Below are 225,484 nucleotides of genomic sequence, written 5' to 3'. Positions count from 1 at the left end.
CCACTAATCCACCCGAAGGCTTCATCGTTCGACTTGCATGTGTTAAGCACGCCGCCAGCGTTCGTCCTGAGCCAGGATCAAACTCTCCGTGAATGTTTACCCGATATCGGGTGACACCACGAGAGCGGAACACCAGGACGGAATAAGACCCGGTGTTCACAGCGTCCTCGCTGTGTTTCTATCAAAGGAACCCAAACCCAACCCACCAAACAAGGTGGACCAGGCCGGGGTATCAACATATCTGGCGTTGACTTTTGGCACGCTGTTGAGTTCTCAAGGAACGGACGCTTCCTTCGGTCCCGTCTCCGGGCCCCTCCGGGCTTTCCCTTCGGTCCTACTGTCTTGCGTTCCCGACTCTATCAGACTCTTTTTGCGTCTCACTTCTCATGGAGAAGCGATCTCAATTAAGAGGTCTAATGGCCTTCGGAGTGGCCCTTTGCCTTTCGGCGAGCCCGACATTATCAGAAACAACGGGGCCGAACTAAATCGGCCGCTGCGATTCGGATGATGTATCGGAAAGCCCCGCGGAAATTCGATTCCCGCTCGGAGCAGAGTAGAGATTAGCTGTCGCTCCCGAGCTTGTCCAACTCCGGGCAACCGTTCAAATCTACCTCCCCACACAGACCATGTCAATGATCGGCACCGATCTCTGTGGAGCGAACTGGAGACTAGCAGGTCAGCGAGCGTCGACGCACATCAGGCTGCCGTGGGCAGCTGGGCGCTCTGGTCGGCGCTCTCCACGTCGCCCGTGTCGCCCTCGCGGGCCGCTCGGCCGCCGAGCACGTACACGTACGCCAGGAAGGCCAGCTCGAAGAAGACGCCGATGGCGATACGTGCCCAGGTCGGCAGGCCTGACGGGGTCACGAAGCCCTCGATCAGGCCCGACACGAAGAGGATCAGTGCCAGTCCGATCGCCATGCCGACCGCCGCCCGGCCCTGCTGGGCCAGTGCCGTGCGACGTGTGTACGGACCGGGGTCGATCAGGGTCCAGCCGAGCCGGAGGCCCGTACCCGCCGCGACGAAGACAGCCGTCAGTTCGAGCAGGCCGTGGGGCAGGATCAGGCCGAGGAAGGTGTCCAGTCGGCCGGCGGACGACATGAGGCCGATGCCGACGCCGAGGTTGAACATGTTGAGAAAGAGGATCCAGATCACCGGGAAGCAGAGGAAGGCGCCGAGGACGAGGCACATGGCGGCGGCCTGGGCGTTGTTCGTCCATACCTGGGCCGCGAAGGACGCTGCCGGGTGACTTGAGTAGTAGGTCTCGTACTCGCCGCCGGGTCGGGTCATCTGCCGGAGGTCGTCGGGGGCCGCGATCGCCGACTGGACCTCGGGGTGCGTGCCTATCCACCAGCCGATGACCGAGGCGACGAGCACCGAGAGCAGGGCGACCGGTATCCACCAGTGCCGGGAGCGGTACATGGCGGCGGGGAAACCGGCCGTAAGGAAGCGTGCGGCGTCGCGCCAGCCGGCGCGGCGGGTGCCGGTGACCACGGAGCGGGCGCGCGCGACCAGTTGGGTCAGGCGCCCGATGAGCATGGGATCCGGGGCGCTGGACTGGATCAGGGAGAGATGGGTGGCTGTGCGCTGGTAGAGGGCGACGAGTTCGTCCGCCTCGGCACCTGTGAGGTGCCGTCCACGGCGAAGGAGAAGTTCCAGACGGTCCCACTCAGGTCGGTGGGCCGAGACGAAGACGTCGAGATCCATGGTCGGCTGCTGCTCCAGGCACTGGGTGCGTACGGTCCGTACTACTGCGGCACGTTGCAGGCCAGCTTGGCAGACTGAGCTGTCCGGGGGCAGAGAAGGTCGGCGAAGGGTGAGCACCGGTGAATGAGCTTGTCACGGGCGACGCGGTCGTATTGGGGCTGCGCCCCGCGAGGCTGCCGAGCCGGGCGTTGGCCGTCGTCATCGACCTGGTGGTGGTGTGGGCCGGGTACATCGTGGTGTCGATCGTCCTCGCCGTGGCGACGGATTCGCTGGACACCGCAGCAGTGGCGGCGCTCGCCGTCGCGAGCTTCCTACTGATACCGGTGGGAGTGCCGATCGCGGTGGAAACCCTCAGTCACGGACGGTCGTTGGGGAAGCTCGCCTGCGGCCTGCGGGTGGTGCGTGACGACGGCGGGCCCATTCGCTTCCGGCACGCGCTGGTGCGCGGGGCGATCGGTGTGGTGGAGCTGCTCATGTCCTTCGGGGTCATCGCGTGCATCGCTTCGCTCGTGTCGGCGCGCGGGCGTCGGGTCGGGGATCTGTTCGCCGGGACGCTGGTCGTACGCGAGCGTGTGCCGGCCGATCGGGCCCCCGCCGTACCGCCACCGCCCCCGTGGCTCGTCGGGCGCTTCGCCGAGCTGGACCTGTCGTCGGTGCCCGACGATCTGTGGCTGGCCGTACGGCAGTACCTGACCCGGATGAGCCAACTCGACGCCGGCGTCGGGTGGTCGATGGCGCAGCGGCTGGCCGGTGATCTGGCGGTACGTACGGGCGTGCCGCTTCCGCACGGCGTACCGCCGGCGGCGTATCTCGCGGCTGTGGTCAATGAACGCCAGGCGCGGGACGCCCGGCGGGCCTTCGGCTCCGGTGCGGCGACGGCTGGTCGGTCCGCGCCCGGCACGCCGCCCGGCGCGGTCGCTCCCGCCCGCTCGTCAGTGCGTCGCCCTGAGGTCGTGGCACCGCAGGACGCGAGGCCCGTGGAGGTGGCGCGGGACGCGGTGGAGGCGGCGAGTGGGGAGCCGGGGCCGACCGCTCCCCCGGCCTCCGGGTTCGCGCCGCCCGCCTAGGCCGTCTCAGGGCGGGGCGGACGGCGGGGTTTCGAGGTCTTCGAGCTCGATGCCCGGCGCCGCGAGGACCACGTCGCCACTGATGTGGACGCTGTGCTGTTCACCGGTGTCCAGGGCGCTGACCTGGTACTCGTCCACGGTCAGAGGTCCATTGTCAGTGGCATGCGCTTCACTGCTCAGCAGCGCCCAGGACTGGTCGACGGTTCGGGGGGCGAGGACCGGGTCCGTGAAGGCGACGAGACGGACTCGGGTCGCCGGGGAAGCGGGGGTGAGACGGAGAAGGCGGGTGATCGCGACGAGGAAGGCGGGCGATGTGCCGGTGAAGGCGTGTGCGCGGACGTTGCCTTCGGTGGCTTCGGTGCCGGTGGGGTCGGTCCGGACCCAGGTGACGCCGTCGAGCGCGGCTCCACGGACCTGCCAGCTTGCCGCGTGCAGTTCGAGACGGATGGGGCGGCCGAGTTCGTCGAGGGTGAGGTCGACGGAGCCTGCGTGGTCGCCCCCGGGGGCGGTGATCTGGGAGACGTAGCGCCAGCCGGAGGGGCCCGGCGCGCAGTGAAAGTGTTCTTCGCCGAGGGGGGTGTGGTCGTGCGGATCGTGGAGTGAGTAGCGGCCACGGGGCATGGGCGGGAGTCCTTCGGTGTCCTCCGGGCCGTGCTGGGAGGGGCCCGGCCGTGGGAGCGCACGGCGGTGCCGCTCGCGTACGTACGAACCACATGGGACCAGCGGCCGGTGGAACCAGGGGCGGGAAAGCGGGGCAGGCCCCCAACACGGGGGTGTGGGGGCCTGCCCGTACCGCTGGGTGTCAGCGGCGGTGCCTGTGGATCAGTAGCGGTAGTGGTCGGGCTTGTACGGGCCCTCGACCTTCACTCCGATGTACGCGGCCTGCTCGGGGCGGAGTGTCGTGAGCTTCACGCCGAGCGCGTCGAGGTGGAGGCGGGCGACCTTCTCGTCGAGGTGCTTGGGCAGCACGTAGACGTCGGTCGGGTACTCCTCCGGCTTGGTGAAGAGCTCGATCTGGGCCAGCGTCTGGTCCGCGAAGGAGTTGGACATCACGAAGGAGGGGTGACCGGTCGCGTTGCCGAGGTTCAGCAGGCGGCCCTCGGAGAGGACGATCAGCGTCTTGCCGTCGGGGAACGTCCAGGTGTGGACCTGGGGCTTGACCTCGTCCTTGACGATGCCGGGGACCTGCGCCAGGCCGGCCATGTCGATCTCATTGTCGAAGTGGCCGATGTTCCCGACGATCGCCTGGTGCTTCATCTTGGCCATGTCGGCGGCCATGATGATGTCCTTGTTGCCCGTCGTGGTGACGAAGATGTCGGCGATGCCGACGACGTCGTCCAGCGTCGCGACCTGGTAGCCGTCCATGGCCGCCTGGAGCGCGCAGATCGGGTCGATCTCGGTGATGATCACGCGGGCGCCCTGGCCGCGCAGGGACTCGGCGCAGCCCTTGCCCACGTCGCCGTAGCCGAAGACGACGGCGACCTTACCGCCGATCAGTACGTCGGTGGCACGGTTGATGCCGTCGATCAGGGAGTGGCGGCAGCCGTACTTGTTGTCGAACTTCGACTTGGTCACGGCGTCGTTCACGTTGATCGCCGGGAAGAGGAGGGTGCCGTCGCGGTGCATCTCGTAGAGACGGTGGACACCCGTCGTGGTCTCCTCGGTGACGCCGCGGATCTCGGACGCCAGGAGGGTCCACTTCTGCGGGTTATCCGTGAGAGTGCGGTTGAGCAGACGGAGAATGTAGCCGTACTCCTCGCTGTCCGCCGTCGCCGGGTCCGGGGCCTCGCCTGCCTTCTCGAACTCGACGCCCTTGTGGACGAGCAGAGTGGCGTCGCCACCGTCGTCCAGGATCATGTTCGGGCCGCCGGTGGAGGAGTTGGGCCAGGTCAGGGCCTGCTCCGTGCACCACCAGTACTCTTCCAGCGTCTCGCCCTTCCAGGCGAAGACGGGGATGCCCTGCGGGCTGTCCGGGGTGCCCTTCGGGCCGACGGCCACCGCGGCGGCGGCGTGGTCCTGGGTGGAGAAGATGTTGCAGGAGGCCCAGCGGACGTCGGCGCCGAGCGCGACCAGCGTCTCGATGAGGACGGCGGTCTGCACGGTCATGTGCAGGGAGCCGGTGATGCGGGCCCCGGCGAGGGGCTGCGCCTCGGCGTACTCCTCGCGGATCGACATCAGGCCGGGCATCTCGTGCTCGGCGAGGGTGATCTCCTTGCGGCCGAACTCGGCAAGCGAGAGGTCGGCGACCTTGAAGTCCTGTCGGTTGGCGACAGTGGTCATAGCGAGCTGCTCCTCGTAAAGGGGTCGAGGGTGGGTACGGCTGACTTTGCGGCGGCGGGCATACGAATGCCCGGACGTACGCAACGCAGTCCGTCGGAGGCCCTCTCTCCCTCGGCCGGTCCGCGCCGCAGACCGCCCGACCGCCATCAGCAGCGACGTCTGGCTCTGATGACGAATCTACACCGATCGGCCCAGCCGCCCCACAGCGCACCGGTGCCCGCTCCTTGTCCCCGACGGGCCCCGAAGGGTCCCCAACTCGGGCCTCAGGGGCTTTCACCGCACGTCGTGAGCTCGTACGGACAGCTCGTCCGTACGGAGGCCCCGGCGCGAGATGCGCCGGGGCCTCCGTACTGATGTGCGCGGGTGATCAGTGGTCGTTGTCAGCCTCAGGAGTGGCCTCGGGGGCAGCCTCGGCGGTCGCGCCGGGACCCGTCTCCGGCGTCGGCTCGACGTCCGTGACGCCAGGCGACTTGGCCGGGTTGGTGCCCGCCGCTGCCGCGGCCTCGCTGTAGATGTCCGGTTCCAGGTAGATCACCCGGGCGATCGGGACCGCCTCGCGGATCCGCGACTCGGCCGCGTTGATCGCGTGCGCGATCTCGGCCGCCGTGTCGTCGTGCTCGACCGCGATCTTGGCCGCCACCAGCAGTTCCTCGGGACCGAGGTGGAGCGTGCGCATGTGGATGATGCCGGTGACGACGTCGCCGTCGACCATGGCCGCCTTGATCTTCTCCACGTCCTCCAGGCCGGCGGCCTCGCCGAGCAGCAGGGACTTCGTCTCGGCCGCCAGAACGATCGCGATCACGATGAGCAGGATGCCGATGCAGAGCGTGCCGATGCCGTCCCAGACGCCGTCCCCGGTGGCGAGTGACAGGCTCACGCCCAGAAGGGCGAGGATCAGACCGACCAGCGCGCCGAGGTCCTCCAGCAGGACGACCGGGAGCTCGGGAGCCTTGGAGTGCCGGATGAACTCCTTCCACGAGCGCTTGCCGCGCGTCGCGTTGGACTCCTTTATGGCCGTACGGAACGAGAACGACTCGGCGATGATCGCGAACACGAGGACGCCGACCGGCCAGTACCAGGCCTCGATCTCGTGCGGGTGCTTGATCTTCTCGTAGCCCTCGTAGATGGCGAACATGCCACCGACGGAGAAGAGCACGATGGAGACGAGGAACGCGTAGATGTAACGCTCACGGCCGTAACCGAACGGGTGCTCCGGGGTCGCCTCGCGCTTCGCCTTCTTGCCGCCCAGGAGCAGCAGCCCCTGGTTTCCGGAGTCGGCGAGCGAGTGCACGCTCTCGGCGAGCATCGACGACGAACCACTGAAGAGGAACGCCACGAACTTGGCTACTGCGATCGCGAGGTTCGCGGCGAGCGCCGCCACGATCGCCTTGGTTCCGCCTGACGCGCTCATGGGTGCGGTGGATCCCTTCCTCGGTCTGCGGCCCTGGCGCCGCGGGTACGGCGGGACATTGTTGCAGCCGCCGGAGCGGGCCGTGCGCGAAGCGTGGGTTCAGGCGATGACGGTGGCACGGAAGACCGTGCCCGTACCGGTCAGTTCGGTCTTTTCGCCGGCCGGGACGAAGACCGAACCGCCCGGCGCCAGGTCGAAGTCGTTGGCGCGCGGCGTGCCTTGTGTGCAGAGGAGGATCTGCGGGGTTCCCGTGGTGAGTTCGCGGGGTTCCGCACCGGGTGCCAGGACATAGCGGGACAGACGGAACTCATCGATCGGGGTGTCGTACAGCTCTTCGCCGGACGGCGAAACCTCGGGGCGGAGCACGGCGGCATCGTTCGCCTCGAAGCGCACGATGCGGAGCAGTTCGGGCACGTCGACGTGTTTGGGGGTGAGGCCGCAGCGCAGGACGTTGTCCGAGTTGGCCATGATCTCGACGCCCAGGCCGTTCAGATACGCGTGCGGGACGCCGGCGCCGAGGAAGAGGGCTTCGCCGGGCTGGAGTTGTACGTGGTTGAGCAGCATGGCCGCGATGACGCCCGGATCTCCGGGGTAATGGTGGGCGATCGACACATATGGCGAGTACTCGCCGCCGAGGCGTGCGGCGGCTTCGGCGGAGGAATGAACTGTGTGGGACATCTCGTCGGGGTCGGCGGTCAGCACGGCGGTGAGGACCTCGCGCAGCGCGGCTTCCTCGGGGTGCGCGTGCAGAAGGTCGACGTACGGCTTGAGCGAATCGACGTCCAGCCGGGCAAGGAATTCGGCGGTCTGGTCGGGGGCGCGGAAGCCGCAGAGACCGTCGAAGGGGGTGAGGGCGCAGATCAGTTCGGGCTTGTGGTTGGCGTCCTTGTAGTTGCGGTGCGGCGCGTCGATGGGGACGCCCTGGCGCTCTTCCGCCGCGAAGCCCTCCTTCGCCTGGGCGAGGTTGGGATGGACCTGAAGGGAGAGAGGGGCACCCGCGGCGAGGAGTTTGAGGAGGAAGGGGAGGCGTGGACCGAATTTCTTGACGGTGGGGGTGCCGAGTTCCGCCTCGGGGGCGGCTGCGATGACTTCGGAGAGGGGGTGTTCGAGCGGGGTGGTGGTGCGGTTGATACGGGACGGGGCTCCCGGGTGGGCGCCCATCCACATCTCGGCCTGGGGCTCGCCGGTGGGGGCGGTGCCGAGCAGCTCCGGGATGGCGGTCGTGGAGCCCCAGGCATAGGGGCGCACAGTGTTGGAGAGGCGGTCCATGGGGTGCTTTCTAGTCGCGTGACGGTGAGTCGGCGGTGCGAAGTCGGGGGTGTATGAGGTGAGTTCAGCGCGGGAGTCGGCCAGGGGAATTGGTGGGAGTCATTCGCGGTTGCCGGAGGCCAGGGCCAGGTAAACGGCCGTGAAGTCGGTGACGGCGACGAGTTCCGCGAGGGCTTCGAGTTCGCTGCCCTCCTGCGGTTCCAGTTCGCTGATGGCCGTCTCGTGGCTGATGGCTAGTTCCCGGGCCGCAGGTGCCGCGGTCAGTCCGCCGACGGGCCGGTCGCGGAGCAGCACGACACGGGCGCGCAGAGCCTGGGGCTCCTCGACGCGGTCGCGGAAGAAGTCGTCGGGGTCGGCGGCGCCTCCGGCGAAGTCGCCGCCCAGGAGGAGGCCGTGCGCGGGCAGTGCGCCCGGAAGCTCGGCCGCGAGTGCGGGGCGGCCGGACAACTCGGCCAGTACGGCGGCGAAGCGGCGGCCGACGGGGGCGGCGGTCGTGCCTTCCGTCCAGATCAGCGGGAGGCTCTCGGCGAGTTCGGCGGCCAGGGTCTTGGCCGGGTTGCTGTACGTCGCGATGGCCGGGCCGCAGCGCTCCGCCGTGCTGTCGAGGCGGTCGGCGACAAGCTGAAGCGTCTCGGCCGAGGCGGTGAGCAGTCCGACGCGGTCGAGAAGGGAGAGAAGGGGGGTGAACAGCGCCCAGAGGGCACCCGGGCTCGCGGCCTGGGTCTCCTCGTACTGCTCCTGTGGTGTCGGCGCCATGGGCACGGCGAGACCGCGACTGCCGCCGACGGACTCGCTGAGCGGGGATTGGCGTGGGGCGACGGCGACGACGGTGCAGCCGCGGCGGTAGGCCTGCTCGGCGAGGAGGGCCAGGCCGGGTTCGCCGCCGTCGGTGGTGGCGATCAGGAGGAGGTCGACGGAACCGGCCCAGCCGGGGAGTGCCCACCGCAGGGCGCCCGCGGCGGGGGCGACGCCGGTGGGGCGCAGCAGGGTGACGGGCGCGGCGGCGCCGGCGAGTGCGCCGAGCAGGTCGGCGACGCCGAGTGCGGCGGTGCCGGAGCCGGCGAACAGTACGGCGCGGGGGCGGCCCTCCGGGTTGAGATGGCCGATGCCCGCCTCGGCGGCGTGCCGGACGGCGGTACGGACGCGTGCCCCGGCCTCCGCGGCGCCGAGGAGGAGCCCACGGTGGTCGGCGCGGGCCAGCGCGTCTGGCGCGTCGAGCAAGGACTCGTCGAGCATGGCGGGGTGGTTCTCCGATCGCCGGGCGCCGTGGTCGGCGCGTGAGCACGGGTGGTGGCGGTGGCGTTTCGCGGGCGGCCTCCGGGGCGGGGCTCATGCCCGCCGCGGAGCGGCTGATGACTCCTTGGTGCGTGCGATCGCTGGGCGGACGGCCGCTCTCGTACCGGATGTACTTGAGCGACTGAACAACGCCGCGAGCGCGCGTGCGGGGTCGTAAGCCGGACGGACCTCGCGGGCACGCGCTAAGGCCGCGTCTTCAAAGTAGCGCCGTCCGCCTGCAGGGCGGGGGCTGCGGCGTCTGGTGCGGTGGTGCTTCGCACGGCGGAGGATCGTGCTCGTACTGGGCGTACTCGCACGACTCCGAACAACGCGGCGAGGTGCCGTGCCAGGCGTCGTGGGCCAGGCGGGACTTCGAAGACACGGCCTAGGCGGGGCGGCGGGCCTCGTCGACGAGGAGTACGGGGATGTCGTCCCGGACCGGGTAGGCCAGGCCGCAGTCCTCGCCGGTGCAGATCAGCTCGGGAGTGTCGTCCGCCGTGTGGTCGCTGAGCGGCGCGTGGCAGGCCGGGCAGGCGAGGATCTCCAGGAGGCCGGCTTCGAGCGGCATGTGGTGGGTGTCCCTTCGAACGAGCTGAGGCGTGCGGAGTGGTGCGGATCGAGCCACATCAGCCTACCGCCGGAGGGTTGCGCGGGGCTCGCTCCGGGGCTGGAGCTGGGGCTGAGGGCGAGAGCGGGCCGAGCACCGCACGCGCGCCTCAACCCTGCGGCTGGCTCCTCCCCGAAAACTGGGGTGCCCCCCAGGCCCCCAGCCCCCCCCGCTTCCGCGAGAGCCCGGTCGCGTCCTCAGGACCGGATCAGGGCGAGGGCCTCGTCCCTGATCTTGGACATGGTCGGTTCGTCGCGGGCCTCCACGTTGAGGCGCAGCAGCGGTTCGGTGTTGGAGGCGCGGAGGTTGAACCACCAGTCGGCGGTGGTCACCGTCAAGCCGTCGAGGTCGTCGAGCGTCACGCCCTCGCGGTCGGCGAAGGCTTTCCGTACCGCGTCGAGGCGGGCCGTCTGGTCGCCCACCGTGGAGTTGATCTCGCCCGAGCCCGCGTACCGGTCGTAGGAGGCGACGAGTTCGGAGAGCGGGCCGTCCTGTCCGCCGAGCGCGGCTAGGACGTGGAGCGCGGCCAGCATGCCCGTGTCCGCGTTCCAGAACTCGCGGAAGTAGTAGTGCGCCGAGTGCTCGCCGCCGAAGATCGCGCCGGTGCGGGCCATCTCCTGCTTGATGAAGGAGTGGCCCACGCGCGTACGGACCGGGGTGCCGCCGCGCTCCCTGATGACCTCGGGCACCGACGAGGAGGTGATCAGGTTGTGGATCACCGTGCCGCCGGGGTGCTTGGCGAGTTCACGCTCGGCGACCAGGGCCGTGATCGCCGACGGTGAGACTCCTCTCCCCCGCTCGTCGACGACGAAGCAGCGGTCGGCGTCGCCGTCGAACGCGAGGCCCAGGTCCGCGCCTTCGGCCAGGACACGGGCCTGGAGGTCCACGATGTTCTTGGGGTCGAGCGGGTTGGCCTCGTGGTTGGGGAACGTGCCGTCCAGCTCGAAGTACATCGGGACCAGGTCGACAGGCAGCGGCGCGAGGACCGTGGGGACGGTGTGGCCCCCCATCCCGTTCCCCGCGTCGACCACGACCTTCAGCGGGCGGATCGCCGAGAGATCGACCAGGGACAGCAGATGTGCCGCGTAGTCGTTCAACGTGTCACTCTGCGTGAGGGTTCCCGGCTTCGCCGCCGGTTCCGGAGGCCCTTCGGCCAGCCATGTCTCGACCAGCGCGCGGATCTCCGCCAGGCCGGTGTCCTGCCCCACCGGCGCTGCGCCCGAGCGGCACATCTTGATGCCGTTGTACTGGGCCGGGTTGTGCGACGCGGTGAACATCGCGCCCGGCAGGTCCAGCGCCCCGCTCGCGTAGTACAGCTGGTCCGTCGAGCAGAGCCCGATCAGCGTGGCGTCCGCCCCCCGCCGGACGGCGCCCCTGGCGAAGCTCGCCGACAGATGGGGCGAGGAGGGCCGCATGTCGTGACCGACGACGATCGCCGTGGCGCCCGTGACTTCCACGAAGGCCGCCCCGAACAGCTCGACGAGCCCGTCGTCGACTTGGTCCGGGTATACGCCACGTACGTCGTACGCCTTCACGATCTGGCCCAAGTCGGCCACGGCCACCCCTCCTGAGGTCTCTGCGGACAGTCAGCACAAACTACCCGCCCCGAGGAGGGGCCCGGAGGGCGCGACCCCGCGCCGGACACGCCCTAAGGCAGCATCCAGTCCAGTACGAAGGTGCTCTGTCCCACCACGATCAGGCACATCACCAGCAGCAGCCCGAGGCTCCACGGCAGGACCTTCCTGAGGAGGTCCCCTTCCTTGCCGGCGAGACCGACCGCGGCGCACGCGATGGTCAGATTCTGTGGGGAGATCATCTTGCCGAGCACACCGCCGGAGCTGTTCGCCGCGGCCAGCAGTTCGGGCGACAGGCCGGATTCGCGGGCGGCCGTCACCTGGAGGGCGCCGAAAAGCGCGTTGGCCGAGGTGTCGGAGCCCGTGACGGCGACCCCGAACCACCCCAGCACCGGCGAGAGGAACGCCAGCCCCGCGCCCGCCGCCGCGACGAAGTGGCCGATGGTGGCGGCCTGTCCGGAGAGGTTCATGACGTAGGCGAGGGCCAGCACCGAGACGACGGTGAGGATCGCGTACCGCAGTTCGCGCACCGTTGCCGCCCACTCCTTGAGCGCGTCCTTCGCCTTGAGCCCGATCACCCCGGCCGTCAGGAGGCCGGCGATCAGGACGAGCGTGCCGCCGGTCGAAATGAGCGGCAGCGAGAAGACGTTGGCCCCGACCGGCTTCCCCTCGGAGTCGGCGACGTCGAGGAAGGGCCAGTCGAAGGACTGCGTCGCCTTGGCCAGCAGGTCCTTGATCGGCGGTATCTGCGCGACGGAGAAGATCACCACGATCAGTCCGTACGGAGCGTAGGCGCGGAGGATTTCGCGGCGGTCGTCCTCAACGTCCAGGTCCTCGCTGCGCGCGCCCGTCAGTACGGAGGTGCGCACCGCCTCGGAGGCCGGCTTGCGCGCTCCGGGCACGGCGAGCAGCGCGGCGGCGCCCACCAGCGCGGCCCCGATGTCGGCGAGTTGGGCGGAGACGTAGTTGGAAGCCACGAACTGCGCGACACCGAAGGCGAGTCCGCACGCGAGGGCGGGCGCCCAGGTCTCGCGGAGCCCCCGCTTGCCGTCGACGAGCCCGACGAGCACCAGGGGTACGACAACGGCGAGCAGCGGCGTCTGGCGGCCGACGACGGAGGCGACGGTGTCCAGAGGCAGTCCGGTTACCTGGGCCAGGGTCACCACCGGGGTGCCCATCGCGCCGAAGGCCACGGGCGCGGTGTTGGCCACAAGGGCGACGACCGCCGCCTTGACCGGGTCGAAGCCGATCGCCACGAGCATCACCGCGGAGATGGCGACCGGAGCGCCGAAACCGGCGAGCGCTTCGAGGAGTGCGCCGAAGCAGAAGGCGACGACGAGCGCCTGGATGCGCGGATCGTCGGAGAATCGCCCGAACGAGCGGCGCAGGATGTCGAAGTGCTGGGTGCGGACCGTCATCCGGTACACCCAGAGGGCGTTGACGACGATCCACATGATCGGGAAGAGGCCGAAGACGATGCCCTGTGCGCCGGCGGAGACGGTCTGGCCGATCGGCATCCCGAACGCGAGCCAGCCGACCAGAGCGGCGACGGCCAGGCCGATCAGCCCGGCGCGATGAGCCTTCATACGGACGGCGCCGAGCAGCACCAGCACGGTGATCAGGGGAAGCGCGGCGACCAGGGCGGACAGGCCGAGTGAATCGGCGACGGGTTCCAGTTGCTGTTCGAACACGACAGGGCCTCCGAATTCCGCGATGCGGAAAGTGATCTCTCACGGCTGGAGGGAATGATCGTGTCCACGACAAAAGAGGTCAATGGCCCGTGCAGGATCCGTCACGGAATCCGCTGGAAGGATTCAGGACGACCGAAGGGGCAGGCGGGGACGGGAGAGCCGGTGGACTCAGGAATCGGGGGACCGCAGCACCCGCAGGTGCGCACGGCGCCCGACCTCGGCCTGGTCCGCCGCGCGCGGTCCGTTGCCGCCGGGTCCGCCCGGCCGCTCCGGTGGGCGCGCGGCCTCACGTACGGCGTTCGCCAGGGCTTCCAGATCGTCGCCGCTGGGGCGGGCGGGCGCGGATCCGTCCGTGAGCCGGACGACCTCCCAGCCGCGGGGCGCGGTGAGTCTCTCGCTGTGTTCGGCGCACAGGTCGTAGCAGTGGGGCTCGGCATACGTGGCGAGCGGACCGAGGACCGCGGTCGAATCGGCATAGACGTACGTCAGTGTCGCGACAGCGGAACGGCCGCACGCGGTGCGCGAACAGCGACGTACAGGGCTCACGATGTTGGACGGTACCGCACTCTTGAGCGGGCCGCGACGACTCTCCCCCACGTCACTCCACCGTGTCGTGACGTGACGTTTACCCCGCCCGACACTCGTGCAACTGCCCTGACCTGCGCGGGAAGAACGGTAATCGATCAATCACCGTCAGTGACGCAGTCATTACTTGGGGCAAATCCCGCCAATGAAGGCGAGTTCCACGATCCGGCGGACGTAGCGAAACGAGCCCAAGCTTGGCCGGAATGCTCAATTTGCGACATGACGTCCGGCGGGCCCGTCGGGCACCGTCGCGGCGTCCCCCCGGAGAGCTACCCTGCGTCAGTGATGGACAGTCCCGCACCGCAGCAGCCGACCGAGCCGAGACCCCGCCGCCGAGACCGCCACGGCCGCGGTATGCGGGGGCCGGTCGCCCCGCCGCAGGTCCCGCTCTCGGCGAGCCGCTCGGACTCGTTCCGTGATCTCGTCCAGGACTCGGTGGAGCGGCTGGAGCGGCGCTGGCCCCAGCTGGCGGAGATCGACTTCCTGGTGCTGGACGTGCCCGGCGCCGACGACGAGTCGGTACCGCTCGGCCGGTCCGTCCCCGAGGGCAAGAACCGGCCCGCGCGCATCGTCGTCTACCGGCGGCCTGTCGAGATCCGTACGAAGAACCGTGAGGAGCGCGCCATGCTCGTCCACGAGGTCGTGGTCGAGCAGGTCGCCGAACTGCTCGGGCTCGCACCGGAATCCGTCGATCCCCGGTACGGCCAGGACTGACCGCCGCGAGAACCACCGGTTCCCGCGGCGTCACTTCAGTACGGAGAGGTCTTCCTTCGTCGCCGGTACGGACACCATGCCCCGGTCGTCCGGCATCGTCTGCACCGTGAACAGCGGTACGCCGTCTTTCGTCTCGCCGAGTGTGCGCGCCGCGTAGACGGGGCCGCCCGACTCGGATTCGACCGTCAGCGCGTACGAGCCCTTGAGCCCCGTCGGTACCGGCGGGGTGACGGCCTGCGTCGTGCCGCCCTTGACCGTGTACGTCTTGACGACCTGCGCACCGCCCTCGCTGCCCGCCGAGGCCGTGACCTTGACCTTCCCCGTCCCGCTCGGCGCGGTGAGGGACAGTGTCGAGCCCTTGGCGCGGTTGTCGGCGACCGTGGCGCGCTCCGTCACGGGGCCGGTCGCGGGGATGAAGGCGACCTCCTGGTCGGTGCCCTTGCCCCGTACGACGCGCAGCGCGGCGACCACCGGGGTCTCCCTCCCGCCTTCCGCCGGACCGACGATCACCGAACCGGCCTCACCCTTGGTGACGTCTCCCAGGTCGAGCGAGGCCGTCATGCCGGACTTGACGTTGAGCGTCTCGCCGGCCGTGGCCGGGACGATCGTGCCGCTCTTGCCCGCCAGTTGCACCTTCAGTTCCGCGTCGTCCTCGCCGGGCGCGAAGACCACCAGTCGTACGGAGGTGGCGTCCTCCGGGACTCCGGGGAGTACGGCGCGGGGCGCCGCGTCGGCGGAGGCGGCCAGCCAGTCGCCGCCCGCCTTCTCCTCGGCGGCGTTCACCACCGCGCCCACACGGCCGGTGCGGGTGCTGACGTGGACGGTGACGTTCGGCTCGGCGTCCGCCGTGAGGGTGGACAGCAGGACGGGGACGCTGGAGCGCGCCGGGACCGGAATGCCCTCTCCCGTACTGGACTTGAGCGTGCCCTCCTTGCCGTACAGCGCGACGTCGGCGACGGCGGCCGTCTCGTCCGGGTTGGTGAGGTGGACGTAGTCCTGGCGCGACTTGTCCGTGGAGGCGCCCGGGAACCAGAAGTCGGTGTCGGGCGGGGTGCAGCTCATGCCGTACAGCGCACGCGATTCGCCGCCCGTGATCGTGGTGGTCTGCTGAGTGGTCCAGCCGGGCGCGAGAGCGCCGGTGGCGGATCCGACGAGCGCGGGGGCGTCCGCGGCGTTCTTGGTCGCTGAGACGGGCTTGCCGGGGCCCTTGACGGCCAGGAACGGCTTGACCTTCGCGTCCGCCCCGTCCGCCGCGGGCTTCTTGGCCTCGTCCTTGGTCCCGTCCTCGTTGGTCTCGTCCTCGTTGGCCGGTTCGTCGCTGGCCGGGTCGTCCGCCGTCTCCTCGTCCGTCTTCTTCTCGTCCGCGGCGGCGTCCTCGGTGTCGTCCAAGGGCGCGACGGACGGCGCCAGTTCGGCCGCACCGCCCGTCCCCCCGCCCGCCGTGCCGCCGGGGGTGAAGGACGTGTACACCGTCTCGGCGAGCTCCGACGTGCTGGGCGCGGGACAGAGCAGGCTGCTGCGCTCCACGGGAAGCCGCGCGGCCGTCTTCGCCGTCGCCGTCGTGTCGTCGGCGTCCGGCGCGGTGACGGCGGCGAACCCGGTGACCGCGGCGAGCGCGGTGGCGGCCGCGAGGAGGGAGAGTGTCGTGCGGTTCACCGGTTGCTGCTCCCGTCGGGACGCTGCTCGTTCTCGTTGCCGTCCGTGTACGGCTGTTGGGTGTCGCCGTAGGGCTGCTGCCCTTCCACGTACGGCTGTTGGACGGCGTATCCGTACTGGTCGTACTGGACCGCCGCCTGCTGCTGGTACTGGTCCGCCGGGTACTGCTGGTAGACCTGGTATCCGTCGGCGTCGTACTGCGGGGCGCCTTCGTACTGAGGAGCGCCCTCGTACTGCTGCTGCGCGCCCTGGTAGGAGGCGCCTTCGTACTGCTGCTGTTCATTCGTGGCGTACGAGCCGTAGTCCGCGCCCTGGTAGGCCGTCTGGGCCTGCTGCCCGTCCCACTCTCCGTACGACTGCTGCTGCGGTACGGCCGCAGCGGCGACGTACGGATCCGCCACCGGCTCCGGAGGCAGGACCTCGGCGGCCTCGGACGCGACGGCCGCTTCCCCGGTCTCGGGACCGGCCTGCGCCTCCGCTTCCGCCTCCGCCGCGGCCCGCAGCCTGCGCGCCCTTCGGCCCTCGCCCGACACGGGCTGCGCGGGCACGTCGGCGCGCTCATCGGGCAGGTCGTCGTCGATCTCCTTGCGCCGCCCCGGCAGGGCGAGCACGAGCAGCACGACGGCGAGCGCGCCCTGTGCCCAGACCCACGCGGTGTGGGTGAACGTGTCCTCGTACGTGAGGTCGAGCCGGCCGCCGTCGGCGGGGAGCTGGAATCCCTGAGCCCAGCCGTCGACGGTCGTCTTCTCCAGGACGCGGCCGTCGAGCGTGGCCTGCCAGCCCTCGGCGGCCCGGTCGGCGATCCGCAGGACCCGCCCGTCCTTGCCGGCCGGGATGTCGGTGTGGGCCTCGACCGTGGACGACCCGACGGGCAGCGGCTCGGCGTCGCTCTCGCCCTCGATGATCGTGGCCCGCGAGATCTGGCGGTCGACGCGCCACAGCGCGCTGCCGTCGAGCTGGCTGAGTCGGCTGAGTCCAGGGGTGGCGTCGAGCACGCGCGACATCTGCGCCGGGGCGCCGTCCCGTACGAGGACGTAGCGGATCGCGAAGCCGCTGAGCTGGTCGGTCTGGTCGGCTCCCGAGCCCGCTACGAGGCGCCCTACGACCTTGTCGAGACCGGGGTCGCTGCCGCCCGACTCGGTCAGCTCGGCGTCACCGATCCGGCCGCCCGAGCCTCGTACGAGCGAGTACGAGACCTCCGCGGGCGACGTACCGCCGAGGATCAGCGTGCGCGGCTGGTCGCGGGTGATGCTCTCCTCGGCGACGAACGCCGGTACCTGCACCGGGTCGCGCCGCTCCAGCGGGCCCGAGGCGCCGCTGATCATCCAGCCGCCAGCCGCGAGCAGCGGGGCGGCTCCGGCCGCGAGCGCGATGACCGCGGCGACGGGCTGGCGCCAGCCGAAGCTCATCGCGGCGACGCGGTCCTTGGCGCCTTCGGCGCCGAGGACGGAGGCCGCGATGAGCGCGAGACCGTAGACGAGGGTGGCGGGGCCGGCCCAGCCGGAGTTGTTGGCGAGGACGGCGAAGACCAGTGCCACGAGGGCGGCCACCCAGGCCGCGCGTACGGCGAACTGCCGCTCGCCGCGCAGCAGTGCGGCCAGTGCCGCCAGGACGACGCCGATCAGCAGCAGACCGCCGGCGGCCTTGGGACCACCGGGGCTCAGGCCGAGCAGATCGAGAGCGGTGGCCTGTCCGGTACCGAACTCCAGTCCCGCCTCCTGAAAGAGGTCGGACGGTGACGTCAGCAGCGAGAGCGACCAGGGAGCCAGGACGAGCAGCGGGGTGCCGGCCACGGCCAGCAGGCGCAGCCCGTACGCGACGATGTCGTCACGCCGCAGGGCGAGGACGGCGAGGCCGAGAACGAGCGCCATCGGCCAGACGATGGGCGTGAACGCCATCGCGAAGGTGAGCAGGAAGGTGTACGCCCACGTGGCGCGCCAGCTCCCCCGCGCGGCGCTCTCGCTGTCCCCCGCGCGGAACCCGTACGCCGCGACGGCCGCCCGAGCGATCAGCGGCAGCAGGACGGCCAGCACGGCCGTGCCGAGCCGCCCGGTGGCCAGGGCGCCGGTGGCGGCGGGCAGGAAGGCGTACGCGACGCTCGCCCAGGCCCGCAGGAGCTTCGACTCGATGAGCGGCCGGGACGCGAAGTACGCGGTGACTCCGGCCAGCGGTACGGAGCAGACGAGCAGCAGGGTCAGCGCGAAGCCGGTCGAGCCGAGGAACAGCGCCGACAGGGCGGCGAGGACCGCGAGGTACGGAGGTGCCGTCTGGGTGCCGCCCGTGCCGATGGGGTGCCAGCCGTCGGCGTACCGGGACCACAGGCCCGCCACGTCCGGTGGCGCGGGCAGCAGCGCGCCGCCCGCGAGTGCGCCGCCGCCGAGCAGTGCCCGGCAGGCGACGAGGGAGACGACGAGCAGTACGGCGAAGAGCACGGGCCCCGGCCGGTGCGCGAGGCGCTTCACCCGCGCGAACTGCTCGACCTCCAGAAAGTCCGCGTCGTCCCCGCCGGGGCCCGACTCCACCGCGCCGTGGCGTGAGCCGCCGGCATCGGTCTCAGAGCCGCCACCGAGGCTTCCAGCTACTTGCTCGACCGTTGCCCGGACGGTGGCGCCGGGTGGCGGGAAAAGCGCGCGAAGTTCACTTGCTTCGACGACGCCTTTGCCGCGTCGTTTTCGCGCGCCGATGATTCTGCCGGGCCGCAGGAGCGTGCCGAACAGGCCCATGACCTCGTCGACGGCCTGTCCGGGCGCCTTGCCCACCAAGTAGGCGACGGTGCGCAGGAGTGTGCCGACGACGAGCCGCAGTAGTACGTAGGGCAGTACGCCGCTGCGCGAGTTGACGAGCATCGTGTAGACGGCGCCGGCTTTGTCGACCCGGTGCGGGTTGACGACGGAGCGGCCGGCGCAGTCGACGGTGCGGCGCTCGCGTGCCGCCGCCTCGGCGTGCCTGAGGACGGCGTCGGGGGCGACGAGCACCCGGTGTCCCGCGGCGTGCGCGCGCCAGCACAGGTCGACGTCGTCGCGCATCAGGGGAAGTCTGCGGTCGAAGCCGCCGAGTTCCTCCCACACGTCCCGGCGGATGAGCATGCCCGCGCTGGAGACGGAGAGCACGGTGCGGACCTGGTCGTGCTGGCCCTGGTCCTGTTCGCGCCGGTCGAGGCCGGTCCAGCGGCGTCCGCTGTTGGCGATGGAGACGCCCACCTCCAGAAGCTGCTTGCGGTCGTACCAGCCGCGCAGCTTGGGGCCGACGATCGCGGCGTGCGCGTCGCTCTCGACGACGCGCAGCAGCTCGGTGAGGGCGTCGGGATCGGGCGCGCAGTCGTCGTGGAGGAGCCACAGCCACTGCACGGGCTCGCCATGGGGCAGGTCGGGCATGTCGTACGCCTCGTCCTGCCAGGTTCTGGTGACAGGGTCCCAGCCGCTCGGCCGTTTCAGATACGGCAGGTCGTCGGGCGTGAGCACGCCGGCGGTACGGACCGCCTCCTCGACGGCCGTACCGAAGCTGGTGCGGCGGGCGAGGTGGACGACGCGGTCGGGACCGAGCGATTCGGTGAGCAGCGTGGCCGATTCGTCGGCGCTGCCGGTGTCGGCGGCGATGACGTTCTGTACGGGGCGTTCCTGGCCGATCAGCCCGGAGAGGGCGTCGGGGAGCCAGCGGGCACCGTCGTGGGAGACGAGTACTGCGGTCACGACGTGCCGCGGGTACTCCGGTGCGGTGGCGGGAACGAACGCGGCTGTGGTGGCGGACATCGAGGTAGGGGCCCTCCGGCCGGGGGGTCGGCCCCGATGGGGCGTTGGGGCGTCTCGGACGGGGCCCCACACTAACGGTAGGAACAGACACCGGATCGCCGAGCGGCCGAACAAACCGGACGACGTGGGAGGGAGCGCCGGGGTCGGCGCGGGTCGCGAGGGGGCGCGGGCCGGGCGCCGTGAGCCGGACGGGACCTTCTCACCACGCCTCGGCGGCCCCCGGCGGTCACGACAACGGTCCGCCGCCTGCGAAGGGGACGCAGCCGACGGACCGTTCGGAAAAGGTCGCGCGAGGTGTTACGCGGGGTATCGCGTGGGGCGCGAGCGGAGACTGGCCGGAAGTGTTCAAACCGCGGCCTTCTTGAGACGGCGGCGTTCACGCTCGGACAGACCGCCCCAGATGCCGAACCTCTCGTCGTTGGCGAGGGCGTACTCCAGGCATTCGGAGCGGACCTCACAGGCGAGACAGACCTTCTTCGCCTCGCGGGTGGAGCCACCCTTCTCGGGGAAGAAGGACTCGGGATCGGTCTGGGCGCACAACGCGCGCTCCTGCCAGCCGAGTTCCTCATCCGCGTCCTCGACCAGCAGTTGTTCGAACAGCTCGGTCATGTGCGCCCCTCGTCTGTCTTTACGTCCCTGTGCTTGCGGCCGCTACCGATTTCGGCCGAACGACACGAGTGAAATTACAAGTGTGCGGATACGAGCCAGTCAAGCCGAGATCTGCTATTGGTCCCGGTATTCACTCTGCGGAACCAAGGCTATGCGGAAAGTGTTGAAATCACCAAAAATCTGACACCTGCCGCTGGTCGGCTCGCATCCACTCCTCCCCGAGGGAGACGCCCGGAGTCTCGCCGACGTTGCGATTCAGCCACGGAAGGGATCCGAATCACAGTCTGATCACGGGACCGTGACGGTGTTTGCGAGCACGACTGCTGCGCCATGTCTCCACGTCAGCGTCTGCACAAACCTTTCTCCGAACCCAGTAACCGGATGAGGTGAAACATTGGCGCCAAATCGGTCACTGAGTTGACAGGCGGGAAGCGTTCCCGCCACCTTTGAACGTATGCCGATCACCTCAGCGCCGTACGCGATCCACACCCGTGGGTTCCGCAGCGCTGTCCAGGCGCGCTGTTGCTGTTCCTGTTGTCCCTGCTGTTGAGCCATCGAAGCTCCGGCCGGACAGGTAGTTCGCGCGGTTGACGCCGTTCTCCCGGTTCTCCCGCGTATCCGCAGTTCTCGCGTCTCCGCCCGCGCTCCCACCCCGCCCTCCCGCTCCACGCCTCACCTTCCGTCAGTACGTTCAGGCCTTCTGCCGAGGAACCCCCACCCATGACCAGCGACAGTGACCTTCAGATCGCAGGCGACATCCTTGAGGTGCCGCATCTGCTCCAGCCCGCCCGTGAGCATCCCGGCACCGTGGCCGAGTTCGCCGGTCTGGCCCGTGCCATCGCGGCCGACCGCTCGCGGTGGGCCACGCTCGTCCGGTACGACGCCGCGAGCCGCTGGTACCACCGGCTGACCACCGGCCCCGGCTACGAGGTCTGGCTGCTCTCCTGGGTGCCCGGCCAGCGCAGCGGACGGCACGACCACGGCCGCTCGTCAGGTGTCCTGACCGTCCTTGAGGGTGAACTGACGGAGCGTACGGAGCGGGCGAGCCGGGCACTGGGCGGCGGCGCGCAGCGGGTCTTCGCCCCCGGATACGTCCACGAGGTCGTCAACGACTCGATCGAACCGGCCGTCAGTCTGCACATCTACTTCCCGGGCCTGACCGAAATGCCGATGCACTCAGCGCGCTGCGCCCCGGCGGCCCAGGATGTCGTACCCGCCTGACAAACTGCACAGCATGCGCATTGTGGTTCTGGCCGGCGGTATCGGTGGTGCCCGTTTCCTGCGTGGCCTCAAGCAGGCCGCGCCGGACGCGGACATCACGGTGATCGGCAACACCGGTGACGACATCCATCTGTTCGGGCTGAAGGTCTGCCCGGACCTCGACACGGTGATGTACACCCTCGGGGGTGGCATCAATGAAGAGCAGGGCTGGGGACGTGAGGGCGAGACGTTCCAGGTCAAGGCGGAGCTCGCGGCGTACGGCGTGGGGCCGGAGTGGTTCGGCCTCGGCGACCGCGACTTCGCGACCCACATCGTCCGCACACAGATGCTCGGCGCGGGCTATCCGCTGAGCGCGGTCACGGAGGCGCTCTGCGCGCGCTGGAAGCCCGGGGTGCGGCTGCTGCCGATGTCCGACGACCGCGTCGAGACGCATGTCGCCGTCGATGTGCCGGACAGCCCGACCGGCGAGCGCAAGGCCGTGCACTTCCAGGAGTACTGGGTGAAGATGCGCGCGTCCGTGGAGGCCCACGCGGTCGTGCCTGTCGGCGCCGACCAGGCCAAGCCCGCGCCCGGCGTGCTGGAGGCCGTCGCCGCGGCCGACGTGATCCTCTTCCCGCCGTCCAACCCCGTCGTCAGCATCGGCACAATCCTGGCCGTGCCGGGGATCCGCGAGGCGATCGCCGACGCCGGGGTGCCGGTCGTCGGGCTCTCGCCGATCGTCGGGGACGCGCCCGTGCGTGGCATGGCCGACAAGGTCCTCGCGGCGATCGGCGTCGAGTCGACGGCCACCGCCGTGGCGCAGCACTACGGTTCGGGGCTGCTGGACGGCTGGCTGGTCGACACGGTGGACGCGGCGTCGGTCGCGGAGATCGAGGGTGCGGGGATCCGCAGCAGGGCCGTACCGCTGATGATGACCGACCTGGAGGCGACGGCCGCGATGGCGCGTGAGGCGCTGGCGCTGGCGGAGGAGGTGCGGGCGTGACCTCTTACGAGGGATCGTACGAAGGAGACGGAGGTCCCGGGGCGGCCGTGTCGTACAGCGTGCGGGCGCTCGACGGGCTGCCGGAGGTCCGCGCGGGTGACGATCTCGCGAAGCTGATCGTCGCGGCGGGGCCCGGTCTGGCCGACGGCGACATCCTTCTCGTCACGTCGAAGATCGTGTCCAAGGCCGAGGGCAGGATCGTCGAGGCACAGGACCGCGAGGTGGCGATCGACGCGGAAACCGTCCGCGTCGTCGCGCGGCGCGGGCCGCTGCGGATCGTGGAGAACCGGCAGGGGCTTGTGATGGCCGCGGCCGGTGTCGACGCGTCCAACACCCCTTCGGGGACGGTGCTGTTGCTGCCCGAGGATCCCGACGCGTCCGCCCGTGCCATCCGGGACGGGCTGCGGGACGCGCTGGGCGTGGACGTCGGCGTACTCGTCACGGACACGTTCGGCCGACCCTGGCGCAACGGGTTGACGGACGTCGCCATCGGCGCGGCGGGTGTGCGGGTCCTGGACGATCTGCGCGGCGGTACGGACGCGCACGGCAATCCGCTGAGCGCGACCGTTGTCGCTCTCGCCGATGAACTGGCCGCCGCCGGCGACCTGGTGAAGGGGAAGTCCGCCGGGCTGCCGGTGGCGGTGGTGTCGGGCCTCGCGCGGCTCGTCGGCGAATCGGCGGACGGCGCGCGGGCGATGGTGCGGGTCGCGGCCGACGACATGTTCCGGCTCGGGACGTCGGAGGCGGTACGGGAAGCGGTCACCCAGCGGCGTACGGTCCGGGAGTTCACGGACGAGCCGGTCGATCCGGGGGCGGTACGGCGCGCGGTCGCCGCTGCCGTGACGGCGCCGGCGCCGCATCACACGACGCCATGGCGGTTCGTGCTGCTGGAGTCGGCCGAGTCGCGCGTGCGGCTCCTCGACGCGATGCGGGACGCGTGGATCGCGGACCTGCGCAGGGACGGCAAGTCGGAGGAGTCCGTGGCCAAGCGGGTGCGGCGCGGGGACGTGCTGCGCGCGGCGCCGTATCTGGTGGTGCCGTGCCTGGTGGCGGACGGCGCGCACGCGTACGGGGACGAGCGGCGGGACACGGCGGAGCGCGAGATGTTCGTGGTCGCGACGGGCGCCGGTGTGCAGAACTTCCTGGTGGCGCTGGCGGGTGAGCGGCTCGGTTCGGCGTGGGTGTCGTCGACGATGTTCTGCCGGGACGTCGTGCGGGAGGTGCTCCAACTGCCCGCGAACTGGGATCCGATGGGGGCGGTGGCGATCGGGCACGCGGCGGTGGAGCCGAAGGTGCGGCCTGGGCGGGTGGCGGAGGACTTCATCTCGGTGCGCTGAGCTGTTCCGCTGCCTGCTGGTTGACGCCGCGTGGCTACAGGTGGGCGATTCTGCCGACGGGCATGCGGGGGGCGCGGCGTGGTGGCGTACGGCCGGTGAGCAGGATCAGCCGTACGGCGCGGTGGCGCTGGCCGGCGTACGGCTCAAGCAGTTCGAGCATCCCGGCGTCGTCGGTGTCGGGGCGGCCGGCGAGCGCGTAGCCGATGATGCCCGGCAGATGGAGGTCGCCGACCGTGACGGCGTCCGGGGCGCCGTTCGACCGCTGGAGGACCTCGGCGGAGGTCCAGGGGCCGATGCCGGGGATCAACTGGAGGCGGGCGGCGGCGAGTTCGGGCTCCATGGTGGCGGCCTCCTCCAGGCGGCGGGCGACGCGGACGGCGCGCGCGATGGTGTCGGAGCGCTTGGCGTCGACGCCGGCCTTGTGCCACTCCCAGGACGGGATCATGGCCCAGGTGCGGAAGTCGGGCATGACGTACATCCGGCTGTCGCGGCGGCCGTCGGGCGGGTCGCCGTACGGACCGGGGGCGGGCTCGCCGTACTTCCGTACGAGGTGGCGCCAGGACCGGTACGCCTCGATGGTCGTGACCTTCTGCTCCAGGACGGACGGGATCAGGGACTCCATGACGAGGCCCGTGCGGCAGAGGCGGAGGCCGGGGCGGCGGCGTTGGGCCGCGGCGACGAGTCTGTGGCGCGGCACGAAGGCGTCGGGGTCGTCCGAGGCGCCGAGCAGCTCGGGCAGGCGCTCCAGCAGCCAGTCGGCGCCGGGGCCCCACGCCTCGGCGCGCACGCCGGTGTCGCCGGCCCTGACCCGCAGGGTGCCGGGCCCTTCGGGCGTCCGGGTCGCGCGGACGGCGGACCCGTCCTGGGAGAGCCGGAAGGTGGGGTCGGCGGGACCGCGGCGGAGGGGTCCGAGGACGAGCCCCAACTCGAAGTCTCCCTCGGGCACCCAGATTCGTGTCTTGGGCGTCGGGGTAGGGCGGCTCGGCCGTGGGGTGGGTAGGGCGGGGGTGGTGCGGGGGGCGAAGCGGCCTGCCACGGGGAGGGTCCTTGGGGGTCGGGGTCTGTGAAGAGGGTAGGCGCTGCCGTCCGGTGACCTGTCCCCAACCCCGCCCCTTCCCGAAACCGGGGGCGCTGCCCCCGGACCCCCGCGCCGGGGAGGCGATGCGCCGCGCTGCGCGGGCGCCCCGGGCTCGTGCCACAGGTGCGCCGGGCGAGTACGCAGAGTCCGCCCACACGGCAGAACTGGGCCAGCTCCGGGCCACAGGCGCCTGCACCACGCAGGCACCCCGCCTGCCGGAGGCGAGGCGGCGTGCCGCGCCAGCCTCCGACGCTCGCCCCACGGCTCCGCCGGCCGAGCCCGCCAGCTCCAGGCGACAGACCCCCGCCGGGCGGGACGCCAGCCTCAGGGTCGTACCACCAGGAGGAAACGGTGGGCGCTCCCGAGCACCCGTGCCGGGAAGAAGTGGCGCACTCCGTCGCGCCGGGCGGGCGCCGCAACGAGTCGGCCCGCACGCCACGCCGGGCAAGCTCCGGCCGCAGACTCCCCGCCGCGCGAAAGCGCAACACCGTGCCAGCGCCCTGCCCGGCAGCGAAGCGAGGCCGTCGGCCCCGCCTCCCTCACTCGTCCGGCGAGAAGCGGATCGAGTGAGCGGGGAGCGTCGTGTCGCACCAGATGCGGGCTCCTGATTGGAGCTCGTTGTCCGGGCCCACCGTCGCTCCGTCTCCGATCACCGCTCCCGACAGGATCGTGCGGGCTCCCACCCGTGCTCCCGCACCCACCAGGGAGTCCGTGATCACCGCGCCGGGGCCGATCACCGCGCCGGGGAGGATCGCGCTGCCCGAGATGCGGGTGCCCTCCGCGATCAGGGCTCCCTCGCCGATCACCGTGCCCGCCGTGAGCTTCGCGTCCGGGGCGACCGTGGCCGTCGGGAGGATCAGGCGGTCGCCGCAGCGGCCGGGGACCGACGGGGACGGGGCCACGCCCAGGACCAGGTCCGCCGAGCCGCGGATGAAGGCCTGGGGGGTGCCGAGGTCCAGCCAGTACGTGGAGTCGACCATGCCTTGCAGATGCGCCCCCGACTCCAGCAGGCCCGGGAACGTCTCGCGTTCCACCGACACCGGGCGGCCCGTCGGGATCGAGTCGATCACCGAGCGGCGGAAGACGTACGCCCCCGCGTTGATCTGGTCGGTGACGATCTCCCCCGGTGTCTGCGGCTTCTCCAGGAACGCCGTGACCCTGCCGTCGTCGTCCGTCGGCACCAGCCCGAACGCCCGCGGGTCCTCGACCCGGGTCAGATGCAGCGAGACGTCCGCCCCCGACGACGCGTGGGTGCCGACCAGCGCGCCGATGTCCAGGCCCGTCAGGATGTCGCCGTTGAAGATGAGCACCGGGTCGTCAGGACCCGAGTCCAGGCGCGCGGCGACGTTGCGGATCGCGCCGCCGGTGCCGAGCGGCTCGCGTTCGGTGACGTACTCCAGACGGAGGCCGAGGGACGAGCCGTCCCCGAAGTACGGCTCGAACACCTCGGCCAGATACGACGTCGCGAGGACGATGTGCTCGACCCCGGCCGCCCGCGCCCGTCCCAACTGGTGCGCGAGGAACGGGACGCCGGCCGCCGGGACCATCGGCTTGGGCGTGCGCACCGTGAGCGGCCGGAGCCTGGTGCCCTTGCCGCCGACCAGGAGGATCGCTTCAGTCACCTTGTTCGTCTCTGCTTCCTGCTGGGTCGGCGGTCCCCCGTGCGGGGGGGGTGCCGAGCCAGTCTAGGAGCGTCCCTGGTACTTCGCGGCGGATACCCGGACCGCGCCGAGCTTGCCGTACAGCCTGTTGCCCGGACAGTCGGTCACGAACCCGTCCCGGTGGCCCGAGACCGCGTTCATGCTCACCTTCTTGCCCTGCTGGTACTTGTTGCTCCCGCCCGACGTCAGCGTCACCTTGCCCTTCGGGTTGATCCCGTGCAACCCGAGCTTCCAGGCGCTGAGCCTGGCCACCGCCGTCGTCACGGCGGCGGGCGGGTTGACGGTCGAGTACGACCCGAGGACGGCGATTCCGGTGGTGTTGGAGTTGAAGCCGAGCGTGTGCGCGCCCATGACGGACTTCGTCACGCCTCCGGCCCGCCCCTCGTAGATGTTTCCGCACTTGTCGATGGCGAAGTTGTAGCCGATGTCGCGCCAGCCGCTGCTCGTCACGTGGTAGCGGTAGATACCGCGAATGACGGAGGGTGCCTGCTTGCAGGTGTAGTTGTTGCCCGTCGCGCTGTGATGGACGAAGGCCGCCTTCACCGTTTTCGTGTAGCCGAACCCGCGCTCACGCAGCTTCTCGTTCGCGCCCCATCCCTTGCGCGAGACGATCTTCGGGCGCGGGGCCTTGTACTGCTTGGCGGCGGCTCCGGCGACGGCTCCGGTGCCGGAGTCAGTGCCTGTGTCGCCGCCACCGCCCGCCGACTGGCCGCGCGACGCGTCGGTCTCCTTCACCGGCAGTTGCTCCGGCGCCTCCCCCGGGTCGACCAGTTCCAGGCTCAGCCCGTGCGGCAGCGGCTCACGGCCGGGACGGTCGTCCGAGCCGGCGTCCTGGCTCTCGTCCGCCTGGACCCTCACCTGGACACCGTCCGACGGCCCGACCCACAGGGGCGCGGTGGAGCCCCGTACGGTGCCGGACTCACGTTCCGCCGTACCGCGATCCGCGCCGTGTTCGGCGTTGTGCGTCTCCAGGCGCTGCCAGCCGGACCAGTCGCCTGTCCCGGCGGACCGGCTTCTGACCTGGACCGAGCCGTGGAGTTCGGCCTCCGCGTCGTCCCAGACGACACCGACGAGCGAGTAGGGCTGGACGTCCTGCTTGGGCAGCCCCTGCTCGGTGACTTCACCGGAAGAGCGTTCGGGTCCGAGCGGGACCAATGGCAGCGACTCGGTGGAGCCCGGCACGGATGAGCCCGCCCGGCCGTCCTGGGGAGCCGCCGCGGCCCCGGAGGACAGCGAGAGCGGGAGTACGAGCGCCGCGGCGCACGCGACGCCGATCGAGGAAGACAGGAATGCACGCATGTGCCGATCGTGCGGCCGCACCGCCGTACCCGCCTTCCGGGAGCACCCGCGGAAACTGACGGGCCATCGGACCAACCGGTGGACCGCGTCACCGGTACGGCGGTGTGCGCCCGGCCGCCCCGCGTACCCTTGCCCGGGTGAACGCCAGCGACCGCACCCCCGCCGACCTGCTGCGATCCGCCCTCGCCACGGATCCGGCCCGCCCCTTGGTCACCTTCTACGACGATGCCACCGGTGAACGCGTGGAATTGTCCGTGGCCACCTTCGCCAATTGGGTGTCCAAGACCGCCAACCTCCTCCAGGGCGATCTCGCCGCAGCGCCCGGCGACCGGCTCGCGCTGCTGCTGCCCGCGCACTGGCAGACCGCGGTCTGGCTGCTCGCCTGTTCCTCTGTCGGCGTGGGCGTCGAGATCGGCGGGGACCCGGCCGACGCGGACCTCGTCGTCAGCGGCCCCGACACACTGGACGCCGCCCGCGCCTGCCGTGGCGAGCGGCTCGCCCTCGCGCTGCGTCCGCTCGGCGGCCGTTTTCCCCAGGCACCCGAGGGTTTCGCCGACTACGCGGTCGAGGTGCCCGGCCAGGGCGACCGTTTCGCGCCGTTCGAGCCGGTGGACCCGGACGCGCCCGCGCTCACCGTCGGCGGTACGGAGCTGACGGCGGCCCAGATCGTCGAGCGCGCCCGCACGGACGCCACGGCCCTCGGCCTGACGGCCCCCGGCGCCCGGCTGCTGTCCGGTAAGCCGTACGACACCTGGGAGGGGCTGTCCGCCGGGCTGTACGCGCCGCTCGCCGCCGGCTCGTCCGTGGTGCTCTGCCGCAATCTGGACCAGCTGTCGCCGGAAGGGCTGGCCAAGCGGATCGAGAGCGAGCGGGTCACGGGCACGGCGGACCCCACAGGCTCTCAGCGTTCGGGATACCGTCCGGTCGGCGACACGGCGACCTGATGGCCCGACCGGTTCCGGCGCGGAGCGCCGCCTGCGGTAGATGATCGTCGGTATTCCTATTTCAGTGCACAACCAAGTGTGCGATTCAGCCGTCTACCCCTGAAACCGGCGGAGCCCTACGCCGCCGACGCCATGAAGGATGGACTCCGCCGTGACCGACAGCGCTGGCACGCCGCCCGAACCGGACCCCCGGGCAGACGACGAGCCGCCGACCGCGTCGCCCGGGTCCGACGGCGACGCGAACGAGAACGAGATCAAGAACGAGAACGAGACCACTGGGGAAAGCGGGACCACTGAGGAAAAGGAAGAGGAGACCGAGTCCTCCGACGCCGACGCCGACGCACCCCGCAAGCGCCACTGGCTCCGCTGGACCGCCCTCGGTACCTCCGTCGTCGTCCTCGCCGCCGCCGGTGTCGGCTGGTGGTTCTACCAGAAGCTCGACGGCAACATCACCACCGACACGACCGCCGCCGCCGAGCTGCGCACGTACGAGAAGGAACGCCCCCGGCCCATCGCCGTCGACGCCAAGAACATCCTTCTCATCGGCTCCGACACCCGCGCCGGGGCGGGCAACGGCAAGTACGGCCGGGACGACGGCGGCTCGCAGCGGTCCGACACCACGATCCTGCTGCACCTGGCAGCCGACCGGCAGAGCGCGACCGCCGTCTCCCTCCCGCGTGACCTGATGGTCGAGATCCCGAGCTGCCTCACCTCGGAAGGCCGGCGCTCCAAGGCGCAGTCGGCGCAGTTCAACTGGGCGTTCCAGTTCGGCGGTACGGCGTGCTCGATCCGTACGGTCGAGAAGCTCACCGGCATCCGGATCGACCACTACATGGTGATCGACTTCAGCGGCTTCAAGGACATGGTGGACGCGGTCGACGGTGTCGATGTCTGCCTCAAGAAGCCGGTCGACGACGTCGACGCGCATCTGAAGCTGCCGGCGGGCAAGCAGACTCTCAGCGGTGAGGAAGCCCTCGGTTTCGTCCGGGCCCGCAAGACCATCGGGGACGGCAGCGACACCGAACGGATGGAGCGCCAGCAGCAGTTCCTCGGTTCGCTCGTCAGGAAGGTGCAGAGCAACGGTGTTCTGCTCAATCCCACCCGGCTGTATCCGGTGCTGGACGCGGCGACCAAGTCCCTGACGACCGACCCCGGTCTGAACACGCTCAAGGACCTGTACGACCTGGCGCGCGGCCTTCGGAACGTACCTACGGAAAAGGTGCAGTTCATGACGGTTCCGCGGCAGCCCTATGTCAACGATCCGAATCGTGACGAACTCGTGCAGCCGGACGCGGGGCGGCTTTTCTCGCAGCTGCGCAAGGACGAGCCCGTTTCGATCGCTCCTCCTGGGGAGAAGGAGAACACACAGCGTGACGAGGGACGTTCGGGAACAGATGAAAAGCCGGACGGTCCGGGAGCGTCGGACGCCACCGCGACCCCGAGTTTCCCGGGCACAAATGCCGCCGCCGGACTGTGCGAGTAAAAGGAAAACCAAGCAGAGGTCGGCAGTCTATGACGATTGACCAGATTGCCCACTTGTAAGAGGAGTCGAATTTGTCACGGACGTCGCTCGACGCTGAACTGGGCGGATAGTGTGACTCGATCCGGTTCATCGGACCGTGAGGTCGCGCACTGCCGGATCGAAAGACCGAGCGCCTTTGGGGGAAGAGGCGCTTCGCGTGGCACCGACGGAGGACTCAAGCAACCGTGGATGCGCATAGCCGTGGCGAGTCGGGCGGGATCGACCCCGCCGACCAGTGGGTACTCAACCCGCAGACCGGCAATTACGAATTGCGACTGAACCACTCCGAAGGGCAGTCGTCCGCCCCTTCCCGCGACGCGGGAAACGGGACCGGCGCTCCTCGCCGGTCCAGAAACGCCTCACCCACGGACGACGGTTCGCCGCGCGGCCGTTCCGGCCGGGACCGCAGAGCGCCGGGCGCCGCGGGAGCGGGAGCCGCCGGAGCGGGCGCGGCAGCCGGAGCAGGCGCAGACGGAGCGCCCGACGGCGCCGGCGCGCGCATTCCCCGCGCACGTAACTCCTCCGGTTCCACCGGCAATTCGGGTACGGGGCGCCGCGACGTACCCGGCCAGCGCAGCCGCCGCGCCGCGAACAACGCCGACAGCGGGGCCACCGGGGCGGGCCGCCGTAAGCGCAAGGCGCCGCCCAAGTCCCGCAAGAAGAAGCTCCTCGGCTGGACCGGCGGCATCACCGCGTTCGTCCTCATCGGCGGCGCGGGCGCGGCCTACTACGCGTACCAGGAGCTCAACGGCAACATCAAGACGATCGACGTCCAGGGCGCGGGCAGCGGCGGCTTCAAGAAGGACCAGGCCGTCAACATCCTGGTGATCGGCACCGACAAGCGCACCGGGGCCGGCAACGAGAACTACGGCGACAAGGACAGCGTCGGTCACGCCGACACCACGATCCTCTTCCATGTCTCCAAGGACCGGACGAACGCGACCGCGCTCTCCATCCCCCGCGACCTGATCACCGACATCCCCGACTGCGAGACGAAGACCGAGGACGGCACGAAGGTCGTCCCCGGCGAGCAGGGCGTCCGGTTCAACACCAGCCTCGGCCAGTCCGAGCGCGACCCGGGCTGCACCATGCGTACGGTCAAGGAGCTGACCGGCCTGACGGTCGATCACTTCATGATGGCCGACTTCAACGCGGTGAAGACGCTGACGTCCGCGGTCGGCGGTGTGGAGGTGTGCGTCGGCAAGGACGTCGACGACCCCGACTCGCATCTGAAGCTGACCAAGGGCAAGCATGTGATCGAGGGCGAGCAGGCGCTCGCCTTCGTCCGTACGCGGCACAGCTTCGGCAACGAGAGCGACCTGGACCGGATCCAGACCCAGCAGCAGTTCCTGGGCTCCCTGATCAGGAAGATGAAGTCCAGCGAGACGCTGACCAATCCCGCGAAGCTGTGGGACCTGGCGACGGCGGCGACCGACGCGCTCACGGTCGACACGGGCATCGGCAGCATCGAGAAGCTGCGTGACCTCGGTATGGAGCTGTCGAAGGTCAATCCGAAGAACATCAGCTTCACCACGCTGCCCGTCATAGACAACCCGGCCGAAGTCGTGAAGGCGACGGTCGTGGTGAACGAGGCGCAGGCGAAGCCGCTGTTCGCGATGATGCAGAACGACACCTCCCTCACCGAGGTGAAGGAGAAGGAGAAAGCCGCCAAGAGCAAGCAGGCGGCGCTTCTGAAGGGAACCAAATCGGCCCCCGAGGATGTCAGGGTCGATGTGTTCAACGGTGGCGGGCCGCAGGGTTCCGCCCAGGAGACTCTCGCCTGGCTGCAGAACGAGGAAGGCGTCAACAAGTCCACCAACAAGGGCAACGCGCCTGAGGACTTGGCCAAGACATCGCTGGAGTACGCGCCGAACCAGGCCGACCAGGCCCGCCGTCTCGCGGACATGATGGGCCTTCCCGCCGGTGCGATGAAGCCGGGCACGGAGGACGCCGTGGGACTTGAGGCGATGACCCTCACCCTCGGTGCGGACTTCAAGGGCGCGGGCATTCCCATCGTCGGTCCGGCAAAGGCGCCGGAAGGCGTGCAGAAGGTGGAAGCGGACAAGCAAGTGTGCGCCACGTGAGCCCGGTTCCGGTGATCCCGGAGCCCCGACTCGTGCGGCGCGCCTGAACGACAGGGGTAGGGGGGTACGGAGTGGGGCAGAGCATGCGCAGAAACGGGACGCGGCAACGCGTCCCGCACGCCAGCGAGTTGGGCTGGGACGACAGTCTGTACGAGGACGGCCCGGGTGACGCGGGCGGTCCTGACGGAGCGTCGGGCGACGGAGCGCCGGGCGGAGCGAACGGCGGCACGGGCCCCGGTCCCGGCGAAGCGTCCGCCTCCCCCTCCGGCGACGGTGACGACCGCTCCGGAAAGAAGCGAAAGGGCGGTCCGCGCCGCAGTGGCTCGCGCCCGCGCAACCGCCGCGGCAAGCGCCGGATACTTCTCTGGGTCTCCGCCGTCCTCGCCCTGCTGATCCTCGGCACGGCCGGCGCCGGTTACCTCTACTACCGTCATCTGGACGGCAAGCTCAAGAAGGAAGACCTGACGCTCGGCGACAAGCCGATGGCCGACCACAAGGCCAACTCCGCGGGCCAGACCCCGCTCAACATCCTCCTCATCGGCTCCGACGCCCGGGACTCCAAGGAGAACCAGAAGCTCGGCGGCGCCAAGGAGACCTTCGGCGGCACGCCTCTCGCCGACGTACAGATGCTGCTCCATGTCTCGGCCGACCGCAGCAACATGTCGGTCGTCAGCATGCCGCGCGACACGATGCTGAAGATGCCCAAGTGCACGGACCCGGACAGCGGTGAGGTCTACCCGGCGAGCACGGTCGACGTACAGACCAACGAGAGCCTGGGACGCGGGGGTCCCGGGTGCACGGTGGCCGCCTGGTACGAGCTGACCGGCATCACCATCGACCACTTCATGATGATCGACTTCGCGGGCGTGGTGTCGATGGCCGACGCCATCGGCGGCGTGCCGGTCTGCGTCCAGGAGAACGTCCACTCCCGCAACGCCGAGGGCAAGGGCTCCGGGCTGAAGCTGGAGAAGGGCGAGAACGTCATCCAGGGTGAGCAGGCCCTCCAGTGGCTGCGTACGCGTTACGGCTTCGAGGACGGAAGCGACCTCGCCCGTACCCACGCCCAGCACATGTACATGAACTCGATGGTCCGCGAGCTGCGCAAGGGCGCCAAGCTGACCGACCCCGGAAAGCTGATGAGCCTCGCCGAGGCGGCCACCGACGCGCTGACCGTCGACACGGGGCTCGGCGGCGTCAAGAAGCTGTACGACCTGGCGGAAGAGCTCAAGAAGGTCCCCACGAACCGCATCACGATGGCGACGATGCCCAACGTGTACGGCGAGGGCGCCCAGGCCGGGCGGGTGTTCCCCAAGCCCGGCGACGCCGAGCAGCTGTTCACCATGGTCCGCGACGACGTGCCGCTCGACGGCAAGGCGTCCAAGCGCAAGCCCCCGGCCGGGACCGACGACCCGGCTGCGGCTCCGGCGGACACCGGGGTGCTCGTACGCAACGGCACCGGCAGCGCCACGCAGGCGCCGACGCCGCAGCGGGCCACGGCGGTCGCGGGGCTGCTCGTCGGCAAGGGCTACACGAAGGCCGTCTCGGACGCGACGCCCGATCCGACCGAGCACACCCAAGTCCTCTTCCCCAGCGCCGACTTGGAAGGTGACGCGCAGGCGGTCGCCAAGTCCCTCGGGATTCCGGTCTCTTCGGTGAAGAAGTCGACGGACGTGTCGGGTGTCACGCTGGTCGTGGGCGCGGACTGGCGCACGGGTGACACGTATCCGAAGTCGGCCGCGCCGGACGAGAACAAGACGCCGGACACGGCGCGGGCGCTCAACGGGGCCGACGACGGCGAGTGCATGGAGATCCAGCCCGGCTTCACCTTCTAGGGCGTGTCTTTTGGATCAGGCCGGTATGTCGAGGAGCCCCGGGCGACGCGCCCGGGGCTCCTCGCCGTACGTATCGGTCGTGCGTACGTACGTAGCGCTCCTACGTAACGGCCCCGCTCAGGCGGTCTGCCCGACCGCCGGGCGGCGGCTCGCGATGACCTTCCTGGCGAGCGAGCGAGGGCTGGTCAGAAAGCCGACCCCCCACGACATGTGCATCGTGGCGAGCGCCAGCGGGATCTGGAGCCGCGCCTTGAGCGGCAGCCCCTTCCCCGCCGGTATCGAGCCCGCGACGATCGCCGCGAGATAGCCGCCGGGGACGATCAGCGCCCAGGGGGTGAGGGCCAGACCGACGACGACACCCAGCGCGTTGGCGCAGACCGCGACCGGCGGCGCGAGGTAGCGCAGATTGATCGACCCCGAGTGGAAGCGGGCGACGACATGGCGCCAACGGCCGTAGTCCTTGTACTGCTTGGCGAGCGCCCGCACGGACGGCCGCGGCCGGTACTGGACGCGCAGCTCGGGCGAGAACCAGATCCGACCGCCCGCCTCCCGGATCCGGAAGTTCAGCTCCCAGTCCTGGGCGCGGATGAACTCCTCGTTGTAGCCGCCCTGTTGCTCCAGTGCCGCGCGCCGGAAGACGCCGAGATACACGGTCTCGGCGGGGCCCGCCTCGCCGCCCGTGTGAAAGGCCGCGTTGCCGACACCGATCCTGGAGGTCATCGCCGCGGCGACGGCGTGCTCCCAGTCGTTCTCGCCCTCGGCGTGCATGATGCCGCCGACGTTCTGCGCGCCCGTCTCCTCCAGGAGCCGTACGGCGGTCGCGATGTAGTTCGGCGAGAGCATGCCGTGGCCGTCGACACGTACGACGACGGGGTGTTTGGACGCCTTGATGGCCGCGTTGAGCGCCGCCGGCGTGCGGCCGGTCGGATTGGGCACGGTCTGCACGCGGGCGCGCGCGCTGTCCGCCGTCTCACGTACGAGTTCGGCGGCGATCTCGTCCGTACGGTCCGTGGACGGGCCGAGCGCGATGACGACTTCCATCTCGCCGTCGTACTCCTGCTCCAGGATGTGCCGGACGGAGTCCCGCAGATGCCGTTCCTCGTTGAGCACCGGCATGATCACGGACACGGCGGGGGGCTGGGCAGGCATGTGATCCTTCGGGCGGCCGGGAGACGGGTTCTGGCACGCCACGTTACCGCGAACGGGGGACCCCGACGCGCGTCGGGCGGGCTCAGCGCAAGGCTGCTGATCGTATGGGCCTACCTTGCGTCCCCTGGCCGTCCCTCGCCCCGCCCCGCCCCGGCAGTCCAGTCGATCCCGTCACCCGCGGAGGTGTCCCCCCGTGCCCACACCACCCCGCTCCCCCCGGCCCCGGCCCGCCGGTCGGCCCAGACCGGCGCAGACCGGCGTCCGGTCCGCGCCGAGCGCCGGCGCCGACCGCGGTGTGCGCGGTGTCCGTGGTGGGCGCGGCCCCCGTGGCGGGCGCCGGAACGGCCGTCCCGGCCGGCCCCGCTGGGGAATGCGGGTGGCCACGACGCTCTCGGTGCTGGTGCTCGGCGCCGGGGGCATCGGGCACGCCGTCGTCACGAGTCTCGACACCGGGATCGGCCGGGTGGACCCGTTCAAGGACATGAAGAACCGGCCCGACGGGGGGAACGGCATGAACATCCTCCTGGTCGGCACCGACGGCCGCGACAAGATCACCAAGGAGGAGCGGCAGAAGTACCGGCTCGGCGGCGCCCCCTGCCGCTGCACCGACACGATCATGCTCGTGCACATCTCGGAGGACCGTGAGCGCGCGAGCGTCGTGAGCCTGCCGCGCGACAGTTACGCCGAGTTGCCCTCGCACACCGACGAGAACACCGGCGAGAAGCACGGGCCGCACCCGGTGAAGCTCAACGCGGCGTACGCGGAAGGTGGCCCGCAGCTGACGGTCCGGACCGTCGAGGGCATGACCGGCGTGAAGGTCAACCACTATCTGGAGATCGACTTCACCAGCTTCATGAAGACGGTCGACGCGGTCGGCGGGGTGGAAATCTGCACCGCCAAGCCGCTGAAGGACTCGCACACCGGCCTCGATCTGCGCGCGGGGACGCACAAGCTGGACGGTGGCAAGGCTCTCCAGTACGTGCGCTCCCGCTATCTCGACGGCTCGTCCGACCTCGGCAGGATGCAGCGCCAGCAGCGCTTCATGGCCGCGCTGATCAAACAGGCCACCAGCAGCGGGGTGCTCCTGAATCCGGTGAAGTTCCGCGGTGTGACCTCGGCCATGCTCGACTCGGTCCGGGCGGACAAGGGCTTCGGTACGCAGGAACTGCTCACGCTCGGCAAGGCGATGCGCGACTTCACTCCGGCGTCGTCGGAGTTCACGTCCGTGCCTGTCGCCCCAGGGGGTTTCCCGGTCAAGGGCATCGGCTCGACGCTGAAGTGGGACCCGGTGAAGTCGAAGAAGCTCTTCCGCGCGCTGCGCGAGGACAAGCCGCTGACGCCGCCGGCCCCCGCCGGACCGCACGGGCCGCAGGCGCCCACGCAGCCGCCGGCCTCGCTGGTCGAGGTGTCGCCGCAGCAGATCAGGGTGCAGGTCTACAACGCGACCCGGCGGGACGGTCTGGGCCAGCGCGTGGACAGCGCGCTGCGCGCGACCGGCTTCGGTACGACGCGGGCCCCGCTGAACCACACGGGGCCCGAGGCGACGCGTACGCAGGTGCTGTTCGACCCGCGCTGGGACCGCTCGGCGAGGTCCCTGGCCGCCGCGCTGCCTGGCTGTGAGCTGAAGCCGGTGCCCCGGCAGGGCGCGACGCTGAAGGTGATGGCGGGGAAGGACTACAAGGCGGTACGGCCGGTGAAGGCCGAGGATGTGCACCAGGGCGAGTTCGGGGCGGTGACGGGCGACCAGGTGGTGTGCCCGTGACGAGGACCGCGTACGGGCCCCGTGGGCAGTCGGCCACGGCCGCCTCGTCCGCCCCTACCACTCAGTCGTTGATCCCCTCGGCGGCGCGCTTCTCGCGCAGCTCCTTGATCGCGCGCCGCCGGGCGAGCCGGTGCGTACGCCGGATCTGCGCCTCCTGGTAGCGCCGCTTGTCGCGCTCGGTCTCCGGGATCACCGGCGGTACGGGGCGGGGCCTGCCGTCCGCGTCGACGGCGGCGAAGACGAGATAGGCGCTGCCGACCTGCTGGGCGGGGGTGGACTCGTTCCAGCGCTCGGCCAGCACGCGTACGCCGACCTCCATGGACGACCGTCCCGTCCAGTTGACCTGGGCCTTCACATGGACGAGGTCCCCGACCCTCACCGGCTCCAGGAAGACCATCTCGTCCATGGACGCGGTGACCGCGGGCCCTCCGGAGTGCCGGCCGGCGACCGCTCCCGCGGCGTCGTCGACGAGCTTCATGATCACGCCGCCGTGCACCGTGCCGAGGAGATTGGTGTCACCGCCGCTCATGATGTGACTGAGCGTGGTACGGGACGCTGAGGTGGGCTTACCCGGAATATCTGTCTCGGGGCGGACGGCCTGGTCTGTCATGCCCTCCACCCTATGCGGGGGTCCGTAACGGCCCGCATTGCATCAGCTTGGCAACAGGGATGCTGTGATTTTCCTCCACCCCTGTATGCGCGACACCTCTGAGCCGCACACTGGTCCGCATGAACGATTGGCCTGACGGATGGAACGGCGACCGCGCTGACCGTGGCGGCGAGCGTTACGGACGCGGCAGCGCGGGCGGTCAGCCCGAAGGCGTTCGCGCGATGCCGCACGTGCAGCGGCGCGCGGTCCCCCAGCAGCCGTCGCAGGGGTACGACGGGGGATACGACCCGCCGCCGTACAACAGCGACTACAACACCGGCCAGGTCTACGGCACCCCGGCCGACCGGGGTCAGGGCGGCCCGCCGGGTGTGCCGCCGCAGGGGTCCTACAACAACGGCGGCGGTTATCCGCCCGACCACGCACCGGACTGGCGGCGCCGTATCAAGATCACCGCGATCTCCCTGGTCGTCATATTCCTCGTCGTCTCCATAGGCACCTACTTCTGGGCCGACTCCAAGCTCAAGCGCGAGGTCGACCTCTCGAAGGTCATCGAGCGCCCGGCGGCGGGCGACGGCACGAACTATCTGATCGTCGGCTCCGACAGCCGTGAGGGCATGTCCGACGAGGAGAAGAAAGAACTCCACACGGGCAGCGCCGAGGGCAAGCGCACCGACTCGATGATGATCCTGCACGACGGCTCGAACGGCCCGACGCTGATCTCGCTGCCGCGTGACTCGAACGTGGTGATCCCCTCGTTCCGCGGCTCGGAGTCAGGGAAGCTGTTCCCGAACCAGGGCCGCGAGACCAAGCTCAACGCGGCGTACGCGGAGGACGGGCCCGAACTGCTCGTGCGTACCGTCGAGTTCAACACCGGTCTGCGCATCGATCACTACGTCGAGATCGGCTTCGCGGGCTTCGCCAACATCGTGGACGCGATCGGCGGCGTCGAGCTGGACATCCCGAAGGCCTTCAAGGACAAGAAGTCGGGCGCCGACTTCAAGGCGGGCAAGCAGACGCTGGACGGCGAGCAGTCCCTGGCGTTCGTCCGCACCCGGTACGCCTTCGCGGGCAGCGACCTGGACCGTACGAAGAACCAGCAGAAGTTCCTGGCGGCCCTGGCCTCCCAGACCGCCACACCGGGCACGGTCCTCAACCCGTTCAAGCTCTACCCGACGATGGGCGCGGGCCTGGACACCCTGATCGTCGACAAGGACATGTCGCTCTGGTCGCTGAGCCAGATGTTCTTCGCGATGAAGGGCGTCACGGGCGGCGACGGCAAGTCGATGAACATCCCGATCTCGGGCAGCACGGGCGGCAACCTTGTCTGGGACAAGGCCAAGGTCAAGCAGCTCGTGGAACAGCTGAACAACGACGAGAAGGTCACGGTCACCTCGGACTGACCCCCTCGATCACCACGCACCACCCGAATCGCCCCGGCCCGCTCACGCGCACCGGGGCGTTTCGTCGTACAGCGCCTACGGCAGGTTGCGCGCCATCACGATGCGCTGGATCTGGTTCGTGCCCTCGTAGATCTGGGTGATCTTGGCGTCGCGCATCATCCGTTCCACCGGGTAGTCGCGCGTGTAGCCGTAGCCGCCGAGGAGCTGGACCGCGTCCGTCGTGATCTCCATCGCCGTGTCGGAGGCGAAGCACTTGGCCGCGGCGCCGAAGAAGGTCAGGTGTTCCTTGTCGCCGCCGTCGGAGATGCGCTGGGAGCGGGCCGCCGCCGAGTAGGTGAGCTGGCGGGCCGCCTCCAGCTTCATCGCCATGTCGGCGAGCATGAACTGGACGCCCTGGAAGTCGCCGATCGGCTTGCCGAACTGCTTGCGCTCCTGGACGTAGCCCGTGGCGTAGTCGAGCGCGCCCTGGGCGATGCCGAGGGCCTGGGCCGCGATCGTGATGCGGGTGTGGTCCAGGGTCTTCATCGCCGTGGCGAAGCCGGTGCCCTCGGCGCCGATGAGGCGGTCGGCCGGGATGCGGACGTTGTCGAGGTAGACCTCGCGGGTCGGGGAGCCCTTGATGCCGAGCTTCTTCTCCGGGGCGCCGAAGGAGACACCCTCGTCGCCCTTCTCCACGACGAACGCCGAGATGCCCTTCGTACGGCGGTCGGGGTCGGTGACGGCCATCACCGTGTAGTACTCGGAGACGCCGGCGTTGGTGATCCAGCGCTTCACGCCGTTGAGTACGTAGCTGTCGCCGTCCCGTACGGCCTTGGTCTTCATGCCGGCGGCGTCCGAGCCCGCGTCCGGCTCGGAGAGGCAGTACGAGAACATCGCGTCGCCCTTGGCCAGCGGGCCGAGGTACTTCTTCTTCAGGTCATCGCCGCCGGAGAGGACCACGGGCAGCGAGCCGAGCTTGTTCACGGCCGGGATCAGGGAGGACGAGGCGCAGACGCGGGCGACCTCCTCGATGACTATCACCGTGGCGAGGGCGTCCGCACCGGCGCCGCCGTACTCCTCGGGGACGTGGACCGCGTGCAGATCCGCGGCGACCAGCGCGTCGAGCGCCTCCTGGGGGAAGCGGGCCTCCTCGTCCACCGCGGCGGCGAACGGCGCGATCTTCGCCTCGGAGAGCGCGCGCACCGCCTCCCGGAGCATGTCGTGCTCCTCCGACGGGCGGTACAGGTCGAAATCAGCCGATCCGGCCACGGTCCTTCACTCCCCTGAATGCTAACTACCGTTAAGTAACACCAATTTTAGAGGTCGGGAGCACCGCGCCGTACGTGAGTTTTCCGACAGCTCCCGCACCTTGCCGTACGGGCGACCGAAAAGGCGTCCGGAGCGCGGGGCTATGCTCGGCCGCGCACTCGCACGGTGCGATCGCAGCCGCGATCGCACGCCGGGCGCCACCGCATCCCGACCGCACTCCCAGGAGCACGACATGGCCCTCAAGATCACTGTGATCGGTACCGGCTACCTCGGCGCTACGCACGCCGCGGCCATGGCGGAACTGGGCTTCGAAGTCCTCGGGCTCGACGTCGTCCCCGAGAAGATCGAGATGCTGTCGGCGGGCCGGGTCCCGATGTACGAGCCCGGCCTGGAGGACCTGCTGCGCAAGCATGTCGCGGGCATCGAGGGGTCGAGCGGCCGGCTGCGCTTCACCACCTCCTACGAGGAGATCGGCGCGTTCGGCGACGTCCACTTCGTCTGCGTGAACACCCCGCAGAAGCACGGCGAGTACGCGTGCGACATGAGCTACGTCGAGAGCGCCTTCGACTCGCTGGCCCCGCAGCTGGGCCGGGCGGCGCTGGTGGTCGGCAAGTCGACCGTGCCGGTCGGCAGCGCGGAGCGGCTGGCGCGGCGGCTCACCGAGCTGGCGCCGGAGGGCGTCGACGTCGAGCTCGCCTGGAATCCCGAGTTCCTGCGGGAGGGCTTCGCCGTACAGGACACGCTCCACCCGGACCGGATCGTGGTGGGCACCGACAGCGAGCGCGCCGAGAAGCTGCTGCGCGAGGTGTACGCCACGCCTCTCGGAGAGGGGTCACCGTTCGTGGTGACGGACTTCCCGACCGCCGAGCTGGTGAAGACCGCCGCGAACTCCTTCCTCGCCACCAAGATCTCCTTCATCAACGCGATGGCCGAGGTCTGCGAGGCGGCAGGCGGCGACGTGGTGAAGCTGGCGGAGGCCATCGGCTACGACGAGCGCATCGGCAGGAAGTTCCTCCGGGCCGGGATCGGCTTCGGCGGCGGCTGTCTGCCCAAGGACATCCGGGCGTTCATGGCGCGGGCGGGCGAGCTGGGGGCGGACCAGGCGCTGACGTTCCTGCGCGAGGTCGACTCGATCAACATGCGGCGCCGCGGGCACATGGTGGAGCTGGCGCGCGAGGCCGTCGGGGGCGACTCGTCGTTCCTCGGCAAGCGGGTCGCGGTCCTGGGCGCGACGTTCAAGCCGGACTCGGACGACGTACGGGACTCCCCCGCGCTCAACGTCGCCGGGCAGATCCATCTCCAGGGCGGTCAGGTCACCGTGTACGACCCGAAGGGCATGGACAACGCCCGCGGGCTCTTCCCGACGCTCGGCTACGCCGAGTCCGCGCTGGAGGCGGTGCGCGGCGCCGATGTCGTCCTGCATCTGACCGAGTGGCGCGAGTTCCGGGAGCTGGACCCGGCGGAGCTCGGCGGGGCCGTGTCGCGGCGGCTGATCCTCGACGGGCGCAACGCGCTCGACCCGGCGGCGTGGCGCGGGGCGGGCTGGACGTACCGGGCGATGGGCCGGCCGAGGGCCTGACCGGCCCGTGGACACAACTACCGGCGGGCGTCGTCCAGTTCTTCGATCTTCGCCGTGGACGGCCGGCGCCGCTGCTGGTTGGCGCGCGCCAGGAACTCGGTGTCGCGCAGCACGCGTGCCGCGTTGCCCCAGGTGAGATCCGAGACGGCGGTGTCGTCCCAGCCGCGTTCGAGCAGTTCGGCGATCAACTGCGGGTAGCACGAGGTGTCTTCGAGGCCGACGGTGTGCGGTGTCCGGGACTCGCGGCCGTACGTCCCCGAGAGACCGACGCACTCCGGGCCCGCCACGTCCCGTACGCGCTCGACGGCGTCGGCGACCTGGGAGAGTGCCGGTGTCCTGCCGTGGGCGATCTGGTCCGGTGCGAAACTCACCATGCAGACACCGTTGTTGGCGCCGAGCAGCGCCAGGATGTCGTCCGGGACGCTCGCGGCGGAGTGGGAGAACATCACCGGTGCCTTGGTGACGGCGAACGTGGCGCGCGCCGTCTCGTCGGACGTGCCGGTCAGATCGATGACGACGCCGAGCCGGTTCAGCTCGCGCACGGCCTCGTGGCCGAAGCGGCTGAGCCCGCCCTCGGCCCAGCGGGCGCCCGCGAGGGAGAGGGCCCGCACGCCGAGGAAGTGGAACGCGCGCAGCGTGGCGAGCGAGTCGCCCATGGCCGGGCCCGAGACGGGGCCGAGGAGCGAGGCGACGCGTCCGCAGTTGCGGGCGTCGGCCAGGTCCCCGGCGCCGAGCGCGATGCGCAGGCTCTCCGGGTGGGACGAGATCAGATCCCGTACGAGGTCGATCAGCTCCAGCGTGGTGCTGACGGCCCGGCCCTCGCGGACCGCCGCGGCGTCGACCTCCAGGGACCAGAACTGCGCGCCCAGCGCGCCCTCTTTGATCCGCGGCATGTCGGTGTCGAGGAAGCTGTCGCCCTGTTCGAGGTCGTGGCTGTGGCTGGTGGCGCGGCGGCGCAGCAGCGTGGGGGCGAGGCTGTTGTGGCCGTCGACGACGGGGTGCGAGGCCAGCAGCTCGCGGGCGCGCTCGGCGGACGAGGCCGGCGTGGCGGGCGTGGCCGGGGAGGCGGGCAGTGCCGGGGAGGCTGCGTCCATGGCCGTCATCGAGTCGGTGGGCGGGGTCGTCAGCGATTCCGTGGGCGGGCTGGGGTGCGGCCGCGCGTCGAGATCACCGGCCGCCGGTGTCGCGTCCGTGTCGTAGGGGTCGTCCTTCAGATCTGCCATGACGAGGCTCCGTGGGGTGCGAAGGCAGTACGGCCACCGTGCCACGGGCCGCCGGACGGGTCGCGGCGGACGGGGCGTTCGGGGGTACGGCGCGGGGCGCGGGCCCGACAAGTCCGGCCCGCGCCCCGTACCCCCGGAGTCTCAGTACCCCCGGCGTCTCAGCCGTCCAGTTCCGCGATGGTCGCCGTCGAAGGACCGCGCTCCGCGCGCAGCGCACGGGCCACGTCCTCCGCGGCGCGCAGCACCCGTACCGCGTTGTGCCAGGTCAGCTTCGCCAGGTCCTCGGGAGACCAGCGGCGGGCGAGGAGTTCAGCGACGAGGTTCGGGTAGCCGGCGACGTCCTCAAGGCCGTCCGGCGTGAACGCCGTGCCGTCGTAGTCGCCGCCGATACCGATGTGGTCGATGCCCGCGACCTCGCGCATATGGTCCAGATGGTCGGCGACCGTCGCGACGGTCGCCGCCGGGCGCGGGTTGGCCGCCTCGAAAGCCCGGTGGATCCTCATCGCGGACTCGGTCGTGTCGAGCGGGTGCGCACCGCGCTCGCGCATGTTCTCGTCGGCGGCCTTCGTCCAGGCGATGGCCTCGGGAAGGATGAACTTCGGTACGAAGGTGGCCATCGCCACCCCGCCGTTGGCCGGCAGCAGTTCCAGCACGTCGTCCGGGATGTTGCGCGGATGGTCGCAGACCGCCCGCGCGGAGGAGTGCGAGAAGAGCACGGGCGCGGCGCTGGTGGCGAGCGCGTCGCGCATCGTCGTGGCGGCCACGTGCGAGAGGTCGACCAGCATGCCGGTGCGGTTCATCTCGCGTACGACCTCGTGGCCGAAGGGCGAGAGGCCGCCCACGCCGGGCTCGTCGGTCGCCGAGTCGGCCCACGCGAGGTTGTCGTTGTGCGTGAGTGTCAGGTAGCGCACGCCGAGCGCGTACAGGGCGCGCAGCGTGGCGAGGGAGTTGTTGACGGAGTGGCCGCCCTCGGCGCCCATCAGGGACGCGATACGCCCGGTGCGGCGGGCGTTCTCCATGTCGTCGGCGGTGCGGGCCGCGGCGAGGTCGTCGGGGTAGCGGGCGATCATGCGCCCGACGACGTCGATCTGCTCCAGGGTCGCGCTGACCGCCGTGTCGCCGGCCATGTCGGAGCGTACGTACACCGACCAGAACTGCGCCCCGACCCCGCCCGCCCGCAGCCGCGGGATGTCGGTGTGCAGATGCGCCGACTGGTCGTCGGCGAGGTCGCGGCGGTCGAGGTCGTAGGCGACCTGTTCACGCAGCGCCCACGGCAGGTCGTTGTGCCCGTCGACCACGGGGAAGTCTTCGAGCAGTTCGCGGGCCTGCTCCAGATAGTCATCGGTGCCCATGGGGGCCCTCACTTCCCGAAGCCGAAGCTGTCGTGACCGCTGACCTTCGCTCGCAGGAGTCTGCCCTTGTCCGTGGCCTGTTCGTTCAGGCTCCGCTGGAAGTCCTCCATACGGGCCCGCAGCCCGGGGTCGGACGCCGCCAGGATCCGCGCGGCCAGCAGACCGGCGTTACGGGCTCCTCCTACGGAGACGGTCGCGACCGGCACGCCTGCGGGCATCTGCACGATCGACAGCAGCGAGTCCATGCCGTCCAGGTACTTCAGCGGTACCGGGACGCCGATGACCGGCAGCGGGGTGACGGAGGCCAGCATGCCCGGCAGATGGGCCGCGCCGCCCGCGCCCGCGATGATCGCCCTGAGCCCGCGTCCGGCGGCCTCCTCGCCGTACGCGATCATCTCGCGCGGCATCCGGTGCGCGGAGACGACGTCGACCTCGTAGGCGATCTCGAACTTGTCGAGCGCCTGCGCGGCGGCCTCCATGACGGGCCAGTCGGAGTCCGACCCCATGACGACGCCGATGAGGGGAGAGCTCATGTGGTGATCGTTCCTCGGAGGTATCCGGCGGCGTGGCGGGCGCGCTCCAGCACGTCGTCCAGGTCGTCACCGTAGGTGTTGACGTGGCCCACCTTGCGGCCGGGCTTCACGTCCTTGCCGTACATGTGGATCTTGAGCTGCGGGTCATGGGCCATGCAGTGCAGATACGCCGCGTACATGTCGGGGTAGTCGCCGCCCAGTACGTTGCACATGACCGTCCACGGCGCGCGCGGGCGCGGGTCGCCGAGGGGCAGGTCGAGCACGGCGCGTACGTGGTTGGCGAACTGCGAGGTGATCGCCCCGTCCTGCGTCCAGTGGCCGGAGTTGTGCGGGCGCATGGCCAGCTCGTTGACGAGGATCCGGCCGTCGGCCGTCTCGAACAGCTCGACGGCGAGATGACCGACGACGCCCAGTTCGGCGGCGATCCGCAGCGCGAGCCGCTGCGCCTCGCCGGACAGCTCGTCGGAGAGACCGGGCGCGGGCGCGATGACGGTGTCGCACACGCCGTCGACCTGCTGGGACTCCACGACGGGGTACGCGACGGCCTGGCCGTGCGGCGAGCGCACGATGTTGGCGGCGAGCTCCCGGACGAAGTCGACCTTCTCCTCGGCGAGGACGGGGACGCCGGCCCGGAAGGGCTGCTCCGCGTCGTCCTCCGATCGGGCGAACCAGACGCCCTTGCCGTCGTAGCCGCCGCGCACCGTCTTCAGGATGACGGGGAAGCCGCCGACCTCGGCGGCGAAGGCGGCGACATCGGCGGGGTCGGTGACGATGCGATGGCGCGGGCAGGGCGCGCCCAGCTCGGTGAGCCTGGCGCGCATCACGCCCTTGTCCTGCGCGTGCACGAGGGCTTCCGGCCCGGGGCGTACGGGGATGCCGTCCGCCTCCAGGGCGCGCAGATGCTCGATCGGCACATGCTCGTGGTCGAAGGTGAGCACGTCGCAGCCGCGCGCGAAGGCACGCAGGGTCTCCAGATCGGTGTGGTCGCCGATGACCACATCGGCGACCACCTGGGCCGCGGAGTCCTGAGGGGTCTCGCTGAGGAGCTTGAATCTGATGCCGAGGGGGATGCCCGCCTCGTGGGTCATACGGGCGAGCTGACCGCCGCCGACCATGCCGACTACCGGGAATGTCACACTCCCAGGGTATCCGTCGCCCGGTCCGGCACCTTCCGGTGGTTACAGTGGGCCGGTCGGCGACGTAACCGCGACGCCGACGGAGCACGTCGACAGAGCACGTCGACGGACCACATCGACCGAATACGCCGACCGACACACGCCGACCGGACGGGGCTGAGCGACCTGATGACTGCCGCGCCTTCGCAGAGACCAGCCCTGCGGGAGCGGTTGTCGCTGCTCACCCACGAGATCGCCAAGTTCGGCGCGGTCGGCGGGGTGGGTCTGCTGGTCAATCTGGCGGTCTTCAACCTCGTACGGCACACCACCGAACTCCAGGTCGTACGGGCCAGCATCCTGGCCACCGTCGTCGCGATCGCCTGCAACTACGTGGGCTTCCGCTACTTCGCCTACCGGGACCGCGACAAGACCCGGCGGACGAAGGAGCTGACGCTCTTCCTGCTGTTCAGCGCGGTCGGGCTGGTCATCGAGAACGGTGTGCTCTACACGGCGACGTACGGGTTCGGCTGGGACGGGCCGCTCCAGAGCAACGTGTTCAAGTTCCTGGGGATCGGCGTGGCGACGCTGTTCCGCTTCTGGTCGTACCGGACGTGGGTGTTCCGCCGGCTCCGGCCGGAGCCCGCGCCCGTGCCGGGGCTGGTGCCGGAAGCGGAGCCCGGCCGGGTCACCTGACGCTCATCTGACAGTCCTCTTCGGCTCCTTGCGGATCCGCACCTCGCGGCTGAGGAACAGCGCGAAGACCGGCGGCTGCTGCTGGAGCAGTTCGAGCCGACCGCCGTCCGCCTCCGCCAGATCACGGGCGACCGCGAGCCCGATACCCGTCGAGTTGTGCCCGCTGATCGCGCGCTCGAAGATCCGTGACCCGAGGTCCGCCGGTACGCCGGGGCCCTCGTCCGTGACCTCGATCACGGCCTGGTTGCCGGTGATCCTGCTGCGCAGGGCGACGGTGCCGCCGCCGTGCATCAGCGAGTTCTCGATCAGCGCGGCGAGGACCTGCGCGACGGCGCCGGGGGTGCCGACGGCCCGCATGTGCTGGGTGCCGGAGCAGACGATCGCGCGTCCGGCGCTGCGGTAGGCCGGGCGCCACTCCTCGATCTGCTGCTGTACGACGTCGTCGAGGTCGAAGACGATCGCGGAGCCGGTGCGGGCGTCGCGCGAGTTGGTGAGCAGCCGCTCCACCACGTCGGTCAGCCGCTCCACCTGCGTCAGGGCGATCGTCGCCTCGTCCTTGACGGTGTCGGGGTCGTCGGTGGTGGAGATCTCCTCCAGGCGCATGGAGAGCGCGGTGAGGGGCGTACGAAGCTGGTGGGAGGCGTCGGCGGCCAGCCGGCGCTCCGCGGTCAGCATTCGCGCGATCCGCTCGGCGCTGGCGTCGAGGACGTCGGCGACCCGGTCCAGCTCGGGCACCCCGTACCGCTTGTGGCGGGGGCGCGGGTCGCCGGAGCCGAGGCGTTCGGCGGTCTCGGCGAGGTCGGTGAGGGGCGACGCGAGCTTGTTGGCCTGGCGTACGGCGAGCAGGACGGCAGCGATCACGGCGAGCAGTGCCACCGCGCCGATGATCATGAGGGTGCGGCCGAGTTCGGCCGTGACGGAGGCACGGGACTCCTCGACGGTGACGGTCTCGCCCTGCTCGCCCTCGGCCTTGCCCCTGATGGCGCCGTCGTCGGGGCGTGCGCCGATCTCGACGGCCGGGCGGCCGGGGATCTCGACCTTGGCGTACCGTCCGCCGTCGACCTGTTCCCGCAGGATCGCCTCGGTGACGCGCTCGCCGCCGAGCAGCCGGCTGTCGACGATGCTGACCAGCCGTACGGCCTCCAGGTCCACCCTCTCCTGGGCGCTGTTGCTGATGGTGCGGGTCTCGACGATGACGAGCGAGACGCCGAAGACGGCGATCACGACGAGCACCACGGCGAGCGTGGAGTTGATCAGACGACGGCGCACTGTGCCCTACTTCTGTTCGGCCCTGGGGCGCGTCCCGCCGGATCGGGCCGGGTCGCCCGCCTCAGCTCTTCTCGAAACGGAAACCGACGCCCCGTACCGTCGCGATGTACCGCGGGTTCGCCGCGTCGTCGCCCAGCTTCTTGCGCAGCCACGAGATGTGCATGTCCAGGGTCTTCGTGGAGGACCACCACGTGGTGTCCCAGACCTCGCGCATCAGCTGGTCGCGCGTGACGACCCGGCCCGCGTCCCTGACGAGGACCCGCAGCAGGTCGAACTCCTTGGCGGTGAGCTGGAGTTCCTCCTCGCCCATCCATGCCCGGTGCGACTCGACGTCGATACGGACGCCGTGCGTGGTGGGCGATGCGGCCGGCTCGCTCGCGCCGCGCCGCAGCAGGGCGCGGACCCTGGCGAGCAGTTCGGCCAGCCGGAAGGGCTTGGTCACGTAGTCGTCGGCGCCGGCGTCGAGGCCGACCACCGTGTCCACCTCGTCGGCGCGGGCGGTCAGCACCAGCAGGGGCACGGAGTGGCCCTCGGAGCGGAGTCTGCGGGCGACTTCGAGACCGTCCATGCCGGGCAGTCCGAGGTCGAGTACGACCAGGTCCACTCCGCCCTGGAGGCCGGCTTCGAGCGCGGTGGGACCGTCTTCGCGTACCTCCACCTCGTAGCCCTCCCTGCGCAGTGCGCGGGCCAGCGGCTCCGAGATGGACGCGTCGTCCTCGGCGAGCAGTACACGGGTCATGAGGTTGATGGTAGTCCGCGTGGAGGAGCGTCCGGGCAGTGATCGCCGATGCCTGCGGCTCCGGCCGCGCGGCACGTCGTAGGACCAATCGGGGATCTTTGGCCGCCCAAGGGCCGAAGGTCCCCTTTTCGCGCACCCGGCCGGGCGAGGATCCCCCCATGGCGTCCAGCCTCACCAAGGACTCCCCCGAACCGACCGGCGGCCGCCCCACGGCCCCCGGCCCCCAGGGCGTACCCGAGAAGACGTTCTTCGGCCATCCGCGCGGACTGGCCACGCTCTTCATGACGGAGATGTGGGAACGCTTCAGCTTCTACGGCATGAAGGCTCTGCTCACGATCTATCTGATCTCGGGCGGCCCCGAGGCCTCGAAGGGCCTTCAGGGGGGCGGCCTGGGGATGACCCTGGCCACCACGACGGCGATCTACTCCATCTATCTGTCGATGGTCTATCTGCTGGCCATGCCCGGCGGCTGGCTGGGCGACCGGGTCTGGGGCCCGCGCAGGACCGTGACCATCGCGGCCTGCACCATCATGGCCGGCCATCTGACGCTCACCCTGCCCGGCTCGGGCACCTTCTTCGCCGGTCTGGGGCTGGTGGCGCTCGGCTCGGGTCTGCTGAAGTCCAACATCTCCACGATGGTCGGCCATCTCTACGACGGCACCGACGACCCGCGCCGCGACGGCGGCTTCACCATCTTCTACATGGGCATCAACATCGGTGCCTTCTTCGCGCCGCTGGTCATCGGCACCGTCGGTGAGAAGTACAGCTGGCACCTCGGCTTCGCGCTCGCGGCACTCGGCATGGGCATCGGCCTGCTCGTGTTCCTGCTCGGTACGAAGCACCTGGCCCCGCGGAGCAGCCACGTACCGACGCCGTTGTCCGCCGAGGAACGGGGGAGCTGGCTGAGGAAGGGGCTGACCTGGCTGCTGATCGGCTCGGTCTTCTACGGACTCGCCGTCTTCACCGGCCACTTCACCATCAACTGGGCGATGGTGCCGCTGACACTGGCGGGCATCGTCATCCCGGCCGGGGTGCTGGTCCGGATGAAGCGCGACAAGGATCTCTCGCCGGCCGAACAGGCGAAGATGTCCGGCTACATCTGGTTCTTCGTCGCGGCGGCCGTCTTCTGGATGATCTACGACCAGGGCGGGTCGACGATCCAGGCCTTCGGTACGACGAAGGCCGCCGACCATGTCTTCGGCATCGGCTTCCCGACGTCCTGGTACCAGTCGCTGAACCCCGTCTTCATCATGGCGCTGGCGCCCGTGATCGCCTGGCTCTGGCTCTGGCTGAACCGGCGGGGCCAGGAGCCGAGCACGGTCGTGAAGTTCGCCGCGGGTCTGGCCTTCGTGGGTGTCTCGTTCTTCTTCTTCCTGATCCCGCTGATACTGGCGGCCGATGGCACCCTGGTCAGCCCGGTGTGGCTGGTGGGCATCTATCTGATCCAGACGGTGGGCGAGCTGTGTGTCTCACCGGTCGGTCTGTCGGTGACGACGAAGATGGCGCCGGCGAAGTACGCCGGTCAGATGATGGGTGTGTGGTTCCTCGCGGTCACCGCGGGCGACTCTGTGACCGGGATGCTCTCGATCGCCGGGGTGGATCTGAGCCGTACGGGGGTGGTGGCCGTGGAGGCGGCGCTGGCCACGCTCGCGGGCTTCGCGGTCTTCATGTACCGCAGGACGGTGCGTGGGCTGATGGGGGACGTGCGCTGAGGGTCTCTCGCGCTTCTCGCCGGTCTCGCCGCTAGGACGGGGCCGCGAGGATCGCCCAGACCGTCTTGCCGGGGGCTCCCGGCGTACGGGACACCCCCCAGTCCAGACAGAGCCGCTGCACGATGAACATGCCGTGGCCGCCCGGCCGTCCGGCACGGTGCGGGGTACGGGGCGCGGGCTGGCCGGTGCCGCGGTCCGTGACCTCCAGGCGCAGCACCTTGGTGTCTGAGGAGACCCGGAGCTGTTCGGGGCCCTCGGCGTGCAGGCACGCGTTGGTGACCAGCTCGGAGACGACGAGCAGGACGTCCTCCGCGGCGGCGCGTCGGTCGGCGGTCTCGGCCGGCAGCCAGCCCCAGTCGTAAAGGGCCTGGCGGGTGAAGTCGCGCGCCATCGGGACGATGCCGCTGGCGCTGCCCAACGCCAGGGTGCGTACCCGGCTTTCGGGCCCGGCGGAGTGGGTACCCGCGCCGTCCGGCTCGGAGCCGAAATCGCCCGGCGGAAACTGCCGGGTGGTGCTCATCAGCGCTTCACCTCACCGATTCACCGGTTCGCCAATTGGTCGTTCTCATCTAGACATCGGTACAGAGACTGCCTGGCCTGTCCCGACCGGCCCGGGGTCTCTTCTGCCCGGCGTAATCGTGACAACACCCACAAGACCTACGCGGGTGACGTGACACTTGCAACATCTGGTTCACACAAGGCCCTCGTGCGGGCCCCGGGTCAGTCGGCAAGAGCCGCTTCCAGCGAATCGTGCACGGTGAAGACCGCGTCGGCGCCGGTGATTTCGAAGACCCTGGCGACCACCGGCAGCATCGCGGCCAGATGGACCGCACCGCCGGCCGCTTCGGCCCTGAGACGGGCCCCGAGCAGGACGTTCAGCCCGGTCGAGTCACAGAATTCGAGCTGCGAGCAGTCGATCACGAGCCGGTCCCGGCCCTGGTCGAGTGCTTCGTCCAGAGGTGCGCGCAACAGCCCGGCGGTGTGGTGATCCAACTCACCCGCGGCTGTCACGACCTCGCTTCGGCCCTCGGTCCGAACTTCGACCCGGAGCCGGCCCCGGTTCGTGCTGCCGACCGTCTGGCGGTCCATGCCCGTCCGTCCCTCTTCTGCGGTGAAGTGCGCCGTCGTCAGATGTTTCAGAAGTTGCCGCATATCGCGATGTGATCGTGCTTGTCGTCGCGTCGCATGCCGTTGACGTTCGTCGAAACATTACGCCTTTCACACGGCCTCCGGTAGCCAATCTCCCCCACAAGGCGGACATATGTGCGAAATGACACTTGCACCTGTCCGCGCTGAACCGATAGGGCTAGTAGGGACACAAGAACCAGACCGACACGACCGGCTATGGAGGCGCCGCAAACCGCAGCAGCGCGTATTGGCATCGGCAGCCATATGCCGAGAACGTATGGAGGAGACCATGTCACCCCGGCTCGACGAACCGCGTACCCACGAGGCGCCGTCGACAACCCCGTCCGAACCTGACGAGACCGGCGCCACACTCGCGTCCGGTTTCCCGGGCCTCGATGACATGCCAGAGATCCCGCCCTTCGAAGAGGTCGGCGCGCTGGACGCGCGGGCACTGTCCAAGACGCTCTTCGAGCGCCTTGAGGGCCTGGAAGAGGGCACCCACGAGCACGCGTACGTGCGCAACACCCTGGTCGAGCTGAATCTCGCCCTGGTCAAGTTCGCCGCCTCCCGGTTCCGCTCCCGCAGCGAGCCCATGGAGGACATCATCCAGGTCGGCACGATCGGCCTGATCAAGGCGATCGACCGCTTCGAGCTCAGCAGGGGCGTCGAGTTCCCCACCTTCGCGATGCCGACGATCGTCGGCGAGATCAAGCGCTTCTTCCGCGACACGTCGTGGTCGGTGCGGGTGCCGCGCAGGCTTCAGGAGCTCCGCCTCGAACTGGCCAAGGCCGGCGACGAGTTGTCCCAGCAGCTGGACCGCGCGCCAACCGTCGGCGAACTCGCCGACCGGCTCGGCATCACCAACGACGAGGTCGTCGAGGGGATGGCGGCGAGCAACGCGTACACGGCGAGCTCGCTGGACGCGCAGCCGGAGGAGGACGACACCGAGGGCGCGCTGTCGGACCGCATCGGCTACGAGGACCACGGGATCGAAGGCATCGAGTACGTCGAGTCGTTGAAGCCGCTGATAGCGGGACTTCCGTCACGCGACCGGACGATCCTCTCGCTGCGGTTCGTGGCCAACATGACGCAGTCGGAGATCGGCGAGGAGCTGGGCATCTCCCAGATGCACGTGTCCCGCCTGCTCTCACGCACGCTGGTGAGGCTCCGAAAGGGCCTGACGCTCGACGAGTGACACCTCTCCAACCAGCCCCCCACGCGGCCCGGCGGCAGTCACGGACTCCCGCCGGGCCGCGTGCGCGGGGACCGGCGCCGCCGAGAGTATGTAGATGACCAACTCATCCCTGACGAGGAACGAGTACGCGACTTCCCGCCCGAGCCGCGCGAGCGCACGCTGCTGCTCCCGCCCGTCGGCCCGCCACGCGCGCAACGGCCGGGCTGCATACGAGTCGAGCTGATCGGCGATGTGCTCGGCCCGCTCCGCCAGCCACGTCAGGGCCGTCCACGGCGAGTCGGCCGCGTGCCCGCCGAGCCAGAACAACCGCCGGTCGTGGAGGGTATAGGCGACGCAGTCGGCGCGGTAGGTGAGTTCGGGGAGGCTCACACCAAGTCCTGCCGGTGGATGGGCAGGTGCACCCATACGGTCTTGCCGACATCACGGGGCCTGACGCCCCAGCCCGCACTGAGGGCGTCCACGAGTAACAGGCCCCGCCCGTGGGCGTCGGTCTCCTGAGGCTTCCTCAACTCCGGCATCTGCCACCGGAACGAGTCGGAGACTTCGAGCACGAGTACACCGCCGCGTCGGCGCAGTCCGAGTTCGAAGAACTCGCCCGTACCAAGAGCGTGCTGGACGACGTTGGTCGTCAACTCACTGGTGACGAGGGCGGCGACGTCGACGAGGCCGCCCAACTTCCACTCGGTCAGTAGTACTTCGACGTGGCGTCGGGCCGCGGGGACGGAGTCCCTGCGGATCCGGAACCTCTTGATGTGTGTGCGCCCGGACATGCGTCCCCCAAGGGTTGTGGGCAGGCGGAACCAGGGATCACGGCCTGTCGCGACTTGGCGACACCACGTGATGCAACTCACCGTATGGGTCAACGCGCACATACTGCAATCGAACTTGAGCGAGAAGTTGCATCTCACTCCTCGTCTCAACTTGTTGGCGTGTAGCGTCCACAGCCGTGCAAACTGGTCACGGACAGTGGAGGAGAGAACATGCCCGCAGGTGGACGACCTACCGTGCGCAGCAGGCGACTTGGGGCGGCGCTGAGGCGCTACCGCGAAGCGGCGAAGCTGGATCAGACGCACGCGGCGGAGCACATCGCGGGCTCGAAGGCCAAGATCAGCCGCATCGAGACGGGCCAGGTCTCCGCCCGGCCCGGTGATGTCCGGCTGATGCTGGAGCTGTACGGGGTCGAGGACCGCGAGGTCTGTTTACGGCTGGAACAACTGGCGCGGGACTCCAACAAGCGGGGTTGGTGGCTGGACTTCCCCTGGGCGAGCAGAAATGAGGGGTTCGCCGACTTCGTGACGCTGGAGACAGACGCCAGTTACATCCGTTCCTGGCAGCCGCTCTTCATCCCGGGCCTGCTCCAGACCGATGACTACCTGAAGACCCTCTTGGGCGGGAGTCTCACCGCCTACTCGCCTCCAGCGGTCGAAGAAATGGTCGGCATCCGGCAGACACGGCGACGGACCATCGAGGAGGGCGGCGCCCGATTCGCGACGGTCATCTGGGAGCCGGCGCTGACTGCGCCCATGCCGTCCGCGAAGATCCACCGCGAACAGCTCAGCCACATCTGGGATGTGGCGCAGCGTCAGAACGTGAGCATTCAGGTCCTGCCACTCGGCGAATGGCAGGCCGCACACATGAGCACTCATTTCGTGTTGTTCAACTTCGGCCCGGAGCCGGCACCGGAAGCCGTCGCGTACGACACCACGACCAGCACCGTTCTCTTGGAAGACCTGGCGGAGATGGCCAATCATGCCCAGATCTTCGAAGCGCTGCGGTCCGCCGCGCTGACCCCGGATCAGAGCCTTGCTTTCATCGATAGGACGATGAAGGAAATCCCGGCGAGCGAGAAGGACACGTGATGAAGAACCAGGACGTCGTGACCGCGTTCAAGAAGTCCAGTGCTTCGGCAGGCGGCACCCAGGACTGCGTCGAGGTCGCCCACACCGCCGACGGCGGACGCGCGGTACGCGACACCAAGGACCGCGCCGCCGGAACCCAGTTCTACACACCCGCCCAGTGGTCCGCGTTCCTTACCGGCATAAAGAACGGTGAAATCGGCGCGTAGCTACGTTGCCAACGGCTACGCGTTCCTGTCGGCCAGTAGCAGGGCGAGGGGACCGGCGGGCAGGAGGAACCGGCCGCCGGCGGCGGCAGTGAGGGCCTCGCCGATCGGCCACCACGCCAGTTTGAAGTCGGCCTCGTTCGGGCTCAGCTCCTGTGGGCCCAGCGCCAGTTGGCGGGCCTCGAACAGGTGAATACGGGCTGTGGAGGCCAGGGTCATGGCGTAGGAGCCGAGCGCGCGCCACTCGGTGGCTGTGGTTCCGGCCTCTTCCCGCAGTTCGCGGCGGGCGCAGTCCTCCGGGGTCTCACCGTCCTCGCGTCGCCCGCCGGGCAGGAACAGGTACTCGCCGCCGTGGCGCGGGAAGTCGGCGGTCAGGATGGCTACCCGGTCGCTGTCATCGCGCGCCACGATCACGGACGCGTCGCGGGTGGGGGCACTGGGGTCGTCGCTCATGCCCGGCGAGCGTAGTGGGGTTCAACCCCGGAGCATGGCCGCGTAGGGGTCGTTCATCACCACGGGGTGGGCGATTCTCCGGCCGTGGAAGCCGTCCTCTCCGAAGGCCTCGCCATGGTCGGCGCACATGATGACCAGCCACTGGCGGCGGGCGGTGAGCGTGGTGATCAACCGTCCAAGATGTTCGTCGGCGTAGGCCAGGGCTGCGGCCTGGGACTGGACGGTGTCCGTGCTGCCGCCGAGGTAGTGGCCGTGGGGGACGTGGGTGGCCGAGACGTTGACGAACAGGAACAGGGGCTCGGTCGGGCTGTCAGCCGCTTCGAGGGCCTGGTCGACCTGATGGCGAGTGGAGTCGGGTTCGGGTGAGGAGAATTCGGGGCGCCAATAGTCCTCGTCGAACATGTCCGGCAGGACGGATCCGAGCGGTGTCTCACGGGAGAAGTAGGTGACGCCGCCGATGCACACGGTGCGGTAGCCGTTCCGGCCGAGCCCGGCCAGAAGACTCGGGGCCTCGAACACGAAGGTTTGGTCGGGCACAGTCCCCAGCTGTGCCACGTCACGGGACAGATGGCGGGCATGGTCGCTATCGTCCTGCACGACCTCGGCGAACATCGTGAGGCCCACCGCTGGTTCGCCACCGCCCGACGAGCTGCCAAGCAGTCAGGGGACCGACTTCTGCATGCCTGGGTGCTCGGACGCGAGGCGATGGTTCCGTTGAACTACGGTGCCCCGGCCGCCGCCGCGAAACTCACCGACGAGGCACGGCACCTCGCCGGAAACAGCCCCAGCGCCGCTGCGGCCCTCGCAGCCGCCGTCGCCTCCCGCGCGTACGCGATCGGCGGCCACCGGGACAAGGCCCTCGTCGCTGTCGCCGATGTCGAGCGACTGGCCGGTCGGCTCACTCCGCAGCAGCACGCCGACACCTGGTTCGGCTACCCGTTGCAGAAGCATCACGTCCACATGAGCCAGGCACTCACCCAACTCGGTGAGACCGGCCGCGCGTACGAGACGCAGGCAACTGCGTTGGAGTTGTCGCGGGCGCCGTGACCAGCGGCTTCGTGATGCGTACCGCTCCGTGGTCGCTTGCGGGGGTTAACCCCATCGTGCTCGCTGGTATCAGTGGCACCACCGACTGACGTGCCAGCCGGATTCTGTGATCAACCGCGTCACCGAATGATTGCGCTGAAAGCACAACAGCACCTCAGTCGCCGAAGGATCACTCATGTCCCGCACTCCCCGCACGCACCGGTCCACGTATCGCGTTCTGTCGGCCCTCGCCTTGCTGACCCTGGCCGGCGGTGCCCTCACGGCCTGCGGGGACGACGACTCCGCCCCCGAGCGCGCCGTCTCCTCCCCGGCCACGTCGTCCGCCCCACCGAAAGCCGGCCGGTCAGGCGGGGCGGAGCTGCGCATGATCAGCAATGATGGGCATCGGCTGGCCTTCCATGTCACACCGGGCAACGGCGACACGATCGTCCTGGACTCGGGCGGCGGCGAGGACTCCTCGCAGTGGAAGGATCTCGTTCCCAAGCTACGCGCGGACACCGGTGCCACCGTCATCACCTACGACCGGGCCGGGCTCGGGAAGAGCGACGTGGTGCCCGGTCCGTGGAAGGTCGAGAGCGCTGTCAGCGACCTCAAGGCCGGGCTTGAGCAGTTGGGCGTCACCAAGAACGTGACCCTGGTGTCCCACTCCCAGGCCGGTGAGATCGCGAACTACTTCGCCAAGGACAACCCGAAGATGCTCTCCGGCGCGGTCCTGGTCGACGCCAATCTCCCCCCGTTCTTCACGGACGAGGAGATTCCCCGGCTCGTAGCCGCGAACCAGCCGCAGGTCGACGCGGCGAAGAAGGACCCCGACCGGCCGGAGAACCGGCAGCTCCTCTCCACCGCGGATGGCTTCGGCCCGGCGCACGAGGCGTTCCACAAGGTCAGTTGGCCGGACTCCGTCCCGGCGACGGTCATCGTTTCGGAGAAGACCCCCCTCGACGGGTCGCCCGTGGACGCCCAGCGCTGGCGCGACGCCGCAGCTTCGTTCGTCGAGGACGGGCCCGGCCGAACGCTCGTCACCGCCAAGCGCAGTTCCCACGACGTGCCGAAGGACCGACCCGACCTCGTACTCAAGGAGATCGCGGACATGGTCGCCGCGCAGCGGTGACCGCCCGCCCCCAATCAACGGACCGACGGACCGACGGGGACCGTATTGACGGGAGCGTCCGCTAAGGCCACATTGATCCGGGGGCAGGGGGGAATGGTATGGCTCAGGGGGTGGGCTGTCCGATGCCGTACGCCGTATTGGAAGGGGTCATGCGGCAGCGGCTCGGCAGGGAGTGTCTCTACGTGCCGTCGTGCAGGCTCGGGCTCTACGTGGCGCTGCGGCACTGGTGCCGGCCCGGTGGGCGGGTGTTGATGTCGCCCGTCAACGACGACGTCATCATGTTCGTGGTGCTCGCCGCCGGACTGCGGCCCGTCCAGGCGCCGTTGAACGGGCGGGACGGGTCGATCGACCTGGCCGCCGTTCCGGAGTCCGACTGGCGGGGGCTGTCCGCCGTACTGACCACGAATCTGTACGGGAATCCCGACCCCGCACCCGAACTGCGCGCCCGCTGCGACGCGTTGGGGATCCCGTTGATCGAGGACGCGGCACACGCGATCGGCAGCGAGGTGGGCGGCCGGGCCGTCGGCACCTTCGGGGACGCGGCCGTCTTCAGCCTCTCCAAGCATGTGGGCGCCAAGACCGGTGGGTTCCTCGCCATGGCCGACCCCGGGCTCCGTACGGAACTGGCGGCGGCCCGCGACGCGCTCCTCCGACCGGCCGGGCTCGCCGCCGAACTCGCCTACGCCGTAAGGCCGTACGCGGAGGCCGGGGTGCGCGGACTGCGGCTGGTGCGGGCCGCGCGGGGGCTGCTGCGCGCCGCCGGGGCCGAGGAACGCCGGGGCATCCGGATGGAGTTGCGGCCGGGTGAACTGAAGGAGGCGCTGGCCGACGCGCGGGGGCTCGACGGCTTCGACTCGTGGGTGCGCGTCGACATGCACCCGTACCGCGCCACGCCGGGCCGCGTGCGTCTGAGACGTACCGAACGGCTGCTGTCCGGGCTCGATCCGCTGCTCGGGGCCCACCGGGCGGGCACGGAACGGCTGTTGGCGACGCGGTGGGCACCGGGCGGGACGCACGGAGGGGTGCAGCCGCTGTTCCGGGTGCCGTTGCTGGTCGCCGACCGGGACGCCGCGGTCGCCGCGCTCGCCAAGCGCCGGATCACCACGGGTTATCTGTACGACCCGCCGCTCGACGTCTACGCGGGCGACGTCTTCACCGACGCGTCGCCGCACCCCGCGCCCGCCGCCTGGTTCGCCCGGCACGCGCTGCCGGCCGATCCGTTACGGGCCGGTCAAGTCATCGCCGCACTTGACGAGTTGGGGGCCGAGCCCGTCTTACCTCCGGGGTACGACGGTGGCTGACACCCTGCGGAAGGGCGCGTCGACCGAGGGCGGCGGAGACGCCGAGAGCGACAGGGGCGCCCACAGCGACTCGATGTTCCGCAACGCGTACGCGCTGATGCTCTCCACCGGCGTCTCCGCCGCCCTCGGCCTCGGCTTCTGGCTGGTCGCCGCCCGCTACTACACGGAGGAGGCCGTCGGCCAGGGGTCCGCCGCCATCGCCGCGATGCGGCTGCTGGCGTCCCTCACCGCGACCACCATGATCGGTGCGGTGGTGCGCTACGTGCCCCGGGCCGGGCGGGCGACCGGGGCGCTGGTGTGGCGCGCGTACGCGGTCAGTTCGGCCGTCGTGTGCGTCGCCTGCGTGGTCTTCCTGCTGACGCTCGACCTGTGGGGCCCCTCGTACGCGCCGCTCGGCGGCGTCACCGCCGGGCTCCTCTTCACCGGCTCGTGTGTGGCCTGGGCGCTGCTCACCCTCCAGGACGGGGTGCTGACCGGGCTGCGCAGGGCCTTCTGGGTGCCGGTCGGCAACGCCGTCTTCTCACTCGGGAAACTGCTGCTGCTCGTCGTGTTCGCCACCGCGATGCCGGTCCTCGGCGTCTTCGTGTCGTGGGCGGCGGCCATCGCCCTGTCCGTACTGCCCCTGGGCTGGCTGGTGTTCCGCCGGCTCATCCCGCGCCAGGCCGCCGCCGACCGGGACCGCGAGCCGCCGCGCCCGGCGGACATCGGGCGGTTCCTGGCCGGTGACTCGGTCGGCGCCCTGTTCAGCCTGGCGATGATCAACCTGCTGCCGGTGATGGTCGCCGTCCGCTTCGACGCGGCGCACAACGCGTTCTTCTACACCGCCTACACCGTCGGCGGGACGATGGAGTTCATGGCCATCAACATGGCCTCGTCCCTGACCGCGCACGCCTCGCACTCCCCCGAGCGGCTGGCGGAGGGCGTAAGGGGGGCGCTGCGCCGGATGACGCTGCTGCTGGTGCCCGTCGTGCTGGTGCTGGTGATCTTCGCGCCGCAGGTGCTCGCGCCCTTCGGGGCGGACTACGCCGAACACGGCTCGACGGTGCTGCGCCTGCTGGCCGCCGCCGCGCTGCCCCGGGTCGTGGTGGAGCTGTATATCGGTGTGCTGCGTGTCCAGGGGCGTACGGGAATGCTCGCCGCCCTTCAGGGCGTCATGTGCGTGTGTGTCCTCGGGAGCGCGGTCGTGCTGCTCGGGCCCGCCGGGATCTCGGGTGCCGGGCTGGCGATGCTGCTGTCCATGACGCTGGTCGCGCTGCTGGCGGCGCCGGGGCTGCGGTCGGCGCTGAAGGGGCACGGGCGGGGGCGTGCGCGGGCGCAGTCACGGTCGCGGTCACAGAAGCAGGGCTACGGGACGACATGGGCGCGCGAGGCCGCCGAGCTCAAGGTGGCCACGGCTCGTACGGAAGCGGCGGAACCGGCCCCGCATCCCAAGCGGCGCCTGTCCACCGCCGTGCTCTGGGTCCTTCTGGCCCTGGCCACCGGGCTGTTCTGGACACCGCTGCGGGGCATGGCCGACATCGCCGCCGACGAGGTGTCGGGGACCCAGTTCCTCGCCGCGCTTCCGCCGTTGACCCTGGGCGCCGGAGTCCTGCTGATCGTCGTCCAGTGCGCGGCCGTGGCAGCCGTACGGTCGCGTCCGCTCCTGCTCACGGCCGGCCTGCTGGCCCTGTTCACCGCGCTGCACGGAGCGCCGGTCCTTCTCGGCGTACGGCCCGAGGCGGTGTCGGGCCCCTGGCACCGGCCGGTCACCGAAGCCATCGCCCAACTGACCGGGCAGGCACTGGCGTTGGAGCTCCTGCCCGGCGTACTGCACCTGCTCTGCCTGGGGCTGGCCGCCGTCGCGCTCCGCGCGTCATTCGCGAACGGGCGGCTGGAGGGGCGGGCGGTCGCGACGGCGGTCTGGTGCCTGGCGGTGGCGCTCTGGTCGGCGCAGGGCGTTTTCGCCACGGTCGCCGTGCCGGTGACGCTGGGTCTGCTGGCGGTCGCCGCCACCGCCGTACTCGCGCGAATCCTGCGGATCGTCAAACCGAAATCCACGTCCGGCAGCTGAGCGTTGGCGGGTGTCCGATATGTGAGGTCCACTGGTGGATGTACGCGGAATCAGCTTCCTCCTGAGGGGATGATGGCATGTCCACCGAGACCAACGCCCGTGACATCACAGGTGACTTGGTCGGGCACCCGCTGGCACTACTCCAACTTCGCCGTCTCCGTCCTCGGGCACGCGCTCTCCACCGCCACGCGCACCAGTTGGGACACGTTGATGGAGGAGCAGGTCCCGGTGCCGCTCGGGCTGTCCGGTACGTCAACTCGCTGCGCCGGTACGGCCAGCGATGCGATCGGGCACGCCGGGGACGGCGTGAGTGAGGTGCCGCCGCTGCGTATCGGCGGCTTCGCGGCGGCGGGCGCGGTCCGGGCCCACCCCGCACGATCTGCTCACCTTCCTTGAGGCGCATCTGCGGCCCGAGCGCACACCGGCGCTGGCGCACGCGCTGCACGCGGTGCGCCGCCCGGTGCTGCGGCGCGGCGTGGGCAAGGCGCACACGCACACCCTGACCTGGTTCCAGCATCCGACCGCGAACGGTCCGGCGTACTTCCACTGCGGGGCGACAAGCGGGCAGCAGGCGTTCATCGGGTTCTGTCCGGGGACGGGGACGGCGGTGGCGGCGCTCGCCACGCGGCGGTTCAGGCGGGCGGACCGGTTCGTGCCGACGGCGTACGAGGTGCTGCTCGGCGGTTGAGGACAGTTGAGGAGTGGGCGAGCACGCTGAGGACCACCGGGCTACCTCGGCAGCGGCTGCCGGAAGTAGTCGTCCTCGCCCGCCTCGCGGTAACCCGCGAGCCCCGGGCCCTCGTTGACCGTCAGATCACAGTTGTCGCCCGGCACCGGTCTGTTCCACTGCACCAGCGCCTTCACATCCGGCATGGAGCGCACCGATCCAGGGATGTCCGCGTACCAGTCGCGCTGTCTGCCGGGGTCACCCGGATCGGGAACGGTGCCGAACTCGGCCAGCATCAAAGGCTTCTCCGCCGATACGTTGGCTCGCAGCCAGTCATAGGTCGGGCGCTGGCTGCGTTCGAAGTCCTTCCAGTCGGTCGTGTCGTGACAGAGGAAGTAGTTGTACTGGTCCATGCCGATCCAGTCGACGTAGTCGTCCCCCGGATACAGCGCCTTCATCTCGTCCGCGCTGCCCAGATAGCCGGAGACCGTCCACACCCACACGACGTTGTCGACGCCCAACTCCTCGAAGCGGTCCCGGAGATGGCGGTACGCGGCGACGTACTCCGCCGGGGTGCCCGCGCCCTCCTTGATCCGGGCGTCGACCTCCTGGTCGAAGGAGAAGAAGATCCGTTTGCCCCGCTGGTCGCCGTACTCCTTGATCCGGCGCGCCTGCGGATCGATGATCTCCTCGTCGTGCTTCCCGGAGGCGATGTTCGCCCAGCCCAGCTGGTCCTCGGTCCAGTTGGCGTGGTGCGGCTCACGCCACACGGTGGACTCCCAGGCCAGCATCAGCATCCGGTCCTCGCCCAACTCCCGCTCGTCGGGGGTGAGAAGCTGTCCGTCGAGGTCGGTGTTCGACATGTCGTGGTAGTTGTAGACGAGGTCGAGCTTGCGGCCGATCTTCTTCTCGAAGGCGTACACCGCCCTGGTGAGTGAGCCTTCCGCCGGGCCGCTCTCGTCGTACGGGACGTACGCCCCCCACCACGCGCCGCACGGCGGCTCCAGCCGGTCGGTAGCCGCGCAGGGATCCACCGGCCCGTCCGACTCGGTGGCCCAGATACCGATCCCGGCGATGAGCAGCCCGACGGCGACGAGGACGATCACGGTGTACGCCTGTTTCTCGGCATCGCTGAGCCGTGCCGCCATCACCGTCCCCTCCTGCCCGCCGCGCCGCGCGTCGCGGCGGGCAGGGGCAGCCCCGGCAGGGCGGCGGCGACGGTCGTGACCGCCGCCAGTGTCACCAGGAAGGCCGTCGCCGAGAAGCCGCGCACCAGAAACAGGGTGGTGGAGACCGTCACCGCGAGGGAGAGGCTGAGCGGCGCGGCGAGCGCGACGGCCTCGATACGGGCGGCCGGGCGCAGCGTGCCGCGCAGCGGATGGAGAAGCGCGAGACCGGGTCCGAAACAGACGAAGAGCGACACCGGGACCCAGCGCAGTGGTGAACCACCGGGCAGAGCGGTCGCGGCGAGCGCGCCCCAGCCGGCGAGGGCCAGCGGTACTCGGAGCCGTAAATGATCCAAAGTCATGGACGTTCGCCTTCCGCGGCCTGCCGGTACTCCAGGACGATGCCGTACGAGTGCGCCTCCACCACCCGGAACAGGGGAGAGACGCTGAGCCGTGACCGCAGGGCGCCGAAGCCGCCCGGGGGCAGCAGTCCTTCGCCGGCCGCGTAGATGTCCTGCGTACGGGTGAGGATCACGTACGCGTCGGTGTCCGGCGGGATCCGGTCGGCCAGATAGCGGGCGGGGTCTGCCAACATCCTTTCGTTCTCGGGGAGTTCCTGCTCGGCGAAGAACCAGTGCTCCACCCGGTCGTAGCGGTGCAGCGCCTGTGGGAAGGAGCCGGTGGTGGCGAGGATCAGCGCGCCTTCGGGCGCCCGGTCGATCGCGCGGGTGACCAGCGCGGTCTCGGCGGGCGGGGTGTAGTACATCTTCTCCTTGCCGTAGTACGAGGGCAGGAAGCCGGCCAGCAGCGCCACCAGGGAGACGGGCAGCGCGACATGGAGCGTGAGCGCGGCGGCCCGTCGGCGCGCCGGTCCGCGCCGGGCGGCGCCGACGGCGGGCACGAGCGTCGCCGCCGCGAAGAACGCGGCGCCGGGCAGCCCGAACAGATAGACCCGGAAGAGCATTTCGCCGCCGTAGTCGTTCACGACGAAGAGCGGGACCGGCGCGACGGACACGAGCAGCAGCGGCAGCGCGCTCCGCAGGAGCCGGCGCCGCAGCAGCAGCGCCGCGCCCGCCAGAGCGGCGACGGCGAGCACCATCAACACGTTGGCGCGGCCCGCGAGTTCGGGGCCGGGGCCGGTGAGCTCACCGGCGTAACCCGCGCGTGAGTTCTGGGTCAGCTCGCCGAGCGAGTCCCGCAGCGTGCCCAGGGTCTCGACGAACAGCGGCCGGCCCATCGTCAGGTCCCAGGCCAGCATGATCAGGACGGCGACGGCCAGCAGTCCGTAGTTGCGGTAGCGGCGGGTGAGGGTCAGTGCGAACAGCGAGACGCAGAGCATCACCGGCGTGAGCTGGTGCGCGGCGTTGACGGCCAGGATCAGCGGCGCGAGGAGCGCCACACAGACGGCGCGCTGCCGGGTGCCGGTGGGCGGTGGCACGGCGGCGGACGCCGGGTCGAGGAACGAGCGGTCGCGCAGCCTGCCCGCCGACTTCGGCAGCACGAAGTGCCGTAGCACAACGGCGATCACGGACAGATGCAGCAGATACGCGAAGCCCTGCGGCGCCAGATAGTCCTGCCCCACCCAGTTGGCGAGCTGGAAGATCCAGACGGCGGTCCACACCAGCCGCCAGTCCTCGGTGAAGGTGCGGTACAGCAGCACGAGCACCGGCATCAGCAGCAGACCGAGCGCGATCGGGGCCCAGTTGAGGAACACGGCGGCGCTCTCGACGCCGAAGGCGCGGACCAGCCCGCCGACGAGGGTGAAGAAGCCGGGCCACTGGTCGTAGGCGGACATGTTGCCCGACAGGGCGCCGTTCGGGCGCAGTTCACCGTTGAGCAGGAGCTGGTTGATCACGGCGTCGTGCTTGGAGGCCCAGGGATAGCGCACGGAGTCGTAAAGCACGGCGGGGGGCGCCTTGAGCGCGACGAGAAGGGCGACGCAGTAGCTCGCGGGCCACCACGGCGCGGTTCCGGCGCGGCGCAGGGCGGCCAGGAATCCGCACGTGAGGAGGGCGAGGGTGGCGTAGAACGCGACGGGGAAACGGTCGAGGAGCCCGTAGTCGCCCATGGTGCGGAAGCCGATGCGCGGCAGCGCGTACACCCAGAGGACGGCCCCGGCGAGCAACGGCAGCCAGGAGAGGAGGAGTTGGGGCCGCAGGGCCCGTAACGGCCGGGGCAGCGCGCGGCGGGGCCGGGGCGGGGTTGATCGTGTCGGCTGCGGGGTCTCGGCCTCAGCCTCAGTCTCGGCCTCCGCCTTGGTCGGAGGCTGGGCCATGTCCGGCGCGGGCACGCGTGGTTGCACGGTGCGACTCCCCCCACCCCTGTGTCGCGGCCGTCACGCCGCTGTCCCCTTCAGCGAATTATATGAACTCTCTGCGCTTTTGCGTGGCTCTCGTGCATCTCTGTTGCGTAAGGGCCGCCCCTGCCCCGGCCCCCTCTAGCCGGCGAACCGCGGTCCCCCGACGGCCGCGCGCGTCCTGCGGTAGAGGCGCCAGCCCACCGTCGCCGCCGAGTCGGGGAACGGCGCCGCCCGCGCGCCCTCCCCCGCCATCCACGCCTCCACGTCCGCCACCGTGTGGCCGCGGCGCAGGATGAGGCGGGAGATACGGAACGGCTCGTCCGCGTCCGAGCTGAGCGCGTGGCGTACGGCGACGGCCGAGGCGTATCCGGCTCGGCGGGCGGCCCCCCGTACGGCACGGCTGTTGTAGCCGTGCGGATAGGCGAGATGCGCGACCTCATGGCCCAGGACATCTTCGAGCGCCGCCTTGGACTCTCGTAGCTCACTGTCCAGTTGGGGCGCGCGAAGGGTGTCCAGCTGCGGGTGGGTGACCGTGTGCGCGCCGACCTCCACGCCGTACCGCTCCAGCGACGGCGCCTGCGCGAGAGTCATCATCGGGGCGGGCGGGAGCAGGCTGCCGAGCCCCGGGGTGATGGCACCGGTCGTGAGATAGGCGGTCGCGGGCAGGGCGCGCTCGGCGAGCGCTTCGGCCGTCGGGCCCGGCAGATCGGCGAATCCGTCGTCGAAGGTCAGGACCACGGGCCGGGGTGGCAGCGGGGCGCCGCCGGTCAGCCCTTCGACGAGCGCGCTGACCGGTACAGGGGTACGGCCCGTGGCCACGATCGCGTCGAGTTGGTCGGTGAACTGCCGTGGTGTGACGGTGAATTCGGCGATCCAGGCGGGCGGATCGGCCATCACCGCGTGGTACAGCAGCACGGGGATACGGCACGGTGAGTGGTCCCCCGGCCGCGTCGCCCGGTGCGGCACCCGGCGCGTCATCGCCGCCCCCAGCGGGCCTTGGCGTAACCCAGCGGGCCGTACAGCATCCCTCTGCGCTCCAGCCGGGACAGGGTGCGCGGCCACGGGTGGCTGTGGGTGCCGTGCGCGCCGGGAATGCCGGGGGCGCCCGGGGTGCCCGCCCCGGTCTCGGCCGGCCCCTGCCGGTGCGCGGTGATGGCCCGCGCGTGGGCCAGCCCGCGCGGCAGCTTCGCCAACAGCGCGGGCAGCAGGGCCGGGTGGCGGCAGATGACGGCGGTGAGATAGGCGGTGAGGCCGGCGCCGTAGCCGTACGCCTGGTTCCGCAGGTCCGGCCAGGTCTCACGGTGGTGGTGCCAGACCAGCGCGCCGGGTACGTACCGCAGCCGGTGGCCGGCGCTCAGGATCCGGACGAACGCGTAGAGGTCGTCGCCGCCCTTGGCGGGTGTGCCGGCGCCGGTGGCGGGGTCGAAACCGCCGACGGTGCGCAGGGCTGACGCGCGGAACGCCATGTTGGCGCCGGATCCGAAGCTGCCCGCCGTGAACGGGAAGAGCGGTTCGCCGGGGGGCGGCGCGGCCGGGTCGTAGAGACGCGGGGCGAAGCCTTTCGCGAAGCCGCCGTGGCTCTCCAGAAGGACCTGCGCGGGGGTGGTCAGACGGGCGGGCAGGATCAGGCCCGTGACACAGCCCGTACGGGGATCGGCGGCGAACGGCGCGGTGAGCGCGGAGAGCCAGTGCGGATCGGCGACGACGTCGTCGTCCGTGAAGGCGATGACGGGGCTGCCGGTGGCGGCGACGCCTCGGTTGTGGGCGGCGGCCAGTCCGGGCACGGGCTCGTGGACGTAGGTGACGCGGCCCGCGTAACGGGAGTGGACGAGTTCACGGGTGGCGGTGGTGACGGGCGCGTTGTCGACGACCACCACTGCGAAGTCCGGGTGCTCCTGCGCGAGGAGCGAATCGAGGGCGCGGCCGAGCTGGTCGGCGCGCTCGCGGGTGGCGACGACGACTGCCGTACGGGGCGGCTCACCGCCCAAGGGGCCTTCGGCCGACGGGTGTTGGAGGTGCTCGTTGTGCTCGCCGCCTCGCTGGACGAGGAAGGCCGCCGTCAGGACCTCGGCGGGGTCGGCGCCGTCGGGGACCGTGGTGAGGACGGTGGCGACGGGGCGGCCCCGGAGACGTACGAGCGCGTAGACGGGACCGGCGTGAAGGGGCGGGCCGCCGGGGGCGGGGGTCAGGGACAGGACCTCGGCCTTGGCCCCGGGATCGCCGGGGTCACCGGGGTCACCGGGATCCAGGGCGAGGTCCAGGTCCGCGACGCCGACGTCGCGCAGGAGCGATCGTGAGGGCGGTCTTGAAGGTGGTCCTGAAGGTGGTCGTGAAGGTGGTCGTGAGGACGTGCTCGGAGTGTGGGGCATCCTGCCTCCGCTCGTGGGCACTGAGAACGACTGCCAAGTGGTACGAGGAATCGGCCCGGTCGCCGGCCACCGTCACCGGTCGCGGAGCCGGCCCACCTGCTTCAGAGCGCGCTGCGCGTAGCCGGCCAGCCTCGGCCTGTTCCGTACGAAGCTGTGCGCGCGGCGCGACGGCTCACGGCTGAGCCGGTACAGGGCCGCCCGTGGCCCGCGCCGTACCGAAGCCCCCTCGTACACCCGCAGATCACCGGTCTTGAGCGCGTCCTTGTACTCGGCGGCGCCCCTGCCCAGGTCGAGCAGGCCGATCCCGGCGCCGGCCGCCGCCTCCGCCATCCGCAGATGGAGGATCAGACCGGGTGAGTACTTGGCGAAGTCGGTGTCGTACGCGGGGAACCAGCAGGACAGGACCGTCCGTGAGCGGAGCCCGAAGTGCGCGGCGGCCGGGCGGTCACCGGCGTACAGCACGGAGAGCACACCGGAGCAGCCGGGTGTGCGGTCAGCCGCCAACTGCCGTACCAGCGCGCTGATCCACTCGTTGGCGAACCGGTCGCGGCGGCCCGTCCTGCGGTACTGGGCCGACTTCCACTCCATGAGCGTGCGCAGGGCCGCCGGATCACGCTCGTCGAAGACGAACCGCACCTCGCCCGCCTGGCGGGCCAGTTTGCGTTCCTTGGCGGTCGTCGTACGGAAGAACTTGGGCGAACCGGCACGCAGGACCGCCTCGTACGCCTCGTACCCCTGAGCGACGTCGATGACCGGGGAGTCGAACTCCTCGGCCGCGGCCGGGACGAAGAGCGTCTGGCCCGCTTCGAGATTGTCGAACTCCCAGCTGGTGAGGGAGCAGGCGCGCAGCAACTCCCCGGCCGAGAGCCTGTGTTCGGGGTTCAGCACCACTCCCTGGCTGTCGGACACCCCGAACCCGATCGCACGGCCCTGCCCCAACGGGCCCTTCTCGTGAGGGAAGAAGCCTTCGTACTCGCCGCTCCCGCCTCCGACGACGGCCACCCGCGCGCCCGGCCGCACACGGCCGACTGCGAGGGTGAACTCGGGCTCCATGAACGGATTGGCTGGCGCGCCGGACAGCGCCCGTAACTCGCGCCAGCGTTCGATCTCCGCCGCGCCCATCTCCCCCGGCCGCATCACACGGATGCGGGCGGCGGCAGCACCACGTACACGTACATCGCTCAACTCGACCCCCCGGTCGCTCGGGCCCGTCCCTGTCGGCCGTCCCCACGGCCGGTCCCCCGACGAGCTCACGCCGAACAGGACGGTACCGGCCCAAATCGCTCCGGTACAGGGCCAGTCGGCCATGTCATGACGGATACGGATCACGGCGGACGCGGTGGGTGAACCTGTACATGTGGCCGATGGTGGCCAGGGGGCCGGTGTGGTGGGGTGCGGCCACACCCGCGGCCAGCCCGAACGTCCCGCGGGTCCGCCCCACATGTGTGCGGGTAGTGCCCGGCTCGTGTCGCCGTGTGACAGGAGTTGAGCAACTCCTGCCCGCGGCAGGCACATTGCTCGTAGGATCTGGTTGCTCGCGATCACGCCGGCGGGAGCCCTACGTGTCCGACGAGTCCTGGAAGGGGCCCGGTCTCCGTGTTCGCCGTATCCGTGCCTGTCATGTCGGATTCGCCGTGTTGAGCCGTCCGGTGGACGGAAGGAACAGACGGGCGGTGTGGTGGCTCGCGGTCCTGGCGGTCGCCGCCGTCGCCGCCGTGCTGATCGGCCAGGGCTCAACGGAGGAGTGGCGGCAGGTGCTCGCGGGCGGCTGCGCCGCCGTCGCCGTGCTGCTCCTGGCCTGGGTGCTCGTACTGCGCCGGCAGTTGGCCGCGGAGCGCGCCGAACACGACCGGGCGCGGCGTACCGCCGCGGCGCGGGCCGCCGAGATGGCACATCTCGCGGCGGTACGCGCCCCCGCCATCGCCGAACGGGTGCGTACGGGACGGCGGTTGGAGGGCATCCCGGGACCGGTCGCGCCCGAGGCCGAGACCGGCGAGGACTTCGCACGCGCGCTGGCCGCGGTGGTCGCCGCGCTCGGCTCGGACGAGGGCGTACGGCGCGAGCGCGGCCTGCGCGACTCGGTGCAGACGGCCTTCGAGTCGGTCGCCCGGAACATGCACGCGATGGCCACGGTGCAGCAGCAGGTACTCGACCAGGTGGAGCGCGCCATCGACGACCCGAGGCTGATGGCGGACGTGATGAAGGCCGACCACGCGGCCTCGCAGATGACCCGTAAGGCGCAGACGCTCCTCGTGATGTGCGGGATCTGGCCGGCCAGGCGCGAGTCGCAGCCGGTCTCGCTGTACGACTGCGTGCGCGGCGCGCAGTCGCGGATCGTGGAGTTCGGGCGCGTCGAGGTGCACGGCGGACAGACCCTGTACGTGGTGCCGCCCGCCGTCGAGGGCCTGATGCACGCCGTCGCCGAACTCCTGGAGAACGCGACCGTGTTCTCGCCCTCCCGCACCCAGGTGATCGTGACGATCCGGGAGGTCGGCGCGGGAGCCGTCGTGGAGATCGACGACGCGGGCCTCGGTATGCCGCCGGACGTACTGAAGCAGGCGATGTCGCAGCTCAGGGACGATCTGGACCTGACGCGACTCGGGGCCGTACCGCGCCTGGGGCTGGCGTGCGTGGGGCGCTGGAGCCGGGAGATGGGCTTCAACGTGGAGCTGACGGGGGCGTCCGCGTACGGCGGGACCCGGGCCGTCACCTTCGTACCGCACCGCCTGCTGACCGAACCGCTGTCGCACTTTCCGCCGGTGGCGGTCAGCGACCAGGTGTCGGAGGGCGAAGCGCGTGCGGGCAGGGCACCGGCGGACGAGGGCGCTTCCGGCGACGCGTCTGCGGGGGGAGCGCGTGAGCACGAACGATCTGCCGCCGCAGCCCCGGAGGACGCGCCCGGCGGGCTGCCGCGCCGCCGCAGCAGGCGGCGGAGCCCGTCCGCCGTCCCCGCCACCGCGCGGGAAAAGGAACGGACACCGGAACAGGCACCACAGGCGTCGCAGCCGCAACCCCCACAGCAAGCGCAGCCCGACCCCTCCTGGACCCCCGAAGCGGCACGCGCGTCGATCACCAGCGTGGTGTCCGGCTCCCGTCGTGGCCGCGCGGCGGCCGTCCAGGACACCGAAGTGCCCGACCAACACGACGGAGGCCGGCAGTGACCGGAAGAGTGACCGGAACGATCTCCCGACTCCCGGATCTCGGGTGGATGCTCCGCCCGCTGACCGAGATCCCGGGGGTCCGACACGCCGTGGTCGTCTCGGAGGACGGTCTGCGGCTCGGCCACGCGTCCGCCGAAGGTCTGAAGGGCCCGGTGTCCGAACTGAGCGTGGCCGAGGCCGAATCGCTCGCGGCGGCCTCCGCCGCGCTGACGATGACGGGGCGTTCCACGGCGGGGCTGCTGTTCGGCGGCGGCGCCGACGTACGGCAGTTGATGCTGGAGTCCGACCAGGGCTTCGTCCTCTTCACGTCGGCCGGGGTGGGTGCCCAGCTGGGCGCCGCGACCGAGACCGACGCCGATGTGGGCCTGGTGGCCCAGCAGATGCAACTGCTGGTCGTGAAGATCGGCAGCCACCTGAGCAGCCATCCCCGGGATCCGGTGAGCCCGTCCTCATGACGGAGCGCCCCGACGACCGGACCACGTCGGCGGTACGCCCGTACGTGATCACCGGTGGCAGGGCGGACGCCGGAGTCGAACCACTGTCCTGGGAGTCCCTGGTGGTGGCCGCGGCAGCGGTCCCGCCCGCGACCCTCCAGCCCGAACACCGAACGATCCTGACGCACTGTCAGGGCCTGCTGTCGGTGGCCGAGGTGTCGGCCCATCTGGGCCAACCACCCTCCGTGGTACAGGTGTTGCTCGCCGACCTCATCGACTGGGGGCTGATCGTGACCCGCCCACCCATACCGCCGGCCGAACGAGCCGATGTGACCATGCTGAGAAAGGTCCTCCATGGCCTCGAAAGCCGCCTCTGAGGCCACCGCGCCCGAGGCGCCGGAGGCGGCGGCGACGTCGTCGGACGCCGCCCCGCCCGAGCCGCGGTCCGGGGCGGCGTCCGAAGGCGTCGCCGCCGGCAAGTACGTGAGCTCCAGCGTCTCCGGCGCGGCGAAGATCATGGTCGTCGGGCCGCTGGGCGTGGGCAAGACGACGTTCATCGGCACGGTCTCCGAGATCAAACCGCTCAGCACCGAGGCCGTGATGACCCAGGCGGGCGCCTCGGTCGACGTACCCCCCGACCAGGCCAAGGCCACGACGACCGTCGCCCTGGACTTCGGCCGGATGACGCTCGACGGCGAGCTGGTCCTCTACCTCTTCGGTACGCCGGGGCAGCAGCGTTTCCTGCCCGCCTGGCGCGATCTGGCGCGGGGCGCGCTGGGCGCGCTCGCCCTGGTGGACACCCGTGATCTGACCGCCTCCTTCGACGCGCTCGGCCATCTGGAGGACCTGGGGCTGCCGTTCGCCGTCGCCGTCAACGTCTTCCCGGGCAGCCCCCGGCACAGCGACGGTGAACTGCGCGCCGCCCTCGACCTGTTGCCGGAGACGCCGCTGGTCTCCTGCGACGCGCGGGACGAGCGGTCGTCCGTCATGGCGCTCATCGCCCTCGTACGCCATCTCGTCCTCGCCGCCGAGTCCTCATGACGGAGTCCACATGACCGCTACGGAGTCCACATGACCACTCCCGCAGCCGACGCCGTATCGACGCCGGCGCCCGAGCCCGAGCCACGCGCCGGGGGCTGTCCGGTCGCCGGGCACACGGCGGCGACGCCCATCTTCGGGGAGCAGCTCGACGGCGACATGCTGCCTCGCCTGTACGAGCAACTGCGCGCCGAGCACGGTCCGGTGGCGCCGGTCGCCGTCGCGCCCGGTATCGAGGCATGGCTGGTGCTCGGCCACCGTGAGCTCGTACGGCTGACCCGTGAGGAGCAGGACTTCTCTCACGACCCGCGCCGCTGGCGCCAGTTGCGCGAGGGCCGAGTGCCGGAGGACTCGCCGATCCTGCCGATGGTGGGCTGGCGCCCGGCGCTGCTGTTCGCCGACGGGCAGCAGCACCGCCGGATGCGGGCGGCCGTGTCGGACGCGCTCTCCCGGATCAACGGGCATGAACTGCGGCGCGGCGTACGGGCGTTGTCCGAGCGGCTGATCACCGAGTTCGCCGACCGCAAGGAGGCTGACCTGGTCTCGGACTACGCGCGCAAGCTGCCGCTGATGGTGATCACCGGCCTGCTCGGGCTCGACGAGCCGACGGGCCGGGAGCTGGTGAAGGCCATCGCGGGGCTGGTCGTGGCGAACGCCGACTCCGCCGACGCGAGCAAGCGGATGGGCTCGATCCTGCTCGCCCTCATCGAGGAGAAGCGGCGCCGTCCCGGCAACGACGTCACGTCCGCGCTGCTGCACCATCCGGCGCGGCTGACGGACGAGGAAGTGCTGCACAACCTGGTGGTGATGTTCGTCGCGGGCAACCAGACCACGGTGAACTGGATCGCCACCACTCTGCGCATCCTGCTGTGCGACCCGGCGTTCCGGTCCTCGCTCAGCGGCGGTCATCTGAGCGTCGACGACGCGCTGGACCTGGTGCTGTGGCGCTTCCCGCCGACGCAGAACTTCCCCGCCCGCTACGCCACCCGCGATCTGCGGTTCGGCGGTCAGGAGGTGCGGGCCGGTGACATGCTGATCCTCGGTCTGGCCGGGGCGAACGCCGACCCCGACATCCTGCCGGAGGACGGCACGCCCGTCGTCGGCAACCGCTCGCACCTGGCCTTCGGGGCCGGACCGCACACCTGCCCCGCCCAGGACCCGGCCAGGCTGATCACCCGTACCGCGGTCGACACCATCAGGCATCGACTGCCTGATCTCGAACTGGCCGTGCCCGAAGGCGAGTTGGCCTGGATCAAATCGCCCTGGAGCAAGGGCCTGGCGGCCCTTCCCGTCCGCTTCACCGAACCGCAGTTGCCGCGTGGAGCGCGGGCACCGCGGAATTGAGGAGAGCACCGATGAGCGCCAAGCCCGATCCGTCCGCCGGCATGTCCCCCGACGTCTCCGACGTCTCCGACGTCCTCGGCGACGCCGCCGCCGACGTCCCCCACCGGATGGACCCGTCCGGTGGCTGCCCGCACGCGGCCAACGCCCGGCTGCTCGCGCGCGGCGCGGTGGCCCCCGTCGTACTGCCCGGCGAGGTAGAGGCGATGGCCGTCATCGGGCACGACGCGCTCAAGGAATTCCTGTCGCACCCCGATGTCGCCAAGGGCGCCACGCACTTCACGGCGTTGCGGGAGGGGCGGATTCCCGACGGCTGGCCGCTGAAGACGTTCGCGACCGTTCAAGGCATGACGACGGCGGACGGCGACGACCACCGGCGGCTGCGGTCGCTGGTGAGCAAGGCGTTCACGTCGCGACGGGTGGAGGCGCTGCGCGGGCGGGTCGAGGAGGTGACGGCGGAGCTGCTGGACGGGCTCGCGGCGGCCGGCCGTCCTGGCCAGGACGGCCAGGACGGACCGCACGTCGTCGATCTCCGCGCGGACTTCGCGCTGCCGCTGCCGATGGGCGTCATCTGTGAACTGCTGGGCGTGGACGAGGTGTTCCGGGACCAGCTGCACCATCTGTCGAACCAGATCGTCGCGACGGACATCTCTCCCGAGGACGCGATGGCAGCCAACCGGGACATCGTGGCCGTACTGAGCGCGGTGGCCGCCTCCCGTACTGAGAACCCCGGCGAGGACCTGACCAGCGCGCTGATCGCGGCGCGCGAGGAGGACGGCGACCGGCTGAGCGGGCATGAACTCATCGGCACCCTGCTGCTGATGATCATCGCCGGGCACGAGACGACACTGAATCTGATCACCAACGCGGTGCGCGCCCTGTGCCGCAACCGCGACCAGCTCGAACTGGTCATGCACGGCAAGGCGAGCTGGTCGGACGTGGTCGAGGAGACCCTGCGCTGGGACAGCCCGGTGAGCTTCTTCCCGTTCCGCTACCCGACCCGGGACCTCACGGTGGACGGCACGGTGATCCCGCAGGGGACGCCGGTGCTCGCGGGCTACTCGGCGGCGGGCCGCGACAAGGCCGCACACGGGGACGACGCGGATGTCTTCGACGTCACCCGGTACGCCACGGGCTCGACCACCCGCCATCTCTCGCTCGGGCACGGCGCGCACTTCTGTCTGGGGTCGTCGCTGGCCCGGATGGAGGCGACGATCGCGCTGGAGCGGCTGTTCACCCGCTTCCCGGACCTTGACGTCGCGGTCACGGAGGCCGAACTGCCGCGCCACGCCAGCTTCGTGGGCAACAGCGTGCAGCGACTGCCCGTCTCACTTTGGTCCATACCAACTCCTTGACGGCCCCTCCCGGCCCCCCTTAAATCAAGTATTGAATTAAAGCACTGCATGTCATGCCCATGCCCCCATGAGAAGTGAAGTGATGACCTGTGCGAACCCCCCTGCGGCGTCGTGTGACGCTGTACGCCCTGGCTCTTCTCTGCTGTACGAGCGTGGCCACGGCCGTGCCCTCCGGAGCGGCGACGCCCTCCCCCGAAGCCCGCATCAGTGCCGCGAGCGATACGAGCGACACGAACGGCACGAAGGCGGCGAGAGCCGTCACGTTCGACGAGAACTTCGACGGTCCCGCCGGATCAGCCGTCAACGGCAGCAGATGGCAGATCGAGACCGGCGACAACGTCAACAACCATGAACGGCAGTACTACACGGCCGGCAACAACAACGCCGCCCTCGACGGCCAGGGCAATCTCGTCATCACCGCCCGCAAGGACAACCCCGGCAACTACCAGTGCTGGTACGGCCGGTGCGAGTACACATCGGCCCGGCTCAACACGGCGGGCAAGTTCACCGCGCAGTACGGCCGCGTCGAGGCGCGGATGAAGGTCCCGCGCGGGCAGGGCATGTGGCCCGCGTTCTGGATGCTCGGCAACAACATGGGCGACGTCGGCTGGCCCAACAGCGGCGAGATCGACATCATGGAGAACGTCGGCTTCGAGCCGAACACCGTCCACGGCACCCTGCACGGCCCCGGTTACTCGGGCTCGGGCGGCATCGGCGCCGGCTACAGCCTCCCCGGCGGCCAGGCGTTCGCCGACGCCTTCCACACCTTCGCGATCGACTGGTCGCCCAACTCCATCCGCTGGTCGGTCGACGGCAACGTCTTCCAGACCCGTACGCCCGCCGATCTGGGCGGCCGGGAATGGGTGTTCAACAAGCCGTTCTTCCTGATCCTCAACCTCGCGGTCGGCGGCTACTGGCCCGGCGACCCCAACAGCAGCACGCCCTTCCCGAGCACCCTGACCGTCGACTACGTGCGGGTCACGACGGACGGCGGCGGGGGCACCGGCGGTTCGATCACCGGTATCGGCGGCAAGTGCCTGGACGTGGCGGGCGCGAGTTCCGCCAACGGGACGGCTGTTCAGCTCTACGACTGCAACGGCTCCGGCGCGCAGCAGTGGAGCAGGGGCGCCAACGACTCGCTGCGGGCGCTCGGCAAGTGCCTGGACGTGAAGGACAACAGCACCGCCGACGGCGCCCAGCTCCAGCTCTGGGACTGCAACGGCGCGGGTAATCAGCGCTGGGCCGTGTCGGGCGCGAACGATGTCGTGAACATCCAGGCGGACAAGTGCATGGATGTGACCGGCGGTTCGACGGCGAACGGGGCGCGGGCCCAGATCTGGACATGCACGGGCGCGGCCAACCAGAAGTGGTCGGTGAACGCGTAACACTCTCGCCCGGTCCGCTCTCGGACCCCGGCCGCGCGGCAAGTCCCTTGCCCGCGGCCGGGGTTCGGTGCTTTTCCGGTCCAGGTCGCCACGCCGTTCTTCCCGCCCGGTCAGTGCAGGCGTTCGCCGGCGCGCCAGACCGCCCGGGTCAGCGGCACTCCCGGCCGGTAGGCCAGATGGACATGGCTCGGGGCGTCGAGCAGGACGAGGTCGGCGCGGGCGCCGCGCGTGAGGCGCCCGACGTCCGTACGGCGCAGTGCGGCGGCGCCGCCCGCCGTTGCCGACCAGATCGCCTCGTCGGGCGTCATCCCCATGTCGCGTACGGCGAGGGCGACGCAGAACGCCATCGACGAGGTGAAGGACGAACCGGGGTTGCAGTCGGTGGACAGCGCGACGGTGACCCCCGCGTCGAGCAGCCGGCGGGCGTCCGGCCAGTCGGCGCGGGTGGAGAACTCGGCGCCGGGCAGGAGCGTCGCGACCGTACGGGAGTTGGCGAGCGCGTCGACGTCCCCGTCGGTGAGGTGGGTGCAGTGGTCGGCGGACGCGGCGTCCAGCTCGACGGCGAGCCGGACACCGGGGCCGTACGACAACTGGTTGGCGTGGACCCGTGGTTGGAGTCCCTTCGCCAGGCCCGCGGTGAGGATCGCCCGCGCCTGGTCGCCGTCGAAGGCGCCCTTCTCGCAGAAGACGTCGATCCAACGCGCGTACGGGGCGCAGGCGTCGAGCATGTCGCCGGTGACGAGGTCGACGTAGGCGGCGGGGTCGTCGGCGAGTTCGGGCGCGACGATGTGGGCGCCGAGGTAGGTGACCTCGTCGGTGTGCCGGGCCGCGACGCGCAGCGCGCGCGCCTCGTCGGTGACGGTGAGGCCGTAGCCGGACTTGGTCTCCTGCGTGGTGGTGCCCTGGCGGAGGCCCTCGGCGAGGTACTTGGCGACGTTGGCGCTCAGCTCGTCGTCGGTGGCGGCGCGGGTCGCGGCGACGGTGGTGCGGATGCCGCCTGCGGAGTAGGGGCGGCCCGACATGCGGGCGTTGAACTCCTGGGTACGGTCGCCCGCGAAGACGAGGTGGGAGTGGGAGTCGACGAAGCCGGGGACGACCGCCCGGCCGCCGGCGTCGACGGCGTTGTCAGTGGCGGGTGCTTTGCTTGATTCACCGACCCAGACGACGCGGTCGCCGCCGATGACGACGGCCGCGTCCTGGATCAGACCGATGGGGGATCCGTCACCGAGGGAGGGATCGTTGGTGACCAGAGCGGCGATGTTGGTGATGGCTGTGGTGGGGGCGGCCGTGGGGGCGCTCGGGTGGACGGGCGTGCCGGCGCTCGTGCCGGTGGTCGTGCTGGCGGGAATGTCGGTCGGCGTCATGGTGGGGGCGCTCTCCTTCAGCCGCGTACGGCCGCGATGGACCGGGCGAGGGCTCCGGGCACGTCCGGGATCAGGGTGTGCTCCCCGTCCCGTACGAGCTGGCGACCGCCCACGATCGTGTGACGCACGTCCGCGGATGTCGCGGCGAATACGGCCGTCTCGGCGCCCAGCCTCGGTACCTGTCCCGCTGTTCTGACGGAGTCCAGGGCAATCGTGACGAGGTCGGCGAGCGCGCCCCGTTCGATCCGGCCTGCCTCGGCCCTGCCGAGGGCCGCGTGGCCGTCGGCCGTGGCGGCGGAGAGGAGCGCGGCGGCCGTCCAGTGGCCCCGGGCGCGGGTGCGCAGCCGCTCGTTGAGCTCCATGGCACGGGCCTCTTCGAAGATGTCGATCACGGCGTGGCTGTCGCTGCCCAGCGACAGGGGCGAGCCCGCGAGCTGGAGCCGCGCGGCGGGGCCGATGCCGTCGGCGAGGTCGCGTTCGGTGGTGGGGCACATGCAGGTGCCGGTGCGGGAGGAGCCCAGCAGGGCGATGTCCTGGTCGGTGAGGTGGGTGTTGTGGACGCTGGTGGTGCGGGGGCCGAGGACCCCGTGGTCGGCCAGGAGCTGGGCGGGGGTGCGGTCGTGGGTGGCGAGGCAGGCGTCGTTCTCGGCGGTCTGTTCGGAGAGATGGACATGGAGCGGGGACTGCCGTTCCTCGGCCCACTCGGCGACGGTCGAAAGCTGCTCGGCGGGCACGGCGCGTACGGAGTGGACGGCCGCGCCGATCCGCACATGGTCGTCGTCCTTGGGATACCGGTCGTGGAGGGCGGACACACGCTCCGCCCAGCCGTGCGCGGTGCCGTCGGAGAAGCGGACCTGGTGGCGGTCCGGGGGCTTGCCGCCGCGCCGCTTGGAGATGCCGGAGGAGAGATAAGCGGTGTCCAGGAGGGTGATCCGGATCCCGGCCTCGTCGGCGGCGGCGATCAGCGCCTCGCCCATCGCGTTGGGATTGTCGTAGGGCGTTCCGCCAGGAGCGTGATGCAGATAGTGGAATTCACCGACGGAGGTGATGCCGGCCAGTGCCATCTCGGCGTACACGGCGCGGGCGAGCGCGTGGTAGGTGTCGGGAGTGAGGCGGGAGGCGACCTGATACATCATCTCGCGCCAGGTCCAGAAGGTGCCGGAGCCGACCTGGACCTTGCCGCGCAGCGCCCGGTGGAAGGCGTGCGAGTGGGTGTTGGCCAGGCCGGGGAGGGTGAGGCCGCGCAGGGCCGTGGCACCGGCGGGCGGGGTGTCGTCCCCCGTACGGACGTCGGTGATACGGCCGTCGTCGACCGTCACGGTCACCGCCGGTTCGACGTGGGTGTCGAGCCAGGCGTGCTCCAGCCAGTACGTCGTCACGTGCACGCCAGCCCTTCCAGTACGTCGGCGAGTGCGAGGACACCGGCCACGCAGTCGTCCTCGGCCGCGAACTCGGCCGGGGAGTGCGAGACGCCGGTGGGGTTCCGTACGAACAGCATGGCGGTCGGAATGGATCCGGACAAAATACCCGCGTCATGACCGGCGCCGGTGCCGAGCACGGGGAGCTTGCCGCCGAGGATCCTGCCGACCTCGTCGCGCAGGCCGTGGGCGAACTCGACCACGGGCGTGAAGGACTCCCGTACGACCCGCAGATCGATGCCCGCGCGCTCGGCGTGCTCGTGGGCCGCCGCCTCGATCGCGGCGACGACGGTGTCCAGGGTGGCCTGGTCGGCGGCGCGGGAGTCCAGCCAGCCGCGTACGAGGGAGGGGATGGCGTTCACACCGTTGGGTTCGACGGCGATCTTGCCGAAGGTGGCGAGTGCACCGACGAGTGCCGCCTCGCGGCGGGCGGCGAGGACGGTCTCGGCGTAGGTGAGCATCGGGTCGCTGCGGTCCGCCAGGAGGGTGGTGCCGGCGTGGTTGGCCTCGCCTTGGAAGTCGAAGCGCCAGCGGCCGTGTGGCCAGATGGAGGAGGCGATGCCGACTGGGTCACCGGTCAGGTCGAGCGCGCGCCCCTGCTCGACGTGCAGTTCGACGAACGCGCCGATGCGGGCGAGGCGTTCGGGGTCGGGCCCGATGGCGTCCGGGTCGTATCCGGCCGCCTCCATGGCGCGCGGCAGCGGGACGCCGTCCCCGTCGCGCAGGGCGTGCGCCTGCTCGACGCCGAGCTGCCCGGCGGTGAGCCGGGAGCCGACACAGGCGAGCCCGAACCGGGCGCCCTCCTCGTCACCGAAGTTGGTGATCGCGACGGGTCGGGTGAACTCGGCTCCCCTGCGGCGCAGTTCGTCGAGCGCGGCGAAGGAGGACACCACGCCGAGCGGCCCGTCGAAGGCGCCGCCGTCGGGCACGGAGTCCAGATGCGACCCGATGACGACGGCGTCCCCGGCGCCGGGGTCGCCGAGCCAGGCCCACTGATTCCCGTTCCGGTCGCTCTCGTACGCCAGCCCGCGCGCCTCGGCCTGCGCCCGGAACCAGCCCCGGCACTCAAGATCGGCCCCGGTCCAGGCGTACCGCCGATACCCACGGCTACCGGAGTCCCGCCCGACGGGCGCGAGCTCCCGCCACATCTCCTGAAAGGAGACACCACCGGCCTGGACCGGGGCCCGTCCGGGGTCGCCGGGTACCTCACCCGCGGCGCCGGGGGAAGCCGCCCCAGCGCCAACCGATGGCCGCGCACCACCCGCCGCGCGGGCGGGCGGACGCGCGGCGCCACCCACCGCCCGGCCGGGTCGCGGTGCTCCCCCGGTCTCGCCCACAGGGCCCGGACCGCCCGCGGGGGTCACTCGCTCTCCCGCATCGGGATGCGGACGCCGCGGTCCGTGGCGACCGTTGTCGCCGTGTCGTAGCCCGCGTCGACGTGGCGGATGACGCCCATGCCCGGGTCGTTCGTCAGGACGCGGCGGATCTTCTCCGCCGCCAGTGCCGTGCCGTCCGCGACCGTCACCTGGCCCGCGTGGATCGAGCGGCCCATGCCGACGCCGCCGCCGTGGTGGATCGAGACCCAGGTCGCGCCGGAGGCGACGTTGACCATGGCGTTCAGCAGCGGCCAGTCGGCGATGGCGTCCGAGCCGTCGAGCATCGCCTCGGTCTCGCGGTACGGGGACGCCACCGACCCGGCGTCCAGGTGGTCGCGGCCGATGACGACCGGCGCGGCGAGTTCACCGCTCGCCACCATGTCGTTGAAGCGCTCGCCCGCCTTGTCGCGCTCGCCGTAGCCGAGCCAGCAGATGCGGGCGGGCAGGCCCTGGAAGTGGACGCGTTCGCCGGCCATCTTGATCCAACGGTGCAGCGAGGCGTTCTGGAGCGAGTCGCCCTCGGGGAACAGCTCCAGGATCGCCCGGTCCGTCTTGTGGATGTCCGACGCCTCGCCGGACAGCGCCGCCCAGCGGAACGGGCCCCGGCCCTCGCAGAACAGCGGGCGGATATAGGCCGGTACGAAGCCGGGGAAGGCGAACGCCCGGTCGTAGCCCGCCAGTTGGGCCTCGCCCCGGATGGAGTTGCCGTAGTCGAAGACCTCGGCGCCCGCGTCCATGAAGCCCACCATCGCCTCCACGTGCCGCGCCATGGACTCGCGGGCGCGGAGCGTGAAGTCGGCCGGCTTCTCGGCGGCGTACGACGCCATGTCGTCGAAGTCGACACCCAGCGGCAGATACGCCAGCGGGTCGTGCGCCGACGTCTGGTCGGTGACGATGTCGATCGGCGCGCCCTCGGCGAGCATCCGGGGCAGCAGCTCCGCCGCGTTGCCGAGCAGCCCGATCGACAGGGGCCGGCGCGCGTCGCGCGCCTGGGTGGCGAGCTGGAGCGCGTGCTCCAGGGAGTCGGCCCGCACGTCCAGGAAGCGGTGCTCGATGCGGCGGTCGATCGCGCGCGGATCGCAGTCGATACAGATCGCGACCCCGTCGTTCATGGTCACGGCCAGCGGCTGCGCGCCGCCCATCCCGCCGAGCCCGGCGGTGAGGGTGATGGTCCCGGCGAGGGTGCCGCCGAACCGCTTCGCGGCCACGGCGGCGAACGTCTCGTACGTGCCCTGGAGGATGCCCTGCGTGCCGATGTAGATCCAGGAGCCGGCGGTCATCTGGCCGTACATGGTGAGGCCGAGCTGTTCCAGGCGGCGGAACTCCTCCCAGTTGGCCCAGTCGCCGACCAGGTTCGAGTTGGCGATCAGCACGCGCGGCGCCCACTCGTGGGTCCGCATCACGCCCACCGGGCGGCCGGACTGGACGAGCATCGTCTCGTCCTGCTTCAGCGTCCGCAGCGTGCGTGTCATCGCGTCGAAGGAGCGCCAGTCGCGCGCGGCCCTGCCCGTGCCGCCGTAGACGACGAGCTGGTCGGGGTGTTCGGCGACCTCGGGATCAAGGTTGTTCTGGAGCATGCGGAGGGCGGCTTCCTGCTGCCATCCCAGGGCGCTCAGTTCCGTACCGCGCGGTGCCCGTACGGGTCGGGGTCCTGACATGGCGGGTGCCTCCTCCGTCACTGCTCCACTGTTGGCCGATCTATTCACATACTCCGGGCCTGAATAGATGTAGTCAACAGTGGAGCAACCGGCGGCCGGATGATTGGCTGACACGCATGATCGAGGACACCGGCACGGCCCACGAGACAGGCGAAGACAACGGCACCGGCTACGCGGGACCCGAGTCGGCGAGGGAGGCCGCCGACCGGCGCGATCTCGCCGTACGGGCGGCCGTCGGGCAGGGGCTGCTCACCGAGGCGGCTCCGATCGCCGCCCTGCTCGACGTGGCGGGTATCCGTGCCTCCGTCGCCGCGCTGCACGCCGCCTTCGCCGCCGTCACCGCCCCGGACACCCGCGTCCTGCACACCTTCGCCGTCAAGGCCGCGCCCCTCGTGCCCGTCGTGCGCCTCCTGCGCGACGAGGGCGTCGGCGCCGAGGTCGCGAGCCCCGGCGAACTGGGCATCGCGCGCGCCGCCGGTATCCCGCCCGAGCGCACCGTCCTGGACTCCCCCGCCAAGACGGGCGCCGAACTCCGCGAGGCCCTCGCCCTGGGCATCGCGGTCAACGCCGACAACCCCCAGGAGCTCACCCGCCTCGACGCGCTCGTGCACTCGGCGCCCACCCGTTCCCCGATCGGTCTACGGGTCAACCCGCAGACCGGCAGCGGCTCCATCGGCGCCCTGTCGACGGCGACGGCCACGTCCAAGTTCGGCGTCGCGCTGCGCGACGAGGGCGCCCGTGCCCGGGTCGTCCGGGCCTTCCTGGACCGGCCCTGGCTGACCCGGCTGCACACCCACTCCGGCTCCCAGGGCGTGCCGTTCGCCCTCATGGCGGAGGGCGTCCGGACGGTCCACGAACTGGCCGAGGAGATCAACGCGGCGGCCGGCCGGCAGCAGGTCGACACCATCGACATCGGCGGCGGCCTCCCGGTCAACTTCTCCTCCGACGAGCAGACCCCCACCTACGCCGAGTACGCCCGGCTGCTGAAGGCCACCGTCCCCGGGCTGTTCGACGGCCGCTACGGGCTCGTCACCGAGTTCGGCCGCTCCCTGCTCGCCAAGCACGGCACGGTCCTGGCCCGGGTCGAGTACGCGAAGTCCGCCGGCGGCCGGCCCATCGCCGTCACCCACGCCGGCGTGCAGATCGCCACCCGGACCGTCTACGACCCTGAGTCATGGCCGCTGCGCATCGCGGCGTACGACGCCGAAGGCCGGCCCAAGAACGGCCCCGACGTCAACCAGGACATCGCGGGCCCGGCCTGCTTCGCGGGCGACGTGCTGGCCACGGACCGGCCCCTGCCGCTGCTGGCGCAGGGCGATGTCGTGGCGGCGCTGGACACCGGCGCGTACTACTTCGCCAACCACTACGCGTACAACAGCCTGGCCCGGCCCGGCATCCACGGGTTCACCGCGACGGCGGGCGCGGTGCGGTTCGCCACCGTACGGCCGGCGCAGACCGTGGCGGAGATCGTCGCCGAGTCGGGCGGCGGGGATCCGGACGCGCTCGTACGGGACTGATCAACGGACGTCAGACGGGAGCCCGTTCCGCCTTGGCCTTCTTGCCCTGCTTGGCCTGCCTGGGCTGCTTGGGCTGCCTGGCCTGCTTCTCGCGGGGCCGCCGCGCCCCGCCGGGTGCGGCGTCCCCCGCCTCCAGGCCGGTCGTACGGAAGCCCTTGACCTTCTTGCCGACCGGGCTGCCGCGCCCGGCCCAGTCGGTACGGACCCACAGCAGTTCCCCGCCGGCGCGCTCACCGCGGCCCAGCAGGACGGCCTTGAGCCACAGCCCGGCTCCCGCGCCCGCGAGGGCGGCGCCGCCCGCGACCGGTACGGCGAACGAGAGGCCCGCCGCCGCGATGAACCCGCCCGCCAGCCACCACACATGGGCACGCCGCCAGACCCGCAGCGTCACCGCGCGGTCCTGGAGGTAGTCGAACTTCCCCGCGCGCGAAGTGGCTTCGCCCCAGCCGCCGTACCGCCGTCGCCGCACGAGTGCGACGGCCGCCGCGCTGAGGACGAACAGCGCCACCCCCGCGTACAACCCGGTCCGGCGGCCGGTCAGTCCGGGGATGAACGCCCCGGTCCCCGCCGCCACGACCCCCAGCCACCACATCGGGGCCGCACCGGCCCTGACGATCACCGCTACCCGCGCCAGCGACTGCTGCCCTCCGCGTCCCACGGCCGCCTCCTCTTCACATAAGTTTTGGCGGGCAGATTAATGGCGTTTCCTGAGCTTTTCCTGAGAACGGGCGAACTCATTCGACGAAGAGGCCCCGGGCCGCGGCCCGCCCGTCGAACTCCTCCAGGCGCGCCTGCGCGTCCGGCAGGTCGTCGCACATCGCCTCCAGCAGCACCCGGCCCAGGAGCATCGGCGCGCACGCCGTGTCGAAGGCGAGGCCCGTGCCGACGGCCGCCGGGATCAGCAGGTCGCTGTGGGCGGCGACGGGCGCGAAGGCCGAGTCGGCGACCGTGACCACGAACAGCCCGGCCTCGCGCGCGTAGTCCAGCGCCTCCACGACCTCCTTGGGATGGCGCGGCAGCGCGAAGCAGAGCAGGGCGCTCGCGCCCGCGCGGCGCGCCGTGTCGACCCGGTCGGCGAGCATCGTGCCGCCCTCGTCGAGGAGCCGGATGTCGGGGTGGACCTTGGCGGCGAAGTAGGCGAAGCCCTTGGCCTGCGCCGAGGCGGCGCGCAGACCGAGGACGAGCAGCGGGGTGGACGCGGCGAGCACACGGCCCGCCCGCTCGACGGGCCCCGGGTCGGCGAGCAGGTCGGCCAGCTGCCGCAGATTCTCCAACTCGGCGTGCACGGCCTGCTGGTACTCGTTGTACGCGGACTCGCCCGCGCCCTGGCCCGCGGGCGCGACGTCCCGCAGGTGCCTGCGCAGCGCCGGGTAGCCGTCGAAGCCGAGCGCGACGGCGAAGCGTGTCACCGATGGCTGGCTGACCCCGGCGAGTTCCGCCAGCTCGACGCTGGACAGGAACGGCGCGTCGGCGGCCCTGCGCACCATGCTGTGCGCGATACGCCGCTGGGTGGGCGTGAGCCGGTGGCCCTCGAAGAGCTCCTGGAGCCGGGCGGCCGGACTGTCGCTCACGCGTTCCCCCTCGTCGTACCTGCCGTGCCGGTGCCACCCACCGGGCCCGTACGTGTCATGTCGTCAGCCGTGGCGGCGAGTTGGTCGAGCAGCCGCGCCGCTCCCGTCACATCATCGGTCAACGGCCGGTCGGCGACCTCCGCGTCCAGTACGGACTCGGCCAGGGCGAAGGCCCTGCCGACGGGCAGCCCGGCCTCGGGCCTGAGGCCGCGTTGGCGCAACGCCCTTACGGCGGCGACGAGTTCGCAGCCGACGACCAGACGGTAGGGCTCGCACGCCCGCAGTGTCTGGCGGGCGGCCAGCGAGGCGAAGCTGGCCTGCTCCTCCACGCCACGGGACAGTACCGCGTGGCCGAGCGAGGCCGGGGCGGAGAAGGCGCGCAGGTCGCCGAGGGCGGCCCCGGCCGCGTACTCCAGGATCATCACGCCGGAACTGGCCGGCTCGGCGTCCGCGAGGAAGGGCCGCAGCCGGGTGAGGGCCGGTTCGTTCAGCGCGGAGAGCCGGGAGGTGGACAGCCGCGCGGTCTGGACGACGGCGAGCCTGAAGTGGTCGAGCGCCAGGGCCAGTTGGGCGAGATAGAAGCCGCCGTGGTGGTACGCGGCGGGCGCCAGGTCGGCATCGGTGCCCGGACAGATCAGCGGGTTCTCGGCGGCGGAGTTGATCTCGACGGCGAGCGCGCTCTCCAGCGCGCGGGCGGCGTCCCGTGCCGGGCCGTGGACCTGGGGGACGCAGCGGAAGCCGTACGGGTCCTGGATGCGGCCGAGCGGCGGGGTGGGGCGTTCGGGGGCGCCGAGGATGTGCCGCATCCGGGTGGCAACGGTGTACGAGCCGGGGTGCGGGCGCGCGGCGTGGACCGGCTCGGCGTACGCCTCGTAACTGCCGTCCACGGCGAGCAGCGAGAGCGCGGCGACGAGTTCCGTGGCCGCGATGAGCCGACCCAACTCGTCGAGCGCGAGGGCTGCCTGACCGAGCGTCAGGGCGTTGCTGCTGATGAGGGCGAGGGCGTCGTTGTTGTCGAGGGGCCCGGACTCGGGCGGCCGGCCGCCCTGCCAGGGGTGTTCGCCCACGAGGGCGAGGCCCAGCTGGGAGAGGGCGGCGATGTCACCGGTACCGACCGAGCCGAACTCGTTGACGACGGGGTGCGCGCCGGCGGTCAGGGCGTCGCAGAGTGCGGTGATGACGGTGGTGCGCAGTCCGGCGCCGCCGGCGAGGAGCTGGTTGGCCCGCACGGCGAGCATGGCGCGGACCTCGCGGGCCGGCAGGGGGCGGCCGATCGCGCCCGCGTGGCTGCGCAGCAGGCGCAGGCCGTGGTCGGCGGCGGTGTCGGAGGGGACGGTCTCGGTGCGGTTCGCGCCGACGCCGGTGGAGCGGCCGTAGACGCGGCCGGATGCGGCGAGTTCGCGCGCGGTGTGCCAGGACCGCTCGACGCGTTTCATGGCGTCGGTGCCGGGGACGGGGCGGGCGGTTCCGTCGGCCAGCCGGACGATGTCGGCGACGGGGAGGCTCTGGCCGTCGAGGACGACGAGGGCGGGGCCGTACGGCGTCTCGTACGGCAACGGGGGCTCGTACGGCGTCTCGTACGGCACATGGTCCGCCATATGGGGCACCCCTTCGGAACGTGGCAATCCGTTCAGCCGATCACCGGCGCGCGTGGCGTAGGAAACGACACCTCCGCGCACACCGCCGGGCGTCCCTGATGGAGCCATTGCTCATGTCAGCAGATTAACGATCATTTCGAGCGGGGGCGCAACAAACACGTTCCGGCGGGAAGCGGGCCCTGAGGCGCCCCCGGGGTAAAGAGGGGGGATAGCCCCACTGCCCATGGGGCGCCGCCTTCGTACCGTTGTCGCCATGGAAGCCCGCGACCCTGAGCTCAAGAAGGAGCTCGACGCCACCCTTCAGGCCCGCAGAGAGCTGGGGCCCGAGTACGAGTCCGCGCTCATCGAGTCCTTCCTGGAGAAGCTCGATCAGCGCCTCGACCACACGACCGACCGTCGTGTCCGGCGTCAGCTCGCCGAACAGCAGATGGTCGTGGCCCGGGGCGCCCGACCGCCCAGTACGGAGGAGTCGTTCGCCGAGCGGTACGGCTTCGGCGTCATCTCGCTCGTGCTCTCCATCCCGATCTCCGCGATCGGCGTGGTGCAGGCGGACTTCGCCGGGCTCTGCGTGGCCTGGCTCGGCATCGTCGGCGTGAACGTGGCGCAGGCGGCCGGTGGTGTGCCCTGGGCGCGCCGGCGTTCGCGCGGGTCGAAGCAGTCGTCCGACTGGGAGGACTGACGCCGCACGCACGCACGTCGGCCGGTCCGCGGGCGGACCGGCCGACGTGGCACGTGGTGGGGTGGGGCGAGGCCCGGTGGTACGGATAAGTCGCGGGAACCGCCGCACCCCCGTTTCCGGAGGGCGGGACGACGGCGGTCCCCGCGAGGGACCCGGGCCGGGTCAGTACCGGCACCGTGTCCTGGCGTCCATGTGGGTCCGGGAGCCGCTCCGGAGGTCACTGACGCCGACAACAACCAGTGTGGCCGGACCGTGTTAAGCGCGTGCTGCGCGTAGATGTCGCGCTGGTACCACTTCCGCGAAGGGCCGCACGGCCCGTCCCGGCAGACCCGGTCGACGGCCTACTTGGCTTCCTTCGCGAGGAACGCGAGCAGGTCCTGCCGGCTCACCACGCCCGTCGGCTTGCCCTCCACCAGCACGATCGCGGCGGCGGCCGCGTTGGCACCGCTCAGCGCGGTCATCAGGTCGGCCACCGGCTCGCCGGAGCCGACCTGCGGCAGCGGCCCCGACATGTGCTTCTCCAGAGGGTCGCCGAGCGAGGCGCGCCGGCCGAAGAGCGCGTCGAGCAGCTCGCGCTCCACGACGGACCCGATGACCTCGGCCGCCATGACGTCCGGGTGCCCGGCGCCGGGCTTCACGATCGGCATCTGCGAGACGCCGTACTCGCGCAGGACCTCGATCGCCTCGCCGACCGTCTCCTCGGGGTGCATATGAACGAGCGAGGGCAGGGCGCCGCCCTCCTTGTACCGCAGGACGTCACCGACGCGCGGGGCGTCCCCGGCCTGCTCCAGGAAGCCGTAGTCGTTCATCCACTCGTCGTTGAAGATCTTGCTGAGATAACCCCGGCCGCTGTCGGGCAGCAGGACGACCACCACGTCGTCCGGGCCGAGCCCCTCGGCGACCCGCAGCGCGGCCACGACCGCCATGCCGCAGGATCCGCCGACCAGCAGGCCCTCCTCCTTGGCGAGGCGCCTGGTCATCTGGAAGGAGTCCTTGTCGGACACGGCCACGATCTCGTCCGTGACGGTCCGGTCGTACGCGCTCGGCCAGAAGTCCTCGCCGACGCCCTCGACCAGATACGGGCGGCCCGAGCCGCCCGAGTAGACGGAGCCCTCGGGGTCGGCGCCGACGATCTTGACTCGCCCGTCGCTGACCTCCTTCAGATAGCGGCCGGTGCCGCTGATCGTGCCGCCCGTGCCGACGCCGGCGACGAAGTGGGTGATCCGCCCGTCCGTCTGCTCCCACAGCTCGGGACCGGTGGTCTCGTAGTGCGAGCGCGGATTGTTCGGGTTGCTGTACTGGTCCGGCTTCCAGGCGCCCTCTGTCTCGCGCACCAGCCGGTCGGAGACGTTGTAGTACGAGTCGGGGTGCTCGGGGTCGACCGCCGTGGGGCAGACGACGACGTCCGCGCCGTACGCCCGCAGCACATTGATCTTGTCCGTGGAGACTTTGTCGGGGCAGACGAAAATGCAGTGGTAGCCCTTCTGCTGGGCCACGATCGCGAGTCCGACGCCGGTGTTGCCGCTCGTCGGTTCGACGATCGTGCCGCCGGGGCGGAGTTCGCCGCTCTCCTCCGCGGCCTCGATCATGCGCAGGGCGATACGGTCCTTCACCGAACCGCCCGGATTGAAGTATTCGACCTTGGCAAGAACTGTCGCCTGAATGCCCGAGGTCACATTGCCCAGCTTCAGCAGCGGGGTATTGCCAACCAGACTGATCATCGAGTCGTGGAATTGCACCGTTGTCTCCGGGGTCTCCGTGATGGTCCGGCCAGCGTATGCGCAGCCGTAAGAGATTGGGCCACGGCCGTTACGGGGCAATTACCTCTTGCTGGTCTGATTGCGGTGTGTGAATGGCTACAGCGTGTGAACGGCTACAGGGAGGTGACCCCGACTGTGTCGAGAGCGAGAGTGGCACGGCGGATCGCGGCGGGCGCGGCTTACGGCGGTGGGAGCGTCGGTCTGATCGGAGCGGCCGGAGTGGGCCTCGTCCTGGCCGAGGTCCAGCTGGCGAAGCGGTCGGTCGGCGGCGGCAGGGCACCGATCCCGCCCCGGGGCAACGGTTGGTACGGGCTGGTCTACGGGCACACCGACCCGCTGCGGATGGGCATCCTCGGCGACTCCACGGCGGCGGGGCAGGGCGTGCGGCGGGCGGGCCAGACACCGGGGGCGCTGCTCGCGTCGGGCCTGGCGGCGGTGGCGGAGCGGCCGGTGGACCTGCGGAACGTGGCGCTGCCCGGCGCGCAGTCGGACGATCTGGAACGGCAGGTGACGCTGCTGCTCTCGGACGCGTTCCCGGCCCCGGACGTCTGCGTGATCATAATCGGCGCGAACGATGTCACTCATCGCATGTCGGCCACCGCCTCGGTCCGCTATCTCGCGGCGGCGGTACGACGGCTGCGGACGGCGGGCTCGGAGGTCGTCGTCGGCACCTGTCCCGACCTGGGAACGATCGAGCCGGTGTACCAGCCGCTGCGCTGGCTGGCCCGCCGCGTGAGCAGGCAGCTGGCGGCGGCCCAGACGATCGTGGCGGTCGAGCAGGGCAGCCGTACGGTCTCGCTCGGCGATCTCCTGGGGCCGGAGTTCGAGGCGAATCCCCGCGAGATGTTCGGAGCCGACAACTACCACCCGTCGGCGGAGGGGTACGCGACGGCCGCGATGGCCGTCCTGCCGACGCTCTGCGCCGTACTGGGCCTGTGGCCGGAGACGGACCATCTGGACTCGGCGCGCGACGAGGACATGCTGACGGTGGCGAAGGCGGCGTCGGCGGCTGCGGCCGAGGCGGGTACGGAGGTCACGGGCGCGCGGGCGCCGTGGGCCCTGCTCAAGCACCGCAGGCGCAGGCGCCTGCCGGCACCGGAACCGACCCAGACGGAACCTGCCGCACCCCCGCCCTCCCCGAAGGAACAGGCCCATCGCACCTGAACCCCCGAGGCGGCCGTTCTGAGCGCTTGCTTAGCAGCTTCCGGCATGCCACGCTGCGGTCCTCGTCACACGTACAGCCCGGTGACCCGCGCAGTACGTGCGGGTAACTTCACCAGACGGCACTTCCGCCGTACCGCACCCGCGCCACTGGAGCCGTGATGCCCGAAGCCGTGATCGTCTCTGCCGCCCGCTCCCCCATCGGGCGGGCCTTCAAGGGCTCCCTGAAGGAGCTGCGGCCCGATGACCTGACCGCCACGATCATCCAGGCCGCACTCGCCAAGATCCCCGAGCTCGACCCGCGCGACATCGACGACCTGATGCTCGGCTGCGGTCTCCCGGGCGGCGAGCAGGGCCACAACCTGGGCCGGATCGTCGCCGTACAGATGGGGATGGACCATCTGCCCGGCTGCACCGTCACCCGCTACTGTTCGTCCTCGCTCCAGACCTCCCGCATGGCGCTGCACGCCATCAAGGCGGGCGAGGGCGACGTCTTCATCTCGGCTGGTGTCGAGATGGTGTCCCGCTCCGTCAACGGCTCCAGCGACGGCATGCCCGGCACCCACAACCCGGTCTTCGCCGACGCCGAGGCCCGTACCGCCGACGTCGCGGCCTCCGAGGGCGCCGGCTGGCACGACCCGCGCGAGGACGGTCTGGTCCCCGACGCGTACATCGCGATGGGCCAGACCGCCGAGAATCTGGCACGTCTCAAGGGCATCACGCGCCTGGAGATGGACGAGTTCGGCGTGCGGTCCCAGAATCTCGCCGAGGAAGCCATCAAGAACGGCTTCTGGGAGCGCGAGATCACCCCCGTCACGACCCCCGACGGCACGGTGGTCGCCAAGGACGACGGCCCCCGCGCCGGCATCACCCTGGAGGGCACCCAGGGCCTCAAGCCCGTCTTCCGCCCGGACGGACTGGTCACGGCCGGCAACTGCTGCCCGCTCAACGACGGCGCCGCGGCGCTCGTGATCATGTCGGACACCAAGGCGCGCGAGCTGGGCCTGACCCCGCTGGCCCGGATCGTCTCCACCGGGGTCTCCGCCCTCTCGCCGGAGATCATGGGGTACGGTCCGGTCGAGGCCAGCAAGCAGGCGCTCGGCCGCGCGGGCCTGGGCATCGGCGACATCGACCTGGTGGAGATCAACGAGGCGTTCGCGGCCCAGGTCATCCCCTCCTACCGGGCCCTGGGCGTGGACCTGGACAAGCTGAACGTCAACGGTGGCGCCATCGCCGTCGGACACCCCTTCGGTATGACGGGTGCGAGAATCACGGGCACGCTCATCAACGGGCTCCAGTTCCACGACAAGCAGTTCGGCCTGGAGACCATGTGCGTGGGCGGCGGCCAGGGCATGGCGATGGTCATCGAGCGGCTGAGCTGAGCCGGAGCGGAGGGTAGGGGCGGCCCGAGGTACGAGGGCGGCACCTGCCCGCAGCGGTGGCGAAGCGAACGCGACCAAAGAGAACGAGCGGCTGAGCTGAGCCGGGAACGGCCGAGCTGAGCCGGGGCGGAGCCTGACCTGGGCCGGAGCGGCCGAGCCGAACCCGGTCGAGCCCCAGTCGTGACTCAATCTCCCCCAGGATGTGACCTACCTGCTGGGGGAGACCCATTTACGCTGGTCGCGGCGGTAATTGGGCTGATCGTAAGGTCGAAAGACCTGTCCAATTCATGACGTAATGCACTGCCGACGTGCGCGCCCCCACGACAAGCTGATGTAGGAAGTCGGGGGACCATTGAAGACCGGGAGTAAGTCAGTGAGCGCCATGTCTATTGCCCTGCTGCTCACCACGGCCGCCGCCACGGCCGTGGGCGTCGCCGCCCTGCACGCCGCACACGGGCTGCGCCGAGAGGTCACCGCCCTGCGCGGCGAACTGTCCCTGGCCGGCCGGAGCGGCCCCGGCGCCGCCGTACCGCAGGCACGCTGCGGGGACTCGGCTTCGGCCGCCGGCGCCTCCACCGAGGACATACGCCTCGCCGTCGCCGAGGCCCTGGCCGAGGAGCGCGAGCGCGAGCTGGCCGAGGCGCGTGCCTTCTGGGCCGCGCAGGAGGCCCGCGACGCGTCCGACTCGCCGTCGCTGCTGAGCGGCCTCACCGGTCCCGGCGCCGACGACGGTCCGTTCTACGTGCCGCGCCAGACCGACTTCGTGGGCCTGGAGGCGCTGGACCTGGACGCCCTCGACCGCGCCGACCGCGCCCGCCGTGCCGCCGACGACGACTACGACGACCTCGCGGAACTGGCGGAACTCGCCGAGCTGCGCGAGCGCGCCGAACTGGGCGAGCCGGCCGACAGCGCCGACGCCGCCGACCTCGGTGAGTACGACGACCTGGAAGAGCTCGCGGAGTACGGGAACTTCGACGGCCTGCCCTCGCTGAGCGAGGTGAGCGAGGTGAGTGAGGTCAGCGAGGTCGGTGAATTCGCCGAGGACTCCCCGGAGCTGGCCGCCGCCCGCCGCAGGCACCCCTCGCACCCGGACTTCGTGCCGGTCCGTACGCCGGTCGTCACCGACCACGAGCGCACGGTCGCCCGGCTCGAAGAACTGGCCGACGCCCGTACCGCGCTGGCCGACGTCCGCCCCGGCCCGCTCGGCACGCTGGACGTGTACGTCTTCACGGACGGTACGACGCTCTGTATGACCCCGGGCCACCGCGAGACCGCCGAACGCCTCGCGGGCGCGCTGCGCGACGGCGGTACGCCGTTCCTGCTGGGCGGCTCGGGCATCTCGGGGGCGTACGCCCTCACCTTCTCCTGCGGCGTGCCCGCCGGCGCGTGCGACGGCACGGGCGCGGAGAACACGGGTACGGCGGACGAGGACGTCCCCGCCGACGACCACATCTACATCCTCGCCGACCGGGTCATAGCCTCGCTCTAGTCACGGCCCGCTCGACAGCCCGCACGGCCTCGTCCAGTTCCGCCACGGACGGGGCCGCTCTCAATGCCTCGGCCAAGTCACCCGCCGCGACGGTGAGTTGATCGGCGACGACGAAGACGCCGGCGTCCGGCATGATCCTCGGCGGCTCGTCCGGGGCCTCGATGCGCTGGGCGGTGGCGGACAATTCCCTGGCCAGAGCCAGCCCTTCGGCTGCGGCACCGCGCTGAAGCCGGCTCTGCGGGGCTACCCGCAGCCGGTCGGCGAATCGGTCCACGGCGGCTGTCAGGCGCGTCGTATCAAGCACCCCGCGACCCTACGCGCCTCCCCCCAACTGTTGCCAACGGGCAAACGCTCAGGCACCGTGGCGTGAAGGACCAGTACGCGCGAAGCTGCCTCCGGAGGCGCCGATGTCCCTTGTTTTCTCCGAAGAGACCCACCGCAACCTGTTGTCCCGTATCCCGCAGTGCACCGGTCGCGAGATCTCCGACTGGCTCCGCGCGGTCGACGAAGGTCCCGCGCTCGTGCGCTTCGACGAGAAGGTCGCCTGGCTCCGCGGCGAGCACGACCTCGCGTACGGGCACGCCAAGGCGATCATCCATGAGCACGACCTGAGGCGGGCCGCCCGCCGTCTGGGCTGACACCTCCGGGCCGACCACACGGGGCCGGCACCCATCGGCATGACGAAGGGGTCCACGGGCACTCGCCCATGGACCCCTTCGTCATGCCTTGCGACCGCTACTAGTCGTTGCCGCTCAGGATCGAGAAGAGCCGCAGCATCTCCAGGTAGATCCAGACCAGCGTCATGGTGAGGCCGAAGGCCGCCATCCAGGACTCCTCGCGCGGCGCGCCGTACGTGACGCCGTCCTCGACCTGCTTGAAGTCGAGCGCCAGGAAGCACGCGCCGAGGATGATGCCGATGACACCGAAGAGAATGCCGAGGCCGCCGCTGCGGAAGCCGAGGCCGTCACCGCCGCCGAAGACACTGAACAGCAGGTTGGCGACCATGAGGAGGACAAAGCCCATCGCGGCGGCCATCACGAAGCCGTAGAAGCGGCGCGTGACGCGGATCCAGCGCATCTTGTACGCGAACAGCACACCGGCGAAGACCGCCATCGTGCCCATCACGGCCTGGACGACGACGCCCGGCGAGAGGTACGTGCTCACCGTGCTGCTGATCACGCCGAGGAAGACGCCCTCGAACGCGGCGTAACCCAGGATCAGCGCGGGAACCGGCGTGCGCTTGAACGACTGGACCAGCGCGAGCACCAGGGCCACGAGGGCCGCGCCGATGGCGATGCCGTACGACTTGCCGAGGTTGCTCTCGTCGACCGGGAGCAGGACCCAGGCCAGGACGGCCGTGAGGACGACCGTGCCGAGCGTGGACGCGGTGCGCGTCACCACGTCGTCGATCGTCATGACCCCGGCGCGGGCGGGGGCCTGGGGGCCGCCGTACTGACCGTCCGTCTGCGGGGCGTAGGGGTTGGCGGCGTACGGGTTGGTCGCGTACGGGTTCTGCGTGCCTACGGCGGGGCCCCCGGCCTGCGGCGCCGCGTTGAAGCCCGCTTGGCCGTTGTCGCGACTGAAGCCCCGTCGCGAGAAGACCGGGTTGCTGCTCCTCATCTCACTCCTCCATGGCGGCCACCGTGCGCGGCCTTGGCACAAGAGTAATGGGGGAGCAAAAGGAACACCCTAGTGCCCAGGGAGGATCTTTCCTCGATCGTGACGCGACAGGTTCCGGCCCCGGGCCGCCAGGACGCCCCGGGCCGCGGCCCGCTGGCGGTTCCTCGACCGTCCGGGGCTCCGACGACGGCGTCGCGGGGACCCTTCGGCGGCACCGTCCCGGCGACCCCGAATCTGTTGATTGACGCGCACTCGACAAGATGATCATGGGCTCTGAGCTGCGGATTCACCGCGATTCTGAGCTGACTATTCGTCAAGAACGCTATTTTTTCCACAAGTTGGCCGCCGGGGGTGATCTGCAGGCACGTTTCAGCAATAATGTGCCTCAGAGGCAAAAAACTGGGGGTGAATCGATCTTCGCAGGTCAGCACACTTTCAGAGTGTGTGCCCGGAACCGGACTTGAACCGGTACGCCCCAATTGGGGCAGCGAGGTTTAAGCTCGCCGTGTCTGCATTCCACCATCCGGGCGTACGCGGCTCCGCGTTGGCTCACGAGCCTATCCGGGAGGACCCCTCGGACGGCCGAGTACTCAGCCGATCTTGTCTGATTTTATTGGCACCTGAGGGAGTGTCAGCCCTGGTAACACGCCATCGGCACATGCCGGAAGCAGGACGAAGGTCTTGATACGGACCTTGCGATATGACGGAAAGTCGCCGCTCTCTGTCTACTATTCGCCACTCCCCGCACACGGATTGCACACAGGCGTCGAAGGTATGACCGGACGGTGACGGGAGTACCTGAGTCAGGGTCGACGTCATACCGGAGGAGGACGGAGCGGCCTTCCGGTCCGACCCGAGAGGGCCCCAGGAACGGGCATGAGGGGTGACGACCTGGTCCCTCACGGCGGAGAGGATGAAGTCAATCCGCCAGACACTCCCCGCTAGGAGCCCCGCCCGTGACGACCATGCCTCTCCTCCACCGCGCCAGCGCCGTGGCCGCCCACGCCTCCGGCTTGTCCAAGGTCTACGGGCAGGGCGAGACGCAGGTGGTCGCCCTCGACCAGGTGACCGTCGACTTCCGGCAGGGCGAGTTCACCGCGATCATGGGCCCGTCCGGGTCCGGCAAGTCGACCCTGATGCACTGCGTGGCCGGGCTGGACAGCTTCACCAGCGGCTCGGTGCGCATCGGCGACACCGAGCTGGGCAGCCTCAAGGACAAGCAGCTCACCCAGCTCCGCCGCGACAAGATCGGCTTCATCTTCCAGGCGTTCAACCTGCTGCCGACGCTGACGGCCCTGGAGAACATCACGCTCCCCATGGACATCGCGGGCCGTAAGCCCGACAAGCAGTGGCTCGACAACGTGATCTCGATGATCGGTCTCAAGGACCGGCTCCACCACCGTCCCACCGCGCTCTCCGGCGGCCAGCAGCAGCGGGTGGCCGTGGCGCGCGCCCTGGCCTCCCGCCCCGAGATCATCTTCGGTGACGAGCCGACCGGAAACCTGGACTCCCGGGCCGGCGCCGAGGTGCTGGGCTTCATGCGCAACTCCGTACGGGAGCTGGGCCAGACGGTCGTCATGGTCACGCACGACCCGGTGGCCGCCTCCTACTCCGACCGGGTCATCTTCCTCGCGGACGGCCGGATCGTCGACGAGATGCTGCACCCCTCCGCCGACGGTGTGCTCGACCGGATGAAGGCCTTCGACGCCAAGGGCCGCCGGAGCTGACCTCCGCCTCCCCGCGCCCCTGACGCCCTCCTCTCCCGCCCGGCCGGCACCTCCCGGCACGTCGTCCCGCCCCGCCGCCCTCCGGCCCCGGTCCGTCCCCAACGACGCCTCCGGTCGCGCCGTCCCCTCGCCCTGCCCACTTCGTCTGGACTCCCACCATGTTCCGTACCGCCCTGCGCACTGTGCTCGCGCACAAGGCCCGGCTGCTGATGACCGTGCTCGCCGTGATGCTCGGCGTGGCCTTCGTCTCCGGCACCCTGGTCTTCACCGACACCCTCGGCAACGCCTTCAACAAACAGTCGGCCAAGAGCTACAAGGACGTGGCCGTCGCCGTCTCCACCTACGAGTCCGGCGAGTCCGGACCCGACGGGAAGAAGCCGGAGCCCGGACTCAGCCCGAAGACCCTCGACCGGATCGCCGCCATCGACGGCGTGGAGACCGTCACCGGCCGGGTCGACGGCTTCGCCGGCGTGGCCGACCCGGACGGCAAGCTCATCGGCAACGGCTGGTCCAACACCGGCACCAACTTCTTCCCCTCCGGGAACGGCAAGGACGCCGCGTACGACTTCACGGACGGCGCGGGCCCCACCGAGGCCGGCCAGATCGCGCTCGACAAGTCCACGGCGTCCAGGGGTGAGTACAAGGTCGGCGACCGCGTACGGGTCGCGACCAGCGGGCCGGTGAAGGAGTACACCCTCTCCGGTGTCTTCACCACCGAGGACGGCGCCGTCAACGCGGGCGGCAGCCTGGTGCTGTTCGAGACCGCCGTCGCGCAGAAGCTGTACCTGGAGCCGGGCTTCTTCCGGGACGCGACCGTCACCGCGGCGCCCGGCGCCTCCGACAAGGAGATCCTCGGCAAGGTCGAGCCGCTGCTGCCCGAGGACGCCGACGCCCAGACCGGCGCGCAACTCGCCGACGAGCAGGCGGAGCAGATCGAGAGCCAGCTCAGCGGCATCAACCAGATGCTGCTCGCGTTCGCGGCCATCGCGCTCTTCGTCGGGATCTTCCTGATCTCCAACACCTTCACCATGCTGGTCGCCCAGCGCACCAAGGAGCTGGCGCTGCTGCGCGCCGTCGGTGCATCGCGCCGCCAGGTCAAGCGCTCGGTGATGGCCGAGGCGCTGGTCGTGGGCGTCGTCGCCTCCGCGATCGGCTTCGTCCTCGGTATCGGCCTCGCCGTCGGACTGCGTTCCGCCATGGGCTCGTTCGGCGCGAAGGTGCCCGCGGGACCGCTGGTGATCAGCCCGGTCGCCGTCGCCGCGGCCTTCGGTGTCGGTGTGGTGATCACCCTGATCGCCGCCTGGCTGCCGTCCCGCCGCGCCGCGAAGATCCCGCCGGTCGCCGCCATGAGCAGCGTGCACGCCGTGGCCACCATGAAGTCGCTGGTCCTGCGCAACTCCATCGGCGCCGTGCTCACCCTCATCGGCGCGGCGGGCATCATCGCCGGCGCCGGGGTCGGGAAGGACGGCAAGCTGCTCATCGGCGCCGGTGCCTTCTTCGCGCTCGTCGGCATCATCGTGCTGATCCCGCTGCTGTCGCGCCCGGTCATCGCGCTCGTACAGCCGCTGCTGAAGGGGCTGTTCGGCGTCGCGGGCAAGCTCGCCGGACTGAACTCGGTGCGTAACCCGCGCCGTACGGGCGCCACCGCGTCCGCGCTCGCCATCGGCCTCACCCTGGTCACCGGCCTCACCACCGTCGGCGTCACGCTCGGCCAGGCCATCGACAAGATGACCACGGACAACATCAAGGCCGACTACATGGTCACGATGGCCAGCGGACGCGGTCTCGACGAGTCGGCGGTCACGGCGCTGGAGAAGGCGCCGGGCGTCAGCGCGGTCTCCCCGCAGCGTGCCTCCTACCTGCTGGTCGACGACAAGGACACCGCGGCGTCGGGTGTGACGCCCGGCGACATCACAAAGGTCCTCGCCCTGAAGACGGAGACCGGTTCGCTGGACACGCTGAGCGGTGACGCGATCGCGGTGGACTCCAAGACCGCCAAGTCCCGCGGCTGGAAGACCGGCGACACCGTCACGGTGGAGTACCAGGACGACAAGAAGGCGCGGCTGAAGATCGGCGCGACCTACGAGCAGAACGAGTTCACCTCACCCGTCCTGATCTCCACGGATCTGCTGGGGCCGCACGAGTCGAGGCCGCACACGCCCGAGGTGTACGTGGCGATGGACGGCGGCATGACCGAGGCCAACGAACAGGCCCTGGTGGACGCGCTGGGCGACAACCCGGCGATCAGCGTCAACGACCGCCAGGACATCAGGAACATGTTCGGCGGCATGATCAACACCGCGCTGAACATCATGTACGGACTGCTGGCCATGGCCCTGATCATCGCGGTGCTCGGTGTCGTCAACACCCTCGCGATGTCCGTCTTCGAGCGTCAGCAGGAGATCGGCATGCTGCGGGCGATCGGCCTGGACCGCCGCAGGGTCAAGCGCATGATCCGGCTGGAGGCCGTGGTGATCTCGGTCTTCGGCGCGGTGATCGGTGTCGGGCTCGGTACGTTCCTGGCCTGGGCGATCGGCGAGACGATCCGCTCGTCGATCCCAGGTTACGCGCTGGTCCTGCCGTGGGAGCGGATCGGGATCTTCCTGGTGCTCGCGGGCCTGGTGGGTGTGCTGGCGGCGCTCTGGCCGGCGCGCAGCGCGGCGAAGCTCAACATGCTGACGGCGATCAAGACGGAGTGAGTCCGGGCGCCTCCGGCGCACCTGGCTCACGGGCCCCGCACCCCCCTGGGTGCGGGGCCCTTCGCCGTGCGGGCACAGCTGAAGCGCGCCCGGCGGCCCTGGGGCCCGTCCTGGCGCGCGTGGAGCGTTCCGCCGCGGCTCCGCCCTGACTCGACTCCGCCCTGACTCGTGTCAGCGCCAGTCGCGGGTACGCAGCGCGAGACCCGATGCGCCCGACCCGGCGGTCTTCACCGCCAGGATCTGGTTGACGCCGATCCTGTTGTGCTCGAACGACAGCGCCGAAGCAGCCATGTAGAGGCGCCAGACGCGGGCACGCCCGGGTGAGGTGGCCCGTACCGCCTCGGGCCAGTGCCGCTCCAGGTTCCGCACCCACTGACGGAGCGTCAGCGCGTAGTGCTCGCGCAGGGATTCGACGTCCCTGGCCTCGAAGCCCGCCTCCTCCAGCGTGCCCACGGTGCGGGAGAGCGGGGCCAGTTCGCCGTCGGGGAAGACGTACGCGTCGATGAAGTCGTCGATCCGGTACGTGGATTCGTCCTTCTCGGGACGGCGTCCGATCTGATGGTTGAGCAGCCGCCCGCCCGGCTTGAGTAGGGCGTAGAGGTCGTCGGCGTACTCACGGAAACGCACCGATCCGACGTGCTCGGCCATGCCGATCGACGAGATGGCGTCGTACGGGCCGTCCCTGACGTCCCGGTAGTCCTGCACCCGGATCTCGATCCGGTCGGTGAGCCCTTCGCCCGCGATGCGCTTGCGCGCGAACGCGGCCTGCTCGCGGGAGAGCGTGACGCCGGTGACCTGGGCGCCGTACTCGCGCGCCGCGTGGATGGCCATCGATCCCCAGCCGCAGCCGACGTCGAGCAGCCGCTCGCCCTCCTTGAGTCCGAGCTTGCGGCAGACGAGGTCGACCTTGTCGCGCTGCGCCTCCTCCAGCGGGGAGTCCGGCTGCGCGAAGTAGGCGCAGGAGTAGACCATGGACGGTCCGAGGACCAGCTCGTAGAAGTCGTTGCCCACGTCGTAGTGGTGGCTGATCGCGGCCCTGTCCCGGCGCTTGGTGTGCAGCGCGCCGCTTCTGCGCCGTACCTCCTCGGGCGGTGGCGGGGGCGGCGGCCAGGGGCCGGCGATCTCCAGCAGGCGCTTGCCCGCGGCGCGCATCCGCGGGTCGCGCAGCGGGTGCACCCCGTCCTTGGCCTCGGCGCCGCGCTCCCAGAGAAGCCCGGCGATCCGGTCGAGGGCGGCGTACAGATCGCCGTCGACGTCGATCTCACCGGCCACCCAGGCCCGGGCGAGGCCCAGCTCGCCCGGCTTCCAGAGCAGTCGGCGCAGGGCCCGGCGGTGCCGGACGACGAGGGTCGGCGCGCCGGGCGGACCCGACTCGCTGCCGTCCCAGGCGCGGATACGTACGGGGAGCGGGGCTCCCAGAAGTTCCTCGGCAAGAGTGGTCAGCCGCAGTGCGGCGTCTGCCATGGCACACACCTCCGTGATGGTGGATCCCAGAAATGCTCAACAGATACGTAAACACCGCCGGGAGGGAGATGCAGTCCCGACAGCACGCAATGGGCGGGCAAAAATAGCTGCACCTGCCATGTACTTTGTGACTAAATCTGCCGGTGCGCACCCTTGCGTGCCTTGTCGTACCCACCTTCGGCGCCGGGCGCACACGAAAGGGCCGCCCGCACCACGGATGGCGGGCGGCCCTTTCGGCTCGTTACGGGCGGCTACGCGCCCCGGCGCACGGTCGTCAGGAGGCCTTCGCGCTGGTGCCGGCCTTGGCCTTCGTGGCCCCCGGCTCCGGGGTCGAGCCCGGCGCACGCTCCGGCTCGGACTCCGGCTTCGGGGCGACGGCCTGACGCGTGGGGGCGGGCTTGGCCGCCTCGTAGAACTCCTCGCGCGGCGTCTCCATCGCACCGAGGGAGACGACCTCGCGCTTGAGGAACGCCGAGAGCGTCCAGTCGGCGAAGACGCGGATCTTACGGTTCCAGGTCGGCATCGCCATGCCGTGGTAGCCACGGTGCATGTACCAGGCCAGCCGGCCACGGAACTTGATCTTCATCTTGCCGATGACGACCATCGCGACGCCCTTGTGCATGCCGAGACCGGCGACCGCGCCCTTGTTGGCGTGGCTGTACTCCTTCTGCGGGAAGCCCCGCAGACCGGAGATCACGTTGTCGCCGAGGACCTTCGACTGACGCAGCGCGTGCTGGGCGTTGGGCGGGCACCAGGCGTTCTCGACACCGGCCCGGCGGGCGGCCAGGTCCGGGACTTGGGCGTTGTCGCCGGCGGCCCAGATGTGGTTGGTGCCGCGCACCTGGAGCTTGGCGTCGGTGTCGACGTGGCCGCGCGGGCCGAGCGGCAGACCGTAACGGGCGAGCGCCGGGTTGGGCTTGACGCCGGCGGTCCACACAATGGTGTTGGAGTCGACCTCAAGGCCGTTGCCGAGCACGACGTGACCGTCGACGCAGGAGTCCATACCGGTCTTGAGGTAGATCTCGACGCCCCGGCTCTCCAGGTGCTCCTTGCCCCACTTGCCCAGCTTCGGGCCGACCTCGGGAAGGATCTTGTCGGCGACGTCGACCAGCAGGAAGCGCATGTCCTCGCGCTTGACGCTCGTGTAGTACTTCGCGGCGTCGCGCGCCAGGTCCTCGACCTCACCGACGGTCTCGGCACCGGCGAAGCCACCGCCGACGAAGACGAAGGTCAGCGCCTTGCGGCGGACTTCCTCGTCGGTCGTGGAGTCGGCCTTGTCGAGCTGTTCGAGCACGTGGTTACGGAGACCGATCGCCTCCTCGATGCCCTTCATACCGATGCCCTGCTCGGCGAGGCCGGGGATCGGGAAGGTACGGGAGACGGCGCCGAGCGCGACGATCAGATAGTCGAAGGGAAGCTCGTAGGCCTCACCGACGAGCGGCGAGACGGTGGCGACCTTGCGGTCCTGGTCGATGGTGGTGACCCGGCCGGTGAGCACCTCGGCCTTGGGCAGCACGCGGCGCAGCGGTACGACGACGTGCCGGGGCGAGATGTTTCCGGCGGCGGCTTCGGGGAGGAAGGGCTGGTACGTCATGTACGAGCGGGGGTCGACAACCGTGACCGTCGCCTCCCCGTAGCGCATCTTCTTCAGAATGCGACGAGCCGCGTACAGGCCTACGTACCCTCCGCCTACAACAAGGATCCTGGGACGCTCCGTGGTGCTCATGCCATCGAGTATCCACCTGCCTGGGAGGGGGTGCTCGTGAGCCCCTTCACAAGCACCTTCCCCATCTCTGCTACACTGCGCGGCCCCCATGATCGACATCATCCGCCCGAAGCGGAGCCACACGGTCTCACGGGACGTTCCGCACCCCTTCTGAGCTGCCCCTTGGGGTGTTTCCGGGTGGCGAGCCAGCGGGTGGTTCACACCCCCGCAATGCCGCTGGAACGGCCCGTTGACCGCCCGGACAGGGGGGTCGGGAGGGGGTCGGGTCTCCCCGGAGAGTGATGTGCGCCCAACTCGGCGGTTTCTCTTGTGAAGAACTTCACGAACTTCGTTCCGGGGTGGCCGCGAGAGGGGCTGCAGAGGCCCCGTAAGACCTCCGTAAAGGGGGCCCGGACGTCCGGCCCCGGGCCCGGTCACCCGCTCAGGCGAGCGACCACGCGATGCCGTCGAGGATGTCGTGTTCGCTCACGACGACCTCCTCCGCGCCGGTCCTTTTCATGATCGTGAGCAGGATCAGCGCACCCGCCGCGATCACGTCGACCCGTCCGGGATGCATCACGGGAATCGCCGCGCGCTCGTCGTGCGTGGCCGACAGCAGCATGCCGGTGATCTCCTGGACCCGCTCGAAGGGGATCCGGGAGTGGTGGATGGCCCGCCAGTCGTACTCGGTCAGGCCGAGCGTGATCGCCGCGACCGTGGTGACGGACCCGGCGAGGCCGACGAGCGTACGGGCTTCGGCCAGCGGGACGCTCTCCTCGACCGTGTCGAGGGCGGCGTCGATGTCGCCGCGTATGGCCGTGATCTCGCCGAGGGTCGCCGGGCTGCTCGGGCTGTGCCGCTCCGTCATCCGTACACAGCCGATGTCCACCGACCGCGCGGCCGTGACCCCGTCGGTCCCGACGACGAACTCGGTGGAGCCGCCTCCGATGTCCACGACCAGGTAGGGACGGTGCAGGTCGGTGCGGCCGGTCAGCTCCTTGGTGGCGCCCGTGAAGGAGAACTCCGCCTCCTGGTCTCCGGTGATCACCTCGGGTTCGACTCCGAGGATGTCGAGGATGCCGCGTACGAAGTCGTCGCGGTTCTCGGCGTCGCGGGAGGCGGAGGTGGCCACGAAGCGGATCCGGTCCACGCCGTGGCTCTTGATGATCTCCGCGTACTCGCGGCAGGCCGCGAAGGTGCGCTCCAGCGCGTCGGGGGCGAGCCGTCCCGTCCGGTCGACGTCCTGGCCGAGGCGCACGATCGTCATCCGGCGGTCGAGGTCGGTGAGTTCGCCGGTGGCGGGGTCGGCGTCCGCGACGAGGAGGCGGATGGAGTTCGTACCGCAGTCGACGGCCGCGACCCTGGTCATCGGGTGTCCTCTTCGGTGGCCGCCCTGGTGGCCGACTTGCTGCCGACGTCGTTTGTGAACGGGATCACACAGGGGCCCTTGCGCCACCACTCGGGCAGCATCGCCAGCGCCTCGTCCCCCAGCGGGTTCACCCCCGGACCCGCCGCCAGCGAATGGCCGACCAGCACGTGCAAACACTTCACCCGGTCCGGCATTCCGCCCGCGCTCGGGAAACCCGCCAGTACCTCGACGGCGTCGCGGCGCGCGATGTAGTCCTCGTGCGCCTTGCGGTACGCGGCGGCCAACTCCGGGTCGGTGGCGAGGCGTTCGGTCATCTCCTTCATGACACCGTTCGCCTCCAGCGTGCCGATGGCCGAGGCCGCGCGCGGGCAGGTCAGGTAGTAGAGCGTCGGGAACGGAGTACCGTCCGGCAGCCGCGGGGCGGTCTCCACCACGTCGGGCTGACCGCAGGGGCAGCGGTGCGCGATGGCGCGCAGACCGCGCGGGGGCCGGCCGAGCTGCTGCCTGAACGCGTCGACGTCCGCCTCGGTGGGTTCGGTGCGTTCGGTCTGCGGAGGGGGCGTTTGCATACCTGCGTCGGTTTCCTTGATGTCTGTCTGTCCGTCGGTGTCTGTCGGCCGGCCGATGCTTGTCTGCCGATACCTGTCGGCCGATGTCCGTCTGTGCGGCCGGGCCGCTACCGGTCCGTCCGGTCCGCCTTGTCGACGCCGTCCATGAGGTTGGAGTACCAGGGCCGGTCGCCCGCGCCCTGGTCGGGTCGGTGCTCCTCGGCCGCCCGGGGGTCGGCCATGATGTAGCCGGTCTCCCCCGGCATCACGTAATGCAGATGCTCGCGCGCCAGCCGCTGGACGTACGCGTCGTCCTGGAGGCGGGCCCTCTCGTCCCGCAGCTCCTCGACCCGCTTCGCGGCCTCGCGCGCCAGCTGCTCCTGCTCAGCGATCTCGCCGCGCTGGGACACGTACTGCCGCATCGGATAGGCGAGCGCCACGATCAGTGAGCAGACCACGAGAACCAGGAACGCGGCGCGTCCGGTGAGCCGGGAACGGCGGGCCTGCCTGCGGGTCTGCGAGCGGTAGACACGGGCGGCGGTCTGCTCGCCCAGAATCCTGATCTTGGTCGCGGTGGAGAACCGGTCCCGGTTCGCGGCCATGGTCCCGCCTCCCTCAGAGGCCCGGCGGACCCCGTTCCTCTGTACTGCCGTACTGCCTCTGTACGCGCGTACGTCCCCGGACACGGTACGGGACCGTGGCCGGGGACGGCCGTAGGACGGGCGGACCGGTGGCCGGTGGTCCCGGGGGTCAGTCCTTGAAACGCGGGAACGCGCTGCGGCCCGCGTACACCGCCGCGTCGTCGAGGATCTCCTCGATGCGCAGGAGCTGGTTGTACTTGGCGACGCGCTCGGAGCGGGCCGGGGCGCCGGTCTTGATCTGGCCGCAGTTGGTGGCGACGGCGAGGTCGGCGATCGTGACGTCCTCGGTCTCGCCGGAGCGGTGCGACATCATGCACTTGAAGCCGCTGCGCTGCGCCAGCTCGACGGCGTCCAGGGTCTCGGTCAGCGAACCGATCTGGTTGACCTTGACGAGCAGGGCGTTGGCCGAGCCCTCCTCGATGCCACGGGCCAGGCGCTCGGGGTTGGTGACGAAGAGGTCGTCGCCGACGATCTGGACCTTGGAGCCCAGCTTGTCGTTGAGGACCTTCCAGCCGGCCCAGTCGTCCTCGAAGAGCGGGTCCTCGATGGAGACCAGCGGGTACGAGGCGACGAGCTCCTCGTAGTACTCGGTCATCTCGGCGGCCGAGCGGGACTTGCCCTCGAACTCGTAGGAGCCGTCCTTGTAGAACTCGGAGGCCGCGACGTCGAGTGCGAGCGCGATGTCCTTGCCCGGGGCGTAGCCGGCTTCCTTGATGGCCACGAGGATGAGGTCGAGCGCGGCGCGGTTGGACTCCAGGTTCGGCGCGAAGCCGCCCTCGTCGCCGAGGCCCGTGGAGAGCCCCTTCTCCTTCAGGACCTTCTTCAGCGTGTGGTAGACCTCCGCGCCCCAGCGCAGGGCCTCGGAGAACGACTCGGCGCCGATCGGCGCGATCATGAACTCCTGGATGTCCACGTTGGAGTCGGCGTGCGACCCGCCGTTGAGGATGTTCATCATCGGAACGGGCAGCAGGTGCGCGTTCGGGCCCCCGAGGTACCGGAACAGCGGCAGGTCCGAGGCCTCGGAGGCGGCGTGCGCCACGGCCAGGGAGACACCGAGGATGGCGTTGGCGCCGAGCGAGGACTTGTCGGGGGTGGCGTCCAGGTCGAACATCGCCTGGTCGATCAGGCGCTGCTCGGTGGCGTCGTAGCCGACGAGCTCCGGGCCGATCTGCTCGATGACGGCGAGGACGGCCTTCTCGACGCCCTTGCCCTGGTAGCGGTTCTGGTCACCGTCGCGGAGCTCAAGGGCCTCGAACGCACCGGTGGACGCACCGGAGGGGACAGCAGCACGGCCGGTGCTGCCGTCGTCGAGGCCGACCTCGACCTCGACCGTTGGGTTGCCTCGGGAGTCAAGGATTTCCCGGGCTACGACGACGTCGATGGACGGCACGAGCATCTCCTTCTGGGATGTGACGCGTGGAGCAGGGCCTCATGGGTGCCGGGCCTCGTCGGCCTTGCGTTGGCCTTGCGGCATGAGCCTAACCGGCTCCCGGTCGGCGGTCGGCAGATGCCCGCCCGCTGGGACGAAAAGAGTCCGCGATGCCCGTTCGGACCCGAATGTCCAAGGGTTGGGTCGAGCCCTTCCGAAGCCCAAGGCCGGAGGCCGTCCGAAGCCCCCGGCCCGGCGCGTCCGGGGGGAGTGAGGCGCGCCGGGCCGGGGGTTCAAGGGGAAAGGGTCAGCTCAGGTGGAGCTGCTGACCCGGGAAGATCACGTCGGCGTCCTCGACGATGTCCTTGTTGAGCTTGAAGAGCTTCTTCCAGCCGCCTTCGACCTTCTTGGTCTCGGCGATCTTGGAGAGCGAGTCGCCGGGCTTGACCTTGTACTCGCCGTCGCCCTTCTTGACCGGGCCGCGCGTCTCGGTGCGCGAGGCGGGCTGCTCCTGCGTCGCACGCGGGGCGGACCGCTTCTCCGGAGCGGCCTGGGGGGCCTGCTCGGTCTGCTCGGGGGCGGCCTGCTGCTGACCGGAGTCCCCGGAGCCGGAGTCGGCCGAGCCCGCGTCGTTCGACGCGTTGGACAGACCCACGCCACAGCTCGGCCAGGCACCCTTGCCCTGGCCGGCCAGGACCTTCTCGGCGATCTGTATCTGCTGGGACTTCGAGGCCTGGTCGGCGCTGGAGGCGAACGCGGTGCCGCCGTACGCGGCCCAGGTGGAGGCGGAGAACTGAAGCCCGCCGAAGTAGCCGTTGCCGGTGTTGATCGACCAGTTGCCGCCGGACTCGCACTGGGCGACGGCGTCCCACTCGGAGGTGGTGGCCGCGGAGGCGGCGGTGGCGCCGATCAGCGGGACCGCGACGGCGGCACCGGTGATGCCGGCGAGCGTGGCGTAACGGACGGTCTTGGAGGGACGACGGTGCTTGCCCTTGCCGGACGCGCTGGAAAACAGCATGCGAGATCTCCTCACCGACGCCTGCGAGGTGAGCTGTCGGGTTCGGGCCAAGTGAGTTGCCCGGCCGTGCGACCCGGGAACGTCTGTACGTCCCCTCGCACACGGCTGCACCCCGAGCCGGCCGTATTGGCCGGCACTTACCTGGGTCCCCCGCTCCTGCCTTCGGCGCGTGAAGCGACGAGTACTCCCCCCGACCGACGGCAGGACTCGGCGTGACGGTCGACGGTGCCCGCGGTGCGAGCGGTTCAGACCGTAAACACAGACATCCCGGATGTTCAAAGAAGGAACATCCGGGATGATTCGCCCATCCCGCCCCGAGGAAACCTCTGTTTACGCAGGTCGGAACGGAAAGGGGGCGAGTTGCCGGGCAGACCGCATCAGTTGGGGCGAAGAGACGCTTGTCTCACTTGCCCAGATGCGGACATAGCCCGCTTAACTACCCCTGATTCGCGGTCAGATCGAGCTTCTGGCCCGGCAGGATGAGGTCCGCGTCGGAGCCCACGACCTCGCGGTTCGCCTGGTAGAGCGCGGCCCAGCCACCCTCCACCTTCGCCTCGTCGGCGATGGCCCACAGATTGTCGCCCGCACGGACGGTGTACGAGCCGTCCGCGACGTCGTCGGCGCGTGTCGAACTGTCACCCCGTGAGGCATGACGGCCGCTTTCGCGCTCTTCGTCCGTCTTGCCTTCCTCGCCGGCTTCGGCCTCCCCGGCGGGCTTGCCCGCCTCGGGGGCCGCCTCGCCGCGGTGCTTGCCCTTCCCCGCGTCGGCGGTGCTGGGCTCCGAGCTCGGCTCGGCGCCCTGCTCCTCGGCCTCGGACGCGGAGTCGCGGCCGAACTGCCCGGACGACGGGGTCGACTCGGGAGCGGGAGGCAGCTCGGCCGTCTCGCTCGGCTCGGGCTCCGGGGAGGTCTCCTGCTGCTGGGTGGACTCGCCGGAGGAACCGTTGCCCTGAGCCTTGTCCGCTTCACCGTCGGCGCCCGCGTCCGTGCCCGGCTCCGCCGTGAGCCCGGTGACCAGCGCGCAGGTCGGCCACGCGCTCGGCCCCTGCGCTTCGAGGATCTTCTCGGCGACGGCTATCTGCTGGCTGCGGCTGGCCTGGTCGGCGGTGGGGGCGTACGCCGTACCGCCGAAGTCGGCCCAGGTCTCCTGGGAGATCTGGAGGCCGCCGTAGTAGCCGTTGCCGAGGTCGGCGCTCCACATGCCGCCGCTCTCGCACTCGGCGACGCGGTCCCAGGTCGAGGCGTCCGCCGCACTGGCGCCGGTCGCGCCGAGCAGCGGGATGGCGATCGCCGAGCCTGTCACCCCTGCCGCGACGACAAGGGCGGGGGCCTGACGGGGCCGACGGTGCCGGCCGTTCCCGGAGCGCATGCGGTTGCCTTCCGTGAGACTGCTGGGACGTGAACCCCGGCGCGTGACTGCCGGGACGATCGTGAACGTAGCCGTACTCGAACGTCTGTCACAAGTCGATGCAGCGTAGATCACGTGAAAGTCACAGTGTTGACGATCCGTCAGTCACTCACCGCTGTGAACTGCACCGGGAGCGTACGCAGTCCACGCATGATGAGCCCCCCACGCCACCTCAAATCGGACGGTTCGACCGCTAGCCGCAAGTCGGGCAGGCGGGTCAGAAGGGTGGCGAGCGCGGTCTGCCCCTCAAGCCGGGCGAGGGGCGCGCCGAGGCAGTAGTGGATGCCGTGGCCGTATCCGAGGTGTTTGTTGTCACTCCGCGCCAGATCGAGCCGGTCCGGGTCGGCGAACCGCGCCGGGTCCCGGTCGGCGGCGGCGAGTACGACGAGGACGGGGTCACCGACCGCGACGCGCTGCCCGCCGAGTTCGACGGGTTCGGTGGCGTAGCGCCAGGTGGCGAGCTCCACCGGACCGTCGTAGCGGAGCAGTTCCTCGACGCCGGTCGCGAGGAGTTCCTTCTCGCCTGCGCGGAGGGAGCGTTGAAGGCGCTCGCGCTGATCGGGATGACGAAGCAGCGAGTACACGCCATTCCCGATGAGATTCACGGTTGTCTCGAACCCCGCGAAGAGAAGGATGAACGCCATCGCGGCGGCCTCGTTCTCGGTGAGGTGCTCGCCGTGGTCGCCGGCCCGGATCAAGCCGGAGATCAGGTCGTCTCCGGGGTCGTCCCGCTTACGGTGGATGAGCTCGGCGAGATACCCCCGCATCTTCTTGACGGACCGCGCGACCCCGCCCCGTGGCCCGCCGCCGTGCCGGATCATCATCCCGGCCCAGTCGCGGAAGTCGTCCTGGTCCTCGCGCGGGACGCCGAGCAGATCGCAGATCGCGTAGATGGGGAGCGGGAAGGCGAAGTCATGGATCAGGTCGGCCTCCCCCTTCGACGCGAATGAGTCGATCAGCCCGTCGGTCAACTCCTGTACCCGGGGTGCGAATTCGGCCACGCGCCGGGGAGTGAACGCCTGCGAAACCAGCCGCCGCAGACGGGTGTGATCGGGCGGATCGATGTTCAGCAGATGCGTCATCAACTCCGCACCGCGCTCCCCCGGGATGCCGGTCTTCCCCTTGGCGTGCGGCGACTCGGCGTGATGCACGGGATTCTTGGACAGCCGAGCATCGGCCAGAGCCTTCTTGGCATCCGCGTACCGCGTCACCAGCCACGCGTCGACCCCACTGGGCAGCCGCGTCCACCGCACGGGCGCGTGCTCGCGGAGCCAGGCGTAGGCGGGGTAGGGATCGGTGGCGAACTCCCAGGTGAAGAGGTCGGGAGCGGGGCTGGGCAAGTCGGACATGGAGGTGACAGTAACCGGCCTGATGCGGTGCCTACTCGGCGGCGTCGGTCGCGAGATCGTCGATCACCCGGGTGATCACGGCGCGAGCCGCCCGGCCGTACGAGGCGACCGTGGCCAGACTGTCAAAGACACCTTCGTACAGAGCTACTTCCTTCGGCTGCGCGAGGTTCAACTCGGCAGAGTAGGTCTCCACTACCACGCGCTCGCGGTCGAGAATCCAGAAGCCATGCCAGGGCGCGACACCGTACGGAGTGTCGAAGCCGATGATGCCGAGTCTGACGTTCGGCAGCGCCGACAGCGCGATCAGACGGTCCAGCTGCCCGAGCATGGCCTCCGGCGGGCAGAGCCGGAATCGCAGGGCCGCTTCGGTCAGTACGAAGTGGAACCTCTTGTCGCGCTTGTAGAGGATCTCCTGGCGCCGGAGCCTGGCCCGTACGGCCTCGTCAATGTCGTCGGGCGAGCCGAAGAGTTGCACACCTTGGGCGAGTCGGCCGCGTGCGTACTCGGGAGTTTGCAGCAGTCCGGGGATGACGGTGGCCTCGAAAGCCCGGATGAGCCCGGCCCCCGACTCGTGCGCCCCCAGCTGGTCCTGGTGCGCCTTGAGCCCACCTCGGAACTGCCGCCGCCAGTCAGCCTGTTGGACCTCAAGAGTGCGCAGGGCGGCGAGCAGCGAGTCAGTTTCCCCTTCCTGCCCGGTGACCCGGCATCTTTCCGCAACTCGCGGAGCCGCCGTCCGAGCGCTTCGCGTGCCTTGTGTAGGTGAGCCGCGCCCGATGTCCTACTCGGTCGCAAAGTCGTCCCGTCTCACGGCGTAGTGCCATGCTCGGTCGCGCCAGTAGTTGTGCTGGACGACAGTGGCGGGGTCGTCCACCAGTTCCCCGCCGAGAAACTCGTCACCGTCGTTGAAGTGCATGCGGACGAGCACCGACGAGTCGAACAGCCAGTAGTCGTGAGAGGGCAGCCCCAGCGCGCCTGCCCTCTCTCGTTCCAGATAGCGAATGTCCTCGCCGGCCCCGTTCGTGAACTGCGCGCACCAGACACCGAAGCGGCTGTAGTCGGTGAGCGGCGTACTGACGACCCGCACGCGTGCGAAGCGGCGCCCGAGCAGGGTGGCCTCACGGATCACGGCCAACCAGTCTTGAAGCCAAGGGAGATCATCTTCTTCACCCGCGAGGAACTTGGCGAGAGCCGCGTTCTCGACGGACGAGTCGTAGCGATCACGTACTTCCAGACGGAAGGCGGTGTGCTTGAAAGTCCGGAAGAGCTGGCCGAACTCGTCGCCGGTGATCAAGCTCAGCTCTCCTCCTGGTAGCGGCGAGCGTAGTACTTCAAGACATCTTCGGGGATCTCGATGATCGTCTCACCCTGGGGTACGGGGCCGATGTCGGCGAGCGTCTGAGGATCGGTGACGATCCACCCCTGCGCGATGTACGTCGCACGGTCGGCGCGGTCGGTCGCGTACAGCGTGGGCGAGCTGCCTGACTGGGACTCAAGGTCCTTGCCGAGAAAACGAGCGCGCATGCGATTCCCTCCTCGAAAGCCACCGGACGACTCCGATGGCGCGGTGCGAACAACACCTCTAGCTCTGGAACACGGAGACCTCGTTGGCCGTTTCGCCCAGCCAGACGCGATGGTCGTCCGGCGTGACCGTCATACCGAAGTCGTACAGTTTCGGGCGGCCGTGAGACCTCCACCAGTCGAGTGCGATGACGGCCTCCCCCAGCAGGTCACGGTCGCCGAACCGCTCGGCGGTCCGGCCGGCGAGCCGCGCCCATGACGTTCGGTCCTCGGCGAGGAAGAACCAGCCGCCCTCCTGCCGGTAGGCCGTAACACCGGCCATGAGCACCGCCAGGGCGAACTCCCCGTGCACGTCGACATCGTCCAGGTCGTACCGCTCCTCCGTCTCGGCCGCCATGTCCCTGGTCGCGCTCCACAGCGCGGCCAGGTCCGCCCGTTCCCTCCGCTGGCCGCGTACGGGCATGAACGTCTCCGCGCCGTGAAACCAACCTCCGGCCACACCCGGCTCTCGCACCCGGAGCCAGACGAGCCCGAGAGCCCGGTCGTTCGGGAGCCATGGGGTGACAACCTCGCCACCGGGTGCCACCTGGTGCAGCCACTCCTGCGGAACACGCCTCACGGAAGCGGTGGAGATCAACCGCGCGTACGGTGCGCGCTCGGCGTAGCCCCGCTCTCCGTCCCCGAGGACCACCGATGCCTCGTACCCGACGCTGGCCAGCCGCGATCGGGCCCCGTCGGCCAGGAGCTGGTCAATTTCCAAGGTGACGACATTCCGCGCTCCCACACGCTCGGCCAGAATCGCTGCGTTGTAGCCGGACCCCGTTCCGATCTCCAGAGTTCTGTCACCGGGTTCGGGGGCCAGGGAAGTGACCATGTTGATGACGGCGGCAACGCAACTGATAGAGCTGGTGGGAGTGAACCCGCTCCCGTCGTCCAAGGGCTTGCCGTCATCGACCTGGGTCACTTCCCCGGATCATCCTGCCTGCGGACCGGACGCCAGTGCTCTTCCCGCCATACGTAGACGGTGTCCGGCGCGAACGCGTAGCGCGGGACCCGCTCGAAGACAGGGCGCGTCCACTCCGCACTGAACGCGCCTCGCTCCGCGAGCAGCCCGATGAATCTCCGGTGGGCCAACTCGGGGTCGGGTGCGGTCACTTGCGGTGTGTCCCCGAGTCCCCGCCCCCGAGGTGTCCGACTTCCCGTCGGCGTCACCGGGCGCACCCTTCGGCGGCTCGGACGGCGGCGGCGATTCGTGCTTTCCGGCCATGACGGCTCCCCTCAGGCAGTGTTGGACGGACGCGGTCTGATGCGTCGTCCTGTCTGCAGCGTAGGGACGCCACCGGCCGGCGAGGAAGAAAGTTTCTCTGGGTTTCGCGCATTGCTTGCGATCGCGGTTCGCCGGAGAAAACTAGGTCGTGGCGGTGTCGGTGCCCGCGTCGGCGAAGTGATCGAACTCGCCCGCTTTGACACCGAGGATGAAGGCGCGGAGCTTTTCGGGGGTGGTGGTGACGATGACGTCGGGGTCGTCGCTCTCTCGGAGCTTGATGGTGCCGTCGTCAGCCGTAGCGAGGTACACGCAGCCGTTCGCCTCGCCGCTGAACGTTGACTTCTGCCAGTGGAGGGCGGCCATGCGCGTTCCCCTTCTCACAACTCTGATGCGACCTGGCGGATCAGATCCCGGGACTTCGATGGTTCGAGGCTACAGCTCTCCATACGGTCCAGAACCGTCCGGTACTTCTCCAGATGCGGCCGCGTATCAAGGAACGCTGCCCCGTGATCGGTGTCGAGTTGGACTGTGTCCAAGGCGGGGACGGCGCCAGCCATGTAGTAGATACCGGTCCCGGCGCTGGGGAACGTGCCGGCGCCGAAGGGAATCACCAGGATGGTGACGTGCTCGAAGTCGCTCAGGTCGAGCAGATGTTTCAACTGCGCGCGAGCTACCTCCGGGCCACCGAAGCCCATGCGCAAAGCGGCCTCATGAAGGATCGCTGTCAGGGGCGTCGGATTCTCCCCGTACAACACCACCTGCCGTTTGATCCGGTAGGAGACGCGGTGCTCCACCTCGTGCGGGGCGAAGGAGGGCACGACATCGCCGATGACCGCGTGAGCATGCGCTCTGGTCTGGAGCAGCCCCGGCAGATGGACCACCGACGAGGAGTACATCGACGTCGCGTGGTACTCCAGTTCCGCCAGGTCGATCGTGTCCGGCGGCAGCATGTCGCGGTACTCGTCCCACCAGCCGCGCGTCCGCCCACCTGTCATCTCCGTGAGCGCTTCGATGTACGCCTCGTCCGTACAGCTGTAGCTACGCGCCAGAGCGCGTACGCGGTCGGCGCCCACCGCGTACCGACCCGACTCGATGCTGCTGATGCGGGGTTGGGATGAACCGTCGAGCACCCCGGCCTGAGCGGTGGTGAGGTCTGCCTGCTGGCGGAGTCTGCGCAGCTCGTTACCCAGCCGCCGCTGCCGCACCGTGGCTGGTAGCGCATTCGGTGACATTCTTACACCTCACCCATATGGATGTTCTGTTCCAAATTAGTAGATGAATCATAGCGTCCACGGCTACGGTGTGAAGCACGCCACTTCAACTGGCCGCGCCTCACGGCGCCTTACTCGCCATGCCCAACCACACCAGCCGGGCAGGCGTCACCCTCTCGCCGACAGGGGAAATCCATGACGACCGTATCGCCGCACTGCCCTGCCCCGGAGCCGTTCGACTTCGCGCGGGAGGTGTACGAACTCGTACGTGACACCGCGCCGCGCCTCTTCGCCGTCGTGGAGGAGTACCGCGTCGGTACGGAGGACGCCGACGCTGTCGTCGTCGCGTGGGGACTCGCGCACGCCGACGGCGCCGCCGAGGTCATCTCGGCGGAGGGACACCGGCGTTGGCAACTGACCGCCGCCGAAAACGTCGTACGGTTCTTCGGCCGGGCCGAAGACCTGTCCGCCCGCCTCGTCTGGCTCGCGGGCCCCGACGCGGACGCTCGCACCGAGGCTTACGCAGCCTGATCGCCGGCGCCACCGGTCAGATCTTGTAGCCCTCATGCGGGACGGCCCGTTCCCACACCGTCTCGAACGCCGTGACACAGAGTGCGACCGTCGCCGGGTCTTCGGTGATCTCGTCCTCGACCACGGCGCCGTCCCCCGAGAAGTGGTGCACCCGGAGCAAGGTGCCGTCGAACGCCCAGAAGTCGTTCCCCGGGAGCGCGATTCCGTTGGCCAACCTATGGGGGAGCCAGCGCACTTGCTCACCGGCCGTCACGTTGGCGTGTGTCACGTAGTGCTCCCACCGGATGTACTCGCTCACCGGTTCGGAGATGATCCGGGCCCGACGGATCGTGACGCCTCGGGCCACGGTGTCGGCGATCAACTGGTCGTACGGGTGCCACCACGACCGCCGGTCGGCCCAGTCGACACGCTCGCCGCGGCGCCACGCGTCGAACCGTTCCGTGGGAACGTACGAGTCGCGTAGCTCCAAGTGCACTGCGGACGTGCGGCATTGGCCAAGCAGTTCACCGAAGCTCGGCACGTTCGACGGCATCGCACGCCTCCGTTGCTCACCGTCTCAGACGGCGTGGCCTTCGTAGTTGAGCGGAATGAGTATCGGCTCAAAACCTCGGGCAGCCCTACAGGCTCGCAAGTACCGAGGCCACAAGTTGACGCGCGGCGTGCCCGTAGACGGCTTCGGATTGCAGTTGGTCGAACATCGCCAGGTAGAGCCCTATCTCCTGAAGCCTGGTGACTTTGATGGCGGCGGTCGGCGTTTCCAGTGCGACCGCGTTGTGGTCGAAGATCCAGAACCCGATCGTGCCGATGGCCCGCCGCTGGACATCGGCCGGGATGATGCCGACGGACACGAACGGATCTCCTGCGTGCTCGCCCGGCCCCACAAGCGCCCGCCGCAGCTGACGTTCCACCGATCCTGGTCTTCTTTCTGACATCACTCCCGGATTCTGTTCAACTGACCTGATACCTCTGAGACATGGAGCATTGGAAAGAAGACCGGGTCACTGCCGCCGAGCGGGGCGAGAACCCCACAGTGTTGGCGCGCATGCGGACCGGGTGGGCCGTGATCGGCGACACTCAGCATCTTCCCGGCTACTGCCTGCTGTTGTACGCCGACAGCGCCAATCACCTGACCGATCTGCCACGAGAACAACGGGCCCGCTTTCTGCTCGACCTCTCCCTGCTTGGCGAAGCGGTCGAAGTCGTTTGCGGCGAGCGGGACGCGGCCTTCCGTCGGCTGAACTACGAAGTCCTTGGAAACTCCTGGGAGCACCTGCACGGTCACATCCACCCGCGCTACGAGTGGGAGCCATCGAGTCTCCTCCACGGCCCGGTGTGGCGCTACGGGGAAGAGCGGACCGCCCCGGAATACCGCCTTGGGCCGCAGCACGATGATCTGCGGGAAGACATCACCCGCACGTTGACAGGCATTCTCTCCGAGGCGTATGAGCGGAGCCAGGCACCGTCGGCCCCCCCCCTGCGCGAGGCCACTTAAGTCCTGTCCCGTGAGTGGGCGGAGTGAGTAACAGCCCCACGGCGGCGGCACCGTCTCACAGGGCTGATCTCTGAAGGGTTTCTCGCCACTCGTCCAACACATCGCGGCACTCGTCCATGGCGGGATCGCGAGTTCCGCCGGGAGCGTGGGCCGCGGACCGGTCTGCGCGGAGCGGCACATGAGCGCAGTACCAGGCCCGCTTGGCGCCTGCTTGTTCCGCGTCCGTGCCCGTCCTCAGGTAGTCGAGCAGGGCGGTCATGACGCGGCGGCGTCCGAAGGCATAGACCGCAGGTTCGACGTACCAGAGGCAGAAGCTGGGGTCCGGGTCGTGGACGGCCGCGGCCATCAACGGGGCGAAGAACTCTTCGGGCAGGTGGGCACGTTCCAGCAAGGGCTTGCGCACCGCATGGGCCAGGTGCCGTGCGCGGCGTGCGTCCGGCACGTCGGCCGCGTTCCCGAGATCCATCAGGCGCGCCACCTCGACGGCGCATGTCAGGAAGGAGCGTGCGGCTGCCTCGTTGGGCTCTTCGTCGGCCATGGCGGCATTCTGGACCGAATGGGAAGAGTCTCAAGCACCCCCCTTCGCCCGGATGAAGGTCTGGAAGATCCTCCGTGATTGTCGCCCCAAGGGCGACGGCGGGCCCGGTCTTTGGAATCACGGATCAGCACGCCGTCACCGTCCGGGCGTGCGTGGGCCTCCACGCACGCGTCCTCGAAGTCGCCGCTGTAGCTGATCTTGAGGGCAGCCCGGCGTTTTACGACTACGGCATGGCGGTCGAGCCCGGTCGGCAGTACCTATGGTGTGCGGACCCGGTCACGGGTCCGAGGTGGGCGGACTGTTCGCGGCCGGACAGGGCCAAGCCCGCCCCTACCCCTCTGAGCCCCGTCCCTCCGCCTCCGCCGCCAAGATCGCGTCCCTGTAGACGCGGGCCGCCGCCCGCAAGGCGGCCTCCGGGTCCGTGCCCGTCGCTTCCGCTCGGGACGCCAGGGACAGGAGTTCGTAGCCGATGCCCTCCCGCTCGGGGAGTGGGACCTCCAGGGGGGACGCGGCCACTCGGGAGGAGAGTTTGGCCGCAAGGGCCAGGGCCGGTTGGGCCAGGGGGACGCCCGAGGTGATCGAGTCGCGGTGTTTTTCCGCCGCCTTCGTGCGGAGCCAGTGCTCCTTCACGTCCTCCGGGGTCTCCGCCTTCTCGTCGCCGAAGACGTGCGGGTGGCGGTGGATCAGCTTCTCGACGATCGTCGCCGCCACGTCGTCGATCGAGAACGGTTCGTCCTCCTCCTCCGCGATACGGGCGTGGAAGACCACCTGGAGCAGGACGTCGCCCAGTTCCTCGCGCAGTTCGTCGCGGTCGCCGCTCTCGATCGCCTCGACCAGTTCGTACGACTCCTCGATGGCGTACTTGGCCAGGCCCTCGTGCGTCCGCGTCGAGGACCAGGGGCATTCGGCGCGGATGCGGTCCATGACCTGGACGAGGTCGAGGAGGCGGGCGCCCGGGAGGTCGTACGAGCCGGGGAGCAGTTCCAGGTCGGGCATCTGGACGCGGCCGGAGCCCGCGAGGCGGGAGAGGCCGTCGGTGAGGGTCTCGTCGCCCTCGCCGGAGGGCAGGACCACGACCGTACGGCCGCCGGCGCAGGCATCGACCAGTTCCCGGGCGGTGGGCGTGGCGAGTGCGACGGTGACGCCGGCCTCGCGCAGATACGGCAGCTGGGGGTGTCCGGGGTCGCCGCACAGGACCTGGTCGGCCTCGCGCAGCGTCTGCCAGGCGGGCCAGGACAGCAGGCCGGGCGCGACCCGGTGGCTGGCGGTGATCAGGACGATACGGCCGGGGGCGACGGCGGGTTCTTCGGTCACCCGAGGAAATTTACCTCCGGGCCCCGGCCTCGTCTCACGCGCCCGTCGGAGCCTGCTCCGGCGGGGCCTCCTTGGTGACCTGGGTGAGCCACGGCGTCTTCGCCTCGCCGAGCCTGACCTGCTTGACGTCCCACGCGCCGTACCGCGGGTTGACGTCGATGCCCAGCTCCTCCGACGTCTTGACCAGCACGGCGAGGACCTGCTGCTGGCCCTCGGGCGTGGTGGTGTTCGCGCCCAGCGACTGCGCCAGCTTCGACATCAGCACCTCGCGGCGGATCGCGTCGTCGATCTGGCCCGGGGTGAGCGCGCCCTGCTGGAGCAGCATCGCCGCCAGCTGGTCCTCGCCGCCGGACTGCTGCGCCGCCGCCTGGCGGGTGGACTGGATGTCCTTGCGGGTCGCCTTCACACCGGCGTCGTCCGCGGCCTTCTGGAGGATCCGGTCGAAGATCATGCTGTTGAGCTTGACCTGGCTGAGCTGGGCGGTGTTCTTGATCAGCTCGGCGCCCTGCGGGGACGCCTGCTGCGCGTCCCGCACGTCCCGTACCTGGGCCTGGAGCGCGGACACGTCGATGCGGTCGCCGCCGACGACGGCCGCCGCGCCGGGGTGGGCGTCGTTGCCGCAGGCGGTGAGGAGCGGGGCCGCTGCGAGGAGCGCGGCTGAGAGTGTGAGCGCTGTGCGACGGCGGCGGTGCAAAGGGTGCCTCCTGGATCGTGACAACGACCGTGCGTTGATCGATGTTAGGCAGGGGTGGCGGATCCGATCCAGTCACCCTGTCCTTTTACGAAAACTTCGCCCTATCCCGTCCGCTGCCCGGCCGGCGCCGTCTCCCGCGCCGGGGCGTCCGCGTCGTCGGGTCGCAGCATGATCGTGCGGGAGACCACGAAGGTGATCGGGATCGCCGCGGCGGCCGCGATCAGGGGAGCGTACGTGCGGCTGAGTCCGAAGACATCCACCAGCAGATAGACACCGCACGTGGTGATCGTGAAGTTCGCCGCGTTGGTGAGCGGGAAGAGCAGGAACTTCCGCCAGGTCGGCCGGGTCCGGTAGGTGAAGTAGGAGTTGAGGAAGAAGGAGCCGATCATGCTGAGCACGAAGGCGATGACGTGCGCCGCGACGTACGGGAGCCAGGTCAGCAGCACGAGGTAACAGGCGTAGTACGAACCGGTGTTGACGACTCCGACGAGCGCGAACCTGATCAGCTGGCCCCGGACCCTCATGTGCCTACGAGCTCCTGCTCCTGCTCCGTGGTGGGAAGCACCCCGCGCGGCCGGTCCACGTCGGTCGCCGCCACCAGGTAGTGGGGGCGCCGCTTCACCTCGTAGTAGATGCGGCCGACGTACTCGCCGACGACTCCCACCATCACCATCTGTACGCCCGACAGCGCCGTGACGGCCACCAGAAGTGTGACATAGCCGGGTGCGTCGACCCCGTTGACCATCGCGTCGACGACGATCCACCCCGCGTACAGCGAGGCGAACGAGAGCAGCACCAGGCCCAGGTAGAGCGCGGCGCGCAGGGGCTTGTTGTTGAAGGAGAGCATGCCGTCGAGCCCGTAGTTGAGCAGCTTGCCGAAGCTCCACTTGGAACGGCCCTGCTCCCGGACCGCGTTCTCGTACTCGAAGGTGGTCGAGCGGAATCCGACCCAGGCGAAGATGCCCTTCGAGAAGCGGTTGTACTCGGCGAGGCCGAGCACCGCGTCGACCGCGCGGCGCGAGAGCAGCCTGAAGTCCCCCACACCGTCGACCAGTTCGACGTCGATCAGACGGTTGATGAGCCGGTAGTACGCGCGGGCGGCCAGGGTGCGGGTGACGCGGTCGCCCTTGCGCGTACGGCGGGCGATGACCTGCTCGTACCCCTCCTCGTGGAGGGCGAGCATGCGCCGGACCAGCTCCGGCGGATGCTGGAGGTCCGCGTCCATGATGACGACGGCGTCGCCCTTCGCGTACTGGAGACCCGCCAGCATCGCGGCCTCCTTGCCGAAGTTGCGGCTGAAGGAGACGTATCGGGCGCGGGGGTCGGCCGCGGCGAGCTCGTCCAGTCGCTCCAGGGTCCCGTCCCGGCTTCCGTCGTCCACATAGACCAACTCGAATTCATGCCCGAATTCCCCTTCGAGCAGCGCGAGTTCATCGGTCACACGGTCGTGGAAGCGGTCGACGATCTCCTCTTCGTTGAAGCACGGGACCACTATCGAGATCAGCACCGAAGAACGACATCCCACTCGAATGTCACCGGTGGAGTTCCGTGGTGAATTACAAGCGGCCATCGAGTGAACTGAAGCGGTAACGCCCCTTATCTCGGGATCCACACTGACATATTCGATCACTATGCCGATCCTGGAATCCGTGCGTGGCCGGGCAGCCGCGTTCGCCGCTCTGATCACCGTGGCCACCGTCTGTGCGGGTGACGCGGTGGCGCGGAGCTTCCCCTTCGGCTCCGGGACCCGGAGCGTCAATGACCTGGGCAACCAGTTCGTGCCCTTCCACGCCAAGCTGTGGGACCTGCTGCACGGGCGCGGGGACGGCGGGCTGCTGCTCAACTGGCAGTCCGGATACGGCACGGCGTTCCTGCCCGACCTGGGGACGTATCTGACCAGTCCGTTCGCCCTGCTGGTGGGGCTCTTCCCACGGGACCGGATCGATCTCGCCGTCTACGTGATCACCGTGCTCAAGATGGCGGCGGCGGGCGCGGCGATGGCGTGGCTGCTGCTCGCCCTCGTGACGAAGCGGCCGGGGCGCGCCGCCACCCCATGGTGGCTGGCCGGGGTGCTCGGTGCGACGTACGCGCTCTGCGGCTGGTCCGTCATCGAGGCGTCGTACAACCCGATGTGGCTCGACGGGCTCATCGCCCTCCCCCTGCTCTGCCTGGTCGGCGAGTGGGTGCGGCAGGGCCGCCGGCCGGTGCTCGGCCCGCTCGTCGTCGCCCTCGCGTGGATCGCCAACTTCTACACCGCGTACATGGCCACCCTCGGCGCGGCGCTCGTGCTCTGCGTCCAACTCCTGCTCGCCGAAGGATCGGTGCGTGAGCGGCTGGGCGTGATGCTGCGCGGCACGTGCACCGTGCTGCTCGGGATCGGGCTCGCCGCGCCCGTGCTGCTGCCGGTGGTGATGGGGACGGGGCACGCGTACCCAGGCTGGACGACGGAGTTCCAACGGGCGGGCTGGAGCGAGATGTTCGCGCGGGCGCTGCCCGCGACGTACGACTTCTTCACACCCGCCGTCTTCCTCGGCGGCGGAGCCCTGCTGCTCGCCGTCGTACTGCCGTTCAACGGGGCCGTGCCCCGGCGCGAGCGACTGGCGTGGGCCGGACTGGCGGGCGGGGTCGCGCTGTCCATGCAGTGGGGGCCGACTCATCTGCTGTGGCACGCCTTCGCGACGCCCAACGGCAGCCCGTTCCGGCAGACGTTCGTGCTGTCCGGGCTGCTGGTGATCGCGGCGTGGAAGTGTCTGGCGTACGGCTGGCCCGGCCGCCGCCCGCTGCTCGCCGGCACCGGTGTGCTGGTCGTGGCCGGTGCCTTCGCCGCCACCGACGCGCTGACCGGCCGGCGCGCCCTCGCGCTCTTCGCGTGCGGGCTCGCGGCGGCCGTTGCCGCGCTGCTGGTGGTACGGCTGCGCACGACACGCCCTGGCCGCCGGTACGCCGCGCTGGCCGCGCTGCTGCTGGTGGGCGGGCTCGCGGGGCAGGCGGCGGCGACCATCGCGTACGCCGACCGGGCCCGGCTCGACCGGCTCGACCACTACCCGGCGTGGGGCGAGGCCCACCAGGAGCGCGCCGACGCGATAGCCGAGGTGGACGGGTGGCCGCGCTACCGCACCGACCCGGGGCGTACGCAGATCACCGCGAACGATCCGATGCTGCTCGGCGGGCAGGGCTCCTCCTACTACAGCAGTCACACGCCCGACGTGCTGACCCGTACGCTCGGGGCGCTCGGCGCCGGCTGGACGTCGAACGGGCGGGCGGTGCAGAGCCTCGACAGCCCTGTCGTGGACGCCGTGTTCGCGGTGGGCGCTCGCTTCCGTACGGAGGAGGGCTTCCCGGAGGGGGGCGCGTCGCCCAAGCTGAGCCGGGCCGAGGTGCCGCCGCTCGTGACCGTACGGCCTCCGGAGAGCACACCGCCGCGCTACGGGCCCTCGCCCTTCCGCAACCAGGAGACGCTGCTCGGCTCGCGCGTCTACTCCGCCCCTGTCGCCGGCTCCTGCCCGGCCGGCCGTGAGGTCTTCCTCTGGGCGCCCGACTACTTCGGCACCGCCAGGCTCGGCGACGCCCCGCCCGTCGAGCTGCGCGGCGACAAGCCCCGCTGGCGCGCGGCCGTGACCTCGCTCGGGGTCGCCGAACGCGCCGATGAACGCGTCACGTTCGACAGCGAGATGAGGGGCAAGCGGACGATCGCCTGTCTGGACCGGGCGCGTCTGGACGCCGCCGTGGACCGGATGAAGAAGACCGGCGCCGTCTCCGTGGAGGTCACGGATCACGGCGTACGGGCCCAACTGCCGCCCGGCAGCAGGGGAACGGCCGTCATCGCCGCGCCCCGGATCGCCGGCTGGAGCTGCGCCGGGAAGCCCGCCGGTTCGTCGCTGGGCCTGGTCGCCCTCCCGCTGGACCCGGACGGCACGACCACCTCGGTCGACTGCTCGTTCCGGCCGCCGGGGCTGCGCTCGGGCGCCGCGCTGGGAGCCGTGTCGCTGCTCGTACTGCTGGGCGTCGCCGTGCTCTCCGTACGGAGGCGGCGTCGCGAACCCCGGAGCCCCGGCTCGACCGGCCTACCTGCCCCGCGTGGTGCCCCGGAACTGCTGCCTGCGGTCGAGCCCGCGCCGTAGCTCGACGGGGAGCGGGTGGTAGGGGCCGTACACCCGCTCCGCGTCGTAGAGCAGATGCTGCAACTGCTGCTGCGCCCCCGAGTGGTCGCCGACCGCCAGCAGCAGATTGCCGATGCGGTGCCTGATGTCGAAGACGCGGGACTGGTCGGCGCCCGGCTGCGCGGCGTTTTCGTAGAAGGAGAGCAGGGAGCGGTACTTGTTGAGCGCCGCGTGCGCCTCACCGAGCTGTTCGAGGCACTGCGCGGCGTCGTAGCCGTACTGGAGCGTCTGCGGGTCGCCGGGGCCCGCCTCGGCCGCGCGGTCGTCAGCGAGGCGGCGCAGCTCGGGCAGGGCGCGGCGGTACTGGCCGTCGTCCATCAGCGTCGTCGCGTACTGCTTGCGCAGGATGCGTACGACGGGTGAGCGTTCGCCGTGCTCGGCAGCGGCGGCGGGCAGGATCCCGCCGAGGATGTCCACGGCCTGGGTGATGCTGCCCTCGCCGAGGAGACGCTTGGCCTCGTCGACGGCGGCGGCGACGTCCGGGCGCCGGCCGGGCACGTGCTCCGGCCTCGGCGGTACGGGGGCGGACGGCGGCGCGGTCGCGCGGTCGGGCCAGGGCGCGAGCGGGCGCAGGAAGGGGCGGGCCGGGCCGAGCGAGGCGCCGGGGCCCACGGTGCCGGGCGCGCCGATGACCCCGCGCGTCGGGAGCAGCGGGGCGAGCGCCTCGTACACCTCCTGCGCTCCGGAGGGGCGGTGCTGCGGGTCCTTGGCGAGCAGCCGCAGGACGAGCGCCTCCAGTGCCTCGGGGATGTCCGGGCGGATCCGGCGGACCGGCACGGGCGGCTCGTACAGATGCCGGTGCAGCACCCCGAGGGCGGTCGTGCCGGGGAACGGCACGGTGCCGCTGAGGAGTTCGTGCAGGACCACGCCGAGGGCGTAGAGGTCGGTGTACGGGCCGACGACGCCGCCCATCACCTGCTCGGGGGCCATGTAGGCGGGGCTGCCGATGACCGAACCGGTGTGGGTGAGGCGGGTGGTGTCGGTGTCGATGACAGAGGCCACGCCGAGGTCGAGCACGAGGACGGTGCCGTCGGGCTTGACCATCACGTTGCGCGGTTTGAGGTCGCGGTGCACGATCGGCACCGCGTGTACGGCGGCGAGCGCGGCGCACAGCTGGGCCGCGACCGAGGCGGCCCACTGCCACGGGTAGGGCGCGTGCTCGGTGAAGTGGGCGGCGAGGTCGGTGCCTTCGACGTACTGCATGACCAGATAGAGCTCGTCGCCGTCGCTGCCCGCGTCGTGGACGGTGACCAGGCCGGGGTGATCGACCTGGGCGGTGACGCGGCATTCGCGGACGAACCGCCGGCGCATGTCCTCGGCGGCGGTGTCGGCGGCCACCTTGTCGGGGCGCAGCAGTTTGACGGCGACGCGGCGGCCGAGGCGCTGGTCGTACGCCGTCCAGACCTGGCCCATGCCGCCCTGCCCGATGAGCGAGGCCATCTCGTAACGGTCCGCGACGACGCGGGCGTTCACCGTCTGTCGCCCTCGCCGCTGTCACGGCGCAGGAGGTCGCTCAGCTCGTCCAGTTCGGCGCGGACCTGGTCGATCCGGGGCGGCGGCGTGGAGGGGTTGGGCTGGGAGGGGGCGGGGGTGGCGGGTCCCGGCCGGGGGGCGGGCTGCGGGCCCGGCTGGGCATACGGCGGCTGCTGTTGCTGCGGCTGCTGCGGCTGCTGCGGGCCGGCCATGGGCCGGGTCGGACCGCCGTACCCGTAACCGGAGTTGGCGGCCGGCGGCTGGTACGGCGGCGCCATGTGCGGCGGGTAGTAACCGGCGTACGGCGCCCGGCGGCCCGCGTAGTGCCTGATGTCCACGAACAGGAAGTGGGTGACGGACGCGATACCGGTGAACAGCATGCCGAACACGCCGATGTTGCCCTCGGGGCTGCTGAAGTCGTCGGTGTTGTCCTGGGCGAGGAAGTAGACCCACACGGCGCAGAGGGCCACGTTCCCGACGACCAGCCACCAGTTCAGGGCGGAGCGGGTCACGATCGCCACCCGCAGCGTCGCCGCCCAGGCGAGGAAGCCGCAGGTCAACAGCGGCAATCCCACGAAGATCACTCGCAGGAAGGCAAGCATCCCCGGCGAGGGTGTGCCGCTCGGCGGGGGCTGCGCTATTCCGGGGCCGTGCATGCTGCTCCTGACAGGCCGGTGGGGACGTCGGCGAAAGCGTATCGAGGGTATACAGCGGCACCGCCGGCCGAGGCCCGCCGTGTGAATCCCCCTGCCCCCGCACCTGGGATCCGTCGCTCAGATCCGGTGGCGCACCCACACGTTGGGTTCGACGTAGACACCGTATCCGCGTGTGGCCTCGCAGTGCACGGGCATCAGCGCTCCGGGTACGACGACGGGTCCGTCGGTGTCGAACGGGAGCCCCGTCCACTCGCGCCACTGGGCGACCGATCCGCTGACGGTCATGGAGGCGGGCGCCACGGACTCGATGACGCCGCCCGCGCGCAAGTGGACACGGAGCCAGGGGTCGTACGGCAGCCCGTCCTCGTCCCGTACGCGGCGGGCGTACTCGTCCATGGCGGCGTGCGGCTCCAGGTGCTTGGCGCTGGGCCTTACGGGGGCGAGCAGTTCGGTGAAGCCGCGGCTCGCGGCGTTCTCACGCATCGCCGCCAGCATCCTGCCGGACAGGCCCCGGCCCTGCCGGTCGGTGGCGACGGTGATCTCGACGGCGCAGACGGTGTCGGCCTTCCTGCCGCGCCGCAGATCGGAGAAGGCCCACAGGAGCGCCTGGTCCCAGCCGGTGGGCGGCAGGGTCTCGCGTCCCTCCGCGTGGAGCTGGAGGGGAACGCTGAAGGCGCGTGCCACGACAGTCCCCTCCTCGTCCGTACCGACGAGCACGTACTCGGGCAACTCACCGACGATCCGTCCGATGTTCGCCCAGCCCACAGGGTCGTGAAGCATGAACTCGGGCCAGCTGTCGAGCATCCGCCACATCGGCCCGACGAGTCCGGGCCGTTCGGCGAGGGTGGTGACGGTGAGATCCATGCGGGCAGGTTAAGGGCACGCGGCCCGGCGCCCCACTGCTTTAGTACGGCCTCCGGGACGGGGAGGCCGTCAGCTCCTGGGCCGACCTCACTTCCCTCCCGCACCCCCAGGATCAGGCACGGAGGCGGTGAACTCGCCTGAACACCGTAGGGACATGGGGAGGGTGCGGGTCCGGTCGGAGACCGGGCCCGCACCCGCCCGCTTTCACGGGGCGATACGGATATCGCGACTGCTCGGGGCGTCGGTCAGAGCGCCGGGTAGGCGTTCCTCATGAGCTCCTGGAACTGGGCCGGGAACCAGTGGCCGGAGAGCGGCGCGTCCGGCAGGGCGCCGGACAGGTTGTTCCCGTTGCGGGGGTTACCGGTGTACGTCGGGTCGCACATCCGGTCGAAGCCCTTGCCCTCGTCGTTCGGGATCACCTTGCTGGCGCCGTCCGACTCACCCGGGGGCTTGACCCAGACGTACGCGTCGATACCGGCTGCCGGGGCCGCCTGGGGCCGTGCGCCGAGACCGGCGCCCTTCTGGTTGCACCAGTTGCCCAGGTGGATCCGGCGGTCGATGCGGCCGCCGTTGACGTACGTGTCCGAGGTGGTCCTCGGGCCCGCGGCGGTCGGCCTGGCCGAGCCGCCCCAGCCGTTGCGGGAGGTGTCGATCAGCATCCCGACGTTCGAGGAGAAACCTTCCTTCTGGGCCTCGGTGCGGAACGCCTGGGCGAACGACTGCTCGTCGACGTAGCGGTTCCAGTCGATCCACTTGGCCTTTTCGCGGATCGGACCGTCGTTGGCGGTGTCGCCTATCTTGAAGTACGGCTCCGTGGTGGCGCCGTAGTTCGCGGTGTTGGCGATGAAGCCGTGCACGTTGGCCAGTGTGCTGCCCTCGGCCTTCGCGGCTTCGGCGATCTGCTTCGCCGAGGCGTTGAAGTTGTCGTCCCAGCCGATCCAGCCGTGGTGACCCGCGTCGACGTAGTTGTACGCGTTCGGAACCGCGCCCAGCTTGGCCAGCGCGTAGCCGACACCCTTGACGTAGTTTCCGTTCGCCTTCATCACGTCGCAGTTCGGGACCGCGGTCGGGCGGGGCGAGACGTTGGTGACCAGGTTCGGCAGCGAGTCGATCTCGACGATGTTCACGATGCGCAGGTTGGCGTAGGCCGGCTTGGCCAGGATCGCGGCGATCGGGTCGATGTACTCGGTCTTGTACCTGGCGAGATCCGTCGGGCCGAGCTCGCCGTTCGAGGCGAGGGCGGAACAGTCACGGCCCGGCAGGTTGTAGATGACCAGTTGGATCGTCTGCGCGCCCTGGCTGACGGCCCTGGCGAGATGGGCGTCCAGGCCCATTCCGCCGGCCACACCGTTGATCGCGGCGATGCGGTCGAGCCACACGGCGGTCGGCTGGTTGGAGATCCTGCTGCCGCCCGGCTCGGCCGCGGCCTTCGCGGACCACTCCGGGTTCACGTAGACCTTGGCATCCGCGTACGGGTTGTCCACGCGGGCGGCGGCCTTCGCGGAGGCGGAGGCGGGGGTGGTGGTGAGCTCGGTGACCGCGCCGCCGGTGAGCAGCATCGCGCCGACGGTGAGAGCGACCAAGCCGCGGCGGACTCGCCGTTGGGGTAAGGCGGCTGAGGTGGTGAGGGGTGTCATGTGCGAACTACCTCCGGAGGAATTTGGATCTTCACCCCAAGGGGGAAGATGTGCTCTTAAGCCCGGTTCAGTTGCACGTTCTTAACGATGGGAGCGCTCCCATCGTTAGGTCTTGACCTAGCCCTGTCAATACTTGGAGCTGAATGGCGAATCAGCAGAACGTGCCATCGAGCCCGGATCGACGGATCAAGCCAAGGCTTCTTCAGACGCCGCGCGGGCATTTACTACTCAACTCGCGCGCGCTACGTTGCTTGTGGGAGCGCTCCCATCAGTACCCCCCACCGCACGCCAGACCCTCTGTCAGGTTGATCGCCGGGTCCGGGACTGCCCAGAACACGCAAGTAAACCCGCGTCACGGGAGTCTGCCCGTCTGCTCCGGCCTGCCCTCCTCCCGGTCGGCTCCAGGCACAGGGCGACGCCCACGACAGATCCCCGCCGATCGGTCAGTACTTGAAAGAGAACCTTCACGAAGGAGACCACCTCATGGCCATCAACTCGGTCCGTGCCCGGCGCACGCTGGCCCTAGCCGGGGTCGCGGGCGTTGCCGCCGCGGTGCTGTCCGTGCCGTCCCCGGCATCGGCGCACGGCGTCAGCATCATGCCCGGCTCGCGCACCAGCCTGTGCTACAAGGACCTGATCCAGAACAGCTCGACCCAGATGCCGTCCAACCCGGCCTGCGCCCAGGCGGTCCGGCAGAGCGGTACCACCCCGCTGTACAACTGGTTCGCCGTTCTGGACTCCAACGCCGGCGGCAGGGGCGCGGGTTACGTCCCGGACGGGAAGCTGTGCAGCGCGGGCGACCGGAGCCCGTACAACTTCTCCGCGTACAACGCGGTCCGCACCGACTGGCCGAAGACGCACCTGTCCTCGGGTGCGAACATCCAGCTCAAGTACAGCAACTGGGCCGCTCACCCGGGCAAGTTCGAGGTGTACCTCACCAAGAGCGGGTGGAGCCCGGCCAAGGCCCTCGCGTGGGGCGACCTGGACCACCTCCAGACGGTGACCAACCCTCCGCAGTCCGGTGGTGTGGGCACAGAGGGAGGCCACTACTACTGGAACCTCCAGTTACCGCAGCGGAGCGGTCAGCACATGCTCTTCATCCAGTGGATCCGCTCGGACAGCCAGGAGAACTTCTTCTCCTGCTCCGACGTCGTCTTCGACGGCGGCAGCGGTCAGGTCACCGGTCTGGCGGGCGGCGAGAAGTCGGCTGCCGAGGTCGAGGCGCTCGGGGCGGACTTCAAGAACACCGAGGCCGACCCGATCCACGCCGCCGGCCACGCGAACCACGCCAACCACGCCAAGGCCGCTGAGAAGGTGGCGGCCTCCACCGAAGAGTCTGCCGTCGCCGTGCCCGCGGCGGTGGCGGGCCTGGGCGCGGTCGTCTTCGCCAGTGGCGCGATGGTCTTCAACCGGAGCCGCCGGGCCAAGCAGCACGGCTGACGCCACACGAGGACCCCGGCGGCACCGCCGGGGTCCTCTCACCGTTCACGTCGGATTTCACCGCACTGCCGCAGCATCATCTCTTTGTCCGGGGCCGTCACCGGCATCTCGTACTTGAGGGCCACCTGCGCGAAGCGCACCACGTACGCGCAGCGGATGCCTCTGTTCGGGGGGAGCCAGGAGGCGGGGCCCGAGTCGCCCTTGCCGCTGTTCGTGGGGCCGTCGACCGGCAGCAGGTTCAGGGGATCGTTCGCCAGTCGCTCGCGCTTGGACTCGTTCCAGCGGGCCGCGCCCAGTTGCCAGCTGTAGGAGAGCGGCACCAGGTGGTCTATCTGGACCGCCGTCGCCCGCTGCTTCTTCCAGGCGATGTCCTTGCCGGTGTACGGGTCGTGCAGCGTCATCGAGACGATCACGCAGTCGGAGCCGGACCGGAACTCGATCTCCTGCCCGTCGCGTTTCAGGAGGTCGTTACGGGTGTCGCAGCCGTTTCTCGCGAGCGGTACCCCGTCGGCCGTGTCCATCCACGCGTAGCCGAACTCGTCCCGGTCGTAACCGGTCCTGGGGCCGCGCCCCTTCACCGCCAGCCCGTCGATCAGCTTCCGGGCCGCCGCCAGGTCCGCGTCCCCGGTCAGGGGCGCGAGACCCGGCGCGGTGCCGTCGGTGTTCTTGAGCGGGCTCGTCGCCCGCCCGTCCGGGGTGCTGTCGTCGACATCGGCGGAGTCGAGGGCGTCGCACCCCGCGAGGAGCGAGGCGGCGAGGGCGGCGACGAGGAGCGCCGGCGTGCGTTTTCTGGAGGTGGTCACGACCCCAGGATCGTCGCCAGGAACTCCCCCGTCCACGACAGCAGTTCGCGTCCGACCACCGGCTTGCCGCCGATCTTGCCCGCCGTGGGGCGAGGCACCAGGATCTGATGGGCCGTCGGCTTGATCACCGTACGGGGATGGAGGCGCTTGAGCCGCAGCTCCTGCGACTCCCTCAACTCCACCGGTGCGAAGCGGATGTTGGACCCCTGGAGGACGATCTCACCGACCCCGCACGCCCGCGCCAGCATCCGCAGACCCGCCACCAGCAGGAGGTTCTCGACCGGTTCGGGGAGCTTGCCGTAACGGTCCGTCAGCTCCTCCCGTACGGCGGCGATGTCGGCCTCCGAGTTGGCCGAGGCGATGGCCCGGTACGCCTGGAGGCGCAGCCGCTCGCCGGGCGCGTAGTCGTGCGGGACGTGCGCGTCGACCGGCAGCTCGATCTTGACCTCCAGCGGCGGCTCCTCCTGCACCGTGCCGTCGACCGCCGCGCGGTAGTCCGCGACGGCCTCGCCCACCATGCGTACGTACAGGTCGAATCCGACGCCCGCGATGTGCCCGGACTGCTCCCCGCCGAGCAGATTGCCCGCGCCGCGGATCTCCAGGTCCTTCATCGCGACATACATGCCGGCGCCCATCTCGGTGTGCTGGGCGATCGTCGCGAGGCGTTCGTGCGCGGTCTCGGTCAGCGGCTTCTCCGGCGGGTAGAGGAAGTACGCGTAGCCGCGCTCCCTGCCGCGTCCCACCCGGCCGCGCAGCTGGTGCAGTTGGGAGAGGCCGAAGTTGTCACCGCGCTCCACCACCAGGGTGTTGGCGTTGGCGATGTCGATGCCGGACTCCACGATCGTGGTGGAGACGAGGACGTCGAACTTCTTCTCCCAGAAGTCCACCACGACCTGTTCCAGGGCCTGTTCGGACATCTGGCCGTGCGCGGTCGCGATCCGCGCCTCGGGGACGATCTGGCGCAGCCGGGCCGTGGCGCGGTCGATGGACTCGACGCGGTTGTGGATGTAGAAGACCTGGCCCTCGCGCAGCAGTTCACGCCGGATGGCCGCGCCGATCTGCTTCTCCTCGTACGGGCCGACGAAGGTCAGCACCGGGTGCCGCTCCTCCGGCGGAGTGGTGATGGTCGACATCTCGCGGATGCCGGTCACCGCCATCTCCAGCGTGCGCGGGATCGGCGTCGCGGACATGGTCAGCACGTCGACGTTGGCGCGGAGCTTCTTCAGCTGCTCCTTGTGCTCGACGCCGAAGCGCTGCTCCTCGTCCACGATGACCAGACCGAGATCCTTGAACTTCGTCTCGGAGGAGAAGAGGCGGTGCGTACCGATGACGATGTCGACCGACCCCTCCCGCAGCCCTTCGAGGGTCGCCTTCGCCTCGGTGTCGCTCTGGAAACGGGACAGGGCCTTCACGACCACGGGGAACTGCCCGTACCGCTCGGAGAAGGTGCCGAAGTGCTGCTGCACGAGCAGCGTCGTGGGGACGAGGACGGCGACCTGCTTGCCGTCCTGGACGGCCTTGAACGCGGCGCGTACGGCGATCTCCGTCTTGCCGTAGCCGACGTCGCCGCAGATCAGCCGGTCCATCGGGACCGTCTTCTCCATGTCCTCCTTGACCTCGGCGATGGTGGAGAGCTGGTCGGGAGTTTCCACGTACGGGAACGCGTCCTCCAGCTCCCGCTGCCAGGGTGTGTCCGAGCCGAAGGCGTGGCCGGGCGCCGCCATGCGCGCCGAGTAGAGCCTGATCAGGTCGGCGGCGATCTCCTTGACCGCCTTCTTGGCGCGCTGCTTGGTCTTCGTCCAGTCGGCGCCGCCGAGGCGGTGCAGGGTGGGGGCCTCGCCGCCGACGTACTTGGTGACCTGTTCGAGCTGGTCGGTGGGGATGTAGAGACGGTCGCCGGGCTGACCGCGCTTGGCGGGGGCGTACTCGACGAGCAGATACTCGCGGGTCGCGCCCTGCACGGTGCGCTGCACCATCTCCACGTACCGGCCGACGCCGTGCTGCTCGTGGACGATGTAGTCGCCCGCCTCCAGGGTGAGCGGGTCGATCGTCTTGCGGCGCTTGGTCGGCATCCGTACGCCGTCCTTGCCCGCCGCCTTCTGGCCGGACAGATCGGTCTCGGTGAGGACGGCGAGCCTGAGCGCCGGGTCCACGAAGCCGTAGTCGATCGAGCCGCACGCCACGTGCACGAGGGCTGGGGAGATCTCGGCGAGACCCTGGCCGCCGCGTGCCTCGGGGGTGTCGAGCCGGGCGGGGATGCCCTCGCCGCCCAGCACCTCGACGGTACGGGCGGCGGTGCCGTGGCCCTCGGTGACGTACACGGTGCGCCAGCCGTCGGCGAGCCAGCCCTTGGTGTCGGCGAGGGCGCGGGCGGTGTCGCCCCGGTACGTCTCCGGGGCGCGCATGCCCAGCTTGAGGGTGTCGTCGGACAGTTCCTCGTCGGCGGCGAAGGGCGCCACCGACCACCACATCATCCCCAGCTCACGGGCCCGGTCCCGGACGTCCGCGATGCCCCAGAGCGAGGCCGCGCCGACGTCGATGGGCGCCTCGCCGCCGCCCGCTCCGGCCGCCCAGGACGCCTGGAGGAACTCCTGGCTGGTGGCGACGAGGTCGGCGGCCCGGGTGCGGACGCGCTCGGGGTCGCAGACCAGGGCCATCGAGCCGGCGGGCAGGACGTCGAGCAGCAGCTCCATGTCGTCGACGAGGACCGGTGCCAGGGCCTCCATGCCCTCGACCGCGATGCCCTCCGAGATCTTGCCGAGCATGCCGGCCAGCTCGGGGTGCACCTCGGCGAGGGCGGCGGCCCGCTCCCGTACCCGCGGTGTGAGCAGCAGCTCACGGCAGGGCGGCGCCCACAGTCCGTGTTCGGCGACTTCGAGCGACCGCTGGTCGGCGACCTTGAAGTAGCGGATCTCCTCGATGTCGTCGCCCCAGAACTCCACCCGCAGGGGGTGCTCCTCGGTGGGCGGGAAGACGTCCAGGATGCCGCCTCGTACGGCGAACTCGCCGCGCTTCTCGACCAGTTCGACGCGGGCGTACGCGGCGGCCGCGAGCGCCTGCGTCACCTCGTTCAGATCGGCGGTGCCGCCGCTGCTCAGCGAGACGGGCTCCAGGTCGCCGAGGCCCTTGACCTGCGGCTGGAGCACAGAGCGGATGGGCGCGACAACGACGCTGACCGGTCCGGCGCCGGGATCGTCGGCGCGGGGGTGCGCGAGTCGGCGCAGCACGGCGAGCCGGCGGCCGACGGTGTCGCTGCGGGGCGACAGGCGCTCGTGCGGCAGGGTCTCCCAGGACGGGAACTCCGCGACGGAGTCGGCGGGCAGCAGCGACCGCAGCGCGGCGGCGAGATCCTCGGCCTCCCGCCCGGTCGCGGTGACGGCGAGCACGGGCCGGCCAGCGTCGCGCGCGAGCGCGGCGACGGCGAAGGGCCGGGCCGCGGGCGGCCCGACCAGGTCGACGTGCGAGCGATGTCCGTCGGCGGCGGCGCCGACCGCTTCGGCGAGCGCCGGGTCTCGTACAACGGCGTCGAGCAGACCGTGCAGGCTCATGAAGGGGTTTCCGTCCGGATCCAGGGGTGAGGCGGGGGCTTACGAACCGACGCGAGGCGCGTCACCGCAACGCGAAGGGCCCGACACGTCTCACGGGCCGGGGGGCTCCCAGCGTACGACCCCGGACGGACAGCCGCCGCGCGGGAGGGTGCGGAGCCCGGCTGCCGGGCACGGAGAAAGCCACGGCGTCACTCTGCGCGATCGGCGCTCGCGGGCCTCGTGACATGGCTGCGCCCGCCGACCCGGGAAGGCGCGGCGGGCGCCGTGCGCGGGGAGTGGTCAGGACGCGCCACGGTGATATTCCAGTCATCGGAAGCCCACCCTCCGCCGACTCAGGCGGGTTACCGCCGTTTACTCCATGTACTACGCGGATTCCATCGGGGAGACTGCCGAAGACCGGACACGGGGGGGAGGTCCGCGTGCGCCCGCGAGCCATTTCGCAATCCGGCGCGCCGGGCGGGCGGCGGCGGGTGTTTACGTCATGCCTGGTTCACCCACATCTGGCGCGCAGTTCCCCGGAAGATCAGTTACAGAGTCATGGGTTTGCCTTTACTCTCTCCTCGGCGTGCACCGATCGACCAGCGGAGGCCAAGTCTTGGGCGACAACGAGATGTCCGTCTTCGGTGTCACTCCGACCGAGGAAGAGATCTACCGCCATTTTCTCCGTAACCCGGACACCTCGGCGGACGACATCCATCTGCTGGTGCACACCGAACAGGACGACGCCCGAGCAAGCCTCGACCGGCTGCGGGAGCTGGGGCTGCTCCACCCCGACAGCGACCACCACCGGGTCTCGCCCGCCGACCCCGGCGTGGCGCTCGCGCGGCTGACCGACGCCCGACTCAACGCGCTCCACGAGGAGTTGCGCCTGGTGATGCAGGCGCGCGACCTCGTGGACGGTCTCCGTGCCGAGCAGGGGTCACGGCTGCCCCCGGTGCAGGGCATCGAGCAGTTGGAGGGCCTGACCGAGATCCGGAACCGGATCGACGATCTCGCCTTCTTCGCGCGCGACGAGATCCTGTCCGTGGAGCCGTACACGAAGCTCTCGCCGGAGAACATCGAACGGTCCCGCCCGCTGGACCTGCGATGTCTTCGGCGCGGGGTGCGCATCCGCAATGTCGTGCACACCGCCGCGCTGGACGACCTGCCCACCCATGAGTACCTGCGCGAACTGGTCAAACGCGGGGCGCACATCAGGGTGGCGGAGAACATCACCGAGCGGATCCTGGTGTACGACGGCCGTACGGCCCTGGTCCCGGTCGATCCGCAGAACACCGCGCGCGGGGCGCTGCTGGCCCACAAGAGCGGGCTCGTCGCCAACATCATCGCCCTGTTCGAGAAGATCTGGGCGCAGGCGGACGATCTGCTGGCCGTGAAGGAGGAGACCGCCGACGCGGTGGGCGGGCTCAGTGAGATCGAGCAGCAGGTGCTGATCTCGATGTGCACGGTGGGCAAGGACGAGGCGGGCGCCCGGGACTTGGGGATCTCGGTCCGTACGTACCGAAGACACGTGGCGGACCTGCTCCAGGCCCTCGGTGCCGCGAGCCGCGCACAGGGCGCGCTGCTGGCCCGCGAACGGGGCTGGATCTGACGGGGAGTTGACCAGGCGGTGAGTCGACCGGGCGGGGGCCGTACCCGGAACTGACGGGCCGTCAGGACCGGTCAGCGCTGTTCCGCCCAGCCCCACAGCGCCGTGTCCGCCAGGACCTCCCGGACCCTGCGGCGGATGTCGGTGTCGCTCGTCCCGCGCTCCCGCTCGATCCACAGCCGCACCCGGTCGCCCGCGACCTCGGGGACGCATCTCCAGTGCGCGGGCAGCAGACCGACCAGACGGATCGCCGTCGTCTCGGCGGACGGGGCCGTACTGTCCTCGCGGACCGTCACCACCTCCACGTACCGGGGGACGTCCTCGATGTCCGTGAACCCGTGCCACTGGGCCGTCATCGTCAACGCGTCTCCTTGAACAGCTGCCTGGCGGCGGTCGCCATGGCCGCGATACCGGCCGGCAGGGCGGTCCGTACGTCGGGGGCGAACTCCGCCGAGTGGTTGGGCGGTACCGGCCGGCCGCCCGTGCGTGCGGCGCGCCACTGGCTCGGGGACGCCGTACCGACCATCCAGTATGCCGTCCGTACGCCGTCGACCGCGAAGCGGGGGAAGTCCTCGGTGGCCATCGAGCCCGGCCAGTCGGCCACCCGGTGCGGGCCGAACTCCCTCTCGTGGGCCGCCCGTACGCTCGCGGTGACCGCCGGATCGGCCAGCAGGGCCGATGAGCGGGAGACGAGCGTGATGTCGGGGTCCCTGGGGCAGCCGGAGGCCGCGGACTCGGCCCGTACGATCCGTATCCCCGCCGCCAGGGCCCGCTCCAGGGCCTGGTCGGTGGCCGCGCGGACGGTGATGCTCAGCTCCGCGTCGTCAGGGACGACGTTGCCGCGGCTGCCCGCGCGCAGGGAGCCGACGGTCAGGACGACCTGGTCGGACGGCGCCGTCTCGCGGGAGACGACCGTCTGGAGGCGCATGACGGTCGCGGCGGCGGTCACGACGGGATCGACGGTCAGCTGCGGGGTGCCCGCGTGGCCGCCGTAGCCGTGCACGACGACCTCCAGCGCGGCGCTCGCCGCCATCATCGGGCCCCGGCCGTGCGCGAGGATCCCGGCCGGCAAGGGCGCCGCGTGCTGGGCGATGACCACGTCGGGGACGCCGAACCGCTCGTAGAGACCGTCGGCGAGCATCGCCTCCGCCCCTTCGAGGGTCTCCTCGGCGGGCTGGCCGACGACCAGGAGGGTGCCGCTCCAGGTCTCCGGCTCCCGGGCGACCAGGGCCAACGCGCCCGCCGCCGAGGCGAGATGGAGGTCGTGGCCGCAGGCGTGCATGGCGCCGGGGACGGTGCTCGCGTACGCCAGGCCGGTGCGTTCCCCGACAGGCAGGGCGTCCAGCTCGGCGCGGAGCATGAGGGTGGGGCCCACGCCGTTGCGCAGGACACCGACGACGCCGTGGCCACCGACGCCCCGGGTGACAGCGGCGCCGTCACCGGCGAGCCGGGCGGCGAAGCGCTCGGCGGTCTCCGACTCGGCGCCGGACAGCTCGGGGTGGGCGTGGAGTTCGAGATACAGCCCGAGCGCGCCGCGCAGGATGTCGCGCGGTACGTCGGCGGGGTGTGCGGGTGCCGGGGGCGTGGACTCGTCCAGGGCGTCGGTCATACGCCGTTCACCTCCTCGCTTGAGCTTTTCTTGAGGTCCGAGCGTGCGGCAGGCCATGCGCAGCGGAACGCACATTCCACTGACACCAGGTGTCAGCGGTGTGACAGCGAAAGCCGGGCCGAACTGACAGCGGGCGCCGGTGGAATGAGGACATCGCAAGGGAGCGCCGCCGGAGAAGCCGGTGAAGCCCCGGTGACCGAAGGAGAACCCCATGGCCCCGAAGACCGGTCTCGCCACCCTCGCCGACGAGATCCTGGAGCTGGAGTCGGAGACCTTCGAGATCTCGGACTACTCGGACGCGGTCGAGGTCGTCCTCGCCGGCTCCACGTCGTCCTCCTCGACGTCGACCTGCTCCAGCACCACCAGCACCACCTCCTGCTCCGCCTGATCCGGCTTCGCAGCGAGCGACCGGCCCCTCCTCCCGTACCGGGCGAGGGGCCGGTCGTCGTGTTGTCCGTGGAGCTACGGGAACGGATGCGGGACCGCCTTGATCGCCGACTCCGGCAGATCGTCCACGCGCCGCCCGGCCGCCCGCAGCGCGGTCCGCAGTCTCGGCATCAGCAGGGCGCGCTGCCGGGTCCAGCCGAAGTCCAGCGGCAGCAGACCGGGCACGGTCGTGCTCACCGTGTGCAGCCCCATCCGCCGCTGCTCCGGCGTCGTCTGGTCGACGGCGATCACGTCGTACCCGGCGCCCGCCAACTCGTCGCGCAGCAGCCGCAGATCGTCCAGCAGATCGCCGGTGCGCGGGCGGACCGGGGCCCAGTCGGCGTACGTCTCCGCCAGCGGGCGCACGGCCGTCGGCTCCAGGTACTCGCGCGCGTGGTGCGTCATCTCCGGCAGGCCGTACAGCTGCGCGTGGTCCTTGAGGTGCAGGACCTTGCGGTGATCGCGGGCCATCTCGCGCAGCTCGCCCTCGCGTTCGGCGACCTGGTAGGGCAAGTGGGGGATGTAGGTGAGGACTTCGGAGAGGGCCGCGTCGACGGTGCCCTCCGGGTCGAAGCCGGCGGCGGCGCTGAAGGAGAGTGTGCCGAGACCGCCGTCGCGCCGGACCGCGAGGGCGGTGACGACGGGTACGGCGAGGTCCATCCGGGTGTCGAAGGCATGCACGTCGTAGCCGTGCAGCGCGGCCCGGTCGAGCATGGTGCGGATCGCGCCGCCCCGGCACGAGCCGAGGTCGATCTCGGTGAGCCGGGCTCGGCCGTACCAGGCGAGCAGGAACGCGTCGCGTTCGATCAGCTCCAGCAGCCCGAAGAGGATCGCCTCCTCCAGACTGCCGCCGGTGGCACAGCCGTTGGAGCACTCGAAGACGAAGTTGTCGGCGTCGACGCCCGCGCTGTAGTGCGCCAGCCGCGCCGGGACCAGGATCGGGCGCTCGTCGCGCAGCGAGTGGCCCCACACCCACGGGATCGGCCGGTCCGGGTCGAACCGGCTGACCAGATGGTCCTTCTCGTACGTCGCGTCCGCGTAGAAGCCGCAGTCCGCCGGGTTCAGCGCGTCGTGGGCGAGGTTGTTGTACGAGTCGACGACCGGGCTCGTGCCACGGCGCCGGTGGGTGCCCGCGTACCGCTCAAGTCCCTCCAGGAAGGCCAGTCTCCGGCTGGTGGAGTAGCTGTTGGCCTGCCCGCTCCAGGTGACGTCGTTGAGGCCCGCGTAACCGCGGACGAAGTGGGTCCCGGCGACGGGTGCCGTCGTCGTCGAGGCGGGGTTGATCCAGGTGTCCGAACCGAGCGCCCCGCAGACGGGGTTGGCGAGCGCGGCGGTCGGCAGCGGGTACGCGCCGAGCGGGCGCAGCCGGTAGCCGGCGGGGTCCGGCTTGGGCCGGGCCGTCAGACGCATGCGCGCGTCGCTCGCGGTGTCGGGGCGCTCGGGGACGCAGGAGGGGCAGAGCGGTTCGGGCAGCAGCGGGAACGTCGCGGTGGCGAGGGTGCCGAGGTCGACGCGGGTGACCTGGGGCAGCTCGCGGTCGGCGGCGGTGGTGGCGGGCGGGGTGAACTCCCCCGTACGGACGGCGAGATACGCCGCCCAGACCGCGTCGACCGCGTAGTCCGTGAGCAGCGGCCAGTCGGCGGCGCCGTGCGGTTCGTGGCCCAGCTCCAGTGCCTCCCGCTCGGAGCGGCTGCGCAGCCGCTGCCAGCGCATGGCGAGGCACTGGCCGCAGGCGGGCCCGGTGCCGGGTCGGATGTCGCCGCCCCAGGGTCCGACGAGGGCGGCGCGGGAGGTGAGCTGCACGTTGGCCGCCGGACGCAGGGCGGCGTACGGGTCGGGGTGCCCGAAGCCGAGGACGTCGGCGCCTCCGAGGGGCACCACGAGCGGCGCGGGCAGCTCCGCGGTGCGCGGGCCGGCCGCCTCGTACCGTACGGTCAGGGCCTGTTGGAGGCGGGCACGGCCGCGCTCCAGGGGGGAGCCGTCGGCAACCCCCGGCGCACCTGTGGCGGTCGCTGTCGTCATGACTGATCGCTCCAGCGGAAGGTCTTGAGCGCTATCGCGCCGAAGACGACGGCGAAGGCGGTGACGCCGCCGCAGGCCACCAGGATGTCTCCCCCGCCGCCGTCACCGGTGATCGCGGCGGAGATACCGTCGTTGAAGTAGCGCAGCGGCAGCACCAGGGACACGTTCTGCATCCAGCCCGGCATGGCGTCGAGCGGGAAGAACGAGCCGGACAGGAACGCCATCGGCACCATCAGGCAGTTGGCGACGGCGGCGACCGCCTCCGGAGTCCTCGCGAACGAGCCGACGATCACGCCGACCGCGAGGAACGCGGTGATGCCGAGGAACAGCACCGGCAGCGCCAGCGGCCAGCTCCCGGCCGGTTCGAGGCCGAAGAACGGCAGCATCGCGACGAGGACGAACATCGCGGCCTGCACGGTGCCGATGGCCAGCGCCAGCACATAGCGCGAGCCGAGGATCGTGGGCAGCGGCGTCGGCGTCATCCGGATCAGCCGCAGGATGTCGTCGCGGCGCCACTGCATGATGACGAACCCGACGCCGAAGACGGCGGCGTTGGCGACACCCCACGACAGCACGCCGGGCGCGATGTAGTTGATGTACGGGCGCCCGCTCTCCTCGACGGTCATGCCGTGGAAGATCAGGCCGAAGACGACGAGGAAGAGGAGAGGGAAGGCGAAGGTGAAGAACAGCGTGGTCTTGTCGCGCGTGTACGCCTTGTAACCCGCCTGGCTCAGCGCGGAGTAGGCGCTCATGGCGCGTGTGCGTGCCGTCGGTGTCGTGGGCTGGGTGCCCGATGCGCTCGTGGTGCTCATGGTCGTCGCTCCGTCTCTCGGTTCTCGGCTCGCGCGTCGGACATGCCCTAGGCCTGCGGGCTGCCGGTCAGTTCGAGGTACACGTCCTCCAGGCTGGCCGTGCGCGTCTGGACGCCGTGCAGTCCGGCGAGCGCGTCGACCGCGGAGAGCACCGGGCCCGAGTCCTCGGTCTCCAGCACGATCTGGTCGCCGTCCTCGGTGGCCCGCAGCACTCCGGGGATGGCCCGCGCGTCGGTGAGCGACAGCCGGTCGGCGGGGACGAGCAGACGGGTGACCGAGCTGCTGGCGGCGACGAGCTTGCCCGGTGTGTCCAGCGCCACGATCCGGCCGTCGATGACGATCGCGACGCGGTCGCAGAGCGCCTCGGCCTCGTCCAGGTGGTGCGTGGTGTAGACGATGGTCCGGCCGGCGCCCTTGAGCGCGCGCAGCACCTGCCACAGCGCGCGGCGGGCCTGCGGGTCGAGTGCGGCCGTCGGCTCGTCGAGGAAGATCAGTTCGGGGTCGTGGACGAGCGCGGACGCGATGGCCAGGCGCTGGCGCTGGCCGCCGGAGAGGTCGTCGACGCGCACGTCGCGCTGGTCGGTGAGGCCGACGGCGGCCAGGGAGCGCCCGGCCGCCTCCCGGTCGGCCCGGTAGAGCGCGGCGACCGTCTCCAGGTGCTCGCGCGCCGTGAGCCGTACGAAGAAGGCGGACGACTGGGTCTGTACGCCGAGCCGTGGCAGCAGCTCCGGGTCGCGCGGCCAGGGGTGCCGGCCGAGGACGGTGACCGTGCCCGAGTCGGGGCGGCGCAACCCTTCCATGATCTCGACCAGGGTCGTCTTGCCCGCGCCGTTGGGCCCGAGCAGACCGAAGAACTCGCCGCGCGGCACGGTCAGCGAGATGCCGTCGACCGCGCGCTTCTCCCCGTACCGCTTGTGGATCGTGTCGAGGACGACGGCGGGGCCGTCGGTGCCGGTGGGTGTGGGGGTCATGCGGGTCTCCTTGGAAGCGGGACGGTGTGCGGGGCTACGCGGCGAAGAGATGGACGATCAGGGCGGCGACCGCCGCGAGGATCACGGCGAGTACGAGCGACGAGCCGACGGTGTAGGCGAGATAGGCGGTACGGGCCCGGCGCGGGTACGCCTTCGCCGCCGGATCGCGCCGCACGGCCAGCCGTACGTACTCCTTGCTGGACGCGGCGAGTCCGGTCGCGCCGCACAGCTGCGCGGCGATCTTGTAGCCGTCGAGCGGCGGGAACGGTACGAGCATGGCCAGCGCCTGCACACCGCCGAGGAGCAGCAGCCCGGCCAGCGCCTCGCCGGTCGCGTCGTCCACCGGCGCGAACAGCCACACCGCGCAGAACGGCAGCAGGACGGCCAGATTCATCACCGCGCCCGCGACGGCTGTCGCGATCCGGTGCCAACGGGTCCGCAGATACTGGTAGTTGTCGACCGTGCAGTACATGATCACGACGGGCAGGCGCCAGCGCAGTCCGATCTCGGCGACCTGCCCGCCGTAGCGTCTCGCCACCACCCCGTGGGCCAGTTCGTGCAGCGCCGTGCTGAACCAGAGCAGCGCGGCGGCGCCGGCGAGCAGGACCGGGTTGGTGAAGAGCGCCACCGCCCCGTCGACGAGTTCACCGAGCCGCGCGACGGCGACCGCTTCCATGGCGGTGATCAGGAGCAGCAGCGGGACCATGAAGGGCGCGGCGAGCAGGAAGCCGACGGCGCGGTGGAGCCGTTCGGCCGTCGCGTCGGCGTCGGCGACGAGGGGGAGCGTGCCGCGCAGCAGGGTGCGCGGGGGCTTCGGCGGTTCCTCGGCGGTGTCGGCGGTCTCGGTCCGCGCGCTCTCGGGGCCGCCGGCCAGCAGTCCCCGGGCGCCCAGGATGCCCAGCAACTGCTGCCAGTTGGCGTCGCCGAGGCGCTTGCCGTACTCCGCCGCGTACTCGGCGCCCAGCTCGTCCAGACCTCGCGTGCCGTCCATGCGCGCGATCAGGAAGTGTTCCTTGACCCCGACCTCGTACGACTTGCCGCTCCGGGGGTTCTTCACCAGATGCACGGTCCGCGCGCCGAGCAGGAACGCGTCGCTGACCAGCACGCCGGGGCGCAGGGACGGCCGGTAGCGGTCCGTCGGACGACCGTCCTTCGCACGGCGGTCGGTGGGCGCGGTCACGGGGCGGCCACCGCCTCCCGCAGTGTCCGGCCCAGCACGTGCGAGAGATAGGCCTCGTCGCGGATGGTGACATGCAGCCGGTTGTTCGTCATATGCATGTACGGGGAGAGCAGCAGCGGCAGCGCGACCGCCGGGTCACTCACGCACTCGTCCCGCTCCCCGTCCCAGGACCGGAAGACCAGCTCGCCGGCCAGCGCCAACTCCCGGGCGCGCCGGTTCAGTTCGGCGCAGTGCTCGGCCCAGCCCGCGAGGAAGGCGGGCAGCCTGCCGGGCTCACCCACGCCGACGGCCGACCTGATGCGGGCGAACCGGTCGGTGAGGCCGGGGGCCATCGCCGCGTAGTTCTTGTCGTACTCGACGGTGCCGATGAAGCCGGTGCCGGGGAACGCGGTGTGCCAGAACTCGTAGTAGCTCTCCAGGTATTCGGTCAGCTCCCGGTCGTCGGGCAGGAAGGTGCCCGCCATCACCATCATCAGCTGCGCGGACGTGCCGAGCAGCACGGTCCGCAGGTGCAGGTTCTTCGTCCGCAGGGCCTCGATGACGAGATCGCTGGAGTGCCTGAAGTGCCACTCGGCGAGCTCGATCCCGGCGGGGCCGCCGTACTTGCCGTACTCCGGCTCGTACGGCTCGGCGCTGCGCGAGTTGTTGGGGCGCAGCTTCATCCGGCCCTGGTCGTCCATGTAGTGGCCGCGCTCGCTGCCGGGGAACTCGATCTCGAAGAGCGTGTTGTAGAAGTCGTTGAGGAAGCCGGAGTCGACCTCGTACAGCGCGGGCCGCTCGGTCAGGAAGGCGTCGACGGCCTGCTCGGTGCGGGTGCGCACGGTGGCGGCGACGGCCGCGGAGACGGGCTTGATCCGCAGCCGTACGTGCGGGCCTTCGAGCCAGTAGTTCATGAAGAAGTAGGTGTCGATCAGGCCTTCGGCCTCCAGCTCGGCGACGAGCGGGCGCACGCACTGGAGCAGGAAGGGCCGGGGGTTGGCGGCGTAGAAGACGTGCGTGGCCTGCCAGTCGCCGGGGGCGGGTGCGGTGCCGGGGGCGGGGGCGGGTGCGGCGCCGGGGGCGGGTGCGGTGCCGGTCATGAGGCATCCCTCCGTGCGGATACGAGTTCTCTGCGAATGGGAGGCGCGCCGGCCAGCGTTTCCACGGCCAGTTCGGCGACATGACGGCCCCGGCCGGAGACTGCGTGCAGGCCGTCCTCGTCCGGCAGCATCTCGCGGAAGACGACGCGCGCCTCGGCCGTCTTGAGCAGTGCCTCGAACGCGGCGAGCGAGAGGGCGCTGTCGAAGTCCAGATACTGCGGCTTCGCGCCCGTCGCGCCGCGCGCCCCGCTGTCCGAGACGGTCACGAAGACCCGGTCGGGCAGCCCGGTCGCCCGGCGGAAGCGGTGCCAGCCGAGGAACCACTCGTCGTCGGAGACCCCCGGCGCGTGCGCGTGCAGCGGAAGCTCCGCGGCGGGCGCGCTCCAACTGCGCCTGCTCAGGACGACGCTGCCGTGCCGCACGCGCGGCCTGTGGCTGACACCGCCCACGGGCTCGCCCTCCGGGACCCCGCCCCACACGTTCAGCGGGGCCATCGAGGTCGGCGAGAGGAGCAGCAGGGTGCGGGGCAGTTCGGGCAGGGCGAGCGGGACGAGGTAGCCGAGGTAGACGGGGACGACCTCGCGGCCGAGCCGGGTCGAGCGCAGCACCAGCCGGTCGGCGGTCTCGTCGTGCTCGATGAACAGGTCGTCCAGGTCGATGCGGTACTCATCCGGCAGCGTGCCGCTCTCGCCGGGGCAGACGATCTCGTACTCGGTCAGCCGCCCGTGCAGATTGAGATTGCTGGTGACCGGACCGCCGGTGACCTCGGCGAACACCGCTCCCCGCGGCTGCACTTGGGCCGCGTCGGCCAGCAGGGCGGTGTCGAGCCCGTCGAAACACTGGGTGAAGCGGCTGAACGGGAAGGACAGACCGCCGTAGGAGCGGTTGAGAACGACCAGCGGGTCGTGCGGGCGGTCGGCGAGCTGGATGTGGTGGCTCATGGGGGCGAACTTCGGTGCGGCCGGGGCGAGTTCGGCGGTCACATCGGCGAGGAAGCCGGTGTCGAGGTCGATCTCGTCGCTGTCGCCCTCCGAGGCCCAGAGGGCGCGCATCCTCTCGGTGAACAGCTGCCGCGCGGTGTCGATGGCCTTGAGCTGCGGCAGCCCGAGCCAGTTCACCTCGGGCACGTACCGCCCGTCCGCGTCGAAGGTGGTCCGGCTCCCGGTGAAGGTCATGTACTGGTCGAAGAAGTCCTCGTGGAAGTCGTGCACCAGCTTGAGGAGATCGTCGCAGCGCCCGCCCTGTCCGTATCGCGCGAGGAAGAACCCCTTGAACGTGACTCGCTGAGGCAGCGTCAGATCGAACGCGGGGAGCACGCCCTCCACCCTGCTGAGCGGCCCCGCCGTCAGCTCGCGCCACGCGCCGAGGTCCATGGCCGTCTCGCGTCCGGCCGCCGCGTCCTCGTACAGCAGGGTCTGCGGCACGCGCGCCTTCTCTGCGCCGAGCCCCGACTGGATCTCCTGGAGAGTGGCCCTGAGCGAGCCGAGCACCTGGCGGCGCTCGGCCGGCCCGGCGCCGGCGAACCGGTCGGTCAGCGCCACGGCCTCGTCGAGCCGCCCGGCCAGCTCCGTGGCCCACGGCCGGCCGAGCTCGCGCAGGGAGCGCTGGAAGGCGCGCAGCGGGTCGGTGTCATGAACCGCCGTACGCAGCGCGGGTACTTGCACCATGCCCAGGTCCAGCAGCGCGGCGAGATACTGCTCGGCCTCGTCGGCCCCGGCGCCCGCGTCGTCCGCCAGCCAGGCCGCCAACTCGCCGTAGCGCAGGGCCGGACGCTCCTCGAAGAAGTCGAGCAGCCGCTCCAGCGTGCCGCTGCGGCGCAGGAAGAACAGCCGGTCCTTCACCGCGTCGAAGGTAACGGCCGTGTCGTCGTCGCCGGTGGTGACCCAGCGGCGTACGTAACGCACCCGGTCGTCGTCCCTGCCCCAGCCGGACGCGGGGGCGACGGGCAGATCCGCGCGGCGTACGGGATCGGCGATCACGCACTCGGCGAGCCGCCCCAGCGCGACGACGTTGAGCCGCGCGTGCCCGGTCCACTCATCGGCGACGCGCACCTCGAAGCCGCCGTCCCCGGCAGGCCCGTCCTGGAACTCACCGAGGGCGACGCCCGTGAACGTCGAGAAGGGGCTTGTCTTGCAGACGGTGCGGTAGAGGTACGACAGCAGGGAGCGCTCGATCTTCCTGCGGCGCTTGTCGGGCTTGCCCTCTCCCTGCGTGACGAAGGCGTCGATCTGCGCGTCGAGCGTCGGCGAGGCCAGCAGCAGCCCCTTGCGCAGGCGGTCCTCGCCCGCGAGGTCGCGGAGCGCGGCGCGCGCCTCGGCGCTCTCGCCCGCGAACAACGCCGCGCCGGTGGCCCGCAGTTCGGCCAGCTCCCGGCGGTCGAGCAGCCAGCGGGACAGGGCCTCGCCCGTCGCCGTGTCGCGCCCGGTCACCAACTCCAGTGCTCCGTCCGGCTTCTGGGGGAGCCGGTTGTTGAACACCTCACGGCGCAGCTTCAGCAGCGCGCGGCGGTCGGCGGCCTCACCGGGGCCGGCGTCCGCGCCGTCGCCTGTGCGGCCGACGAGGTCGTGCAGCAGATCGCCGACGCGCTCCCCCGCCGCCCGCAGCCGCTCCTCCTCGGCGAGCACGGTGTCCGCCCAGCGACGGCTCGCCGGGCAGCGCAGGGCGCGCACGGTGTCGATCGGCAGCCCGGCGACGCGCAGCATGAAAGCGCGTCTCGGGTCCTGGTCGTGCGTCTGGTACGCCTGGTCGGGCATCCCTGTCCCCCATCCGGTAGTCATCTGGTCATCGGCTCAGGCGATCTCGTACCGGAAGTCGGCGGGGGCGGGCCGCTCGTTGCCGACCATCATGATCAGGAGCGGGGCCTCGCCGGTGGCGTCGAGCCCCAGCTCCTCGATGTACGAGACGTTGTCGAAGCCCAGGGCGACACCGCAGCCCAACTCCAGTGCGGCGCACGCCGTGTAGAGGGACTGGGCGACGGCGCCTATGGTGGCGTTGACGAGGCGGTAGCCGCGGTCGCCGACGGCGTCGAGGACGGCGGAGGTACGGATCGTGGGGACCAGTACGGCGCCGGCCTGCTCCAGGTTGTAGTTGGAGAGGAAGTAGTTGCGCTGGAGGAACTCGCCGGGACGGCCCGCCTTGACCAGCCGCAGCTCGTGGGCGTCGGGGTCGTACGCGTACGCGCCGGGCTCCAGGCCGTCGACGTGGTTCACGAAGGCGTACAGCTTCGCGAGCCGCACGCCGCCACCGCCACCGCCACCGTCGACGCCCGCCCCGGTGCCGGTGTCGCCGCCGAGGCGCGAGCCCTCGCTCGACGCGGCGAGACAGGCCGCCAGTTGCTCACCCGTGACCGGCCGGCTCGCGTCGAAGCGGCCGAAGCTGCTGCGACGGCGGCGCAGCGCTGTCCGTACGTCGGCGGGCATGGGCCGCGCGGCGGGCAGCGGTGCGAGGGGCAGCTCCGGGTTCGCCGGGGGCGCCGCGGCCGGGGCGAGCGCGCCGAGTGCGGGCCGCTCGGTGGCGTGCGCGGAGGTCGTCGCCTGCATCTTGAGCAGCGCGTCGAAGGTGAAGACCTCGCGCGAGCGCTCGATGTCATGGCGCCGTACGGAGACGTTCCCTGGGGCCGGCGGCTTCGCACGCGAACCGGCCCCCGTACCGGCCCACTTGAGCGGGACGACGGCGAACACGCCCTCCTCCTCGCCCCGTACCCCGAGCAGCCTCTGGAGCCGTGCCTCGTCGAACCACATCGCCGGCTCGACGGACAGCCCACGGGCGCCCGCCCACATGCGCCAGGTCTGCACGGCGGCGCCGAGGTCCATGCTCACGGCGTGGAAGGAGAAGCTGTTGTACTTGAAGGAGTTCTGCCAGTACTTGATGCCCAGGACCAGGTACTGGTCGGTGGAGGCCTCGATGGCATACCCGCCCAGCGATTCGCGCACCTCGCCGGAGACGTCTCCGGTGAGCAGGCGCTGCATGGTGTGGTGCCGGGTGGAGTAGTAGTGCACACCCGGTGTGAGCGGTCCGCGCGGTCCGGAGACCCAGTAGACGCTCACGGGGTAGAGGCCGCCGCCGGAGGCGGAGCCGCGCGAGAAGTTGGCGAGCGGGTAGAACGGCAGGGCGCTCAGGTCGGTGTTGGCCTGGACGCCGAGCCTGCGGCCGGTCAGACCGTACGAGTCGAGGAGCATGCCGGACAGCGACGTCAGGTCGAACGCCCCCGGGAGCGCTTCTCCGCTGCCGCCGAAGGCCCGGTCCAGGCTCGCGTCCGCCGGATAGCCGGACGCGGGCAGCGGCAGGCTGTCGACCCCCGGGTAGTACTTCGCCTTGCGCGGCCCGTCGGACCAGTTCGGCACGAAATCGGCCGGTGCCATCGGGACCCGGCCCCGCCGCATGATCGCGGCGGCGTAGTCATGGGCGTACCCCATGGTGGGACTCCTCTCAGGGGTTCGGGTCAGGGTTGCGGGTCGGTTTCGGATCAGGGGAAGGGGTGCGGCGCCAGGTTCAGGTCGGCGTCGGTCAGGTCGTGGTCGCGCAGCCCCGCCTCGCGCAGGGCGGTGCGCAGCCGGGGCATTCCGAGCGCGCGCTGCCGGGTCCAGCCGAAGTCGATGGGCAGCAGGCCGGGGACCAGCACGGAGACCGTCGTCAGGCCGAGGTCACGCTGTTCGGGCATGGTCTGGTCGACGACGACCACGTCGAATCCCTTGTCGGTCACGGCACTTACGCACCGGAGCAGGTCGTCGCGCAGATCGTCGGAGACGGGCGGCAGCGACCCGTCGCCGTACGCCTCGGTGAGCGAGCGCTTGCGCGGCCGGGGCGCGCCCGGCTCGCCGATCAGGAAGTGGGCGTTGTTCCCCATCTCGGGGATGCCGTAGGCGAGCGGGTGGTCGTGCAGCGCGGCGACCTTGTCGTAGTCGGTGGCCATAGCGCGCAGCCGGACCTCGTCGCGCTCGGTGCGGCCCCGGAGGTTGACGGCGTCCGTGGCGATCTCGCACAGCGCCCCCGCCAGGGCCGACTCGGGGTCGAGCCCGGCGCCCGCGCCGAAGCACATCCGGCCCCTGCCGCCGTCGGGGCGGACCGCGACGCCGGTGACGACCGGGATGGGGAAGCTGATCCGGGTGTCGAAGAAGCGGGCCTCGTAGCCGTACATCTCCAGGCGGTCGACCATCTGCCGGGTGGCGGCGCGGGTGCTGGTGCGCGGGTCGAGTTCGGGGAGGGCGGCCTTCCCGTACCAGGTGAGGAGGAAGGCGTCGCGTTCCACGACCTCCATGAGGCCGAAGTAGATCGCCTCCTCCATACAGCCGCCGGACGCGCAGCCGTTGGAGCTCTCCTGCACGAACCGGTTCTCCAGACCGGGCGCGTGATAATACGTCAGCACTTCCGGCACGAGGACCGGCTGGTGGTCGCGGAGCGAGTAGCCCCAGACCCAGGGGAGTTCACGGCCGGGGCGGAAGGGGGTGACGCGCGGGTTGGCGCGGTGGAACTCCTCGGAGTACAGGCCGACTTCACGCGGGTCCAGGACGCGTTCCCCGGCTTTCCTGAGTCCTTCGAGCGAGCCGTGCACGCCAGCCGCCTTGGCGCGCGAGCGCATCCCGGCGTACCGCTCAAGTCCCTCCAGCACACCGATGCGCACGCTCTGCGCGAAGGTGTCGGCGTGGCCGCCCCAGAACGTCTCGCGCAGATAGTCGCCGGAGCGCATCGAGAAGCAGCCGATGGTCGCCGAGGTGGACGTGGAGGAGATGTCGTGCACGACGGAGGGGCCGAGTGAGCCGCAGACGGGATTGGCGTACGGCTCCGCGGGCAGTTCGTACGCGCTGATGTCGCGGAGCCGGAAGCTGCCCGGCCTGTGCTTGGGCGCGGGGTTGAGTGTGAGGACCGCCGCCTCGGGGGTGTCCTCCTCGCCGCGTCCGCAGCGGGGGCATTCGGGGTCGGGTACGAGCGGGTAGTGCCGTATCCGAAGGGTCTCCAGGTCCAGGAGGTGGACCGCCGGGAAGGAGCCGGTCGACGGCCCCTGCCCGGCGAGCCTGGCCGCGACGATCCCGGCGAGGGCGTCGGCGCCGAACGGGGTGATGTACGGCGACTCCCCGGCGGCCCTGGTGCCGGAGCCCAGCTCCAGGGCCTCGCGCAGGGCGACGGAGCGCACGCCCTGCCAGCGGCGGGCGAGACAGCGGACACAGGGGCGGGCCTCCGCGCCGGGATCCGTGAAGGGCCCGACGACCGCGTGGCGGCCGTAGAACCGTACGGGCACCCCGCCGTCCTCGCCCTCAGGCTCCTCGCCCGCGAACGCGTCGCGGACGCCGAGCGGCGCGACGTCGAGCGCGGGGGTGGCGGAGGACCCCTCGAAGCCGCGGCGCATCAGCGTGGCGAGGTCGCGGGCGGACCGCTCCCAGGGATCAGCCGGCATCGGGCGCACCTTCCGCGCCGGTGGTGAGCAGGACGCGCGCCGTGCTGACGCCGCCTGCGGGCAGGTCGGCCGGGGTGGTGTCGACGTACAGCACGTCCCGGCCGGCCTCGCGCAGCCGGTCGAGCACCGCGTCGAAGGTGGTGGCGGTCGCGTCGGCGGCGACCGGTTCTCCGGTCAACGGCACGGTGGCGGCGGCGAGTTCACCCATCAGCGGGTCGCCGAGGTCGACCGTGGAGTCCGGGTCCTCGGTGTCGAGCTGCACCTGGCCGAGCAGATCGCGCAGGGCGGCGCAGGCGGCCGTGGTCCGGGAGAGCCCGGCGGCGACGGCCCAGCGTCCGTGCCCTTCGGCTCCGACGGCGGCGCCCGTCTCGCGGGCCAGGACGACATGGGCGCCGGAGTGCTCCCGCTCGCCGAGGTCGACGAGTTCGGCCCGGATGCCCACGTTCGGCACGGACTTGAGCAGGAACACCAGCTCCGGGTCGGCGTCCGGCTCACCGACCGCCGGGGAGGTGACGAGCGCGCAGCGCGCCTGGCCGCGTACCGCCCGGAGCAGCGCGCCGTGGGCGAGCGCGGAGAGCAGCCCGCGGCCCGCCGCCTCCTGCGGGCTCGGGCCCGCGCCGGCACCGGCGGTGGTCGGCTGGTGCAGACGCGCGGCGTTGTACGGGCCGAACGGCCGTACCGCGGCTGCCGGTACGCGCACGGGCTCCTTGGTGAGCAGCGACGCCGCGGTGAGCCAGGCGCCCACCGCCTCGACGGCCGCGCCGGTGCCGCTGCCCGTGGTCAGCTGATCGGGGGCGACGGCGGCGATGCCGTCGGCGGACGCGGGGGCACCGGACCCGGGGGTCACGGGCACGACGTGCTCGACGTACGTCTCGGCCGCCGCGTACAGGGCGCGCAGCCGGGCGCCCGCCAGGTGGTGCACGTCGAAGGCGGCGATCCGCCTGCGCGGTCCGTGGCCGGCGGCCAGTTCGACGCGGCTGATCTTGAGCGGGGTCTGGGTGAGGCTCTCGTCGTCGTACCGGACGAAGATGCCGGTGAAGGGGCGCACCAGCGCCGTACTGATCCGGTTGAGGTCCTCGACCAGGGCCTCCGCCTCGCCCGCGCTCTCCACGGTCGGGGTGACGGGGAGCGTCAGTCCGCCGGGCAGTCCGCCGGGCAGGGCGGGGCGCCGGGTCGCGGCGGCGGGCGCGCAGAGCGCGCAGCGCGGGTGGGGCTGCACGGGCTCGGCCATGACGTCGAGCGATTCGAGGTCCTGGACGATGACCTGGCCATCGGTCTCGGCGGGCAGCACGCCGGTGGTGAGGCGGAAGATCTCGTAGCCGAGGAGGTTGCCGGACATCGCGGCGACGGGGCCGGTCAGCGGGGAGTGTCCGGCGGCGCGGGCGGTGGCTCCGCCCGCGACCTCGCTCCAGATGTCGGCGGCTGCCGCGGCGTCGGCGTTGCCGCCGAGGCGCAGCACCGCGCAGGACCAGCAGCCGGCCGAACCGGCCTTGCTGAGCGGCCCGGTGACCGAGCGGCGGCCGAACGTCCAGGCGGGGATGAGAGTTGTGCCCTCCGGCACGCCCGCCGACAGCAGCGCGTGGGTGCGCGGGGAGGCGTCGGCGCCGGTGACGACGACGATGTCCTGCCCGTCGAGTGCGGACCAGGCGGGGTGCGCGGGGAGGGTGTGGAGAGTCACCGGGCAGTCCTGGCCGGCCAGTTCGGCGATCTCGGCGAGCAGGGCCGGGTCGCCGGCGGCGTCGCCCTCGACGGCGAGGTGGGCGCCGCCGTTGCGGACGAGGCTCAGCGCGCACCAGCGGGCGACGGGTCCGGTGCCGAGGATCGCGACGCGGGTGGTGCGGTAGCGGTGGAAGCGGGCGGGGGCGCCGTCGGCGTAGTGGTCGGCGTACGCGATCTGGGCGGCGAAGCGGGTGGTGACCGCGTCGGTGAGGCCGTGGGGGACGGGGGCGGCGGAATTCCCGGAGGCGGTCTCAGGAGTGGCCCCGGGGGCGGTCTCGTCCTCGGGGATGTCCCGGGCGAAGCCGCGCTCGTACAGCGTCTTGACCAGTTCGGCGGCCATGGCCCGCTGGGCGGGGCCGAATCCCTGGCAGATGTCGGCGAGACGGTGGTGGCCGGCGAGGTGGGGCACCATCAGCGAGGCGAAGCGGTAGGCGGTACGGCCGGTGAGGTGGAAGCCGCCGTCGGCGTTGTGGAAGAGGACCCCGCCGGGCGTCTCGGTGAAGAGCACGTCGCGGCGGACGCGGGGGCGGGTGCCGGCCAGGGCGTCGAAGGCGGTGGCGGCAGCCGGGGCCGGTGCCGGTGCCTGTGCCGCCCGCGCGGCCGGAGGCGCGACTGCCGTCGGAGTCTCTGTCGCTTCTGCAGCCATGGGATTCACACCTTCTGTATCGGTCGGGATCGATACGGCGCGGTTCTGCGCGCGTACACACGGAGCAGTTCGTGCACCCGGTACGGGCCGGGCGGCCCTTCTTCCAGCAGTCCGGCGTCGGCGAGCCGGTCCAGTACGTCGTCCGCCTCGACGGGCGGCATCCCGAGTACGCGCACGCTGTCCTCGGCCGTGAAGTGGTCGGGGATCTGCGCGGCGACCTTCAGGAAGGCGTCGGCGAGCCGGGGGTCGAGCCGGTCGAGCGCCCCGCCCAGGACGCGGTGCACCGACAGATCGGGCGAGTCGGCGAGCGAGAGCCGGGCCAGCGGGTCCTCCGCCAGCCAGCTCACGGAGTCGGCCAGCCGCAGCGCGGGCCGGGTGAGCAGCCGGGCCGACATGATGCGCAGGGCCAGCGGATGGTGGCCGCAGGCCTCGGCGAGCCGACGGGCCGCGTCCGGTTCCGCGTCGACGCGTTCGGAGCCGAGTACGGCGAGCAGCAGCTCGTACGACTCCTCCTCGGCGAAGGTGCCGAGCCGCAGCACCCAGCCGCCGTGGGTGGCGACGAGTCCGGCGAGACCACGCCGGCTGGTGACGATCGCCGCGCCGTCGGTGCCGGCCGGCAGCAGCGGCCGGACCTGGTCGGCGTCGACCACGTCGTCCAGCACGAGCAGCGCGCGCTCGCCGCGTACCTGGTCGCGCAGGGCGGCGGCCACCTCGGCCGCGGCGTCGTCGGGGCCCCGGGGCGTACCGTCCGGGGCGACCATCCGCACCATGAACAGCCCCGCCGGGAAGCTCTCCCTGACCTGGTGGGCGAGGTGCTGGGCGAGCGCGGTCTTGCCGATGCCGGGCGCCCCGGACACCAGGAGGGTGACCGGTTCCTGGCCGGGCACGGTCAGCCGCTCCAGCAGCGCGGCGCTCTCGGCGGCGCGCCCGGTGAAGGAGCGCACCGCGGGGACCGGCCCCACCATCGCGGAGGGTGGCGCGAGCGGGGCGGCAGCGGGGGCGGCGGTGAGCCGGCGCTCGCCCGTGGCGCCCGTACCTCCCGTGCCGCCCGTACCGCCGGAGACGTACGGGGCGGCGGCCGGGGGCCGGTCGTCCGCCGGTCCCAGATCCTCGCCGCGCAGAATGGCCAGCTCCAGCCGGCGCAGCGCGGGCGACGGGTCCACGCCCAGCTCGTCCAGCAGATACTCCTTGACCATCCGGTACTCGGCGAGCGCCTCGGTCTGCCTGCCCGTGCGGTACAGGGCCTCGATGAGCTGTTCCCGGAACCGCTCGTGCCCGGGGTGCGCGCGGCTGGCGCTCCACAGCTCCACCAGCGCCTCGCCGCAGCGGCCGAGCCGGAGCTTGAGGTCGCAGGCGCGCTCCAGGGTCCGCAGCCGCTCCTCGACGAGCCGGGGGACTTCGTCGCGGTGCAGCACGTCGGAGCGGACGTTGGCCAGGACGGAGCCTTCCCACAGGGACAACGCCCCTTTGAGCACGTGCAGTTCGCTCTCGGGATCGGCGATGTCCGCGGCGCGCCGTACCTCTTCCCGGAAACCGATCAGGTCGAGATGCCGGGGCCCGGCGGTGATGCGGTAGCCGCCGGGCACCGCCTCGATGGGTGTCTCGGTGACCCCGTGCTTGGTGAACAGCCGCCGCAGGCGCAGTACGCAGGTCTGGAGCGCCGCCCGTGAGGTGGCCGGCTGTTCCTCGCCCCACATGGTCCGCTGCAGGTAGTCGGCGGAGACGACCGTGTTCGCATGCAGGAGCAGTGAGGCGAGGAGAATGGTGGGCTTGGAGGGCTGGAGGACGACGGTGTCGGGGCCGTCGGCGATGCTGAGCGGCCCGAGGAGCTGAAACCGCACCGGCTACGCCTCAGTCCCAGCCGTTCACAAGCTTGCACAGGGCCATGACCTCGCGCTCGACGGGCCCGGGGAGGTGGGCGACGGCGGACTGGCACGTGGTCACCGCGCCGGCCGGGGGAACGACACGGGGGGCGGCGGATGCGGTGCCCGGGGACAGGGTCAGTGCGGCGGCGCAGAAGCCGAGGGCGAGAACGGTACGGGTGACCCGGGCGGTGCGCGCGGTACGAGCGGTACGCGAACGGGCCGTGACCTTCGTGGAGTTGCGGTGCGGTACGCCGAGCACAATTCCCCCTGTTGGATCGTTCCGCCGGACCGGATCGGTCCCGGTGGGACGACGATGGCAGCGGGTGTCTCGAAATGGGGGGCCGAGGCGTGTCAGCTTGCTGCATCTACGCGCGCAGCTTGTTGTCACCACCTCCCCGACCAGGGAAAACGGAATCGGCCCCGATGGGTGTGAAGGACACCCACCGGAGCCGAAAACGTACCTTCGAAGACGGAACCTAATCCGTGGCGATCGCGTTCAGGACATTCATACGGCCGGCCCGGAACGCCGGGACGAGCGCGGCGAACAGTCCCACGAAGGCCGAGGCCACGAACACCCCGCCGATCGTCGGCCAGGGGATCTCCAGGACCCCCAGCCCCTCCAGGGCGAGGATCTGCTGGGCCGACGTGCCCCAGCCGATGCCCAGACCGAGGCCGAGCAGGGCGCCGAAGAGGGCGATGACCATCGACTCCAGGCGGATCATGCGGCGCAGTTGACGCCGCGACAGACCGATGGCCCGCAGCAGTCCGATCTCCCTGGTCCGCTCGACGACCGACAGCGCGAGGGTGTTCACCACTCCCAGCACCGCGACGACGATCGCCAGTCCGAGCAGACCGTAGACGATGTTGAGCAGCTGGCCGATCTGGTCCTTCAGGTCCTGCTTGAAGTCCGTCTGGTCCTGGACCTTGTACTGCGGGTACGCGGAGAGCGAGTCCTTCAGCGCCGCGTACGCCTCCTTCTCCTTGCCGTCGTCGGCCGCCGCGAACATGAGGATGTTCTTCGGCAGCTTCTCCGCCGTCAGATACCGCTTGGCGGTGTCGATGGAGAGGTACTTGGCGCCCTGGTCGACCGACACGTCGTCGGAGGTGATCGCCGCGACGGTGAGCTCGGCGGTGTCGCCGCCCTTGAAGGCGACGGTCAGTACGTCCCCGACCTTGACGCCGTACTCCTCGGCGAATGTGTCGCCGACGGACATGGCGTCCTTGCCGTACGCGGCGGACAGCTCGCCCGCGACGGTCTCACGGCGCAGATCCTTCGCGTACGTCGGGTCGGCCGCCGCCAGTTCCTCGTCGGCGGTCTTCCCGCCGGGCGTGGTCAGCTTGGCCTCGATCGACTTGTACTCGGTGATGTGCGAGATGTGGGGCGCCTTCTCCAGCGCGGCCTGGGCCTGCGGCACGATCGGCTGGCCGCTGGTGGACTGGATGATGAAGTCCGCGCCGACGGATTTGTCCAGCTCGTCCGTCGCCGAAGCGACCATCGACGAACCGACCACCGACAGACACGCCACCAGGGCCAGCCCGATCATCAGGGCCGCGCCGGTCGCCCCCGTACGCCGCGGGTTGCGCAGCGCGTTGCGCTCGGCCATCCGTCCGACGGGCCCCCAGGCCCGCAGGACGAACAGGCTCAGGATCCGGACGAAGAAACCGGCGAGCAGTGGACCGATGACGACGAAGCCGATGAGCGTGAACACCACGCCCAGTCCGAGGAACAGGGAGCCCTCGGCCGCCTCCTCGGCGCCCGTGGAGGCGGCGAGCGCGGCGAGGCCGCCCGCGGTGAGGACCAGACCGATGCCGCCCCGGATCCGTCCGGCGCGGCCGTCGGCCGGCGTACCGGCGTCCCGCAGCGCCGCCATGGGCGAGATCTTCCCGGCCCGGCGGGCGGGGATGTACGCGGCGAGGACGGTGACGATCACTCCGAGCGCCAGCCCGACCGCGGGGGTCGTCCACTTGACTGTGAGGTCCTCGGTGGACAGCTCCATGCCGATGGACGACATCAGTTTCATCAGGCCCACGGCCAGCCCGACGCCCGCGGCGACACCGGCGACGGAGCCGACGACACCGAGCAGGACGGCTTCCAGCAGTACCGACCTGTTGACCTGCTTGCGGCTGGACCCGATGGCCCGCATCAGGCCGATCTCCCGGGTGCGCTGGGCGACCAGCATGGAGAAGGTGTTGACGATCAGGAAGATGCCGACGAGGAAGGCGATCCCGGCGAAGCCGAGCATCGCGTACTTCATCACGTCGAGGAAGGAGCCGACGCTGTCGCGGCCCGCGTCCGTCATCTCCTTCTGGGTCTGGAGCTTGTACGCGCCGTCGAGGGAGCCCGCGAGGTCGGTCTTGAGCGCGTCGTCGCTCACGCCCTGGTCGGCGACGACGTTGACCTGCGTGAACCGGCCGGTCTCACCGAGGAGTCCGCGCTGGGCGGTCTCGGTGTCGAAGTAGACGACGGCAGCGCCCGGGTTGGTCACCTTGAAGGTGGCGATGCCGACGATCTTGGCGTTGATGTCGCCGGTGACGACGATGGTGCGCAGCTCGTCGCCGAGCTTCAGGTCGTGCTTGTCCGCGGTGTCGGCGTCGACCATGACCTCGGTGGGACCGCGCGGGGCGTGCCCGGAGGTGATCTCCATCGAACGGAGGTCGTTCTTGGTCCAGTTGCCCGCGATGGTCGGGGCGCCGGTGGACGCCCCCACGTTCTCGTTCCCGGAGTCGACGACCGTGACGCTCATGCTGCTGACGGCGCCTTCGGCGGACTTCACGCCCGGCGACTTCTCGACGCGCGCGACGACGGAGGCGGGCAGCGACTCGGGCTTGCCGGTCTGGGACGGCATGTCGTCGGCCGCCGCCGCGCCCTTGGGGCTGACAGTGACGTCGGACGAGGTCGAGGCGAAGAGCTTGTCGAACGTGGTGTTCATGGTGTCGGTGAAGACGAGCGTCCCCGAGACGAAGGCCACCGACAGCAGGACGGCCACGGCGGAGAGCGCCATGCGTCCCTTGTGCGCGAGGAAGTTGCGCACGGAGGTCTTGACGACGGTCACGACGTCCGCCCCCGCGCGTCGAAGTTCTTCATCCGGTCGAGGACCTGCTCGGCGGTCGGGTTGCGCATCTCGTCGACGATCCGGCCGTCCGCGAGATACAGCACCCGGTCCGCGTACGACGCGGCGACCGGGTCGTGCGTGACCATCACCATGGTCTGCCCCAGCTCGTCCACCGATCTGCGCAGGAAGCTCAGCACCTCGGCGCCGGCCCGCGAGTCCAGGTTTCCGGTGGGCTCGTCGCCGAAGATGATCTCGGGCTGGGCGGCGAGCGCGCGGGCGACCGCCACGCGCTGCTGCTGGCCGCCGGAGAGCTGGGTGGGCCGGTGCCGCAGCCGGTCGGCGAGACCGACGGTCTCCACGACCCGCTGGAGCCACTGCCGGTCGGGCTTGCGGCCGGCGATGTCCATGGGGAGCGTGATGTTCTCCAGGGCGTTGAGCGTCGGCAGCAGGTTGTAGGCCTGGAAGATGAAGCCGACCCGGTCCCTGCGCAGTTGCGTGAGCTTCTTGTCCTTGAGCTTCGTGATCTCGGTCTCGTCGAGGTAGATCTCTCCCGATGTGACCGTGTCGAGGCCGGCGAGGCAGTGCATCAGCGTCGACTTGCCGGAGCCGGACGGGCCCATGATCGCGGTGAACTGCCCGCGGGCGATGTCCACATCGACATGGTCGAGCGCGACGATCCGGGTCTCCCCCGAGCCGTAGGCCTTGACGACCTGCCGCGCTCGCGCGGCGACGGCCAAACGCCCTCCCGTGCCCCCGTGCTTGGGGATGGTTGCAGCCGTTGTCACGGTAAGTCTCCTAAGTCCGTCGATAATCAGGCGTCGTGAGACACGGGTGCGCGCCTCGCGCTGTGCGGTGGTGTGGTGTGCCTTGATTCTGCGCGCCCCAGGTGCCCCGGCGCGCTGGGGAAAAGCAGACACTTCTCCTGAGGTTTCCCTCAGCGTGTACGGGTGGTAGCCCCCCTCGGGCCTGTCCCACCCCGTCACCCACCGGCCCCCCGGCCGGCCCCCTGCGGTGTAAGACCAACTTAAAGAACGGGCCCTGTTCCTCTCATCCTCCGGCGGGACGAACCGGCCCCCGGCAGAAGTAGGGAGGACCACCTAAGGGCTCTCCACCCTCAGGTGGAGCCCTGCTGAGGGTTGGCCGGGAAGGGAGCCGCGCCCTGCCGCCGTGCGAGGGTCGGTGAGAGGCTGTCCCCCGGGAAATACCTGCATAGGGAAGGAATCCAGTGGCCAGCGTCGAAACCGAGCCCCGCCGCGGTCCCGTCGTCGCCGCCCTGATGCTCGGCATGGCACTGGCAGCGCTGGACGGCACGATCCTGTCCACCGCCGTCCCGCAGATCGTCGGAGACCTCGGCGGCTTCTCGATCTTCTCCTGGCTCTTCTCCGGCTATCTGCTGGCCGCGACGGTCACCCTGCCCGTGTACGGGAAGCTCTCCGACACCTTCGGCCGCAAGCCCGTCCTGATCGCGGGCATCGTCCTCTTCCTCATCGGCTCGGTCCTCTGCGCCACCGCGTGGAACATGGGCTCCCTGGTCGCCTTCCGCGTCGTCCAGGGTCTCGGGGGCGGCGCGATCCAGGGCACGGTGCAGACCATCGCCGCCGACCTGTATCCGCTCAAGGAACGCCCCAAGATCCAGGCCAAGCTCTCCACCGTCTGGGCCACGTCCGCCGTCGCGGGCCCCGCGCTCGGGGGACTGCTCGCGGGGTACGCGGACTGGCGCTGGATCTTCCTGATCAATCTGCCGGTCGGCGCGGTCGCGCTGTATCTCACGGTCCGCCACCTCCGCGAGCCCGGCCGCGAGGCCGCGCCCACGAGCACCCGCGAGACGGGGGACTCCGCGCCAACCTCCGTACGCGGGAGGCGACTTCCCCGCCCCAGGACCGGTGCCGGGCCCGGCCCCCGGGTCGACTGGGCGGGTGCGCTCGCCGTCTTCGCCACCGGCACGCTGCTGGTCACCGCCCTCGTCCAGGGCGGTGTCGCCTGGCCCTGGCTCTCCGCCCCCTCGCTCGCGCTCCTCGCAGGCACCGCGCTGCTCGCAGGCGTCACCTTCCTCGTCGAGCGGCGGGCGGCCGACCCGATCATTCCCGGCTGGGTCTGGCGCCGCCGCCCCATCGCCGCCGTCAACCTGGCGCTGGGCGCGCTCGGGCTGCTGATGATCGCCCCGACGGTCTTCCTGCCGACGTACGCCCAGTCCGTCCTCGGCCTCGGCCCGATAGCCGCCGGCTTCGTGCTCTCGGCGATCACCCTGACCTGGCCGATCAGCGCGGCCCTCTGCGACCGCGTCTACAACCGCATCGGCTTCCGCCGCACCGCGATCACCGGCATGACCTCCGCGCTGCTGGTCCTGCTGGCCTTCCCCCTGCTGCCCTTCCCCGGCCAGGCGTGGCAGCCCACGGTGCTGATGCTGCTGCTCGGCGCGGCGCTCGGGCTGTTCCAACTCCCGCTGATCATCGCCGTGCAGGGGACGGTCGGCTGGTCCGAGCGCGGTACGGCGACGGCGTCGATCCTCTTCTACCGCCAGCTCGGCCAGAGCGTGGGCGCCGCGCTGTTCGGAGCGCTGGCCAACGGCGTCATCAGCAACAGGCTCGCCGACTCGCCCGGCACCGGGCTCCCGCGCGAGCTCGACTCCGTGGCGCGGGCCCTGGACGACCCCGGGGCGCTCACCGCCCGCGCGGCCGACTTCCTGCGCCGCGCGGTGGACTCGGCGGTCGACGCCGTCTTCCTGGGCGCGGCGACGGCTGCCGCCCTCAGCCTGCTGGTGCTCCTCTTCCTGGCCCCCCGCCGCTTCCCCGTCCACCAGGACCCGCCCCCGGACCCGGGCCCCCACCCCCACAAGGCACCGGATCCCGCGACCGACCCGGCGGCGGGCCCGGCGGCGGGCGCCTCCTGAGGGGGACGGGAACTACTTCTCCGCGTCCGCCGGTGTCCGGCCCGTCAGGGTCGCCAGGCTGTTGCGGATGTGGGTCATCCGTGCCTGGACCTCCTCGCGGACCTCCGTGTGCTCCCGCAGGATCCGCTCCGTCTCCCGTACGGTCCGCTCCTCCGCCGCCCGCGCCCGCGCGATCAGGTCCTCCGCGCGCGCCGCCGCGTCCTCCCGGATGTGGCGGGCGCTCTCCTCGGCCTCCGTAAAGGCGCGCCTCGCTTCCGCGAGCCGGGCGTCCGCGCGGGCCGACAGCTCCGTCCGGTGCGCCTGCGCCTGCGTCTCACGACCCGCCAACTCCCGCTCCGTCGCGGCCAGTCGATCCGCGTGCTCCCGCGCCAGCTCGCCGAGCAACGCCTCCGTACGCTGCCGGATCTCGTCGAAGCGGGCCAGCGCCGCGTCCCGTAGCTCCCCGGCGTCCCGGCGCGCGGCCGTGCGCAGTTCGTCGGCCGCGCCCTGCGCGTCCTCCTCCGTCCGCGTCGTGTACGCGTCCACATCGGCCGCGACCGCCTCCACATACGCGCGCGCCGCCTCACGCGTCCCGCGGACCGCCTCGGCGGCGGCGTCCTGCCGCGCCCGCACATCCTCCCGCGCGGCCGTGCGCACCCCGTCCGCCTCCTCGACGGCCAGGGCCAGAATCTGCCGGGCGCGCTCCCCCAGTGACTCGTACGTCTGCGGCGGCAGCGCCTCGACCTGCTGCCGCAGCAGCTCCGCCTCCAGCTGAAGGCGCTCCGCCGCCGCGGCGAGCCGGCGCTCCTCGGCCTCGGCGACCTCGCGGTCCCCCGACAGCTCCGTGACCAGCCGGTCGACCTGCTCGGGGCGGTAACCACGGCCCCGTACGGAGTCGAAGCCGTGAGCCGATACGCGTGCGGCAGCCATGACTGAAGCCTCTCTCCGGCGGACGGTGGCGGGAGCGGCTTCCCCGCGAAACGCCCCACCCGTCCATCCTGCTCAAGGATGCGGCATTTGACTCCGGGCGCCGGATTCCTGTTCCCGCGCCGCCCGCGCGGCCGACGCGTTCCAGCCATCGTCCTGGGCAGGTGCCGGAACGGCCGGGGCGCCCCCCGTGGATCACGGAGAGCGCCCCGGGCGTGTGCGTTCGTGGCCGGCTTCAGCGCCGTACGGTCAGAGCAGCCCGTCCCACATCTGCTCCAGCAGCACCGACCACCAGCTCTCCGGCGACGACAGCGCCGCCGGATCGATCGCGGCGAGCTGTGCCTGGAAGTCGACGGTCCAGCGGCCGGCCTGCTCCGGATTGAGGCCGAATCGCAGCCGCCACATGCGGCCGAGCAGCGCCATCGAGCGGGTGAACTCCGGCAGGCCGGTATTGACGAACTGCGGCGGGATCGTCTGACCGCCCGGACCTGTCTCCACCGACACGGCCATGATGTGCGCCGTGCCGTACTGGACACAGATCGCCCGGCCGAAGTCGCTGCCCATCACCAGATACGAGCCCGCGTCCGCCGCCGGCTGCACCTGCCGCTGCGCGGCCAGCTCGGCCAGCGTCGGCACCACCGGCTGCGGGGGCTGGGCCCAGAAGAACGGGCCGAAGTCGCCCGGCAGGCCCGCCCATACGAGCGTGCGCGCCACGACCTCCGGTACGCCCTGACGGGACACCGCGCGCTGGTCGAACCGGCAGATGCCCTGCGGGCCGAACGCGCCCGCCAGCTCCTGCGCGATCGCCTCCGGCGGCACCGGCTGCGCGGGCGGCACCTGCGGCAGCGGGGCGCGTACCGGGGCCGGCCGCGCCGGACCGTCCGCGACCTGGTGCAACTCGCCCTGGTGGGTGAGCAGATGCTGCATGCCCTGCTGGCGGCTCGAATGGTCCCTGCCGTACGGGGCGACGCTGGTGATCCGCACCTGCGGCCAGGTCTCGCGGATCATCCGCGCGCAGTAACCGCCGGGCAGCTCGCAGGACTCCAGCTCCGTGTGGAGTTCGAGCACCTGCTGCGGCGGCACGTTCATCGCGCGCAGCTCGTGCAGGATCTGCCACTCGGGGTGCGGGGTGCCCGGCGCCGAGCGGCGGATGAGCTGGGCCTCGGAGCCGTCGGGGGCGCGGTAGCGCAGCACGGCCTGGTAGCCGGGGCCGACCGTCGGCATGCCGCCGGCCTGCGGCGGATAGCCGTACGTGCCCGGCGGGGGGCCGGGAGGCGCACCGGGAGGGCCGGGCGGTCCGGGGGTGCCGGGCGGCGGACCCGGTACGGCGCCGGGGCCGGCCAGCATGGTCGCCGCGTGGTGGACACCACCGGGCGGGGGCGTGCCGGGAGCACCCGGCGGAGGCGGCGGCATCCCCGGAGCACCGGGCGGACCGGGCGGACCCGGCGGACGCGGACCACCCTGCGACCCTGGCTGACCACCCTGACTCGGATCCGCCAACATCGTCGCCGCATGATGCACACCGCCAGGCGGGGGCGTGCCGGGAGCACCCGGCGGAGGCGGCGGGGTGCCCGGCCCGCCCGGACCCTGGGGCGGGGCGAACTGCGTCGGCTGGTAGCCACCGGCCGGAGCGCCGGGCACGCCCGGGGCGCCCGGCGGGGCCGGCGGGCCGCCACGCGGCGGCGACGACGCCTTGCTCGTCGCCGCGTCGGCGATGTCACCGGGGCTGCCGGGAGCGGGAGACGACGAGCCGAGGCCCGGGGCCACCGTCGTACGGGGCAGCTGACTGCCGCCCGACATCAGCGCCGTCGGCGCCTCGGCCGCCAGACCGGGCGGCGGCGTACTGTCGTCGTCCACGCCGGACAGCGGCGGCGCGAAGACCGTCGCCGGGAGGCCCACGGAGCCGTCGTCACCGGCGGCGTTGGTGTCCGTACCGGCCCAGGGGGTCGCCCCGGCCGGAGTACTCGACGGCACGGGAGCCGGCGCCGGGACGGACGGCCCGGCGGGAGCCGCACCGGCACCCGGGGCGCCCGCGCCAGAGCCGGCACCGGCACCCGAGGCCCCCGGGGTCCCCAGCTTGTCCGCCGCGTCCTGCAACCACTCCGGCGGCGTCAGCAGGAAGGACGTCTGATTGAGATCGATACGCTGCGGCGCCCGCGGCGGCTCCGGGGCCCCCGCCTGCGACCCGTACTCCTCCTCGTACCGCCGGATCACCTCACCCACCGGCAGCCCCGGCCACAGCGTCGCCTCACCGCTGTCCCTCGCGATCACCAGCCGCTGGACGCCGCCGTCCGACCTCGGACCGTCCGCGCGGTCCTCCGCCCACACCACGAACCCCAGCTCGAACTCCCGCACCCGCACCTCACGGTGCTGATACGCGGGCACGTCGCCGTTGACCCACTCGTCCGCGCGTTCCTGCGCCTGAGCGAATGTCACCATCGCGCTCACCCCTCCACCGGGACGGCGCGGGCGAAGCCGCCGTCCACCATCAGGTTCGCCACCGTGTCCAGCTCCGGCGGATTGCCCGCCAGCCTCGACAGGAAGGCGTCGAAGTCCGCACCGCAGGGCAGCAGCAGACTCTCCACCCGCTCCCGCACGCTCAAGCCGTCGCGGTCACGCGCGTCGTCGTACGCGCAGAACCAGACCGAACCGGCCTGATCCCCCCGGACCTTGAGCGCCAGGATGCCGCCCTGGACGAAAGCCACGCCCAGATAGTCCTTGGTCAGATGGTCCCGCAGACACTTGTTGACGTACAACAGGTCGTTGACCGCCGCCTCTTCACGCACGGTGAAGAACGGCTGGTCCACCAGCAGCCCCAACTCCGCGTCCAGCGCCGCCCCGACGGGGGCGCAACCGCCCGCCGCCTTGAGGAAGCTGCGGTACGGGCCGGGCAGCCGGTAACCCAGATCCTCCTCCACACCCAGCAGTTGCTGCTCGGTCACCGACACCGAACTCTTCGGCAGCCCGAAGTGCACCGGCCTCGTCTCCTGAAGAGGACGCGTCCCGCGCTTGCCGTGATCCACCAGCGTCGTCGCCAGCCCGCCGTGATGCCGCAGCAGCGCCTTGACCTCCACCGGCACCAGCAGCAGCCGGCGCGACCCCGCCGCGTGGTGCCAGGTCCAGCCGTGCGGGGTGGCCACGGCCGGGATGGTGTCCCACAGGTCATGGCCGGAGGCGTGCAGCGCGGCGTTCGCGGACACGTAGTCCGTGAGCCGCAGTTCGTCCACGCCGAAACCCTCTGGAGGCTCGGCGATCTCGGCGGCAGCGCGCGCGTACGGCGAGAAGTCCGGGAAGCCGTCGCCGTCCACCGGCACACCCCTGGGGTGGCGGGAGGCCCGGATTGGGTCCGGGAAATGCACGACCTGCCCGGCGTAGGCCGCGTTCGGTGGCGCGGTTTGCTGACCGAGCCGACCTGTCGTCATGGCGGATGCCCCCTGCTGGCTTCTGACTGGTTCGACACAGCCTATGCGGTGAGGCAACAGGGGACGCCGCCCTTCCGCCTCCTTCACGACCGGCTCCCGTTACCCCCGTTCGGGTGCCGGTGACAACGCGGTCACCCCAGGTCACGCAGCGACGACGGCGCGCCCCGATACCGCCCCGACTTCCCCACGGCATGTCACATTTGGCAGGCTGTCCCCCGCAACTCGGGGGATTGCGTGGGGATTGCGCAGAGAGGGACGACGCTTTGCACACAGCACAACAGGACACATCGGGGGATCCACGACTCGGGGCACCGGACCGCCCGGCCGGTGACGCCTCCGGAGATCCGCGCCTGAGCTGGAGCAGCACCGAACCGCACCGCCCGCCGGCCCTGCGCCAGCGCCGCGACGGCATCCTGCCCGCCGTGGCCGCCGCGCTCTCCGTGCGTGGCGAAAATCTCACGTGCACCGCGGGCAAGGCCGACCAGCCGCCCGCCCTGCACCCTCTCGTACAGGACTTCCTGGACACCCTCACCAGCGGCCAGCGGGAACGATTCACCGGCCGCTGCCCCGAGGCGATCCTGCTGTCCCGGCACCTCACCGCCGTCGAGGGCTCGCGTTCCAAGCGGGCCCAGCGCAAGGCCCTCACCCACGGCGAGGCCCGCCGCTCCCTCAAACACGGCAAACTCACCGCACGCCGCATCCGGGAGGACGGCGACCCGCTCCACGGCAGTTACGCGCCGCCCTGCCGCTCCTGTACGGCGATGCTCGCCCATTTCGGCGTACGCCCCGTCGACCCGACGCAGAACGGCTGACCACCCCGTGCCCGACCTCACCACCACCAGATTCCCCGTCGCCGTCGATGTCGCCCTGCGCGAGGCCGGCTGGCAGCCGGGCCGCTGGGACATGCGGCAGGCCGAGGAGTGGGCGGACACGCTGCGCGCCCACATCACCCCCGCGGGGCACGTGCACGCCGTGTTCGCCGCTGTCGTGGAGATCTGGGCGGAGTTCGGCGGGCTGTCCGTGACCGGGCCTGGACCGGGGCGGCAGATCGCGCCCACGACCGTACGGTTCGACCCGCTGGCCGGCATCCACTTCGCCCGCACGCTCGGCGACCTCGGGCGCTCCCTCGACACGGAGATCAGCCCGATCGGCGAGGAGGGCGACGGCCAGGCCGTACTCGCCGTCGACGCCACGGGGCGCGTCTACTCCATCGACCACACGGGCGACTGGTTCCTCGGCCCGCACATCGACCACGCGCTGGCGGCGCTGGTTACGGGCACGCAGCCGCAGCGGCTCACCTCGGACTGAGCGCCGGAAGGCCGCTACGCCGCGGCCCGGTCCGGCAGCACCGCCGAGACCCGGAAACCGCCCGCGTCCGTCTCCCCCGACACGAACACCCCGCCCAGCGCGTGCACCCGCTCCCGCATCCCCACCAGGCCGTTGCCACCGCTGGGCAGACCGGCGTCGGCGACTCCGTACGACGGGCCGTTCTCCACCTGCATCGCGATCTCGGCCTCCCGGTGCGCAAGCCGCACCATCACCTTCGACCCGGCCGCGTGCTTGTGGACGTTCGTCAGCGCCTCCTGCACCACCCGGTACGCGGTCTGCTCCACCTCCGGCGCGTACGCCCGCGACTCCCCGTGGACGGCGAACTCCACCACCATCCCCGCGTCCCGCGACTGGCCGACCAGCGTCTCGATGTCACCCATACCAGGCCCGTCCTCCGCGGCGGCGGCAGCGGCAGCCGCGGCGGCGGCACCCACCGAGGCCAGCGGCACCGTACCGGCCACCTTCCGCGCCGCCTGCTGCTCCCCGGCACGCAGCACCCCGAGCATCTCCCGCAACTCCGTTAGCGCCTGCCGCCCCATGTCCCCCACGAGCGCGGCGTTCTTCACGGCCTTCTGCGGATCCTTCAACGCCACGGCCTGCAACGCGGCGGCATGCACCACCATGAGACTCACCCGGTGCGCCACCACGTCGTGCATCTCCCGCGCGATCCGCGTCCGCTCCTCCGTACGGGCCCACTCCGCCCGCTGCTCGGCCCGGTCGGCGAGCAGCGACAACTCCTGCTCCAGACTGTCGGCGCGCTCCCGCAGGCTCTCCATCAGCCGGCGCCTGGCTCCTACGTAGAGGCCGAGGAGCACGGGCGGCAGGGAGAGGCTGAAGGCCATGAAGACGGCTATCAGCGGGATGTACCAGCGGGTCGCCGACGCGAGGTCCGAGCCCACGATGTCCTGCCGCGTCCGTACGAAGCCGACGATGAGCGTCCCCACGAGCGACATACAGGCGAGCGACCCGATGATCCGCCGGGGCGCCTCGGAGGCGGCGAGCGTGTAGAGCCCGACCACGCCGAGCAGCACGCCCATCTCGGCGGGAGTGACGGAGATGGAGACGAGCACGACGGCCATCGGCCAGCGCCGCCGCAACAACAGCACGGACCCGACGAGCACCCCGAAAACCACCCCGAGGGCCACCGGCAACTGCGCGTTGCCCGCGAACCGAACCCCCTCGAACGCACACTCCAGGGCCGACACACCGGCCAGCCCCACATCCAGCACGACACTGCGCCGCCGCCTCCACCACCAGAGCCCGCGAGCGGTCAAACCCTCGGCCTCCTCGTGTGCCCCCGTTGTGGTCATGCCTTCCAGCCTACGGGCGCCCGCGACCCAATATCCGAGGAGTGCGGGACGAGCGCGCTCAGCACGCGAACGGGCGGAGCGCCGACCTATGACGTCGCGTGGAAGGGGGTTGGTACGGCATAGTGTTGGCTGCCGATTCAGGCCGACCGGCCAGCTGTCCCTTTCGGTGCTTACATTCCCCCGTGGTGTAATTGGCAGCACTGTGGCTTTTGGTGCCATCTGTCCAGGTTCGAGTCCTGGCGGGGGAGCCGCCAAGTTCGGGTCCTGACCTTTCCGGTCAGGACCCGCCTTCGTTTCCGTCCCGAAACCCCCCGGTATCCTGCGGATGTCCGTCACGCCAAGCATCCGAAGCCGAAGGGCATTCCCGTGAGCGTCAACCGCCCGGCCGCCGTCGTCGTCCTCGCAGCGGGTGAGGGCACCCGCATGAAGTCGAAGACCCCCAAGGTTCTGCACGAGATCTGCGGGCGCTCGCTCGTCGGTCATGTCGTCTCCGCCGCGCGCGAGCTGGAGCCCGAGCAGCTCGTGGTCGTCGTCGGGCACGCGCGGGAGCTGGTCGAGGGGCATCTGGCCGGTACGTACGACGGGGTGCGGGCCGCCTTCCAGGCCGAGCAGAACGGCACCGGGCACGCCGTACGGATGGCCCTGGAGGAGTTGGGCCAGGCCCCCGACGGCACGGTCGTCGTCGTGTGCGGCGACACCCCGCTGCTCTCCGGCTCGACCCTCGCCGCGCTCGCCGAGCGGCACGAGAGCGACGGCAACGCCGTCACCGTGCTGACCGCCGAGGTGCCGGACGCGACCGGGTACGGGCGCATCGTGCGGGACGAGGCGAGCGGCGCGGTCACCGGGATCGTGGAGCACAAGGACGCGACGGACGAGCAGCGCGCGGTGCGGGAGATCAACTCGGGAGTGTTCGCCTTCGACGGGCAGTTGCTCGCGGACGCGCTCGGCAAGGTCAGCAGGGACAACAGCCAGGGCGAGGAGTATCTGACCGATGTCCTCGGCATCCTGCGCGAGGCCGGGCACCGCGTCGGCGCCTCGGTCGCGGCCGATCACCGCGAGATCCTGGGCATCAACAACCGCGTACAGCTGGCCGAGGCGCGCCGGCTGCTGAACGAGCGGCTGCTGGAGCGGGCGATGACCGCAGGCGTGACGGTGGTGGATCCGGGCTCGGTGCTGATCGATGTGACGGTGACGTACGAGCCGGACGTGATCGTGCACCCGGCCACGCAGCTGCTCGGTTCGACGCATCTGTCGGAGGGCGCCGAGGTCGGCCCCAACTCCCGTCTGACGGACACGATGGTGGGCGAGGGCGCCCGCGTGGACAACACGGTGGCCATCGACGCGGAGGTGGGCGCGGGGGCCGCGGTGGGCCCGTTCGCGTACCTGCGTCCCGGCACGAAACTCGGCGTGAAGTCGAAGGCGGGGACGTTCGTCGAGATGAAGAAGGCGACGATCGGCGACGGTTCGAAGGTGCCGCACCTGAGTTACGTCGGCGACGCGACGATCGGCGAGCAGACGAACATCGGCGCGGCGAGCGTGTTCGTCAACTACGACGGCGAGTCGAAGCATCACACCACCATCGGCTCACATTGCAAGACAGGTTCAGACAACATGTTTGTGGCGCCCGTCACTGTCGGGGACGGTGCTTACACCGCCGCCGGATCGGTCATCACCAAGGACGTGCCGTCGGGTTCGCTGGCCGTCGCGCGGGGCCAGCAGCGGAATATCGAGGGTTGGGTGGCCCGGAAGCGGCCGGGAAGCGCCGCCGCGCAGGCCGCCGCCGCGGCCTCCGAGGAGCTCGCGCTCGAAAGCTGACCGGAAACAGGCGCTCCGTACAGCGCGTACCGTGATAGGTGCTCACGTTCGGCTGGCTCGCAGGGACGCGCGGGTGCAGCGGCAATCAACACGTCGAGGAGACTGTGCTGTGACCGGGATCAAGACGACCGGCGAGAAGAAGCTGATGCTCTTTTCCGGCCGCGCCCACCCCGAGCTGGCCGAGGCGGTCGCCCACACTCTGGGCGTCGGGATAGTGCCTACCAAGGCTTTCGATTTCGCCAACGGTGAGATCTACGTGCGCTACCAGGAGTCGGCCCGGGGTGCGGACTGTTTTCTGATCCAGAGCCACACCGCGCCGATCAATAAATGGATCATGGAGCAGCTGATCATGATCGATGCTCTGAAGCGGGCCTCCGCCCGGAGCATCACCGTGATCGTGCCCTTCTACGGATACGCCCGGCAGGACAAGAAGCACCGTGGGCGTGAGCCCATTTCGGCCCGGCTGATCGCGGATCTGATGAAGACGGCGGGCGCGGACCGCATCCTGACCGTGGATCTGCACACGGACCAGATCCAGGGCTTCTTCGACGGTCCGGTGGACCATCTGTTCGCGCTGCCGATCCTGGCGGACTACGTGGCGACGAAGGTCGACCGTACGAAGCTGACGGTGGTCTCGCCGGACGCCGGCCGCGTACGGGTGGCGGACCGCTGGTGCGACAGGCTGGACGCGCCGCTGGCGATCGTGCACAAGCGCCGCGACAAGGACGTCGCCAACGAGGTGACGGTCCATGAGGTCGTGGGCAACGTCGAGGGCCGGGTCTGTGTCCTGGTGGACGACATGATCGACACGGGTGGCACCATCTGCGCCGCCGCTGACGCGCTGTTCGCGCATGGCGCGGAGGATGTCATCGTGACGGCGACGCACGGTGTGCTGTCGGGTCCGGCCGGGGACCGGCTGAAGAACTCGCAGGTGAGCGAGTTCATCTTCACGGACACGCTGCCCGATCCGTCCAATCTGGAGATGGACAAGATCACGGTCCTGTCGATCGCGCCGACGATCGCGCGTGCGGTGCGTGAGGTGTTCGAGGACGGCTCGGTGACGAGCCTCTTCGACGAGCAGGCGTAGTACGCGCAGGCGAAGTACCCGCAGGCGTAGTACGGGACCGAGGGACGATTTCTGGGGCGGCCTCCCCGCCGGGTAGACTGATTCAGTTGCTCGGCGAGGGAGGCCGCTTTCATTCGCGGCTGTCCGTTATCGACGCGCTCTTCGTAGCAGGCCTGTCGTGGCCGGGTGACCACCAGTTCCGTCGTCACCTATGTGTCATCTACGAGGAGTGCAGCCATGGCTGAGATCAAGATCGCCGCTGAGGTCCGTTCCGAGTTCGGCAAGGGCGCCGCCCGCCGTACCCGTCGTGAGAACAAGGTTCCCGCGGTCATCTACGGCCACGGTGCCGAGCCCGTCCACGTCTCCCTGCCGGGTCACGACCTGATGATGGCGCTCAAGACGGCCAACGCGCTGCTGAGCGTCGACATCGAGGGCCGCAAGGAGCTCGTCATCCCCAAGGCCATCCAGCGTGACGCGCTCAAGGGCTTCATCAAGCACGTCGACCTGCTCTCGGTGAAGCTCGGCGAGAAGGTCTCCGTCGAGGTCGCGGTGCACACCGAGGGCGAGCTGGCCCCGGGCCCGTTCCTGCTGGAGAACGTGCTGAGCACCCTGACCGTCGAGGCCGAGGCCACGCACATCCCCGAGTCGGTCACGGTCTCCGTCGCGGGCCTGGAGGCCGGTGCCTCCATCGTGGCGAAGGACGTCCCGCTGCCCGAGGGCACGACGCTGGTGACCGACGAGGACGCGGTCGTCATCCAGGTCCTGGCCGCGCAGGCGGAGGAGCCGTCGGGTGAGGAGACCGCGGACGAGGCCGCCGCGGAGGCCTGAGCCCCGCCACGAATCGCTTTGCCCGACGGGGTGGCGGGCCGGTGCCCGCCACCCCGTTCTTCTTCATGCCGAGTCCTGAGTCCTTGTCCTGAGGAGACGCAGCGCAGATGACGACCGATGCAACCGCCCCGTGGCTGATCGTGGGCCTGGGCAATCCCGGCCCCGGTTACGCGGCCAACCGGCACAACGTCGGTTTCATGGTGGCCGATCTCCTCGCGGGCCGGATCGGCGGCTCGTTCAAGCGCGCCCAGAAGGCCCAGGCGCAGGTCCTGGAGGGCCGGGTGGGGCCGATGGGGCCCGGCAGCCGGCGGGTGGTGCTGGCGAAGCCGCAGTCGTTCATGAATCTGTCCGGGGGCCCGGTCGCCGGGCTGCGGGACTTCTACAAGGTGCCGACGGCCAACATCGTGGCGATCCATGACGAGTTGGACATCGACTACGGCACGCTGCGCTTGAAGCTGGGCGGCGGCGACAACGGTCACAACGGGCTGAAGTCGATGACGAAGGCGATGGGCCCCGACTACCACCGGGTCCGGTTCGGGATCGGCCGGCCGCCGGGGCGGATGCAGGTGGCCGACTTCGTCCTGAAGGACTTCTCCTCGGTGGAGCGCAAGGAGCTGGACTATCTCGTGGACCGCGCGGCCGACGCCGTGGAGTCCCTGGTGACCGAGGGGCTGGAGCGGGCGCAGAGCTCGTACAACTCCTGACACAAACACGCACACTCCGCGCATACTCACCCCGTTCATCGTCCACTCAACGACCATTTGTCTGCCGCAAGTTGACCGACCCCGTCCGGATGGCCAAGGATCGCGGTCCATGAAGCGGAGCTCGTCGCAAGTGGCGCTGTCGGTGGGCCGTCGTGCCGCGATGGCGTTCGTGGCCGCGCTGTTGGTCGTCGCGGGTTTCTGGACGTCCTGGGGTACGGCGCAGCATGTGCTGCTCTCCAAGGGCCGCGAGCACGGGACGCTGGCCGTCACCGAGTGCGGCGAGACGGCCTGTACGGGGACGTACGACCCCGAGGGGAGCGCGGGGCCGCGTGCCGATGCGCCCATAGAGCGGTCGGTGGCGGTGAAGAAGGGCCGGGAGTACGAGGTGGTGCGGAAGCCCGGCAGCGACGAACTGGTCCGCGCGGGCTCGTCCGGCCGTCTGCTCGCGTGGGTGCCGCTCGGCGGCGCGCTGCTGCTCGCGGCGCCGGTGGTCGGCGGCGGGCTGCGGCTGACGCGTACGGCGTGGGGTACGGCGATCGCGGGTGCGCTGCTGCTGGCGGCGGCGTTCTTCGCGCTCTGACCTTCAATACGCACACGAGCGCCGGACCGGCCGCCATCGGCCCGTCCGGCGCTCGCCTGTGAACTCGCTCCGGATCAGCCGGTGTTGCGCAGCCCCGCCGCCACCCCGTTCACGGTCAGCAGCAGCGCCCGCGAGAGCAGCGGGTCCGGTGCCTCCTCGCGCGCCGCCGCCGCGCGCTGGCGCGCGAGCAGCGAGACCTGGAGGTAGGAGATCGGGTCGAGATAGGCGTCCCGGATGGCGAACGTCTGCCGCAGCACCGGGTTGGAGCCCAGGAGCTTCTCGGAGCCGGTGATCCGCAGGACCTCCTGGACCGTGAGCGCGTGCTCGGTCTCGATGGCCGTGAAGACGTGCTTCAGCTCGTCGGGCACGAGGGTGTCGACGTAGTGCCTGGCGATCCGCAGGTCGGTCTTGGCGAGGGTCATCTCGACGTTGGAGAGGAAGTTCTGGAAGAAGTGCCAGTGCTCGTGCATCTCGTCCAGGACCGGGTCGAGACCCGACTCCCGCAGCGCCTTGAGACCGGAGCCGACCCCGTACCAGCCGGGGACGATCTGCCGGGACTGCGTCCAGCCGAAGACCCACGGGATGGCGCGCAGCCCGTCGAGCCCGGCGCCGGAGTCCGGGCGCCGCGAGGGGCGTGAGCCGAGGTGCAGGTCGGCGAGCTGGTCGACCGGGGTCGCCGCGAAGAAGTACGCGGGCAGGTCCGGGTCCTCGACGAGCTTGCGGTACGCGCCGTGGGCCGCGTCCGAGACGGTGTCCATGGCGGCGTCCCACCGCGCGAGTGCCTCGTCGGACTGGCGGGGCGCGGTGTGCAGGGCGGATGCCTGGAGGGTGGCGGCGACGGTCAGTTCCAGGTTCTCCCTGGCCAGGGCCGGGATCAGATACTTGTCGGAGATGACCTCGCCCTGCTCGGTCACCTTGATCTCGCCCTCCAGGGTGCCCCAGGGCTGGGCGAGGATCGCGTCGTGCGAGGGGCCGCCGCCGCGGCCGACGGTGCCGCCGCGGCCGTGGAAGAGCCGGAGGCGGACGCCGTAGCGGTGGGCGACGTCGCGGAGCCTGCGCTGGGCGCGATGGATCTCCCACTGGCTGGTGGTGATGCCGCCGAACTTGGAGGAGTCGGAGTAGCCGAGCATGACCTCCTGGACGTCGCCGCGCAGCGAGACGAGCCGCCGGTAGGAGGGGTCGGCCAGCATCTCATCGAGGATGATGTCGGCGGCGCGCAGCTCGTCGGTGGTCTCCAGGAGCGGCACGATGCCGATCTTCGCCCAGCCCGCGTGCAGGTCGACGAGGCCGGCCTCGCGGGCGAGGACGGCGGCGGCGAAGACGTCGTCGGCGCCCTGGCACATCGAGATGATGTAGGACTCGATGACCTCGGGGCCGAAGCGCTCGAAGGCCTGCTTGACGGTGTGGAAGACCCCGAGGGTCTTCTCGCCCGCGGCGTCCAGCGGCGCGGGGGTGGGCGCGAGCGGGCGCCGGGAGCGCAGCTCCTTGGCGAGCAGTTTCTGCCGGTACTCGCGCGGCATGTCCGCGTACCGCCAGGACTCCTCGCCGAGGCGGTCGAAGAGCTGGCCGAGCGCGTGGTGGTGGGCGTCGGCGTGTTCGCGTACGTCCATGGTGGCGAGCTGGAGCCCGAACGCGGCGAGCGTGCGGATGGTGCGGTCCATGCGGCCGTCGGCGAAGAGCCCGCCGCGGTGGGAGCGCAGGGAGGTCTGGATGAGGGTGAGGTCCGCCAGGAGCTGCGCGGTGCCGAGGTAGTCGCGGCCCTCGCTGTGCGGGGTGCCCTTGGCGAGGCGCTCGCGGGTGTTGACGAGCTTCTGCCGGATGCAGGTGGCCTTGAGGCGGTACGGCTCTTCCGCGTTGAGGCGCTTGTAGCGGGGGCTGATCTCGGGGAGCCGGTCGAGGTCGGTGGCGAGCGAGTCCAGGAGTTCCTGGGTGGCGCCGGCGTACCGGATGGAGTTGGAGAGCTGGCCGCGCAGCTGGTCGATGAGTTCCAGCGCGTCGGTGATGCCGTGTTCGTGCTGGAGGATCAGCACTTCCCAGGTGACGGCGGGGGTGACGTTCGGGTTGCCGTCGCGGTCGCCGCCGATCCAGGTGCCGAAGCTGAGCGGGCGGGTGCCGGGGGGCAGTTCGACGCCGACGCGCTCCAGCTCGGCGACGAGGTCTTCGAGGACGTCGCCGACGGCCTCGGCGTGGAGTTCGTCGAGGTAGTAGATGGCGTTGCGGGCCTCGTCGGCGGGCTCGGGCCGCACGACGCGCAGCTCGTCGGTCTGCCAGATCAGGTCGATGGACTCGGCGAGCCGCAGGTCGTGGCGGCGCCGGTCGGCGGCGATGACGGGGGCTTCGAGGAGTTCGGCGATACGGCGGAGCTTGTTCAGCACCGAGCGGCGTGCGGCCTCGGTGGGGTGCGCGGTGAAGACGGGCCGGACGCTGAGGTTCTTGACGGTCGCGCGCAGGTGCTCGGGATCGGCGTCCTTGAGGCGGTCGGCGGTACGGGCGAGGAGCCCGCCCTCGGCCTCGCGGCGGTCGCGCATCTCGCGGCCGCGGTGCACCTGCTCGGTGACGTTGGCGAGGTGGAAGTAGGTGGAGAAGGCGCGGACGAGCTTCGCGGCGGTCTCCAGGTCGGTGTCGCCGAGCAGCGCGGCGGCTGCCTCGCCGTCCTCGCGGGTGAGGGCGCGGACCCGCTCGACGAGTTCGAGGAGTTCGGGGCCTTCCTGGCGTACGAGTGTTTCGCCGAGGAGGTCGCCGAGCCGGCGGATGTCGGAGCGCAGCTCCACGTTGGCGGTCGTGCTGCTCTCGGTCGGGGTCTGGTCGGCACTGCTCACAGGTGCGGCTCCTTGCAGTGTTCGAGCACGTCGGGAGGAGAGGTTCTGGAGAGATTGTTCGACCGGACCGCGCTGTCCGACGTCACAAGGATAGGTGGCCTTCGCGCGTCGTTATCCACAGGCCCCTTGTCGCGTGCCTTCCCGCTGCCATACTTACGTCGCCGTAAGTTACGCGCCCGTAGACGGGCAGAATGCCGCATTCCACACTTCCAGGGGACACACCCATGTCGACAAGCCCTGACGTTCTCGGCGACTCCTCCCAGGCCCAGCCTGCGCCGGACGGTTCTTCCCTTCCCTTCGACACCGCCACCCCCTTCGCCGACCCGGTTCCCTCCGCCACGCTCGGCGGGGAGAACAAACGCTCGCTGGAGCAGATCACGCTGCTGCTCTTCATCGTCGTCCCTTTCATCGCCCTGCTCGGCTCCGTTCCGCTGGTCTGGGGATGGGGTGTGAGCTGGCTCGATCTGGGGCTGCTCGTCGCCATGTATTTCATCGGCTGTCATGGCATCACGGTCGGCTTCCACCGGTATTTCACCCATGGTTCCTTCAAGGCGGCGCGCCCGCTGCGGATCGTGCTGGCCGTGGCCGGGTCGATGGCCGTGGAGGGTCCGGTGGTCCGCTGGGTCGCCGATCACCGTAAGCACCACAAGTTCTCGGACGCGGAGGGCGACCCGCACTCACCGTGGCGCTTCGGCGAGACGCTTCCCGCGCTGCTGAAGGGCCTGTGGTGGGCGCACATCGGCTGGCTCTTCGACGAGGAGCAGACGTCGCAGCAGAAGTACGCGCCGGATCTGATCAGGGACCCGGCGATCCGGCGGGTCTCGAAGCAGTTCCTGCTGTGGGCCTTTGTGTCGCTGGCGCTGCCGCCGCTCGTCGGCGGTCTGGTGACGATGTCGTGGTGGGGCGCGTTCACGGCGTTCTTCTGGGGTTCGCTGGTGCGGGTGGCTCTGCTGCACCATGTGACGTGGTCGATCAACTCGATCTGTCACGCGGTGGGCAAGCGGCCCTTCAAGTCGCGTGACCGGTCAGGCAATGTGTGGTGGTTGGCGGTCTTGTCCTGTGGCGAGTCATGGCACAACCTGCACCATGCGGACCCGACGAGCGCCCGGCACGGAGTGCTGCGAGGGCAGATCGACTCCAGTGCCCGGCTGATCCGGTGGTTCGAGGTGTTCGGCTGGGTGCACGGCGTGCGGTGGCCGGACGCCGGACGGCTGGACGCCCGACGGAAAATTGACCATCCCAACGCGGCATGATTGGCAACGTGGCGATCGACGGCGGTAAGAGCGACCCCGACAAGAGCCGGACCCCCGCAGCGCCCCGGCGCTCCCGCCGGGTCCGGATGACCGGCAAGGAGCGTCGCGAGCAACTGCTGGACATCGGCCGCACCCTGTTCGCCGAGAAGGGGTACGAGGGCACGTCGGTGGAGGACATCGCCTCCAAGGCGGGCGTCTCCAAGCCGGTGGTGTACGAGCACTTCGGCGGCAAGGAGGGGCTCTACGCGGTCGTGGTGGACCGCGAGATGCGCCAGCTGCTCGACATGGTGACGAGCTCCCTGACGGCGGGCCATCCGCGCGAGCTGTGCGAGCAGGCGGCGTTCGCGCTCCTCGACTACATCGAGGAGTACACGGACGGTTTCCGCATCCTGGTCCGCGATTCGCCGGTGGCGCAGTCGACCGGCACGTTCGCCTCACTGATCAGCGACATCGCCACGCAGGTCGAGGACATCCTCGGCATGGAGTTCAAGGCCCGCGGCTTCGACCCGAAGCTGGCCCCGCTGTACGCCCACGCGCTGGTGGGCATGGTGGCGCTCACGGGCCAGTGGTGGGTGGACACCCGCCGCCCGAAGAAGAACGAGGTCGCGGCCCACTTGGTGAATCTGGCCTGGCACGGCCTGGGCAATCTGGAGGCGAAGCCACGACTCATAGGCCACCGCAAGGTCTGAAAGCAAGCCGGGCCGGGCCCGTAGTCACTCTTTGTGATGACGGGACCGGATTCCGGCCGCTACGGTGTGATGAGAGGCCCAGAATTCCGTCCATGGGAGGAATCATGACCGCCGAGCCCGTCAAGGCCGAGCATCGCTGGCCGGTGCCCCCGCAGGACGGCTACACCGTGGACGATCTCTTCACACTGCCCGATCTCCCGCCGCACACAGAGTTGATCGACGGGAGCCTTGTTTTCGTGAGTCCGCAGCGCGCTTTTCACAGCATGATGATCGACTTGCTGGTGAGCGGCCTACGCAGCACCGCACCCCCGGACATGAAGGTCTATCGCGAGATGACCGTACTGCTTGATCAGCGCAACGGCCCTGAGCCCGACGTCTCGGTCGTCCGCGCGGAGGCGTTCACCGATCTCGAACAGACCCGTTTCCAGGCCGCCGATGTCCTGCTGGCCGTCGAGGTGGTCTCACCGGACTCCGAGGTCCGTGACCAGGACGTCAAACCGCGGAAGTACGCGGCTGCGGGCATCCCGCACTTCTGGCTGGTGGACGTGACAGGCGCGGACCGCCACCCGGTCGTACGGGTCTACGAACTGGACCCGGTGTCCAAGACGTACGCGCTCTCGGGTATCCACCACGAGCGCCTGAAGACGGGCGTTCCCTTCACCATCGACATCGACATCACTCTGGACGCGCTGCGCGCACTCTGAGACCTGATCAAAGGATCTGGTCCCACCCACCGGGGCGCCGCGTTCTCGTGGCGCCCCGGTGGTCTGCTGTCGGGGCCGGTCAGGGGGTCGTGCGGGCCACCGCGAAGATGCGGCGGAAGGGGAACACCGTGCCGTGCGGGCCCGGGGGGTACGCCTTGCGGAGCAGGTCGCCGTACTGGGCGAGGAATTCCGCCGCCTCCTCCGGGTCGTCGGCGAGTTCCGTGAGGACGGGCCGCAGGGCCGTGCCCTTCACCCAGTCCAGCACCGGGTCCTCGCCGGAGAGCAGTTGGAGGTACGTGGTCTCCCACGCGTCCGTCACGCAGCCGAGGTCCGTGAGGCGGACCAGATAGTCGGCCGGGTCCAGGATGTGCACGAAGCGCCGGCCGTGGGTGTCGAGGCGCTCGCTCCAGCGCGGGGTCTCGCAGAGTTCGCCGAGCAGGGCGTGGCTGGGCGCGGTGAAGTTGCCGGGGACCTGGAAGGCGAACGTGCCGCCGGGGGTGAGGGCGTCGATCCAGGCCGGGAAGGATTCGGCGTGGTTCGGGACCCACTGGAGCGCGGCGTTCGAGACGATCAGGTCGTACGGCTCGTCGGGTGTCCAGTGCGCGGCGTCCGCGGGCCGGAAGTCCAGCCGGCCGCCGCCGGGCGTGGGGCCCGCGTACTGCTTCTCCGCCTCGGCCAGCATCTCGGGTGAGAGGTCGAAGCCGGTGATGTGGGCGGTGGGCCAGCGTTCGGCGAGGAGCGCCGTGACATTGCCGGGGCCGCAGCCGATGTCGGCTATCCGGACGGGCCGGTCGCCGCCGCCGGGGAGTTCGGGGATCCGGCCCAGCAGATCCAGGAACGGGCGGGTGCGGTGCTGGGAATGGTGGAGGTACTGCCGCGGGTCCCAGGTCGGTGCGGACGTGCTCGCCGGACCGGTCTCCGGCCCCTCTGTCGAACGCATGTATGAAGCCCCCTCGGGATACGTATCGGACAAGCGGAATGCCGTCCGCGCCCGACCCTGCCCAAGCCTGCCTCCAAGTATATCTTGACATCAAGAGACTTCATGTCGAGGGACCCTTTACACTGATCGCCATGGAGGACGAGGTCGACCGTCTGGTCGCAGCATGGCGCCGGGAGCGCCCGGACCTCGACGTGGAACCACTTGAGGTGCTCAGCCGCGTCAGCAGGCTGGCGCGCCATCTCGACCGGGCCCGGCGTCTCGCGTTCTCCGAGCACCATCTGGAGCCGTGGGAGTTCGACGTGCTCACCTCGCTGCGCCGGGCCGGTGCGCCGTACCAGCTCTCCCCCGGCCAGCTGCTCACCCAGACCCTGGTCACCTCGGGCACGATGACCAACCGTATCGACCGGCTCACGAAGAAGGACCTGGTCGAACGGCTGCCGGACCCCAGCGACCGGCGCGGGGTTCTCGTACGGCTCACCCCCGAGGGCCGCGACCGCGCGGACCAGGCGCTGGCCGGGCTGCTCGCCCAGGAGCGCGCGATCCTCGCGGAGCTTTCGCGCGGGCAGCGCGGCGAACTGGCCGCGCTGCTGCGGCGGTTGACGGCGCCGTTCGACAACGTCCCGGGCTGAGCCGGCTCAGCCGACCCGTACCGCGTCCGTCCCGTCCAGGTCCGCTGGACCCACTCCCGCCCGGCGGGCCAGGGCGACCGCCGCCAGCGTCGAGTGCACGCCCAGCTTCCCGAGCACGTTCTGCATATGCGTGCGTACCGTGTGCGGGGACAGGAACAGGCGCTCGGCCACCGCCTTGCGCCCCAGGCCCGCCACCATGCAGCGCAGCACTTCCAGTTCGCGCGGGGTCAGCGAGTCGACCAGCCGCTCGCTGTCCGTGCGGTGCTTACGGGCTGCGGTCAGCTCGCGCAGGACGCTCGTGAGCAGCGCGGGCGGCAGATGCGTCTCGTCGCGCAGGACGCCCCTGATCACCGCCAACAGCCGTTGCAGCGAGCAGTCCTTGGCGACCCAGCCGGACGCGCCGGCCTGGAGCGCGAGCGCCGCGCGGCTCGGGTCGTCCTTCTCCGCGAGGACGACGCAGCGCACGGACGGCTGTCCCGAACGGACGCCCGCGACCAGCGAGATGCCGTCGACGAGGCCGAGACCGGCGTCGCCGTTGTCGGGTACGGCGCGGGCCACCGGGCCGCCGCCCGGACCCCCGACGATGCCGAGGTCGGCGTCGACCAGCAGCACGTCGTACTTGCGCCCTTCGGACGCCGCCCGCTCAAGACACCGCAGCGCGGCGGGACCGCTGCCCGCGGCGGTGACGTCCACGTCCGGCTCCGCCGCGAGGGCGGCTGCCAGCGACTCGGCGAATATGCGGTGGTCGTCCACCACGAGGACTCTGATACGGACCAATTGACACCCCCAGAGGTCGGGGCGCGGACGACGCGGGTACGGCGCCCGGGGAGGGATGGGGATCGCGTCGCGTGGACACGGTGCCGCCTCGGCCGCCGCCGTGCGGCTGCCCCACCCACCCCGGGCGTCGTACCCGACTGTCTCGCTTCCCTGATCAGCACCGGCCCCCACCGGTGCTGTGCATCAGCGTACGGGCGGGCGCCCGGAGCGGAAGACTATTTACAGAACTGATCGACGGCGTCCCGTTAGGGTGAGGCGCATGTTTCGTATCGAGACAGAAGTCGACAAAGAACGACGTGCGTTGCTCGGCGAACTGATGCGGGAGAACAACACGGCCCGCTCGCCGGTCCTGCGGGGGCTCCGGGGGTCCGCCGAGGACGAGGAAGTCCCGCTGCACGTGTGGCTGATGGAGGAGTCGACGGGCGCGCTGGCGGGCGGCCTCACCGCCCATATCTGGGCGCGCTGGCTCCATGTCGACCTGCTGTGGGTGGCCGACGCGCACCGCGGCACGGGCCTCGGCACGCGTCTCCTCGCGGAGGCGGAGGAAGCGGCCCGCACCCAAGGCTGCCTCCACGCCCGCCTGGAAACCTGGGACTTCCAGGCCCCGGCGTTCTACCGCCGCCAGGGCTACGACCTGGCGGGCCACATCCCGGACTACCCACCGGGCGTGACGGAGTACTTCTTCACCAAGCGCCTGACCTGACACAGCCTGGGGCAGGTCGCGGGCCGCGTGCGCGCCGGGCTTATCCCACCCGGTGCGCCCCCCGCGACGGGACCGCCGGGAAGAGCCGGGGCCTTGTGTGGCGCGCCGAAGTGAACGCCTCCAGGATTGACTTCGTCACCGTCTCCGCGTCCGCCGTCTCCACCAGGACGATCGCCGAGCCGCCGAAGCCGCCGCCCGTCATCCGGGCGCCCCGCGCGCCCGCCGTGACCGCCGTCGAGACCACCAGGTCCAGTTCCGCGCACGAGACCCGCAGGTCGTCCCGGAGGGAGGCGTGGCCCTCCGTCAGGATCGGGCCCACCGCGCGGACGTCGCCCGCGTCGAGCAGGGCTATCACTCGTTCCACCCGGTGGTTGTCGCTCACGACATGGCGGACATAACGCCCTACGTTCTCAGGCTCCCCCGCCAACCGGTCCAGCGCCTCGGGCAGTTGCGCGTACTCCACCTCGCGCAGCGTGCGCGCGCCGAGCGCCCGCGCGCCCGCCTCGCAGCCGGCGCGCCGTTCCGCGTACGCGCCGTCGCCCAGGGCGTGCTTCACCCGCGTGTCCACGACGAGCAGTTGGAGGCCGACGGCGGCCAGGTCGAACGGGACCTGGCGCTGCGAGAGGTCGCGGGTGTCGAGGTACATCGCGTGCCCCTCCGTGCAGCACGCGGACGCCATCTGGTCCATGACCCCGGACGGCACCCCGACGAACGCGTTCTCCGCCCGCTGCCCGAGCAACGCCAACTCGGGTGCCGACAGGCCCAGTTCGTACAGGTCGTTCAGCGCGAGCGCGGTCACGACCTCCAGCGCCGCCGACGAGGAGAGGCCGGCCCCCGTGGGCACGGTCGACGTGAGGTGGATGTCCGCGCCCGGCACCGTGTGCCCCGCCTCGCGCAGCGCCCAGACGACGCCCGCCGGATACGCCGCCCAGCCGGTGTCGGAGAGCGGCACCAGTTCGTCGGGCGCGAGCCGCACCACACCCCCGGGCACGTCGGCGGAGTGCACCCGCAGCACCCCGTCGCTCCGCCGGGACACCGCCGCGACAGCGGTGTGCGGCAGCGCGAGCGGCATGACCAAGCCGTCGTTGAAGTCGGTGTACTCGCCGATCAGGTTCACCCGGCCAGGCGCGGCCCACACACCCTCCGGCGCGGAGCCGTACAGCTCCTCGAACTGCGTGCCGACGCTGTCCCCAGTGCTCACCCGTGTGTCTCCTCTCGGCGTGCGAACGCCCACGCGTCCGCGACGATTCCCGCCAGGTCGGAGCGGGCCGGGCGCCAGCCCAGCCGTTCCCGCGCCGTCGCCGCGGAGGCGACCAGGACCGCCGGGTCGCCGGGGCGGCGCGCCGCCGCGGCCTCCGGCACCGGGTGTCCGGTGACCGTACGGACGGTCTCGATGACCTCGCGGACGGAGAACCCGCTGCCGTTGCCGAGGTTGCAGACCAGGTGCTCCCCGGTGGCCGCGGCCTTCAGCGCGAGCAGATGGGCGTCGGCGAGGTCGGCGACATGGATGTAGTCGCGTACGCACGTGCCGTCCGGGGTCGGGTAGTCCTCCCCGTACACCGCGATCGACTCCCGCGTCCCGAGGGCGACCTGGAGCACGAGCGGGATCAGATGCGACTCGGGATCGTGCCGCTCGCCGTAACTCCCGTACGCCCCCGCCACGTTGAAGTACCGCAGCGAGACCGCCGCCAGCCCGTGGGCCACGCACTCACCGGCGATCATCTGGTCGACGGCGAGCTTGGTCGCGCCGTACGGGCTGGTGGGCGCGGTCGGGTCGGTCTCGGTGATCGGCGTGGAGACCGGCTCGCCGTACGTCGCCGCCGTCGAGGAGAAGACGAGCGTGCGGACCTCGGAGGCCCGCATCGCCGCCAGCAGGGCCATCGACCCGCCGACGTTGTTCTCCCAGTACTTCTCCGGCTTGGCGACGGACTCGCCGACCTGCGACGACGCCGCGAAGTGCAGCACCGCGCCGTAGGAGGGGTCGAGCCACTTCGCCGCGTCGTGCACCCGGCCCTCGATGAACTCCGCCCCCGCCGGGACCGCTTCGCGGAAGCCGGTGGAGAGGTCGTCGAGCACGGTCACCTCGTGCCCGGCCTCCAGCAGATGCGCGGCGACCACGCTGCCGACATATCCCGCGCCGCCCGTAACCAAGTACTTGCCACTCACGTGCTCGCTACCTCTCGCAGTGTCCGGGCCGCGGTCTCCGGCGGCACGTCGTTGATGAAGGCATCCATCCCGGACTCGGATCCGGCGAGGAACTTCAGCTTGCCCGACGTCCGGCGAATGGTGAAAAGTTCCAGATGCAGGGCGAAGTCCCCCCGCCCGGCGGCACGGAACGGCGCCTGGTGCCAGGCGGAGATGTACGGCGTCGGCGGCTCGCCCTCGCCGAAGATCCGGTCGAAGCGCCGCAGCAGCTCCAGATAGATCCCCGGGAACTCCGCCCGCGCCGCCTCGTCCAGCCCCCGCAGGTCCGGTACCCGGCGCAGCGGGTAGAGGTGCACCTCGTACGGCCAGTGCGCCGCGTACGGCACGAAGGCCACCCAGTGCTCGCCCGCGAGAACCACCCGGTCGGCCCCGCGCTCGCGCTCCAGGACGTCGTCGAAGAGATTGCGCCCGGTGGCCGCCCGGTGCCCGGCCACCGAGCGGGACATCCGTTCGGTTCGCGGGGTGACGAAGGGGTACGCGTAGATCTGCCCGTGCGGATGACCAAGGGTCACACCGATCTCGGGCCCGCGATTCTCGAAGCAGAACACCTGCTCCACCTGCGGGAGTTGGGCGAGTTCGGCGGTGCGGTCGGTCCATACGTCGAGGACGAGCGCGGCCTGTTCCCCGGTGAGCGAGGCGAAGGAGGCGTCATGGTCGGAGGTGAAGCAGACGACCTCGCAGCGGCCGGAGTCCCCGGCGAGGGAGGGGAAGCGGTTCTCGAAGACGACGACGTCGTAGTCGCTGTCGGGGATCTCGCTGAGCCTGCCCGCCGCCGCGTCGGTGGGACAGAGCGGGCACTCACCGGCCGGCGGGTGGTACGTGCGGCCCTGGCGGTGCGAGGCGACGGCGACCGAGTCACCGCGGAGCGGGTCGTGGCGGATCTCGGAGGTGGTGGAGATCGGTTCGAGGGGCCGCAGGTCCACGGCGGCGCGTACGGCGTCGTCGCGGGAGTCGTAGTAGATCAGCTCCCGGCCGTCGGCGAGCGCCGTCACCGTCTTCTTCATCGATTCTTCCTCCGGGCCCACCATCCAAACAGAAACAAACATAATTAACCACGAGCCCACACTCACGTCAACGACTGCCTCGCTCGATCACGATTGATCACGATCGAACAAAGAACACCATCAAAAGTGTTCAGTATCCGTAATGACAGGCGTAGGTTCCGACTGACTTACGAGTAACGTTCACGCGACGAAGCGGGTACCCCCATGCAGTCCCCCACATATCACCTGGCCGAGGGGCTTCGGCTCCCCACCAACGGCCTCGACTACACGATCCTCGCGATCTACTTCATAGTCGTCCTCGGCATCGGCTTCGCCGCCAGGGCCAGCGTCAAGACCAGCCTCGACTTCTTCCTCTCCGGCAGATCACTGCCCGCCTGGGTGACCGGCCTCGCGTTCGTCGCCGCCAACCTCGGCGCGACGGAGATCCTGGGCATGGCCGCGACCGGCGCGCAGTACGGCGTGGCCGTCGTGCACTGGTACTGGATCGGCGCGATCCCCGCCATGGTCTTCCTGGGCCTGGTGATGATGCCGTTCTACTACGGCTCCAAGGTCCGGTCCGTCCCCGAGTTCCTGCTCCAGCGCTTCGACAAGCCGGCACATCTGCTCAGCTCGGTCCTCTTCGCCTTCGCCGCCATCCTCATCGCCGGCGTCAACCTGTACGCCCTGTCGATCGTGGTCGAGGCGCTGCTCGGCTGGCCCCAGTGGGTCTCGATCGTCGTCGCGGGCTTCTTCGTCCTCGCGTACATCACCGTCGGCGGTCTGTCGTCCGCCATCTACAACGAGGTGCTCCAGTTCTTCGTCATCCTCGCCGCGCTCATCCCCCTCACGGTCCTCGGCCTCAAGCGGGTCGGCGGCTGGGACGGGCTCAGCGACTCGCTCACCGCGAGCAAGGGTGAGAACTTCCTGAGCGCGTGGGGCGGTACGGGCATCGGCGACGCCAACCCGCTCGGCGCGAACTGGCTGACGATCATCCTCGGCCTCGGCTTCGTGCTCTCCTTCGGCTACTGGACGACGAACTTCGCCGAGGTGCAGCGCGCGCTCTCCGCGAAGAACCTCTCCGCCGCCAAGCGCACCCCGCTGATCGCCGCGTTCCCGAAGATCTTCATCGTCTTCCTGGTGATGATCCCGGGCCTGGTCGCCGCCGTGATCGTGCCGAAGATAGGCACGGCGGGCTCGGACCTGACGTACAACGACGCGATCCCCCTGCTGATGCAGGAGTTGCTGCCGAACGGAGTGCTCGGGATCGCCGTCACGGGTCTGATGGCCGCCTTCATGGCCGGCATGGCGGCCAACGTGTCGTCCTTCAACACCGTGTTCACCACCGACATCTGGCAGAAGTACGTGGTGAAGGACCGGGAGGACGTCTACTACCTGCGCTTCGGCCGGCTCATCACCGCGATCGGCGTACTGGCCTCCGTAGGCACGGCCTTCATCGCCGCCAGCTTCTCCAACATCATGAGCTACCTCCAGACCCTGTTCTCCTTCTTCAACGTGCCGATGTTCGTGGTCTTCATCATCGGTATGTTCTGGAAGCGGGCCTCGATGAAGTCCGGCGCCTGGGGTCTGGTCGCCGGTACGACGGCCGCGATGGTCAACTACTTCTGGATCTACAAGCAGGGTGTCATCGACATCCCCAGCGACCAGGGCGCCAACTTCGTCTCCGCGATCGTCGGCTTCGTCGCCGGCGCCGTGGTGATGGTCGCCGTCACCCTCTTCACCGCGCCGAAGCCCGCGTCCGAACTCGCGGGCCTGGTCTACGGGACGACCTCACCCGGCATGTCCGAGCCCCCGGCCGAGGGTGACGACGCGTGGTACCGCAAGCCCGCCCTGCTCGGCTGGGGCGCCATCGTCATCGCGGCGATCTGCTACATCCCGTACTCCTTCTGACCGAAACGGAGGCACACACCATGTCCGACCTGCACAAAGAAGTCTCCGAACTGGAAAACCGGTCCGCCACCGCGGCCCGCCTGTTCGACATCCGTCTCATCATCGGCGGTCTGTTCACGCTGTACGGGGTGATCGTCACCGTCGCCGGTGTCTTCGTCTCCGACGCGGACCTGAAGAAGGCCGAGGACGTCAACATCAACCTCTGGACGGGGCTGGCGATGCTGGCGCTCGGCCTGTTCTTCCTCGGCTGGATGAAGCTGCGCCCGGTGGAGATACCGGCGCGGACCGCGACCGACGGGACCGGCCCGGAGAAGTAGTCGCGCCCACGCGGGGGCCGGGGGTCACGTACTCATTCGTACGTGGCGTCCGGCCCCTTCGCCGTGTCCGGGGGCTCGCCCGGCAGGACGCTCACGGCCGCCCGGTCCAGCAGCCCCGTCCGCGCGGCCAGCGCCGCGGCCTCCAGCCGGGAGCCGACGCCCAGCTTCATCAGGACCCGCTGCACATGCGTACGGGCCGTGCTCGGCGCGATGCCCATACCGGCGGCGATCAGCCGGGTGTCCTCCCCCTCGGCGACCCGCACCAGCACCTCGATCTCGCGCGGGGTGAGCATCCGCAGCAGCCGCTGCCCCTCGTCGTCGGGCTGGGCCACGGGATTCAGCAGCTCCGTGAACGCGCCCTGCAACAGCCCAGGCGCCACGGCCGCGTCGCCCGCCCGTGCCTTCACGATGGCCCGCTCGACGCCCTCGATGCGCTCGTCGTGCCGTACGTATCCGCAGGCCCCGGCCGCGAAGGCGGCGGCGATGCCGCGCGGGCTCGGCACCGGACCCAGCACCACGACCGCCACCTGGGGGCGGTCGCGTCTGATCCGTACGATCGGGTCGAAGGCGCCGGGCTCGGCCGGTGCCGCGGTCCCCATGAGGCACACCTCGGGCGCCCGGCTCACGACCAGTTCGGCGGCGCCCGCCGTGGGCGCCGCCGCGGCGAGCACCCGGTGCCCGCGCAGTTTCAGTGCCGAGGCCAGCGCCTCGGCGAGCAGTCTGTGGTCGTCAACCACCATGAGCCGTACGCCCATCGAGCAAATCCCATCCCCGCCGGCCCTGGGCCCCCCGGCCCCCCTGACCCGGCAAGCTACACGCTCCGCCGGGGTCGCGCGCCCCCATACGGGTAAGAAGGCGCCCACTTGTCGAATTCGCCGCGATTCAGGGGGCGGACCCCTACGACGAACGCCGGGCGGGCGCTGGGAGAGCCCCCCCCGCGTTAGAGGAAACGGGGGAGTTAGTGGTGTACGCCCCCACGCGGTACAGCGTGCGGGCCTTGCTGTACTCGCTCGGCTCGCTGATCAGCGTCTCCGAGGTGTACATCCGGCCGCCGCCGTACCTGATCTCCGCGCCGTCCAGCGAGAAGCTGGTCTCCGCCTCGCGGACGGACTCCTCGCTCGGATTCTCCATCAGCAGCGTCTCCTTGAAAGTGCCGCCGTCGATGGAGACGATCTGTCCGCCCTTGTCGTACGGGGGCCACTTGTACGCGATGATGTTCGAACCGTCCATGCGCAGCGGGTACATGGCGTACCGCTCACCCGCGTCGGCCCGGTCGGTCGTGGCCTTGCCGGTGGCGAGGTCGAAGGAGACGATCTCGTTGGTCTGGCCGTAGTCCTCGCCGGTGCCCTCGTGCTCCTCGGTCGGCACATAGATCCGGTCGTTGCCGACGGCGAGCTTGCCGCACTGCTCGACCTCGGTGGAGGCGCACCGGCCCGCGTACTTGTCGGCGTCCACGGGGATCTTGGCGCGCAGCTTGCCGGTCTTCTCGTCGATGGAGAAGAAGTCCGAGATGCCGCTGCCGTCACCGGCGGTGTCGCCGACGTCGGCCGCGACGACCAGCGGCTTGGTGGAGACGACCGAGACGTACTCGACGCCCGCGGGCATCTTGAACTCGGAGATCGGGGACCCGTCGGCCGGGTTCACGTTCTGCACGAGGACCGTCGGGTCGTCGTACGAACCGCACTTGCGCGCCGCGACGAGCCCGGGGCCGCCGCCGTAACCCATGTCGTAGCAGCCCTCGGCGTTGACCTCGGGCTTCCACAGGTTCTCGCCGGAGGTGAGGTCCCAGGCCGCGCCGCCGTCGGTGCCGCCGGCGGCGATGGTCTTTCCGCTGAGGGTGACCTCGTTGAAGGCGGCCTTGTCGTCACCGGCGTTGCCGCCCGTCACCGACTTGGTCCACAGCAGCTTGCCCGCGACGAGGTCGATCGCGCCGACCTCGGTGCAGGAGACGTACTTGTCCTTGGCGGTCGGCTTGCTCGCCGCGAAGACGACGGCCGTCTTGTCGTCCTCGGTGGCGTGGCGCGAGGCCGCGCAGACCTGGCCGGGCAGCGGGATGGTCCAGAGCTGCTTGCCCGCCTCCGGGTCGTAGGCGACGATCTGGTTCACACCGGTCTTGACGTACGCCTTGTCGGTGATCCACGAGCCCGACACATCGGTGATGTCACCGACCTTGGGCTGCGGCAGCTGGAAGGCGACCTTCGACTTGGTGTTGGCCGGCGGCTTCTCGTCGCCGCCCCCGAGGGACTTCCCGCCCTTGCCGTCGCCGCCCTTGGTGTCGGACTTCTTGGCCTCGTCCTTCTTGTCGTCACCGCTGGAGGCGAAGTAGACGCCACCGCCGACGATCAGGACGACGGCGACCACCGCGGCGACGATGATCTGCGTCTGCGCGCTGATCTTCCTGCCGCCGCCGGGACCGCCCGGAGCGCCGGGCCCGCCGGGTCCCGGCTGGCCGTACGGCTGGCCGGGCTGCTGCGGGTAGCCGTACTGGGGCTGGGCTCCCTGCGGATACCCGTACTGCGGCTGACCGGGGGGCTGTTGCGGCTGGCCGTACCCCGGCTGGCCCGCGGGCTGCGTCGGCGGCTGCTGCGGATAGCCGTACTGCGGCTGGCCGGGCTGCTGCTGCGGGTAGCCGTAACCGGGCTGCTGGGGCGGCGGCGTCGGGGCCCCGAAGCCGCCGGGGGGCGGCTCGGTCGGTGCGCCGAAGCCACCGGCCGGTGGCTCCTGCGGCTGGCCGAACCCTCCCTGCGGGGGCTCGTTGGGCGGCTGCGGTGGCTGCGTCATGGCGTGCTTACCTCGAAACGGGTGCGAGTACGGAGCGGGGGACGGAAGACGGACGGAAGGCGCGTCGCCCGGAGGCGGCTCGTGTGCGAGAAGCTCATCACTTGCCGAACGCCATCATGGTCTTCGTCTCCATCTCGGCCTTGTCGTCACTGGCGCTGACGCGGCTGCTTGTTACGAAGAACCGCCCGTCCACGTAGTCCAGTTCGGAGTCGTAGAAGGAGTTCTCGATCTCGGACGTGGACTCCGGATTCTGCAGGACCACCTTGGGCGAGCCGCCGGTCGGCGCGAGGGTCGCGACCGCGCCGCCCTTGTCGTACGAGGGTTCGTAGTACACGACCACGTTCGCGCCCTCCATCCGCAGCGGCGTCATGACGCGCCCGGACGGGGCCTTGGCGCGCCACTTCGCCTTGCCGGTGGCGAGGTTGAAGGCGATGACCTCGTTGGTGCCGTTCGAGCCGGTCTCGCTGGGCTGCGTCGACATGTAGAAGGTGTCGGCGTCGGCGGCGACACCGGTGCAGCCGTCCAGGTTGGTGCCGAAGACGATGAAGCCTCCGCCGCAGTTGGGCTGGAACTTGTCCTTGCCGCCGTCGATCTGCGAGCGCACGGTGCCGTTGGCGTTGAGCGCGACGATGGCCCAGGTCTTCTTGTCCGGCTCGGTCAGCGACAGGACGATCGGGTCGCTCGAATAGACCTTGTCGAGCTCCCAGTTGGTCTTGAGCTTGTACGTCCACTTGGCCTTGCCGGTGGCCGGGTCGAGCTCCTGCACCTGGTTCTGCTGCTTGTCTATGTCACCGCCGGGGCACGTCTCGGCGGCGATCATCCGGGGGCCGCTGGAGATGGCGTTCGGCTGGCAGTCGCCGGGCACCTCGTCGAAGAGTTCCTTGCCGTCGCTCATCCGGTAGGCGTTGACATGGCCGGTGCGCGCCGCGGTGACGGTGCCGCCGTTGATCGCGAGGGTGATGTCGGAGAGGAAGTCCCAGTTGCCGGCCTGCTTGACCTCCTGCTTCCAGCCGCCCTTGCCGGTCTTGAGGTCGACCTGCTGGAGCACGGTGCAGTCGGCCTTCTCCGAGACGCCGTCCTTGATCGCGATGACGATCTTGCCGTCGGCCGTGGGCAGCGAGGGTGAGGCGCACACCTCGGCGGGCAGGGTGAGGCTCCACTTCTGCTTGCCGTCGGCCGCGCCGTACCCGACCATCTTCTTGTACATCGCCTTGGCGACGACATCGCCGGCGAACCACGGGCCATGCACGTCGGCGCCGTTCTTCGGCAGGTCGACATCGTTCTTCTGGAGCCACAGGACCTTCGACTCGCCGTCCTTGCGCCCGGCGTTGAGGTCGTCCTGCGCCTCGCGCCCGCCGCCGGTGCCGTCGCCGTCGTCCGGGACGGACTCACCGGTGGGCTTGGCGTCCTTGTCCTTGCTGACGTTCTTCTTGCCGCCGTCGCCGTCGTCACCGCTGAGGGCGAACCAGGTGCCGCCGCCGATGACGAGCAGGCCCGCGACAGCCGCGGCGATGACGACGCCGGGCTTGCGCTGGAAGAAGTTGCCGCCGCCGCTGCCGCCCGGGGGCGGGGTGGGCGCGCCGGGGAACTGCTGGGGCGGATAGCCGCCGCCACCGCCGTACGGGTTGGGCTGGGAACCGTACGGTCCCGGCTGGTTGTAGGGACCGGGCTGCTGGCCGTACGGACCCGGCTGCTGCGCGTAGGGGCCAGGCTGGCCCGGCTGCTGCCCGTAAGGTCCGGGCTGGTTGTACGGCCCCGGCTGCGCCGGCGGCTGGCCCGGGGCGGGCGGTGTCTGCTGCGGGTACCCGTAGCCGGGCTCGCCCTGCGGCGGTCCCTGCGGGTAGCCGTATCCCGGCTGTTGGCCCGGCTGCTGGCCCGGCGGCGGTGGCTGGCTGGGCGGCTGGGTCATCAGCGCTTCCCCCCTTGTCGTACGGTCCTTCGTCCGGTCGGTCTCCCCCGCGATTCCGGTTGGCTGGAAATCAGCTCTCGAATACGAGCCGATGGCCACCGGATGGAGCGATTCGGGCTTGGAATCCGCAGTGTCACGTCAGTCGAGCGGGCCTTCTTTGTATCACTCGCATCCCTGTACGGGACGGGCCGGTCCTCCCCTGTTCCCAAGGGAGGACCGGCCCGTGATGCGGTTGTTACGAGGTCTGTACGGGACCTCTACGCGTCCTCGGCGAGCTCCATCCAGCGCATCTCCAACTCATCGCGCTGGGCGACGAGTTCACGTAGCTCACTGTCGAGTTTCGCCACCTTGTCGAAATCCGTGGCGCTTTCAGCGATCTGTCCGTGCAGCGCTGTCTCGCGCGTCGACATCTTGTCCAGCTGCCGCTCGATGCGCTGGAGTTCCTTCTTCGCGGCGCGGTTGTCCTTCGCTGACGCGGCGGGTGCGGCGGCGGCCGGTGCGGGCGTTCCACCGGTCCGCGCCGGCGCGGGGGCCGCCGACTCGACGACCTGGCGCCGCCGTTCGAGATATTCGTCGATACCGCGCGGCAGATGACGCAGGGCGGCGTCGCCGAGGAGCGCGTACACCTTGTCCGTCGTCCGCTCGATGAAGAACCGGTCGTGGCTGATGACGACCATGGAGCCGGGCCAGCCGTCGAGGAGGTCTTCGAGCTGGGTGAGCGTCTCGATGTCGAGGTCGTTCGTCGGCTCGTCCAGGAACAGCACGTTGGGCTCGTCCATCAGCAGCCGCAGGATCTGGAGCCTGCGCCGCTCACCACCGGACAGATCGCCCACGGGCGTCCACTGCTTGTCCTTGCCGAAGCCGAACTGCTCACAGAGCTGCCCGGCCGTCATCTCCCGCCCCTTGCCGAGGTCGACCCGGTCGCGCACCTGCTGGACGGCCTCCAACACGCGCAGCGTGGGCTTGAGTTCGCCGACCTCCTGCGACAGGTACGCCAGCTTGACGGTCCGGCCGACGATCACCTTCCCGGCCGTGGGCTGGATGTCGCCCTGCGTACGGGCCGCCTCGGCGAGCGCGCGCAGCAGCGAGGTCTTGCCCGCGCCGTTGACGCCGACGAGTCCGATCCGGTCACCGGGGCCGAGCTGCCAGGTCAGATGCTTCAGCAGCACCTTGGGCCCGGCCTGGACAGTCACGTCCTCCAGGTCGAAGACCGTCTTGCCGAGACGGGCGTTGGCGAACTTCATCAGCGACGAGGTGTCGCGGGGCGGCGGCACGTCCGCGATCAGTTCGTTGGCGGCCTCGATGCGGTAGCGCGGCTTGGAGGTACGGGCCGGCGGGCCGCGCCGCAGCCACGCCAGCTCCTTGCGGACCAGGTTCTGCCGCTTGGACTCCTCGGTGGCCGCGATGCGTTCACGCTCGGCGCGGGCGAAGACGTAGTCGGAGTAGCCGCCCTCGTACTCGTGCACCGCGCCGCGCTGCACGTCCCACATCCGCGTGCAGACCTGGTCCAGGAACCACCGGTCGTGTGTCACGACGACGAGCGCGGAGCGGCGCTCGCGCAGATGCCGGGCGAGCCAGGAGATGCCCTCGACGTCGAGGTGGTTGGTCGGCTCGTCGAGGACGATCACGTCCTGCTCGGCGATGAGCAGCTTCGCCAGCGCGATCCGGCGCCGCTCGCCACCGGACAGCGGCCCGATGACGGTGTCGAGCCCCTGCGGGAACCCGGCCATCTCCAGCCCGCCGAACAGCCCGGTGAGCACGTCCCGGATCTTGGCGTTCCCGGCCCACTCGTGGTCTGCGAGATCGCCGATGACCTCGTGCCGGACGGTGGCGGCGGGATCGAGCGAGTCGTGCTGCGTGAGCACCCCGAGCCGCAGCCCGCCACTGTGCGTGACCCGCCCGGTGTCGGCCTCCTCAAGCTTGGCGAGCATCCGGATGAGGGTGGTCTTGCCGTCTCCGTTGCGCCCGACGACCCCGATCCGGTCCCCCTCGGAGACGCCGAGGGAGACACCGTCGAGCAGCGCACGGGTGCCGTACACCTTGGTGACTGCCTCGACATTGACCAGATTGACGGCCATTTCACTCCTGCTGCGGGGACGGGCTACGGGACGGACGGGTCGACGTCCCAGGGTAGTCGGCGCGGGGGGTGACCCGGGCGGGCGGTCCGGGTGGTGGGCGGCGGCCCCGGAGCGAAGGCCGAGGCGGGGACCTGGGGATCTGCTGTGCGCGCGCCCGTGCAATGACCCCTCGGGCTTCGGGTCCATCCCTGCGGGCGGTTTGGCCACGGGAGCGTTCCGTGCCTGCTCAGACACCCATACGCTACTCAACGTAGCCAAGCGGCTACCGATAGCCGAAGGAGACAAGTATGCGTCCCACATCTGCGGGTCGGTTTGCGGCCCTTGCCTCGACAGTTCTGGTGCTGGCCGGCGGGGTGAGCGTCGGCGCGGCTCAGGCGGAGGTGCCAGGTGGGCCCATCACGTACTCGATCGAGTTCTCCAACCCCCGGGAGAACGACGACAACGACCTGCCCGAGCCTTACGGCGAAGTCACCGTGAGGGCCCCGTGGGGCCAGCAGACCGCACTGTGGGAGCACCCGGACCGGGACATCAACACCCCCACCCTGCCCCGCTATCCGCTGTTCGGCGGCGCGGAGCACCGATTCGCGCCCCACCCCGTCTCCCAGGTGTGCGCCTTCGTGGGTGAGGACGACACGGGTATCAACGAGGACGACATCCTGGCCGCGGGCTGCGTGCCCTACACGGGCCCCGGCTCGTACACCATCAGCGACGAGGGCGGGTCCGTGACGGTCACGGTCTACAACTTCGGCTGACCTTCCGGCTCACCGTGAATCCGTGAATCCCGGCCACGGGTGCCCTCGTTCCGCGTGGGCACCCGTGCGCCGGGCAAGACCGGCCGAGCGAGAAGGACCGGTATTGGTCTAGGCCGGAACACCCCTGTCTCTGTAGCCTCACCCGTGGCCAGTTGCACTCAATCCCCCCACCCAGGTTGCGTGCTGGCACGGGCGACTCCCTTGACAACTCCGCCCAGGCAGCCTGGTGTCCCCCCACTCGCCGCCTCCAGGAGGCCACGGTGAAATTTCGCACCAGAAGCACGGCGATCATCGGCACCATCTGCCTCATCGGTTCCCTCGCGCTGGGCCAGGCATCCGCCGACGAGCCCGCCGCCTCGCGCCCTTCGGCGGCCGAGGTCGTACTCACGGACGTGGGCACGGCCACGAACCCCATCGCCGGCGCCGCCGGGCCCGACGGCACGGTCTGGATCGCCGAACGCGCGGGCACCGTACGGGTCCTGGGCGACCAGGGACTCGGCGAGCCGGTGCTCGACATATCCGACGAGACCACCACCGACGGCGAACGCGGGCTGCTGGGCGTCGCGTTCGACAAGGACTTCGCGCACTTCTACATCTCGTTCACGAATCTTGAAGGCACCAGCACGATCGACGAGTTCGCCGTACAGGACGGCGCGATCCAGCAGGACACACGACGCACGGTCCTGACCCAGACGCAGCCGTTCGAGAACCACAACGGCGGCGACATCAAGTTCGGCCCGGACGGTTATCTCTACATCGCGCTCGGCGACGGCGGCTCCGGCGGCGACCCGCAGGGCAACGGGCAGAACCTCGACACCCTGCTCGGCAAGATCCTCCGTATCGACCCGGCGGGCGCCGAGCCGTACGCCGTCCCGGCGGACAACCCCTTCGTGGACGACCCGAACGCCAAGGACGAGATCTGGGCGTACGGGCTCCGCAACCCCTGGCGCTTCTCCTTCGACTCGGGCACGGGCGACCTGCTGATCGGTGACGTCGGCCAGAGCGAGTGGGAGGAGATCGACTGGGCCTCCGCGGACAGCGCGGGCGGCGAGAACTACGGCTGGGCCTCGATGGAGGGCAACCACCCCTTCCGCGGCGGCACGGAGCCCGCGAACCACGTCCCGCCGGTGCACGAGTACGACCGTAACGGCCTGGGCTGCTCGGTGACCGGCGGCTTCGTCTACCGGGGCGACGCGATCCCCGACCTCCAGGGGCAGTACCTCTACAGCGACTACTGCGACGGCACGGTGCGCACCCTGACGATCGAGAACGGCGCGGTGACCGCCCAGGGTGACCTCGGGGTCAACCCGGGCGAGGTCATCTCGTTCGTCGAGGGCGGTGACCACGAGCTGTACGTGCTCACGCTCGGCGGCAGCATCTCCCGCATCGACGCGGCGTAGCTCCTGTCGGACACGAGGCCGGGCCCGGTGCTGCTTCTCTCTCGGCGCCGGGCCCGACCCGTGTCCGGACGAGCCCCACGGCGAGGGCGGTGAGCCCGGCGGCGGCGAGAAGGAAGTCCCCCACGAGGTCCCTCACGCGGCGGCGCCGTGCCGGGCGAGACTGAACCAGACGGCCTTGTACGAGGGCGAGCGACCACCGTAGATGGTGAGCCCCCAGGCACGTGCGACGCTCTCGACGAGCCGTAGCCCCTGCCCGTTCTCCGGTACGTCCTGAACCTCGCCGGGCACGGGCAGTGCCCAGGGATTGCTGTCGCAGACGTACACGGTCGCCTGCTTCCGACTGACGACGGCCTCGACCCGGATCTGCGGGGTCCGGGTATGCCGATGCGCGTTGGTGACGAGCTCGGTGACACAGAGCCGGGCGTCGTCCACGAGGGGGGCGTACCCGCTGACATCGAGAAGCGCGGCAACGAACTCCCGGGCGAGCCTGGGGGCGTGGGCGGTGTTGGGCACGACGAGTCGGTAGCTTTCGCCGCCGTGGTGGGGGGTGGGGGTTACGGGGGGCATGTCGGGGTCTCCCTACGCGATGCGACGCGGTCTTCGCGTACCCTAGGTGGCATATATGCCACTAGGCAAGCTAGCCACCGGGACTGGAAGCAAGTGGACCGGTGACAGCGTTCCGAGCGAGAATGCGCAGCAGACAGGGGAAGGTGACATGCCACCGAGGGACAACCCGACCGCACGACAGGCCCGCCTTGGTGGGGAGTTGCGGAAACTTCGCGACCGCGCGGGGAAGACCGCCCGCGAGGCCGCCGGCCTGATTTCGACCGACCAGGCCAAGATCAGCCACATGGAGGCGGGCCGGATCGGGATCAGCGAGGAGCGCATCCGTCGGCTCTTCGTCTACTACTCCTGTGACGATGCCGCACTACTTGATGCCCTGTGCGCCATCTCGCGGGAACACCGGGGACAGTTCTGGTGGGACGAGTACCGCGGCATCCTGGCTCCCGACTTCCTTAACGTCGCCGAGCTGGAGCACCACGCCGTAGAACTTCGATACCTGCAAGCAGTAACCCTTCCCGGCCTGTTGCAGACGGATGACTACGCGCGAGCGCTGTTTTCCGGAGCAATCCCGCGACTGCCGTCCGACGAAATCCAGGCGCGGGTGGACCATCGCATGAGGCGGCAGTCCGTTCTCGACCGCGAGAATCCTCCGGACTGCGAGGTCATCGTGCACGAGGCCGCGCTCCGGATGCGCCCGGGAGGCCGGGCGGTCGCCCGTAAGCAGCTTGAGCACCTGCTCGAAGCGTCCGAGCGCCCGGAGGTAATGATTCGAGTCATCCCCTTCGCCAGCGAACACTTCGTTGACGTCACTCACACCACCCTTTACGCGCGCGGGGTCGTTCCGCAGCTCGACACGGTCCACATCGACAGTCCGTTTGTCGGCCTCTTCCTTCACGCCGCAGCCGACCTGGAAGCACACCGAACGCAGCTCGACCTTGCCGAGCAGGCTTCTCTGGAGCCTGATGAGTCGCGCAGCTTCATCCACCACATCGCACGAGATCTGTGAGACAGGCAGGCATGAACCCAAGAATCAACTGGCAGAAGTCATCGTTCTCCGGTTCGGGCGCACAATGCGTCGAAGTCGCCGAGCGCAACGGGGATGTCCTCATACGCGAGAGTGACGACCCGAACGCGATCACGACCACCAACCGCGACAAGTTCGCCGCCTTCATCGCCGGGGTCAAAGCTGGCGAGTTCGACCACTTCACCAACTGACCCGCCCTGAGGGGTAGAGACATGAGCGCTGAAATCAACTGGCAGAAGTCGTCGTTCTCCGAGGGAGGAGCGCAGTGTGTCGAGATCGCCGCGCATAACGGCGAGATCCTCATGCGCGAGAGTGACGACCCGAACGTAGTCACGACCACCAGCCGGAACAAGTTTGCCGCCTTCGTCGCGGGCGTAAAGGCTGGCGAGTTCGACCATTTCGCCAACTGACCCGCCCTGACCTGCACTTGGAGCCCCTCCGTCACCTGACGGAGGGGCTTTCGCCGTCTAGGCCTCGCAAATATGCCCCGGCGCACACTTGCCGACAAGCCGTCCGTGACGCTACCGTCACTACGCGTCGCACCGGCTACACGGGCCACCTCGGCAGGCCCGTGCCCCGTCGCGACGTCCGAAGGGTCACCCCCCGCCCACCCGCTCCTCATGCCGGCGGCCAAGGCGCGGGGGTGACCGCGCCACGACGGCGAAAGGCCCCTCCATGCTCCAGCCCGCAGCTTCGCCATGCCCGGACGCGGAAATCCGCTACTGGTACGAGCACGTCACGTACCGTTCGCTCACCGCCGCGGGCTTGGACGTCGAGACGATCGAACGCCGTTCCGCCCGCACCCCCGCCGAGGCGATCCGCCAGATCCGGCAGTCCGTTCGCGCCCTCACCACCACGCTCCCACCCACCGAGCGCAGACGCGCCCTCAGTTGGGCCGAGGGCGGCGGCTGCGTCGGAGCCGTAGCCGCTCTGCACAGGGGCGAACCCTGCGGGTTCTCGCTCAGCCGTCGGGGTGCCTGGGTGGAGTGGACCGTTCACCCGTACCACGTTTTCCGCACCGCCGAGGCGCGCCGACTTCCCCTCGTACGAGCGTGCCAACCGCTGAACGCACCCAGCACACCGCAACATTCACAGAAGGCGAGCCACCCCTCATGACCAGCACCCCCATCACCTGGCAGAAGTCCTCCTTCTCCGGATCCGACGCCGAGATCCAGTGCGTCGAACTGGCCCACGTCGACGGCCGGATCCTGCTCCGCGAGAGCGACGCACCGGGCACGATCGTCACCACGGACCGCGACAAGCTGCGAGCGTTCCTGCTCGGCGTGAAGGCCGGCGAGTTCGACCACCTGGTCTGACCCACCCGGCCGTACCATCCCGCTCGCGCATTCGAACCGTGCGCGAGCGGGGCGCCCGTCCCGCTGCCCGGCGGCTCACGTCACCGAGGCCGCCGCGATGAGTTCCGGCCCCGGCTCCGGTCTGCACAGGTGAGCGTCGTAGCACGTCGTACGGCGCAGCCCCGTACCGGACAAGCCACCACGGAGGACACCATGGCCACCACACCGCCCGGACGCCCGCCCCTCGCCGACCCGGCGGCCTGGCAGGCCGCCCGTGACGAGCTCCTGGTCCGCGAGAAGGCCCACACCCGCGAGGGCGACGCCATCGCCGCGGCCCGGCGGCGGCTGCCGATGATGGAGCTCGACGGGACCGTCGAGGTCACCGGGGCGGACGGGCCGGTGCCGTTCCTGGAGTTGTTCCAGGGGCGTGACGAGCTCGTCGTCTACAAGCACATGTGGTACGACGGGGCGCCGCACCAGGGGCAGTGCGAGGGGTGCACCACCACCGCCTGGCATCTGAAGGACGCCGTGTACCTCAACGCCCGCGGCGTCTCGTTCGCCGTCCTGACCACGGGCCGGTGGGACGAGGTGGCCGCCTACGTCGAGTTCATGGGCTACACCGAGCCCTGGTACTCGGTGCGCGGCCTGGACGCGCCGGTCGGCGACAGCATGGGGCACCTCACCTGCTTCCTGCGCGACGGCGACCGCGTGTTCCTCACCTACTCCACCACCGGCCGCGGCAACGAGCGGGTCAACGGGGCCATGGGCCTGCTCGACATGACGCCCTACGGCCGCGGCGAGACGTGGGAGGACAACCCCGCCGGTTGGCCCGAGGGGCGCCACGCGTGCTGGTCCTGGCGCTCGGACGCGGACGGGAACGCGACCTGGGGCCCGACCAGCCGCCCCGTACCGCAGTGGACCCGCCCCGGCGCGACCCCCGTGGAAACCCTGGGCCGGAACGGCCACCACCACTGACGTACGCGGGCCGGAAAAACTTCTCGCGACGATGTCGAGAACGCGTGCCCGGCTCCGTCCCTGGTCTGAACGCGGCCAGAATGGGCCGCGTCGGAACCGAGGAGAGACACACCATGGCCAAGTACCTGCTGCTGAAGCACTACCGCGGCGCCCCTTCCGCGGTCAACGACGTCCCCATGGACAAGTGGACGCCGAAGGAGATCACCGCGCACGTCACGTACATGCGGGACTTCGCGGACCGGCTGGAGAAGACCGGCGAGTTCGTCGACGGGCAGGCGCTCGCTCCCGAGGGGACGTGGGTCCAGTACGGCGGCGAGGGGCGTCCGCCCGTCACCGACGGGCCGTTCGCCGAGACCAAGGATTTGATCGCCGGGTGGATGGTGATCGACGTCGACAGCTACGAGCGGGCCGTGGAGCTGGCCGGGGAGCTGTCGGCCGCTCCCGGGGCGGGTGGCGAGCCCATCCACGAGTGGCTTGAGCTGCGTCCGTTCCTGACCGAGCCGCCCACCATCGCGGACTGCCACTGACGTGAACGAGGAGCTGCTCAGGAGCCTCACACCGAGCGTGCTCGGGATCCTCGTCCGCCGCGGAGCCGATTTCGCGGCGGCCGAGGACGCCGTACAGGACGCGCTGGTGAAGGCGGTCCGTGTCTGGCCCGACGACCCTCCGCGCGATCCGAAGGGCTGGCTGGTCACCGCGGCCTGGCGGCAGTTCCTCGACGCGGCGCGGGCGGACACCGCCCGTCGCCGCCGGGAGGACCTCGTCGAGGAGGAGCCGGCACCCGGGCCCGCGGCCGACGTGGACGACACGCTCCGGCTCTACTTCCTGTGCGCCCACCCGTCACTGACGCCGTCGTCGGCGGTCGCGCTCACCCTGCGCGCCGTCGGCGGGCTGACCACCCGGCAGATCGCCGAGGCGTATCTGGTGCCCGAGGCGACGATGGCGCAGCGCATCAGCCGGGCCAAGCGCACGGTCTCCAAGGTGCGGTTCGACCGGCCCGGCGATGTCGCGACCGTGCTGCGCGTCCTCTATCTGGTCTTCAACGAGGGGTACTCCGGGGATGTCGACCTCGCCGCCGAGGCGATCAGGCTCACCCGGCAGCTCGCGGCCTCGATCGACCATCCGGAGGTGTCGGGGCTGCTCGCCCTGATGATGATCCACCACGCCCGCCGCGGAGCCCGGACCGCGCCCGACGGGAGCCTCGTACCGCTCGCCGAGCAGGACCGGGGGCGGTGGGACACCACGTCGATCGCCGAGGGCATCGAGATCCTGCGAGGTGCGCTCGCCCGGGACCGGCTGGGCGAGTTCCAGGCCCAGGCCGCCATCGCGGCGCTCCACGCGGACGCGCGGACCGCCGTGGAGACCGACTGGGTGCAGATCGTGGAGTGGTACGACGAACTCACGCGCCTGACCGACAGCCCGGTCGTCCGGCTCAACCGCGCGGTGGCCGTGGGCGAGGCGGACGGACCGCGCGCCGGTCTGGTGGCGCTCGCGGCGGTGGACGACTCACTGCCCAGGCACACCGCCGTGGCGGCGTATCTGCACGAGCGGGACGGCGACTTGGCGACGGCGGCGCGGCTGTACGCGGAGGCGGCGCGCAAGGCGCCCAACCTCGCGGAACGCGACCATTTGACGCGCCAGGCGGCCCGGCTCAACATCCGCCTGGGCGGTGTCTAGGCCGAGCACCGAACTCCATGTGGTCAGTGTGGCCGGTCCGTTCACAAGGTCGCGACCGGGTTCGGAGAGTCCCGCGGGATCGGCTCCACGACCTCCCAGCGCTCCGCGAGCAGACCGTCCTGGAGACGAAAGATGTCGGCCACCGCGATGTCGAGCGCGCCGCCCGGCAGCCATCGCCGGGAGAACATCGTCACGTAGTCGCCCTCCGAGACGAGACGGCGGATGTCGATCCGCAGGTCGCGGAGGGGCCCCTCCCCCGCTTTCGCGACCCACTCCGCCTTTGTGGAGGTCTGGAACGGCAGCCCGTGATCCACGTAGTCGTCGCGCAGGAGCGGTGTGACGGCGTCGAGGTCGCCCTGGCCGTACAGCTCCAGGCATTTGAGGACCAGCTCCGTGTTGTCAGTGCTCATGTCCAAAAGTGTGACGGCATGATCGAGGGCTGTCGATGAACGGGCCGTTGACGAACTCGCGGTTCACCGGCTGTGATTGAACTGTGTGCCCAGGAGGTGGCGACTCCGGCGATCTTCCACGCCGGGGGCGGCATCCCGGACAGGACCTAGGCGGGGATCCGGCTGTGGACGTCCGTGAGCGTGTTCCGCATCGCCATGCGGAAGAGCTCGGCCTGGTGGCCGCCGAGGAACGAGGTGTGCCCGAACACCTCCAGGACGACGAGGCCGTGCAGATGCCCCCACGCGTGGAGGAGCAGCACGGACGCGGGGGCCGGCAGCCCACTGGAGCCGTCCGGCCTCAACTGCCCCAGATACTCCCGGAATTCGGATGAGAGCTCGGGGGCGTCGGCGGCGGCGAGCTGGGCCTCGGTGAACCCGTCGAACAACTCACGCTGGAAGATCCCGCTCATCCGGAGCATGGCCTCGGTGGTCGGCCCCCCGACGGGCGCCGCGTACTGCCGCAGCGGTGTGCCGTAGAGGAGCTGGAACAGCTCGGGGTGGGCGATGGCCCACCGGCGGTAACCCTCCGCCGCCATCACCATGCGCGGCACGGCCGGGTCGGCGAGCGTGGCGTCGGCCGCCGCTTGCACGGCATCGGCCAGCGCGTCGTACGCCTTGGTGATGAGCGCCGTGATCAACGCGTCCCGGTTCGGGAAGTAGTGGTAGAGCGCCTGGACGGTCATGCCCAGATTCCGGGCGACCGCTCGCAGCGACAGCGCGTGCGGCCCCTGCTCGGTGATCTGTGTCTCGGCCGCGGCCAGGATCTCCTGGGTGGCGGCGGCCCGGCGCCGGTCGCGCAACGAGGGCCGTGCGGGCGGGTGTTCAGCTGCGGACATACGGCGACGGTACGGCGCGGGGTCCGGCGGGGCACCAGGAAAGCCGGGGAAAGTGCCGGAGTGTGAGGAAAATCTAACACTGCCAAATCTTCTTGTTCCTCGCTAACGTCTGCTGCGGCTGCTCCAGGCCGATTTGATCTTTTCGCACCGTAAGTTCGGTAAGTCCATAAAGGAGAACGGGCGTGTTTGAACGCATAGCCGATCTGGCGATCCGCCGGTCCCGGCTGGTACTCGTCGTCGCCGTCGTAGCCGTGGCCCTCATGGGCGCGGTCGGCGCCGGCGCGTTCGGCAAGCTGAAGGGGGGCGGTTACGACGACCCGTCCTCACAATCCAGCCGGGCGGGCAAGGCCATCGAGGAGAAGTTCGGCGGCGAGACCAATCTGGTCCTGCTGGTCCGGGCCCCCGAGGGCCGCGTCGACACCCCGGAGGCCGACAGGAGCGGCCGGGCTCTGGTCGCCGACCTCAAGGGCGAGAAGACCCTGGACAACGTGGTCTCGTACTGGGACACGAAGAGCCCCGGCCTGATCTCGAAGGACGGCCGCGAGGCCGTGGTGCTCGTCCATGTGAAGGGCGACACCACGGAGCAGGAGAAGAACGGCAAGAGCCTCGTCGACGAGTACAGCGGCTCGTACGAGGGCGGGCTCAGCGTCCAGGCCGGCGGCGGCATCGGTGTGGGCGTGGATCTGTCGGCCCAGGTGCTCGACGACCTCATCCTGGCCGAGGCCATCGCCGTACCGCTGACCCTCCTGCTGCTGCTCGTCGTCTTCGGCAGCGTGGTCGCGGCCCTGCTGCCGCTGGTCATCGGGACGATCGCCATCGCGGGTACGTTCGCCGAGCTGTTCCTCCTCGGCGGCGTCACCGACGTCTCCAACTCCGCGACCAACCTGACCACGGCGCTGGGTCTCGGTCTCGGCATCGACTACGCCCTGCTGATGATCAGCCGGTTCCGGGAGCAGCTCGCGACGGGGGCGGGCGTGGAGGACGCCGTACGGCACACGGTGCGTACGGCGGGCCGTACGGTCGCGTTCTCCGCCGCGACGGTGGCCGTGGCGCTCGCGGCGCTGCTGGTGTTCCCGCAGTACTTCCTGCGCTCGTTCGGCTACGCCGGGGTCGGGGTCGTCGCCATCGCGGCGGTCAGCACGCTGTTCGTGATGCCGGCGCTGTTCATGGTCCTGGGGCACCGGGTCAACAGCGGGCGGCTGCCGTGGGCGAAGAAGGAGCGCGCCGCCGACGCCCGTACGCCCCTGTGGGGGCGGCTGGCGCGCACCGTCATGCGGCGGCCCGCGATCACCGCGCTGCCCGTGCTCGCGGTGCTGCTACTGGCGGCGAGCCCGCTGCTGGGTATCACCCTCGGCACACCGGACGAGCGGGTGCTGCCGGAGGACGCGGAGAGCAGGCAGGTCTCCTCGGTGCTGCGCGAGAAGTTCAGCGGCAACGACGACTCTGCGATCCACGTCATCCTCAACACGTCAGTGAATCAGGCACCGTTGGCGTCGTACGCGACCGAACTCTCCGGGCTCGACGGTGTCGTACGGGTCGAGACAGGCGCCGGGAACTACGTCGACGGGCAGCCCTCGCCGGGCGGCCCCGGCAACGGCGCGCTCAGCCGGCCTGACGCGCAGCGGCTCAACGTGGTGAGCGATCTGGAACCGAAGTCGGACGACGCGCAGGCTCTGGTCAAGGAGGTGCGGGCGCTCGCGCCGCCCGCCGGGTCGGAGTCGCTGGTGGGCGGGGCCGACGCCGGACTGGTCGACTCCAAGGACTCGATCGGCGCCCAGATCCCGCTCGCGCTTGCCCTGGTCGCCGTCACCACCTTCATCCTGCTGTTCCTGTTCACAGGCAGCGTCGTGCAGCCGCTGCGCGCGCTGGTCCTCAACATGATCAGTCTCGGAGCGACGCTGGGCGTCATGACCTGGATCTTCCAGGACGGCAATCTGGCGTCGGCGCTCGGCGTCACACCGCAGCCGATGGAAGCGTCGATGACGGTGCTGATGTTCGTCATCGCCTTCGGTCTCTCGATGGACTACGAGGTGTTCGTCACGAGCCGGATCAAGGAACTCCACGACCTGGGCGAGGACAACGAGTCGGCGGTGACCAACGGCCTCGGTCACACGGGACGGATCGTCACGGCGGCGGCCTGTCTGCTCGCGGTGAGCTTCTTCGCCTTCGGGACGGCCGAGGTCAGCTTCATGCAGATGTTCGGCCTGGGCAGCGGGCTGGCGATTCTCATCGACGCCGTCGCCGTACGCGGTGTGCTGGTCCCGGCCGCGATGCGGCTGCTGGGCCGCTCGGCCTGGTACGCGCCCGGCTTCCTGCGGAAGTTCCACGGGCGGTTCGGTCTCAGCGAGGGCGGCCCGGCGCCGACGGCGGCTCCGGCTCCGGTGGAGGGGTCGCCGTACGCGAAGACCACCACGAAGGTCTGAGAGAGCTGAACGCCTGTCCGGGGGGACAGGCGTTCCGCCGCTACGGCCCGGGTCAGGCGTCGAGCAGGATCCGGGCCAGTTCGTGGGGCTGGGAGAACATCGGCCAGTGGCCGGTGTTCATCTCCACCAGCCGCCAGTTGTCGCTCTTCAGCAGCTCGGCCACGGCCGGCGACAGCTCCGGCCAGTCCAGCAGGCATTTGATGTACGTCGCGGGAAGGTCCCCGAGGGGCCCGTCCAGCCTCGCCCGCCCGGTCAGACTCCCGCCGGGATGCGGCGTCCCGCCGGTCACGATGCGGGTGATCTGCTCGTCCGTGAGGCCCTGCTGTGCGTAGTCCTCGGCGGTGGGGGGCGCCCAGAAGCCGCCGTTCTCCGCGATCGACGCCTCGACGGCCGGGTTGCCGGAGACGAACGATTCCCCGTCCGCCGGCACGTCCGAGTCGACGAACACCACCCGGGCCAGCCGGTCCCCGACGCGCTGGGCGGCCTGCCCGACCGGGATACCCGAATAGCTGTGCCCCACCAGGACGACATCCCGCAGATCGAGCCGTTCGACGGCGCCCACGATGTCCTGGACGTGCGTCTCCTGATCGATGGCGGCATCCCGCGGCTCATCCCGCCGCTCGGCCAGCCCGGCCAGCGTCAGCGCGTGGGCCCCGTGCCCGGCACCCCGCAACTCCCCGACCACCTCGTCCCACGCCCACGCGCCCAGCCAGGCCCCTGCCACGAGTACGTATTGAGTCATGGCGGGAATCTAACGCAGGGGTCTGACAGTGAGGCTGTACTCGGCAGGCTCCGCCGGAGCCGGATCATGACGCCGGTCGGCTGCCGTCCGCGTCATCGGGGTCGAGTGACGTGGCCGCGGTCAGCCGCTCGACGAACGTCCGGAAGTCCGCGGCCAGCGGGAGCTCCGTCTCGCATTCCGCGTCGAACCACGTCACGGACGGCTCCCCGCGCTCTCCGCATGCCCGGTAGTCGAGAGCTGTCCAGCAGTGACCGTCACCGGAGAACAGAACCAGCGGTGAAGGCAGACCCCACTCCGCGACCAGGTAGGCCGAGTCCAGCAATGACAACCGGCCCTCGTGACGGCCGATGCCCATCATGTCGTCGAGCGGAACATGATTCTCGCTCCATGACGTCGGCACGTCGGTCGGGAACGCGTTCCACAGCTGCGCCACCAGGCCGCCGTTCTGAACCCGCAGGATCTCCAGCAGCGAAGCCGGCAGACGGACACCGAGCCGGCGCTCGGCATCGTGAACGACCGCGTCGGTCAGCGGTGCCTGCACCCCGTACAGGCCCTCGCCCCAGAACGTCGCCTTGACCTCATCGAATCGAGCCACGAACGCATCCTAGGGACTTCCACTGGTTGTCCCCGGCGGGGCCGGTGCGGACAGGGCGCCGGGGCGGGGCTAGCGTTCCCGTGGAGCGAGTCCGCGCAGAGCAACACAGAACAACGCGGAGCAACACAGAGCGAACAGGGAGCGCACCCCGTTGACCGTCGAACTGCGGGTCGAGCCGACCCCCGAGGGGGCGCCCGGTCTCGACCTCCGCCCCTGGGACGACAGCGGTGTTCGGCCGCTCATCGACATCTACCGCGATCCCCTGCTCCGGCGCTGGACCCGTATCCCCGTCACCGGGGTTGCGGACGCCGTTCGGTGGCTGGAGTTGCAGCGGGAGGGGTGGCGGAGCGGGGAGCGGCTCAGTTTCGCCGTGTGGGAGGGCGGGCGGATCGTGGGGCACGTCGTCGTCAAGTGCCCTGCCGGGCAGAGTGATTGTGCCGAGGTCGGGTACTGGACCGCCGCCGAGGCGCGGGGGCAGGGGATCGCGTCGCGGGCCCTGGAGACCCTGAGCGGCTGGGCGTTCGGCACGCTCGCCGGGGTCACCCGGCTCGAACTGCTCCACCAGGTCGACAACTTGGCCTCCTGCCGCGTCGCGGAGAAGACCGGCTACGTCTACCGCCAAACCCTCCCCGCCCGGCCACCGTTCCCCCTCGACGGCCACCAGCACGTACGGGAGGCTCCGACTCAGTAGTCCTCGTCCGGGTCCGCCGGGATCGCCGTGAGTACGGTTCCGCCGTGCGCCCGCCCGAAGCGGCAGGGCTCCGGGAAATCGAAGATCACCACCGCGGCGCCCGCCACCTCACGGAGGTCCGCCAGCGACCCGTCGTCGGGGAGCGCGGCGGCGACGGACCGGATGACCGGATCCGGGCTCATCCGTGCCTCGGCGGCGGGGATCGTGGGCACCTGGGGCGCGTCCCGGTGGGGCTCCCTCCAGGTCTCCGTGAAGGCGGAGTCGAACGCGTGCGGGTTTCCGTCGGCGTCCGCGAGGGCTTCGCGCAGACAGCGGGCCGTACGGTGCAGCCAGGCGTGCAGTGAACTGTCCAGCCGGGTCGTGTCGTTGTCGTCCCAGAAGATGAACACCGGCCCCCAGGCACCGGTTTCACGGTCGACGTCCACGTAGGTGAAGCCGCCCGCCGAGTCGAGATGGACGAGGCGGTGGGTGCCTTGGCCGCCGGCCTGCTCCACGTACCAGCTGCCGTCCCCGCCCATGGGGTGGGTACCTTCGTTGAGCGACGCGTCGAAGTCGATCTCCGAGAAGAGGAAGGCGTCGTCGTCCTTCCGGCGGCCGAAGGCGATCCGGACACCGCCCACGGCGCGCAGCAGGACGCGGATCTCTTCCGGCACCGGCGCCGCCCACGCGTCCATCCGGGCGTCGGAGAGGCCGGGGCGGAGCTGTACGAGGCCGCCGGAGCCGTCCGCGATCTCTCGGAGCAGCGCGATCGGCGACTCCGTCTCGACGGGACCACCGGCGGGATGCGGCACGGTCTTCGACCCGTCCATCAGGACACCACCCGGGCGCCCGGTGCCGGGGATGAAGTCACCCTTGCCGTGCGGCAGTTGCCCGAGGCCAGCAGGGTCTCGGCCACCGACGTCGCCGACTCCTCGTCCTTCGTCAGGAACGCCGTCGTCGGGCCCGAGCCCGAGACCAGCGCGGCCAGCGCGCCCGCCGTCGTGCCCGTGGTGAGCGTCGCCGCCAGCGACGGGCGCAGGGAGAGGGCCGCGGGCTGGAGGTCGTTGGTGAGGGTGTCGGCCAGGGCCGTCGCGTCGCCCGTGCGCAGGGCCGCGAGGAGGGCAGGGGCGGCGGCCGGTGGCGGGACGTCGGCCGCCGCGTTGAGGCGGTCGAACTCCGCGTACACCGCCGGGGTCGACAGCCCGCCGTCCGCGACCGCGAACACCCAGTGGAAGGTGCCGCCCACCTCCAGCGGCGTCAGCCTCTCCCCGCGCCCGACGCCCAGCGCCGCGCCGCCCAGCAGGCTGAACGGCACGTCGCTGCCCAACTCCGCGCAGATCGCGAGCAGTTCGGCCTGCGACGAGCCCAGCCCCCAGAGCGTGTCGCACGCGAGCAGCGCGCCCGCGCCGTCCGCGCTGCCGCCTGCCATGCCGCCCGCGACGGGGATGTCCTTGTCGATGTGGATATGGACGCGCGGCTCGACCCCGTGCCGCCGCGCCAGCTCGATCGCCGCCCGCGCCGCGAGGTTCGTCGCGTCCAGCGGCACCTGGTGCGCGTCCGGGCCCGCGCAGGTGACGCGCAGTTCGTCGGCCGGGGTCACGGTGATCTCGTCGTGGAGACCCACCGCGAGAAAGACATTGGCCAGGTCGTGGAAGCCGTCGGGGCGCGCCCCGCCCACCGCCAGCTGGACGTTGACCTTCGCCGGTACCCGTACCCGTACGGACACCGTGTCCCTGTCGCTCACGCGCCCGCTCCCTTCGACTCCGCGATACGTGCGAACTCCTCCACCGTCAAAGACTCCCCCCGCGCCTGCGGCGAGACACCCGCCGCGAGCAGCGCCGTCTCCGCCGCAGGGGCGGACCCGGCCCAGCCCGCGAGCGCCGCGCGCAGCGTCTTGCGGCGCTGCGCGAAGGCCGCGTCCACGACCGCGAAGACCTCGGTGCGTGACGCGGTCGTCGTCAGCGGCTCGGCGCGCCGGACGAGCGAGACGAGGCCGGAGTCGACGTTCGGCGCGGGCCAGAACACATTGCGGCCGATCGCGCCGGCGCGCTTGACCTCCGCGTACCAGTTGGCCTTCACCGACGGCACGCCGTACACCTTGTTCCCCGGCGCCGCCGCGAGCCGGTCAGCGACCTCCGCCTGGACCATGATCAGGGTCCGCTCGATCGTCGGGAACCGCTCCAGCATGTGGAGCAGGACGGGCACGGCGACGTTGTACGGCAGATTCGCCACCAGCGCGGTGGGCGCGGGGCCCGGCAGTTCGCTCACCCGCATCGCGTCCGCGTGCACCAGCGAGAAGCGGGCGGCGCGGTCCGGCATCCGGGCCTCGACCGTGCGGGGCAGCGCCGCGGCGAGGACGTCGTCGATCTCGACGGCCGTCACATGCTCGGCCGCCTCCAGCAGCGCCAGTGTCAGCGAGCCGAGCCCGGGGCCCACCTCCACGACCACGTCGTCCGGCCGCACACCGGCCGTACGGACGATCCGGCGGACGGTGTTGGCGTCGATGACGAAGTTCTGGCCGCGCTGCTTCGTGGGGCGTACGCCCAGCGCGGCGGCCAGCTCGCGGATGTCTGCGGGGCCCAGGAGGGCGTCGGGCTCTGTGGTGCTCACCCGTGCAGCCTACGGCCGCAGTGCGGCCACGGACTCGCCCCCCTTTGCACGTAGAGCTTCTTCGCCCGGTACGTCTGCTCGCCCGCTGACGCGTCCTGCGGGCGTCCGCTGCCGCCGAGGGAGTGCCACGTGGCGGTGTCGAACTGATACAGCCCGCCGTACGTCCCCGAGGGGTCGACCGCGTCCGGCCGGCCGCCCGACTCGCAGGCGGCGAGCGCGGCCCAGTCGAGTCCGTCCGCGCCCGTGACGGAGGCCGGGCGCTGCTTCGTACCGACCCTGACGCGCTGGGTCACGGGCGCGCGGACGAGCTTCTCGGAGATCTCGCGGGGCTTCTGCTTCACCCCGTTGACGGCGCGCACCGCGTAGGTGAGGCGGCGCGTCCCCTGCTCGCCCCGGCGTGTGACGACCTCCGTGCCGGCGAACAGCGAGGGATCCTGGATCCGTTCGGTGTCGTACGGAACGGCCTCGTCGCGGACGATCTCGTCGCGGGTGATACGCATCACGGTGATCGTCTGGCCGTCGCGCGGGAAGCTCTCGGGCCGTACGGAGGTGGTGTCCTGGCCGTGCAGCGACAACCCGGCGTCGGCCAGGGCCTCGCGTACGGTCGCGGCGTTCGTACGGATGGTGCGCTCGCGCCCGTCGGCCATGAACGTCACGGTGCGCTCGGTGAGGACGTCGAGGGCGAGCCCGCCGCGCGGGATCGCGGACGAGCGCGAGGCGGACAGGACGGCGCCCTGCGCGCGGACGCCGAGCTGCCGCAGCGCGCCGTCGACGGTGTCGGCGGTCGTCCAGATCTGGCGGCGCCGGCCGTCGACGGTGAGCATGACGGGGCGGCCGTGGCGCACGACCACCGTGTCGCCGTCGCTGAGTTCGGCATTCCGCCCGGGGGCGACGATGTCGTGCTCGCCGGTCCTGACGCCTTCGTCGGCGAGGAGTTCGGCCACGTCGTCGGCGAAGGTGTGGAGCGTGCGCGGGGTGCCGTCGACGCTGAGGCTGACTGCCTTGTCGTCGGCGACGAAGGCGGAGGTGCCGCCGGCCAGGACGGCGACGACGAGGGCCTGCGGGACGAGACGGCGGCGTCCGTCAGGCCCGGCAAAGCCGCCGGTTCCGCCAGGTCCGCCAGGTCCGCCGTGCTGACTGTCCTGCGCACTGTTCATGACGCTCGACGCTCCACAAGTCCGGTCCGGCCCGATCCAAGCGCCAGACCCTAGCCGAGAGATCGTCACTCTCCAAAGCCGCCCCACTACACGGTGTAGCTGTTCGAGTGCGGCGAACAGCCGTCTCAGTAGCCGAAAGCGCGCGCCGCGTTGGCCGAAATCGCCGTCGCCATCGCGTCCTCGCCGATCCCCCGGACTTCCGCCATCGCGCGCACCGTGACCGGAATCAAATACGGCGCATTGGGCCGTCCCCGGTACGGAACGGGCGTCAGAAAAGGCGCGTCGGTCTCGACCAGCACGAGTTCGAGCGGAGCGACGGCCAGCGCGTCACGCAGCGGACGCGCGTTCTTGAACGTCATATTTCCCGCGAAGGACATGAAGTAGCCCGCTGCGGCGCAGATTTCGGCCATTTCCGCATCGCCCGAATAGCAGTGGAAAATGGTCCGTTCCGGAGCGCCTTCGTCGGCGAGGACGCGCAACACGTCGGTGTGCGCTTCGCGGTCGTGGATCACGAGCGCTTTTCCGTGCCGTTTGGCGATCTCGATGTGCGCGCGGAAGGAGCGTTCCTGCGCGGCCATCCCCTCGGGCCCCGTACGGAAGAAGTCGAGCCCGGTCTCGCCGACAGCCAGCACGGGCGCGAGCGCGGCCAGGGCGTCGATCTCGGTGAGCGCGTCGTCCAGGGCCGCGTCGCCGCCGGCCTCGCGCGCGCCCTGGCGCGACCAGCCGTCGGGGTCGCCGTGGACGATGCGCGGAGCCTCATTGGGATGCAGCGCGACAGCCGCGTGCACGGACGCGTGCGCGGCGGCCGTCTCGGCCGCCCAGCGGGACCCCTTCACGTCGCAGCCCACCTGGACGACGGTCGGCACTCCTACGGAGGCGGCCTTGGCGAGGGCCTCCGTGACGGTGCCGCTCTGCATGTCCAGATGGGTGTGCGAATCGGCGACCGGCACCCGCAGCGGTTCGGGGGCCGGCGGCGCTTCGTCGGAGCGTGTGGCGCTTCTCGGGCTCATGGGCACGATCGTACGAGGACCGCACCCGCCGGTCCCGGGCAGCCGGGCGCCGTCCGGTGGCCTGGCCGGTCGGAGCGGCCTACCTGCGGTGGAAGGGGTGCAGGAGATCGGAGAGATGCCAGTGGTGGGCCGCCTTCCCCCGCGCGTTCTCAGCGACGGCGGCGACGGCCGCACCGCCCGCCTCGTTCCTCACCGGCATCGGATCGGCCGGCTTCGGCTCCTTCGCCGCCCTGGACACTTTGGACGCCTTCGCCGCCTTGGGCGCCTTCGGCGGCCTGGAGGTCGTGGCGGCGGCCCGCTGCTGGCTCATCAGGGCGTGCACCGATGACACCTGTCCCGAGCGCATGATGCGCACGACGTGGTGTCCGCAGTTGACGCAGGTCGGGCTCGACAGCGGTGAGGGCACCCGCAGTCCGTCCGCCTTGTAGACGACGAATTCCTGTCCGGAACCGTCCTTGTGGTGCTCTATGTCGTACGCCTGTTCCCAGCCGTGACCACACCTCATACAGCAGAACGCATATGCCTCGTGGGCGACGGCGTTGCCCGTGATCTCACTCATGCCCTGCTCCTCTCCACTCGACCCAGTGGACGCCTATTCGGGCGGGAGCGCATCAACGCTGTCGATTAATGGCAGGCTCTTGGCCTCCTCATGCCGAAAGGGCCCGACACACGGTCTGCGCTTTGCTTTTCAAGATAGTCCTTTACCGTCCGGGGAGCTTGTCCGAGCGGCATTCTTTGCCGCTACGACCGCATCGAAGACCTCGCGTTTGGGCACCCCTGACTCCAGGGCGACCGCCGCGATGGCCTCCTTCCTGCGCTCCCCCGCCTCCTCCCTCACCCGCACCCTGCGCACCAGCTCGTCCGGGTCCGTGACGGGCGCGCGCTCCGGGGCTCCCTCGACCACGACGGTGATCTCCCCGCGTACGCCGTCGGCCGCCCACTTCGCCAGTTCACCGAGGCCGCCGCGCTTCACCTCTTCGTACGTCTTGGTCAACTCGCGGCAGACGGCGGCCCTGCGGCCGGCGCCGAAGACCTCGGCCATCGCCGCGAGGGTGTCGTCGAGCCGGTGCGGCGCCTCGAAGTAGACGAGGGTGCGGCGCTCGCCGGCGGCCTCGCGGAGCCTCGCGAGCCGTTCGCCCGCCTTCCGCGGCAGGAACCCCTCGAAGCAGAAGCGGTCGACGGGCAGACCGGAGAGCGCCAGCGCGGTCAGTACGGCGGACGGGCCCGGTACCGCGGTCACCGTGATGTCGCGCTCGACGGCCGCCGCCACGAGCCGGTAGCCGGGGTCGGAGACGGACGGCATCCCCGCGTCCGTCACGAGGAGCACGCGGGCGCCGCCGGCCAGCGCCTCCACGAGTTCCGGCGTACGGGCGCTCTCGTTGCCCTCGAAGTACGAGACGACACGGCCCGTGGTCTGCACGCCGAGCGCCTGCGTGAGCCTGCGCAGCCGCCTGGTGTCCTCGGCGGCGACGACATCCGCCGCCGCCAGCTCGGAGGCGAGGCGCGGCGGGGCGTCGGTGATGTCGCCGATGGGGGTCCCGGCGAGGACGAGAACGCCGGCCGGGGCTGCGGGGGCCGTTCCCCTGGAGGGCACAGTAGTCACGTACGCCATCCTCGCAGGGCGCCCTCCGCGCCGTGTCCGCCGCCGTGTGCCCACGACCCACAGCCGCGTTCCCTACGATGGCGCGGTGACCAGTACTGCGCCAGAAGCCCTCCAGGGTCGGGACGCCGAGGACAGGCCGCCGTCGTGGCCCCAGCGGCTGCGGCGGTTCGGCTATGCGCCGAGACCGGTGATCGGGCTGCGCGAACGGCTGGTCCCGCCGTACACGGAGCCGTCGGCCCGCCTGTGGATCGTCCTCGGCGTGCGGCCCCTGCTCGCCGACCGGCTGATCCGCTGGTCCGCGTGGACCGGTCCGCTGCTGGTGGCGCTCGTCGCCGGACTGATGCGGTTCTGGCACCTGGGCAGCCCCAAGGCGGTGATATTCGACGAGACGTACTACGCGAAGGACTCGTGGGCGCTCGTCAAGCAGGGGTACGAGGGCAGCTGGCCCAAGGACGTCGACAAGCTGATCCTGGCCAACCCCTCCCAGGTCCCGGTGCCGGCCGACCCCGGGTATGTGGTGCACCCGCCGATGGGCAAGTGGATCATCGGGCTCGGCGAGCTGATGTTCGGCTTCGATCCGTTCGGCTGGCGCTTCATGGTGGCCGTGCTCGGCACGCTCTCCGTACTGATGCTGTGCCGCATCGGCCGCCGGCTGTTCCGTTCGACGTTCCTGGGCTGTCTGGCGGGCGGGCTGCTCGCCGTCGACGGACTGCACTTCGTGATGAGCCGCACCGCCCTGCTCGACCTGGTGCTGATGTTCTTCGTGCTGGCCGCGTTCGGCTGTCTGCTGCTGGACAGGGACTGGGTGCGAAGGCGGTTCGCTGACGCGCTGCCGCTGGACGAGGAGGGGGTGCTGCGCCCGGACGCCGCCGTCGCGGGGGGCCTGCGTCTCGGCTGGCGGCCGTGGCGTATCGCCGCCGGTCTGATGCTGGGGCTCGCGTTCGCGACGAAGTGGAACGGCCTCTACATCCTGGCCGCGTTCGGTCTGCTCACCATCTTCTGGGACGTGGGCGCGCGGCGCACCGCCGGCGCCGTACGCCCGTATCTCGCCGTGCTCAAGCGCGACCTGCTGCCCGCCTTCGCCTCGACGGTCCCGGTCGCGATCGGCACCTACATCGCCTCGTGGACCGGCTGGATCGTCACCGACAAGGGCTACTTCCGGGACTGGGCCGCCACCCAGGGCCAGGGCGGGATGTGGTCCTGGCTGCCGGACTGGCTGCGCAGCCTGTGGCACTACGAGACCGAGGTCTACAGCTTCCACGTCAATCTGACCTCCGGGCACACCTACCAGTCCAACCCCTGGAGCTGGATCGTCCTGGGCCGTCCGGTCTCGTACTTCTACGAGGACCCGAGGGGCGGTACGGAGGGCTGTACGGCGGCCCCGGCGGACAAGTGCGCCCAGGAGGTCCTGGCGATCGGCACGCCCCTGCTCTGGTGGGCGGCGTGCTTCGCGCTGCTGTACGTGCTGTGGCGCTGGTTCTTCCGCCGCGACTGGCGCGCGGGCGCCATCGCCTGCGGGGTGGCGGCGGGCTGGGTGCCGTGGTTCTTCTACCAGGAACGCACGATCTTCCTCTTCTACGCGGTCGTCTTCGTCCCGTTCCTCTGTCTGGCGGTCTCGATGATGATCGGCGCGATGCTGGGCCCGGCGGGCTCGGACGAGAGACGCCGAACGATCGGCGCGGTCGGGGCGGGCGTGCTGGTGCTGCTGATCGTGTGGAACTTCATCTACTTCTGGCCGATCTTCACGGGCCAGACGATCCCGGTCGAAGGCTGGCAGGACCGGATGTGGCTCGACACCTGGGTGTAGAGCGTGGCGGCGACGCCTCAATCGGCGGACGGGACTGACAGGAGCCCGTCCGTCGCGTCGCGCAGTTCCAGCCAGCGGGAGTGGAGTCGCTCGTAGCGCGCCGCACGGGCGGCGTCCGGGTCGATCCTGCGTGGGGTGCCGATCAGGCGGGCCCGGATGGCGTCCAGGTCGGTGTCCAGTCCTGAGCCGATGAACGCCAGCGCCGCCGCGCCGAGCAGGGTCACGTCCGGCTCCGGGGAGATCAGGAGCGGCCGGGCGAGGATGTCGGCGCGCAGTCGTGCCACATGGACACTGCGCGACGAGCCGCCGGCCAGGGCGACCGGCAGGCCGCCCGAGGGGTCCAGGCGGTCCATTCCCTCGCGGACCGTGAAGGCCGCCGCCTCCTGCGCGGCTCGCAGCAGGCAGGCCGGGTCGTGGTCGGGACGCTGACCGAGCACCGCCCCGCGGGTGCCGGACCGCCAGGTCGGGAAGCGCGCGCCCGTCATGCCGGGCAGGACGGTGAGCCCGTTCGCACCCGGCGGCACCGCGGCGAGTTCTTCGTCCGTGACGGTGCCGACCAGGGAGCGCCACCGGGCGACAGCGCCCCCGGTGAGTCCGGTCGCCCCGCCGGCGACAAATCGGCCGGGCAGGACGGAAGGGTTGAGTACGGCGCCCTCCGGTACGTCATCGGGGCCCGGGAGCAGCCTGCCGATGACGTCGGTGGTGCCCGCGACGTCGGCGATGACGTCGTCGGCTCCGCCCAGGAGCAGACCGATGCCGACGGATCCGTCCGGGCCTCCGGCAATCACCGGAAGTCCCGTGGGCAGGCCGGTGGCCGCCGCGGCCTCTCCGCCGAGGGCGCCGACCACCGATGTCGGTTCCGACTGCGGCGGCAGCAGTACGGGGTCGAGACCGGCCTCGGCGAGCAGGCCGGTGTTCCACCGGCGGCGGCGTACGTCGGAGGCCAGCGTGTAGGCGGCGCTGATCGTGTCGCAGGTGAGCCGTCCGGTGAGCCCGGCGACGAGGAAGTCCTTGGGCGACAGCACGGCGTGCACCCGCGAGGCGAGTTCGGGCTCCATGCCCATCAGATGGGCGAGGGCACCGCCCGTCAGCGCCGGACGGCCCGCCGCGCGCAGCAGCCGCCGCACCGTCGCGTCGCCGAGCGCCGCGAGCCGTGCGACGCCCTGGCTGTCGGCCCAGCCGCCGCCGCGGCCGATGGGCCGCAGAGCGGAGTCGACGGCGACCGTGCCGATGTGGGCGGCGATGGCGAGCGCCGAGGGCGGCCGTCCGCCGGAGACCCCCGCCAGCGCGGCCCGTACGTCCCGCTCCAGTTCGCCGGCGTCGAAGGTGTCGCCGCCGAGTCCTGAGGTGCGGGCGGTCCGCCGCTGGGCGACGACCTGTCCCCCCGTGTCGATCGCGACGGCCCGCACGGCCGATGTGCCGACATCGACCGCGACGACGTGTGCGCTCATTCGGCGTCGATCCTCAGCAGGAAGGGGAATCCGGGCAGCGTCCAGCTCGTGGTGAACTCGACGATCTCGCCGCGCGACCCGTAGGTCGTACGGCGTACCACCAGTGCGGCCCCGCCGGGTTCGGTGCCGAGCAGGTCCGCCTGTTCGGGGTTGAGCAAAGTGGCTGTCATGGACTGGTCGGCGTGGCGCAGTTCGACACCGAAGCGTTCGGTCAGGGTGCGGTAGAGGGAGCCGTCGAGCAGCGGATCCCGGCACAGTGACGGCGCCACGGAGTAGGGGATCCAGGCGTCCTGGAGCGCGGCGGGCGAGCCGTCGACGAGACGTACGCGGGTGAGCCGGTTCACCGTGTCGTCAGCCGTGCCGCCGAGGACTTCGGTCACCTCGGCGGGCGCGGTCGTGGTCTCGCAGTGGATCAGCCTGGTGGACGGCTCACCGCCCGTGCCCTCGATCTCCTCGGCGAAGGAACGCAGCCGGTTGAGCCGCCGTCCGCGATCGCCGTGGCCGCTGACGAATGTGCCGCTGCCCTGCCGCCGTACGACGAACCGCTCCGAGTCGAGCAGGTCCAGAGCCTGCCGCACGGTCATCCGGCTCACCCCGTACTGTCTGGCCAGGTCCGTCTCGCTGGGCAAGCGCGCCGAGGGGGCCAGGGCGCCGGACCGGATCCGGGAGACGAGGTCGTCGTAGATCACCTGATACCTGGGTGCGCGCGCCATGATCAGATGGCTCCCGACCCGCGCAGTTGGGCCATGTCCTGGGCGGACAGCCCGAGGATGCCCCCGTAGACGTGACTGTTGTCCTCGCCGACCCGAGGTGGCGCCTTGCGGACCATGGGTGGGGTCTTCTCCATCTTGATCGGATTGCCGGGCATCCGGATGTTACCGAGTTCGGGATGCTCCGATTCAACGATCATGTCACGGGCGGCGATCTGCGGTGACTCGGCCACTTCCGCGACCGACGCGACCTTGGCGTAGGGCACGCCTGCCTCGTCGAGGGCCCGCGCGATGGCCTCCCTCGTACGGCCGGCCACCCATGCGCCGATCTCGCCCTCCAGGAACTCCTGGTGCGTCATCCGCCCTTCGACATGGGCGAAGCGCGGGTCCTCGGCGAGATCCGGCCGGCCTATGACGGCGCAGAGCTTCGGGAACAGCGAGGCGGTGCCCGCCTGGATGTAGATGGATCCGTCAACTGCCTCGTAGACGTTGACCGGTGCCGTCAGCAGATCGCGTGAGCCGCTGCGCGGCATGTCCTGGCCGAGCATGAGCTGGGACATGAGGCGGATGCCGAGCGCGGAGAACATCGTGTCGAAGGACGCGATGTCCACGAGCTGGCCCTCGCCGGTCCGCTCGCGGTGCAGTATCGCCAACAGGGCCCCGATCGCGCCCTGGTAGCCGGTGGTGTAGTCGGCGATGTAGGTGCCGCTGAGGGTCGGCTTGCCGTCCGGTTCACCGGTCATGTCCATCAGCCCCGATGACGCCTGCGAGATGGCGTCGAACAGGGCGCGGCGCGAGTCCGGACCGGTCTGGCCGAAGCCGGAGATCGACACCAGGATGATGTCGGGGTTGAGCTCCTTCATCCGCTCGTAGCCGATGCCCATCTTCTCGATCGTGCCCGGCCGGTAGTTCTCCACGACGACGTCCGCCCAGGCGATCAGCCGCTCCAGGATTCCGAGCGCCTCGGGGTGACGGGTGTCCAGGGAGGCGTCGTACTTGTTCCGGTGGTAGAGGAACATGTAGACGCTCTCGTCCCGGTGGTACGGGCCGTGGTGCCGGGAGTCCTCGCCGCCCGGCCGCTCGATCTTGACCACCTCGGCTCCGAAGTCGGCCAGGATCTGCGCGCAGAGCGGACCCGCGATGAACCGCGAGAGGTCGAGGACCTTCACTCCGTCGAGGGGTGCCGGATTCGATGCCGGATTCGATGCCGGGTTCGGCACCGCGTCCGCGTCCGCGTTCGGCTGCGGATCCGGTGCCGGGTTCGCGTTCGACATTGCCGCTGTCACCTGCTTCCTGCTCCTACTTCTTCGGCGCCACGAACGACGGGAACGTCCAGGCGTTGGCGGCACGGTCGATCGGTACGTCGAGTATCACCGGCGTACCGGCCGCGAAGGCGTCGGCGACCCGTTGCCGCAGCGCGGCCAGGCCGGTGACGACCTCGCCCTCCACTCCCATCGCGCGCGCCACCATGCCGAAGTCGACCGTTCCGAAGTCGACGCCCGTGGTGCGGCCGTCGAAGTGCAGCTCCTGCTCCTGGCGGATGTTGCCGTAGCTGGAGTCGTTGAGAACCACGACGCAGACATTGCCGCCGACGCGTGCGAGCGTCTCGATCTCGCCCATGCTCATACCGAGGGAGCCGTCGCCGATCAGCGCGAGCACGGGGCGCGCCGGGTCGATCAGCGACGCCGCGATCGCCGACGGCAGCGCGAAGCCCATGTTCCCGAAGCCGACGGGCTTGATGTAGCTGTTGGGCCGCCGGATCTCCCAGAGGAACGACCAGACTCCCGGGTTGCCGGCGTCCGGGATCAGCAGCGTCTCATCGGGCGCGACCTCGCGCAGGGTGCGGACGATGTCGGCCGGGGACAGCGGGCCTTCGGCGGCGGTGTCCGTCACCTCGGAGGCCCGCCACCAGTCGGTGCGCGCCTTGTCGAGCGAGCTGAGCCACTCCGCGCGTCCGGCCTTCGCGTCGGCCGCGTGCCCGGCGGTCGCGGTGACCAGGTCGCGGGCGAAGGAGCCGAGGTCGCCGACCACGCCCTGGGTGATCTCGGAGTAGTAGCGCCCGATCATGGCCGGCTCGACGTCGACCTGGATCACCTCGGGGAGTTCACGCCGCCAGCGGGTGGTCGACACGGCGTTGAGGCTGTTGCCGAGCGCGAGTACGAGATCGGCGTCGCCGAGGACCTCGCCGGAGAGCGTGGTGCCCATACGGCTGACGGCCCCGAACACCAGCGGATGTGTGGTCGGTACGGACCCGATGCCGTTGAAGGTGGTCACGACCGGGATTCCGAGCGCGTCGGCGAGCGCCAGTACGTCCTCGCTCGCCCTCGCGCGGTTGCCGCCGTTGCCGAGCCAGATGACCGGCCGTTCGGCGCGCAGCACCCGTTCGGCGACCCTGGCCAGCGCGACGGGGTTGGCGGACGGCCGCTCGGTGACCCACGCGCGGCTCGGGTGGACGGCGGGAACCACCGGCGGGTCCGTCACCCGGCCCTCGATGGTGTCGCGGGCGAAGTCGAGATGGACGGGGCCGGGGTTGCCGGTGAGGGCGTTGACGTACGCCTCCTCCATCGCCTGCTTGATGGACGAGCTGTGTGCCACCAGCCGGGAGTACTTGACCAGGGGCTTGAGCAGTTCGACGTGGTCGGCGTTCTGGGCGTCGTCCTTGTGGATGTTCTCGCCGTTGTTGTTGCACGTGAGGACGAATCCGGGGCTGGAGTCGCGGTAGGCGCCCCCGACGCCGGTGAGCAGGTTGGTGGCGCCTGGCCCGGTCGTGGAGATGCAGGCGGCCGGGGTGCCGGTGAGCCTGCCGTAGGCGTCCATCATCACGGCCGCGGCGTTCTCGTGCCGGGTGTGGACGAGTTGGATACCGGGGGTGTCGATGATCGCGTCGGTGATGGCGAGGGTCTGGCCGCCCACGACGCCGAAGACGTACTCGACGCCGAGGGAGGTCAGAAGGTCGACGACGACCTGGCCGCCGGTCTTGGAAGTGCTCATCTGCGAAGATCCCGTTTTCTGTGTCGGTGCGGTGGTGCGGTCAGGAAGGGGGTGAGTCAGGACGGAGGGATGGTCACGGCCGCCCAACCGGCCGTGAGGAGACGGTTGTCGGCGTCGCGGCGTACCCAGACCTCCAGTTCGACGCGGAGACCGTCGTCGACCGGGGTGACAGCGGTGACGACGCCGGTGGATGTGAACGGCTCGAACACCTCCAGCGGAGCAAGGAACTTGACCCGCAGCCAGCCGGTGGTGAGGAACGAAGGACCGGCTCGGAGGGTGAGCAACTGGGCCAGCACGCCGAACTGTTGCTGCCCCTGCACGATCGGCACCGGCAGCCCGCCGGCGCGGGCCACGCCGATGTCGTTGTGGATGTTGCGCACGTACTCACCGACGCGGCTGAAGACCGCGGCCTGCTCGGCGGTCACCGTCTTGCGCAGCGGCGCGAGTACGTCACCGGGGCGTACGTCCGGCCCCAGCGTGCGAGAGGTCCGCGCGCCCTCCGGGACCTCGCCGGTGACGCGGCGTTCGGGCGCCGCCGATCCGCGTCCGCCGATGGCCCCGGGGTCGGTCCTGAGGATCTCGACCCCGCGATGACGGACGACGCTGCGCCCGTCCTCGCCCGTGGCGGTGGCCTCCATCACCACGTAGCCCTCGCCGCGGCGCCGGTAGGCCTCGGTGTACGTACCGCTGAGGGTCACGACCTCGTCCAGGACAGCCGGGCTGTCGAACCACATCTGTTCCTCGGTGTGGTATCCGACGACCTGGCTGGCCGCGTAGACGAGTGTGAAGAGTTGTACGAGGTCGTTGCCCAGGAGCGCCGCGTGCCCGACACGCTCCCCGCCGAACGGACTCTCCGTCAGATGCCAGGGGGAATGGTCGTCGTGGGTGAACGCGTACCGTTTGATCTTGTGGTCGTCGACGACGACCCGCACGGTGCCCAGCTCCTCGGGAATGTCGAGGTTCTCGAACTCCGGCTCCTTGAGCCCCTCTTCGAGCCTGTCGGTCGCGCCCGCGCGGCGCGGGTCGGTCAGGTCCCGCCATGGACGGGGATCAGGTTCCGTCATCGTGCCTTCTCCGTCTCGTCACCGACACGTGTCATGTCGATCCGGTTGGTCTCGGGGGCCAGGTACGCGCACAGCAGTCCGACGAGCAGGGCCGCGACGGTGATGGCGGCGATGGGCCAGGGGTCTCCGCCGGTCGCCGCGAGCAGGGCGGTCGAGGCGAGCGGCCACAGTCCGATGAGGACGCTGGGTATCTGCGCCGCCAGTGAGATGCCCGTGTAGCGCACCTTCGTACTGAACAGCTCGGCGAAGAAGGCCGGTTCGACGCCGTAGACGGCGCCCACACCGATCGCGTACGCCACGGCGTAGGCCACGTACATCAGCACCAGGGCGTCGGCGTCCAGGACCCAGAAGAAGGGGAAGGTGACGACCACGCCCACGAGTGAGCCGATGATGAAGACCGTGCGCCGGCCGATGCGGTCGGACAGCTTCCCGAAGAAGTAGTAGGTGTAGATGGCGAGCGCGGCGGCGATGCTGCTCGCGACGAGGACATGGGTGCGCGGGATGTCGGTGTAGTTCTCGGCGAACGTCAGGCCGATGGTGAGGATGATGTAGCCGAAGACGGCCTCGCCAAGGCGCATGCCCATGGCCAGGAGCAGGGGCCTGCGGAACCGTTTGAAGAGTTCGGCGATCGGCATGCGCTCCTGGGCCTGTTCCTCGGCCGGGTGCTTCTCCAGCTCTTCCTGGGCGGCCTGGAAGGCGGGTGTCTCGGTGAGCTTGAACCGGATGAACAGGCCGACGGCGATGAGTACGGCACTGAGCAGGAACGGCACGCGCCAGCCCCAGCTCATCAGCGCGTCGTCGGGCAGCGTGGACACGATCGCGAAGATGCCCGTGGAGAGCACGAGCCCCACCGCGTTGCCGATCTGCGGGAAGCTGCCGTAGGCGCCGCGTTTGTGTGCCGGGGCGTACTCGACGGCGACCAGTGAGGCGCCTCCCCACTCGCCTCCCACGCCGAATCCCTGGATGAGCCGCAGCAGGACGAGCAGGATCGGCGCCCATATACCGATCTGGTCGGTGGTGGGCAGGAGGCCGATGAGGAAGGTCGAGATGCCCATCAGCATGAGCGTCGTGACCAGGGCGGCCTTCCGGCCGAACTTGTCGCCGAAGTGACCGAAGACCACCCCTCCGACGGGGCGGGCGAAGAAGCCGACACCGAAGACGGCGAACGCCGACAGGGTGCCGATGATCGGGTCGTCCTCGTTGGGGAAGAAGAGCTCCCCGAACACGAGCGCGGACGCGGTGCCGAAGATGAAGTAGTCGTACCACTCGACGGCGGTGCCGACGAGGCTGGCCACGGCGGCTCGTTTGGCGAGCTTGGTCCGTTCCTGCTCGGTGGTGGGCGGGGCGGTGGCTGATTGCGCCATGGATGACTCCGTTGTCGATCTCACGGACCTGCGGGGACGGGGGTGCGGGGGGCGGGTGGGGCGGGTTACGGCGGGTCAGACCAGGCGCGCGGGGCGCCGGTGGTCGGTGTCCACCAGGGCTGACGCCCACCCGAGAGCGGTACGGGTGCCGTCGGCCTTGTCGACCCAGACCTCCAGTTCGAGCCGGTCGCCGGTGACACCGGCGACGGCGCCGCCGGCGATGAGTTCGTCGCCGACGAAGGCGGGGGAGACGAAGCGGAGGTCGAGTTCGCCCGAGGTGAAGAACGTCTTGCCGAACACGTCGATCAGGTTGGCGATGATGAAACCGGTCTGCTGCTGGGCCTGGACGATCGTGCGGTCCAGGCCGGAAGCGGCGGCCTTCTCGGGGGCCGTGTGCACATTGGCGTAACCGCGCCCGGCCCAGGAGAAGACCGACATCTGGTCCTGGGTGAAGACCGTTGTCCGCCGTGGCAGGGCGGCACGTGCGGGAGCGTCGAGGCGGGCCCGGTCCAGGGCGGGGACGGCGGTGTCCACCGTGCCGAGCACGGTGCGTGACCGGACGTCGCCCGCTGTCCGGTTCTGCCCGGTGATCTCACCGGCGACCGTCCGCATGATCTCTTTGCCGGTGTGGCGTACCAGGAGCCGTCCGTCGGCGCCGTGTGCCTCCGCCTCCAGGACGACATAACCCTGGCCCCGGCGCTCGTACTTCCGCGTGTAGCCGCCCTCGATCGTGACCGTCTCACCCACCTCGACCGGCGAGTGGAAGGTCAGATGCTCGTGTGTGTGAAGACCCTGGGCGGTGTTGCCGTCGTACTTCTCGTAGAAGAGGAACAGCAGGTCGTTGGCGAGTACGAGGGGGTGTCCCACGGGGCCGCCGAACGGGGAGTCCTCGAAGTACCAGGACCCGAAGTCGTCCTCGCTGTAGGCGTGGTCGAGGACCTTGCGCCGGTCCACGGTCACGGTGACCGGGCCCATCGGCTCGGGAATCTCGACCAGCTCGTAGCGAGCTTCTTTCAGACGCGGTGTCCGCGACTCCATGATCACCTCCGAGTCGGAGCCCAGTGGGCTCTATTAGGTCTAGACGACTAGTCCTTACGCTATGTTCGCGGAATCCGCCGTGTCAACGGTCGTGCAGAGGGTCGCGCCAACGGGTCCGCGCGGGATTCCGTACGGGATCCGCACGGCTCGACCGCCCGCCGGCGGCCCCTCGTCGCGGTCCGATAACGGGCTCCTCCACGTTCACCGGCGTCCCGTAGAGTGCGAAACAATTGCCCCTTGAACACGTTCAAACGTGGTGGGGGCGCTCCTGGGGGAGGGGACCGCGCTCATGCGCAGTGGAACGAAGGTCGCGATCGTCGGCGGCGTGTTCGTCGTCGTCGCCGGCGGCATCGGGTACGGGGCGTACAACGTCATCAGCGGTGTCGACGGGGGAAACACCGGCACCCGGTCCACGTCAGCCGAGGTGAAGACCGGGCCGCCGAGCGCGGAGGAGATCAAGAACACCGCCGATGAGTTCCTCGCCGCGTGGGCGGACGGCAAGGACCCCGAGCTCGCGGCCACGTACACGAACAACGCCGCCGCCGCGAAGGACGCGGTCGCCGGCTACAGCGAGCAGGCGCACATCACCGACGCCGTGATCACTCCGGGGAAGGCGACAGGCGCGAAGGTGCCCTTCACCGTCGAGGCGACCGTGACGTACAAGGGGCTGAGCAAGCCCCTGTCGTACGCCTCCGAGCTGACCGTCGTGCGTGGGGTGACCACCGGGAAGCCGCTGGTCGACTGGGCGCCGACCGTCATTCATCCGAAACTGACGAAGAACAGCAGCCTGATGACCGGCGAGGCGCCGACGCCGCCGATCAAGGCGGTCGACCGCGACGGGACCGAGCTGACGGCCGAGAAGTACCCCTCGCTGGCGCCGGTGCTCGACCAGTTGCGGGACAAGTACGGCGAGAAGGCGGGCGGCGAGTCCGGTGTCGAGACCTGGATCCAGACCGACGGCGAGAGCGCGGGCGGCGGCGCGAGCGGCGGGGACAGCGCTCCGCGCAAGACGCTGCTGACGCTCTCCAAGGGCAAGAGCGGCGAGCTGACGACGACGCTCGACGCGAAGGTGCAGGCGGCGGCCGAGCAGGCCGTGAAGAAGTTCGACGAGGCGTCCGTCGCGGCCGTGAGGCCGAGCACCGGCGAAATAGTCGCCGTCGCCAACAACCGTAAGGACGGCTTCAACGCGGCGATGCTCGGCAAGCAGGCGCCGGGCTCGACGATGAAGATCGTGACGGCGGCGATGCTGCTGGAGAAGGGCCTGGTCGGCGCGGACCGGCCGGCCGAGTGCCCGAAGACCGTGCTCTACCAGGGCACTTCGTTCCACAACCTGGACAACTTCGATATCCAGGGCGGCACTTTCACCCAGAGCTTCGCCCGGTCCTGCAACACCGCCTTCATCAAGCTGATCGACGACACGAAGGACGACCACGCGCTGCCCGCGGAGGCGCGGGAGGTCTTCGGTCTCGGGCTGAACTGGCAGACCGGTGTCGCGTCGGCCGACGGCAGCGTGCCGGAGTCGGACGGGGGCGGGGCCGCGGCGCAGTACATCGGCCAGGGCACGGTCCAGATGAACGTGCTGAACATCGCGTCCGTCACGGCCACCACGAAGGACGGCACCTTCCGCCAGCCGATCATCGTCCCGCGCGATCTCGACGACCGCGAACTGGCCGTCGCCGAGCGGCAGTTGCCCGGCTCGGTGGGGCAGCAGCTGCGCGACATGATGCGGGAGACCGCCTCGTGGGGCACCGGCAAGGCGGCGATGGCCGGGCTCGGCGGTGACAAGGGCGCGAAGACGGGGTCCGCCGAGGTGGACGGGCAGGCGACGTCGAACAGCTGGTTCACCGGCTTCCAGGACGACCTGGCAGTCGCGGCGAGCGTGGAGTCGGGCGGACACGGCGGTGACGCGGCGGGGCCGGTGGTCGCCGCGGTACTCGCGGCGGGGTGAGCGGGCGGGCCCGGGGGCCGCGGGCGGGGCAGGCCCGGCCCTGTGCTCAGCCCAACGCCGGTGCGCGGTACGGCCGGAAGAACGCGCGCAGTTCCTCCGCGTACAGCTCGGGCTCCTCGAACGCCGCGAAGTGACCGCCGCGCGGAGGCTCGGTCACCCGCACGACGTTCGCCGTGCGTTCGAGCCACGCGCGCGGCGGGCGGACGATGTCGCCGGGGAAGAGCGAGAAGCCTGACGGCACCTCGACCCGGCGGGCGAGCTGAGCGGGTGGGATCGCGGCGTTCGCGCCGTACATACGCATCGAGGAGCCGATCGTCCCCGTGAGCCAGTAGAGCGTGACGTTCGTGAGGATCTCGTCCTTGGTGAAGCTCCGCTCGACATGGCCGTCGCAGTCGCTCCACGCCCGCATCTTCTCCACGATCCACGCGGCGAGCCCAGCCGGTGAGTCGGTGAGCCCGAAGGCGGCCGTCTGCGGTTTCGTACGGTGCATGGCGGCGTACGCGCCCTCCTTCGCGCCCCACGCCGCGGCGCTGTCGAGCCAGGCGCGCTCCTCGGGGGCGAGGTCCGCCGGGTCGCCGCCGAAGATGGGCACCCCCGCGTCCGAACGGTGCACGGCCACGATCCGCTCCGGGTGGTCGAGCGCCAGATAGCGGCTCACATGGCTGCCGATGTCACCGCCCGCCGCGCCGAACCGGTCGTAGCCGAGGACGCCCATGAGTTCCGCCCACAGACCGGCGACGGCGATGGAGTCCAGGGGCGGTCCGGCGGGACGGTCGGAGTACCCGTAGCCCGGCATGTCGGGCACGACCACGTCGAACGCGTCGGCGGGATCGGCGCCGTGCGCGCCGGGGTCCGTCAGGAGCGGGATGACCTTCGCGTACCGCCAGAACGAGTCCGGCCAGCCGTGGCTGAGGACCAGCGGCAGCACGGGCCCGGCCGTCTCGTCGGCCCGCACATGCGCGAAGTGGACGCCGAGGCCGCCGAGTTGGACCCGGTAGCGGGGGGAGCGGGCGAGGGCCGCCTCCTGCGCGGGCCAGTCGAAACCGTCCGCCCAGTAGGCGACGAGCTCACGGAGGTAGTCGAGGTCGGTGCCGAGCGACCAGCCGGCGTCCTCGGGCGCGTCGGGCCAGCGCGTCGCGCGCAGCCGCGCGCGGAGGTCCTCCAGGGCGGCGGCGGAGGTCCGCGCGGTGAACGGCTCGGGGCGGGGCGAATGGTCCGGCATGGCCCGCATCCTAGGAGCGGGCCTGCCGGGACGGGGGCGACCCACGCCGCGACGTGTGGTGTCTCTCC

General features: G+C 70.6%; 197 protein-coding genes, 2 tRNA genes, 1 rRNA gene, 1 pseudogene and 1 riboswitch. Of the genes and pseudogenes, 73 read left to right on the top strand and 128 right to left on the bottom strand.

The window, feature by feature from the left end; all coding sequences use genetic code 11:
- Nucleotides 1-93 (bottom strand): 16S ribosomal RNA (locus ACFWV8_RS02395); the annotation flags it as partial.
- 603 nt (nt 94-696) lie between these two features.
- A complete protein-coding gene (locus tag ACFWV8_RS02390) occupies nt 697-1,704 on the bottom strand; it encodes a stage II sporulation protein M (RefSeq protein WP_384197199.1) in 1,008 nt (335 codons plus the stop codon).
- 119 nt (nt 1,705-1,823) lie between these two features.
- Here ACFWV8_RS02390 and ACFWV8_RS02385 point away from each other — a divergent pair, with 119 nt between their 5' ends.
- A complete protein-coding gene (locus ACFWV8_RS02385; RefSeq protein WP_384197197.1) occupies nt 1,824-2,771 on the top strand; it encodes an RDD family protein in 948 nt (315 codons plus the stop codon).
- Nucleotides 2,772-2,777: 6 nt separating this feature from the next.
- Here the strand turns inward: ACFWV8_RS02385 and ACFWV8_RS02380 are convergent, their stop codons facing one another.
- The 9 genes from ACFWV8_RS02380 to ACFWV8_RS02340 all read right to left on the bottom strand — a co-directional run bounded on the left by ACFWV8_RS02380 (nt 2,778) and on the right by ACFWV8_RS02340 (nt 13,475).
- On the bottom strand, nt 2,778-3,392 hold the full coding sequence (locus ACFWV8_RS02380) for a hypothetical protein (protein WP_384197195.1): 615 nt from the start codon (nt 3,390-3,392) through the stop codon (nt 2,778-2,780).
- Between the two features lie 201 nt (nt 3,393-3,593).
- Nucleotides 3,594-5,051 carry an adenosylhomocysteinase gene (gene ahcY, locus ACFWV8_RS02375; RefSeq protein WP_384197193.1) on the bottom strand — a complete coding sequence of 486 codons (1,458 nt, stop codon included), beginning with the start codon at nt 5,049-5,051 and terminating at the stop codon, nt 3,594-3,596.
- 367 nt (nt 5,052-5,418) lie between these two features.
- Nucleotides 5,419-6,462, bottom strand: coding sequence for a cation diffusion facilitator family transporter (locus tag ACFWV8_RS02370; protein ID WP_384197191.1), 1,044 nt, complete (start codon nt 6,460-6,462; stop codon nt 5,419-5,421).
- 99 nt (nt 6,463-6,561) lie between these two features.
- The gene (gene manA, locus ACFWV8_RS02365; RefSeq protein ID WP_384197189.1) at nt 6,562-7,731 is read right to left on the bottom strand and encodes a mannose-6-phosphate isomerase, class I; all 1,170 of its coding nucleotides are present in this window, start codon (nt 7,729-7,731) and stop codon (nt 6,562-6,564) included.
- Between the two features lie 99 nt (nt 7,732-7,830).
- On the bottom strand, nt 7,831-8,967 hold the full coding sequence (locus tag ACFWV8_RS02360; protein ID WP_384197187.1) for an SIS domain-containing protein: 1,137 nt from the start codon (nt 8,965-8,967) through the stop codon (nt 7,831-7,833).
- A gap of 424 nt (nt 8,968-9,391) precedes the next feature.
- Nucleotides 9,392-9,574: a Trm112 family protein gene (locus ACFWV8_RS02355; protein ID WP_384197185.1), complete on the bottom strand. Its 183-nt coding sequence runs from the start codon at nt 9,572-9,574 to the stop codon at nt 9,392-9,394.
- Nucleotides 9,575-9,810: 236 nt separating this feature from the next.
- Nucleotides 9,811-11,169 (bottom strand): phosphomannomutase/phosphoglucomutase, encoded by a 1,359-nt coding sequence (locus tag ACFWV8_RS02350; RefSeq protein ID WP_384197183.1) that lies wholly within the window; start codon nt 11,167-11,169, stop codon nt 9,811-9,813.
- Between the two features lie 92 nt (nt 11,170-11,261).
- Entirely contained in the window at nt 11,262-12,878 is a 1,617-nt protein-coding gene (locus ACFWV8_RS02345) for an L-lactate permease (RefSeq protein WP_384197181.1), read from the bottom strand.
- A 168-nt stretch (nt 12,879-13,046) separates the two neighbouring features.
- Complete coding sequence (locus tag ACFWV8_RS02340; RefSeq protein WP_384197179.1) at nt 13,047-13,475, bottom strand: DUF3499 domain-containing protein; 429 nt, start codon at nt 13,473-13,475, stop codon at nt 13,047-13,049.
- Between the two features lie 273 nt (nt 13,476-13,748).
- Here ACFWV8_RS02340 and ACFWV8_RS02335 point away from each other — a divergent pair, with 273 nt between their 5' ends.
- A complete protein-coding gene (locus tag ACFWV8_RS02335) occupies nt 13,749-14,177 on the top strand; it encodes a metallopeptidase family protein (protein WP_329386977.1) in 429 nt (142 codons plus the stop codon).
- A 30-nt stretch (nt 14,178-14,207) separates the two neighbouring features.
- On the opposite strand, the gene ACFWV8_RS02330 is transcribed toward ACFWV8_RS02335, so the two are convergent.
- The 3 genes from ACFWV8_RS02330 to ACFWV8_RS02320 all read right to left on the bottom strand — a co-directional run bounded on the left by ACFWV8_RS02330 (nt 14,208) and on the right by ACFWV8_RS02320 (nt 20,191).
- On the bottom strand, nt 14,208-15,833 hold the full coding sequence (locus ACFWV8_RS02330) for a DUF5719 family protein (protein WP_384197177.1): 1,626 nt from the start codon (nt 15,831-15,833) through the stop codon (nt 14,208-14,210).
- Nucleotides 15,830-19,582, bottom strand: a complete 3,753-nt coding sequence (locus ACFWV8_RS02325) for a glycosyltransferase (protein ID WP_384197176.1) — start codon at nt 19,580-19,582, stop codon at nt 15,830-15,832. Before ACFWV8_RS02325 ends, ACFWV8_RS02330 begins: the two co-directional genes overlap by 4 nt.
- A 345-nt stretch (nt 19,583-19,927) precedes the next feature.
- On the bottom strand, nt 19,928-20,191 hold the full coding sequence (locus ACFWV8_RS02320) for a WhiB family transcriptional regulator (RefSeq protein ID WP_023541320.1): 264 nt from the start codon (nt 20,189-20,191) through the stop codon (nt 19,928-19,930).
- Between the two features lie 720 nt (nt 20,192-20,911).
- Here ACFWV8_RS02320 and ACFWV8_RS02315 point away from each other — a divergent pair.
- Genes ACFWV8_RS02315 through ACFWV8_RS02305 form a run of 3 tightly spaced genes read left to right on the top strand, consistent with a single transcriptional unit; the run spans nt 20,912 to nt 23,731 of the window.
- Complete coding sequence (locus tag ACFWV8_RS02315) at nt 20,912-21,412, top strand: cysteine dioxygenase (protein WP_384197174.1); 501 nt, start codon at nt 20,912-20,914, stop codon at nt 21,410-21,412.
- Nucleotides 21,413-21,425: 13 nt separating this feature from the next.
- The gene (gene cofD, locus ACFWV8_RS02310) at nt 21,426-22,394 is read left to right on the top strand and encodes a 2-phospho-L-lactate transferase (protein WP_329386970.1); all 969 of its coding nucleotides are present in this window, start codon (nt 21,426-21,428) and stop codon (nt 22,392-22,394) included.
- Nucleotides 22,391-23,731 (top strand): coenzyme F420-0:L-glutamate ligase, encoded by a 1,341-nt coding sequence (locus ACFWV8_RS02305; protein ID WP_384197172.1) that lies wholly within the window; start codon nt 22,391-22,393, stop codon nt 23,729-23,731. Before cofD ends, ACFWV8_RS02305 begins: the two co-directional genes overlap by 4 nt.
- A gap of 34 nt (nt 23,732-23,765) precedes the next feature.
- On the opposite strand, the gene ACFWV8_RS02300 is transcribed toward ACFWV8_RS02305, so the two are convergent.
- From ACFWV8_RS02300 to ACFWV8_RS02290, 3 genes are all read right to left on the bottom strand, one after another.
- Complete coding sequence (locus ACFWV8_RS02300; RefSeq protein ID WP_384197170.1) at nt 23,766-24,767, bottom strand: DNA-3-methyladenine glycosylase family protein; 1,002 nt, start codon at nt 24,765-24,767, stop codon at nt 23,766-23,768.
- Nucleotides 24,768-25,348: 581 nt separating this feature from the next.
- A complete protein-coding gene (locus ACFWV8_RS02295) occupies nt 25,349-26,431 on the bottom strand; it encodes a sugar phosphate nucleotidyltransferase (RefSeq protein WP_384197169.1) in 1,083 nt (360 codons plus the stop codon).
- Nucleotides 26,432-26,494: 63 nt separating this feature from the next.
- Complete coding sequence (locus ACFWV8_RS02290; RefSeq protein ID WP_384197167.1) at nt 26,495-27,769, bottom strand: peptidoglycan recognition protein; 1,275 nt, start codon at nt 27,767-27,769, stop codon at nt 26,495-26,497.
- Nucleotides 27,770-27,906: 137 nt separating this feature from the next.
- Here ACFWV8_RS02290 and ACFWV8_RS02285 point away from each other — a divergent pair, with 137 nt between their 5' ends.
- The 4 genes from ACFWV8_RS02285 (at nt 27,907) to ACFWV8_RS02270 (ending at nt 34,151) form a co-directional block, all read left to right on the top strand.
- The gene (locus ACFWV8_RS02285) at nt 27,907-28,713 is read left to right on the top strand and encodes a TIGR03089 family protein (protein ID WP_384197165.1); all 807 of its coding nucleotides are present in this window, start codon (nt 27,907-27,909) and stop codon (nt 28,711-28,713) included.
- A 139-nt stretch (nt 28,714-28,852) separates the two neighbouring features.
- Nucleotides 28,853-30,196, top strand: coding sequence for an LCP family protein (locus tag ACFWV8_RS02280; protein ID WP_384197164.1), 1,344 nt, complete (start codon nt 28,853-28,855; stop codon nt 30,194-30,196).
- A gap of 224 nt (nt 30,197-30,420) precedes the next feature.
- Nucleotides 30,421-32,319: an LCP family protein gene (locus ACFWV8_RS02275; RefSeq protein ID WP_384197162.1), complete on the top strand. Its 1,899-nt coding sequence runs from the start codon at nt 30,421-30,423 to the stop codon at nt 32,317-32,319.
- Between the two features lie 83 nt (nt 32,320-32,402).
- On the top strand, nt 32,403-34,151 hold the full coding sequence (locus tag ACFWV8_RS02270; RefSeq protein WP_384197160.1) for an LCP family protein: 1,749 nt from the start codon (nt 32,403-32,405) through the stop codon (nt 34,149-34,151).
- Between the two features lie 117 nt (nt 34,152-34,268).
- Here ACFWV8_RS02270 and ACFWV8_RS02265 read toward each other — a convergent pair whose 3' ends face one another.
- On the bottom strand, nt 34,269-35,300 hold the full coding sequence (locus ACFWV8_RS02265) for a glycosyltransferase family 2 protein (RefSeq protein WP_384197158.1): 1,032 nt from the start codon (nt 35,298-35,300) through the stop codon (nt 34,269-34,271).
- 370 nt (nt 35,301-35,670) lie between these two features.
- Between ACFWV8_RS02265 and ACFWV8_RS02260 the strand changes: the two genes are divergently transcribed.
- Nucleotides 35,671-37,062: an LCP family protein gene (locus ACFWV8_RS02260; protein WP_384197227.1), complete on the top strand. Its 1,392-nt coding sequence runs from the start codon at nt 35,671-35,673 to the stop codon at nt 37,060-37,062.
- A 61-nt stretch (nt 37,063-37,123) separates the two neighbouring features.
- On the opposite strand, the gene ACFWV8_RS02255 is transcribed toward ACFWV8_RS02260, so the two are convergent.
- Nucleotides 37,124-37,672, bottom strand: a complete 549-nt coding sequence (locus ACFWV8_RS02255) for an acyl-CoA thioesterase (protein ID WP_384197157.1) — start codon at nt 37,670-37,672, stop codon at nt 37,124-37,126.
- A gap of 119 nt (nt 37,673-37,791) precedes the next feature.
- Here ACFWV8_RS02255 and ACFWV8_RS02250 point away from each other — a divergent pair, with 119 nt between their 5' ends.
- Nucleotides 37,792-39,072 carry an LCP family protein gene (locus ACFWV8_RS02250; RefSeq protein WP_384197155.1) on the top strand — a complete coding sequence of 427 codons (1,281 nt, stop codon included), beginning with the start codon at nt 37,792-37,794 and terminating at the stop codon, nt 39,070-39,072.
- Nucleotides 39,073-39,147: 75 nt separating this feature from the next.
- On the opposite strand, the gene ACFWV8_RS02245 is transcribed toward ACFWV8_RS02250, so the two are convergent.
- Complete coding sequence (locus tag ACFWV8_RS02245) at nt 39,148-40,320, bottom strand: acyl-CoA dehydrogenase family protein (protein WP_384197153.1); 1,173 nt, start codon at nt 40,318-40,320, stop codon at nt 39,148-39,150.
- Between the two features lie 232 nt (nt 40,321-40,552).
- Here ACFWV8_RS02245 and ACFWV8_RS02240 point away from each other — a divergent pair, with 232 nt between their 5' ends.
- Complete coding sequence (locus ACFWV8_RS02240; RefSeq protein ID WP_384197151.1) at nt 40,553-41,899, top strand: UDP-glucose dehydrogenase family protein; 1,347 nt, start codon at nt 40,553-40,555, stop codon at nt 41,897-41,899.
- Between the two features lie 17 nt (nt 41,900-41,916).
- On the opposite strand, the gene ACFWV8_RS02235 is transcribed toward ACFWV8_RS02240, so the two are convergent.
- The 4 genes from ACFWV8_RS02235 to ACFWV8_RS02220 form a co-directional block, all read right to left on the bottom strand.
- Nucleotides 41,917-43,122, bottom strand: a complete 1,206-nt coding sequence (locus ACFWV8_RS02235) for a membrane dipeptidase (protein WP_384197149.1) — start codon at nt 43,120-43,122, stop codon at nt 41,917-41,919.
- Nucleotides 43,123-43,280: 158 nt separating this feature from the next.
- The gene (locus ACFWV8_RS02230) at nt 43,281-44,474 is read right to left on the bottom strand and encodes a dipeptidase (protein ID WP_384197147.1); all 1,194 of its coding nucleotides are present in this window, start codon (nt 44,472-44,474) and stop codon (nt 43,281-43,283) included.
- A gap of 8 nt (nt 44,475-44,482) precedes the next feature.
- Nucleotides 44,483-45,007 (bottom strand): 5-(carboxyamino)imidazole ribonucleotide mutase, encoded by a 525-nt coding sequence (gene purE, locus ACFWV8_RS02225; protein WP_384197145.1) that lies wholly within the window; start codon nt 45,005-45,007, stop codon nt 44,483-44,485.
- A complete protein-coding gene (locus ACFWV8_RS02220; RefSeq protein WP_384197143.1) occupies nt 45,004-46,143 on the bottom strand; it encodes a 5-(carboxyamino)imidazole ribonucleotide synthase in 1,140 nt (379 codons plus the stop codon). The genes purE and ACFWV8_RS02220 overlap by 4 nt, the downstream gene beginning before the upstream one ends.
- A 168-nt stretch (nt 46,144-46,311) precedes the next feature.
- Here ACFWV8_RS02220 and ACFWV8_RS02215 point away from each other — a divergent pair, with 168 nt between their 5' ends.
- Complete coding sequence (locus ACFWV8_RS02215) at nt 46,312-46,815, top strand: GtrA family protein (protein ID WP_384197141.1); 504 nt, start codon at nt 46,312-46,314, stop codon at nt 46,813-46,815.
- 3 nt (nt 46,816-46,818) lie between these two features.
- Here the strand turns inward: ACFWV8_RS02215 and ACFWV8_RS02210 are convergent, their stop codons facing one another.
- A complete protein-coding gene (locus tag ACFWV8_RS02210) occupies nt 46,819-48,084 on the bottom strand; it encodes an ATP-binding protein (RefSeq protein WP_329386933.1) in 1,266 nt (421 codons plus the stop codon).
- Nucleotides 48,085-48,145: 61 nt separating this feature from the next.
- Nucleotides 48,146-48,823: a response regulator transcription factor gene (locus tag ACFWV8_RS02205; protein ID WP_189109494.1), complete on the bottom strand. Its 678-nt coding sequence runs from the start codon at nt 48,821-48,823 to the stop codon at nt 48,146-48,148.
- A gap of 158 nt (nt 48,824-48,981) precedes the next feature.
- On the opposite strand from ACFWV8_RS02205, the gene ACFWV8_RS02200 reads away from it, so the two are divergent.
- Complete coding sequence (locus ACFWV8_RS02200; protein ID WP_384197139.1) at nt 48,982-50,535, top strand: peptide MFS transporter; 1,554 nt, start codon at nt 48,982-48,984, stop codon at nt 50,533-50,535.
- 31 nt (nt 50,536-50,566) lie between these two features.
- Here the strand turns inward: ACFWV8_RS02200 and ACFWV8_RS02195 are convergent, their stop codons facing one another.
- Complete coding sequence (locus tag ACFWV8_RS02195; protein WP_329386928.1) at nt 50,567-51,055, bottom strand: ATP-binding protein; 489 nt, start codon at nt 51,053-51,055, stop codon at nt 50,567-50,569.
- Between the two features lie 200 nt (nt 51,056-51,255).
- Nucleotides 51,256-51,624, bottom strand: coding sequence for an STAS domain-containing protein (locus ACFWV8_RS02190; protein ID WP_384197223.1), 369 nt, complete (start codon nt 51,622-51,624; stop codon nt 51,256-51,258).
- A 328-nt stretch (nt 51,625-51,952) separates the two neighbouring features.
- On the opposite strand from ACFWV8_RS02190, the gene ACFWV8_RS02185 reads away from it, so the two are divergent.
- A complete protein-coding gene (locus ACFWV8_RS02185; RefSeq protein WP_329386926.1) occupies nt 51,953-52,858 on the top strand; it encodes an RNA polymerase sigma factor SigF in 906 nt (301 codons plus the stop codon).
- Here ACFWV8_RS02185 and ACFWV8_RS02180 read toward each other — a convergent pair.
- A complete protein-coding gene (locus ACFWV8_RS02180) occupies nt 52,811-53,227 on the bottom strand; it encodes a hypothetical protein (protein WP_384197137.1) in 417 nt (138 codons plus the stop codon). The two genes, ACFWV8_RS02185 and ACFWV8_RS02180, sit on opposite strands and share 48 nt — an antisense overlap.
- A complete protein-coding gene (locus ACFWV8_RS02175; protein ID WP_384197135.1) occupies nt 53,224-53,628 on the bottom strand; it encodes an ATP-binding protein in 405 nt (134 codons plus the stop codon). The genes ACFWV8_RS02180 and ACFWV8_RS02175 overlap by 4 nt, the downstream gene beginning before the upstream one ends.
- A gap of 234 nt (nt 53,629-53,862) precedes the next feature.
- Here ACFWV8_RS02175 and ACFWV8_RS02170 point away from each other — a divergent pair, with 234 nt between their 5' ends.
- Both ACFWV8_RS02170 and ACFWV8_RS02165 read left to right on the top strand, forming a co-directional pair.
- Nucleotides 53,863-54,717, top strand: coding sequence for a helix-turn-helix domain-containing protein (locus ACFWV8_RS02170; protein WP_384197133.1), 855 nt, complete (start codon nt 53,863-53,865; stop codon nt 54,715-54,717).
- Nucleotides 54,717-54,923, top strand: coding sequence for a DUF397 domain-containing protein (locus ACFWV8_RS02165; protein WP_384197131.1), 207 nt, complete (start codon nt 54,717-54,719; stop codon nt 54,921-54,923). Before ACFWV8_RS02170 ends, ACFWV8_RS02165 begins: the two co-directional genes overlap by 1 nt.
- A gap of 15 nt (nt 54,924-54,938) precedes the next feature.
- On the opposite strand, the gene ACFWV8_RS02160 is transcribed toward ACFWV8_RS02165, so the two are convergent.
- Nucleotides 54,939-55,373, bottom strand: a complete 435-nt coding sequence (locus tag ACFWV8_RS02160) for an NUDIX hydrolase (RefSeq protein ID WP_384197129.1) — start codon at nt 55,371-55,373, stop codon at nt 54,939-54,941.
- A gap of 21 nt (nt 55,374-55,394) precedes the next feature.
- Nucleotides 55,395-55,910 (bottom strand): sulfatase-like hydrolase/transferase, encoded by a 516-nt coding sequence (locus tag ACFWV8_RS02155; protein WP_384197127.1) that lies wholly within the window; start codon nt 55,908-55,910, stop codon nt 55,395-55,397.
- Nucleotides 55,911-55,949: 39 nt separating this feature from the next.
- Here ACFWV8_RS02155 and ACFWV8_RS02150 point away from each other — a divergent pair, with 39 nt between their 5' ends.
- The 5 genes and pseudogenes from ACFWV8_RS02150 to ACFWV8_RS02130 form a co-directional block, all read left to right on the top strand.
- Nucleotides 55,950-56,420, top strand: a complete 471-nt coding sequence (locus ACFWV8_RS02150; protein WP_384197125.1) for a hypothetical protein — start codon at nt 55,950-55,952, stop codon at nt 56,418-56,420.
- A 175-nt stretch (nt 56,421-56,595) separates the two neighbouring features.
- The gene (locus tag ACFWV8_RS02145) at nt 56,596-57,531 is read left to right on the top strand and encodes an alpha/beta fold hydrolase (RefSeq protein WP_384197123.1); all 936 of its coding nucleotides are present in this window, start codon (nt 56,596-56,598) and stop codon (nt 57,529-57,531) included.
- A 149-nt stretch (nt 57,532-57,680) separates the two neighbouring features.
- On the top strand, nt 57,681-58,832 hold the full coding sequence (locus tag ACFWV8_RS02140; protein ID WP_384197221.1) for a DegT/DnrJ/EryC1/StrS family aminotransferase: 1,152 nt from the start codon (nt 57,681-57,683) through the stop codon (nt 58,830-58,832).
- Nucleotides 58,825-60,882 (top strand): lipopolysaccharide biosynthesis protein, encoded by a 2,058-nt coding sequence (locus ACFWV8_RS02135; protein WP_384197121.1) that lies wholly within the window; start codon nt 58,825-58,827, stop codon nt 60,880-60,882. The genes ACFWV8_RS02140 and ACFWV8_RS02135 overlap by 8 nt, the downstream gene beginning before the upstream one ends.
- A gap of 123 nt (nt 60,883-61,005) precedes the next feature.
- Nucleotides 61,006-61,570 (top strand): annotated as a pseudogene (locus ACFWV8_RS02130) (serine hydrolase domain-containing protein); the annotation flags it as partial.
- 41 nt (nt 61,571-61,611) lie between these two features.
- On the opposite strand, the gene ACFWV8_RS02125 reads toward ACFWV8_RS02130, so the two are convergent.
- The 6 genes from ACFWV8_RS02125 to ACFWV8_RS02100 form a co-directional block, all read right to left on the bottom strand.
- On the bottom strand, nt 61,612-62,697 hold the full coding sequence (locus ACFWV8_RS02125; RefSeq protein WP_384197120.1) for a glycoside hydrolase family 26 protein: 1,086 nt from the start codon (nt 62,695-62,697) through the stop codon (nt 61,612-61,614).
- Nucleotides 62,697-63,077: a hypothetical protein gene (locus ACFWV8_RS02120; protein WP_384197118.1), complete on the bottom strand. Its 381-nt coding sequence runs from the start codon at nt 63,075-63,077 to the stop codon at nt 62,697-62,699. The genes ACFWV8_RS02125 and ACFWV8_RS02120 overlap by 1 nt, the downstream gene beginning before the upstream one ends.
- Nucleotides 63,074-64,990 carry a hypothetical protein gene (locus ACFWV8_RS02115; RefSeq protein ID WP_384197219.1) on the bottom strand — a complete coding sequence of 639 codons (1,917 nt, stop codon included), beginning with the start codon at nt 64,988-64,990 and terminating at the stop codon, nt 63,074-63,076. The genes ACFWV8_RS02120 and ACFWV8_RS02115 overlap by 4 nt, the downstream gene beginning before the upstream one ends.
- Before the next feature lie 162 nt (nt 64,991-65,152).
- Complete coding sequence (locus tag ACFWV8_RS02110; protein ID WP_384197218.1) at nt 65,153-65,929, bottom strand: polysaccharide deacetylase family protein; 777 nt, start codon at nt 65,927-65,929, stop codon at nt 65,153-65,155.
- Between the two features lie 59 nt (nt 65,930-65,988).
- Complete coding sequence (locus ACFWV8_RS02105) at nt 65,989-67,383, bottom strand: glycosyltransferase family 2 protein (RefSeq protein ID WP_384197116.1); 1,395 nt, start codon at nt 67,381-67,383, stop codon at nt 65,989-65,991.
- A 72-nt stretch (nt 67,384-67,455) separates the two neighbouring features.
- Complete coding sequence (locus ACFWV8_RS02100) at nt 67,456-68,520, bottom strand: GNAT family N-acetyltransferase (RefSeq protein WP_384197216.1); 1,065 nt, start codon at nt 68,518-68,520, stop codon at nt 67,456-67,458.
- A 536-nt stretch (nt 68,521-69,056) separates the two neighbouring features.
- On the opposite strand from ACFWV8_RS02100, the gene ACFWV8_RS02095 reads away from it, so the two are divergent.
- The 7 genes from ACFWV8_RS02095 (at nt 69,057) to ACFWV8_RS02065 (ending at nt 76,097) form a co-directional block, all read left to right on the top strand.
- Nucleotides 69,057-70,544, top strand: a complete 1,488-nt coding sequence (locus ACFWV8_RS02095) for an ATP-binding protein (RefSeq protein ID WP_384197114.1) — start codon at nt 69,057-69,059, stop codon at nt 70,542-70,544.
- A gap of 8 nt (nt 70,545-70,552) precedes the next feature.
- Nucleotides 70,553-70,999 carry a roadblock/LC7 domain-containing protein gene (locus ACFWV8_RS02090; RefSeq protein ID WP_329392412.1) on the top strand — a complete coding sequence of 149 codons (447 nt, stop codon included), beginning with the start codon at nt 70,553-70,555 and terminating at the stop codon, nt 70,997-70,999.
- Entirely contained in the window at nt 70,996-71,355 is a 360-nt protein-coding gene (locus ACFWV8_RS02085) for a DUF742 domain-containing protein (RefSeq protein ID WP_329386913.1), read from the top strand. The genes ACFWV8_RS02090 and ACFWV8_RS02085 overlap by 4 nt, the downstream gene beginning before the upstream one ends.
- Nucleotides 71,333-72,019 carry an ATP/GTP-binding protein gene (locus tag ACFWV8_RS02080; protein WP_384197113.1) on the top strand — a complete coding sequence of 229 codons (687 nt, stop codon included), beginning with the start codon at nt 71,333-71,335 and terminating at the stop codon, nt 72,017-72,019. Before ACFWV8_RS02085 ends, ACFWV8_RS02080 begins: the two co-directional genes overlap by 23 nt.
- A 30-nt stretch (nt 72,020-72,049) precedes the next feature.
- Nucleotides 72,050-73,360 (top strand): cytochrome P450, encoded by a 1,311-nt coding sequence (locus ACFWV8_RS02075; RefSeq protein ID WP_384197111.1) that lies wholly within the window; start codon nt 72,050-72,052, stop codon nt 73,358-73,360.
- Between the two features lie 107 nt (nt 73,361-73,467).
- Complete coding sequence (locus ACFWV8_RS02070; protein WP_384197214.1) at nt 73,468-74,712, top strand: cytochrome P450; 1,245 nt, start codon at nt 73,468-73,470, stop codon at nt 74,710-74,712.
- A gap of 89 nt (nt 74,713-74,801) precedes the next feature.
- Nucleotides 74,802-76,097 carry a family 16 glycosylhydrolase gene (locus ACFWV8_RS02065; protein WP_384197109.1) on the top strand — a complete coding sequence of 432 codons (1,296 nt, stop codon included), beginning with the start codon at nt 74,802-74,804 and terminating at the stop codon, nt 76,095-76,097.
- Nucleotides 76,098-76,207: 110 nt separating this feature from the next.
- On the opposite strand, the gene hutI is transcribed toward ACFWV8_RS02065, so the two are convergent.
- The 4 genes from hutI to hutU form a co-directional block, all read right to left on the bottom strand.
- The gene (gene hutI / locus ACFWV8_RS02060) at nt 76,208-77,461 is read right to left on the bottom strand and encodes an imidazolonepropionase (protein ID WP_384197107.1); all 1,254 of its coding nucleotides are present in this window, start codon (nt 77,459-77,461) and stop codon (nt 76,208-76,210) included.
- A 17-nt stretch (nt 77,462-77,478) separates the two neighbouring features.
- The gene (locus tag ACFWV8_RS02055) at nt 77,479-78,846 is read right to left on the bottom strand and encodes a formimidoylglutamate deiminase (protein ID WP_384197106.1); all 1,368 of its coding nucleotides are present in this window, start codon (nt 78,844-78,846) and stop codon (nt 77,479-77,481) included.
- A complete protein-coding gene (locus ACFWV8_RS02050) occupies nt 78,837-80,027 on the bottom strand; it encodes an allantoate amidohydrolase (RefSeq protein WP_384197104.1) in 1,191 nt (396 codons plus the stop codon). The genes ACFWV8_RS02055 and ACFWV8_RS02050 overlap by 10 nt, the downstream gene beginning before the upstream one ends.
- A gap of 212 nt (nt 80,028-80,239) precedes the next feature.
- Complete coding sequence (gene hutU, locus ACFWV8_RS02045; RefSeq protein ID WP_384197103.1) at nt 80,240-81,913, bottom strand: urocanate hydratase; 1,674 nt, start codon at nt 81,911-81,913, stop codon at nt 80,240-80,242.
- A gap of 116 nt (nt 81,914-82,029) precedes the next feature.
- Between hutU and ACFWV8_RS02040 the strand changes: the two genes are divergently transcribed.
- Entirely contained in the window at nt 82,030-83,430 is a 1,401-nt protein-coding gene (locus ACFWV8_RS02040; RefSeq protein ID WP_384197102.1) for a diaminopimelate decarboxylase, read from the top strand.
- A 10-nt stretch (nt 83,431-83,440) separates the two neighbouring features.
- Here the strand turns inward: ACFWV8_RS02040 and ACFWV8_RS02035 are convergent, their stop codons facing one another.
- From ACFWV8_RS02035 to ACFWV8_RS02025, 3 genes are all read right to left on the bottom strand, one after another.
- Complete coding sequence (locus ACFWV8_RS02035) at nt 83,441-84,088, bottom strand: hypothetical protein (protein ID WP_384197100.1); 648 nt, start codon at nt 84,086-84,088, stop codon at nt 83,441-83,443.
- Between the two features lie 76 nt (nt 84,089-84,164).
- Nucleotides 84,165-85,001, bottom strand: a complete 837-nt coding sequence (locus ACFWV8_RS02030; protein ID WP_329386898.1) for a MurR/RpiR family transcriptional regulator — start codon at nt 84,999-85,001, stop codon at nt 84,165-84,167.
- Entirely contained in the window at nt 84,998-86,599 is a 1,602-nt protein-coding gene (locus tag ACFWV8_RS02025) for an aromatic amino acid ammonia-lyase (RefSeq protein WP_384197098.1), read from the bottom strand. The genes ACFWV8_RS02030 and ACFWV8_RS02025 overlap by 4 nt, the downstream gene beginning before the upstream one ends.
- A 253-nt stretch (nt 86,600-86,852) precedes the next feature.
- Between ACFWV8_RS02025 and ACFWV8_RS02020 the strand changes: the two genes are divergently transcribed.
- Complete coding sequence (locus tag ACFWV8_RS02020) at nt 86,853-87,278, top strand: hypothetical protein (RefSeq protein WP_329386894.1); 426 nt, start codon at nt 86,853-86,855, stop codon at nt 87,276-87,278.
- Nucleotides 87,279-87,619: 341 nt separating this feature from the next.
- Here ACFWV8_RS02020 and ACFWV8_RS02015 read toward each other — a convergent pair whose 3' ends face one another.
- Nucleotides 87,620-89,017: a cystathionine beta-synthase gene (locus tag ACFWV8_RS02015; RefSeq protein WP_384197097.1), complete on the bottom strand. Its 1,398-nt coding sequence runs from the start codon at nt 89,015-89,017 to the stop codon at nt 87,620-87,622.
- Nucleotides 89,018-89,188: 171 nt separating this feature from the next.
- On the opposite strand from ACFWV8_RS02015, the gene ACFWV8_RS02010 reads away from it, so the two are divergent.
- From ACFWV8_RS02010 to ACFWV8_RS02000, 3 genes are all read left to right on the top strand, one after another.
- Nucleotides 89,189-90,202 carry an SGNH/GDSL hydrolase family protein gene (locus ACFWV8_RS02010; RefSeq protein WP_384197212.1) on the top strand — a complete coding sequence of 338 codons (1,014 nt, stop codon included), beginning with the start codon at nt 89,189-89,191 and terminating at the stop codon, nt 90,200-90,202.
- Nucleotides 90,203-90,360: 158 nt separating this feature from the next.
- Nucleotides 90,361-91,581, top strand: coding sequence for an acetyl-CoA C-acetyltransferase (locus tag ACFWV8_RS02005; RefSeq protein WP_384197095.1), 1,221 nt, complete (start codon nt 90,361-90,363; stop codon nt 91,579-91,581).
- 382 nt (nt 91,582-91,963) lie between these two features.
- Entirely contained in the window at nt 91,964-93,070 is a 1,107-nt protein-coding gene (locus ACFWV8_RS02000) for a hypothetical protein (RefSeq protein WP_384197211.1), read from the top strand.
- Here the strand turns inward: ACFWV8_RS02000 and ACFWV8_RS01995 are convergent.
- Nucleotides 93,054-93,374 (bottom strand): hypothetical protein, encoded by a 321-nt coding sequence (locus ACFWV8_RS01995; RefSeq protein WP_384197093.1) that lies wholly within the window; start codon nt 93,372-93,374, stop codon nt 93,054-93,056. The genes ACFWV8_RS02000 and ACFWV8_RS01995 overlap by 17 nt on opposite strands.
- Nucleotides 93,375-93,477: 103 nt before the next feature.
- Here ACFWV8_RS01995 and ACFWV8_RS01990 point away from each other — a divergent pair, with 103 nt between their 5' ends.
- Nucleotides 93,478-93,708, top strand: a complete 231-nt coding sequence (locus ACFWV8_RS01990; RefSeq protein ID WP_189109524.1) for a DUF4287 domain-containing protein — start codon at nt 93,478-93,480, stop codon at nt 93,706-93,708.
- Between the two features lie 100 nt (nt 93,709-93,808).
- Here the strand turns inward: ACFWV8_RS01990 and ACFWV8_RS01985 are convergent, their stop codons facing one another.
- Nucleotides 93,809-94,690: a Bax inhibitor-1/YccA family protein gene (locus ACFWV8_RS01985; RefSeq protein ID WP_384197091.1), complete on the bottom strand. Its 882-nt coding sequence runs from the start codon at nt 94,688-94,690 to the stop codon at nt 93,809-93,811.
- Nucleotides 94,691-95,135: 445 nt separating this feature from the next.
- Nucleotides 95,136-95,219: transfer RNA gene (locus tag ACFWV8_RS01980), tRNA-Leu, on the bottom strand.
- A gap of 436 nt (nt 95,220-95,655) precedes the next feature.
- Between ACFWV8_RS01980 and ACFWV8_RS01975 the strand changes: the two genes are divergently transcribed.
- Together ACFWV8_RS01975 and ACFWV8_RS01970 are read left to right on the top strand one after the other, a co-directional pair.
- Complete coding sequence (locus ACFWV8_RS01975) at nt 95,656-96,417, top strand: ABC transporter ATP-binding protein (RefSeq protein ID WP_384197209.1); 762 nt, start codon at nt 95,656-95,658, stop codon at nt 96,415-96,417.
- Nucleotides 96,418-96,575: 158 nt separating this feature from the next.
- Nucleotides 96,576-99,116, top strand: a complete 2,541-nt coding sequence (locus ACFWV8_RS01970; protein WP_384197089.1) for an ABC transporter permease — start codon at nt 96,576-96,578, stop codon at nt 99,114-99,116.
- A gap of 171 nt (nt 99,117-99,287) precedes the next feature.
- Here ACFWV8_RS01970 and ACFWV8_RS01965 read toward each other — a convergent pair whose 3' ends face one another.
- From ACFWV8_RS01965 to ACFWV8_RS01890, 16 genes are all read right to left on the bottom strand, one after another.
- The gene (locus tag ACFWV8_RS01965) at nt 99,288-100,580 is read right to left on the bottom strand and encodes a class I SAM-dependent methyltransferase (RefSeq protein ID WP_384197087.1); all 1,293 of its coding nucleotides are present in this window, start codon (nt 100,578-100,580) and stop codon (nt 99,288-99,290) included.
- A gap of 274 nt (nt 100,581-100,854) precedes the next feature.
- Nucleotides 100,855-102,306 (bottom strand): NAD(P)/FAD-dependent oxidoreductase, encoded by a 1,452-nt coding sequence (locus tag ACFWV8_RS01960; RefSeq protein ID WP_384197086.1) that lies wholly within the window; start codon nt 102,304-102,306, stop codon nt 100,855-100,857.
- A gap of 421 nt (nt 102,307-102,727) precedes the next feature.
- Nucleotides 102,728-103,654, bottom strand: coding sequence for an exopolyphosphatase (locus ACFWV8_RS01955; RefSeq protein ID WP_384197085.1), 927 nt, complete (start codon nt 103,652-103,654; stop codon nt 102,728-102,730).
- Entirely contained in the window at nt 103,651-104,223 is a 573-nt protein-coding gene (locus ACFWV8_RS01950; protein WP_384197083.1) for a DUF501 domain-containing protein, read from the bottom strand. Before ACFWV8_RS01950 ends, ACFWV8_RS01955 begins: the two co-directional genes overlap by 4 nt.
- Before the next feature lie 107 nt (nt 104,224-104,330).
- Nucleotides 104,331-104,804, bottom strand: coding sequence for a septum formation initiator family protein (locus ACFWV8_RS01945; protein WP_384197082.1), 474 nt, complete (start codon nt 104,802-104,804; stop codon nt 104,331-104,333).
- Nucleotides 104,805-104,952: 148 nt separating this feature from the next.
- On the bottom strand, nt 104,953-106,239 hold the full coding sequence (eno, locus tag ACFWV8_RS01940; RefSeq protein WP_189109532.1) for a phosphopyruvate hydratase: 1,287 nt from the start codon (nt 106,237-106,239) through the stop codon (nt 104,953-104,955).
- A gap of 280 nt (nt 106,240-106,519) precedes the next feature.
- The gene (locus ACFWV8_RS01935; RefSeq protein ID WP_384197080.1) at nt 106,520-107,230 is read right to left on the bottom strand and encodes a transglycosylase family protein; all 711 of its coding nucleotides are present in this window, start codon (nt 107,228-107,230) and stop codon (nt 106,520-106,522) included.
- Nucleotides 107,231-107,233: 3 nt separating this feature from the next.
- Nucleotides 107,234-107,408: riboswitch (cyclic di-AMP (ydaO/yuaA leader) on the bottom strand.
- 258 nt (nt 107,409-107,666) lie between these two features.
- On the bottom strand, nt 107,667-108,599 hold the full coding sequence (locus ACFWV8_RS01930) for a transglycosylase family protein (protein ID WP_384197078.1): 933 nt from the start codon (nt 108,597-108,599) through the stop codon (nt 107,667-107,669).
- A gap of 140 nt (nt 108,600-108,739) precedes the next feature.
- Entirely contained in the window at nt 108,740-109,987 is a 1,248-nt protein-coding gene (locus ACFWV8_RS01925) for a cytochrome P450 (protein ID WP_384197076.1), read from the bottom strand.
- Nucleotides 109,988-110,018: 31 nt separating this feature from the next.
- Complete coding sequence (locus tag ACFWV8_RS01920) at nt 110,019-110,570, bottom strand: DUF5753 domain-containing protein (RefSeq protein ID WP_384197207.1); 552 nt, start codon at nt 110,568-110,570, stop codon at nt 110,019-110,021.
- Nucleotides 110,571-110,765: 195 nt separating this feature from the next.
- On the bottom strand, nt 110,766-111,278 hold the full coding sequence (locus ACFWV8_RS01915) for a DUF6879 family protein (protein WP_384197074.1): 513 nt from the start codon (nt 111,276-111,278) through the stop codon (nt 110,766-110,768).
- Nucleotides 111,279-111,280: 2 nt separating this feature from the next.
- Entirely contained in the window at nt 111,281-111,508 is a 228-nt protein-coding gene (locus ACFWV8_RS01910) for a hypothetical protein (protein WP_384197073.1), read from the bottom strand.
- 58 nt (nt 111,509-111,566) lie between these two features.
- The gene (locus tag ACFWV8_RS01905; RefSeq protein ID WP_384197071.1) at nt 111,567-112,469 is read right to left on the bottom strand and encodes an rRNA adenine N-6-methyltransferase family protein; all 903 of its coding nucleotides are present in this window, start codon (nt 112,467-112,469) and stop codon (nt 111,567-111,569) included.
- Entirely contained in the window at nt 112,466-112,660 is a 195-nt protein-coding gene (locus ACFWV8_RS01900; protein ID WP_384197069.1) for a hypothetical protein, read from the bottom strand. Before ACFWV8_RS01900 ends, ACFWV8_RS01905 begins: the two co-directional genes overlap by 4 nt.
- Nucleotides 112,661-112,913: 253 nt before the next feature.
- Nucleotides 112,914-113,135: a DUF397 domain-containing protein gene (locus tag ACFWV8_RS01895; protein WP_384197068.1), complete on the bottom strand. Its 222-nt coding sequence runs from the start codon at nt 113,133-113,135 to the stop codon at nt 112,914-112,916.
- 14 nt (nt 113,136-113,149) lie between these two features.
- Nucleotides 113,150-114,004, bottom strand: a complete 855-nt coding sequence (locus ACFWV8_RS01890; RefSeq protein ID WP_384197067.1) for a helix-turn-helix domain-containing protein — start codon at nt 114,002-114,004, stop codon at nt 113,150-113,152.
- A 174-nt stretch (nt 114,005-114,178) separates the two neighbouring features.
- Here ACFWV8_RS01890 and ACFWV8_RS01885 point away from each other — a divergent pair, with 174 nt between their 5' ends.
- Nucleotides 114,179-114,514, top strand: coding sequence for a hypothetical protein (locus ACFWV8_RS01885; RefSeq protein ID WP_384197065.1), 336 nt, complete (start codon nt 114,179-114,181; stop codon nt 114,512-114,514).
- A 16-nt stretch (nt 114,515-114,530) separates the two neighbouring features.
- On the opposite strand, the gene ACFWV8_RS01880 is transcribed toward ACFWV8_RS01885, so the two are convergent.
- On the bottom strand, nt 114,531-115,046 hold the full coding sequence (locus ACFWV8_RS01880) for a DUF6879 family protein (RefSeq protein WP_384197063.1): 516 nt from the start codon (nt 115,044-115,046) through the stop codon (nt 114,531-114,533).
- A gap of 85 nt (nt 115,047-115,131) precedes the next feature.
- Nucleotides 115,132-115,422, bottom strand: coding sequence for a Scr1 family TA system antitoxin-like transcriptional regulator (locus ACFWV8_RS01875; RefSeq protein WP_384197061.1), 291 nt, complete (start codon nt 115,420-115,422; stop codon nt 115,132-115,134).
- 65 nt (nt 115,423-115,487) lie between these two features.
- On the opposite strand from ACFWV8_RS01875, the gene ACFWV8_RS01870 reads away from it, so the two are divergent.
- Entirely contained in the window at nt 115,488-116,006 is a 519-nt protein-coding gene (locus ACFWV8_RS01870; RefSeq protein ID WP_384197059.1) for an HIT family protein, read from the top strand.
- Between the two features lie 55 nt (nt 116,007-116,061).
- Here the strand turns inward: ACFWV8_RS01870 and ACFWV8_RS01865 are convergent, their stop codons facing one another.
- From ACFWV8_RS01865 to ACFWV8_RS01840, 6 genes are all read right to left on the bottom strand, one after another.
- On the bottom strand, nt 116,062-116,544 hold the full coding sequence (locus ACFWV8_RS01865; RefSeq protein ID WP_384197057.1) for a hypothetical protein: 483 nt from the start codon (nt 116,542-116,544) through the stop codon (nt 116,062-116,064).
- Nucleotides 116,499-116,741, bottom strand: a complete 243-nt coding sequence (locus ACFWV8_RS01860; RefSeq protein ID WP_384197205.1) for a DUF397 domain-containing protein — start codon at nt 116,739-116,741, stop codon at nt 116,499-116,501. The genes ACFWV8_RS01865 and ACFWV8_RS01860 overlap by 46 nt, the downstream gene beginning before the upstream one ends.
- Before the next feature lie 133 nt (nt 116,742-116,874).
- On the bottom strand, nt 116,875-117,858 hold the full coding sequence (locus ACFWV8_RS01855) for a nucleoside triphosphate pyrophosphohydrolase (RefSeq protein ID WP_384197055.1): 984 nt from the start codon (nt 117,856-117,858) through the stop codon (nt 116,875-116,877).
- 34 nt (nt 117,859-117,892) lie between these two features.
- On the bottom strand, nt 117,893-118,552 hold the full coding sequence (locus ACFWV8_RS01850; RefSeq protein ID WP_329386849.1) for a SurA N-terminal domain-containing protein: 660 nt from the start codon (nt 118,550-118,552) through the stop codon (nt 117,893-117,895).
- Nucleotides 118,553-118,653: 101 nt separating this feature from the next.
- Nucleotides 118,654-119,076, bottom strand: coding sequence for a GtrA family protein (locus ACFWV8_RS01845; RefSeq protein WP_384197053.1), 423 nt, complete (start codon nt 119,074-119,076; stop codon nt 118,654-118,656).
- Entirely contained in the window at nt 119,073-120,059 is a 987-nt protein-coding gene (locus ACFWV8_RS01840; protein ID WP_384197051.1) for a glycosyltransferase family 2 protein, read from the bottom strand. The genes ACFWV8_RS01845 and ACFWV8_RS01840 overlap by 4 nt, the downstream gene beginning before the upstream one ends.
- A gap of 124 nt (nt 120,060-120,183) precedes the next feature.
- Here ACFWV8_RS01840 and ACFWV8_RS01835 point away from each other — a divergent pair, with 124 nt between their 5' ends.
- Entirely contained in the window at nt 120,184-122,673 is a 2,490-nt protein-coding gene (locus ACFWV8_RS01835; RefSeq protein ID WP_384197049.1) for a YfhO family protein, read from the top strand.
- Here the strand turns inward: ACFWV8_RS01835 and ACFWV8_RS01830 are convergent.
- The 4 genes from ACFWV8_RS01830 to ACFWV8_RS01815 form a co-directional block, all read right to left on the bottom strand.
- Nucleotides 122,617-124,185, bottom strand: coding sequence for a protein kinase (locus ACFWV8_RS01830; RefSeq protein ID WP_384197047.1), 1,569 nt, complete (start codon nt 124,183-124,185; stop codon nt 122,617-122,619). The two genes, ACFWV8_RS01835 and ACFWV8_RS01830, sit on opposite strands and share 57 nt — an antisense overlap.
- Nucleotides 124,182-124,841, bottom strand: a complete 660-nt coding sequence (locus ACFWV8_RS01825) for a hypothetical protein (RefSeq protein WP_384197045.1) — start codon at nt 124,839-124,841, stop codon at nt 124,182-124,184. The genes ACFWV8_RS01830 and ACFWV8_RS01825 overlap by 4 nt, the downstream gene beginning before the upstream one ends.
- 117 nt (nt 124,842-124,958) lie before the next feature.
- Complete coding sequence (locus ACFWV8_RS01820) at nt 124,959-125,705, bottom strand: N-acetyltransferase (RefSeq protein ID WP_384197044.1); 747 nt, start codon at nt 125,703-125,705, stop codon at nt 124,959-124,961.
- 245 nt (nt 125,706-125,950) lie between these two features.
- Complete coding sequence (locus tag ACFWV8_RS01815; protein ID WP_384197042.1) at nt 125,951-127,342, bottom strand: glycoside hydrolase family 6 protein; 1,392 nt, start codon at nt 127,340-127,342, stop codon at nt 125,951-125,953.
- 483 nt (nt 127,343-127,825) lie between these two features.
- On the opposite strand from ACFWV8_RS01815, the gene ACFWV8_RS01810 reads away from it, so the two are divergent.
- On the top strand, nt 127,826-128,782 hold the full coding sequence (locus ACFWV8_RS01810) for a lytic polysaccharide monooxygenase (protein WP_384197040.1): 957 nt from the start codon (nt 127,826-127,828) through the stop codon (nt 128,780-128,782).
- A gap of 38 nt (nt 128,783-128,820) precedes the next feature.
- Here the strand turns inward: ACFWV8_RS01810 and ACFWV8_RS01805 are convergent, their stop codons facing one another.
- Nucleotides 128,821-129,585 carry an HNH endonuclease family protein gene (locus ACFWV8_RS01805; RefSeq protein WP_384197039.1) on the bottom strand — a complete coding sequence of 255 codons (765 nt, stop codon included), beginning with the start codon at nt 129,583-129,585 and terminating at the stop codon, nt 128,821-128,823.
- Nucleotides 129,582-133,133 (bottom strand): transcription-repair coupling factor, encoded by a 3,552-nt coding sequence (gene mfd / locus ACFWV8_RS01800; RefSeq protein WP_384197037.1) that lies wholly within the window; start codon nt 133,131-133,133, stop codon nt 129,582-129,584. Before mfd ends, ACFWV8_RS01805 begins: the two co-directional genes overlap by 4 nt.
- 610 nt (nt 133,134-133,743) lie before the next feature.
- On the opposite strand from mfd, the gene ACFWV8_RS01795 reads away from it, so the two are divergent.
- Nucleotides 133,744-134,724, top strand: a complete 981-nt coding sequence (locus ACFWV8_RS01795; RefSeq protein ID WP_384197204.1) for a helix-turn-helix transcriptional regulator — start codon at nt 133,744-133,746, stop codon at nt 134,722-134,724.
- Nucleotides 134,725-134,795: 71 nt separating this feature from the next.
- Here ACFWV8_RS01795 and ACFWV8_RS01790 read toward each other — a convergent pair whose 3' ends face one another.
- Both ACFWV8_RS01790 and ACFWV8_RS01785 read right to left on the bottom strand, forming a co-directional pair.
- Nucleotides 134,796-135,077 carry a hypothetical protein gene (locus ACFWV8_RS01790; protein ID WP_329386800.1) on the bottom strand — a complete coding sequence of 94 codons (282 nt, stop codon included), beginning with the start codon at nt 135,075-135,077 and terminating at the stop codon, nt 134,796-134,798.
- A gap of 2 nt (nt 135,078-135,079) precedes the next feature.
- Complete coding sequence (locus ACFWV8_RS01785; RefSeq protein ID WP_384197035.1) at nt 135,080-136,330, bottom strand: amidohydrolase; 1,251 nt, start codon at nt 136,328-136,330, stop codon at nt 135,080-135,082.
- Between the two features lie 211 nt (nt 136,331-136,541).
- On the opposite strand from ACFWV8_RS01785, the gene ACFWV8_RS01780 reads away from it, so the two are divergent.
- Nucleotides 136,542-136,718, top strand: coding sequence for a thiazolylpeptide-type bacteriocin (locus ACFWV8_RS01780; RefSeq protein WP_189109547.1), 177 nt, complete (start codon nt 136,542-136,544; stop codon nt 136,716-136,718).
- Nucleotides 136,719-136,792: 74 nt separating this feature from the next.
- Here the strand turns inward: ACFWV8_RS01780 and ACFWV8_RS01775 are convergent, their stop codons facing one another.
- The 13 genes from ACFWV8_RS01775 to ACFWV8_RS01715 all read right to left on the bottom strand — a co-directional run bounded on the left by ACFWV8_RS01775 (nt 136,793) and on the right by ACFWV8_RS01715 (nt 157,279).
- Complete coding sequence (locus ACFWV8_RS01775) at nt 136,793-138,778, bottom strand: TOMM precursor leader peptide-binding protein (RefSeq protein ID WP_384197034.1); 1,986 nt, start codon at nt 138,776-138,778, stop codon at nt 136,793-136,795.
- Nucleotides 138,775-139,530 carry an ABC transporter permease gene (locus ACFWV8_RS01770; protein WP_329392404.1) on the bottom strand — a complete coding sequence of 252 codons (756 nt, stop codon included), beginning with the start codon at nt 139,528-139,530 and terminating at the stop codon, nt 138,775-138,777. The genes ACFWV8_RS01775 and ACFWV8_RS01770 overlap by 4 nt, the downstream gene beginning before the upstream one ends.
- Nucleotides 139,531-139,637: 107 nt before the next feature.
- Entirely contained in the window at nt 139,638-140,561 is a 924-nt protein-coding gene (locus tag ACFWV8_RS01765) for an ABC transporter ATP-binding protein (RefSeq protein WP_384197032.1), read from the bottom strand.
- A gap of 34 nt (nt 140,562-140,595) precedes the next feature.
- Nucleotides 140,596-141,741 carry a site-2 protease family protein gene (locus ACFWV8_RS01760; protein ID WP_384197030.1) on the bottom strand — a complete coding sequence of 382 codons (1,146 nt, stop codon included), beginning with the start codon at nt 141,739-141,741 and terminating at the stop codon, nt 140,596-140,598.
- Nucleotides 141,738-142,820, bottom strand: a complete 1,083-nt coding sequence (locus ACFWV8_RS01755) for a lantibiotic dehydratase C-terminal domain-containing protein (RefSeq protein ID WP_384197029.1) — start codon at nt 142,818-142,820, stop codon at nt 141,738-141,740. The genes ACFWV8_RS01760 and ACFWV8_RS01755 overlap by 4 nt, the downstream gene beginning before the upstream one ends.
- Complete coding sequence (locus ACFWV8_RS01750; RefSeq protein ID WP_384197027.1) at nt 142,817-145,573, bottom strand: lantibiotic dehydratase; 2,757 nt, start codon at nt 145,571-145,573, stop codon at nt 142,817-142,819. The genes ACFWV8_RS01755 and ACFWV8_RS01750 overlap by 4 nt, the downstream gene beginning before the upstream one ends.
- Before the next feature lie 36 nt (nt 145,574-145,609).
- Nucleotides 145,610-147,235: a nitroreductase family protein gene (locus ACFWV8_RS01745; RefSeq protein ID WP_384197025.1), complete on the bottom strand. Its 1,626-nt coding sequence runs from the start codon at nt 147,233-147,235 to the stop codon at nt 145,610-145,612.
- A 50-nt stretch (nt 147,236-147,285) separates the two neighbouring features.
- Nucleotides 147,286-149,211: a TOMM precursor leader peptide-binding protein gene (locus ACFWV8_RS01740; protein ID WP_384197024.1), complete on the bottom strand. Its 1,926-nt coding sequence runs from the start codon at nt 149,209-149,211 to the stop codon at nt 147,286-147,288.
- Nucleotides 149,201-151,576, bottom strand: a complete 2,376-nt coding sequence (locus ACFWV8_RS01735; RefSeq protein ID WP_384197023.1) for a TOMM precursor leader peptide-binding protein — start codon at nt 151,574-151,576, stop codon at nt 149,201-149,203. Before ACFWV8_RS01735 ends, ACFWV8_RS01740 begins: the two co-directional genes overlap by 11 nt.
- A 5-nt stretch (nt 151,577-151,581) precedes the next feature.
- Nucleotides 151,582-153,417, bottom strand: a complete 1,836-nt coding sequence (locus ACFWV8_RS01730) for a BTAD domain-containing putative transcriptional regulator (RefSeq protein ID WP_384197021.1) — start codon at nt 153,415-153,417, stop codon at nt 151,582-151,584.
- Nucleotides 153,418-153,427: 10 nt separating this feature from the next.
- Nucleotides 153,428-153,700, bottom strand: a complete 273-nt coding sequence (locus tag ACFWV8_RS01725; protein WP_329386778.1) for a hypothetical protein — start codon at nt 153,698-153,700, stop codon at nt 153,428-153,430.
- Nucleotides 153,701-153,917: 217 nt separating this feature from the next.
- The gene (locus ACFWV8_RS01720; protein ID WP_384197019.1) at nt 153,918-156,494 is read right to left on the bottom strand and encodes an ABC transporter permease; all 2,577 of its coding nucleotides are present in this window, start codon (nt 156,492-156,494) and stop codon (nt 153,918-153,920) included.
- Nucleotides 156,491-157,279: an ABC transporter ATP-binding protein gene (locus tag ACFWV8_RS01715; protein WP_329386773.1), complete on the bottom strand. Its 789-nt coding sequence runs from the start codon at nt 157,277-157,279 to the stop codon at nt 156,491-156,493. Before ACFWV8_RS01715 ends, ACFWV8_RS01720 begins: the two co-directional genes overlap by 4 nt.
- A 440-nt stretch (nt 157,280-157,719) precedes the next feature.
- Between ACFWV8_RS01715 and ACFWV8_RS01710 the strand changes: the two genes are divergently transcribed.
- The gene (locus ACFWV8_RS01710) at nt 157,720-159,384 is read left to right on the top strand and encodes an MFS transporter (RefSeq protein ID WP_384197017.1); all 1,665 of its coding nucleotides are present in this window, start codon (nt 157,720-157,722) and stop codon (nt 159,382-159,384) included.
- 12 nt (nt 159,385-159,396) lie between these two features.
- Here the strand turns inward: ACFWV8_RS01710 and ACFWV8_RS01705 are convergent, their stop codons facing one another.
- The 3 genes from ACFWV8_RS01705 to ACFWV8_RS01695 all read right to left on the bottom strand — a co-directional run bounded on the left by ACFWV8_RS01705 (nt 159,397) and on the right by ACFWV8_RS01695 (nt 163,712).
- Nucleotides 159,397-160,293: a cellulose-binding protein gene (locus ACFWV8_RS01705; protein ID WP_384197015.1), complete on the bottom strand. Its 897-nt coding sequence runs from the start codon at nt 160,291-160,293 to the stop codon at nt 159,397-159,399.
- A gap of 246 nt (nt 160,294-160,539) precedes the next feature.
- A complete protein-coding gene (locus ACFWV8_RS01700; protein WP_384197013.1) occupies nt 160,540-162,729 on the bottom strand; it encodes an SUKH-4 family immunity protein in 2,190 nt (729 codons plus the stop codon).
- A gap of 5 nt (nt 162,730-162,734) precedes the next feature.
- A complete protein-coding gene (locus ACFWV8_RS01695) occupies nt 162,735-163,712 on the bottom strand; it encodes an SMI1/KNR4 family protein (RefSeq protein WP_384197011.1) in 978 nt (325 codons plus the stop codon).
- Nucleotides 163,713-163,975: 263 nt separating this feature from the next.
- On the opposite strand from ACFWV8_RS01695, the gene ACFWV8_RS01690 reads away from it, so the two are divergent.
- Both ACFWV8_RS01690 and ACFWV8_RS01685 read left to right on the top strand, forming a co-directional pair.
- Nucleotides 163,976-164,524 (top strand): YwqJ-related putative deaminase, encoded by a 549-nt coding sequence (locus ACFWV8_RS01690; protein WP_384197009.1) that lies wholly within the window; start codon nt 163,976-163,978, stop codon nt 164,522-164,524.
- Between the two features lie 7 nt (nt 164,525-164,531).
- A complete protein-coding gene (locus ACFWV8_RS01685) occupies nt 164,532-165,020 on the top strand; it encodes an SUKH-3 domain-containing protein (protein ID WP_329386765.1) in 489 nt (162 codons plus the stop codon).
- A 14-nt stretch (nt 165,021-165,034) separates the two neighbouring features.
- On the opposite strand, the gene ACFWV8_RS01680 is transcribed toward ACFWV8_RS01685, so the two are convergent.
- A complete protein-coding gene (locus ACFWV8_RS01680) occupies nt 165,035-166,351 on the bottom strand; it encodes a histidine kinase (protein WP_329386763.1) in 1,317 nt (438 codons plus the stop codon).
- Nucleotides 166,352-166,527: 176 nt separating this feature from the next.
- Here ACFWV8_RS01680 and ACFWV8_RS01675 point away from each other — a divergent pair.
- The 6 genes from ACFWV8_RS01675 (at nt 166,528) to ACFWV8_RS01650 (ending at nt 171,344) form a co-directional block, all read left to right on the top strand.
- Nucleotides 166,528-166,599: transfer RNA gene (locus tag ACFWV8_RS01675), tRNA-Gln, on the top strand.
- 118 nt (nt 166,600-166,717) lie between these two features.
- Complete coding sequence (glmU, locus tag ACFWV8_RS01670) at nt 166,718-168,166, top strand: bifunctional UDP-N-acetylglucosamine diphosphorylase/glucosamine-1-phosphate N-acetyltransferase GlmU (protein ID WP_384197007.1); 1,449 nt, start codon at nt 166,718-166,720, stop codon at nt 168,164-168,166.
- Between the two features lie 109 nt (nt 168,167-168,275).
- Nucleotides 168,276-169,253, top strand: a complete 978-nt coding sequence (locus tag ACFWV8_RS01665) for a ribose-phosphate diphosphokinase (protein ID WP_384197005.1) — start codon at nt 168,276-168,278, stop codon at nt 169,251-169,253.
- Between the two features lie 216 nt (nt 169,254-169,469).
- Nucleotides 169,470-170,060 carry a 50S ribosomal protein L25/general stress protein Ctc gene (locus ACFWV8_RS01660; RefSeq protein ID WP_384197003.1) on the top strand — a complete coding sequence of 197 codons (591 nt, stop codon included), beginning with the start codon at nt 169,470-169,472 and terminating at the stop codon, nt 170,058-170,060.
- A gap of 107 nt (nt 170,061-170,167) precedes the next feature.
- Nucleotides 170,168-170,764 carry an aminoacyl-tRNA hydrolase gene (gene pth / locus ACFWV8_RS01655; RefSeq protein WP_329386752.1) on the top strand — a complete coding sequence of 199 codons (597 nt, stop codon included), beginning with the start codon at nt 170,168-170,170 and terminating at the stop codon, nt 170,762-170,764.
- A gap of 109 nt (nt 170,765-170,873) precedes the next feature.
- Nucleotides 170,874-171,344 carry a hypothetical protein gene (locus ACFWV8_RS01650; RefSeq protein WP_384197001.1) on the top strand — a complete coding sequence of 157 codons (471 nt, stop codon included), beginning with the start codon at nt 170,874-170,876 and terminating at the stop codon, nt 171,342-171,344.
- A gap of 74 nt (nt 171,345-171,418) precedes the next feature.
- On the opposite strand, the gene ppc is transcribed toward ACFWV8_RS01650, so the two are convergent.
- On the bottom strand, nt 171,419-174,163 hold the full coding sequence (gene ppc, locus ACFWV8_RS01645; RefSeq protein WP_384196999.1) for a phosphoenolpyruvate carboxylase: 2,745 nt from the start codon (nt 174,161-174,163) through the stop codon (nt 171,419-171,421).
- A gap of 224 nt (nt 174,164-174,387) precedes the next feature.
- Here ppc and ACFWV8_RS01640 point away from each other — a divergent pair, with 224 nt between their 5' ends.
- The 3 genes from ACFWV8_RS01640 (at nt 174,388) to ACFWV8_RS01630 (ending at nt 176,809) form a co-directional block, all read left to right on the top strand.
- Complete coding sequence (locus ACFWV8_RS01640) at nt 174,388-175,416, top strand: acyl-CoA desaturase (protein WP_384196997.1); 1,029 nt, start codon at nt 174,388-174,390, stop codon at nt 175,414-175,416.
- Nucleotides 175,413-176,105, top strand: a complete 693-nt coding sequence (locus ACFWV8_RS01635; protein ID WP_329386744.1) for a TetR/AcrR family transcriptional regulator — start codon at nt 175,413-175,415, stop codon at nt 176,103-176,105. Before ACFWV8_RS01640 ends, ACFWV8_RS01635 begins: the two co-directional genes overlap by 4 nt.
- 104 nt (nt 176,106-176,209) lie before the next feature.
- Entirely contained in the window at nt 176,210-176,809 is a 600-nt protein-coding gene (locus ACFWV8_RS01630; RefSeq protein ID WP_384197201.1) for a Uma2 family endonuclease, read from the top strand.
- A 79-nt stretch (nt 176,810-176,888) separates the two neighbouring features.
- On the opposite strand, the gene ACFWV8_RS01625 is transcribed toward ACFWV8_RS01630, so the two are convergent.
- The gene (locus ACFWV8_RS01625; RefSeq protein WP_384196995.1) at nt 176,889-177,749 is read right to left on the bottom strand and encodes a trans-aconitate 2-methyltransferase; all 861 of its coding nucleotides are present in this window, start codon (nt 177,747-177,749) and stop codon (nt 176,889-176,891) included.
- Nucleotides 177,750-177,880: 131 nt separating this feature from the next.
- Here ACFWV8_RS01625 and ACFWV8_RS01620 point away from each other — a divergent pair, with 131 nt between their 5' ends.
- Nucleotides 177,881-178,378, top strand: a complete 498-nt coding sequence (locus tag ACFWV8_RS01620) for a MarR family transcriptional regulator (RefSeq protein ID WP_329386740.1) — start codon at nt 177,881-177,883, stop codon at nt 178,376-178,378.
- Between the two features lie 6 nt (nt 178,379-178,384).
- On the opposite strand, the gene ACFWV8_RS01615 is transcribed toward ACFWV8_RS01620, so the two are convergent.
- On the bottom strand, nt 178,385-179,155 hold the full coding sequence (locus tag ACFWV8_RS01615) for a LuxR C-terminal-related transcriptional regulator (protein WP_384196993.1): 771 nt from the start codon (nt 179,153-179,155) through the stop codon (nt 178,385-178,387).
- 259 nt (nt 179,156-179,414) lie between these two features.
- Between ACFWV8_RS01615 and ACFWV8_RS01610 the strand changes: the two genes are divergently transcribed.
- A complete protein-coding gene (locus ACFWV8_RS01610; RefSeq protein WP_384196991.1) occupies nt 179,415-179,858 on the top strand; it encodes a GNAT family N-acetyltransferase in 444 nt (147 codons plus the stop codon).
- A 40-nt stretch (nt 179,859-179,898) separates the two neighbouring features.
- Here the strand turns inward: ACFWV8_RS01610 and galK are convergent, their stop codons facing one another.
- Genes galK through galT form a run of 3 tightly spaced genes read right to left on the bottom strand, consistent with a single transcriptional unit; the run spans nt 179,899 to nt 183,067 of the window.
- The gene (gene galK / locus ACFWV8_RS01605) at nt 179,899-181,059 is read right to left on the bottom strand and encodes a galactokinase (RefSeq protein WP_384196989.1); all 1,161 of its coding nucleotides are present in this window, start codon (nt 181,057-181,059) and stop codon (nt 179,899-179,901) included.
- Entirely contained in the window at nt 181,056-182,024 is a 969-nt protein-coding gene (gene galE, locus ACFWV8_RS01600) for a UDP-glucose 4-epimerase GalE (RefSeq protein ID WP_329386732.1), read from the bottom strand. The genes galK and galE overlap by 4 nt, the downstream gene beginning before the upstream one ends.
- Nucleotides 182,021-183,067 (bottom strand): galactose-1-phosphate uridylyltransferase, encoded by a 1,047-nt coding sequence (gene galT, locus ACFWV8_RS01595; protein WP_384196986.1) that lies wholly within the window; start codon nt 183,065-183,067, stop codon nt 182,021-182,023. Before galT ends, galE begins: the two co-directional genes overlap by 4 nt.
- A gap of 204 nt (nt 183,068-183,271) precedes the next feature.
- On the opposite strand from galT, the gene ACFWV8_RS01590 reads away from it, so the two are divergent.
- Nucleotides 183,272-184,954: a sodium:solute symporter family protein gene (locus tag ACFWV8_RS01590; protein ID WP_384196984.1), complete on the top strand. Its 1,683-nt coding sequence runs from the start codon at nt 183,272-183,274 to the stop codon at nt 184,952-184,954.
- Nucleotides 184,955-184,974: 20 nt separating this feature from the next.
- Complete coding sequence (locus ACFWV8_RS01585) at nt 184,975-185,271, top strand: hypothetical protein (protein ID WP_384196983.1); 297 nt, start codon at nt 184,975-184,977, stop codon at nt 185,269-185,271.
- A gap of 32 nt (nt 185,272-185,303) precedes the next feature.
- On the opposite strand, the gene ACFWV8_RS01580 is transcribed toward ACFWV8_RS01585, so the two are convergent.
- The 4 genes from ACFWV8_RS01580 to ACFWV8_RS01565 form a co-directional block, all read right to left on the bottom strand.
- On the bottom strand, nt 185,304-186,026 hold the full coding sequence (locus tag ACFWV8_RS01580; RefSeq protein ID WP_384196981.1) for a LuxR C-terminal-related transcriptional regulator: 723 nt from the start codon (nt 186,024-186,026) through the stop codon (nt 185,304-185,306).
- Between the two features lie 142 nt (nt 186,027-186,168).
- Nucleotides 186,169-188,052, bottom strand: a complete 1,884-nt coding sequence (locus ACFWV8_RS01575; protein ID WP_384196979.1) for a PQQ-binding-like beta-propeller repeat protein — start codon at nt 188,050-188,052, stop codon at nt 186,169-186,171.
- 97 nt (nt 188,053-188,149) lie between these two features.
- On the bottom strand, nt 188,150-189,961 hold the full coding sequence (locus ACFWV8_RS01570) for a PQQ-binding-like beta-propeller repeat protein (RefSeq protein WP_384196977.1): 1,812 nt from the start codon (nt 189,959-189,961) through the stop codon (nt 188,150-188,152).
- A 257-nt stretch (nt 189,962-190,218) separates the two neighbouring features.
- Nucleotides 190,219-192,039 carry an ABC-F family ATP-binding cassette domain-containing protein gene (locus ACFWV8_RS01565; protein WP_384196975.1) on the bottom strand — a complete coding sequence of 607 codons (1,821 nt, stop codon included), beginning with the start codon at nt 192,037-192,039 and terminating at the stop codon, nt 190,219-190,221.
- A 287-nt stretch (nt 192,040-192,326) separates the two neighbouring features.
- On the opposite strand from ACFWV8_RS01565, the gene ACFWV8_RS01560 reads away from it, so the two are divergent.
- A complete protein-coding gene (locus ACFWV8_RS01560; RefSeq protein WP_384196973.1) occupies nt 192,327-192,791 on the top strand; it encodes a hypothetical protein in 465 nt (154 codons plus the stop codon).
- A 260-nt stretch (nt 192,792-193,051) separates the two neighbouring features.
- Entirely contained in the window at nt 193,052-194,191 is a 1,140-nt protein-coding gene (locus ACFWV8_RS01555) for a PQQ-dependent sugar dehydrogenase (protein ID WP_384196971.1), read from the top strand.
- A gap of 132 nt (nt 194,192-194,323) precedes the next feature.
- Here the strand turns inward: ACFWV8_RS01555 and ACFWV8_RS01550 are convergent, their stop codons facing one another.
- Nucleotides 194,324-194,758 (bottom strand): ATP-binding protein, encoded by a 435-nt coding sequence (locus ACFWV8_RS01550; RefSeq protein ID WP_384196970.1) that lies wholly within the window; start codon nt 194,756-194,758, stop codon nt 194,324-194,326.
- Nucleotides 194,759-194,906: 148 nt separating this feature from the next.
- Here ACFWV8_RS01550 and ACFWV8_RS01545 point away from each other — a divergent pair, with 148 nt between their 5' ends.
- From ACFWV8_RS01545 to ACFWV8_RS01510, 8 genes are all read left to right on the top strand, one after another.
- Nucleotides 194,907-195,761, top strand: a complete 855-nt coding sequence (locus tag ACFWV8_RS01545) for a helix-turn-helix domain-containing protein (protein ID WP_384196968.1) — start codon at nt 194,907-194,909, stop codon at nt 195,759-195,761.
- Between the two features lie 11 nt (nt 195,762-195,772).
- On the top strand, nt 195,773-195,970 hold the full coding sequence (locus ACFWV8_RS01540) for a DUF397 domain-containing protein (RefSeq protein ID WP_384196966.1): 198 nt from the start codon (nt 195,773-195,775) through the stop codon (nt 195,968-195,970).
- A 21-nt stretch (nt 195,971-195,991) separates the two neighbouring features.
- A complete protein-coding gene (locus ACFWV8_RS01535; RefSeq protein WP_384196964.1) occupies nt 195,992-196,189 on the top strand; it encodes a DUF397 domain-containing protein in 198 nt (65 codons plus the stop codon).
- A 265-nt stretch (nt 196,190-196,454) separates the two neighbouring features.
- Nucleotides 196,455-196,895, top strand: a complete 441-nt coding sequence (locus ACFWV8_RS01530) for a hypothetical protein (protein ID WP_384196963.1) — start codon at nt 196,455-196,457, stop codon at nt 196,893-196,895.
- Nucleotides 196,892-197,095: a DUF397 domain-containing protein gene (locus tag ACFWV8_RS01525; protein WP_384196962.1), complete on the top strand. Its 204-nt coding sequence runs from the start codon at nt 196,892-196,894 to the stop codon at nt 197,093-197,095. Before ACFWV8_RS01530 ends, ACFWV8_RS01525 begins: the two co-directional genes overlap by 4 nt.
- Before the next feature lie 192 nt (nt 197,096-197,287).
- Nucleotides 197,288-198,049: a DUF899 family protein gene (locus ACFWV8_RS01520; protein WP_384196960.1), complete on the top strand. Its 762-nt coding sequence runs from the start codon at nt 197,288-197,290 to the stop codon at nt 198,047-198,049.
- A 113-nt stretch (nt 198,050-198,162) separates the two neighbouring features.
- A complete protein-coding gene (locus ACFWV8_RS01515) occupies nt 198,163-198,576 on the top strand; it encodes a YciI family protein (protein WP_384196958.1) in 414 nt (137 codons plus the stop codon).
- 1 nt (nt 198,577) lies between these two features.
- Nucleotides 198,578-199,726 carry an RNA polymerase sigma factor gene (locus tag ACFWV8_RS01510; RefSeq protein WP_384196956.1) on the top strand — a complete coding sequence of 383 codons (1,149 nt, stop codon included), beginning with the start codon at nt 198,578-198,580 and terminating at the stop codon, nt 199,724-199,726.
- Nucleotides 199,727-199,767: 41 nt separating this feature from the next.
- Here the strand turns inward: ACFWV8_RS01510 and ACFWV8_RS01505 are convergent, their stop codons facing one another.
- Both ACFWV8_RS01505 and ACFWV8_RS01500 read right to left on the bottom strand, forming a co-directional pair.
- Nucleotides 199,768-200,136 (bottom strand): nuclear transport factor 2 family protein, encoded by a 369-nt coding sequence (locus ACFWV8_RS01505; protein ID WP_384196955.1) that lies wholly within the window; start codon nt 200,134-200,136, stop codon nt 199,768-199,770.
- A gap of 146 nt (nt 200,137-200,282) precedes the next feature.
- Entirely contained in the window at nt 200,283-201,011 is a 729-nt protein-coding gene (locus tag ACFWV8_RS01500; protein ID WP_384196953.1) for a TetR/AcrR family transcriptional regulator, read from the bottom strand.
- Between the two features lie 182 nt (nt 201,012-201,193).
- Between ACFWV8_RS01500 and ACFWV8_RS01495 the strand changes: the two genes are divergently transcribed.
- Nucleotides 201,194-203,434 carry an MMPL family transporter gene (locus ACFWV8_RS01495; protein ID WP_384196951.1) on the top strand — a complete coding sequence of 747 codons (2,241 nt, stop codon included), beginning with the start codon at nt 201,194-201,196 and terminating at the stop codon, nt 203,432-203,434.
- A gap of 52 nt (nt 203,435-203,486) precedes the next feature.
- Here the strand turns inward: ACFWV8_RS01495 and ACFWV8_RS01490 are convergent, their stop codons facing one another.
- A complete protein-coding gene (locus ACFWV8_RS01490; RefSeq protein WP_384196949.1) occupies nt 203,487-204,176 on the bottom strand; it encodes an alpha/beta fold hydrolase in 690 nt (229 codons plus the stop codon).
- Between the two features lie 64 nt (nt 204,177-204,240).
- Nucleotides 204,241-204,771, bottom strand: coding sequence for an SMI1/KNR4 family protein (locus ACFWV8_RS01485; RefSeq protein WP_384196948.1), 531 nt, complete (start codon nt 204,769-204,771; stop codon nt 204,241-204,243).
- Nucleotides 204,772-204,922: 151 nt separating this feature from the next.
- On the opposite strand from ACFWV8_RS01485, the gene ACFWV8_RS01480 reads away from it, so the two are divergent.
- Complete coding sequence (locus ACFWV8_RS01480; RefSeq protein WP_384196946.1) at nt 204,923-205,462, top strand: GNAT family N-acetyltransferase; 540 nt, start codon at nt 204,923-204,925, stop codon at nt 205,460-205,462.
- On the opposite strand, the gene ACFWV8_RS01475 is transcribed toward ACFWV8_RS01480, so the two are convergent.
- The 7 genes from ACFWV8_RS01475 to rsmI form a co-directional block, all read right to left on the bottom strand.
- Complete coding sequence (locus ACFWV8_RS01475) at nt 205,456-206,271, bottom strand: hypothetical protein (protein WP_384196944.1); 816 nt, start codon at nt 206,269-206,271, stop codon at nt 205,456-205,458. The genes ACFWV8_RS01480 and ACFWV8_RS01475 overlap by 7 nt on opposite strands.
- Nucleotides 206,271-207,185, bottom strand: coding sequence for a 4-(cytidine 5'-diphospho)-2-C-methyl-D-erythritol kinase (locus ACFWV8_RS01470; RefSeq protein WP_384196942.1), 915 nt, complete (start codon nt 207,183-207,185; stop codon nt 206,271-206,273). Before ACFWV8_RS01470 ends, ACFWV8_RS01475 begins: the two co-directional genes overlap by 1 nt.
- Nucleotides 207,182-208,051 carry a 16S rRNA (adenine(1518)-N(6)/adenine(1519)-N(6))-dimethyltransferase RsmA gene (gene rsmA, locus ACFWV8_RS01465; protein ID WP_384196941.1) on the bottom strand — a complete coding sequence of 290 codons (870 nt, stop codon included), beginning with the start codon at nt 208,049-208,051 and terminating at the stop codon, nt 207,182-207,184. Before rsmA ends, ACFWV8_RS01470 begins: the two co-directional genes overlap by 4 nt.
- A complete protein-coding gene (locus ACFWV8_RS01460; RefSeq protein WP_384196939.1) occupies nt 208,048-209,295 on the bottom strand; it encodes a ubiquitin-like domain-containing protein in 1,248 nt (415 codons plus the stop codon). Before ACFWV8_RS01460 ends, rsmA begins: the two co-directional genes overlap by 4 nt.
- Nucleotides 209,296-209,333: 38 nt before the next feature.
- The gene (locus ACFWV8_RS01455) at nt 209,334-210,218 is read right to left on the bottom strand and encodes a TatD family hydrolase (protein WP_384196937.1); all 885 of its coding nucleotides are present in this window, start codon (nt 210,216-210,218) and stop codon (nt 209,334-209,336) included.
- Between the two features lie 79 nt (nt 210,219-210,297).
- Nucleotides 210,298-210,777 carry a hypothetical protein gene (locus tag ACFWV8_RS01450; protein WP_384196935.1) on the bottom strand — a complete coding sequence of 160 codons (480 nt, stop codon included), beginning with the start codon at nt 210,775-210,777 and terminating at the stop codon, nt 210,298-210,300.
- Nucleotides 210,778-210,906: 129 nt separating this feature from the next.
- Entirely contained in the window at nt 210,907-211,821 is a 915-nt protein-coding gene (rsmI, locus tag ACFWV8_RS01445) for a 16S rRNA (cytidine(1402)-2'-O)-methyltransferase (protein ID WP_384196933.1), read from the bottom strand.
- Nucleotides 211,822-211,906: 85 nt separating this feature from the next.
- Here rsmI and ACFWV8_RS01440 point away from each other — a divergent pair, with 85 nt between their 5' ends.
- The gene (locus ACFWV8_RS01440; RefSeq protein ID WP_384196931.1) at nt 211,907-213,628 is read left to right on the top strand and encodes a dolichyl-phosphate-mannose--protein mannosyltransferase; all 1,722 of its coding nucleotides are present in this window, start codon (nt 211,907-211,909) and stop codon (nt 213,626-213,628) included.
- A gap of 17 nt (nt 213,629-213,645) precedes the next feature.
- On the opposite strand, the gene ACFWV8_RS01435 is transcribed toward ACFWV8_RS01440, so the two are convergent.
- From ACFWV8_RS01435 to ACFWV8_RS01405, 7 genes are all read right to left on the bottom strand, one after another.
- On the bottom strand, nt 213,646-215,079 hold the full coding sequence (locus ACFWV8_RS01435) for an FGGY-family carbohydrate kinase (RefSeq protein WP_384196929.1): 1,434 nt from the start codon (nt 215,077-215,079) through the stop codon (nt 213,646-213,648).
- On the bottom strand, nt 215,076-215,792 hold the full coding sequence (locus ACFWV8_RS01430) for a GntR family transcriptional regulator (RefSeq protein WP_329386663.1): 717 nt from the start codon (nt 215,790-215,792) through the stop codon (nt 215,076-215,078). Before ACFWV8_RS01430 ends, ACFWV8_RS01435 begins: the two co-directional genes overlap by 4 nt.
- Nucleotides 215,793-215,794: 2 nt before the next feature.
- Entirely contained in the window at nt 215,795-217,063 is a 1,269-nt protein-coding gene (locus ACFWV8_RS01425; protein WP_384196927.1) for a CaiB/BaiF CoA transferase family protein, read from the bottom strand.
- Between the two features lie 25 nt (nt 217,064-217,088).
- Nucleotides 217,089-218,780: a thiamine pyrophosphate-binding protein gene (locus ACFWV8_RS01420; RefSeq protein ID WP_384196926.1), complete on the bottom strand. Its 1,692-nt coding sequence runs from the start codon at nt 218,778-218,780 to the stop codon at nt 217,089-217,091.
- A 56-nt stretch (nt 218,781-218,836) separates the two neighbouring features.
- Complete coding sequence (locus ACFWV8_RS01415; protein ID WP_384196924.1) at nt 218,837-219,844, bottom strand: hypothetical protein; 1,008 nt, start codon at nt 219,842-219,844, stop codon at nt 218,837-218,839.
- On the bottom strand, nt 219,841-221,208 hold the full coding sequence (locus ACFWV8_RS01410) for an MFS transporter (protein WP_384196923.1): 1,368 nt from the start codon (nt 221,206-221,208) through the stop codon (nt 219,841-219,843). Before ACFWV8_RS01410 ends, ACFWV8_RS01415 begins: the two co-directional genes overlap by 4 nt.
- A 75-nt stretch (nt 221,209-221,283) precedes the next feature.
- On the bottom strand, nt 221,284-222,246 hold the full coding sequence (locus ACFWV8_RS01405; RefSeq protein ID WP_384196921.1) for a MaoC/PaaZ C-terminal domain-containing protein: 963 nt from the start codon (nt 222,244-222,246) through the stop codon (nt 221,284-221,286).
- 289 nt (nt 222,247-222,535) lie between these two features.
- Between ACFWV8_RS01405 and ACFWV8_RS01400 the strand changes: the two genes are divergently transcribed.
- The gene (locus ACFWV8_RS01400) at nt 222,536-224,194 is read left to right on the top strand and encodes a penicillin-binding transpeptidase domain-containing protein (RefSeq protein ID WP_384196920.1); all 1,659 of its coding nucleotides are present in this window, start codon (nt 222,536-222,538) and stop codon (nt 224,192-224,194) included.
- Between the two features lie 46 nt (nt 224,195-224,240).
- On the opposite strand, the gene ACFWV8_RS01395 is transcribed toward ACFWV8_RS01400, so the two are convergent.
- Entirely contained in the window at nt 224,241-225,416 is a 1,176-nt protein-coding gene (locus ACFWV8_RS01395; RefSeq protein ID WP_384196919.1) for an epoxide hydrolase family protein, read from the bottom strand.
- Nucleotides 225,417-225,484: the final 68 nt, after the last annotated feature.

This window comes from Streptomyces sp. NPDC058665, from assembly GCF_042714995.1.
Taxonomy (GTDB): Bacteria; Actinomycetota; Actinomycetes; order Streptomycetales; family Streptomycetaceae; genus Streptomyces.
Note: the sequence above shows the minus strand (reverse complement) of the source record. Positions and strands in the feature narration are given on the sequence as shown.

Coding starts and splice junctions, on each gene's coding strand:
- ACFWV8_RS01775 (WP_384197034.1), bottom strand. CDS start 138,778: ATGACGACAGCGACCGCCACAGGTGCGCCGGGGGTTGCCGACGGCTCC.
- ACFWV8_RS01625 (WP_384196995.1), bottom strand. CDS start 177,749: ATGCGTTCGACAGAGGGGCCGGAGACCGGTCCGGCGAGCACGTCCGCA.
- ACFWV8_RS02165 (WP_384197131.1), top strand. CDS start 54,717: ATGAAGAACCAGGACGTCGTGACCGCGTTCAAGAAGTCCAGTGCTTCG.
- ACFWV8_RS02255 (WP_384197157.1), bottom strand. CDS start 37,672: ATGACAGACCAGGCCGTCCGCCCCGAGACAGATATTCCGGGTAAGCCC.
- ACFWV8_RS01525 (WP_384196962.1), top strand. CDS start 196,892: ATGACCAGCACCCCCATCACCTGGCAGAAGTCCTCCTTCTCCGGATCC.
- ACFWV8_RS01985 (WP_384197091.1), bottom strand. CDS start 94,690: ATGAGGAGCAGCAACCCGGTCTTCTCGCGACGGGGCTTCAGTCGCGAC.
- ACFWV8_RS02085 (WP_329386913.1), top strand. CDS start 70,996: ATGACGGAGCGCCCCGACGACCGGACCACGTCGGCGGTACGCCCGTAC.
- ACFWV8_RS01750 (WP_384197027.1), bottom strand. CDS start 145,573: ATGCCCGACCAGGCGTACCAGACGCACGACCAGGACCCGAGACGCGCT.
- ACFWV8_RS01620 (WP_329386740.1), top strand. CDS start 177,881: ATGGAGGACGAGGTCGACCGTCTGGTCGCAGCATGGCGCCGGGAGCGC.
- ACFWV8_RS01650 (WP_384197001.1), top strand. CDS start 170,874: ATGAAGCGGAGCTCGTCGCAAGTGGCGCTGTCGGTGGGCCGTCGTGCC.
- ACFWV8_RS02320 (WP_023541320.1), bottom strand. CDS start 20,191: ATGACCGAGCTGTTCGAACAACTGCTGGTCGAGGACGCGGATGAGGAA.
- ACFWV8_RS02195 (WP_329386928.1), bottom strand. CDS start 51,055: ATGAGCACCACCCGGCAGTTTCCGCCGGGCGATTTCGGCTCCGAGCCG.
- ACFWV8_RS01955 (WP_384197085.1), bottom strand. CDS start 103,654: ATGACCAGGGTCGCGGCCGTCGACTGCGGTACGAACTCCATCCGCCTC.
- ACFWV8_RS01785 (WP_384197035.1), bottom strand. CDS start 136,330: ATGACCGACGCCCTGGACGAGTCCACGCCCCCGGCACCCGCACACCCC.
- ACFWV8_RS02205 (WP_189109494.1), bottom strand. CDS start 48,823: ATGACCCGTGTACTGCTCGCCGAGGACGACGCGTCCATCTCGGAGCCG.
- eno (WP_189109532.1), bottom strand. CDS start 106,239: ATGCTCGTGCCGTCCATCGACGTCGTCGTAGCCCGGGAAATCCTTGAC.
- ACFWV8_RS01845 (WP_384197053.1), bottom strand. CDS start 119,076: ATGAGGGTCCGGGGCCAGCTGATCAGGTTCGCGCTCGTCGGAGTCGTC.
- ACFWV8_RS01550 (WP_384196970.1), bottom strand. CDS start 194,758: ATGCCCCCCGTAACCCCCACCCCCCACCACGGCGGCGAAAGCTACCGA.
- ACFWV8_RS01635 (WP_329386744.1), top strand. CDS start 175,413: ATGATTGGCAACGTGGCGATCGACGGCGGTAAGAGCGACCCCGACAAG.
- ACFWV8_RS02050 (WP_384197104.1), bottom strand. CDS start 80,027: ATGTGGCGGGAGCTCGCGCCCGTCGGGCGGGACTCCGGTAGCCGTGGG.
- ACFWV8_RS01945 (WP_384197082.1), bottom strand. CDS start 104,804: ATGGCCGCGAACCGGGACCGGTTCTCCACCGCGACCAAGATCAGGATT.
- ACFWV8_RS01970 (WP_384197089.1), top strand. CDS start 96,576: ATGTTCCGTACCGCCCTGCGCACTGTGCTCGCGCACAAGGCCCGGCTG.
- ACFWV8_RS02370 (WP_384197191.1), bottom strand. CDS start 6,462: ATGAGCGCGTCAGGCGGAACCAAGGCGATCGTGGCGGCGCTCGCCGCG.
- ACFWV8_RS01475 (WP_384196944.1), bottom strand. CDS start 206,271: ATGGACGGGTCGAAGACCGTGCCGCATCCCGCCGGTGGTCCCGTCGAG.
- hutU (WP_384197103.1), bottom strand. CDS start 81,913: ATGTCAGGACCCCGACCCGTACGGGCACCGCGCGGTACGGAACTGAGC.
- ACFWV8_RS02335 (WP_329386977.1), top strand. CDS start 13,749: ATGGACAGTCCCGCACCGCAGCAGCCGACCGAGCCGAGACCCCGCCGC.
- ACFWV8_RS01745 (WP_384197025.1), bottom strand. CDS start 147,235: ATGGGGTACGCCCATGACTACGCCGCCGCGATCATGCGGCGGGGCCGG.
- ACFWV8_RS01425 (WP_384196927.1), bottom strand. CDS start 217,063: ATGTCGAACGCGAACCCGGCACCGGATCCGCAGCCGAACGCGGACGCG.
- ACFWV8_RS02025 (WP_384197098.1), bottom strand. CDS start 86,599: ATGGCGGACCATGTGCCGTACGAGACGCCGTACGAGCCCCCGTTGCCG.
- ACFWV8_RS02235 (WP_384197149.1), bottom strand. CDS start 43,122: ATGGCAGATCTGAAGGACGACCCCTACGACACGGACGCGACACCGGCG.
- ACFWV8_RS01585 (WP_384196983.1), top strand. CDS start 184,975: ATGTCCGACCTGCACAAAGAAGTCTCCGAACTGGAAAACCGGTCCGCC.
- ACFWV8_RS01565 (WP_384196975.1), bottom strand. CDS start 192,039: ATGGCCGTCAATCTGGTCAATGTCGAGGCAGTCACCAAGGTGTACGGC.
- ACFWV8_RS01815 (WP_384197042.1), bottom strand. CDS start 127,342: ATGACACCCCTCACCACCTCAGCCGCCTTACCCCAACGGCGAGTCCGC.
- ACFWV8_RS01990 (WP_189109524.1), top strand. CDS start 93,478: ATGTCCCTTGTTTTCTCCGAAGAGACCCACCGCAACCTGTTGTCCCGT.
- ACFWV8_RS01705 (WP_384197015.1), bottom strand. CDS start 160,293: ATGGCTGCCGCACGCGTATCGGCTCACGGCTTCGACTCCGTACGGGGC.
- ACFWV8_RS01700 (WP_384197013.1), bottom strand. CDS start 162,729: ATGGTGACATTCGCTCAGGCGCAGGAACGCGCGGACGAGTGGGTCAAC.
- pth (WP_329386752.1), top strand. CDS start 170,168: ATGACGACCGATGCAACCGCCCCGTGGCTGATCGTGGGCCTGGGCAAT.
- ACFWV8_RS01880 (WP_384197063.1), bottom strand. CDS start 115,046: ATGCCGTCGAACGTGCCGAGCTTCGGTGAACTGCTTGGCCAATGCCGC.
- ACFWV8_RS02040 (WP_384197102.1), top strand. CDS start 82,030: ATGATCGAGGACACCGGCACGGCCCACGAGACAGGCGAAGACAACGGC.
- ACFWV8_RS01825 (WP_384197045.1), bottom strand. CDS start 124,841: ATGCACGGCCCCGGAATAGCGCAGCCCCCGCCGAGCGGCACACCCTCG.
- ACFWV8_RS01520 (WP_384196960.1), top strand. CDS start 197,288: ATGGCCACCACACCGCCCGGACGCCCGCCCCTCGCCGACCCGGCGGCC.
- ACFWV8_RS01930 (WP_384197078.1), bottom strand. CDS start 108,599: ATGCGCTCCGGGAACGGCCGGCACCGTCGGCCCCGTCAGGCCCCCGCC.
- ACFWV8_RS01965 (WP_384197087.1), bottom strand. CDS start 100,580: ATGGCAGACGCCGCACTGCGGCTGACCACTCTTGCCGAGGAACTTCTG.
- ACFWV8_RS02230 (WP_384197147.1), bottom strand. CDS start 44,474: ATGGGCACCGATGACTATCTGGAGCAGGCCCGCGAACTGCTCGAAGAC.
- ACFWV8_RS01895 (WP_384197068.1), bottom strand. CDS start 113,135: ATGGCCGCCCTCCACTGGCAGAAGTCAACGTTCAGCGGCGAGGCGAAC.
- ACFWV8_RS01780 (WP_189109547.1), top strand. CDS start 136,542: ATGGCCCCGAAGACCGGTCTCGCCACCCTCGCCGACGAGATCCTGGAG.
- mfd (WP_384197037.1), bottom strand. CDS start 133,133: ATGAGCCTGCACGGTCTGCTCGACGCCGTTGTACGAGACCCGGCGCTC.
- ACFWV8_RS02005 (WP_384197095.1), top strand. CDS start 90,361: ATGCCCGAAGCCGTGATCGTCTCTGCCGCCCGCTCCCCCATCGGGCGG.
- ACFWV8_RS01885 (WP_384197065.1), top strand. CDS start 114,179: ATGACGACCGTATCGCCGCACTGCCCTGCCCCGGAGCCGTTCGACTTC.
- ACFWV8_RS01755 (WP_384197029.1), bottom strand. CDS start 142,820: ATGACCGGCACCGCACCCGCCCCCGGCGCCGCACCCGCCCCCGCCCCC.
- ACFWV8_RS02270 (WP_384197160.1), top strand. CDS start 32,403: ATGCGCAGAAACGGGACGCGGCAACGCGTCCCGCACGCCAGCGAGTTG.
- ACFWV8_RS02120 (WP_384197118.1), bottom strand. CDS start 63,077: ATGACTTTGGATCATTTACGGCTCCGAGTACCGCTGGCCCTCGCCGGC.
- ACFWV8_RS02105 (WP_384197116.1), bottom strand. CDS start 67,383: ATGCCCCACACTCCGAGCACGTCCTCACGACCACCTTCACGACCACCT.
- ACFWV8_RS01790 (WP_329386800.1), bottom strand. CDS start 135,077: ATGACGGCCCAGTGGCACGGGTTCACGGACATCGAGGACGTCCCCCGG.
- ACFWV8_RS01530 (WP_384196963.1), top strand. CDS start 196,455: ATGCTCCAGCCCGCAGCTTCGCCATGCCCGGACGCGGAAATCCGCTAC.
- ACFWV8_RS02265 (WP_384197158.1), bottom strand. CDS start 35,300: ATGCCTGCCCAGCCCCCCGCCGTGTCCGTGATCATGCCGGTGCTCAAC.
- ACFWV8_RS01560 (WP_384196973.1), top strand. CDS start 192,327: ATGCGTCCCACATCTGCGGGTCGGTTTGCGGCCCTTGCCTCGACAGTT.
- ACFWV8_RS02250 (WP_384197155.1), top strand. CDS start 37,792: ATGAACGATTGGCCTGACGGATGGAACGGCGACCGCGCTGACCGTGGC.
- ACFWV8_RS01400 (WP_384196920.1), top strand. CDS start 222,536: ATGCGCAGTGGAACGAAGGTCGCGATCGTCGGCGGCGTGTTCGTCGTC.
- ACFWV8_RS02175 (WP_384197135.1), bottom strand. CDS start 53,628: ATGTCCGGGCGCACACACATCAAGAGGTTCCGGATCCGCAGGGACTCC.
- ACFWV8_RS01910 (WP_384197073.1), bottom strand. CDS start 111,508: ATGCGCGCTCGTTTTCTCGGCAAGGACCTTGAGTCCCAGTCAGGCAGC.
- ACFWV8_RS02080 (WP_384197113.1), top strand. CDS start 71,333: ATGGCCTCGAAAGCCGCCTCTGAGGCCACCGCGCCCGAGGCGCCGGAG.
- ACFWV8_RS01680 (WP_329386763.1), bottom strand. CDS start 166,351: ATGACCACAACGGGGGCACACGAGGAGGCCGAGGGTTTGACCGCTCGC.
- ACFWV8_RS01835 (WP_384197049.1), top strand. CDS start 120,184: ATGCCGATCCTGGAATCCGTGCGTGGCCGGGCAGCCGCGTTCGCCGCT.
- ACFWV8_RS01660 (WP_384197003.1), top strand. CDS start 169,470: ATGGCTGAGATCAAGATCGCCGCTGAGGTCCGTTCCGAGTTCGGCAAG.
- ACFWV8_RS01575 (WP_384196979.1), bottom strand. CDS start 188,052: ATGACGCAGCCACCGCAGCCGCCCAACGAGCCCCCGCAGGGAGGGTTC.
- ACFWV8_RS02380 (WP_384197195.1), bottom strand. CDS start 3,392: ATGCCCCGTGGCCGCTACTCACTCCACGATCCGCACGACCACACCCCC.
- ACFWV8_RS01515 (WP_384196958.1), top strand. CDS start 198,163: ATGGCCAAGTACCTGCTGCTGAAGCACTACCGCGGCGCCCCTTCCGCG.
- ACFWV8_RS02315 (WP_384197174.1), top strand. CDS start 20,912: ATGACCAGCGACAGTGACCTTCAGATCGCAGGCGACATCCTTGAGGTG.
- ACFWV8_RS02360 (WP_384197187.1), bottom strand. CDS start 8,967: ATGCTCGACGAGTCCTTGCTCGACGCGCCAGACGCGCTGGCCCGCGCC.
- ahcY (WP_384197193.1), bottom strand. CDS start 5,051: ATGACCACTGTCGCCAACCGACAGGACTTCAAGGTCGCCGACCTCTCG.
- ACFWV8_RS02070 (WP_384197214.1), top strand. CDS start 73,468: ATGGACCCGTCCGGTGGCTGCCCGCACGCGGCCAACGCCCGGCTGCTC.
- ACFWV8_RS02185 (WP_329386926.1), top strand. CDS start 51,953: ATGTCACCCCGGCTCGACGAACCGCGTACCCACGAGGCGCCGTCGACA.
- ACFWV8_RS02020 (WP_329386894.1), top strand. CDS start 86,853: ATGGAAGCCCGCGACCCTGAGCTCAAGAAGGAGCTCGACGCCACCCTT.
- ACFWV8_RS02190 (WP_384197223.1), bottom strand. CDS start 51,624: ATGGACCGCCAGACGGTCGGCAGCACGAACCGGGGCCGGCTCCGGGTC.
- ACFWV8_RS01490 (WP_384196949.1), bottom strand. CDS start 204,176: ATGACTCAATACGTACTCGTGGCAGGGGCCTGGCTGGGCGCGTGGGCG.
- ACFWV8_RS02240 (WP_384197151.1), top strand. CDS start 40,553: ATGGCCCTCAAGATCACTGTGATCGGTACCGGCTACCTCGGCGCTACG.
- ACFWV8_RS02260 (WP_384197227.1), top strand. CDS start 35,671: ATGCGGGTGGCCACGACGCTCTCGGTGCTGGTGCTCGGCGCCGGGGGC.
- galT (WP_384196986.1), bottom strand. CDS start 183,067: ATGAAGAAGACGGTGACGGCGCTCGCCGACGGCCGGGAGCTGATCTAC.
- ACFWV8_RS01590 (WP_384196984.1), top strand. CDS start 183,272: ATGCAGTCCCCCACATATCACCTGGCCGAGGGGCTTCGGCTCCCCACC.
- ACFWV8_RS02390 (WP_384197199.1), bottom strand. CDS start 1,704: ATGGATCTCGACGTCTTCGTCTCGGCCCACCGACCTGAGTGGGACCGT.
- ACFWV8_RS01410 (WP_384196923.1), bottom strand. CDS start 221,208: ATGGCGCAATCAGCCACCGCCCCGCCCACCACCGAGCAGGAACGGACC.
- ACFWV8_RS02280 (WP_384197164.1), top strand. CDS start 28,853: ATGGACTCCGCCGTGACCGACAGCGCTGGCACGCCGCCCGAACCGGAC.
- ACFWV8_RS01925 (WP_384197076.1), bottom strand. CDS start 109,987: ATGTCCGACTTGCCCAGCCCCGCTCCCGACCTCTTCACCTGGGAGTTC.
- ACFWV8_RS01570 (WP_384196977.1), bottom strand. CDS start 189,961: ATGACCCAGCCGCCCAGCCAGCCACCGCCGCCGGGCCAGCAGCCGGGC.
- ACFWV8_RS01765 (WP_384197032.1), bottom strand. CDS start 140,561: ATGACCCCCACACCCACCGGCACCGACGGCCCCGCCGTCGTCCTCGAC.
- ACFWV8_RS01405 (WP_384196921.1), bottom strand. CDS start 222,246: ATGGAGTCGCGGACACCGCGTCTGAAAGAAGCTCGCTACGAGCTGGTC.
- ACFWV8_RS02100 (WP_384197216.1), bottom strand. CDS start 68,520: ATGCGGCCGGGGGAGATGGGCGCGGCGGAGATCGAACGCTGGCGCGAG.
- ACFWV8_RS01535 (WP_384196964.1), top strand. CDS start 195,992: ATGAGCGCTGAAATCAACTGGCAGAAGTCGTCGTTCTCCGAGGGAGGA.
- ACFWV8_RS02115 (WP_384197219.1), bottom strand. CDS start 64,990: ATGGCCCAGCCTCCGACCAAGGCGGAGGCCGAGACTGAGGCTGAGGCC.
- ACFWV8_RS02200 (WP_384197139.1), top strand. CDS start 48,982: ATGGCGTCCAGCCTCACCAAGGACTCCCCCGAACCGACCGGCGGCCGC.
- ACFWV8_RS02355 (WP_384197185.1), bottom strand. CDS start 9,574: ATGCCGCTCGAAGCCGGCCTCCTGGAGATCCTCGCCTGCCCGGCCTGC.
- ACFWV8_RS01610 (WP_384196991.1), top strand. CDS start 179,415: ATGTTTCGTATCGAGACAGAAGTCGACAAAGAACGACGTGCGTTGCTC.
- ACFWV8_RS02145 (WP_384197123.1), top strand. CDS start 56,596: ATGTCCCGCACTCCCCGCACGCACCGGTCCACGTATCGCGTTCTGTCG.
- ACFWV8_RS02150 (WP_384197125.1), top strand. CDS start 55,950: ATGGTCGCTATCGTCCTGCACGACCTCGGCGAACATCGTGAGGCCCAC.
- ACFWV8_RS01420 (WP_384196926.1), bottom strand. CDS start 218,780: ATGAGCACTTCCAAGACCGGCGGCCAGGTCGTCGTCGACCTTCTGACC.
- ACFWV8_RS01795 (WP_384197204.1), top strand. CDS start 133,744: ATGTCCGTCTTCGGTGTCACTCCGACCGAGGAAGAGATCTACCGCCAT.
- ACFWV8_RS01935 (WP_384197080.1), bottom strand. CDS start 107,230: ATGCTGTTTTCCAGCGCGTCCGGCAAGGGCAAGCACCGTCGTCCCTCC.
- ACFWV8_RS01865 (WP_384197057.1), bottom strand. CDS start 116,544: ATGGCCGACGAAGAGCCCAACGAGGCAGCCGCACGCTCCTTCCTGACA.
- ACFWV8_RS01505 (WP_384196955.1), bottom strand. CDS start 200,136: ATGAGCACTGACAACACGGAGCTGGTCCTCAAATGCCTGGAGCTGTAC.
- ACFWV8_RS02000 (WP_384197211.1), top strand. CDS start 91,964: ATGTCTATTGCCCTGCTGCTCACCACGGCCGCCGCCACGGCCGTGGGC.
- ACFWV8_RS02140 (WP_384197221.1), top strand. CDS start 57,681: ATGCGGCAGCGGCTCGGCAGGGAGTGTCTCTACGTGCCGTCGTGCAGG.
- ACFWV8_RS01890 (WP_384197067.1), bottom strand. CDS start 114,004: ATGTCACCGAATGCGCTACCAGCCACGGTGCGGCAGCGGCGGCTGGGT.
- ACFWV8_RS01450 (WP_384196935.1), bottom strand. CDS start 210,777: ATGAGTGAGATCACGGGCAACGCCGTCGCCCACGAGGCATATGCGTTC.
- ACFWV8_RS01540 (WP_384196966.1), top strand. CDS start 195,773: ATGAACCCAAGAATCAACTGGCAGAAGTCATCGTTCTCCGGTTCGGGC.
- ACFWV8_RS02290 (WP_384197167.1), bottom strand. CDS start 27,769: ATGCGTGCATTCCTGTCTTCCTCGATCGGCGTCGCGTGCGCCGCGGCG.
- ACFWV8_RS01395 (WP_384196919.1), bottom strand. CDS start 225,416: ATGCCGGACCATTCGCCCCGCCCCGAGCCGTTCACCGCGCGGACCTCC.
- ACFWV8_RS01975 (WP_384197209.1), top strand. CDS start 95,656: ATGCCTCTCCTCCACCGCGCCAGCGCCGTGGCCGCCCACGCCTCCGGC.
- ACFWV8_RS01500 (WP_384196953.1), bottom strand. CDS start 201,011: ATGTCCGCAGCTGAACACCCGCCCGCACGGCCCTCGTTGCGCGACCGG.
- ACFWV8_RS01820 (WP_384197044.1), bottom strand. CDS start 125,705: ATGGATCTCACCGTCACCACCCTCGCCGAACGGCCCGGACTCGTCGGG.
- ACFWV8_RS01770 (WP_329392404.1), bottom strand. CDS start 139,530: ATGAGCGCCTACTCCGCGCTGAGCCAGGCGGGTTACAAGGCGTACACG.
- ACFWV8_RS01545 (WP_384196968.1), top strand. CDS start 194,907: ATGCCACCGAGGGACAACCCGACCGCACGACAGGCCCGCCTTGGTGGG.
- ACFWV8_RS01455 (WP_384196937.1), bottom strand. CDS start 210,218: ATGAGCCCGAGAAGCGCCACACGCTCCGACGAAGCGCCGCCGGCCCCC.
- ACFWV8_RS01810 (WP_384197040.1), top strand. CDS start 127,826: ATGGCCATCAACTCGGTCCGTGCCCGGCGCACGCTGGCCCTAGCCGGG.
- manA (WP_384197189.1), bottom strand. CDS start 7,731: ATGGACCGCCTCTCCAACACTGTGCGCCCCTATGCCTGGGGCTCCACG.
- ACFWV8_RS01630 (WP_384197201.1), top strand. CDS start 176,210: ATGACCGCCGAGCCCGTCAAGGCCGAGCATCGCTGGCCGGTGCCCCCG.
- ACFWV8_RS01695 (WP_384197011.1), bottom strand. CDS start 163,712: ATGACGACAGGTCGGCTCGGTCAGCAAACCGCGCCACCGAACGCGGCC.
- ACFWV8_RS01640 (WP_384196997.1), top strand. CDS start 174,388: ATGTCGACAAGCCCTGACGTTCTCGGCGACTCCTCCCAGGCCCAGCCT.
- ACFWV8_RS01415 (WP_384196924.1), bottom strand. CDS start 219,844: ATGACGGAACCTGATCCCCGTCCATGGCGGGACCTGACCGACCCGCGC.
- ACFWV8_RS02075 (WP_384197111.1), top strand. CDS start 72,050: ATGACCACTCCCGCAGCCGACGCCGTATCGACGCCGGCGCCCGAGCCC.
- purE (WP_384197145.1), bottom strand. CDS start 45,007: ATGAGCTCTCCCCTCATCGGCGTCGTCATGGGGTCGGACTCCGACTGG.
- ACFWV8_RS01870 (WP_384197059.1), top strand. CDS start 115,488: ATGGAGCATTGGAAAGAAGACCGGGTCACTGCCGCCGAGCGGGGCGAG.
- ACFWV8_RS02325 (WP_384197176.1), bottom strand. CDS start 19,582: ATGTCCGCCACCACAGCCGCGTTCGTTCCCGCCACCGCACCGGAGTAC.
- ACFWV8_RS01950 (WP_384197083.1), bottom strand. CDS start 104,223: ATGCAAACGCCCCCTCCGCAGACCGAACGCACCGAACCCACCGAGGCG.
- ACFWV8_RS01430 (WP_329386663.1), bottom strand. CDS start 215,792: ATGGCGCGCGCACCCAGGTATCAGGTGATCTACGACGACCTCGTCTCC.
- ACFWV8_RS02125 (WP_384197120.1), bottom strand. CDS start 62,697: ATGGCGGCACGGCTCAGCGATGCCGAGAAACAGGCGTACACCGTGATC.
- ACFWV8_RS01435 (WP_384196929.1), bottom strand. CDS start 215,079: ATGAGCGCACACGTCGTCGCGGTCGATGTCGGCACATCGGCCGTGCGG.
- ACFWV8_RS02160 (WP_384197129.1), bottom strand. CDS start 55,373: ATGAGCGACGACCCCAGTGCCCCCACCCGCGACGCGTCCGTGATCGTG.
- ACFWV8_RS02215 (WP_384197141.1), top strand. CDS start 46,312: ATGACTGCCGCGCCTTCGCAGAGACCAGCCCTGCGGGAGCGGTTGTCG.
- cofD (WP_329386970.1), top strand. CDS start 21,426: ATGCGCATTGTGGTTCTGGCCGGCGGTATCGGTGGTGCCCGTTTCCTG.
- ACFWV8_RS01580 (WP_384196981.1), bottom strand. CDS start 186,026: ATGGGCGTACGGCTCATGGTGGTTGACGACCACAGACTGCTCGCCGAG.
- ACFWV8_RS01735 (WP_384197023.1), bottom strand. CDS start 151,576: ATGGCTGCAGAAGCGACAGAGACTCCGACGGCAGTCGCGCCTCCGGCC.
- ACFWV8_RS01960 (WP_384197086.1), bottom strand. CDS start 102,306: ATGAGCACCACGGAGCGTCCCAGGATCCTTGTTGTAGGCGGAGGGTAC.
- hutI (WP_384197107.1), bottom strand. CDS start 77,461: ATGACGCCGACCGACATTCCCGCCAGCACGACCACCGGCACGAGCGCC.
- ACFWV8_RS01740 (WP_384197024.1), bottom strand. CDS start 149,211: ATGCCGGCTGATCCCTGGGAGCGGTCCGCCCGCGACCTCGCCACGCTG.